Source organism: Bacillus sp. BR3(2024) (genome assembly GCF_039134555.1).
Taxonomy (GTDB): domain Bacteria; phylum Bacillota; class Bacilli; order Bacillales; family Bacillaceae_G; genus Bacillus_A; species Bacillus_A cereus.
In genome coordinates, this window is the sequence record NZ_CP152438.1 from 288,356 (window position 1) to 519,041 (window position 230,686).

Below are 230,686 nucleotides of genomic sequence, written 5' to 3' on the forward strand. Positions count from 1 at the left end.
CCATAATTGCAAAAGCATGACGGAATGTATGCGCCGTTACTGGATTTTCACGATACAGTAGAAACTCTAAGTTTGTCTTTTTTATCATATCTGTTACTTGATTCGATAATGTTTTAGAGTTATAAGTATTTCCTCTTTGATTTATAAATACCGGACTCTCATCCCCTTTATCCAATACTGTTTGGCATCCTCTTCTTAGCCTCATTTCACAAATACATTGATATAAATGTTCCGAAATAAAAAGTTCACGCACTTTATCCCCTTTTCCAGTGACTTTTAACCAGTACTTTCCGTCATAATGTAAATCTTTCACTCTCGCGGTGCACAATTCTTGAATTCTTGCACCAGTACTTGCTAGAGCCAGTAAAATTGTATAGTTTACTAAATGTCCTCTTTCTTTATAAAATCCTAAAATTTTCATAACCTCATCATAGGATAGGTCCCGATTTGGCCGATCCTGCTCATTCACATTTGCGCGCTGTAGTTCTTCATGAAGAGGCTTTTCAATATAAGAAAATACATGTAGATGTTTTAGAAAAGAACGAATGAGCACTGTTTTCTTTGCAAGTGTCGCGACTGCATACGTGTCACCATTCCTACCGTTCTCTACCCGTTTCAACCACGAATTGTATTTACGAATATGCCAAGGTTGCAATGTTTTCAATAAAGAGGCCTTTTGCTTTACCTCTTCCCCATCCAATTCAAATTCTTCTGCATGCTGCACCATGCACTGACAAAATGATAAGATTTCTGAGATATAGCTCTTTTTCGTATCCTCTTTTCTATTCTTCTTCTCATCCATATCTTTTTGTAAATGTACGAAATGATAAATGACTTCTATGTCACTTAAATACGTATATTTACCCTTTCCTTCTTTTTCTGCAACCTCCATCTTATCTTCCACTATATCTACATAACTGTTGTTATATAGATATGGAACGATATCTTTTATATTCTCTACATATGTATCCATATACTCACTTTGATTGTTTATAATTAATAAATTTTCTTTTACATTTTTTTTATTCATATTTCGAATTCACCTCTCCTATAGAAGATTATGAATATAATTCTCTTTATTACCTATAATTATTATTTTATTTTACTTCTATTAATTATACAAATGATAATTCATTTTCTTTCTGTAAGAACGTTATATTCTTCTTCATTTACTTATATTTATATTTTTTTATAATTTATTAATAAATAGATATTATTTAAAAGTTAATTATTTAAAATTCATAGTGATTTTATAATAAAAACAACTATAAAAATCCATTAACATATAAAGCGAATGAAAAAGATCTTAAAACCATAACTATAAATATAATATTTAATAAAATCTATTTCTTATTTTAAATATAAATCAGATTCTGATATGATATATACATACCTAAAATATTAGCAAACGATAGTTATGGAGGTGTCCTTTCATGACACAAGATTTATTGTTCATTACAAAACCTACTGTAACGACAAAAGAGGCAGCCGACTTATTAGGAGTAACGGTACAAACAATTTTAAAAAAAGAAAAAGATGGATTAATAGAATGTGTATATAAAGATAACTGGAAGCAATTCGGTAGTAAGATTTTCTATTTAGAGGATATTGAACGTTTAAAAAATAAAAATGAGGTTAAAGGCCTTAGCACGAAAGAAGTAGCTGAAATTCTTAATGTAGCACCATCTACTATCTTTACATACATCAAATCTGGAAAATTACCCGCAACAATGGTAGAAAAACGAGGAAAACAAGTATATATTATCGATGAGGAAGAGCTAGAGATTTTTATGCTTGATTATGAAAAAACTAAAACGAAAGAGCGAAAAACATTTATTACTAAGATTCAAGATGAAGATATATATTTATATCAATTATTAAAACATCTACACACTGGAAAAACCGCTAGGGTAATAGAGATTAATGGAGGAGACGGCAAGATTCTTACAGAGGACGAAGAAATTTTCCCTCTATCCACTTATAAGGAACATGATTACTCCTTTGAACCTTTCAATAAAAAAGCGGTAATTACTAAACGAGGGTATTTATCTTTTTCATTTAAAAAACCTCAATTATTTAATTCCATTACTTATAATTTAATAAACTTATTTTATAAGGAGCTAGGTGTCACAAATATGCGATTGAGTATTTCATCAGATACTATTAGATTAGAAATTAAGCCTTTCGTATTACAAGTAGATCCATTGCAGTTTCAAGAGGAGATTAAGTACTTACATTCTCATATGAAATCTGGCACGATCCTTCCACATGTAGAAGGTATTTACTTTAAAAGTAATGTAGAGCCATTAACTTTTCATGTAGATCATCAATTCAAGCAAAAAGTAGTTCAGATGGCAGCCGGTGCTGGTATGGGGCAGGAAGAATTCTTATTGCAAGCTGTAAAATCTTATATAACAAATTTAGAAGAAGCGTAGAAATTAAACCTTTCTACGCTTCTTAAATTATTCAATTTAATCATTCTATTCTGTGGGAGCGTCACGACCCGCGACATTCTTGTTTCCTCATTTTGGTTCTTATTATCCAAATTACCCACATATTTTTATTCCCAATGGGTGCACCTGTCTTCTTTTGTTCGTACACCTTTTCTGCCCATTGGTATCTGTTCTTCTATAATTTTATCATTTTAGCCAAGAAGACTCCTTCCTCAAGGAACGCGAAGTGAGTAGGTGGGAGATGAATTGGCTTCGAACAAGGGATGGCAAGAAGCCATCTTAATTGTTCGACATACATAAAGTGTTACTTCACTATCCATCGAATGTACGTTTGGTATATAATAGTCATATACCGAAATGGAGGTGAATCAAATGATAATTAATAAAGCCTATAAGTTTCGTATCTATCCCAATCAAGCACAAGCAATTCTAATTAACAAAACGATAGGTTGTTCTCGCTTTGTATTCAATCATTTCCTATCCCTATGGGATCACGCATATAAAGAAACTGGGAAAGGTTTAACATATGGTACATGTTCTGCCAAACTTCCTGCCATGAAAAAAGAGTTTGTTTGGCTAAAAGAAGTGGATAGTATTGCGATTCAGTCGTCTGTTCGCAACCTTGCGGATGCGTATACACGCTTTTTCAAAAAACAAAACAGCGCACCGCGCTTTAAATCTAAGAAGAACAACGTACAATCTTATACCACAAAACAAACAAATGAAAACATTGCCGTTGTAGGGAACAAAATAAAGTTGCCAAAACTAGGCCTTGTTCGATTTGCCAAAAGTCGCGAAGTAGAGGGGCGTATTGTAAATGCTACAGTTAGACGGAACCCTTCTGGTAGATATTTTGTGTCACTATTAGTTGAAACAGAAGTACAAGAACTTCCGAAAACAGATTCTTACATTGGAATAGATGTAGGACTAAAAGATTTCGCTATTTTGTCAGATGGAACCCACTATGAAAATCCGAAGTTTTTCCGATCATTAGAAGATAAGTTGGCGAAAGCACAGCGTGTGCTTTCTAGAAGAATGAAAGGATCTTCTCGCTGGAATAAACAACGAGTAAAGGTAGCTAGAATTCATGAATACATATCAAATACTAGAAAAGATTACTTGGACAAAATTTCAACTGAAATCATCAAAAACCACGATGTTATCGGTATAGAGGATTTGCAAGTATCGAATATGTTAAAGAATCATAAGTTAGCAAAAGCAATTAGTGAGGTATCTTGGTCGCAATTTCGATCCATGTTGGAATACAAAGCAAAATGGTATGGCAAACAAGTCATTGTCGTATCGAAAACATTTGCTTCCAGCCAATTATGTTCGTGTTGTGGATATCAAAATAAAGACGTTAAAAATCTAAACCTACGTGAATGGGACTGTCCTTCTTGTCGTACACACCATGATAGGGATATTAACGCAAGTATCAATCTAAAGAATGAAGCGATAAGGCTTCTAACCGCAAGGACTGCGGGGTTAGCCTAATCAATTAGAGTTCGATAGAACTCTTTACTTAGGAATCCCTCACTTCTAAACGAAGTGAAAGTGGGGGTAGTTCAAGTTATTATCACTTAAATCATACTTCTCAGCTGCATCCTTATACTTCATACCTTACATTTTAGCTTCTTGAGCTAATTCGTGTTTCAGTTTTTATTCATATCACCGACCACCTTCTATATAAGTAGGAAGAAACTCGTTATAAGTGCCCTTTATAGTAAGTCCCTTTGTAAATCTTTTTATTTAAATTCACATTAATACAGAAAGTTAAAACAATTTAGATTGAAGTGGAAATTTTAAACGTAAAGTATATATAAATTCCGCAAATAGACAATTCATATATAATAAGAACGGATTGATAATTAGCTGGATTTTTCTTTATTTATTTTTACTTGCTAGTCCATTTGGAGATAATTGGGTAATGAAACTCTTTTCCTTGTAATACATATATAATCCCTTTAAAAGGCCCAAAAACTAATAAAATAACTATGATTATATATAATGGTGCTGTCCACAATATCATTGACAAACTACTCTCATTCATATCTAAATGGAACATAGAAAGCATTAAAATCCTTATTATAAAAGTATTCCAGATCAATACAATAATCCAAGTGAATAGCTGATAAACACCTGTTTCAATAGCTATTATACGAAGTTCTTTAGATTTGAATATAAAATAAAAAATGAATGGTACAAAGAAAATTGTAATGCCCAAAAAAGTAAGAATCATAAAAGAAAATAAAGTAATGGTATGCATCATTAATTTTAGTTTTTTTTCTTTAGATAAGTTCAATTAAACGCCTCCTAGATATAGATTCGCTTTTCTTAAAGCTAATGATATTATTTTTTACATAGCAATTGTGGATATAGCTTGTTTATAAATTAATTGTTGTTTTCCATTAACAATCATTAGAACCGTAAAACGGTCTAATCCAACAATTTGTCCTGGTATTCTAACTCCACTTTTTAAAACCAGAGTAATGTTCTTTTTTTCTCTTTTTAGTTGTTCATAGTTTTCTTCTTGGAAATCCCTCATTTTACGCATCCCCTTTTATTATTAATATATATCTTACCACATTAGAATTGAAAAACTGCCTTGGTACATATTTCGCAAAAAGTCAATCGAAAACAAACAATACATTAGCTATTTAGCGGATTAATTCAACATAAGATTTAAATGTATACTAGTTTTTATTCTGTTGTGTTTTTTATTAATTAATACGATACGTGAAATTTAAAATATTAGCTTAATTGGCACGGAGTCACCATATCAAAAAAAGAAAATTGGACATTTATTCACAAGCTACTTCCTAAATATTGTTCCTCATTAGCCAACTTGTTTATGGTTTTTAAATTTGCAACAGAACCAAAAATCCCCTCATATTACTTATTGTCAATTATTAGCTGGAGTCTCTCCTGTATTCTCATCATTACTTGGTGGCAATGGCGTTCCATGGTCATCCCCATTATTTAGTGGTGTTGTATTCCCTCGATCACTACCATTGTTCGGTTAATTTGTATTTCCCTGGTCACCGCCACTTTTGGGCTCACTTTGCTTTTTGTCTTCTGGTTTCTTTTGTTTTTCTTTTTGCTTATTTTCACTCGGCTGTTCAGTTGTATTTGCTATTTTCGTATTTAGAGAAGAATCACGTTTCTCACCTTTAATACGTAATTCGCTACCTTCTTGAACCAAACTGTTTGGCATTTTAAATTGCGACTTATCTGTAGCAAACTTACTCATCATTTCTTTAAAAATCAATTGAGCAATTTTCGTATTTTTACTACTAATATAATCATCTTTACTATCCTTTGTATATCCGGTCCATACAGCCATCGTATATTGTGGTGTATAACCAGCAAACCAACTATCACGAGTTACACTTCCTGGTAAATTATATTGTGCTATTTGTTCTAAAGAATAGTTTGTTGTACCTGTTTTACCCGCTATATCTAAATAACTTATATTAGCTGTTGTACCCAAACCGGATGAAACAAATGTACGAAGCATATCAGTAATTATATATGCTGTAGAATCCTTCATAACTCGTTTAGTTTTTTGTTCCAAGCTTTTTGACTTTCCATCTGGATAAACAACTTTCTTAACAAAATACGGCTTCGTATACTTACCCTCATTACCAAATGCCGCATAAGCACCTGCAATTTCAATTGGGGACGCTTTATTTGTACCAATCGCTGTTGATTCGGTCGGTGCAACATTAAATGTAATACCTAGCTTTTCAGAGAAACTCTTTGATTTATTAATTCCTATTTCTTTTGCAGTTTTTATTGCCGGGATATCTCGGGACGTCTTCAATGCATCACGTATTGTAATTGGTCCTAAATGCTTTCTATCTGCATTTCTAACTTCTTGTCCTGTTGAATACTTAAATGGAGAGTCATCAATTTGATGGTAAGTAGGCCATTTTAAATATTCAATTGCAGGGGCGTAATCAAAAATGGTTCATGTTAACATAATCAGCATGAATGGAATGTAAAAAAAGAATCGACTTCTAATTTTATTCTATAGATGGTATGGATACAGGGAATCAGAAAGCATAGGGAAAATCAATCCCCTCACTTGAGAGTATCTTAGGATTACATTTAATAGACAATTTCAGTAATAAATTTGTTCCACTTTAAAGATGAGAAAGAAATTTGAGTTGGTATAGTAACGGAGCAGAAACGTTAACAGAAGGGCTACAGCAACGAAAAATGGAATTTGATAGAAAATCCAATCTTAGCTTGATAGACATGTAATACTATCAGCATTTTGGGAACATTACCATGCTAAGCAAGAAACCTCACTTTTCATCTTTTTTCAGATAAGAAGTGAGGTTTTTCGTTTTGGTGCATTTATTTTTCTTAACTTGATGGTGTGGGTGTCAAAGTTATTATCTTGAAATCTATTCATAATATAGCTCACTTTCTAAAAGATTTATATTTTATGTAATTTTGATCTTATTATATAATCCTAATATGTTTTTCAAGCGGATTTAAAGTATGTTTATTATGATTTTTTTGTAAATCACCAAATTATTCTATTGTATTTAGAAGGGGGAAGTAATAGAAAGGTCATTTTATTGTTGAAGTAACGTTTTCTTTAATAACAAGTTTCGCAATAAAATATAAACTATAACTAATTCTAATTATGATATAATATTGCTAGTAACTGAAGGCGTGTGGTGGGAGGTTGCAGCCTTTTTTCTCTTAATTTAGAGGGAAAGGAGGTGTAACCGATATGGAATTTTTACAACAATTATTACAGGACGCTACGAAACTATTCGTAACAGTGTTCATAACAACTTTTGCAACAGCTTGTGCTAACAAGCTAGTGGCAAAACGTAATAATAAAAGTAAAAGAACCACCCAGACGTCTGCCAAACGTAAGAAAGGTGGTTCAAAGAAGAAATAATTAAACTTTGCAATCTACCACCTAACGGCAGCAGTTACAAATTAGACGGGATGTTACCAGCATCTCGTCTTTTATTATTATGCACATAGTTAGTGAGTTAAAACCTTTAATAAAAGGTTTATGTCTACAATCTCATTATACATTTTATCTCATTGGAAAACAATATCATCTTGTTTGGTATTTTTTATAATGAATTATAGATTGATACTGCTTAAGGCTTTCTTATTTTGGTGAGGTCTTTTCAATTATTCTTTTCTTTTTATACATGTCTTTTAATACCGCTTCATTTATTTTCAAATCCGATTTATAAACAAATTTCTTATATATAGAATTGTCCTTTTTATCTTTGCATTCCTTTTATGATAATTTGAGATGGATTGAGTTGGTGACTTGCACTACCTTATCAAAATTAATTAATTCAAGCTAATTCGAACACATCAGATGTAAATTTTTAATAATTTCCCTCTACAAATAAGAATTTCATTCGTTTCTGCATTCGCAAAGTAACAAGTGCACTATGTCACCAGTATGGCTTTGAGGATCTCTAGTTCTTCTATCTCTAAGTTTGGCTATCTTGTCGCTCAATAGACAAACGAATTGAATTTCATGGTAAAATAGTAAATGTTTTTAAATAAGGGGATGGAGGGGTTTTAAGTGAAACTTAGAAAGATTTTTATGATTTGTTTTTTATTTATATTCACATTAACTATTGTGACTGGTTGTAGTTCTTCACAAAGTTCTACAACTGTAAAAAATGGAAAGGCATCTTCGTCTTCGAAGAACGTGGAAATTGAAGTTGAAAATGCTGAGTACGTATTACCATTAAGTGGTTCAATGGGAGGAATAAATAAAGATAAAGTATTGAAATTCAAAGTGAGTTTGAAAAATAAAGGGGATGAAATGTTAGAGATATCACCTTATCTCTTTACACTATATCAAGATGATGAAAAAATGAAGAAATATGATAAGGCTGATTCAGATAAATTACGTTTAATAGAATTAGAACCTGGTAAAAAAACATCGGGGATTCTCTACTATGAAGTGAATAAAGCCTCATCATATGAGCTCGTTTATTCCAATGAAGAAACAAAAAAAAGAGACGATGAAACAGAAAAAGTTTCTTTCAAAATTGATACACAAGAAATAGAAAAGAATACAAAAGACTTAAATAAACCAGCTGAAGCTCTAAAAACCTATATAAACGCTGTTTATTATGATAAAGATATAGACAAAATTAATGAATTGTCCGGTGAAGATGGAAAACAATTTATTCTAAATATACATCAAGAATTTAAAAAAGATGCAATGTCCAGTACGCATAATGGAATTAGTGACCAGGAATTTGAAAGCTATTATAAAAAGTTAAAATCTGTACTGCAGGAAAAAGTTACATTTACAGTAAAATCAGTAGGTTCTTCTCCTGAGGAAGATAAAGTTGAAGTGGAATTAAAAGTAAAACCATTATTATTAAGCGAATTGCAGCCAAAATTAAATAAGAAAAATGAAAAATTGTTAAAAGAAAATCCAGGAATCGAACAGCCTAAATTATTTAGCCAATCGTTTAGTTACTTCATATCTATTTTGCCAGAAGCAAAAGTTTCAGATAAAGAAAAAGTAATAAAGGTTGAGATGGAACGATATGGAAAAGAACAATGGCGTTTTTCTAAAGGTAAAGTAACCGATTCAGAGGACGTAATGGAAATAATGGGAGAGTTTTTAAAACAATAAAAAGATATAAACGAAAACGAAGTTTGCAACAACCAAACTTCGTTTTTTCGATTTATAATAACTTACAACAACTGTTACCTCCAAACGATAAAAACACAAACCTTCAATTTAGAGAATATTTTAAAATCTTAGCTTGATGGATATGTGTCGGTACCCCATATCCATCAAGCTAAGAACTTGTTTTACCCCCTATTTTTTTGAGAGTAAGTTGTTTTTTGGAACCAGAAAGGTATATTTTTAACTATAAAAATTATAGGAAAATTTATCTGTTTTTCCTTTTTACCTACTTGCTAAATTCAGCAAGTAAAATATTTTTAAAAGGATCAGAACGACTAGTTTTATGGCCATTCAAATTGATAGCCAATGTATGCTTGCCTCCAAGTGTACCTCCAGCAAAAGTAGAAAACCCTGGGACACCTCCTGAGTGTCCCCATATCGAGACACCGTTTTGAAGTTTTGTTTCAAAGATTCCAAGACCATATCCATCGATTACTTCTGTTCCTGTAGGAACTGTAGTAAGCATTTGTTTTAGTTGCTGTTCCTTCAGTAATTTGCCACTGAGCAAGTAAGAGAAGAATTTATTTAAGTCGTCAGCAGTAGAAATCATATCACCATCCGAGCTACCTGGGTTAGAATAAGTAACGTCTTTTAGCTCACTTTCTCCCTCATATCTTTCATATCCTCGGGCATGATTGGTGCCTGGAATAACCGTTGAATTGCCGGGTAGGAATGTATTCGACAATTCAAGCGGTTCAACAATTCGATTTTCAACCTCTTCCGCATAGCTGTTTCCAGTTACTTTTTCAATAAGGATACCCAATAATACATATCCCGTGTTTGAATAAGACCAACCCTTTCCTGGAGCAAAGTCTGGGGGAAGAGAAATCCCCATCTTTACGAATTCTTCAGCTGTATACGCTTTTTTTGTATCTTTAATATCAAAGTCTTTTGACTTTATGTAGTCAGCGATACCACTTGTATGGTTCAATATCTGTCGGATAGTAATCTGGTTACTATCATATCCGTTTCCTTGAATAACACCAGGCAACCATTTTTCAATGGAGTCGTCTAAATTCAAGCGGTTTTCTCCAGCTAATTGAAGTAGTACTGTTGCAATGAATGTTTTCGTCACACTACCAATGCGAAAGCGAAAATCTGCCTTCATTGGTTTCTTGGTTCTCAGATCCGCTATCCCGGCGGCATAGCTCCAATTTTTACCACCCTTAGAAATTTGAGCGAGTATTCCAGGGTATCCAAGTTGGAGTGCATCCCGCATTGCTTTCTTAACGGAAGTACGATCGCTTTGATTACTTGTTTGTAACGAACTAGATACATTTTGCGTGGGTTCTGCTTTTACAATTGAGGCTGGTGTTATGTATAACAGGGAACTTCCAGCTATTAAAAATGATAGACTTGCACATGTAATTTTACTGCTTGTTTTCATAAAGCACCCCACTCCTTTTTTTAAATTGTATAGTTAGTTGCTTGCTGTTTCGTATTAATCACATAGCTATTTTCTCCACCAATGACAAAAAGTCAGAATTGAATTCGTAATCATATTCATAATTATTATTTTTACGGACGCTATTCTGTCTTAGCAAACGGTAAATCCCTCTTCTTCCACATGTATGTTAACGCCAGAAATTACTTCTTTTCCTTAAAACACTCTTGTTACTTGTTTGTTTTTCATAAATAAGTCATATCTGTTCCGCCTTTCACACCTCCTTATATTTTGATCTTACACATTACAAATCTCTTTTTTCTTACCTATTCCTTACAAATTACTTACGTTCAAAATAGCTTCTATAATAAAAAAGAAACACAGAGATTTTTCACTTCTATGTTTCTTTTTTTCGTTTTGGGGAACAATTAATTTTTAAGTTAATAGCGATGTGTCAGTACCCCATATTCATCAAGCTAGTGAAAAAACAACCCAAAACAGTAAAATTGATATTTCTGGGTAAAAATGTACAAAAATCTTATTTGAGGGCGTTATAAAATCCTTAAGTTGATGGATATGGGATTCTACATTTTATGCTGCACTAAAACAATCTTCAATAATCTAAATTAGATTTGTAACTACAAGTGGGTTTCTACTTGCATTAATATCATGAATGTTGCTTACTGCTATAAGATTACGCTTCTTGTAATCTTTCAAATGTAGACATATTAGTTCCCATCTTTGGTGCAGATACGGAATGTTGTTACCTTCAGTGCTCGCTTCTCTTGGTGGGACATAAATAAATAATCCTGTAATGTTCCTTTAAAGACCTGAACCCCGTTCGAGTATGCGATAACAGTTTTATCAAAATTTAACGATGTAAGTGTAGACATTAAGTTTTTCATCTTATTTATTCACTCCTGTTTTCCATTCAGATTTTGTAATGGTCCCGTCAAAGTTGTATGAAATCTCTAATTGGTCGAATCCACTCTTATAGATATGCTTCGTACTTGTTCCGTTCAGCTCGGTAACATCTGTCCATGGTAGGTTACTATCATCTATCTCAATAAAGTTTACACCCTCCTTAGCTACTTGTAACATATCCTTACTAGCCCATCTCGAAAGCTTCGGCTTAATTAGTTCTTTGTATGTCTCCTGCGCTTCTAAACTTCCTAGAGAATTGAGATTCGCATATGCTTTCTTTTCTCGGGCTGCATATTGCTCCTCTTTGAGTGTTTCCTCTTCAGATTTCTCTGGCTCCTTATCTTGAATCAGCGTCTCTTCCACCTTCTCAACAGGTTTTTCTTCAGTGTCATCAACTTCTGCAGGTTTCTCCTCAGGTAGATTCTCTATCGCATCTAGTTTAGCCTTCAGCTTAATGTAATTAATTTCTAATTCCTCATACTCTTTGGCTAATTTCTCTGACTCTGCTTGATAATGTTCTACTTGTGATGATAATCTATCGTTTTTTTGGTTATAACAAGATGTCAGCCCAAAGAATAGAAGAACTGTTGCCCCATACTTTGCAGCTGTCTTTCCTTTAATAGATTGTACTTTCTCGGTAAATGTAGATTTCTTTGATTCCATAATTTGTAGTCTCTCCCCCAAGTTACTCACTTATCTAATTATAATGATTTAGTTACATATAAAATTTTACACGACTATAAATCAGATGTCCAGTTGACTATACTAGACGATTAGTCATTTTTTCAAGGATTTAATATAGTGATAATATACGCGTATTTTGCCACTGTTTAATGACTACAGCGTATTTCTACTTAATGAGTTCTCACCACACAACAATCAGCTTAAGGTTTTAAATTATCCCCATAACGAAAATTTAAAACCATGTTAGTTAATTTTTTAAAAATTAGGAAAGCCATCCTCATAACTGAGAATGGCTCTTATAAATAAAGGTTTATGAATGCATTTTTGTACGTATACGTTTTAAATAGTGGTGTCTAATAATAAAGAAGTAAACCATTTGAATGCAAATAAAGCTTACTAATACTACAATTGAGCTTTGTAAAACAGACATTTCCCTACTTACTGTTTGTCCTAATTGATGAAACGTTAGAAATGCAAAACTACTGTGAAGCATAGCCACTACTATCGGCAGGAAAAATAGTAACATCATTTGTCTTGTCACGATTTGCTTTAACTCTCTTTTACTTAAACCTAATTTTGAGATCATTTCATATTGCTCTTGATCGCGTTCTAAATCAGTAAATAGCCGGAAATATAAAAAGCTTAACGTAAATACGAAAAATACAATCCCCACCATTACACTTGAAATAGAAAGTAGTCCGTTTTGTTGTTTCATTTCAATCCATCTTAAATACAATGATGAAAACTTATAATAGTCTTCTTGATTCGTACCAATGAACTTCTTAAGACTTGTCGAAATCGCACTTGTTTCAGACCAATCTTTAACGATAAAACCGTAAATCGTGTAATCTCGGAGTACGCCTTCTTCTTGAACATGTAGAACCTTATTATAAACAGCGTCAGAAACAATAACAGGGTTATCAATCATGGCTAACTCTGGGATATACACTGTTTTTTGTACAGAAAGTGGAATCTCGAGTTCACCATGATTTATTTCAAAAAATTTCAGATGCTCTGTACTTTTCTCTTTCTTATTAAGTCGTATAGCAATGCTATCATTTTCATTTGTTAATTTCTCTATTTCATACCCTAATTTTTTAGCGTATTCATTATACGCAGAAAGATTAATCAAAGCCAATCCGTCTAATGTCCTTTTAAACTCTGTTGCTACAAGGTTATATGAAAATCCAGCTTCCTCTAATTGTTTCTTTATCTCTTCAATATGAGCTTTTTCTTCTATATTCCCCTTATCTGAACGATAGGTAAATGCATATGGAGTCTCATGCTTAGCCAATTCAGGATTTGCAATAGCCGTACAAACTCCAATTGCTGTAAAAGATACTGCAGATATAATTGATACGATAAAAAACGTTATCGCATTATCTTTCATGCGATACATTAATTCTGAAATAACAAGGAGATTGGTTCTTTTAAAAAATGTAGTTTCTCTATTTTTTAAAGCAGATAACACATATACACACAATTGAGTAAAGAAAAAATAGTTCCCACATACAATGAATACGACTCCTACTCCTACGAGTAGGAATAATTGATTTAAACGCATGTAATCGACCGCAACGATACTGTGGTGAATGCAGGAGTAACCCGCTCCAAATAAAATAAGTACCAACAATGAGATCCAAACAGACACTATTGGCTCAGGTTTTGGTTTTTCCTCTGATTTTATAAGTTCTACAAGCTCATTCATTTTCACCATTTTTGATGTGAACAATGAAATAAGTAGAAATAAAACAAAAAAGGACATTGCTGTTACTACTATTGCCTTGAATGGAAAGTAAAATGCTAACGGTTGCTCTACTCCTAATAAAGACCCACTAACCAGTAAAAACAATTTAGAAAAAACCATTCCTAGTCCAATTCCTACTACTATAGAAGGGATTCCAATCAACATATTTTCGAAAAAAATTAATCGATGAAACTGTTGATGAGACATTCCGTGTAACATTAATAATCCAAACTCTTTTTTTCTATTTTTTAAAAATGCACTAACAGAATAGAAAATAAATAAGAAAGAAAAAACAAAGATTAAGTAATACGATAAATGAAATCCTATTTTCCCAAATGTACTCATGATGGTACTTACATGAGTTAGTTCACCTTGTAGGTTCGGATGAAAGACAAGTAGCCCATAAGTGAAAAAAATCAATACCGCAAATGTACTACTAAAAAAATGACCTAGATATATTCGTTTATTCCGTAAAACATTATTGAGTGCAAGTTGTCGAAAATTCATGTTTATTTCCCCCTAACATAGAAAGACTATCCATAATTTTTTATAGAATAATGGACGATCGTCATTACAATTAACTTCATTGAATAACTGGCCATCTTTAATAAAAATTATGCGGTCACAGTAACTTGCAGCAACTGGATCGTGCGTTACTAACATCATTGTTGCCTTTTCCTCTTTATTTAATTGTGTTAATAACTCCATTACATCTTGAGAAGCTTTAGAATCTAAGTTTCCTGTTGGCTCATCGACAAGAACCAATTTAGGAGAATGAATGAGTGCACGGGCAATCGCTATTCGCTGTGCTTGTCCATCAGAAATTTCATATGTTCGTTTATTTAAAATTTCACTGTTTCCTAATTTTTTCGAAATAGATTCTACTCGGTTATTTATTCTTTTCACATTTATGGCATCTAATACGAGCGGAAGAACCATATTCTCTTTTACTGTTTATGTATGCAACAGGTTAAAGGATTGAAAGACGAATCCTACTTCCTGTCTGCGAAATAAGGCAAAATCATTGGGTAAAAGTTAATACGGATTTTTATTATGAATGAATACACTGCCTGATGTTGGCGAGTGAATAGTAGAAATCATATTCAATAACGTTGTTTTTCCACTACCCGAAGGGCCCATAATCCCAACAAATTCTCCCTCTGTAATTGTTAAATTTATATTTGAAAGTGCTGTATGTGAAACCTTTCTTGTGTATTCTTTACTAAGATCTTTTACTATTTTTATATGAGAAATCCCCTTCAAATTTACACACTAAGAATGAGAGTTGATTGATGATACCCCTTCGTTTCCGTACCCTTGCATGCACTATAAAAACAAAAGCGAAGTCTGCAAACGGACTCCGCCTTTTCGATGTATCATGAATTATAGCCAGTACTAGTAGCCTCCTCATAATATTTCCTCATACATTCATGTCTCTGTGTATTTCGTGAAAAAATTTGCAACAGAACCAAATTTACGTTATTTCTTTGCGGAAATAGGTTGAGACCAAATATCTATATCATTTAAGTGTACTTCAAAAACATATATAGGTTGAGAAAAACCTTTAGTATCAGTGTAGTAATCTATCTTATATTTTGTAATGAATAATGTATCACCTGCTTTGAAAGATATTATAGGATCGAAGTCTCCTTGTTTCAGTTTTTGAAATGCTTCCTTTGGAGAAAGAATTTCAACATCTCGAACAGGTGATTTTTTTGTAACGTAATTTTTGTAAACAGGCATTTTTTTCCCTTCGTCTTTTAACTCTATTGATGTTTTTATAGTAACATGAGACATATCAGTTTTTGTAATGGGATCAATAGGCATATTCCCAAATTCCTTCATTTGATACGAAATCATTATCCCGAGTGCGACGAAACTTACTGTAATGGGAAGGTATAAATATTTGATTATTTTTGTATCTGTTTCTTTTTTTTTCAAAAATATAAGAACTATGTTTAACACAGAATATCCTAGCATCATGCCTAAAGTATTATGAAGTAAATCGGCTAGTTCCATACTTCCGCGTTGCAGTGTGAATTCAAGAATTTCAATCAATAAACTTGCTATAATTGAGATGATTAACATCCATTTTGTTTTTTGAAAAACCTTACTAAATAAAGGGAATAAAATTCCTAACGGAAAAAGCATACCTATATTCACAATGATATGGAAAAAGGAAGTAAATGAAAATGTATTCCATGCTTTTTTATAAACACTAAGTACATCAAAATCAATTGTTCTTGCAAAGGCCATATCATCTGAACGACCAAATGAAGTAGCTGATAATGCAAAGGAATAGTATCCTGTTATTAAAACAAACAATATAATTTGTTTTACAGTTAGTTTTTTTTCTCTTTTACATATCTTTTTGTATACTACAAAATAAATAAAAACAAATACAAGTAGTAACAAGAATGTGAGTAGTATCGTAGGAATCGCATAACTAGCGATTATATTGAAAATAATGTTCATTTTACACCTCAGTTTTTATGAATATAATTTTGTACATATGCATTTTATATAGTGATTACTAATACAACAATCGAGCTTTGAATCGCAGACATTTCCCTATTTGTTATTTGCCCTAATTGGTGCAAAGTTAGAAATGAAAAATTGCTGTGAATCATAGCCAATACAATCTGTAAGAAAAATAGAATCATCATTTGTCTTGTCACATTTGATGGTCTAGTTTTGAGTTTCCTTATTTAAACTTGGTCAAATGTTTCAAGCACTAAAATAACTTGATATCGCACCACAGATTTTTTCATGAATGTATCTGTTATCCATTGTAGTAGTAAGATTATTTTTCTCATATTTAATTACCTTACATTTTTCTTACACGCTTGTAATATTTCTGAAAATACAGTTTATAATTCTCGCAGCAATAACTCTTTTTTGAAGGATATAGCAAAGTGGGATTTTTTATATGCACAATTCTATACCGAACTAGATTTCGGTATAGTATTTTTTGCAAATCATTGTGTTTTTTTACCAAACACGTATAAAAATCAATAGTATGAAAGTAAACTACTAGATAAAAGTTTACTTTCGGTTTTATAAGAAAAACAAAGAGAACTTGTAGTAATTACTACAAGTTCTCTTTGAGATGATGAAACTACATTTGAATGCCTTCCGTTATAGTGGTTTACTAGAATTTTATCATTATGAATAACTATTAATGCGGAAGCTGTACTATAATTAAGTTCTTTTATTTTATCTACATACGAAATTAAGTGTTTATACTCATCTGTCACCTCTCTTATGCCTCCATATCTCCATATCTCCATATATATTATGTGTTTACAATACAAAATCCCACTTGTATAAGGAGGCACTGCGCTGTAAAAGGAATTACATTTAGCAAATGATGCCAACATGGGTTCCTACTGTCCCATGTCACCTAATACTATAGTTGATTCAACGCAATAAATAACATCCTTCTTTTAATATAGGATTTATCTTTATTTTTGCTTTTCTATAACTACCAAAAGTGTTTTAACTATTCTCTCAGGAATTACACCATCATTTATGACTTCAGATTCTTCAAAGGCTCGCAAAAGATGTACGTTTAGACACAATTTGGACACAAAACAACCGATTCCCTATACGTTAAGGAATCGGTTATTTTTTTACTGTTTAATGATTGTGATTTAGTCTCTTTCTAATCCCAAAATAATACCTATACCGTCAATGGAAAATTTAAGGTCCTTACGTTTGAACTCATTCATCTCGTATTTCATCCCACTTTTAAGCGACTTCTTCCATTGAATAGAAGCGGTAAAAGGATAAAAAGACTAATCAATGTGATTATCATGAAAAAGACTACTGCAACAAGATTTATTATTAGTGGAAGTAAGTAAACTATAATTGATATACACGAACCGTATAGAAAAATTCCTATTCCTAAAATATAACGTCTCGCACTAGCTTTATTCATTGCATAACGTTTGCTTGTCTCTTTTATTAATAATCTATAAATAGTTAACAACACAGCTGGAACAGTGACAAGGAAAAAGGTAATCAAAAATAATCTTGATCCAAATAAATAATATACTATTGAGGATGTGAATATCCCAAATAGAAATAATAATATTCCACCAATCATTCCTTTTGTTGAAATATTTTGCGCTTCTTTAGAATCAATAGATTGGTTCATTTTATCTCGCCCATACAATTGCATTTCTTCCACTAGGTCACTCAAATCTCCTATTGAAATGACTCCCTTTTTAAAGGCATCTTCTTCCGTATAACCCTCTTTAATCATATCTGAAATTCGTTCTTTTAAATTTATAAACAACTCTACTTTCATATCAAATAGTTGTTGTGTTTCTTTTACATTCATAAATTGCTTATCGATGTATTCTTCTATTCTTTTATCTAATTTTTTATTTCTCATTAACACTTGTAATCACTCCTTTAATTAGACGATCTATAATCTCTTTCGCAATATTCCACTCTTTTTTACCATTTTCGTAAAAACTTACACCAGATTCTGTAATGTGGTAATATTTTCGTCTTCCTCCTTGAGTTTCATCTCCCCAATAAGAAAAGATATAGCCTTCTTTCTCTAATCGACGAAAAGCTGTATATAAAGTAGCTTCTTTTAGTTCATATTGCTTGTCACTTAATTCAATAATTTTTTTGTATAATTCATATCCATAACTATCACCTTGACGAAGAACATTTAAGATAATCATATCCGTATGTCCACGGATTAAGTCTGTAGATATAATACTCATTTCATACCACCTCTTGAATTACACAATACAGCAAATTACTTTGTCTGTCAAAGTAATTTGCTGTGAATAGTAGTAAGCTTTAATGAATGATTAACGCCGACATTTCGATAGAATATATATAATTATCTATGTTTCATGTCCATCAAGTTAAGTTTTGACATTATGGTCTTTTATATGTGTCCAGAAAATTGTACCTTTTGAAGTGTTAAAATACTCCTGAAGAAATAAATAATTCTAATCATAAAGGGTAGTTAATATTAATTTGTTTTTGGAAGAGGTTTTGATAATTATAAATTCAACTTTTCTATTTTTGGGACGTTTCATTTACAGAAGATAGATAATAACATAATTTTCTCAATAAGTAATATTCTTATTTCAACAAAAAATTCTTACAATTGATGTTATACCTGTATTAAGGGGAGCGTTTTAGTTAATTAGGGAGAAAAATTGTAAAAATGATATGGGAGGAACAAAAAATGTCATTGAAAAAGAAATTAGGTGTTGGAGTGGTTTCAGCCGCTCTTGGTTTATCTTTAATTGGTGGGGGAACATATGCATATTTTAGCGATCAAGTTGTAACAAATAATACGTTTGCTGCAGGTACAATGGATTTAGCTATGCAGCCAACTACTTCACTTAACTTAGAAAATTTAAAACCTGGGGACAAAATATTAAAGAAATTCAATCTAAAAAATAGTGGTACATTAGATATTAAAGATATCCTGATGAAAATAGACTATACTGTAAACAACTTAAAACAAAATAATACTACAGAAGATTTCGGTAAACATATTAAAGTACAATTTCTTTGGGATTGGGATCCTGCAAAAAGCCCTGCATACGAGACAACCCTTGCAGAACTAAAATCACAAAGTTCAGAGATTGCCTCTCAAAAAGTATTTCATTCTAAATGGACTGAAACAGGAGGATTAAAACCTGGGAAAATGGATTGGTTTTGGATAAAGTTTATATTTGAGGACAACGGAACAGATCAAAACGTATTCCAAGGGGATAGTATTGCGCTAAAAATGGAGTTCCAAGCCAATCAAACAGAGGGAAAAGAAAGATAATCTTATAAAAATATTGTTGTGAAAATGTAAAACTGAGCTTGTAATTCTCTATAATTTGTAAAATTGACCATCAAATATCCATATAAAAAACCAGTGATATCAGTACATGTGTATAATATCGCTGGTTTTTTTGAGTTTAACATTTTGTATGCTTTGTAAAACTATTTTTCTTTCGGAAGCACAATTCTTTTATACAATTGAACTGTAATGACGTAATAAATCGAGTAAATCACTACGAAAATAACAATTGGTAACCAAATACGAAAATATGGATCAATCAAAATGGCTCCGAACATGTTCATACCAACTAATACATGAACAATGCCAACAATTGCTGGGACTAAGAACACGAAGAATAACTCCTTATAAATCGATTGTGTTAATAACTCTCGGCGAACACCGATTTTACGAAGCATTTGATAACGCGTACAATCTTTGGATGCACCAGACAAAACTTTAAACATAAGGCAACTTGCCATCATTGCTAAGTACGCAATTCCGACGAAGAAGCCCATAAACATCAATCCACTGAACATGCCATGATAAGAATCATACATTCGATATTTACTCTTTAGTTCTTCAGGTTTCATACTTGTATATTTAGCTAACTGTAATTCGTCAAGTTGTTTCCATTCCTTTAAGTATGATTTAAAATTATCTGTTTTCCCTATAAACACAGTACTTTCTCGACCCGCTATACTATGGTACATGTTTTTGTCTACAATTTTTATTTCATGATCAGGATACATATAATATGGCTGGATTATTTCGAAAGCTTCACTCCATTGTTGCGGTGACTTCTTCACGTTTGCACCAATTGGCAACTCTTCTGAAACTCTCTTTGTTTTTCCAAACTCTGCTCTCTCATTCCTATTTTTCAATACTAAAGGACGATTTTTCTCTAAATCCTCTTTTAAATAGTAAATAGACTGACCATCTATTTTGTAATGATATTCAAGCTTCTCTGTAAATAAGATAGTATTCAAAATTTTCTTTTCTTCAGTTGTTGGATTATGAACGACTGAATCGTAAATTTCACTAACATTAACCATTTTTATTACGTTGTTTTTAAATGCCATACCACCAGAAATCCCACCAGCTCCAAGGGCCACTAACATTGCTACCGTGGCAAGCACATTTGCTAGGCTATTCATACGAAAATTTAATTGTGCAAAAGTAAAAGCATTGAGGCCTTTCTCACTACGTTTTTTATTACTCTTTAACTTGGTAATCATAACTGGGAGAAGTGACCCAAATAAAAGGTAAGTACCAAAGGTTGATGTGGTCAATCCAAGGGCCATTAATCCAAGAGCAGCCATTCCCGCTTGTGGAATATAGGTCAGTGATGCATAACCAATACCTAACAAAATTAAACCAAGGAATGCAACTACAACTGTCATTTTTCCTTTTACCGCGACACGTTCTGTTTGTGCATCTGCATGTACAAGTTGTAATACGGAAAAACGTACTAATTTAATACTACTCATAATTGCTGATAGTACAAATAGTGCAAAGAAGAAGATGCACGTAACAGTTATAGATGGAATATAAAATGCTTGGTAACCCTCACCAGGAAATTCCAATTGCTTCATTAGTAACTGCCCGATACCTTCTGCAAGTCCTACACCAACTGTAATTCCAATCGCAAGAGACGCTGCGCCTAATACGATTGTTTCAATAAACATAAGTAGTGTAACTTTATGCTTTTTTGCTCCTAACATCATATACATACCAAACTCTTTTTGGCGAAGAGATACTAAGAAAGAGTTTGCATATAAAATGTAGAAAAATGTTATAATCGCTAACAGAAAGGAACCAATATGGAATATAGATACAATATCCCGAATAGAAGAGCTAGATTCAAGAAACGTTTTATTTAATGATAGCGTTTGAAACATATAAAAAGTAGAAATAGATACGATAAGACCAACAAGTAAGACAATATAATCTTGTAACTTACTTTTTAGTCCTGACATGGAAAGTTTAAATAACATACATGAGCCTTCTTTCTTACGCTTTTTGTGTGCCTAAGTCTGCAAGCACGTCTAAAATTTCTTTATAGAACTCTTCACGTGAACTACCACGGTGAATTTCTTTATATAGCTCACCATCTTGAATGAATAAAATACGCTGACAGTAACTTGCACTGTACGGATCATGCGTAACCATCATGATAGATACACCTTGTTCTTTATTTAAGTTTGTCATCGCAGCCAGTAAACTTGTTGCATTTTTAGAATCAAGCGCTCCTGTTGGCTCGTCCCCTAAAATAATTGCTGGCTCATGCACTAACGCACGTGCTGCGGCTGAACGCTGTTTCTGTCCACCAGATACTTCAGATGGATACTTTTGAAGTATTGCTGAAATTCCTAACATATCAGCTACCTTTTCTACTTTCGGCCCAATATTACGTGATGAAACACCTTGAAGTGAAAGTGGAAGTGCTATATTTTCATATATAGATAAATTCTCTAACAAGTTAAAGTCTTGGAAGATGAATCCTAATTTTTGTGAACGGAAATCAGAAAGCTCACCTTGCTTCATTTTTGTAATATCCGTACCCGCAATTTCAACAACACCGCCTGTTGCTTTATCAAGTGTTGAAATTACATTTAATAACGTCGTTTTACCAGAACCAGATGGTCCCATAATCCCAACAAACTCACCCTCTTGAATTGAGAATGATACACCTTTTAACGCGTGTGATTGATTCTCACCTTTTTTACCGTACACTTTTTGGACGTTTTTCACGTCTACAACTGGTTTCGTCATATATATCCTCCTACGTTTGTTTTTTTTCTTTAAAATAAGTTGCTATTCTTATTTGCTACTAACAAAATAGTCATGTTGTATCTACCTTTTTCATGCGGTTGTCACGATGTATCCACTTGAAAGCTGTAAAGAAAATTTTCTCTTTAATTTCTCCTCTCTCCTCATCGCTTTGAATACATACATGATAAACTATGAAAATTAGGAAACACCCTGTAAAATCCTTAAGAATTCTTAAGTTTTACAAAAAAAGCTTATGGAACCTGTAATTCCATAAGCCAATCTATTTGATTGGATGTTCAACAATAAAGGACATCCAGCCATCTTTATATTTTGCATATATATTACCATTATGAAGTTCAACAATTCTTTTTGAGATAGCAAGCCCCAAACCATTTCCCTGGTCATCTTTTCTTGCCTTGTCCCCCCTGAAAAACCTTTCAAACAATTTATTTGGATCGCTAACAGGCGGCTTCTCGACTTTATTTGATACTTTCAAAATCGCTTTGTTATCTATTAATTCAAGACATACGGATAATTCGGAAGGTTTTATGCTGTACTTTATCGCATTCATAAACAGATTTTCATAAACACGTACCATTTTTTCTATATCTATGAAGATAGGTATTATTTCTTCCGTGATTGATTTTTGAACGATTAAACTTTCCTTTTCAAATATAGGAATGTATTCTCCAACTATTTGCTCCAACAAACCTGATAGATCAACTTCATTAAAGTTTAACTTAGCATCTATACCTGATAAACGAGTATATTCAAACAGTTCATCAATTAAATATTTCAGTCTCTGTGATTTTAAATACGTGGTTTCAAGGTATTCCTGTAATTGTGTGTTACTGTTGTATTGCCCTCTTTTTAATAAATCTATATAACCAATAATAGATGTCAGCGGTGTGCGTAAGTCATGAGATATGTTAGTTATGAGTTCATTTTTTGTACGTTCTAATCGTCTTTCCTGTTCAAATGTATTTTCCAATTCCTTGGACATATAGTTGATATTTTGGACAAGTTGGGTCAATTCGTCCTTCCCCTTAATCCCAATGGTCAAACCCAGTTTTCCATTGGCAATTTCATTCACATTATCAGAAATGAGCTTCAAATATGCTATTTTCTTTCGAACCAATATCAAAAAAATTACTATAAAGTTAAAAGTTGCGAACGAGAATAAAAATAACAATGATAAATTGAATTCAAACATACCAAAATCTTCGTGTTTTTTAAATAATGGATCTATGACGAATAGCACCATAAGGATTGTTAAACCAAACGCAACAAAAAAACTAACTGCAACAGCAACAAGAAGTTTTATGATTATTTTATTTCTAAAGCTAACCCTCTTCATATTTTATACCCAATTCCCCAAACCGTTTTAATATAAATGGGATGTTTAGAATCTTCTTCAATTTTGTCTCTTATTTTTGTAATATGCACCATGACTGTATTATCTGATTTATAAAAAACCTCTTTCCAAACTACTTCATATATTTTTGCTACACTTAGGACAGTCCCTTTGTTGCGGGCAAGTAGTTCGAGAATAGCGAACTCTTTTGGAGTTAACCTTGTTTCTTTTCCCCTTATCCATACTTGACAAGCATCTGTATTCACGGTTAAGTCACCAATTTCTAGAATGCTTCTATTATGTTCTATGGACGTATTGTATTTTTTAAACCTTCTTAATTGGGATTTTACCCTAGCGATTAATTCTAGTGGGTTAAACGGTTTTGATAAATAATCGTCTGCACCAGAGGCTAGACCTTGAATTTTGTCTATATCCTCAGATTTTGCAGATAGCATGATGATAGGTATATTGCGGTCTTCCCTAATCTTCATACACGCTTCAATACCATCCATATTCGGCATCATAATATCTAAAATAATCAAATCAAATTCCTTTTCTTCTAACAGTTGTAAAGCTTCTATAGCATCTTCTGCCTTTTGAGCTTTCAGACCTTCATTTTCCAAATAAACAGAGATAAGATTTCTAATGTCTTTATCATCATCAACAATAAGAATTTTTGACTCCATTTTATTCCTCCACATTTTTTTCGTATTGAAAAACTACAAACATAAGCAGTTTAAACATTTCTATCTTCTCTTTTTTATAAACTTGCAAACGGAAGACAAGAAATAACATAATGTATATACGTAATATCGTTCTCCCTAATATATTGTTCAATATTTACTACTGATCCATATACAATTAATAAGTTCCCTTTTTCTTCAAATTTTACTTTTAGTAAAAAATAAAATTCCTTATTATTTTCCACTAATAAAATAATTGTCTTGAGATTTCTTCTTTTAATTAATTTTTCTGTGAAGCACCTGTACTCAGTCCATATTTGACAATGTAATTTACTTTCTTCAAATCAATTCCTTGAATTATTTTGTCTTCAAAAAACCTTGAACTTGGAATGGCTACACCAATTGATTTTTAGTGCATTATATACAGAAATAAGAAAGCGATTTGTTTTCATACCTAATCATCCCACAGGTTTGAACTCATAATCATACTCTAGAGTCCAAACCTTAAAAAAAAGGGGCAAAAGTTCTTAAGAATTCTTAAGCTTTCTACAGCATTTTGTCATACGTATATATGAAGACTCTTAAAATGTTAGCTGTCTCCCCAATAACACTTACTATTCGTCAATCCGAAGAACAAAAAGAACTTGTAAGAATCCCTACAAGTCCTTTTACAAATAATGTATAAAAGATGAATTAAGCTATCTCATTACTCGTAACGGGGGAACCATCTATATTCATTAATACCAAAGAACACTTCGTTAGAGAATACAAACGAAATAGTTAAAACACAAAGCATGTGGTTTATTTTAATGAAAGCTATAACCCTTTCTTTCATTGCTCCTATCTGTGAAGAAATTTTGTTCAGAGGTTTTATTCTTAGTCGCTTTACTTATAAATTCGGGTTAAAAAAAGCAGTTATATTCTCTTCCATTTGTTTCGGTGTTTTACACTTAAGCAATGTATTTGGAACCACAATATTTGGGATCATTTCTTGTTTAATGTATTTGAAAACTAAAAGTTTATTCCCTTCTATAATAGCTCACATGGTTAATAATATAATTGTAGCTTCAAGAGATATCTTTTCTGCTTTACAGACTACAAGTACACCTTCAGCACAACCTGAATTAACTATCATTCTTTTAATGTCTATTGTGCTAATGACAATTACTGTTAACGTGAAGCATGACGGAGATTTTGAAACCCTGCAGATTTGGCAAAACGTCTCGTTACATGCCTCTAACCTTGTTCAATTAGATTGTTTAAATGCTTGATTGTACAATGAATTGTAGTTTGATAAGATCTCAACCCTAACATCAAACGAACTCTCATTTTAATAAAACGATGAAAATCTTCCTTCCTGTTTTTCTCTCTATTTTTTGGTTGCTTACATTAGAAATGCTCAACTGTATAATGACTCCTGTTAAACTTACAAATAGACTTGCCAATAACCTTTCATACTGATTATCCCTTTCTTTATGCTGTAATACTTAATAGACAACCTAAATAAGAAAGTTGTTCCACATTTACAAAAAAAATAATTAAATATAAGATGAAATAGGCTACATAAGGGAGGGTTATATGTTACATACAAAAAGATGGAGATTTTTTGCGGTTCTTTCTATTGTAGGTTTGATTTTACTAATTTTATTAAAAATCAACTTCATTTCAATTACTATCGCAACTTCTTCAGCTGAAAGAGGAAAGATTTTTGATCAAAATGGTGTAATACTAGCTACAAATAAGAAAGTTAAGTCTCTATATTGCACCTCTAATGATGAAAAGCTATCGACACAAGATACATCAAACACATTAGCTTTTTTCAATCAATTTTCAAGCGAGTTTCAACATGATATTTCTACAGAGAACATAAAATCTCAATTACAACAATCTTGTAAAAAGCAGACTATGAATGATATACCGTTATACTCTGATATAACTGAGAATGAACTTGCATTCATAAACAAAAACAAACCCCATAATGTAATAATTAAAGATGAATGGGTTCGATATTATCCTAAACACGAAATTGGTTCACAAGTAATTGGGTATGTAGAAAATGACCTTAATTCAAAGCATATGGCTGTTGGAAAAAGCGGCATTGAGCTGCAATGTGAAAATGATTTAAAAGGAAAACCAGGTAAAACTCTTATTTTTAAATTGAATAATAAAAAGTTCTTATGGAACATTAAAAAAGTACAAAAAGGTAAAGATGTACGGCTAACTTTAGACTCTGAGTTGCAGCAAAAGGCAGAAGAAGCATTAAGATCGCAAATTAAGAAAACACCTGACGCTAAAGCTGGTTATGCTGTAGTAAGCGATGCAAAAACTGGCGCAATTTTAACTATGGCCAACACGGCAGTTTTTGATCCAAATATATTAAATACACGTGTATCTTCTAGAAAAGAAAACATTAACTCTCTTTCGCAAAATAAAGCAATTCAAAAATTAAAGTATGGTGAATCTTATGTAAATATGGCTTCTACTATAAAACCACTCACTATTTTAATTGGATTAAACGAAAAGCTTTTCCAACCCGAAGATACTTATTTAGATAAAGGGACTTTTCAGTATGATAATCAAAATAACATTACGAATGCACCTGGAACGCCAACAGGTGAGATTACACCGAGGCAGGCTATCATTAATTCATCTAACACATTTATGACAGCAAAAGTAGCTCTGCCCCTATTCAACCAAAATAATGGGAATATAGAAAAAGTGGCACATATATGGACAGATTATTTAATGCAATTCGGCCTACGTTCTAAAACCGGGATTGATTTACCCTTTGAAGAAGACGGACAATATGAATTCCATCCATCTAATAAGTTTGAAAATGGAATCTCCGCTTTATTAAACGCCTCTTGGGGAGGAAATGAAGTTCATACCCCTCTTCAACTCGCTCAATATGCAGCAACTTTGGCAAATAAAGGTGATAAATATAAACCTCAAACTGTAAGTGCAATTATTAGTCCGGACGGTAAGGAAACAAAAAAGTTTAAACCAATTTTAGAAAGTTCAAATCGTTACCCGATGAACTTTTGGAGTGTCGTACAAGGTGGAATGAGTCAAAATATAGAGGAAATTAAAAAGTTGCCCTTTGACGTCGCAGGTAAAACAGGTATTACAGGTTTTCCGAATGAGCAAGAAAGAATGATAAATCATTCTCTTTTCATTGCATATGCTCCTGCCAAAGATCCACAAATCGCCATTTCTGTTGTTATTCCTGGTGGTAATTCAGAAAAGAATAGTGCCGCTCTTGTTACAGCAGAAATTTTAGATTCCTGGGATACTCTTCAAAAAGAGAATAAAAATAAAGAGGAAGGTTCATTAAAGTGAACCTTCCTCTTTTACCATATAGATTCTATATTCGTTATTTTCCATATACCTTCATGATTCTTTTCGAACATGAAAGAATATTTAATATCAGTTAAAACATACTTTTTTTGTACATATCCAGTAGTATCACCGTTAATAGTCGATATTTTTATATATCCATTATTTTGCAATTTTTCTGGGATCCAAGCTTTTACCATATCATTAGATACTTCATATAAAACTTGTGATTCTCGGTTTGGTTCAGCTAAAATTTTCGTTTTGTTTCCAGTAACAGTTGCATATATAAAGTGTGCTTGATTTGATTGATTGCTTTCTGTCGATCCACTTGGCACTTTGTAAACTTTCTTCGTATCATTCACAAATTCTCCCCCCATTGTAAGAGCGACTTGCAACTCATGAAAAATATCATCATCAAACTTCAGTTCATCCTTCTTATAACTCTTCCCTTTAAATAGAACTTCATCATTTAACGCTCTATACAGGTCATTTTCATTTTTTGAATTTGTAATTCGAGATAAGTCATACATAAATTGTTTTAGTGAGGGATCTTGATCAGATTCATCTTTTGTTTTCGACTTAATTTGAGTACTACTTTGTACCGGTGATTTATTATCATCAAACCAAGGTTGTTGAACAATAAAAAATAACATTGTACAAACCAAAACAACTACAATAGGCAATACTTTTTTACGAAATGGTCTCTTAAATGTTTCAGAATCTACTTCACTATTTTGGGCTATCGATTGCTTTATTTTATAAATAAATTCTTCTTCATCTTTACGATTCTCCATTGGACCGTTTTTTAATTTGCTATACCAATCAGGATTTTTTTTACTGTTCATCACTTCTATCCTCCCCTATTAGTTTTGAAACCTTACTTCTCGCTCGGCTTAATCTAGATTTGACTGTTCCAATTGATACGTCTAATGTTTCAGCCATTTCTTCATAAGATAATTCATATTTCGCGTCCAATATAATTATTTCACGATGTTTTTTAGGTAATTTTAATACAACATCCCACACTTCATTCATTTCCTCTTGATTAAAAAATTCTCTTTCTGCCGATGGAGATTGCTTATCGTCACTAAAAAATCCCACTAAAGATATCCTTTTAAAATAAGAGGATTTCAAATAGTTTATTGCCGTATTTCTTGTAATTTTTAATATCCACGTTTTAATAGATGACTCCTTTCGAAACGAACGCCAATGTTTAAAAACCTTTATAAAGACATCTTGTGTGATGTCATCTGATAAGTGTGGATCTTTCGTAATAATAAATGAATAATTCCATACATCTTGCCAATAGTCTTTTATAACATAGTCCAGCTCATCATGATTACATTTTTTAATAAACTTCTGTTCCATTTCCACACCTCAAATTTATTTGAATAAACATAAAACTGCCCTCACTTTTAATATGGTTTCAATATATAGACATGATACAAGTCTCATTTGTTCCATAGTTTATTTTTTTATATTACCATTGTAATTAACGCCAATGGACAGTATAAAGTACACACTATGAATAGATATAAAGACTAATTTAATTAAAGACAAGAATATCATTGAAATAAGCTGACGCGTTATGATTTTCATTCGCTCTCTTCCCCACTCACTTTTTCGAGATAAATGATTTATGATTGCATAGAAAGATAAGAAAAAAGACGCTACCATTTCTCATACCATAATTATACGTTGGGTTCATCAGTATGGCCCTGAATTGGACAAACCAATTCGTCCATCAATTGTTGGAACTTGTAGCATAAGATATGATTCCGTTAGGAATATATATACTTTATTCTCTTTTACTTTATTTTTGCATCAGAAGATTTTCCATATATATTCGATAGATTTTACAAAACACAAAATTCTAATAAAGAATGGTCCATTGGAATTGGCTTAGCACTAGCAAAATCAATTATCGAAGCTCATCATGGATTTATTAAAGTAGAAAACCAAAACACTCATTCACAAAATTCACAATAACTTTTATGAAGTATTAATAGTTCATAAAAGTTATTGTAAAATCCTAACCTTTGAGGATAATTTTTAAAAATTAATCATCTGTTGAAAAAAAGAAATTCGATTAATTTATCATAAATAACTGTAGAGAGATAAATTTTTCGTTTTGGGGGTAATTAAAAATCTTAGCTTGATGGCGATGGGGGAATTTTATTTTATTAGCTTGATAGCGATGTGGCAATACGCCACATCCATCAACTTAAGGATTTAGACTATTTTTGAAGTTAAAAGCACGTTACTATTTTCTTATGTTAATGAGAAAGGGTGACGTGCTTTTTATGAATATGAATCAAAAACAGGAATTATCTTTATTTGCTGAAGAGTTATATCGATATATGTCTCCCGCTACACTTAATCAATTAGCCATAGAAGCAGGCGGGATGAAACGAAAACGTAAGTGCCACGGGCACCATTTCTTATCTTTGTGTGTATGGCTAAATCAACAAGTCGCTACTACCTCTCTTACTCAACTATGTAGTCGATTAGAAACTTCAACAGGAGTTTTATTAAGTCCGGAAGGACTTAATCGGCGATTTAACTCGGCTTCTGTAGCCTTCTTTCGAACTGTATTTACTACACTTCTACAAGCTAAAATTGGAGGCGTATCTAAGATTTCTCATTCTCTTTCTTCCTACTTTGAGTGCATTCGCATCCTTGATTCTACAACCTTTCAAGTTCCAGATCGATTCGCATCTACTTATCCTGGTGCCAGAGGATGTAGTCATAAAGCTGGTGTGAAAATTCAACTAGAGTATGACTTGTTAAGTGGAGAATTTTCTGATGTGAAAATTGAACCAGGAAAACGAAGTGATCAGGCGTATGGTGCGACTCGAACAGGCATGATACAAAAGAATGAGCTGTATATTCATGACTTAGGATATTTTCGTCTACAAGACTTTAAGTCTATTCAAGACAAGCAGGGGTATTATTTATCTCGTCTTAAGTTACCAACTAAAATATATAGAAAAGAGTTCGAAACAGTGGTATTTAAAACAAAATCCTCTCAATTAAAACCGGTATATATACAAATTCATTTGGAAGACATTATGAAACAACTACAACCTGGCCAAGTGTATGAATTACACGATGTATATGTAGGGAGTAAAGACAAACTGCCTACTCGTATTGTAGTTTATAGGTGTACCGAGGAGCAAAAACAAAAACGCCTACGTGACCGAGCTATTCGCGAAAAGAAAAAAGGAATTACATATACAGAGCGCACGAAGCTTTTACAAGGTATTACGGTATATATGACAAACATTCCTACGGAATGGGTACCAAAAGAGAAAATCTATGATTTATATTCATTACGTTGGCAAATTGAGCTGTTATTTAAAATATGGAAATCTTGGTTTCAAATTCATCGTTGTAAATCTATTAAACAAGAGCGATTAGAATGTCATCTTTATGGGCAACTCATTAGTATTCTATTATGTTCTTCTACTATGTTTAAAATACGAGAACTCCTATTACGTAAGAAACAGAAAGAGCTAAGTGAATATAAAGCGATGTACATAATTAAGGATTATTTTTTACTTTTTTACCAAGCATTACACAAAAACACCCAAGAATTATCAAAGGTTCTCCTTCGTCTGTTTAACCTCCTACAGCACAACGGACGAAAATCTCATCGATACGAGAAAAAGACAGTCTTTGATATTTTGGGTGTTGTCTATGAGTATACCACTTCCATTCATCAGGTAGCATAATTATAGTGAAAAAATTGTAACCCGTCAGGGTTTATTTGATATGCCTACTTTTAGGATATCTATAAAAAATAATGAAAAACTAAATGGAAATATCTATCTTTTTATAAACATATACCTTAAGTTGATGGATGTGTGGTGCTACCCCTAGATGCACTCAAGGTAGACAAAGAAATGAAGGGAACTGTTATAGAAATTTGTATATTTCTTTGGTAACGTATCGCGCCTTTCTTACAAAAAGCTTAACTTTATCACATCAAAAAGGTTCTTTATGAAAGTATATAGAATTAACAAATATCGCAGTATTTTATACTTGAAGGGGGGATTATGTTGAAGTATTTAACAAAATCAAAAGACTCATCAACAGGTCTGAGAAAGTATTTAGAATCCTATCCGTTAACTTCATTTTTTGTAATGGCATATTTATTTTCATGGGTTGTATTAATTCCATTTATCTTATCCCAATGGGGTATTTTCCCTAAAACAAAAGCGTTTGATATTTTCTTTGTTGCCAATGCGTTTGTAGGCCCTATGTTAGCAGCATATATCATGTTTCGAACTCTTGAAGGCAAAGAGTCATGGAAAAAAGTTAGAAAAAGCATCATATCTACTAAAGTCAGTTTGAAGTGGTACTTTTTTACTCTCATCTTTATCCCGGCAGTAATGTTTCTAGGTATGGTGATATTAAATGGAGGGATACCTACTTTTCATAGCTTTACTTCTAAATTTTTTGTAACCTATCTCATCTCTTTTGTAGTTACTTTCTTTCTCGGTGGACCCTTACCTGAGGAAATCGGATGGCGCGGTTTCGCTCTGCCTCGATTACAATCGAAGTTTGGACCGTTTAAAGCTACATTACTACTTAGCGTTTTGTGGGCTTTTTGGCATCTTCCACATTTCTTAACCGTTGCACAAAGGGGTGGACCAGGTTCTGACCTTTCTCTCCTATATATTCATTTGCCAATTTTTATTTTGATGTGTTTACCGATTTCAATCATTCTCACTTGGGTCTACAACTGCCATCGCGGTAACTTATTTATTGTCATGCTAGTTCATACGAGTGTAAATACGTTTAGCTTGGTACAAGCTCATTCCACCAGCTCTGTTTTAAAAGATTCGGATTTATTTGTAGGGATAGGATTGGGCTTTGTTGCTTTGCTTATTCTTATTTTCACACGAGGCAACCTTGGATATAGACAAATTACTAGTGAAATAGGATTTAGTAACAATGAAAATATAAGTAAATAGAAACGAAAATAATAAAATAGGTTGATGACAATGGAATCTCCCCACATGTCCATCAACCTAAAATTTTATAGTACCCCAGAACGACATTTTATACTAACTTGTAACAAAATGCTCATTTTTTCGTTTTGGGTTAATTCTGAACTCTTAAGTTGATGGGCACGTATGGTGATCCCTGATAGCCTTTTTATCCAGATGTATTCGTTTCATGAGCAAAATTACTTTACAAAAATCCTCTACAGTTAAAGTTTAGTCCCCGATATACATCAACGCTCATAATCATAAAAAGGCTGCAGTTGTTATACTGCAGCCTTTCAAATGTTTGATCAGTTTTTTAATCTATCCTTTAATTAACCTAGATATGCTTTTTGCAATGCCTCTAGACCATCTTTATAAATTCCATAGAACAGATTAATTGCCTCTTCATCACTTACTTCTACAGGAGTGAAATTACCAGACCATTCAACTAATGATGTGTTAGCATCTTTACCTTCTTTAACACGGATTGTAGATAAATAGTTCGTCACAGGGAATGGCGCTTGCATAATTGAATATGTGTAGTAGCGCTCTTTCTCATTAAATGCTTCTAAACGTTCTACAATCGCATCGCCATCAGGGTTTGCTAAATGACGTACACGTCCGCCTTCCGTTACTTTACTGCTAGGAATATACGGTAACCAATCTGGAAGTGCATCAAAACCTCCAATTAATTGCCATACTTGTTCAGGTGAAGCTGGAATTTCAATAGATGTAATAGTATTTGCCATTTTCATTACTCTCCTTTTTATTTAACGTTAATTGGTAGTGGTGCATTAGCTGCAACTAATTTTTGTTCACGCATTTCTTCCCAGAATGCTACCGGAATTACTGTTTTCAATGCAGCTTGGTCTTCTGCAATTCGTTCCGGTTTACTTGCACCAGGAATAACAGCAGCAACTGCTGGATTAGCCAATGCAAATTGTAAAGCAGCAGCTTTAATGCTGATTCCATGACGATCTGCAAGGTTTTTCATTTTATTAACTTTTGCAATGATTTCTGGTGACGCTTTTTGGTATTCAAAGTGAGCTCCTCCAGCAAGAACACCTGAGCTATATGGTCCACCAACAACAATGTCCATATTGTTTTTTACAGCCGCAGGCATTACGCGTTCTAACGCACGCTCGTGGTCTAATAATGAATAGCGACCAGCTAGTAAAGAAACATTTGGTTTTGATTCTTCTAAGTCCAGCATAAGTTCAATTGATTCTACTTTATTTACTCCAAGGCCCCACCCTTTAATTACACCTTCATCACGCAATTGAGTAAGTGCACGGAATGCTCCTGTTCGAGCAATTTCAAATTGTGAAATCCACTCATCTCCATAAAAATCTTGTGCTACATCATGAATATAAACAAAATCTAAACGATCTGTTTTTAAACGTTTTAAACTATCTTCAATAGAACGAAGAGTTGCATCCGCACTGTAGTCGTTGATAATTTTATTTTTACGACCAAATTCGAAAAGTCCGCCTTTTTCACCTAAATCACGTGTAGATGGATCTTCCAATACATCTGAAATAATTCGACCTACTTTTGTACTTAAGAAGTACTCATCACGATTTCTTTTCGATAATGCTTCACCAAGACGAATCTCTGCTAAACCAGATCCATAAAGTGGAGCCGTATCAAAGTAACGAACACCATTATCCCAAGCAGCATCTACTGTTGCCATTGCTTCTTCTTCCGGAATGCTACGATACATATTACCTAGTGGTGCCGTACCAAAACCAAGTGTACCTTTTAATAAATCTTTCATTTAAAATCTCCTCCTAAAATATATTAAAAAATGATTAATGAATATAAATTAATGTGAAAAGGCATGACCGATCAAATGCACTATAAAAGTTTTGAACAGTCACAGAAGCATGCACTTCAAAGTACGATAGTTATAAAAAATAGAATAGATACTTTTTAATACTGTATTTCTCAATTGCTCCTTACACATGCTATTGTGATGTGTATTTAATATAATGAAAAGTACGCACTTTAAAGTATTATAGACATTAAAAAGTACCATAGTTACTTTTTAGTATCGTACTACTCGTTTGCCTCTTACATATGTTATTATGGAACATGTTTAAAACAATAAAAAGTACGTACTTTAAAGTGATATAGATACTAATAAGTAACAATTGTATATTTCAAATAGTTTAGCTCAAAAATAAAATTATGTAAGGAGATTTTATATGAAAAAATACAATATTCCTGTGGAGGCAACTTTAGAAGTTATCGGTGGGAAATGGAAAGTTGTTATACTTTGTCATTTAAAAAAGAAAAAAAAAGAACGAGTGAATTAAAACGTTTAATGCCTGGTATTACACAAAAAATGCTTACGCAACAGGTACGTGAGCTAGAAGAAGATGGTGTAATTCAAAGAAAAGTATATGACCAAGTACCTCCTAAAGTAGAATATTCTTTAACTGAGTATGGCTGTTCTCTAAATACTATACTAGATTCTTTATGTACTTGGGGAGAATGTCATCTTGAAAAGCATGGGAACACGTCTATGCTCAATGCAAAAGGAGAATTGTAAAAAAGAAAAAACGAGCTAAATTCACATAAATAACTGTAGAGAAATAACAATTTTATTTTGAGAGTACTTTAAAATCTTAGCTTGATAGTGATGTGGCGGTACCCCATCGCTATCAAGCTAAGGAATTCATTGTACCCCAAAACGAAAAAAGATGAATTAAATTCTCATAAATAACCGTAGGGATATAAAATTTTCATTTTGGAGATATTTCAAAATCTTAGTGTGATGGATACCATTCGTTATCAAGAGTTTATTTTTGAAATGTATACAAACAAATAATATAAAAAAAGCTAATCGTCTATTTATATTTTTTAGATAGACGATTAGCTTTTTGATTTTTAAAGATACTATATTTAGTCGATTTTTAATTGTTTCAATAAATCCTTAATTTCCTTTAAGTCACCTTCTATACGGTGAAGATGACTTTGCATATCATCAATCTCTTGCTCTGCTTTATAATTAATCGCAAAATCAATGACAGATTCATGCTTGTCACGCGCCGCTTGACGGTTCTGACTCATCATAATAACAGGAGCCTGAAACGCTGCTATAAAAGATAAACATAAGTTCAATAAAATGAATGGCGGAGCATCAAAATGTGCTCCTTTTGTGATAGACAGGCTATTCCAAATAATCCAGGCACCAAGAAACACTGCAAACCAGGTGATGAATCGCCAGCTACCTCCAAATTGAGCAATTTTATCAGCTAGTCGATCTGCCCACTTTGTTTGTTGAATATATGCACTATCAAGTTGACTAAGAATTTCTGACTCGTAACGATCTACAAGTCGGTCAATACGTGTTAAACTTTCTTGGTTTAAGTCAATATCAAAGCCTTGGATTTTCGTAGCTTCTTTTTTTGATCCTTTAATTTGATTCCAAATTTTTTGTACCATTGTACAAACCTCCTCACTTATAGAGAAAGTCATCTTTCCAAAATTCACATGAAGCGGTAACTATTTCAATAGGGTAATCCGCTTCGAATATTCAGTTGTATGACTGCCTCTGATGTTGATTCTATATCCGACTCTCCTATGCTCAGATTACTCATAAAACAGTTTAATTTTTTTCAATTCTTTTTAATCTAACCCACTCATTTTTCATTAATTTAAAATACAGCGTTTCAAATCCCCTAAAATACTTACTGTAAACGCCTAACGTTTCAATATATGTATTTATAACTTCACTTAAATCAAAATGAACACCATCTTTAGCCAAGTCATAGCTATCATCCAGACTATATAAACCAAAATATTCATCTTCTCTATGATACATGTGAAGAATAATACTTATAGAATGCCCTTGTTACTTGTTTTCCAGAAAAAAGCGAAGGAAGTGCTAAAATGGCAAGATTAAAAATATTAATGAGCTTTTGATTTTATCATATAATTTGAAATGACTCACATTTATACTGTTTTTTGTATCTTGATATTTAAACATTAAAACTATATTTTTAGATGTTTAAAAGGAGATAAATTTAGTTGAAAAACATATGGGATATTGATAAAGAAAAGGTGAAGTTAACAGATACTATGGTTAAAAATACTGAAAAAATTAGGCGTAAAGTTGTCAAATGCTTATATTGATTTGTGTAAGATCCAAAATGGAGAATATATAACTTATCAAGATTTTCCGACAACTGCTCCAACAAGTTGGACTAAGGACCACGTAAATGTTGAATACATTAACGGAATTGAAGAAGAAGGTATCCTATCGAATAACTATTACATAGAAGAATGGGAATTACCGAAAGATCTTTTACTTATATGTGGGGACGGACATACGTGGATTGCAATGGATTACAGACATACGAACGAAGAACCACTTATCATTTTTATTGATTTAGAATGGGCAGAAGATATTTTCATCTTGGAATTAGCTCCAAATTTCAAAACATTCCTTGAAGGTCTTTACAATCAAGAAGATTAAAAAGAAATACTTATTTAGATTTGAAGCTACATAAAAGATAAAATTTTAACTGAAGCTTTGAATGTGTTGCTTTTGGTTTATCAGAATTAAATAAGTACATCATAAAGATACAGCAAAATAGGTAAAGATATCTAACTATCTTTACCTATCCAATGGATAAATAGGTTCTCATATGAAATAGAAAACTTCACTAGAAACTTATAAATATATTATTTCAAATTAATCGGTTGTTGTTGCGTAACACAATGTATCATGCCACCATTTTTATAAAGCTCTCTTACATCAATCCCCACCACTTTACGATCAGGATATAGTTTTTGAATCATCTCGTTTGCTATTTTATCATTCGGATCATTATAGTTAGGAACTAAGACTACTCCATTCGCTATATAATAATTAATATAGGAGCCTTTATAATCAAGCTGTTTCCCACTTTCTAAAGTAACATTATTTTTGCTTAGCGGAAGATATACATACTTGTACTTGTTACCTGCAGCATCTTTTGCTTGCAGCAATTTATTAATATCTTTGTCTGGTGTACCCCATTCAGCTAAATCTTTTTTGTTTAATGTAATAATAGTTGATCTATCGTAGAATTTAGCAAATCCATCAATATGAAAATCGGTAATTTCTAAGTTAGGTACACCATCTAACCAAATAAAATTTGTTACCCCAAGTTCGCTAATATATGTCTCAATATCCTTCTCTGACAATTTAGCGTTCCTATTTTTATTCGTCACAGCACTTCTAGTTAATAAGGCAGAGCCATTCCCGTCTAATTCCATTGCGCCGCCTTCCAGCACAAATTTACGCCAATCAATTCTTTCCACACCTAACTGTTTGCTAAGATTCTCACGGAGTAGAGCATCTTTTTTATAAGGTGTCTTCTTACCCCATCCGTTAAATCCTGGTTCTAATATCTTTAAATTTTTGTCTTGATCGTAAACAAAGATTGGTCCCGTATCTCTAGCCCATACATCATCAGTAGGCGAAATAAAGAAGTCAATTTGCCCCATATTTACCCCTTCATATGTTAAAAGCTCTAGAATTCTTTCTTTTTCTTCCTCATCATAAGCAACAATATGAACTTTTTCTCCTGCGCTTAAAGCTTGTGTCATTTCGACCCAAATCGGCTCTACTTCTCGCTGATAACCTTTTCCATATGTAAATTCATGTGGCCACTGTAGCCATGTTCCTTCATGTTTGCCTTTTTCATCTGGCATTGTGTATTTCCCCACTTTTTTTTGAGCCTCTACTTTCTTTACTTCTCCACTCTGTGTTTTTTCAACCTCCTTCGCTTGAACTTTCTCAATTCCCTTACCCTGTGAACAACCACCGATAACGGATGTTGATAGTACCGCACTCAAACATAAATATGCTATTTTTTGCATAGCTTCCCCCCCCTTTTCTGTCTTATTGTAAACCTTCACATAGTGTGAAGCTCAAGCTTTTCTTATTTTTTCTACATATGAAATACAGATTCATCCATGGATTAAAGAACGAATGCCTTTGTTATGTACAAAACATTGTCTACCTTTCCTGAATGGAGAACGTATACTTTATAATTTCTAGTTAGTATTACTGGTAGCAGTTAAACTAACTAGGAGCTACTGTTAACTAAGTAAAAATCTAACTTTAACAGAATTCATATAAAAAAGGTGTTTTCAAGTATGGAAAGCACCCTTTCAGTCTAAAACATTTTCTTAATTAAGCAATTAATAGTAAAAAGCCGATCATCCCTTAGCGTACGAAATTCGCGTTTTGTTGGTGCTACTCCATCGCTATCAAGCTAACAAAACAAAATACCCCTAAAGTGAAAAAGACGTTATTCTTTCTGTGAAATTATAATGTATAAAGACAATAAAGTTATTTAACTTTAATATCTAAAACAAGTATAACCCCGTACTAAATTTAGGACGGGGTTAAAATATTGTTATTTAATTTTCGATATAAGATACTTCACTGTACTCAAAAATATAACAATAAAGTCGTTTGGAAAACTAAGGTTTATTCAACAATAGCGCGCGATCTTGGAAGATTTCAAAATCGTTTATTTTTCTTTTAACATTGAATACTTTCGATAAACTTTATAGAAACTGCTACCTAAAAAAACAAACAGAAGTGCGGGAGACAACTTCACAAGGACAAATGGAGTTTCAAATAAAAATGCCTTCCAAAATAATGAATCTTTCATACTCCAAAGGCCTTCATGATATAATCCCGAATTCTTGTAAAACATATAAGAATAAGCTAAACACAACGTACCAAACCCAAATGAATAACCCATTAATCTTTTATAATAATTATCCTTTGATTGGCGATCCGAGAAGATTTCATTTTGATCATTATCTTCTTTTTGCCAATACCGTATTCCACTAAGCCAGGCCCCCTTTATATAGTTCCAACCGAAATCCTTATATATCCCTTTGTATTCAGCCAACTTTTTCTTAGGTAAATAATCTTGATAATCAAGTCGCATAACATATCTCTTGTCAGTTTTTTCAAAAGTGTATATTCCTAATCCACTAATATTTGTACAACGATAGCCTTTTTGTAATTGCTCGTTCAGCCATTGCTCCTCTTTTTCAATATCAAAAAACATCTTAAATTTCTTCATTAGATTCACTTCCTTCGTATAGGGATAAAATATGTAATAACCTTTTTTGTTCCATTTTTAAAATGGCGCTTCCTTCTGCAGTAATCATATAAACTTTTCTTCGACCCAATTCTCCAACAGGTTCAATCCAACCATGCTTATTTAAGTTTTCAATCGCACCGTATAATGTACCAGCCGCTAAAATAACAGTACCGTTACTTATCTTTTCTATCTTCTGCATTACGGCATAGCCATGGAGTGGCTCACGCATAGCTAATAAAATATAATGCATGGTTTCAGACAACGGTAATAATTTATGTTTCATATCCTCATCCTTTATTCAGTTCGACTATATAGTTCAACTTAATAATAACGTAATACAGTTCAACTGAATAGTCAACAACATTTTTAAAATTTGTCAAAGGAACTTAAAATAACTAGCTTGATAACAAGGAGGAAATCAAGCTAAAAAGTCACTTTCCTTACGTAAGGGAAAGCGACTTTTTGTGTAGTCTTATTCAATTAAACGGCTCAATTGTTGAATAACATGACCAGCATTTTTTAAATAACTTTATTATCTCTGGACACATAGGAAAGGATAACGTCTTTATATCAATATGACGGTATCCTATATGAAAAATTAACATCGCCCCCAAATGTATATATTGTATATATTGTGTACATTGTGTATAATGTGTTCATAAGTATTTAAGAGGCAAGGAGTTGAATCATGAAAATCTTACTATCTAATAAGTCTAAGTCACCTATTTATCAACAAATCATTGATCAAATTATATTACAAATATCAAATGAAACATTGAAAGTAGATGATTCGTTACCTTCTATGCGTTCATTAGCAAGAGACTTGAAAGTAAGTGTTATTACTTCAAAAAGAGCGTATGAAGAACTTGAAAAAGCGGGTTACATCTACTCTATAGTAGGAAAAGGCTCTTTTGTTGCAAAACAAACAAAGAAACAACGAGCGGATGAACCAATTGATCCAATACGTGAAAAGTTCAGTACAATCGTTCGAGAGAGTAAGGCTAATCATTTATTAAGGGATGAGTTAATACAAATTATTAATTGTATTTATGAGGAGGAATAAATATGGAGAACATTGTAGAAGTGAAAAATGTTTCAAAAACATATAAGGGATTTTCTTTAAAAAATGCATCGTTCAACATCAAAAAGGGTTTTGTAACGGGATTTATTGGCGCAAATGGTGCTGGGAAAAGTACGACAATTAAACTTATTATGGATCTTATTAGCAAGGATAGCGGGGATATCACAGTTTTTGGTAAAGATCATCAAAAGGACCAGGTTTCTATTAAAGAGCGTATAGGATTCGTTTACGATGACAATATCTATTATGAAGATATGACAATTTACCAACTGAAAAAATTCATTGCTCCAGCATACAAGAAATGGGATGAGAATCAGTTCCAATCCTACTTACAGCGCTTTGAGTTACCGACTAACATAAAAATGAAAGAGATGTCTACAGGGATGAAAATGAAGACTTCCCTAGCGTTTGCACTTTCACACCATGCTGAATTTATACTTATGGATGAACCGACATCTGGACTCGATCCTGTATTCCGAAGAGAACTTTTAGACATCCTTTATAATTTAATGGTTGATCAAGATAAAACAATTTTTTTCTCCACGCATATTACCACTGATTTAGATCGTATTGCTGATTATATTGTATTTATTCATAATGGTGAGATTGTGTTTGAAAAAGATATACACAGTATTTCTGAAGAATATGCAACTGTAAAAGGGGATAAATCCTTGCTTACGCCTAAAATCAGAGAACAATTAATTGGGATTCGTGAAACAAACGTGGGATTTGAAGCACTCACAAGTAACGCCAGCCGTTCACGTACACAATTAGGGAATGATGTATTAATTGAAGAAGCGACATTAGAAGATATTATGTACTATACAAAAAAGGGGAATGTTCAATATGTATAATTTAATATTAAAGGATTTTCGATTGCAAAAATTAATGATCTTATTCTATCTACTTGGTATATGCTTTTTTATAGGGACGTTTGGAAGTTTTGGGTTCATAGTCGTTTTGGTAGCTGGTTCTTATATGATAAATCTACATTATTACGACGAAAAGAATAATAGTCACAAATTTATTAATAGCCTGCCTTATAGTAGAAATAAAATTATTATGTCAAAATATATCGGTACAGTGTTGTTTACAATTCTAGTAGTTCTATTCTCATTATTGATTCAAGCAGTAATTCAATTTGCATCCCCGAATTATGGAGTTGAAATTGAAACTCCACAAACAATTATGGTTAGTGTTCTTACTGTCATGTTGTTTACGTCTATCTACTTACCATTTTTCTATCGCTTTACCAATAAATATTTGATGGCTGCTGTCAGCATTATTTTTCCTGTATGTGTTGTTTTATGGAGACCAATTGAGGCATATGTAAATATTACTGGCCTTGTATATAGCGTTACTGCACAATTTACTATTAATCAACTAATTACATTTGCTTCAATCATTACCATTCTTATATTTATCGGATCTTATTTCTTAACGGTGAAAATTTATAAACGTACTGATTTTTAAAAATTCTTTTTAACTGAAATATAGAATACCTAACAAATAACTGTTGGACAGTTTTTCTTAAACGCTTTGGTGCTACTCAATCGCTATTAAACTAATCAAACAAAGTTCTCCCCTCAAATGAAAAAAATGCGCTATTCTTTCTGTATAAACATGGGAAAGGGTGGCGTTTTTGTATGTCTATTTCTGTATCTGATGAATTACAACTATTTGCTCAAGAGATTCAAAGGTTTTTATCTCCGAATGACTTACAGGATGTTGCTAGAGATGTTGGCTTTGTACAACGAACCAGTAAGTACCAAGCAAAAGATTTAGTCGCTTTATGTGTATGGGTGAGCCAAAATGTAGCTATGACTTCTTTAACTCAGCTATCTAGCTGTTTAGAAGCATCAACAGAAGTACTTATCAGCCCTGAGGGCTTGAATCAACGATTTAATAAAGCGGCTGTTCAATTTTTACAACACCTATTAGCTGAACTACTAAACAAAAAACTGACCTCATCTATGCCAATTTCTTATCCATATACTTCTGTTTTCAAGCGTATTCGTATTTTAGATTCAACTGCATTTCAACTTCCGGATACATTTTCATCAATTTATCCTGGTGCGGGAGGATGCAGTCATACAGCGGGAGTAAAGATACAGCTTGAGTATGATTTATTAAGTGGACAATTCCTTCATATTCATACAGGTCCAGGTAAACAACATGATCGAACCTACGGTTCTTTGTGTGTCCCAACTGTGGCAGCGAATGATCTATGTATCCGAGATTTAGGGTATTTTCATTTGAAAGATCTTCAACATATACAAGATCAAAAGGCTTACTATATCTCTCGTATCAAATCGAATACACGTATTTATCAAAAAAATCCCAATCCTGATTATTTTCGAGATGGAAGAATCAAAAAAGGTACGGAGTATATACAGATAGATATGGAGGTCTTAATGAACTCTCTTCAGCCAAGACAAACGTATGAAATATCCGACGCTTATGTAGGAATGACTGATAAAGTACCAACTCGTGTGATTGTTCATCGACTAACAAAAGAACAACAACAAAAACGATTAGACGATCAAACGGTAAGAGAAAAAAAGAAAGGAATGAAGTATTCTGCTCGTAGTAAACGACTTAGCGGTATCAATGTATATATGACAAATACCCCTATAGATATTGTCCCGATGGGACAAGTACATGATTGGTATTCTTTACGTTGGCAAATCGAGATTTTATTTAAAACATGGAAATCATTCTTTCATATTCATCATTGTAAAAAGATAAAACGAGAACGATTAGAATGCCATTTGTATGGGCAACTGATTGCCATTCTACTTTGTTCTTCTACCATGTTTCAAATGCGGCAATTACTTCTTATGAAAAAGAAACAAGAACTGAGTGAATATAAGGCCATATATATGATTAAAGATTACTTTTTTCTTCTTTTCCAATCGATACAAAAAGACATCCAAGAGCTATCAAAGGTGTTACTTCGCCTGTTCAACCTCCTACAGCAAAACGGGCGAAAATCTCACAGATATGAGAAGAAAACAGTCTTTGATATATTAGGTGTCGTTTACAATTGTACCATGTCAGATAATCAAGCGGCTTAAATCAAAAAAATGAAACCCGTTAGGGTTTATTTCGTATGCAAATCTTTAAATCGCCTACACGTAGCCTTTAGAAAAAAAGAAACAACCTCTACTATGATTGATGTTGTATGACCTTAGCTTGATAGTGATGTGGCGGTACCCCCAGATATGTTAAAATTCATTGAAACATTGCTCTTGGGAATACAATTACTATCATAATCGTAATTTATTTTCTACAAACTGATTGGGTTCCAACTCAAATTGCGGTGTTACTCCGCAATCCTTAATAAATTGTTAAGGACCTTTTTTATTTATCCTTTAGCTGCGAAAATATAAAATTATCATAATGGGAGTACTTCATAATTTTAGATTGATAAAAATCTGGCGGGAGTCCTTATTTAACATAAATATGACAATAACATAGTTAGTTTTTATAAAAAGAAATAATTAAGATATAAGATGATATAATAAAAATGAAATGAACACCCCTACTTATTTTTAAGGCAAGTAAGTAGATTTTATTTCATTAGTTTAAAGCTATGTACAAAAAAATAACCCCTAGGGGTTATTTTTTGTACATAGCTTTATTTTTCAAATTCTTTAAAAGTATCTTTTAAATCCTTATCTGTTATTTTTATATCTGCTTTCTTGAATAAATCTTTAAAGAATTGTTGTTGCCATTGTTGGTCTTGTAAACGCTTCTGTTCCAATTCCTTACGAATATTATCTTTTTCTTGATCAAAAGGTTTTAACTCTTTTTTCTCTGTTAATTTAATAATATGGTAACCATGAGAAGATTTTATTGGATCACTTACTTGTCCAGCTTCTAATTTATAAGCAGCTTCTTCAAATTTAGAATCCATTTCACCTGGACCAAACTCCGGTAATTCTCCACCTTTTTCTTTTGAACCAGGATCTTCTGAATATTGTTTTGCTAATGCTGCAAAATCTTCTCCATTATTTAATTTTTCTTTTATTTCTTTCGCTGTTTTTTCATCTTTTACTAAAATATGACTTGCCTTTAATTTTGGTTTATAGTAATCTTTCATTTCCTTTTCGGTAACTGAAGCTTTAACAGCTTTTTCAAAGGCTATTTGCGTTTTTATTTTTGTTTTAAGATCATCTTCATCTTTAGCACCAGTTTGTATTAAATAGGATTTAAAATTATCGCTCATTTGTTTTTTTAATTCTTCAACTTTTTTCTTTGCTTCATCATCTGAAACTTTGTATTTATCTAGTAAAATCTTGTCTAACATTACTTGTTGTAAAACAGGTTTTCCTGCTGTTTCTTTTAACTTTTTATTAAATTCTTCTTGTGTCAAATTTCCTGATTTCGATGTAACAAGATTATCAGAATTACCACATGCAGATAACAATAAAATACTGCTCATTGCAGCACCTATAAAAATATGTCGTTTATTCAATGTATTATACCTCATTCTATAAATTGATTTATAGTCTAGTATATTTTATTTCCTTAATAAAACAAAATTTTTATAAGAAAAAGTTTTTGTTTATTTCCATTAAAAATGTAATATAGATTCACTAAAAACAAAGGTATTACCCCTGCTTTTAAGCATAAGCTAATAGCTAGATTAAGGTCTAACAAAGGGATTATGCCTTTTCCGTAGACTTAAAACTCCAAAGTAAACTTTTGACTAAAAATTTACTTTCATTTTATTTAAACATCAAGTTCTTCCTCAAATTAAAGTGGAACAATTTTATTACTTAGATTGTCTATTAAATGTGTTCCTAAAATTAGATGTTCAATTTAGATATAATAAATCCCGTTTGAAATCTAATCTTATGTATTACAAAAATATGAAAGGACTTTTTATTTTGAAAAGGATGCAAAAGAAGGGTGAGTATTTAAGAGGTACAAGCTTAATCCTTTTACAGGTAAAGCATTGCAAGTGAGATTGAAGAAGGAATAACTCAAATACTAGCTTATCAATCATATAAACATCTTACATGCGCTTTAACCTATAAAATTTTAGCTGCAGAAGGATTGTTACCCCATGTTCTCTTTACTTACATCAGTATGAAAAACCTAGGAAAAACCATATATTCTTGAAAGAGGTTGAAAATTTATGTTCGTTTTAAACAAGTTCTTTACCAATTCACATTACAAAAAAATTGTACCTGTCGTATTACTTTCATGCGCGACACTGATAGGGTGTTCTAATAGTAATACGCAATCAGAATCAACTAAACAAACAAATCAAACCAATCAAGTTAAGCAAGAAAATATAGGTAATCATGCTTTTGCTAAACTTGAAAAAGAATATAACGCTAAACTTGGTATTTACGCACTGGACACAAGTACGAATCAGACTGTTGCTTACCATGCAGATGAGCGTTTTGCATTTGCCTCTACATCTAAATCATTAGCAGTGGGAGCTCTTTTACGCCAGAATTCAATAGAAGCTCTTGATGAAAGAATTACGTATACACGTGAAGACCTATCTAATTATAATCCAATTACTGAAAAGCATGTGGATACAGGAATGACGTTAAAAGAACTTGCAGATGCTTCTGTTCGATATAGTGACAGTACGGCACATAATTTAATTCTTAAGAAGTTAGGTGGTCCATCCGCATTTGAAAAAATCTTGAGGGAAATGGGTGATACTGTTACTAACTCCGAGCGATTTGAACCTGAATTAAATGAAGTAAATCCAGGAGAAACACATGATACTAGTACACCAAAAGCAATCGCTAAGACGCTTCAATCTTTTACATTAGGAACTGTACTACCATCTGAGAAACGTGAACTGTTAGTAGATTGGATGAAGAGAAATACGACTGGGGATAAATTAATTCGTGCGGGTGTACCAAAAGGATGGGAAGTAGCTGATAAAACAGGTGCAGGATCTTATGGAACAAGGAATGATATCGCAATTATTTGGCCACCAAATAAAAAGCCGATTGTTCTTTCCATCCTTTCTAATCATGATAAAGAAGATGCAGAATACGATGATACACTTATTGCAGACGCTACGAAAATCGTGTTAGAAACTCTAAAGGTTACGAATAAATAAAAATAGGTTAAAAGTTTTCCATTTTAGTCACGTGTATTCTCTGTTAACAGACACATGCATGCTACTCAAGTCAACTACCCCCACTGAGATGAAGCGTTTCAGTGGGGGCTTGAGTTAGAACTCTAGGTCTTTTTTTCTATCGCTAGACAGTTTGACGCTCTAGAATTCATGCCACCGTATGGTAACACCCCAAGTATGTTTTTGGTTGGTATTAGCAACGAACTATTGCTTTCCCACTTGCACCACCCTTTCAAAAAAGAGCAATTCTTCCTTGTGGAAGAAGCCACCACTCAGATGAATCCGACGTGAGCTACAAGCCTCGACAAGTCGAATACATATGGATGGTTGACGCACCCACTAAGCTATGCGCGAAGTAACAGCCTTATGTTTTTGCACTTCTAATAGAATCGGCGTTTTTACTTTAAGATTTTCATCTGATACAGTAAGATTAATTACTTCCTGTCGTAGACTTTTTACTGTATCTATTTTTATCTTATTTGTTTTTTCTAATATCTTGTACTTCTATTGTTTGATCGTTATGACTGGTACTTGCTCGGTGTCAGAAATTTTACTGTAACCATAATAAAGTAGAAAAAATAATAAAATAATTGTCCAAATAAATATAAACACTTTATAATCATACTTCATATGAAAAACCTCATTTTCCCTATATAAGTGAATGTACATACATCTTATAAATTCAATTACATAAATTATTGAATGTTTTAGTTGTAAAAAATCATTAAAGATTAGAAATCGTTATTCATAAACATATCCAAGAAATCTTCAAAAAAATATCATCTAGGCATTTTAACATTTCATAAAAATGCACAGATGATATTTTTACGTTTAGCTAAGTAATGCTTTTTATGTAATAAATCTTTATCTCTATTTCACCTTAATGTTTATATGTACAAGAGTCTGTGTAGCAACTAGGCTGTACTTTAAATATGTACTAATTTGTGTGTGTGGGAAAGGAAGCACATTTTATTTAAAGTTGTTACTTTAAACCCCTTAATTAGTTGGTAGTCTTCTTCATTCAGACAGAAAAGAAATTTAAAGTGTGCACGTATTTTCAACTCAGGCTCTTTACTACACACACTCCTATCCACATAAAAACATCTATAGCTTTTTGTAACAATACAGAAATTTAATGAAATAAAAATGAAATAATATTAATGTTAAGTAACATCTTTGTAATACAAATGTAACATAAAACATTTAATCGTACAATAATTTTTTAACTAATTATCAACAAAGTTCTATTAAAATCGTTCAATTTTAATAATGTTCCCATAGACTATTACAATTAGAGTTGCTTGTGTTTTAATAATTATCCTTCATTTCAGCTCCATTTCGGCATGTGTCTGTTATACAATAAGCATATACTTGAAAGGCAATGGAGTAACTGTTTATGTATGTCAAACAATTAAGATAGCTTCCTTTCATCTCTTGCCCGAAACCAATTCATCTTCACCTACTCAATTCGCGTTCCTTTTGGAAGGAGTCTTCTTGGCTAAAATGACAAAAAAGTTGAGGATTCCCCCAACTTTTTTATACATTTATTGTCTTATTAATCCTGTAGATGTAACCTGATATGTTCTTTTCTTTCCTATATATTCCTGTTTTCCATTCTCAAGGTTAGTTAAATTCGCTCTTGTTTTTTCCTTAGCTGCATCCCCTTCTATATGAGTAAATTCTATATAATCTCCCACTTTTATAGGTACTGTTTGGGTTTCAGCATTTTGTTGTCTATTTCCCATGATTTCTTTATTGTACATAACGCTACCAGACGAGTTCTGGACTTTAATACTTGCATATGTACTATTGAAGTAAGAATGCGGTACACCAGCTTCTAATTTGATTTTCAGCTCTTCTGCTGTTTGATTATAATCTACTTTTGCAATTTCTCGATCACTATATCCTTTTAATGACCATGCAAATTGTTTTCCATCTAGAATTGTTGTCTCTGGCATTTTTTCTACTTTCTTTAAGCCCTCTTTTGTAACCTGGTATCTTGCTGTCTTTCCAATAGTTTCATTTTTGTTATTTTCAAGATTCATTAATGTTGCGCGTGTTTTTTCCTTTACAGCGTCTCCTTCTATATGAGTTAATTCAATGTAATCTCCCACTTTTACGGGCACTGTTTGGGTTTCAGCATTTTGTTGTCTATTTCCTATGATTTCCTTATTGTACATAACGCTACCAGACGAGTTCTGGACTTTAATACTTGCATATGTGCTATTGAAGTAAGAATGCGGTACACCAGCTTCTAATTTGATTTTCAGCTCTTCTGCCGCTTTATTATAATCCATCTTTGCAATTTCTCGATCACTATATCCTTTTAGGGACCATGTAAATTGATTTCCGTCTAAAATTGTTGCTTCTGGCATTTTTTCTACTTTCTTCAAGCCTTCTTGTGTGACTTCATACATTGCTTTTTTTCCAAAGCTTTCTTGTTTACTGTTGTCTAAATTTGTGAAATTTGCTCTATGTACACCTTCAAGATGTGTTAATTCAATATAATCTCCTACTTTGACTGGAACTTTTTGCGATTCAGCATTTTGTTGTTTATTTCCATAAATGTCATTATTATACATTACTTTTCCTGATGCATTTTGTACTTTAATACTCGCATACGTTTCATTAAAATAATGATGCGGTACGCCTGCTTTTAAGTCAATTTGCATTTCTTCTGTCGACTTATTGAAATTGATTTTTGCAAACTCAAAATCACTAATTCCTTTTAGGGACCATGCAAATCGATTCCCTACTAAAATATCAGAATTTCCATTTGTAATTCCTACTTTTTTCTCTACAGTTCGATCAAATATATCTGTTAATGTAATTTTAGCAAAAGCTGTTTGAGGCAATTGCATAGTTTGACTTACCTCAGTTTGGTAGGACTTAATATTATCAATTACTTTTAAAGGTTGTCCCATTAACTTTTCATTGTCATAGATTTCAATTTTCCCTTTAAACTGTGGAGTACTTTGTTCTTTCAATTTCCATGAAACATTTAATTTTCCAGCTTCAAAGCGAGTATTTTGGATATCAAAATCTAAATTTCCCATTTCTGGTTGACTAGGCTGATTTATATTAAAAGTTTTTCCAGTACCAATAGTTGATTGAGTATTTCCTCCTGCCCTAACCCATAGATATTCTGAAGTTGCTCCTCCATCGTATTGATAGGACGTATCATGTTGCCCAGAGATACGCTGATTATTCCAAGAATTCCATTGTTTATCTGAAACTTTTCTGCTGTATCCATTTTTAAGACGTGCTTCTCTTACATCTTGTCCATTACCAGCCCAGTCCTCTTGAAACATCGATAAACCATAGTTAAATGCAACATTCGCAACTGGATGATCCATAATAGCAACTAACTTCCATTGATTTAATGTATTATCTTTTATCCACTGGCCAAACTTTGTATGGCCATCTTCTTGCCAAGAGCGTAGAGTCATTCTATACCATTCACTATCTTTCCAATTATAAGTTGTTTGTACCTTCAGACCTGTTCCTTCTCCACCAAATCTGCTGGCTTCTGAAGTCGGCGATAAATATTCAGCTTTTATTGCTTGGTTTGATGCTATTGGATCCCAAAGTGCAAAGTGAAGGGTACGTTTACCGAATTGATCAAAACCACTTTGTTGTTGGAATCCCGCATAACCACCACCCTCCCCTCCCTGATTCCAGTTATGCACAGCCCAATACGTATAAGGTGCTGTTTGGACTGGTGACCAGTCTATACTAATAATATCTGAAGCAGCAGTATTTTGTGGTGTTACATAAACTGATGGGGCATGCGATCGGGTTGCTGCCTCTGTACTAGAAATTGGTGCTCCATACATTGACAACATGGTACAAGCCGTTGAAACCATAACAATTCTTTTTATTTTTCCCCTTGTTTTTACTTTAAACATAACTTCCTATCTCCTTTTAAATTATTTTAGTTACATTGAATAATAACCCTATATATCCCTTTAAACAAATTATGTAATAAAGTAACATTAGCTCTATAATCTAAATATATTTAATGTTTTTTACACTGCTATTATTAATCAAATTATAGTATTTTGTATTAAAATCGTATGATTTAGGACTAAATATAAAGTGAAAATTTTATAAAATTTCATAAATATGTAGTTTTAGATATTATGATGAAAGACCCACTAAATAACTTAATTGATTTTATAAAAGATTTCCTTTCGTTATTGATTACACTATTAAACTCAGAATTGTTTACTAGAAAAATGTTATGTAAACTTCGGTTTGCCGATTAGACAAAATAGTTTATCAATTTGCTGATATCTTATCATTATTTAGAAAGAGCCTACTTAAAAACGTAGACTCCTTTAGGTATCTATACATTACATATATAACAAACATAAAAAAATAACATCGCATTCTTCTGTTAGTTTATTTAATATTTAATGACGTAGATAATGTATTCCAAGGTGCATTTGTAGATGTATTTTGATATTTAAATTGCCCATTTTGCTGTCCTGAAGCATCCCATTTATATTCCCAACCATCAACTGTTCTATCGCCATTAATATCAATCATCTTAGAATCTACTTTTTTTAGTCTTTGACCACTCATTTGAGCAATTGGATTTCTACCATATCCCATTTCATTTGTATAAATGTATAAATAGCTTCCTCCATGATCTTTAACCGTACTTAAATTGTTTGGACCAATAAATTCAACTCCGCCTAATTGAGATTCAACTTTTACTACATTTAATGATGTTAATGGTGGTGCAGGTGCTGCGGATACATCAGTCGCTAAGCCAACTGTTGCTCCCACTACTAATGATGAAACTCCTAAAATCATTCTTTTTAGCATACACTCATCCCCTTTGTATTTAATACAAATTGATTCTATCATACTAATTTCATACATTTCGTTTTCTGTGAAAGAGTTAACAAAAAGTACCTATTTATATATGAAATTGTGCATATTCATTGCATTTTTACTATTTACACTTACTACTAATCCTACTACAGCATAATTGCTTCTCTATCTTGATTGACTTAATACATTTTGCCTTATTTCAAGCTGTTTTTTGTAAGAACTAATAAATGGTGTGTAGTTCGGTGTTTTAACAAATAAAGAATAGAGTTGCAAATCCCACTCTATTTAAGTCGGCTTTTCCTCTAGCATTATAAACAAGATCCACCACTTGCATCAATTAATTCACCAGTTATCCAACGACTGTCTGATGAAGAAAGAAAACCTACAATATCAGCTATATCATTAGGTTCTCCCAACCTATTAAATGTCGATAAACCTGCGGCATATTTTTGTCCATCTCTATTCCCCAATGTCTCAGCGTTCATTTCTGTATTAATTATACCCGGGAGAATTGCATTTACTGTAATACCACAGGCACCAAGTTGTTGTGCTAAAGTATGAGTGAGTGTATTAATTGCTCCCTTAGATATACTGTAGGCAAAAACACTTGGGGAGGCTACCCGTGTGACAAAAGACGAAATATTGATAATCCGGCCTCCATCTTTTAAACGTGGCAAAGCCTTTTGAATAATGAAAAATGGAGCTTTCACATTAATATTCATAACCTCATCAAAAGACTCCTCTGTAGATTCCTCTAACGTTAAAATCTGCCCAATTCCAGCGTTGTTTACAAGAATATCAAATGTATTATCGCCTATATATTTTTGAAGAGATTGATCCATCATTGAATACAATTTATTAATACCGTTAAAGGTACTTAAGTCAGCACTAATCGCAAATGCGGAACCGCCATCTTGTTTAATTATATCCACTACACTTTCTGCTTCTTCTTTTCTTTTACTATAGTGAACAACGACTAACGCACCTGCCTGTGCCAAATGTAAGGCAATGCTTCGGCCTATTCCTCTACTAGCCCCGGTTACTAATGCAATTTTCCCCTTCAATTTATTCATCTCATCATCCCCTTGCTTAAAAATTCTACTTAGTTATATCACAAGATACCCTTTGAAATGTTGCTCTCTCATTTGGTTTTCTTAAAGAACCTAGATAGTATTGCTACTAATTTTATTTAATACTAAAAACATCTAATTTCTTTTGATGATATAGTGCCCCATGTCCGTTAAGCTGGGAAAGTGAATACCAAAAACTAAGAAAATTATTAGGTTAAGATTGTAGTACCTGAAAAATGTTTAGTTTCTAAACCCTTGTTAAGTAGCTACGATGAGCAATTATACTAAACTAATAATGAAAAAAGGATCTGATATGAATATCAGACCCTTTTTTGCTATGTATAATTATTTCACAGATTCTTTTAATTCTTTTCTAGCTTTAAATGTCGGTGCTTTAGAAGCGATAATTTAAAATTATTATATACAGTTTCAACGAATTTCATGTTGAACTTATTATATTTCAAGAAGTCCTTTACTTTTAGAATCGACAATTCTTCAATACCCTTAGACTTTCCCTACGCCCCCTGTAGGGATTTTTTCAATAAACTAACATACTTCTTGTACGCTTTCTGAACCCTATCTCTACTATTTTGTAGCCATTTCAATGTTAAAATATTCCAAAGTGATTCTCATTAAACGGCAATTATAAATGTAGGGTTCTACTTATATTTGTGATTTATATAAATAATATGATTTATCAACTTATCTATATCTTGACTTAAACTTAGCACCTGCTGATGTCTAAATCCATATTTATCTACAAGTTTAATTAATTCTACTTTCTTGTCTTCAATTAGTTTTTGTAAGTTTCTCATCTCCATATCTATTAGAACTCCTTTTTTACGATTTAGCAGGTGAACTACCCGCCACTTAACGCCCTAACGGACTGTTTGAAGTGGGGGCTTCTCGGTTAGTCGTTACTTTTGGTAGCTAACGAATTCGTCCTAAGACAGCCGAGCTAACTCCCTTGTTCCAAGGGTTATTTTATTGCTATCTATACTAACGCCAATAGGCGTATTGCTTCATTTTTGATATTGATAGCTGCGTTATAATCTCTATCGAGATTTACACCGCATATACAAGAATAGACTCGCTCAGACAATGACATATTTTTCACATTTCCACAACTGCTACATGTTTTTGTGGAAGGAAACCATTTGTCTATTTTCACTAGCTGTTTGCCTTGTTCATGTAGTTTATAAGCTAAGAAAGAAGTGAACATACCCCAAGCATTATCAGCGACGCTTTTTCCAAAATGAAGTGCTTGCGATATTCCCTTCATATTTAGATCTTCAATAGCTACAACATCAAAATGAGTAGCTAACTCTTTAGACTTATGATGAAGGAAGTTCTTACGTTGGTTTGCTACTTTTTCATGCAGCTTAGCTACACGGATACGTTGTTTATTCCAACGCCCTGAACCTTTTGTACGTCTTGATAATACTCGTTGAGCCTTTGCTAATCGGTCTAACATTTCACGATAGAACTTAGGATAATTGGCTCTCTCATCCTCAGAACTGACGTATAATTGATCCATCGCAAAGTCTAATCCAACAACTGTTTCTACTTCTTTTTGTACGATCTCTTTTTCGTATTCAGTCAAAATGGACACATAGTATTTACCAGTAGGTGTCATAGAAATCGTACATGACTTGATTATATGGCCTTGTGGTATTTCTCTATGCTGTTTGATACGTACCATTTTCAGTTTTGGCAATTTGATATGACCGTTAAGCAACATAATATTTCCGTTCACTACATTCGTTGTATAAGACTTTCTGTCTTTTTTGCTTTTGAATGTTGGGAAGTCATTTTGACCACGAAAGAAATTTTTATAGGCAGTTTGCAAGTTTAGTTGAGCATTTGCCAAAGCTAATGAATCAACTTCTTTTAGCCATTCAAATTCTGCTTTGTATTTTGCGGGAGTGGGAAGCTTTTGTTTCTTTAGTTGATTCTTATCATCTTTATGTTTTTCATACGCTTCTTTCCGTTCAGCTAACATTCTGTTATACACGAAACGTACACAACCGAAGGTTTTACGCATAAGATGTGCTTGGTCTTCTGTTGGGTACAAACGGAATTTATATGCTTTATTCTGCTTTGTCATATCATTTCACCTCACTTTTCACTTTGATTTTCAATATATGTTTTTACTACGTCTATTGGCGAACCACCAGTAGTTAGCAAGCAAAAACTTCTTGACCAAAACATCTCTTTCCAAAGTTTCTTTTTCACTTGTGGAAAGTCTCTTTTAATAAGTCGAGAACTTGCACTTTTATAAGCATTGATGAATTTTGTCATTTCTGTATTAGGGTGTGCCTTGAACAAAATATGAACGTGGTCTACATCATGATTCCATTCAACTAACGTGATGTTATAGTTTTCAGATAGTCGAACAAACATATCTTTTGCATAGTTTGACATATCATCATCAAACACATTTCTTCTGTATTTCACGACCAACACAAGGTGATAATATAACAAGAATACTGAATGGTTATTACTATCTAATTTCATTTATATACCAGCCCTTATAATTTATAAGACTGATTATATCAGAGACAAAATAAAAAGGAAAACCTTTTGGCTATGCCAAACCGAAATTCATCTCCCACCTACCGTTGGGCTACGCCCTTCACACGCTTGAGGAAGGAGAATTCTTTCCGGAAATTCGTTAAATTATAGTATAGATATAAAAATAAAGAAACTGGAACTTTTGGAAATCGAAAGAAATTCAGACGTGTCTAAAATATAATAAAATTATATATATGCATAAATGCATTTAAATTCTTCCATGATAATGTTATAATAGAATTAACCAAGAAGTATCCAACAAATTATGATTAATCACTACACTTTCTTTCAGAATAAGTCAACATATAAAAAGACACTATGCATACTATAGTGTCTTTTTATATGTTCTAATATTAATTGAACGCCTCCCACCTACTCACTGGACTGTGCCCCTTCACACTCCTTGAGAAAGAAGTCTTCTTAGCTAAAATGATAAAAAACACAAACAATCTTATTATTTATTTCCGAAATATTATGTTAACAAAGAAGGTAAAGGGTTTGTTGTTTCCATTCCTAAAAATCCTAATTTTTAAATAAAAAAAGAAAAACACTCCCAAGAGTGCTTTTCTTTTTAATAAATATCATCTATACTGTTTTTACTAGGAGTTGATTTTAGAATATGACCTCCTAGGCTTAGGTAATGCTTTTTATTTAATAAACCGCAAAATTGGCTGATTTTGTGGTTTATTTTTATGGGCGATAAAATTTAACATGGCCACCATCACGATCAAACCAACCTCTAAATGCCCAGTTAATCCATCCGCCATCACCTTTATTCGTGAATTCCCCATCCTCAAATACCCAAATTCCAAAAGTGATTCCATCATATACTGTTGTTCCGAAGAATTTAACACCGTTAAAACGATCCTCATAGTTTTGGTTTAAGTTAAAAACCATAACATTATAACGTTGACCTGCAGAATAAAATGTTGATTCCATTACACCTTTTACAAATCCTGAACGATTAGTTTGACTATTAATAGCATTCCTAATCAAATTAGCGATACCTAATACATCTATACTTACATCTAAATTTGCACTAGCTTTCGCTGCATTTGGTAACTTAGACTCTACAAAATTAGTAGGTAATTCAGTAGATAAGTTAGTAGGAATATTAGTTTTAGCAGGAGAGACCTCAGCTGCACTTGCATCTGTTGGTGCGAACGCTCCCAATCCTCCTAAACCGATAGTTCCAGCTAAAGCAATGTTCACTAACTTTTTCATTTTTTTCATAAAAAAACCTCCTTTAAATTTTTATAAGGTATTCACCCTTACACCTCAAAGTATATATTTCTTATACAGAAGAGGCAAACGATTTTATTGAAAAGTTTTTAAAGTTTTAATAGTCCGAAATTTAATAAATATACAAATAAAACTATTTTAAATGCATATAAGGGATAAAATATAAAAGATATATACATTTATAGGAATAAAAAACCATTAACTGAATTTTTTGTAAATAAATGAAAAAACTTTTGTTTTAGTGTCTTAGATTCTTGTGCAAGAAATTCTTGCATTGTGTACAACGAGGTAGGGCCACATTGCTATTAAGGTAAAATGTTATAGTATCCCCAGAAAAAATCAATTTTCCAGACAGATAAGAGTTATATAATATTGCAAATAAAAACATATTATCAACTCTAATAGAATAGAGCTTTTAATTTATAGTAACTCAACCCTACTATATAGTATCATAGAACTATTTGTTTCTAATATTATTCCAGTTCTTATAGGGGAAAATATAAATCTCTGATAGAATACATAATAATTCCATATAAGGTGCTGCAATAAATTCGATAGAGATGTGACTAGCATTATTATATTATATAAATTACACTCTCTTTATTATTTCATAAATTACTTACTATACACTTTATATGAGGAAATGTATATTTTTCCTATAATACAACTGTTCGTTAAATCGGAATTTAACGAACACATGGATGGTGAGAGTTAACCCCTTCCCCCATCTTGTACAAATGTACAAAGACATGAAACTCTAAACTATTTAGACAAGAAAGTCTAAACTTTCATTTTGGGAACTTGAGTGGGACAAGAAAATCTAAACTAAAATTTTTTAGATTTACAGAACTAAATCCATGTAATCTTGTGTGAACGTATACGCTTAAATACTACGTTACTTTTATTTATAAAGAAAAGACACCCTAAGATGTCTTTCTACTCTGTAACAAATTTAAATACATAGTACATAAAAAATAGACAAGATAGAGATGCTAGTCTGCCAGCAATCGATTCTCTCATAAATTTCATAAGTATGACTTTGACAAGCAATGCTAAGAATAACGGTATAAACAGTACCATAGCAAGTTTGATCGCTAGGTCATTTATTGTTGGATTAAATGGTTCAAAATTAATTATAGTATTCACTTACCTTCCTTAAATTATTTTATCTATATAGTATGATTATATGAATAAACTCACTAAAAAGATACAATAAGGTTCCTTTCTCCAACTGAATCATCTTAATTTTAACCTGTTCTGGTGCAAATATAGGACACATTACAAGAAACAATCAGGAATTCCTACCGAAATTGTTCTTTTTTATCATATGCATGACTTCTACTCCTATATGATATTACCAAATATAACAAAAAAGCACTGCTATGGATGCTTTAGCCTACATATTCTTCTATTTTACTAAAGATACGATTAATAGCAGGTACTACGCATGCAGATGCTACAATTGCAGAAATAAGTTTAACAAAAAACAAGCTTACAGTCATATTAACACCCCCTGCTCTAATAATAAGCAGGATACATTACATAAATTTTAAAATCATATTATATTAATGTTAATTTTTGTTTATCTTTGTTACAAAGATAAACAGGTTCATTAAAGAGCTTGTTTTAATACAGCAACTAATTCATTTATACTTTTCATTTCTTCAATGAAGTCTTCAAGTCTTGAATATAGCCAAGATGTGTTCTTATCTTCTTCTAAAATAACTTCTTTAAGTTCGCATTCTAAGATTTAGTGATTTGCAAAAAAGCATTTGAACATCACTAGTTAAGTAGTCTACAGCTACTAAAGGTTGAGTTTGCAGTAGCTATATATATAAAGAACCCGGCATTTGTGCCAGGTTCTTTTTGGGTTATATTTGAGATTAGAGTTTTTTTAATTTAGTCTTTATTTCTTCTTTTTCTTCTTGTTCATCTTTTGGTGTACGCGTGAAGCATACGGAAATATTTCTTGTACCAATAACCTTATGAGCATCGGGTAAAAGTTTTTCCGTTTTCGCTTTATTTTCTAAACTCCGTTTGTTTCCATTTAAATCATTATTAAGGAAACTGCGAAAATATATTTTGTCCTGTTCATTATCTTTACTGGTAGGGTATGAATATGAACAAGCCAATCTATCTTTAAGCTGAATACTAGCTCTTGTTGGAATAGCGTTATGTAGAGCCTTGAAAAAATCTAGTGGTTTAAAAGGACCGTTTTTTGTATAATCAATTTCCAAGAACTCACAAAGTTTTTTGTATAAAATATCTTTCGGACCTACTAATGGTAAATGAAATGATTTGTAATTCCCTTCATTTTTGTATATTAATGGTAATTCTAAAAATTCTTTAGTGCCTCTTTTAAATAACCCCAATGTGTATACTTTATTTGCTGTATCATCATAACTTTTTTTATCATCTATATCCTTATAATCATATTTAAAAATAGCACTAATTTCCAAATTATTTTGATAGCGTATTCCATTTACAACTTGGTAATCAATATCTTTTAGTAACATATTCTCTGACAAAGAAAACAAATTTCTTAGTTCAAATGTTTCTCCCATGTTAATTCCCCTTTCTGTAAATTAAATAAACTTGTTTTTAGTGTGTATTTCTCCCTTTTATTGTATCGTGTAGTTGGGATGTATTTCAACAATTATGCTGCAGTGTCTTGTAAATGATCTATATCCCTTCCAGCATTGTAAGAACTGAAGTATTAGTATTGATACAGGGACATCATGACATATTTAAGTTATTGATATCATTACATTAAAGCAATTATTATTTAATGAATTAACAAATAAAAATCCCCCCACAATCAGGAGGGATTTGTTTTCTAAATAATTGACTTTTAAATGGTAGACCTAATATTTTATTGTAGCTGTAAACATTAAGTGACTAGTAGGGAATCATATAAACTATAACTTCCGTATTACTCCCTCATTAATTCCAGTCATATAATCTCCATACATATTCCTTGCGAAAAACTCGTTTTGTACTCCTAATTCCCACTTTTCGTTTGTAGTAGCTGCAAGATAAATAAACATATCTTTAACATGTAATTCAGTCTTCTTTTTATCATAATTGTCATAATTACTAAAGGAACTTATATACCTACAATACATCTCAAACAAGTGAGTTTCATCAAAATAAGTATCTCCTATGACACTGTAAATATGATCATTTCCAAAAAGGAACTCTGTCATTTTCGATATTAGGTCAAATTGATGCTTCTCTAGTACAAACCATTCTGCATCAAGGTGCTTAGTTTTTTCTGGTTCTGATTTATCATAACGAACTGCAGATGCAAGTTTAGAAATGTAGCTTCCTGTTATCACCACTAGCATATCTGCTAATTGTAATCCAACAAACTCTTTAGAATCCTTTTCTACCATTATATTTCCAAATCCAATACTCTCAAATGGCTTAGAAGGTATTCCTTGATCAAGAATTAGTGTGGATTGCTCAGGTTGCCATATGCCGTTTAACTTATTCTCGCTTAGCCATAAATCAACATCAGAGCTTACCTTTTCCCAGTCGAATGATACTTTTTCAAATACTACATCATTAGCTAATTTTTTCCCATTCCCAATGTCCTTTATCATTTTTTTGTAATATGCTATTTGGTTCCTCATTCTAGAAATGTTTTTATGTTTTGCCACAAACTCTTTCAAATCTTTTTGAATAGAGTATAGTATTTCATTGATTGTTTTTTCTGGATCAAAAAGATTTCTAATAACCTCTTCAGATGCTTCTAATTCACAATACTTTGTGAGGCTGTATTTAAACAAAATAGCGGAATCGATAAATCTTTTTGCTTCCAGTTGGAGAATCCACTGTGTAAGCCTAGCATCAATAACCATTGACATTTTATTTACTGAAAATAGTAAGTTAGAGACATTCGCATCTAGTAGCATGTTAAATAAATTTAGATAAAAACTACTATTTACTTCTTTCATACTTGCAACACCGAAATTGAAATTTCCTTTTAGAATATCAATTCCTTTTAGTTCTTTCTCAACCTTATTTTTTTGTCCGTTTCTATAGTTTTCAACCAGTTCCAGATATTTTTTGTTAACATTTTCTAGGGAATCTTCTGGAATATAAAGTACATCAGCTACATAAGAACGCATTAAATCATCACCGAGATTTATTCTTCTATCGTCACGGTATGTTTTTGGAATTCTGATTGTTTCTTGCGGTCCTTTTTCATCAATAAAGACTTGTCCCATTGTTAATCATCCTCTCTTCTGCTTCGGCCACTAAATTTTTACTACTGGTTTAATGCATTGTGAATAGATAAATAGTAAACTCTAAAATCACTATTTAACGCTTTTTCTTAATGTTAGTATCTATAAATATATTATATATACAATATATGTGTTTTGTATGGAGTTACTGTAAATTTTTTGGGAAGTTTTAATTGGAGAATTTTCATATAAAAATCATGCACCTGTTATCGTACGTTTATGTGTTGTTTAAATAAATTTATTCTCACTTCACATTTTTCATGTTCTTTTTAAGATCTACTCGCAGTTTAGTAAAAAACCTGAAAATAACGCTCTAAAATAAGAACCTATTTCCAGGTTTATACTGCATATAATAGAATATCGTTATTTTTAATGGCTAATACTTAATCTGCCATCTTCGAAAATTAGAATTGATTGGTATGATTCCATGAATCCCTCGGTTTCTGGGTCCCCAGCGTTAATAAGACGCGTATTATGCTTTTCCATATAATCTTGCATTTTATTAAATTTCTCTTTATCTACGATATACATGTAGGAATATACTTGTTCACCATCTATCTTGAAAGGTTCAGAAAGTTGGAATGTATCTCCATACTTCTCTTTAAAATACTTTCTTGCTTCTTCGTGGCTTTTAAAATTAGGAATTTCTGCTACTTCTTCCCGACTAATCCATAACTTTAATGACATTTTATTCACCTCATTGTAGTTATTTTTAGAAATTTTTTTAATGTATCGTATAGTATCATTATAGGTTATTGTTCTCGTGATCCCTATAATAATTATGAATATTCTGTTTTTATTAATTGTAATTTTTTCTATAAATCGTGTTTTCTCGAACAACACCTGCAGATACAAACTACATAATTATTACTATATTTCTGCTTATGTATATGCTGTACTCTTCAAGCAAAGATAAAAGCCCTCCTAATTAAAGAAGGGCTTTTATCTTTCATATAAGTGAATCCGATTTTATGATTTGAAAATGAATGTCGCCTGTTATACCCCTATAACGTTGACTGATCAGAGCTCGCTATGACTTTATTAAGTTCAATTTCATTCTTCTAATGTCTTACTAGCTGTGGTTAGTATCTTCATTGTGATAATCCCTCCAGTTGTCGTTTCATCTCATCAGCGTTCTCTTCATTACGCTTCTGAAGTTCCTTCCGTTCCTTTTCTTGCTTATGATTGTCGAGACGTTCCTGGCGGTTCTTATACTTTAGAGCATCTTCTTCAGTTTTCTTCTTGTCATCTACTTTCTTCTGTTCTTGCTTCTTTAGGAACTTCTCCCGGCGTTCTTCCCGTTGTTTGTTGAGTTCTTTCAACTCTTCAGAGTTTAAGTCCTTCTCAAGAATTTTTTTAGCCTTCTCATAGCTATCAGCTTGCTTTTCGGTCATTTCCTCTTTCGTGATAGCTCCATGCTGATAATCTACATAAATGCTTCTCTCCTTGTAAGGTACTTTTGAGTAATCCATTTTAGAATTCAGTGATACTTTCGGATCAACTTCCTTTTCTTTCGGGATTCCGCAAGCTCCTACTCCTATTGATAAGGCTAGGGTAAAAGCGATAGTTTTCTTGTTGAGTTTCATTGTGATTTTCTCCTTAGGTAGTCAATTTTTGAAGGTAATAATACCATTATATTATGAATAAGCAATAAAGATAAATACATATCGTTCCTTCTGGAACAACACCTGCAGGTACATAATACATAACTATTACTACAGTTCCGCTCATGTATATGTGTACTCTTCAAGCAAAGACAAAAGCCCTCCTAATTAAAGAAGGGCTTTTATCTTTCATATAAGTGAATCCGATTTTATGATTTTAAAAATGAACGTCGTCTGTTATACCCCTATAACGCTGACATTATTATTATACTAATGTATATAACGGAAATCAATATTATAGTAATTGGTAGATTCGCTCTCCTTCCCTATTTTTAACACTATCAATATCTTAAAAATAATATCTAAATATATATAGTTTTATAGTTTTATTTATTATATACTTATACAAGTAATTTAGCTCTTTATAAGAGTAGAAATTACGTTATATATAAGGAGTGGTTTGAATGAAGAACAAATTTACAAAAATAATCATGTTAATGGTGGTAATGGCTTTATCAGTTACAGCACTTGCAGCATGTGGAGATAATCGTGATCCTGAAGAAGTTGCTACAGCATATTTTGAAGATGCAAAAGACGGAAATGCAAAAGATTTTGGAGAGTTATTTACACCAGAAGCAAAAAAAATAGTTGGTTTTATTGGCGGAAATGCAGAATTAATGAAATCAATTAATGAAGATCTTAAAAGCTATAAGATTAGAAAAGTTGAAGAGAAAAACGAAATCGCTACAGTAACGGTTGATGCTGTGTATAAAAAAGATTCTAAAAACGATTATAAAAAAGTAATCGTAATTGAATTAGAGAAAACTGACGAAGGTTGGAAAATTAGTAAATCATAAAAAAACGGTCTAGAATTCTAGACCGTTTTTTAGTTCCCTTCATCTTCCTCTTCGAAATCACCTAGACTAGCAAGCAATTGCTGTAAAATATATAAAAGACTTATCTATTAAGTGGGTTTGCTTGTTTTCAAAACAAGCAAACCCTTCACAATAAAACTACTTTTATTTTTTATTTTAATTACATTATGAATCTCAGTATAAATGTGATATGTACCATAAGTTTGCTGGAACGGCAAACTTATGCTTCCGATTTTCTCTTTTAGTGACTTTTTCATATTTTTAATCAAACTTCACTTCAAATCTACACTATATTTAATGATACCCTGGGCATATGCTCGGATTAGGCGGCCATCCACAATGTGCAATTAGTGGATATGGAGGAGGAGATGCGGTCCAAAATGTAAGAATAAAGTTATATGCCTGTGGATGTCTCTTGTGACCACCAATATGTTTGTAATCTCCGTCGAGAAGCATAACCTTTTCGGATGCTGGGCAACTTCCTTTTTTATTAAACCCGTTATAAAACAACCCTTGACAATAGATACAAAAATCCCAATAAGGCTGCTCATTAGAATAAAGTCGAGGGGTGTCGTGCTTTAGGACAAAATGATATCCTTCTTTATGACGCTCATGAACACCTCCTGAGGGGCAGATTCCTTTATTGGGATAACCGTTAAAAAACATTCCATGGCATTTTTTGCAGTACTCCCATTCAGGTTGAGTATATTGGTTACTTGGGATACTATGATTTAGCATGTAATCGTAACCCATTCCTGTTTGTGCTTGCTTGTGGCCACCTCTTCCACCAGGACAACTCCCCTTATCAGGGTATAAGTTAAAAAACAACCCGTAACATTTTTCACAAAAAGCCCAATCTCTTTGAATAGCCAAAACGGCTTCCTCCTAACAAGATAATGAGTCATCACTTTTTTACACCAATATATGTTTTTATATATTTTTTATGTCTCGCATTATTCCAAAGCTACAATAGTCCTTGTGTCTGGAAGCCTATAAAAACCTTTAGCAATATCCATTCCCGTTATATCAATGGCTGCTCACGACCAGCTTATGTTTCCAGTTTCGTAAAAAAATTAGATACTCACTTACAAAAAAACAACAGTTTTCTGGCCAACTTAAAGGTAAAGTGACAATAAACCTCTTAATTTAGTCCCTCATATTTCCAAACGTTGACCAAAAAATAAAAATATGATATGGTTACTTTAGATTAGTTATATATTGAATGCATATTCAGTATATATAAAGTATAGTACTTAACTGAATTGCATAAACTAAAAAAGACGAGATGCTGTCAACATCCCGTCTCATAACTGCTACTGTCAAGGTGGCTGTTATTATGCATTATCTTTTTCTTTTAGACCCACGCTTGTACTTTGGTCGGTGAAGCGCGGGTTTTTTGTTGTCTTTTTTTTCGAATTGCTTTTTCAGTGCGTATGCTGAAACCTCACGCACAACTGCTCTTGCAATTTCTTTTAAAAGTTCAAACAAAAATTCCATGTTATATCACCCCCTTTCCTTCCGAATGGAAAGAAGGGATAATAACAAGCCCACCTTCACACGATATACAGTTATACTTCTATTTTACCATACTTCAACATTCTAAAATAGAAAATCTGTCCAATTTTAGTCTGTATATAATCTTTTAGTTAAGGAGTTTTATAAGATTTTAGTTTACTATAATCTAAATATGTACACTATATTTCTTGGTTTTTTTATAATTGACCTTAGTTTCATATGCTATTTTTTGAGAATATAAATTTGAAATAAAACTAATATATTTTTTGATGTATTCCGCGATGTATATCTGCCCAATTTCTCTAGCTTACTCATAGGCCTAATAAGTTCCATATGAAGTCTTTATATTTATAATCCTGGTATCATTACCTCTCATATCTTTCTTTTCACTTTTTTCATTTTAAATAAAACGCCCTTGTAATTATTCATTACCTTTTCCTCTATTTTCTAATTTATATATATTAACCCTTTTTTTGTAATTACAGTGATTTTTTCAGGAATGCACCCGAAAAACGACTCCTTAAAATCGTCTGTAATCGTTTTTGGATCATTAGATAATGCAATTACACTCGAAAGTTAAAAGGTTACTTAAAAATAAAAATAGACCCCTTATAACGTTTTTTGTTTTTTGGGGGTCTATTTTCTCTGAAATTTCTATTCTTCTATGTCTTCTTTTACTTCTGCGGTTAAAATGTCTTCAGCAAACTTCTTGTAGCCATTATACCCTTTCATTTCAGCCTTTTTCTTTATTGCTTCCAATACCTTTTCATCAAGGTATAGACTTAAATGCTGCTTTTTTTCTTTCGACTCCTCTTTTGATCTATTTTCAATTCTTTCTTTGAAAATTTCCAAATCGGATTTTAAGTATAATCGTTCAGTGGATTTCCCTTTAGCAATCTCTTTAAAGGGCAATATCCCATCTTTAGCCGCATTATGAACGTAAGTCTTAGATTTATTTAGAAATTCAGCTGCCTCTTTTAATGTTAAAGAGTCTTTGTATAATTCCTCTAGCTTTTTTACGTCTTCTTGCTCAAAACGATATCCGCCATCTGCTTTCCAGGTATCCAGATTGATAGGTTCGATCTGTTTATACTTAATTAAATAGCCTAATTGATTTTTGGTTAAACCTACCTTATCGCATACCTCTTCTAAAGATAAATAGTCCATTTCTCACCTCATCCGAAACTCTCACTCTAGCTGTTGTTTGAATTTTCTTAGTTGATACTTTGTTAAACCTGTTTCTTTTACTACATCTGTGATTGAGTACTCCTTATACTGAAGATACTTAAATGGATTTTCCATATAACGTTCTCGTACTTTATTAAATGTACTCTTTTTCGACAAAGAATTCAATTGCTCTCCTTTTTCTCGTATGGAATCGAAAATGGGACAACCTTTACAATGTTTGTAGTTTCTCTGTTTTGCCTGTTCTTGCTCATCTGTACAATTCACTGATAGGTTGTTCAGAGAGCAAATTGAACAATGGGTACTTTCTAAATTGTGGATTTCATGTAAAATTTTCAGACGAAGATGAGTCAAAAAAATCTCCTCCTACCGCATTTGGATTGAAATGTACAAAAAAACGAGTTTAACATTTCCATTATATATCATCTAAACAGAAACGTTAAATTTTAAGGTAAAAATATTATTTTAATCATTTAAGTTTATACCACGGTAAATTATAAGATTATTGTGTCAATCACTAAAATTTATTTTTAGTTACGTATTATTCTTTTATAAAAAAGTTTAATTATATCTGTATCATGTTGTTTTTTGAAGCTTTTAATTTTCTTAACTAAATTCAATAATTTGTCTTCTGTTTTTCGAACTAAGTTAGAGCTATAAAACCAATAAGCTGAATATTACTACCTGTCCTTTGGAATATTAATAATATATTTTATTATTTTTCAAATCTATTTGTATATGAAATAAGGAGGTCACAATGGGATTCATAATTAGTGATATAGAAAAAAGATGGCCAGGTAGTAAAATCCCTTTTGAAATTAGCGATGCAGATTTTCCGAAATATGGATTGGACTGGCAAGTAATTCAGGATGCTATTGAACAATGGAATAATAAATCTGATGTACCGCTTGTATTACGTAATAATGAAAGTGATTACGTAATATTCAAGTCCGGTAAAGAATATTTATCTGATATTGGAAGAACAAAAGGTATGCAGATAATTTATTGCAATATCGATGTGACAAAAGATAAATTTGCGATTGGAACTGTAATACATGAAATCGGCCATGCTTGTGGTCTTTTTCATGAACACCAACGTCCAGATCGAGATAATTTTGTAAATGTAATGAGTACTGATCCGAGAGATTATCTAATATCCCCACATGGTACTATGGTGGGCGATTATAACTGCTGCTCAATTATGCACTATCCAGAAATTCCGGGGAAAATCTCCAATGTAACTTGCACAACTATTGGACAAAATACATTGTTAACTAGGGGAGATTTAGAGGCAATTCAGGCAATGTACCCAATTGCTGAAATAACTACGTTAACTGACACAAGTGACTATGGAACCTCACTTGTATTTAGACAAGACAAACTTTTTATTGCATGGACGGGAGAAGATGATCATATTAACATAGCAAACATAAACTTCCAAGGAATTGGCCAAAGCTTTCTTGAGAATAAGGTAACATTAAATTATAAGAGTAACAGCAGTCCTGCACTGGTCACTCATCAAGGTCAGCTGTTGTTGTCACATACAGGAGAGGACGATCATATCTATGTAGCGGTTTTGGACATTGATCCAAATGGAAAAATCACCGTTCAAAAAAATAATCAGTTAGGATTTACGAGTAACAGTAGTCCTGCATTGGTTTCTCATCAAAGTCAGCTGTTATTGTCACATACAGGAGAAGACGATCATATCTATGTAGCCATTATGGACGTTGATCCAAATGGAAAGGTCACTGTAAAAAAAAATAATCAGTTGGGATTTACGAGCAATTATAGTCCTGCATTGGCATCTAATAATGTTAATATTATTTTGGCATTTACGGGAAAAGACGACCATATCTATGTAGTAGGCGTTTTCACAAGCCCAAATGGAACTGTCAATATAAGTCCAAATTACAAACAACTTAACGAAGAAAGTAAAGCAGGACCGACAATAGAATTTCATGTAAATCGACTATTTCTAGCGTGGAGAGGCAACGACGAGTATCTAAACATCATGGTCTCAGATGATTTTGGGCTAACTTTCCATGATAAACGTTTATCTTATGAATCTTCCAATAAAAGTCCATTGCTAGCCGCGAATCAGGACTCTCCCTTTGATTCGCTTTTCATTAGCTGGAAAGGTGCTGACAATGAAAACTTAAACATTGGAGCTATTACGTTACCTCCCGTTGTACCTGAGTTGGTTGGATTCCCTCATAGCGGAAATGCGTTACAAAGCACTATTGGTATAAAAGGAAACTACGAGTTACTAATAATCCAAGACGAATCATTGGAATATCTTTCTCATAACAACGATAATCTAATTTCATCTTGTGATACAGGACCTCAGGATTGGAAAAAAAATCCTCCTCCATTTAAAGAGGACCGGATTGGAATAACAAATGTTACTTTGTTTCAAAGTAATTTTATAGATATGGGTATACATGGGAATCTCGAGGCAATCGCACGAGCAAATAATACCAAGCTTTATTCTTACTCTTTCTTTGAGCAAAAGCAACAATGGGCTGGTCCGAAAGAAGTAATAGTTGACGGGAATTTAATTAATGGGGTTTCGGGGAAGCCTGCTCTGATACAAAGTACCTTTGGTAAAAAGGGGAATTTAGAAATGTTAATTCCACTTGACAATGAGTTAAAGTATTGTTCAATTAATATGGAAAAACCAGGCTCTCCACCTTGGGCAGATTGGGAATTAGTTAAGTGGCAGCCAACTGTTCCTAAGGGTAAAACAGTCAAGGGTGTAGCATTAATTCAAAGTAACTATAAGGATGATGGCTTTCATGGAAGACTCGAGGCAATCGCATGGTTAGAAGACATACTTGGAGAAAAACCAACTGGGTCATTATATTATTATTATTTGAACACTGATACCCTAACCTGGAGTAACCCGGAGGAAATATTAGTATACAAAAAGCCAATAACGGGTATTACAGGTAATCCAGCATTTATTCAAAGTACCTTTCACTCGAATCTTGAATTCAAAAAGTTTTGTAAGATACGTAACCATGAAACACTTTGTTCCAATGGTGACTTCGAAATGCTTGTCCCAATGAATAACAGACTTGCTCATTATTACCGAAAGAATGATTCACCTCTAACTTCTTGGGTAGAAAGAAAATCAGAGCCAAAAATTCCAGATATGTACTCTGTAAAAAATGTTGCGCTGTTTCAGAGTAATTTCCGTAGCAATTGCGTCCAAGGTAACTTAGTTGCTATTGTACATATGGAAAAAAAAGATGACAGACTAGGTACACGTCTATACTCTTACTGCTTTGATAGTAAAAACGAAGTATGGAAAGGGCCGTTTCCAATAACTACACAAGGAAATAATATTACAGGTTGGATTCAATTTTAATATAACTATTAGGAGGGGCAGCAACCAAACGCTATTTTCGTAGGCTAAGCGATTTTTCATATAGAAAAAGCCAATTTCCTGTACGCGAAGGTATCATTGGCTTTTTTATTTGTTAGAAAATATTGTGATTATAAACATGCAGACTTAGGTATTTGCAAAAAGAATTTCAATTAAACCTAGAGAAGAAATCTCTCAGCAACTCATAGCTCAGGGGAAAGCTCGTGGACAATCATCTGCTACAACACTTGCCGGTACGTACCGAACACTAACAACTAATTTTTCAGTAACACCTTTCTATAGCCCTTCATTAAGGTTTTATTGTGAAACAAATGAATGGAGTGGAAGCTTCAGGGGTATTAAGGAAATAAAACATATTAATATGAATAGAGATGCAAATGGTCTTTCTAAAACGTTCAATGGTACATTTCAAGCGAACTTAGAGGATCCTAACAGAATTTTCTATATTGTTAATGGTGATTTTCATAATAATGGCACAATTACTTTTAATGGCAATGTATCCATTACTGTAGGGAAGACAGGAAGTGTAGGTTTTAGTGCATCTTATGCGACAAGTCACTATAAATATATTTACAAAGAAGGATATGTATATTTTTAAAATTGATAAATTTTTAAATGGTCGATTACTTCTTAATTACATGTTAAGTTCGTTATACATGCTAATTTAATGGAGGTGATCTCTCTGCAACCTAAATATATTCTGTTTATTCAAATTCTAATAGGAATACTAATAATCATGGCACCAATTATTATTACTGGTGAATTATATGATGTTTCAAAGACTATGGGTGATTTGCTAGTTGCTGAATTAATTATAAGAACACTTTCTTTCATAATAGGACTTGTAGTTATTAGTAAGGCGTTTGAAAAGTATTCTAAATAGTTATGAATACGTTATTTTCTAGCAATTTATAGAAAAGGGTTATTCATATTGAGTAGCCCTTTTTACTATTGCACTTACGCATAAGTTTTATTTGCAGATATATAGTATGTTGTATACTTTGTAATGAACTTTTAACTTTTGTCTGATAATCTTTCATTATTATTTAATTTCACAAAAATAAGTACACCCACTAATGAATGTACTTACTTCCAAAACTTCCACCATGCTTTCCTTTTTGCTGCCGCTATTTCTTCCTGGGCTGACACAATAGTACATTTTGCTTCTTGAATCTCTAACCATCTTCATAAGATTATCGTCTCTTAGCTCTAACCTCTTTTCTATCCTTTTTTCAAATAACTGTACAGGTATAGAGTAATATTGGTTGTTTTTTTTAAATCCTCGGAAACGTTCTCTTTTTATCGAAAAAAAGACTTGCATAAATGCAAGTCAAATATAAATTATGGACTTTCCTTATATAAAATCACTTAAAAAATTTCATACCACTTATGCGTTTGGAGACGGAAATCTTGCAGCTTCAAAATGCGTACTATTTTCTACATTAGAAATAACTCCAGCTACACTACTTTGTGCAAAAATCTCGACTATATCCCCTGCATTTAACTGAATGATTGATGAAACAGCAACAACATTAGCAAAGTTTATTGGACCAAAAAAATCATTATCTATTGCAATTGCCGGATTTCCATTAACTCGAATTTCTACCCGCGCTCTATAGTTTGTGTTTAGATTATTGGGAATGAACGCAATGGTCCCAATAACAGAATAAACACCTCTTGTCTTTGGAATGAAAATTGATGTAGCTGGATTATACTCATTTGCTAAATCAAATTGTTCATTTTGGAATAAAACCTTAACAAATGTATTTGCTGGTACATTTTGATTAACTGCGCTCACAGCTCTAAAAGCAGATGCTCTTACAAGATTATATTGGTTATCATCAGAACAACAATTTACTTTTACATTAACCCAAGGTTTCTCCTCATGCTTTTTATCACATTTTTCATAACTCTTATTGCTTCTATGACAATCATGATATTTCTTTTTGTAATCCTTACAATGATTACAGTAGTAATAAGACATACTAAATTCCTCCTTTTAATTTATTACTACATACTATGTAAGGTAGATTAGTAAAGTTTGGACAATCTGTTACTAATTTTAATAGAATTAAAATTAGTCCTATCAAAAAGTAAGTCAGTGAAACAATATAACATGTAAAGCAGAAAAACTTCATTTGAACCTATCTATATCAGCACCATTTATACATCTAGATTGTTATCTTTAGAATAAGCAGTTAGCTTTTGCTGACTGCCCTTTTATATGAATTAAAATAGTCACTTGAATTAGAAAAATGAGATTACATCCTATAACTTTTTTCAGACTATTTCATATTCCATTTTTGAAAAAAAGTGCTCTGTTTTACTGGAGTTGTTTGATGGTTGTAAAAAGAACCACCTTTTTATTTATGACAAAATAAAATTTTTTATAAAAGACACACAATTACCAAACATAACTACATATGATATATTGTATCCTCTCTTTTTAGATTGAATAATCTTTACAAAAGGGCACTTTCCTAAGTGCTCTTCTAATTACATACCAAATAGATTTTTTGTTTAAAATAATCCCTACAGAACAATTGGACACATTCTCCAATTTATTTACCTCTAAATCCATGTTAAAATCGCTTGTGAGTATGACATAACTTATCCTAGTCAGGCACTGTAACATTTCATGCAAGGCTTCTTTTTTCATCATGCCGTTAGTTAATTGTACTGACTAGCTTGACGTACGAAGTAACGTTTTTGTTCATTTTCTTGCAATTCATATATTTTTATACTCAATAATTAGTTATACTATTAAAGTTTCTAACAGTTATTATTATGGAATCGACAATTGCAATAACTTTACTTCCAACATAATAATACTTCTCGATTTTCAACCCCTTGAAACGCACCTTGGGGTTGATTCAATTTTAATAAAGATTTTGTTTCAAAATTGCACCACCATTAAAAACATACATACAATATCGTGTATTCTTTTTCAATGTATGTTTAGATGAAAGAGCACTTTTCAGGGCACTCTTTCATTTTTAAAAGGATTTTTTTAAAAATATAAAAATAAAAACATATTTAGTTAAACCACTCATATATTTTTATAGTGTTGTTATTGGCATCATGGAGTGCTCTTCAGGCACTCCTATTTTTTTGGTTACTAAATAACTAATTTGTTAAAATGAACACTTTATATTTTATTATTAAAATTTTTAAATATAAATGCAAACTGTAATTATTTTCTTTAGAGCTATATCAATATAAAAAATTACTGTACAGTATCTTTTCTTTAGGCAGAAGTAAGCAAAAAAACTTTATAAAAGAACGCCAATTTATATAAAGTAAGAACAATCATCATTTTATTTGGGTAGCAACTGCACTTGCATAGCAACGGCATTGACTTCAACCGTATTTCAAAAAAGTATATTCCTTCTATCACTTCAATCAAAAAAGCCAAATTCTAATGCGTGACTATACAATAGAAGAATTTCTGATTGTTTTACTAGAACATATTGAAGAATTTTGGTATTGACTTAGAAGACAAAACAAGTTAGCTCGGCTGTCTTAGGACAAATTCGTTAGCTATAAAAGTAATGATTCACCGAGAATCCCTCACTTTAAACAGTCCGTTAGGATGTTAAGTGGCGGGTAGCTCCTGAAAACATTATCTACTCAAATGTCCATGTTATTTAATAAAAAGAAAGCACCTGTGCTAGTAGGGACTCCCTTAATGTGATAAGTAGTTTTCAATGAGCATTGAAATAAAATAAATTACAAACCTGCAAGCCTGTCCTTCTATTCAATATATGCTTGTCCTTCCCAAAAAGTGAAAACAAAAGAGAGCACTCTCACAATAAGTGCTCTCTTTTGAAAAAAATAGGGGAACAGGTTGGAAACCGTTCAGTATCACTATATGATGATTCTCCCCAACTATAACTAATATATCCATTAAAAGCGTTTAATGTGTAATTTTTATATAACAAAGAAAAAAGCATCTGGTATAGATGCTTTCCTTATCTATACCTGCACAACTCTTTGGACATACAAAACCTAAAAAGAGTCTATTGAGATGCTGTCTGTTATCTTTTCTCTTTTTTGCATTTGCAATTATAATCAGTTATTGTGCATTCTGCCCTATTGTAATTGCAAAAAGCTAAAAAATCCGAAAAGACCGCGAGACTTTTTTGAAAAAACGATCTGCAGTCATATGATCTTTTCTTTTTTATTAGTAAAAGTTGATTGTATCCCCATCCCCTACTGACTCAGAGATACGACATAGATATTCCTCATTCCCTTAACTTTTACATATGTTTCATCAAATCTTCAGGAATTTCTTCTTAATCTAAAATGGATATTGATTAAATCTTTTTCCATAAATCAATGCTTACTTACTTTATTTTTTGCATATAAAAGGTTAAGAAGCTGCATATATTCATCTTCTTGTCCAATATCAAATCGTTTACCCTCAATCATTTTTCCATATACTTTTTTAGTCATAATTAAAGAATGTATCGCATCTGTTAATTGATATTCCCCCCCAACACCAGGTTGAAGCTTTTTTAATAATGGAAAGATATCCGGTGTGAAAACATATCTACCAATTACTGCGAGATTAGATGGAGGGTTTACTTTTGGTTTTTCAACAATATTTGTAACATCTATACAATCCTCTCTTACAATATTCCCTTCAATAATACCATACTTTTCTACACATTCATTTGGTACCCTATGAATGCCTATTACACTATTTTTCTTCTCTTTATAAATTTTAATTAACTGGCTTAAAGCGGTTTCTTTATCAGAAACTACAATATCATCTGGTAAAAGTACAGCAAAAGGTTCATTACCAATAAATGTTTCACCTAATTTTATCGCTTCACCAAGCCCTTTCGCATATGGCTGTCTTATATAATGAATTTGAATCTTAGGGACAATAAGCTCTTTTAACAGATGCGATTTTTTCTCTTTTTCCAAAAAAGCTTCCAATTCTAATGATTGATCAAAGTAATCAACTATTAAATCCTTTCTGCTAGAAAGTACAATTAATATTTGCTCAACACCCGACTTCACAGCCTCTTCCACAATATAGTGAATTGCCGGTTTATTACCTATAGGAAACATTTCTTTTGGAATTACCTTTGTAATTGGAAGGCTCCTAGTGCCATAACCAGCTGCTGGAATAATTGCTTTTTTAATCACTAATCTTCTCTCCTTCAATTGTTTATAACAATGTATTCAGCACCCTCTGTACCTGCGCATAATGAAATTAAAAGAGGCCTTTACCTTCTGCCTACTTTCATTGCTTATATGAATAGGCCCTTTTACTTGTCACCAATTTAACTTGTCCATCAATATACTGTTACAACTAGTACTAAGTTTAGAAAGGTGATTAGCATATGAAGATATGTATTATAGGCTCTGGTTATGTTGGTATTACATCAGCAGCAGTATTAGCAGACTTAGGTCATGATGTGATATGCGTAGATAAAGATCAAGATAAAATTTACTCTCTCCAAAAGGGAGAATGCCCCATTTATGAACCAGATTTAAAAGAACTTATTCATAAAAATCGAAAACGATTACAATTTAGTTGTGATATTGATAGCACTATTCGACAATCGCCCATTATTTTTATTGCTGTAGGGACTCCTTCTATATCAAGTGGAAAGACGGATTTAAAATATATCTATTCTGTTATCGATCTACTAGTTCCAGCTATAACATCATATAAAACTATTATTACCAAAAGTACAGTTCCACCAGGTACAAATCAGCAAATATGTGAAAAGCTTATTAAATCTGGTGTTTCATCATCCCTATTCAATATTGTTTCTAATCCTGAATTTCTTCGTGAAGGTTCTGCTGTTCGTGATATGCTCCACCCAGATAGAACTATTATAGGAACCCAAAAAGGTGACAAAAAGTCGTTAAAAATTATGCAGAATATATATAAAGGAATTAGTGCTCCTTTTGTTTGTACTGGTCTAAATGAAGCAGAGATGATTAAATATACATCCAATGCATTTTTAGCTACAAAAATATCATTTATAAATGAAATCGCTCGGATTTGTGATGCATATAACATTGACATTGTTGAGGTGGCAAAAGGAATTGGCCATGACTTTCGAATTAACCCTCATTTTCTTCAGGCGGGACTGGGATATGGAGGATCATGCTTCCCAAAAGATTTACATTCACTCATCTATACAGCAAGTGATAAACACGTAGCGGTTCCTATTTTACAAGCTGTACAATCCATTAACTCCACACAAATAGATCTCTATGTTGAAAAGATTCAAAAAGCTATAAAAAATCCCTTTTCAAAAAAAATAACGGTGTTAGGAATTGCATTTAAGCCAAATACGGATGATATTCGTAGCTCCCTTGCCGTAATACTTCTTGAAAAATTAATTCCTCATGGCTATGATCTACATGCTTATGACCCCAAAGCTCTTCTTCCTCCACATTTAAAAAGACAAGTTACACAGCATGATAACCTAGAAACTTCAATCACAAATTCCGATTGCATTATTATCGCAACGGAATGGGATGAATTTAAAACACTTAATTGGAAACAAGTCAAACAAGTTATGAAGGGACGCACAATCGTAGATGGACGCAATTGCATTGAAAAAGATGAAATAGAAAAATACGGATTACAATATATTGGAGTGGGGCGGTCATGAAAATACTTGTAACAGGAGCCGCTGGTTTCATTGGCTCACATTTGTGTCAAGCGTTACTTAAAAATAGTGCATATCATGTAGTGGGAATTGATCATTTCATCGGTCCTACTCCAGCCACTTTAAAGACAGATAATATACAATCTCTCGAATTGAATTCACGTTTTCAATTCATACAAGAAGATATTTTAAATATAGATTTATCAAAACTATTACAAGATATAGATGTGGTTTATCATCTAGCTGCTATTCCTGGTGTGAGAACAAGTTGGGGAAAAGATTTTCAGTCTTATGTTTCAAATAATATAATAGTTACACAGCAGTTGCTTGAATCCTGTAAACACATAAAATTAGATAAATTTATTCATATATCAACATCTTCTGTTTACGGTGAAAAATCTGGCGCAGTTTCTGAAGATTTATTACCTACCCCCCTATCTCCATACGGTGTTACCAAATTAAGTGGTGAACACTTATGTCATGTTTATCACAAAAATTTTCATATACCAATTGTTATTTTAAGGTATTTCACAGTTTATGGGCCAAGACAACGTCCTGATATGGCATTTCATAGATTAATTAAACAACTTTTAGAAGATAAACCTCTCACAATATTTGGTGATGGAACACAAACACGAGATTTCACCTATATTGATGACTGTATACGAGGAACGGTGGCAGCTTTAGAGACCAAAAAAAGTATAATAGGTGAAGTTATCAATATCGGTGGAAAGGAACAGGCTTCCATTTTAGACATCATTTCTATTTTAGAAAAAATATCAGGGAAATCAGCAACCAAAAAATTTCTAAAATCAGTTCCTGGGGAACCGAAGCAAACATGGGCAGATATATCTAAGGCCAATACATTACTGCAATATTCTCCAACAGTTTCTCTATCCGATGGGTTGGAAGCAGAATTTCATTATATAAAACAACTATACAAAGGAGATTAGTTTATGAAAATTGCATATATTTGTACAGAAAAATTACCATCTCCAGCAATTAAAGGTGGAGCAATTCAAATGATGATTGATGGGGTGTCCCCCTATATAAGTCAAGATTATGAACTTACTATTTTCTCTATTTCAGATCCAAGTCTTCCAAATCAAAAAACACAAGATAATGTCAATTACGTGTATTTACCTCAAAAAGAATATGAACAGCATGTTATAAGAACACTCCAAACCAATGCCTTTGATATTATACATGTCTTTAATCGCCCTAAAAATATACCTCTATATAAACAAGCTTCCCCACACAGTAAATTTGTATTAGGTCTTCATAACGATATGTTTGCTGAGCATAAACTATCCATTTATGAAGGCAATCTTATTCTTGAAATGGTTACCGCCATTGTGACCGTTAGCAACTATATTAAACAAACTGTGATTGAAAGATTTCCACAAGCTGAAGAAAAGATTTCTATTGTTTACTCTGGTGTAAATTTAAAACAATCCCCCTCCATCTGGACACCAACAGGACAAAAGATAAGAAATGCATATCGTACAAAATACGGTATCCAAGATAAAAAGGTAATTTTATTTGTTGGCCGATTATGCAAAAATAAAGGACCTGACTTACTCATTCATGCTATGAAGAAAATTATTCAAACACATAAGGATACGGTACTTGTAATTGTTGGTGGTAAATGGTTTAGTGATAACCGAGTAAATAAATATGTTAAAAGACTATATAAAATGGCTAGGCCAATTAAAGAACACGTAATTTTCACCAAATTTATTCCTGCAGATCAAATTCATAATATTTTTCTAATGGGGGATATATTTATATGTAGCTCACAATGGAACGAACCATTGGCACGTGTTCATTATGAAGCAATGGCTGCTGGAATCCCAATTATTACAACAAACCGTGGGGGAAATGCTGAAGTTATAACAGATGAATATAACGGCTGCCTAATAGAACAGTATAATAATCCAATGGAGTTTGTGAGACTTGTCTACGCTTTGCTATCCCAACGAGAATTTGCACAATGGATTGCTGAAAACGGAAGAAAGGTTGTAGAAGAAAACTTTACATTTAAACATACAGCCACAAAACTTGATCTGGTATATAAACAAGTCGCTGAATCTACAAATCAACCTTCTAAAAACTTATTACGCCCTCTCAAAATTCAAATCATTTAAACTACCATTATTATCCACTTTGTTTAGGGCCACAAAATTTAAACATAGAGCTAAATAGAATTAAATATTTTTGATACAAATACAATTTTCTTTCCGTACAAAATTTTTTATAGGATAAACTCGATGGAGTAAAAATGCTGCGCTAATCTTTTCCCCATTTCTTTAACCAGATGATTTAATATAACAAGGAAACAATTAAATACAAAATGATTAAAAATAATTGTTCTCGCAAATAAGATTTTTTATCCTTGATTCGGCCAAATGCAAATTTGTATACCTTATCGATTGATATGGATTGCCTCTCATTTCCTTGTGAAATTTCTCTACTATAAAATAAAAATATAGGCTAATGCCTACCTAGGGTCAACCTATTCCTATATTTAAAGGTTCACATTTTCACCTATTATATATGTAGAGAGCAAAAAACGCTTGGGGAAACCAAGCGTTTTTAAGTATCAATTATTTTATGCGTCTTCTTCTTCGCCCTCCTCGTCTTCTTCGTCTTCTTCGTCTTCTTCGTCTTCTTCGTCTTCTTCGTCTTCTTCTTCGCCCTCCTCGTCTTCTTCGTCTTCTTCTTCGTCTTCTTCGTCTTCTTCTTCGTCTTCTTCGTCTTCTTCGTCTTCTTCCTCGTCTTCGTCTTCTTCGTCTTCTTCGTCTTCTTCGTCTTCTTCGTCTTCTTCCTCGTCTTCTTCGTCTTCTTCGTCTTCTTCGTCTTCTTCGTCTTCTTCTTCGTCTTCTTCCTCTTCTTCTTCTTCGCCCTCCTCGTCTTCTTCGTCTTCTTCCTCTTCTTCTTCCTCTTCTTCGTCTTCTTCCTCTTCTTCGTCTTCTTCCTCGTCTTCGTCTTCTTCGTCTTCTTCCTCTTCTTCCTCTTCTTCCTCTTCTTCCTCTTTTTCGTCCTCTTCTTCGTCTGTAAAAGTAATTTCTGTTTCATCAACATATTGAATTTCAACCTCTACACCATTATGCGTGCCTGATTGTATTACTTCAGCTAGAGATTTTAGAACTTCTTGTAAATCATCACCAGGATTAACACTAAAGCCATTCTCAACATCTAGTTTTATTTTTGCTCTTTTCACATCAGCCATTTACCTAACTCCTTTCATATAGATTTATATATACTATGTTGAAAGAGTATAAAAAGATTAATATATTTGCGGAAGTTTCATTAATCGTTCTCCTTAGCATTATTTACCAATTTTGATACCCATGGACCTTTTAATGGATAATCAGGAGTAATAATAGTGACTTTTATTTTTGGCTTTTCTATTTGCGTTAAAACGATCTCATTTAATTCCTCACTTTGTTCTTCCAGCTCTATTACATCTTGAATCTCTTTATCTTGTACGTCATCAATCATTGTAGTTTTTGGTGGTAACTTCTCTTCTAAATCTAGCAATCCGATTTTGGGCAACTCCTCTAATTCCACTTCCTTAATAATCGCTAAATTCTCTAGCACCGAAGATTCATTTAGTACAATATTTTTTTGCTGCTCATACTCTGACAATTCCCATCCCATTGGCCCAGGTGGAGAAAATACAAATTTCTCTAAATCTAAAATAGGGATTACTATCTCTTCTTGTTCTGAACTCATTTTATTTCCCCCCACTATTGCTCTTGATTTCATGATAAATATCAGAAAAATCCCGTAAAAATTCTTCCTTAGAATCTTCAAGTGCAATAATATTTTGCAATGCCCAAATATACTTTTCGTCAGACCACGAACGCTTTTGTCCTAAATAGTATTTATGTGCAATTGAACAGAATAAGTGAGGAAACGATAAATCAGTCCAAAGAACACGAAATTGTTTTTCTGAAAAGGAATTTTCCGAATTATATGCACTCAACATATGAATAGCTAAATTAGTATCCCAAACTGACATTTTTTTCATTACTTTATTTAGAATAATACGTAGGTCCCTCACTGGTAAATCACTTGTAATAGAATGTAGCTCTTTCATAAACATAGCATCATCTATTTCTGTAAACCTCGCTAAGGTAAAATCTTGCTGACAAAAACTATTAGATGCAATAACTTCTTTTGTCCATTGGTCATAATATGGATCATTTAGTTCTTGTAGTGCTTTCTTTCCACGTGCTAACATCTTATCAACATACTCTAAAAACATAGTTGAAAATACATCATCTGGAAAGGAAAGTGCAATTCTTTTGTTTCCTTCTAACTCTTGTAATTTCCATCTATATAATTTATGCCATTTTCCTAATCTACTCCGAATTTTACTTTCTTTCATCGGAATATATCCTTCCGATGCTTGATGGAATTTACCTGCATATAATAGTACCTTCTCTAATTGTTCTTTATTATAATAAATGACTTCTTTCCCTTGATGCTTATCATATAGTACATACGCATACTCATTAGATCCAATACAAAAGCCCCCTCTTTTTGTTTTATGAATTTTTGTAATTGGCAATCCATTTTGAAGGAGATGTAAATGTGCTCCAGCAATAAATAGCATCCTTTTTGGGTGCATTTGTGCTTGTTTTAATATTTTTAATCCTTCTTCTGTTTCAACTTCCCACATTGTTCTCCCACTTCTGCTTGATTGTAATAAAATATTACTTATTTCAAATGGATAAAAGCTAAGGACCTTTTTTAAATGTTCACTCTCTAATCCAGTTGTTTCTTCCACCTTTAATCATCCCCTTCTTAAAATTTATAAGATTTCCCCATACACTTTCATTAAATCCTTAGCAACTCGGTTCCAATTAAATTCTTTTTCAACCTTACTACGTCCATATTTCCCTAACTGTTTTCTTTTATTTTCGTTATTTAAAAGATTAATTATCTTTTCTGCATATGCATCAGGGTTTTCAAAGTCATTGACAATATATCCATTTTTTCCTTCTTCAATTACTTCAGGATTACCACCTCGGTTACTCGTAATTATTGGTAAACCTGCTGCCATTGCTTCATAATGCACCCTAGCAAGGGGCTCTTGCCACTGTGAAGAGCAAACAAAAATATCTGACATAGCATAAAGTGTTGAAATATCCTTTGGCTTAACAAATTTAATAAAGACTACATGTTCTGGAAACATAGCGCCTAAGGTATATAAGTGTTTTACATAATTATTTACATTGTTATCTCCAAACCATTTTGAACCAATAAAGACCATTACAATGTCTGGATTTTCCTCAATTATTTTAGGAAGAGCTTGTAGCAAAATATGAGGACCTTTTACTTTACTCAAGCGTCCGACAAATAAAACTATTTTTTTATTTTGTAAATCCAACTGTTTTTGCACATGACTTTTAACTTTTGTTCCATTCACTGTCCACGAAGGATAGTACTCATTTACATCTACACCAGAATATACTGTTCTCGTCTTTGCTTTTGCAGCTTGAAAGCGCGAGGTAATTGTTCTTCCTATATAATCACTAACTGTTACAATTTTTGAAACAGCTGCAATACATGCTTCTCCCTCTTCATCACTTATCTTTTCATATGCAAACATTTCATTATGCACACTTAACACAAATTTCGTCTGTGGTGCTGCCTCACTTAAAATTGTAATCCAATTTGGACGATTGCATAAATGTACTACATCATATTTTTCCTGTTTCAAATGTTTAATAACATAATGGAGATATTCCTCTTCTGGAAACCGTATATACCTTACGCCTTTGTTTTTTTCTTCTGGTTTCAAATTTGGATCTGTTATAGAAATAACTGTCACATTTTTTCCATTTGAAGCAATAATGGAAGCAACAGAATCTATATAAATTTGAATAGCTCCACCTCGTACAGCTGGTACAGGTAGCTTTTCAGTCGAAATTATAGCTATTTTCATTAAAACGCCTCCCTGTTTCATAAAAATACAACCTTCTTCATATGTTACGAAAAAAACTTTGTGTTTGTGATTTATCGACCATTTTTTCATCCTTTATTATGAAAATTAGTCAATAGTACTTTTTCTTCTTAAAGGCAAATGGCTAGAACAAAAATGGTCATGTACCATACAGTAATAAGAGAGCATAAAAGGATGGTGATATATGTGGAGAATAACAATGAAGAAGCGGTGTATACATTATCGCCCGAAGAGGAACAAAAACTAGTAGAATTGGCAGCGACAATGATCCAGCATTGGGATATTCAAGCAACTACAATCGAATTAATACAAGGTGGACAACTGGCCTTAGTATGGAAAATTCAAACTGCAGATGGACCATTTTGCTTAAAGAGAATTCATCGCCCCGAAAAAAAAGCTCTATTTTCCATTCACGCTCAAGATTATCTAGCCAACAAAGGCATGCGTGTTCCAAGCATAATTCCAAGCAAATTGAATCAGTTGTATACAAAACACGGTCCATTTTTATTTGTTGTTTATGATTGGATTGAGGGAAGACCATTTGAGCTTACAATGCAAGAAGATCTTGAAATGATTATGAAAGGGTTAGCAGATTTCCATGTAGCCTCTATTGGCTATAAGCCCCCACCAGGAATACCTATATTTACCAAACTAGGACGTTGGCCCAATCATTACATTAAAAGATTTCAACAGATGGAGATTTGGAAAACTTTATCTGCAACTATGCCAGATGATCCATTTTCACAGCTATACTTGGCCGAAATTGATACGTTTATTTTAGAAGCAAAACAAACGCACCAAAGACTATTGGAATCTGAATATACTAAATGGACTGATGAATTACAAACATCCCCAAATTTATGTCATCAAGATTATGGAACAGGAAATTCCTTATTAGACCCAAGTAATCAAATTTGGGTAATTGATTTAGATACGGTTTCTTACGATTTACCTATTCGAGACTTGCGTAAAATGATTATTCCTCTATTAGATACAACTGGTGTTTGGAATGAAAACCAATTTAAAATTATGATTAACGCATATGAGTCAGTTTCTCCTTTAACAGCTGAGCAGAAGAAAATTATGTTTATTGATATGTTATTTCCATACGAATTGTATGATGTAATTCGCGAAAGATATGTTAGAAAGTCGCCTTTACTTGCTGATGAACTTGCTGGGGCTATGGAATATGAAAGGATTAAGTCAAAAGCTTTAAATATATTAATAGAGGAACTTTAATACGCAATACTAAGAGTTCTAGTGTAAAAATTACCATTATTATTAATAAAGAAAATAGTTTTATTGCATGCATCATTTTATAGTGACATAGAACTTATAAAGACGGTTCTGGTGCAAAAAGAAAATAAAGCGCATAGATTCCTAACGTTGTTCTTAACTCTTTCGGAAGAACAATCCACCCTAATTCATCTATTCTTCGTGTAACACCTGTTGACTTCATGTTAATACCATCCTTTTATTTTTAGTTACTACTCACATATGAACAAGCGGATTAAATGATGTTTTTCCGGTATCATCTGCATGCAATACTACAATTAAGCCTTTGTGTAACACATGGAACCAAATCACGCTATAAGCATTAGCGGACATTAAAAACGGCGAAAATGACTAAAATTATATAGATTTTTGGGTACACAAATGATTTTTGACCGCACGCTTCTCGTTTTTTGATTTCAGAATGTCCTATAAGTATCATTAGCGGACATCATAACACTCAAAATCGGTCTTTTATATCCACTAATATATGAAATGAATATTCGCTAATACTTAATGTAAGTTTTGGTTCCGTTGCTACACAGACAACTATATCCTATCTAATGACTGGGGTTGCAATGTCTAACACTAAAAGTATAACATCTGCTTATATTGTTTTAGTGATTTTATTTCCTCGTATTTCCAAGACTTTAACTTATTGGAGAACTTATCTATTTACGAAAACATCGCTCTTCCACTTTCCCTTCAAGGTGTCTCATCACGAAATATTGGACCAAAAGTAGAAAAAGTAGCTGATATGTTAGGTATCTCAACAATACTTCAAAAGTATCCATCTGAAGTATCTGGTGGACAGAAGCAACGTTCAGCAGCAGCACGTGCGTTAGTGCATGAGCCAGCAATTATTTTAGGGGATGAGCCAACAGGAGCGCTTGATTCTAAAAACGCAACAAGTTTACTTGATGCTATGACAAGCTTAAATAAAGAGCAAGGTGTATCAATTATGATGGTTACGCATGATCCTTACAGCGCAAGTTACTGTCAGCGTATTTTATTTATTCAAGATGGTGAGTTATATAAAGAAATTCATCGTGGTGGTACCCATGAAGAATTCTATAAAGAAATTTTAGACGTGCTTGCAAACTTAGGCACACAAAAAGCGTAAGGAATGAAGTTCAATCATGTTATTTAAACTTTCCATGTCAGGGCTAAAAAGTAAGTTACAAGATTATACTGTATTACTTTTGGGTCTTATTATATCTATTTCAATTTTTTATATGTTCCAAACCCTAGCGCAAAATAAAGCATTTCTTGAATCTAATACACAGATGCCTGCTATTGTATTTGCATTTCAAATTGGTTCCGTTTTACTAGCAATCATAACGTTCTTCTATATTTTATATGCAATTTCTTTCTTATTATCCCTTCGCCAAAAAGAGTTTGGGATGTATATGATGTTAGGAGCAAAAAAGCATAAAGTTACACTACTAATGTTTATTGAAACAATCGTATTAGGCTTAGCGTCTCTTGTGATTGGAATTACAATTGGTGTGGGACTTGCAGAAGGTATCGGTCAGTTATTGATGAAACAGTTGGAGTTGTCTGGTGAGGATTATCAAGCATTTTATATTCCATCTATGACTGTTACTTACATCTTCTTTTTTGCCTTATTTGTACTATCAGCCATCATGAATAGTATGAAATTGTCACGTATTTCTGTTTTGCAACTTGTACATGCAGATGCACAAACAGAGCGTGTCGCAGTAAAAGGTAAAATGACAGCTGTAGTTGCATTCCTTGGTTTGATTTTACTAGGTATTGGTTATGCATCACTGATCTATATATCACAGCTACAGGGAGATGATAGACTGACCACTCCTAAATTCATGGCTATTGGATTAATCGCAGCAACAGTTGGTACTTATATGTTATGTGGATCTCTTCTCCCCGTTATGATTAAAAAGGTAAATAGTAATAAAAAACATAGGGAAAAAGGGCTGAATGCCTTTACTTTTGCTCAATTAAACTTCCGTATTAACAGCCTAACCAATGTGATGGCAACGGTAGCAATCTTAATAGCTCTTGGAGCTGGTGGAATTGCTTGTGGTATGGCATTTAAAAACGATGTTCTAAAACAGACTGATAAAGGAACGATTTATGATTCGGTAGTTCATAATCCGACAGTGGAAGAAAAGAAATTGTTAGACGGTATTCCATTTAAAGAGAAACTTGAATACCACTACAAGGTGGACGATAGATATGTTTATTATATGAAAGAAGAGCTAGAGAATAATCGTCCTTTATTAAAAGATAGAAAAGATGAAAAGACAATCAAAGTTTCAGAAAAAATTCCCATGAATGCATTTGCATTGTCAAGACAATGGGGTAAAGATGATGGAAAACCAAAACAATGGAGCGATGCTTTCCAAACAATCCAACCAGAGTATATGTATCCGAATCATGAAGTGAAAATTGTCAATCAAAACATATATGATAATATGAAAGGTACAGAAAATACGGTGTTTATTGGAAAAACAGATGATTTTGGATCATACATAAAAGAATGGAAAAAACTTGATGAGTTGCAGGTAGCGAAATATATGAATGTGAAAGCGGAAGAACTGGATAGTAAGTATCAAACATATAATATGAATCATGCTCTTGCCAGCGGACTAATGTTTATGGGCTTCTTCGTTGGAATTGCGTTCTTAGCAATGATGGCAAGTTGTCTGATGTTTAAAGTTCTGTCTGGTGCATCCAAAGACCTCACACGTTATCAAATGCTTCGTAAAATCGGTGTTCGCCGAGAGTTATTAACACAATCGATTTATAAAGAGTTATTCTTTGTATTCTTAGTCCCAGCAATTGTAGGTATTGTTCACGTATTAGTTGGTATGAACATGTTCAGCCCTCTTTTAATTGATCCGTATTTCCGTATATGGTTACCACTTGTTATTTTTGTAGTGATTTACTTGACCTATTACTTCATTACGGTTCAATTATATAAAAAAATTGTACTTCCGAAAGAAGAGTAACGTAACTATGATTTATATGAAATGTCAATATCATCAGACTCCATGTATTGATCACTTTGAAGGAGGACAAAAAAGCTGGAAATAAGAAGTGGACTCGCACTATGGTTAAACAATTGGTTCTCGTGCAAAAAACTAAAATTGTATCATTTCTCTCAGAACAGATTATTTCAATAATCTGTTCTTTTTCGTTCGTAAAGACATGTGTAAGTAGGTTCATGCAAGGTCCTTCGCTAAAGAAAGAATAAGATCAAAAATAATTCTAATTATGCCCCTTTTAATTACTTTCACAAAAAGGTGCAATAAGAAAAAGCAACCTCTTCTTTTAAGAAAGATTGCTTTCTTGTAAATTATATTCGTATTCTTTGACTCTTCTATAAAATGTATTACTCTTCATTCCTACTCTTTGCATGACTTCTACTGCAGTAATTTTATGATTTTTCCATTCTTGATAAGTTTCTTTAAAATTAGCATCAATTACAACCTTTTGGCGGCCAAATTTAACTCCTTTTTGAAGTGCAATTGTAATTCCCTCTTTTTGTCTTTCATGGATTCTTTTTCTTTCATCCTCAGCCATATAACTTAATAATTGCAAAATTAAATCAGCTTTTCTTTTCTGAAACTTTCTTATGAAATTAAACTGATATAAACTTAGCTTGATGGTTGTGGGGTAGGCCTATATCTTCATCAACTTAAAAAATAAACGCCTGCAAAACGATAAAAGTGGACTTCGGTGCTAAAAACACAAAATCTTTATTTAGGGGGTACTTTAAAATCTTATGTAATGTAAATGTTATTACCATATTGTATGTGCATTCATGCCATTTCCAAGGATTAGAATAAATATTGGGAATAAAACTGGACCTACGGTAAGAAGTAGATTGAAAAATATAAGAATTCTATATAACCAGGGATAATGTGGTTCATTTTGATTTGCAAATACTATAATAACTAATGAAATTATATTTGTTACATATAAAATTAGCATTAGAAACCAATAATTTGCCATTATACTAAGACTCCATGCTCCTAATAATTCATGTATTATCCCAAAGGATATTCCTAATACTGCAAAAGAGAAGCAAATAACTGCAATTTTTTTCAAAAATTTAGTAAATGTTTTATCGTGAGAATTTTGAGAATATAAACTCATGATATTAAATAAAGATAAATATCCCATTATAATTCCCACTCCAGACAATAACAGGTCTCCATTTAACTTAAAAAAACAAAACAGCCCTGCTACAGAAAAAGCAAAGGAAATACATATTTTTTTAAAAACCGGATTCATTATACTTTCACACCCTCAAAAAATAAAAAATAAATTTATAATCACTTCGTTGCTGTTAAATTCAAATTACCATTGTGTACCTGCTATTCATTAAAATCATATTTCACATCTTATTATTATGTTTTAAGGATGTAAGAATGATAATTTCCTATAAAATTTAAGGAATACTATTTGGTATATGGTTTATGCATTCTTATCACGTAGGTAAAGAGACTTAAAAATCAAATAGAATTAATTATAATAAAGTTTACATTAACATAAGGTTAAAAGTATGTAAATATAATTAAATATGAATTAATTATATTTTAGGTTTAAAGAGGATTACGTATAGTGGTAGCACCCACATGCCCATCAAGCTAAGATTTTATAGTACCCCCAAGTAGAAGAACTTATACCAAGTATTAAAATCACTATTAGTAAAGGTAAGTTTTTAACCAATTTGAATCCCCCTTTAAATATAATATCTTTATATTATTATGTCACACACTAGTTTATGTAATTAATATAAGATGGTTATCTATGGGAATGTAACATCTTTCCTTAACAACAAATAAGACGCCACCAAGATCCATATAATGATTATTGTTTTAATCATTAACAAGTATATCTGTGGACCCTTTTTCTTTAATTTTAGGGCATCTAATCCTTCTGTTTCATAAGCTACTTTCCATTTTCGGAGTGTTTCGCAAGAAGGAATATTAAAAAAATCAGCTGTTTCTCTGAGAGATGTCCCCTTTTCATTTATATAATGAATTACATCTAGTTTATACACGAGAGAGTAAGTTGTATAGCGTTTTTCAAACGCCTTTTATCCTGAAAATTCAAACCGTGTAATTCATTGATAAAATTCTCTAGGATGAACCCCTATAGAATTAGCAATGGTTTTTCCGCCTTTAATACCTTCTAGATATAGTTTTACTGCTTCTATTTTGTCTTTTGAAGAAAAGTTAGCCATAAAAAATGCACCTCCAATTGTTAATTATGTATCTAACAATTTAGGTGCACTTCATACTGATAGTCTTTTTTAGGTAACTTTAGAGAATTTAATCATATTGTAAAAATATTATGGTTAACCCATTATCATTGTTCTCTTATAATCTTTATCATCAACCATTTAAAGTTTCTTTAAACTATTACATAACATATCTTTTTTTGTACCATGCTTTGTTGATGCATTTAATCTTCTTAGTTGTTGAAGATTTAGAATTCTCCCTTGGTGTAGGCATATCATTAGAACATCCTGCGATATTTAAACAAAATGTAGCCAATAAAAACAACAATATTATTTTATTCAAATAATCACTTCTAATTCTTTTTAGTTAACATTTTGTCATAAGATAAACTTCTCACTAATTTTACATTAGATTAAAAGTTAGAAACTATTCTTATAATCATAAATTGTTACATTTTTGTACAATAAGATAGTAATACCCCATCTAAAGACCTGCTTACTTCCCTAGTTCAATCTTCTTAAATTCTTCAGCATCATGAAATCCTAAATCGAACGAATACAACATTTTTAATGTTTCTGTGGCACCAATATATTTCAAAATACTCTCTATATCTTTGTATGATTGAAAATATAAAATTTTAGTTTTTGGTATTTTTCCATCAGTTTGTAACTTTTTCTTCTTAATGCCTAATTCTTCAAACATAAAATTATTTAAATGCTCCAAGATATCTGTGGATCCATGAATGCGAAAGCGTGGTCTAACATAAATTTTATTTTCAGGTCGTTTAACTTTTATCGTTCCAAGTTCATGCATACCGTTAATTATTTGTATTTTTCCTTGCTGAATCCCTTCTTTTTTTCCTTCATTACGAGCATGAGCAAACTTCGCAGCTTCATCCATCAACGCTTTCTCCCTTGCTTCATACGCTTGTCGGAAAGAAGAATCTTGACTCATACGTTCCCATTTATCCATCGCTTTTTTGTAAAATCGGGTCTTGGTTCATCGCAATATCCTCCAATGTTTGGGTTAATCTTTCATCTTCATTCGCTGGAAGTAATAACAACCAACGAATCTTCCCAGGGATTTACTTGTTCATTCCGCCACTGTTGCATGAGTTTTGGAATCTCCACAATATGAAATTCAATTCATCACTTAACTTCTTTTGTTGCTGTTGATTCCATAGGATTCCTGTTGTATGAAATGCTTCATATTCTGGAAACATCACAAAGTTTAATAAATTAATCGTAATGGTTTTGTGAAGAGAACTATATGGCATTCCCTTTTGTAGTTGGGATGTATATAACCTTCCCCAGTAATACAAACTTCTCTTAATCATGTCATGATTGTTATTCAGGTCGGGTAAGTCGGAGTCCTCGCGGACTCTTTCTCCCCTCAGAACCGGACTTGTCCGTTTCCAAACATCCGGCTCAAGCCTTCTTTTTATCCCAAACAGCTAGTCGTTCTTCATCCATCATACGCCATTCTATTACCTGGATTCTTTCTCGAGGCGTTAGTGAAATATGTTTGTTCACTTTCTTGTAAATATATGCTCTCTCTCGAAAGATAGGATGCTTTTGATGGAGTTGAATGTGACAAGATGTATGTAGAAGTTGAAGATTACCATATTCATTTGTTCCTCCGTACACTTTAGGAACTTTATGATGTATTTCTAGTGCTTCTCCGTTTTGTAGAGCCTCTTCACACATTGGACAGATATATTTCTGTTTCTTTGCAATCTTGATTCGAGTTAGCGTATTATTGTTCTCAAAATCTTTTTTATTTCGTTTGGCAAAATAATCAGAGAGTTCAGGATTATCCGGGCTGTTTTTGTATCTTATCCCAATATGCCTTACAATGGGGGTCCAAACCATTTTATAGATTTGATACTGTGTCTTTGGACAGGTAAGAACCCATTTATCATGTCCTCCATGCTTAGGTTTTCGAAAATATTGTTTTACAATCCATTTCCAACTTTTCTTTGGATGCAAATGTTTTACATGTCGTACAACATTTCCCCATATAAAGTAATCAATCGATGAAAACACCTTTTTCGATACTACATGTCTCCAGTAATACACATACCCCCGGATTATTGAATTTAGGTTTGTTAATAGCGTATAAACAGGTTTCCCTTTCAAGTTTTGGAAAGTTGTTTTAATTTTCTTCTTAGCTTTTTGAATGCTTGTTTTTGACGGTTTTATTAACAATTTATTCTTGTCTTGCACATATTGTTTAATATGAAAACCTAGAAAATCAAAACCCTCAGTAATGTGAGTAACATGGGTTTTATCTGTTGCTAATGTAATTCCGCGTTTCTCGAGATATGGTACTAACTCTCGATACAAGGATTCGGCTTCTTTTTTGGTTTGACAAGCGATGATAAAATCATCTGCGTAGCGAACCATTGCCTTTGTACATTTGACATGAATATTATAGATAGTACCTTGTCTTTTTGTGTTACTCTTACTGTATCTAATACCGAGTTCTTTCTCCATACCATGTAAGGCGATATTAGCCAAGAGAGGTGAAATCACTCCTCCTTGAGGAGAACCTGCTGTTGTAGGGTGAAACACTTGATTATCTACATACCCAGATGCTAACCATCTTCTAACAATTTCTTTTGCTGGGAAGTTTTGAATTTTCTCTAAGATGTGTTCATGATTGAGATTATCGAAACACCCTGCAAAATCCCCTTCAAATACCCAAACTTTTTTGCTTTTGGAGTTTAGTTTATTAAAGATATTCGCTATGGCATCATGCGCACTACGCTTTGGACGGAATCCGTACGAAATGGGTTCAAATTCTGCCTCCCACTCCGGCTCCAGGGCGTTTCTGACGATATTCTGCCAAATTCTATCCTTAACTGTCGGAATGCCCAACGGGCGTAATTTTCCATTTTTCTTCGGAATGTGTATGCGCTTTACTGCTCTCGGGCGATGTAATTTGATATTTTGGGAACTCATTTGATGAAACAATGCTCCCCTAGACCTAGGTGATAATATACGTTCTCCATCAATACCCGCTGTGCGCTTCCCACGGTTTATTTGTGTAACTCTTTTAATTGATAACAATAGATTCGCTTTGCTCCGAAGCATAAGACGTTGTAATTTTCTTACTCTTCTACTTTGGTTTTGTTGTTTGGCACGAAAAATTCGTTGTCGTAACTTCCTTACATACCTTTCGATTTCTTTCCATTGAATTGTAAACCAATCTGTAAGTGAAGGAATAGCCGACGCCTTGTGAGCTGTATCCATAACTAGATTCCTTCCTTTCGGCAGAAGTTTTTTTTCGCTTTTTTTCGTGTTGAAGACCTGTTGGAAGTCTGCACCCTTTCGGGTTGCATCATTAGTTTTTTTTCCCCTGGATGCTATTCGCACAGTTATGAGTTCCTGTTGTCTTTCGACCTTGCGACTTTCGCTTTTTCCAACATCCCATACCCTCTATAACGTCATTTTGCCTTACGACATCCTTACTGTACAACGTACAGATTATATAGGGCTTACCAAGTTCCACTTCTAATAGATACGATGAGGGAAGGTACCTTCTTCTACTCCGACGGATATGTAGGTTGTCTCTCAGTAGCATACAAAGTCCACTTTTCTAATCCGCAGTTCCAATGTATCAACGTCTTTCATTAGATTTGTAGTAACGAAGCTTAAGAAGATTCACTGTCGTTTACCTTTCTCATCTTTCCCTAGCACGGATTGAATGTACGTTCATCGCTTCCTTATGCATTCCCTCATGCAACCAACCCTGCCATTACTGGCAACGCTGTTTTGGGTGGAAATATTCTTGACAACTAGAATAGCGTATCCTTATGGATACGCACTATTATGAAGCGACTTCTTGTCGCGCCTGTATTTCTATATTTACTTTTATTCCTATATCTAATGTAGCGGAAATATCTAAAATCGATAATTTATCCTCTTCATGTTCTCAGTGCAAGTGTGGATCTTCCAGTTGTAACGAAACAATGGGCGATTCTAAAGAATCCTGTAATATAGCATTTAAAAAAGCAATGAGAATATCCTCATTTCCACTTGTACCAAATAATTGTTAAAAAGCAAAATCAATGCGTAAATTCACTAATTGTTGGTTGGACATGGGTTTTCCTCTCCCCATCTCATATAATGTTTTTCTTTCATTGTACATAAAAGAGTGATTCATATACAAATAAGCTCTTATATCTGTGGACATAAGAGCTTATTTGCTACCATACATAATTAACAGATTAGTTGGCTGTCATAGAAATTGAAAGATTGCCTACTGTAAGGAAACTCACATTTAGTATACAAAATACGAACAAAAATGCCAATATACAAATGTATTCAAGACATTATATGACATTTGAAAAGTTACTTCTAGATTTCTTTAAGAGCGTTTTTCATGAAACTTTACTTTTTACTTGTTTACGGGCTATCTTATGATAACGTCCATGCTTTACTACCTGTCTAGCATCAATTAACTCCTCTTCCATCATATCTGAAACCTCTACAACAATGGTATTCGTTAAAACTCTTACCACATATCCAGTTAATTGCAAGGAAGGATTCTTACGATAAGAAAATTGAACGCAATCACCAATTTTTACTTTTGCTGTATGTTTCATATAATAACCTCCTAAATTATAATTAATCATTCAGTAGATTTTTATGTTTTGTTTCTTCATACTGCTTAGCAAGTTTGTAAAACGAAGAACGTTTGATACCATATTTCTTCATGACTCCTACTGCTGTAATGCTACCAGACTTCCATTCTTTATAGGCTTCAATAAATTCGGCTGTAATTTCTACTGGGGGACGTCCTAACCGCTTACCTTGCCTTTTAGCTAGAGCAATGCCCTCCGCTTGTCGCTGTTTAATATCATGCCGTTCTTTTTCTGCAAAAGCAGATAAAATGGTAAGAGTTGCTTTCTGAATAGCACTTTGAATAACATCATTTGTACTCTTACCTGTGTAATTTACATTAATGAAGGGTTCTTTTATAAATTGTAAATTAATCTCATGCTTTTCATAGTATCTGAATTCCTCTAGGACATCATTCATGCTTCTTCCTAGTCTAGTTAAAGAATCAAATACAATGGTATCACCTGTACGAGCAAGACGTTTTAACATTTGATAATTTTCGCATTGCATATTTCTACCAGATTGTTTATCGATAAAAATATCTCGATTTTCTATCCCTAAATCTTTCATATTTCGAATTTGTCGTTCTTCATTTTGATCTTTACTGGAAACTCGTACATATCCAAATGTTTTGTGTTTCATTTCATACACCTCATCAATAATTATAACAATAATATCTGTAAATGTTCATAGAATATACAGACATCCGTAAAATTTAAAACTAACCTTTATAGACACACAAAATACTTCCCACATCTTCGAACATATATTAATAAAACCCCATTGATCTCATGTACACATACTGAGATTAATGGGGTTTATCAGTTTAACATTCTATATGTTTTGTAAAACTCATTTATTAAATAAAAAATCCCTTCACGATTTGTGAAGGGGTCAGTATACATTGAAAGGGTACTTCCATTTTAATATGTAAAAGAAAAAACTCGTATTGATAAAATTAACCTTTTTGTTTTTTGCCGTTTTTAATTCACTATAAAGAAAATGTAAAGATTAAATTCATCCTATATAGAGTTTTTGTGTTTCTCATTAGACATGTATATTTGATAAATCATAATTTTTATGCAATATTGCATAAAAAATACCTGTCGCTCCTGCTATAATTTTGAATGTAAACTGTTGCATCCAACATTTTATAATCTTCTATATTCATTAATATAGAGACCCTAATTGTAGGAAAAAGGAAAGAATATTGGTGGTTCTTCCCTTTTTCCTTATTTTTTATCTCTCTAATGATTCATTCTATAGTCTAAAATATTTTTATGAATGAAACCTGTTAAAATACAAAATTTTAGTTAGCAAACGAGAAATAAACACTTCATTATTATTTCTGCTATATTTAAAGGGCTTTTTTCTAATACAATAAGAAAAACCAAAAGAACTTGTAGAAATCACTACAAGTTCTTTTGGTTTTAAAGCGAATACACGGGACACATAAATTATCTCATTATTCATAACGGGGAAACCATATTGATTACGGCTTGATTTCATTATATAACAAATATTAACATCCAAAGTTTTAATGTTTGAAAATTATGTGAATTTATAATTAAAAATCCACCCTCCCTCTAAAAATTTATCGTTACAAGTTCTCTTAAGGTTTTTTTTCATAAGAAGTAATTAACTTTTAAACTCTTTCTAATATTCAAAACCACTATTTGTAATCCAATCCATATTTTATTGATACCAATCTAGTTACAGGTATGCTACAATCCATTTGAAATATTGCTTTTGGGAATGCAATTGCTATTATAATCGCAATTTATTTTCTGCAAACTGATTGGGTGTCAGCCCAAATTGCGGTTCTATTCCGCAGTCCTTAACAAATTGTTAAGGACTTTTTTTAGCATTTTCAAACAGAAGACTCCTTCCTCAAAAATGTGAAGGTGTGAAACACCAATTTTAGGTAGCGATGAGCGTCGGTTGGCATATAAAAGAATCCATGATAGTGCTTTTTCTAAATGAATATGTTACTCTTTAACGGCTGGTATTTATCATCGTAAGAAATCCAGTAACTTCATCAAAAAAATGCTCCTAGATTGATCTAGGAGCATTTTTTTGAAACATTATTTTTTATTTGCCTTTGATTCACTTTATTATAGTAACCGTGTTTTACTACTTGCCTAACATCATCTACTTCAAATCCCATTATCTCTGTAATATCTACAACAATTGTATTCTGTAGAACACTGACTACATATCCGGTTAATTCTAAATTAGGATTTTTACGATATAAAAATTGAACATAATCCCCAATTGTTACTTCTGTTTTATGCTCCATTTGGTACCCCCTGAATCATCCTTAATTATTCGTTAGGTTTCCCTTTTTTTACTTCTTTATACTGTTTAGCAAGTCTATAAAATGTAGAATATTTAATATCTTATTTCTCCATTGCTTCTACTACATTAATTGTATTGAAAAATTTTAGTTAGCAAATTAGAGATAAATACTTCATTATTATTTCTGCTATATTTAAAAATTTTTACTCTAAATACACTGAGGGGTATCACCAGTATTTTGGAAAATAACCACGCTAAGAGTATGCAAGATATTATACAGTTTTTCTACTAATTCACGAACAAAAGAGGACCCTAAAATCTTGTCAGGATAGTAATGTATAGAAAAATGCATAGACCCATAGCACAAAAAAGGGGGTTCCCTTATGAGAGTAGGGTTCCTCCTTTACTATTGCTACTGATAATGATGCGTTATGTTAACCAACCATGTATAGTGTATACAACCAAAAAGGCACAATACATAGCTCCTTCTAAATGGTATAATATGGTTAAAAACTTAGAGTATTTTGAAGAAGGGATAGGAACAAATGATTACTGAAACATCTTTACGTAAAAAAGAAAAACCATTAGGTGTACATACTCTCCTGCTTTATCTTGTCTTATTTTATATTGCTTGGTCATTAAAAGAACTTTGGTTAGTACAGTATATTCAATTATTTAACGATAACATTGCTGCCTTTTTGACTGCTTTTGTAAAAATATCAGTTTGGATTGTCCCTGTTTGGTTTTATATTAAATACTATCATTATCAGAACCCTATAAGTTACATGAAGCTAGATGTAAATCTTCGTCGGGGTGTTGTGTGGGGAATTCTTCTTTCTTTGTTAGTTGGTATACGTTTTACTATAGAGATTTATTTAATCGATCATCAATCCTTTCATTTCATTTTACCTCTGAATAGTTATTTAAATGTCTTCTTACTGGCAGGATTAACAGAGGAAATTGTATTCCGTGGTTTTATTCTAAATGAGTTACAAAAGCGTTTTTTGTTTTGGAGAGCTAATGGGATTACAGCTGTTCTTTTTCTAGTCGTTCATTATCCAGTTTGGCTTTATCGCGGGGAATTTTGGGATTTATGGTCTCATTGCTATGTATTATTACTTGGATTGATTTTTGGTTACGTGTATAAAAAGACTAACTCTTTATGGTCCGTCATTATCTTGCATTCATTTCATAATTTATTTGTGATTATAAGTTATTGAACAACTTCCGACTTCGAGAATTATGTAAATAAGCTGTCCATATGGACAGCTTATTATATTTTTGCTTAGCGTACATAATTCGCGTTTTGATGGAGCTACCCCATCACCATCAAGCTTAAGATGTTGAAGGTACCCCATTACTATCAAGCTAATATTTTAAAATGTCTCCAAAACGAAAATTTTCTTCGTTATGGGGAACTACCAATTTCTTAAGTTGATAGGCATGTGGCGGTCCCCTATTTAGAAAACGTTATTATCTTTCACCAGCACTTCTTGTTTAACAATTACATGAAAAAAAACTTCCAATGTATTGGCTCAGTTACTAATATGTAAACTATTACAACATCATAAAACCCTGTCAATATAAACAAGACGAGAGATGTTAAGATATATATTCCTGTATATCCTCCATTGTCCTCTGAAACATAATATGCAATCAATCCGAATACAAAAGACATCACTAGCAATGTCATTTGTAAAATATCAAGTACAATCGATATTCTCATTTCGGCGGGAGTAAAATTACTGCCAGCATCGGTAGCAGAATAGTTATAATCCCCATATGAAAATATTAATATCCAAGTAATAAAAAACAACATCATACAAAGTAATGCTATGGTGTTATATTTGTTTGAGTGCATTTCTTTTCCTCCTTGTATTTATGCTTAATATAACTAAAAAGGTGTTCTAAAGGTATAAACCTTCAAAACACCTCTGTATTATTTCAGCATTGAAAGCATTATTTTTTCCAGTTCCGTTTTGTTTACATTCCTATCAAACACTTTTTCTCTCTGATAATCTAAACTAACATTTATGATAACTATCTGATATGCACTATTGTTTCCTTTTGCGGGAACAATCATCTTCATACCTTGTAAATTAGAAATGGGATGATTAGCAGAATAAAACACTTGATTCCCTTCTAACTCATACTTCTTTATATCTTCCTCCCGATTAAAAAGATTATAAAATGGATCTTTACTCCCTTCAAGAATCTCAGATTGATAAATGGTATAACCATATTTCCCCTTTATATATTCTGATTTAATAACTAATTTTGGCGTTCTTTCAGGGAATGAATCCCCGAATTCTTTCTGCAACTTATACCCCTCAACTGTATAATTCGGTTTCTTAATTTGGAAATTAACATATTTTTGCGCTTCTTCTACGGTATATATTAAAGATTCATTCACCTTATCTATAAATGGTTTTAATTGATTATAAAGCGCATTTAACCTTTCACGATCAGCTTGACTCAAACGCTCCTCCCTAAGTTCTTTTGTATCTCCGTCATAATCCTTAAAATTCTCATCTATCTTTCTTTTGACCATTGCTTTTTTCTGAATAGCACGAGTTTCCTTGAACAGTTGTACGTACTGTTCAAACTCCTCTTTTGTTAAACATTTTTCTGCCAAATACAAAAAGTCTGCATCTCTTTTATATGACTTCTCTACCATCCCCCACTCTTTTTCCGCATTTTCTGGTGTACCTAATATTGTTTCTACAGCATTTTGAAAAGCATCTTTAGATTTCTGCTGTTTTTCTACAACTTGTCCCTTCTGCCTTTCATCTCCTTCTACTGCATGTGCATTGAATAAGGAAATAGATGAAACAGCAACTATAGCAATAATTCCAAGAGCGGACCAGCGATAGGATTTCTTCTGGAATTTCTTAATCATAAGAATTCTCCTTTTTAGCGTTCGTTTATTTCTACTTAAATTAGCTAGATTCGGTGCTTGATAATAACTTGAATACTGTTCTAAAAGAGTAATAATTGTATGTCCATATGCAATTTGTTCCTCTGATTCTATAAAAGTGAGCGCAAATGCATCACAGGCTAGTTCTTGATCTTCTCGCATACATGAATAGGCATACCAAAGAATCGGATTAAACCAATTTAAAATGATTAAACTATACAAAACCCAATTTACAGCTATATCTCTTCGTTTCATATGAGATAGCTCATGGTAAAAAATATATTGTAGTTGTTGCTCATTCAATACTTCCATATGTCTGCTTGATAATAATACTCTCGGGCGAAAAAGCCCAAAAACAGTCGGACTTGAGATTTTCCCAGCCAACCGTAATGGAATTTGCTTCTTAATTCCCATAGATTGTTTACAGTTTTCAAAAATCTCAACAATTTTTTCATCCGTAATATTGGGTTGCTTTTTTATGTAAGAATATAATCGTCTATTCGTAATACAAGTTATCGTTGCTAGAATAGCAACTCCAAAAAGCCAAATATATAACGTAACTTTATAAACGGAAAGTGTAGTATCTTCTTTCTTTTTATTACTATCTATTTGGTCACTCTCTTTCATTACATTTACGGAGTTAGATTTGTAACTATCTCCTTTTGTAGTTACTGAATAATTCGTTTTATCTTCTGACACGCTTTTTTGTTGTATAGCTGGAGTAGTATCCTTTTGAAAAATCTCAGACACGCCAGAGCTATATGAAAGAAGAGAATAAATACTGTAGGAACTATCTGGTGACCATGGTAATAGAAGTCTTACAATTAAAATCATCCATAGCATGTACTGCCATCGCGGAGTTATCTTATTTCTAAGCAAGATTTTGACACATAAGATTAAGCCGACTAATATACTTGCCATAATGGATGTTTCTATCACCCAATCAAAAAATCGAGGTAGATAGACGTTTACAAACATAGCTATCATCATTATCTATCCTTCCTCTGATTTTCCTCAGACTTCTCATCCAGAATACGTTTGAGTTCGTTAATGTCTTCTGAAGATAGTTTTTCTTCCTTTAAGAAATTCACAAGTAAAGGTTTAAATGCCGCACCATAGAAACGTTTGAGGAGGGATTTTGTTTCTACTTGTAGATATCTATCTTGCGACACTAAAGGATAATAGGCATACATACGCCCTTTATCTTGCTGGTAAGAAACAGCCTCTTTTTGGACTAATCGATTAATAAGCGTTCGAATCGTTTTCGGTTTCCAGTCCATTGTTGCCTCTAGCGTTTCAATCACTTCATTCGCTGTTTGGGGATATTTTGACCAAAGAACCTTCATGATTTCCAATTCAGCTTCCGATATTTTAGGTAATTCTTTCATTGTATAAAATTCCACTCCTTGTATTACATTTGTAATCTATAATTAAATATTACAAATGTAATCCTTAATCGTCAACCATATTTTGGTTTTTTTAATACAGTTCCATAAAAATTTAGAATTTCACCCAAAAAAATAATGAAAATACGCTATTATTTTTGTAGAAATATATAGAAAGGATGGCGTTTTTTATGAATCTTTCGATTCAAGAAGAGTTTCATTTGTTCGCTCAAGAGCTACAGCGATATCTATCTCCACATATTCTTCAACAACTCGCACAAGAGACAGGTTTTGTAAAACGTAAAAGTAAGTATGGCGCACGAGATTTGGCTGCTTTATGTATCTGGATTAGTCAACATGTAGCAAGTGATTCCCTCACTCGATTATGTAGTCAACTTTATGCAAATACAGCTACACTCATGAGTCCAGAAGGACTTAATCAACGTTTTAACCGATGCGCTGTTTTATTTCTACAGCGTGTATTTTCCCTTTTAATCAAAAGCAAACTTAACGATTCTTCTCAAATCTCAAACCAATATACTTCTTATTTTCAACGTATACGTATTTTAGATGCTACTATTTTTCAAGTCCCTAATCATTTGGCTCCTATTTATCCTGGTTCAGGAGGATGTGCACAAACAGCCGGTATTAAAATTCAGCTAGAGTATGATTTACATAGTGGAAAATTCCTCAATTTTCAGATGGAACCAGGTAAAAATAATGATAAAACCTTTGGTACAGATTGTTTAGATACCTTACGCCCAGGAGATTTATGTATTCGAGATTTAGGATACTTTTCTCTAAAAGATTTAGACCAGATGGATCAACGGGGTGTATTCTATGTTTCACGGTTGAAATTAAATAATAGAGTATATGTAAAAAATGATTACCCAGAATTCTTTCGGGATGGGATAGTAAAAAAGCAATCCCTATATGTTTTACTTAACCTTGAAGATATTATGCATCAGATAAAACCAGGAGATACTTATGAAATTCGGAATGCCTATATTGGACAACAAAAATTACCCTCACGAGTTGTGATATACAGACTGACATCGACTCAAACTCATAAACGTAGGAAACAGCAAACCTATGTTGAAAAGAAAAAAGGAGTTACATACTCTGAAAAAAGTAAACGTTTAACAGAAATCAGTATTTATATTACCAACATCCATGGGAAATTGTTCCGATGGAACAGGTTCACGAGGTTTACTCTCTACGTTGGCAAATAGAGATTGTATTTAAAACATGGAAATCTCTTTTTGGTATCAATCATTGTCACAATATTAAGCGAGAGCGTCTAGAATGTCATCTTTATGGACAGTTAATCGCTATTTTTCTTTGTTCTTCCACTATGTTCAAAATGCGACAGCTGTTACTACAGAAAAAACAAAAAGAATTAAGTGAATATAAAGCAATTTATATGATTCAAGATCATCTGTACTTAGTATATGAAGCTATACAACAAGACACCCAAGAAGTATCAAAAGTTTTCCTTCGTCTGTTTGACCTCTTACAGAAAAACGGACGGAAATCCCATCGATATGAGAAAAAGACAGTCTTTGATATTTTAGGCGTTGTTTATCAGTGCACTGTATCCAATCTAAAGCAGAAAACTACATAATCTTTAAAATTACACCTTATCAAGGTTTATTTGGAATGCCTATTTTTAAAAACAAATAAACAAAATATCAAGCATGTAGACAACAAGAACGGAAGTTCATGGAATACCCAACCTTAGCTTGATGGGCATGTGAAGGTACCCCCAAACGAAAAATTTACTTATCTACATCTGCTCAGTTTATACAACTAGCGGTTTATTCTTTGATAGTTGTTGTACTTCTGTTTGAATATAAATAAAATAAGTCCCACTTATCCAAAAACACCCCTGATTTCCATTATGTATAGGAAATTAAGGGCATTTTTCAGTATATAAAACTTCAACATTAATAATAAGTCTTCTTTTAAAGTATAGATCGTTAAACAGATGAAAAACTTCGATTGTTATATTTCCCCTTATTTCTTAAATAAAGGTGCTATTTTATCAATTTGATTTGTCCAAATTCCACCTGTATAATCGTCAGGAAGGCGTTTTATATCTTCAGATGAGTCAAATCCACTTGAAAATCCAAACCCATTTCCTCCTACAACGATAACTCGAGTATCTGCTTTATCCATTCGATTAAGAAAACGATTTGGCCATCCCCAAAGCCAAGGAGCTACTTTGTCTGGTATATGTAACTCTCCATGCTTCAGGCTTGAAGGTATGTAGCCAGTCCACCCTAATACCATATAAGTAATAAGATCTTTTTTCATGGTCGCTTTTGACATTGTTCGTAAACTAGGGATGCGCTCTTTTATCGCAGCAATTGGTTTATCGCCACCATATATAGTTAGTTGATCAAGGCGTTTCGCTGGTAATTTCTTAAGGTGAGCAGCCAATTGGATTCCTTCATTTTTATCATCACTTTTAATATGAATAAGAAAAGAACGATCTGGAAAATGGTTAAGTACTTCATCAAGTGTTGGCATAAGATTAATCCCTTTACCACGAAACGGGAATGTTTTACCTCCATCAGCTGTATAACCGTAACCAATATCAAGTGCTTGTAATTCTTTTGTTGTAAAATCTCTTGTAACGCCTTTACCATTAGTACGGCAATCAAGCGTCCAGTCATGAAAAATAACAAAATTGTTATCTTTAGTTGGTTGAACATCAAACTCTACTAAATCAGCTCCAGCTTGAAATGCAGCTTCCATAGATGGAATTGTATTTTCTAAATAAGAATGTTCAGGTTTATTTATACGTTCTGCTGTACATGTATCGCTCTCAATCTCTTCCATGCTAAATGTTTGCGAAAGTCCTCGGTGAGCAAGAAGAAGAGGAGTTCCATCGTCCCTCTTAGCAAAAAAAGAACTGTTATTTACATAAACAAATACGAATAGGATAAGGATTATCCAAGTCGTTTTACGTTTCAATAACCTTTTTAGTTTGTTCATTGTATGCTCCTCTTAAATTTTGGTTGAAATGCCTTAAACAATTTTCAGCATTTAAATACTGGTAAATATTAAAGCCTATCTTATTTTTTCGCAATGGATATAATTGTTAATTAAAAGCTGGTACTATGATATAAAACGGGAGCAATAGAAATCAATTCAATAACCACCCAACCTTCAATAAGAGTAGTTTTGAAAGATTTCTATGAGAATTTAATATAAATGGGTATTTGTAATATCCTATTATTTAAGAATCAATTTACTATATGTATATAATTATCTGACAGCACCTTAATTACCTTATTGAAGGATTAGAGGCCGTCTAAATAAAACTGGATAATATATTAACATCATACCTACAAATGAGCAAACCAAATAAAAAATAGCCTCGTATTTTATTACTAGAGAAATATTATTATCAATCTTTTTTTCATCTCTTTTATATAACATTTTGAATAATACTCTATATAATAAATACCCAATAATTGCTCCCAGGGTGTTCATAGATAAATCATCAATATCTGTAATTCTATTATCTAGCAATTGACCTAACTCAATAGCCAATGAAAAACCGAATCCAGCATAGGCAGTACTTTTCATTCTTCTAAACTGCGGCCAAATAGTCGGCAATAAAAAACCTAATGGCATAAACAGTAAAATGTTTAAGACATAAGTAGTCATACCTTCAGAAGCAAATGGAATCAAGTTAATTTGATTTGCACGAATTAATGTTTCGTATCTACCTATGTCCCATATAGTCCCTATCTGCGTCACCTTATACACTAGTGAAAGGTAGAATAGAAAAACATACACCCATAGAAAATGCTGAATAGATATATTTTTTTTCGTTTTAAAATAAAATCCAATTTGAAACATTATACAAAAAATAATAGTAAAGAAATAAGTATATAAATAATTAATCAAAACTCCTGAATGCATTTAAAATCTCCTAACTTTACATTGTAATCTATAACTTTGTCATTTTAGAATATAATTCAAGAACGGGTGGTCATAATCACCCCACCCATATCTTTTACAGGTATTTCACAAAATTCTTACAATAGTATTTCAACGTCAATTGTCTTGCTTTGAAAAAGGGATAATATGACATCGTATATTCCCCCCCTCAATACTTGCTGAAATGCTCTCTTCTTCTTTTAAATAATCCAGGTATTCTTCCAAGGCTAAATTCATTTTTTGCATAATCGTACTTTGAGGCAAACCGGCATAGCGAATATGCCAAGGTTCATATTGAATACCTGTAACATCCGTTTTATCCGAGGGATAGCGTAAGATAAAGCCGTATTTCCAAGCATTTTTTTCTATCCACTTCCCTTCAGGTGCTCGGTCCATTTGCGTTAAGCCTGATCCTATATCAAGTGATAAACCTGAATTATGTTCACTATAACCTGCTGGTAAGGCATAATCAGCCCCCATCTCATGGTAAACTCCACTTTGCTCATCAAAGTCACATTAACCACTATTAATTAACAATTGATTAACGCCTTCCTTTACAACATTATTAATCATCTCTGAAAATTTTTTTACTATTTCTTTTGATAAATAAATATTTGTATTAAGCAACCCGTATCTGTTTATCAATTCATTATGTTTAGATAAATTTACGATATCTGATTTCACACTCTCTTAGCGCATAGGATATTTACTGTTAATTAAGAGCAGATTCCCTTGATAGATGTGTTCTTTTACAATCTCTTTCTTTTGAATAATTGAGGTAGTCCCTGTATTATCTATGTTATCTTTGTGATTTTGATCATATTTTTGAACCTCTACTTTATTCTGAAAAAACAATGCTTTATTCATGAAAGCAAAACCTAAGCAAAATAACAATAAAAAACACCACTTCTTCCTTTTCAGCTTCCTCCTTAAGTAAGTAACTTGATGATAATGAAACGCTGATTAAGCGCTGAAGATTTCGGATATGTAACTCTTAACGATTACTTTCTGCAAAGCGATGCTATATCTAGATGTGTATACTCTGTTCAGTGGTGTGTTGAGGAACATCCAAAACAGCCGATTGCTCATTTGACACAATTCGCTAAAAGGAAAAAAATATTTATGTCACTCTTTCTCTAAACATGTGAGCTATTTTAATCACGCATAAATTATCATATCTTTCTTTGACGAAACAAAAAAGCTCGTTCTTATGGTTTAAGTCTACCGCATAAGAACGAGCCATTTTTTAATATTAAATTGTTAATTTCCTAAGAAAAAGTAGAGATGACCTTAAGATTTTCTTAAGAAACAATGATTATTTTCTAAGAATTCCCTTTATCAACCAAGCCTTGGAAGGCTGGAAGCTCTACCGTGAACGTCGTAGAGTTATCATTACTTTCCGCGTAAATTTGTCCGCCATGCTGAACAATGATTTCTTTTGCAATCGCCAATCCAAGTCCCGCGCCGCCCGTATCAGAAGAACGGGCATCATCCAATCTGTAGAACTTTTCAAATATGGTAGCGAGTTTATCTTTCGGGATGTTTCCGACGTTCTCGAAAACGATGGATACCACATCCTCGGAGAGGCCCGCCGTAATGTCAATAACGCTGTCGTCTTCGCTGTATGCAGCGGCGTTTTTCAAAATATTGTTAAAGACCCTCGCTAGCTTATCAGGGTCACCAAATACGGTCAAATCTTCAGAAGCATGGAGTACCACCTGTTTCCCCTTCGCAGCAAGCTGGGGATAAAATTCATCAGTCATTTGCACTAGCATATAGTATAGGTCTATGTGCTTTTTCGTGAGCGTAATCGTTTGAAGGTTATATCGCGTAATCTCAAAAAACTCGTCGATTAGCTGTTCCAGGCGATACGCTTTGTCTAACGTGATATGCACGTACTTTGCCTTTTGCTCTCTTGGCATGTCTGGTGCCTCGTCAAGCAGGATCAGATAACCGATAACTGATGTAAGAGGCGTTTTAATATCGTGTGCCAAGTACATAACAACTTCATTTTTCCTTTGTTCGGCCACCTTTGCATCATGCTCTCGCTTTTCAAGGGTTCGCTTTAATGTGTTGAGCTTCTGTTCCATGAACTCCATTTCCGCAGAAAGCTCAATTTGTTTATCATCGTTCTGAATAAGTATATCAATACCGTTATTTATCTCTTCAAAGTATTTTACAAATTTTAAAAGCATAACTCGGCATAGAATCAGAATACTAATGGCAACCGCCACATAAATAAAAATTTCTATATTGTTCCGTATAGTATACTGATATATTATCATTGCGTCCCAACGCTCTAAATGATAACTGTTTTCCAAAAAACGTACGATCCACTCCCCCAGTGTCCCTTGGATAAATAGACGCACAAACAGCACAAATACAACTGCTGCCATGACAATCGTAAGGATATATTGGTAGAGTTTTTGTTTTAATTTTGAATAATCGATTTTTTTATTCTTATTTTTATTTTTCAATTTTATAGCCGATCCCCCATACCGTTTTTATATACTTCGGATTATCAACCGTGTCATTCATCTTTTCTCGCAGATGTCGGATATGCACGGTGATAGTGTTATTGCTCTTGCTGAAATATTCGTCACCCCATATCTCATGAAACAGCTGCTCAGAGCTAACCACATTCCCCTTGTTTTCACAGAGGATACGCAGGATTGAAAACTCGGTGGGAGTGAGAGATAACGGCTTCTCGTTCAGAGAACACTCATGCGTGCTTATATTAATGACAAGACCAGAGTGAACGATAACATTCTCGTTCTGTGCCGTTACTCCATTGTATTTTTTATATCGGCGTAACTGCGCCTTGACTCGCGCAATTAACTCTAGTGGGCGAAAGGGTTTTGTAATATAATCGTCCGCACCAATTGTTAGGCCTGTAATTTTATCTACTTCCGTATCTTTCGCCGTCAACATGATAATTGGATAGGTGTGCTTGTCCCTTATTTTTTGACAGATAGTGAGACCACTTACGTCGGGAAGCATGATATCCAATATCGCAAGGTCAAGCACATTCTTATCTATACATTCCAATGCTTCTTTGGCGGTATAGTATTTGAAAACCGTATAATTCTCATTTTTCAAATATAGCTCAAGCAAATCCGCAATTTCGCGTTCATCTTCCACAATAAGTACTTTATCACTCATGGTTACCAATCCTCCTCTATGGATGTGCTTTTTTTCAATTGGAATCTTTTCTGAATAACGAGCCTATCATACCTATTACACCAAGTAAAGTCATATTGCTGTATATAGACACAGTCGGTTACACAAAATAGATTTTCGGATTTACTCATTTATTAGGATTTAATTTTAAGCCAAGAATAAGAGATCCATCAGACTCAAAATTATTTACAATAGATAAAGCAAATGAGTATCCAAAACTAGAAGGAGGTCCCGTCCTATCCATATCAACCTAACAAAACAAGGTCCCTTCCTAAAATGAAAAAATATACTAATCTTTCTGTAGAATTATAGGAAAGGATGGAGTTTTATTATGGATTTTCCGATTCTTGAAGAACTTCAACTAATTGCTGAAGAATTACAACGACATATGTGTTCCTATGTTCTAGAGCACTTAGCTAAAGAAATGGGATTTGTTCATCGAAAGAGTAAATATTAAGCAAAGGAATTAGTTGCTTTATATGTAAGGCTTAGCCTACAGGTTGTAAGTACATCACTCACACAATTATGTAGCTGTCTTGAAGTATCTACAGTTGTTCTTATCAGCCATGAAGGGCTTAACCAACGATTTAATGCTTCCGCAGTACAAGTTTCTTGAACAAGTTCTAGCTAACCTTCTAACTCAAAGAATTCATTCAACACAAGAAATAATTCATCAATACACCACGACCTTTAAGCACATTCGGATTCTAGAGTCTACAACATTTCAGTTTCCAGATAAGTTTTCTTTACATTATCAAGGCGCGGGGGAAGTATCCATACGGCAGGAGTTAAAATTCAATTAGAGTATGACTTATTGAGTGGGAATTTCCTGCACGTTTATGTAGGAGAAGGAAGAGAAAATGATAAAACCTTTGGTTCAACAAGCCTACAAACCATTCGACCAAAAGACTTGTATATTAGAGATTTAGGCTATTTTGAATTACATGATTTACAGAATATCTGAAAGACACTCGTATACGAGTGTCTTTTCTTTATGCAAAAAAATATTTTCAAACAAAAAAACCTTTATAAAAGAACGCAAGTTCGTATATAATAAGAACAAACGTTCTTATTTGATTTAAGGAGGAATAACAGTGTATGACTATTCTATCTTACCGAATAGAATCATCTTATGTGTGGATTTACGAAGCTTTTACGCTTCAGTAAGTTGCATCAAAATGGGGTTAGATCCTATGTATACAAAATTGGCAGTAGTCGGTGATGTAAATAGAAACGGTTCAATTGTTCTAGCTGCCACTTCACCATTAAAAGCATTAGGTGTAAGAAAGATGGCCAGATTATACGAGATTCCTCGCAGAAAAGACATTCTTGTTGTAAATCCGATTATGGGAACATACATTAAATGCTCTAATTACATAACAAAGTTAGCTTTGCAGTACGTTCCTATTGAGGATTTTCACCAATATTCCATCGACGAGTTCTTCATGGACATTACGGATAGTATTCATTTGTTTGCTAATGATCCCTATGAGTTTGCGTTGAAATTTAAACGTGAAATATATGTGAAAACACGGATCGAATGCACAATAGGAATTGGCCCTAACCCTTTAATGAGCAAAGTAGCTTTAGATATTGAAGCAAAGAAGAATCAAAACGGCATTGCTTATTGGAAATATGAAGATGTCCCAACAAAATTATGGAGCATACGACCGCTTAATACATTTTGGGGTATTTCGTACAAAACGGAAGAAAAGTTGAATCGAAAAGGAATACATTCTATAGGAGATTTAGCCAATTACCCTCTTAAATACTTAAAACAGAGCTTCGGTAAGATTGGAGAAGAATTACACTTACATAGCTACGGAATTGACTTTAGTCGCATTTCAGAAAAATATGTTCCTGCCACAACTTCTGTTGGCAAAAGCCAAATACTCATGCGCGATTACACAATAGAGGAATTTCCGATTATTCTACTGGAACATATTGAAGAAGTTTGTTATCGGCTTAGAAGACAAAATAAACTTGCTCAAACCGTTCAATTTTCAGTTGGTTATAGCAAGAGTTATAACGGTGGTATTAGAAAAACACATACTTTAAGTCGTCCAACTAACCTAACAATGGATATTTATAAGATCTGTACATACTTTTTACATCAACAATATACTGGCGAACCCATTCGCAGCATAAACATATCCTTAACAAACCTCCTTCAAGAAGGAGAAGAACAAATTTCTCTTTTTGATAACATAACGCAGCGAGAACAAGAAGTAAAATTAACAAAAGTAATGGATGAAATACGCACAAGGTTTGGGAAAAACAGTATATTGCGGGGAATTTCCTACACGCATAGCGCCACAGCTAGATACAGAAATACACTAATAGGGGGACACAAATCATGAATAACGCTAATATGCCAAAAGGAAGAAAAATGGTCAAGTGGACTCCGTTCGCTGCATTAACATCTCAATTTGATGGGATACGTGAAATGATTAAGGAACAAAACAAAGTAAACCGTCCTATCTTAACAACTGAGGAAAAAGAACGAATTGAAAACATGTTATTATGTTCCTTAGTATCTGAAGAAGAAATAATGATTACATATTATGAGGATGGTTATTTACTCACTAGTTATATGACCGTTGTTGATATTGATCCTTCAAATAGCGCTGTTATATGTACGGATGCTTTTTATAATAAGATAAAACTACAATTTTCTAATATAATAGATGTAAAATAGAATGAATTAATGTAATCACGTTTGGATTATTAAAAAGGAGTGTAAAAATGCAAGGAAATCAGTTAAGAAAGAACGCCGCAGGAGCAATTATTCATAATAATATTAATAGATATCCCATTCTAAATATACCTATGATTATTAATAAGAAAGATGGGATCATTTATGAGGTGTTAAACACTGGTTTTCAAGCTAATGATGCAGTAGCAATGATAACAACGGATGGTTTTGCTACAACCAGGGTAAATGCACCGATTGTAACAGTAAAAAACAATGATGGTAGTCTTCAAATATACCGCTTACCATTAGAACTGGCATATTGGGTGCTTTCTTGTATGCATGCTGCTTCAGAAGGAAAAAATCCATTCCCTTGTAAAGTCGCTTTTGGAATTATAGATACAAAATTTTTTGCAGAATTCAAATGAAAAGGTCTGCTTATTCAGCGGCCCCCGCCAATTATAGTTTTATCCCTTTTTTGCGTTATCCTTCTTACATTTTAGATAGAAAGGATTTTATTATCTTGATAGCAATGTGGCTGTACCTCCTGTAGAAGTATTACAGGAATACCTTGTGTTTATAATAAATGAAGAGATGCTGGTAACATCTCTTCAAGTAACTGCTACCGTCAGGGTGGCGGTTATTATAAGCTATTTTTAAAAAAACCACTTTTGCACTTGCGACAGCGAGGAGTGATTTTTGTATTTATTATTTATACTATTCTATAGTACGAGCGCCTATATGAACTTTTCCCGTTCCCTTACTTTCACTAATAACTCTGATTTTATACTTACCTTTTTCACGGTAAACTGATTCCTTACCTGTTTGGCCCTTCTTTATATACCCTTCACTCACTACTTTGTCCTTCGAATTTTTTAGAAACCATCTCACATCACCAGTAGAGTTATTCTGGATGCTAATTCTCATTTCTGCGCCTTTTTTATGGTCAAGTGTTGGTGTTGTCGCTTCGCCATCTTTTAAGTCAAATTCTTTGCTAACCAACAAACCAGTTTCCTTTTTTTTACTTTTACTTGCTACTTTTACTGCTTTATTTTGTGAAATTTTCTCCGGTGTAATGCTTACATTTTCAGTGCTTGCAAATGATGAACTTGCTCCTACACTTGTTAAAGCTAAAGTGATTGCAGAAATAACTAACGTTTTTTTCATAATAAAAATCCTCCTTAATATTTTTAAATTTACACAAAGACATGATCAAATTTTATAAAATACTACATCAATTTAATAAACGAATATTATGGATTAATAAATAGAATTTTGCTTAGCGTACGAAATTCGTATTTTGTTGTTGATCCCCTTGAACAAATATAATAGTATTACAAAATAGTATATTATTTAGGCACAAAACATTGACTCCCTACCATAGTACATCTTTCAAAAGTAGGGATAGTGTTACCATTTTCGTCCCTCTCATAGACCATAACTGTTTTGTTCTTAGCATCAAAAACAATATCATATGCATTTGGGTATTTATTTCTAACCCAAATCTCCCCCGAATCAGCACTTGCAGGCATTGCAGAAATAAATAATGCTGATGTTAAACCTAGTACCCCAATTGTTTTTTTGAATTTTGATTTAAACATAAGATTAACCCCTTCCCTATTTGGTTTGACTATTTAATTTTCAGAAAAAATAGTACAATAAAAACATATCATTTTTTACAAATATTGTTAACCTATTAAATTTGATAAAATAATATTGTAATATTCTGTAATTTAAAATTAAAATTATGAAACTAGTAGTATTGATTCTTGAGAATCCCTCAGTATATAAGGGATATCGGCAGCATAAAAAAAACACGTTAAGCAAAAAACTAGCCCCTTCAAGAGATGCTAGTTTACGTAAAATTCGATATCTGAAGTTCTTTTAATCATTAGTTAATGAACATTCCATTTGTCGACTTTTAGTTTTAAATCCAAGCTTTTCATAGAATTGTATAGCATTTTCATTAAACTCTAAAACATTTAATTCTACACTTGTTACTTGTATTTCTTTGGCATACTCAAATGCTTTTTGAACCAATGTTTTTCCTATTCCTGTTCCTCGACATATTTTACTTACACCAATATTGCGGATAAAGAGAACTTTTCGCTCAAGTAATATTGGATTATTGGAGGGTTCTTTAATATCTAAGATCATGTATCCAAGAATTTCTTTATTATTATCCTCTACTACAAATACCTTTATGGTTGTATCATTAAGCCATGTTTCGTATGTATTTCGATCCAAAGAAGCTGAAGCATTAGCATATAAATCTGGTCTTCCTTCTATATGTAGCTGGTGAACTTGCTCTTTTAATTTTGATATACCTTTAAAATCTTGATCAGTTGCCATTCTCACTATAAACGGTAAAACTTCATTAGACATATTTAGTCCTCTCCCTTAATACTTTATTTTAAAATATATCCGTACTTCAGTAATTTAACAATGAATACTGTATACATGTAAAGTTAACATAACGTCCCATTATCGGTAGCGAAGAAAAAAGTGTCCTCTTACTCTCAGAAGGGGTACGGAAACGATTCGAGGTATGAGGGGCCACTATGAAAGAAAACCTAATTGATACGATAAAAACCGTAGAAATTAAATATTTCCACGGTTTTTATTTTTACCTAAGATCCTTTTAATTATTTTACAACAATATAGAACTTACCTGGCATTTCATTTTGTGCATCTTGAAATATTTTTAAAATTAAATCCGCATAAGGTCCTAACATTTTTTGAGTACTCTCGAAAAATTCCCATTCTATCGTTATAGGAAGACCTTTGAACTACCCCCACTTTCACTTCGTTTAGAAGTGAGGGATTCCTAAGTAAAGAGTTCTATCGAACTCTAATTGATTAGGCTAACCCCGCAGTCCTTGCGGTTAGAAGCTTTATCGCTTCATTCTTTAGATTGATACTTGCGTTAATATCCCTATCATGGTGTGTACAACAAGAAGGACAGTCCCATTCACGTAGGTTTAGATTTTTAACGTCTTTATTTTGATATCCACAACAAGAACATAATTGGCTGGAAGCAAATGTTTTCGATACGACAATGACTTGTTTGCCATACCATTTTGCTTTGTATTCTAACATGGATCGAAATTGTGACCAAGATACCTCACTAATTACTTTTGCTAACTTATGATTCTTTAACATATTCGATACTTGCAAATCCTCTATACCGATAACATCGTGGTTTTTGATGATTTCAGTTGAAATTTTGTCCAAGTAATCTTTTCTAGTATTTGATATGTATTCATGAATTCTAGCTACCTTTACTCGTTGTTTATTCCAGCGAGAAGATCCTTTCATTCTTCTAGAAAGAACACGCTGTGCTTTCGCCAACTTATCTTCTAATGATCGGAAAAACTTCGGATTTTCATAGTGTGTTCCATCTGACAAAATAGCGAAATCTTTTAGTCCTACATCTATTCCAATATAAGAATGTGTTTTCGGAAGTTCTTGTACTTCTATTTCAACTAATAGTGACACAAAATATCTACCAGAAGGGTTCCGTCTAACTGTAGCATTTACAATACGCCCCTCTACTTCGCGACTTTTGGCAAATCGAACAAGGCCTAGTTTCGGCAACTTTATTTTGTTCCCTACAACGGCAATGTTTTCGTTTGTTTGTTTTGTGGTATAAGATTGTACGTTGTTCTTCTTAGATTTAAAGCGCGGTGCGCTGTTTTGTTTTTTAAAAAAGCGTGTATAAGCATCCGCAAGGTTGCGAATAGACGACTGAATCGCAATACTATCCACTTCTTTGAGCCAAACAAGCTCTTTCTTCATGGCAGGTAGTTTGGCAGAGCATGTACCATAGGTCAAGCCTTTTCCTGTCTCTTTGTATGCTTGATCCCATAAGGATAGGAAATGATTGAATACAAAGCGAGAACACCCAATCGTTTTATTGATTAAAATTGCTTGTGCCTGATTTGGATAGATACGAAACTTATAGGCTTTATTCATCATTATTTGATTCACCTCCATTTCGGTATATGACTATTATATACCAAACATATATTCGGTGGATAGTGAAGTAACACTTTATGTATATCGAACAATTAAGATGGCTTCCTGCCATCCCTTGTTCGAAGCCAATTCATCTCCCACCTACTCACTGGGCTGTGCCCCTTCACGCTCCTTGAGGAAGGAGTCTTCTTGGCTAAAATGATAAATCCAGTTAAACAGTCCCACAAAGCATCTGCATTTTCCTGAAGCTACCCCTATAGGGGTTCAGCCGAGATACGTGTAAAAATGGGTCGCAGATACAATATTTACCAAACGGTGGTTATTGAGGGCTTTTGTAGCATCACCCGAAGTCACTCTGGCTCCAGCATCGAAATAGGTTAGATTGCTAAAGGTACCTCTATTGTTTCTCGTAGACGAAGCATACACTTCTCAAACATGCCCTTGTTGCCAAAGAAGAAAGTGCGGACACGTAACTACGTTTGTGTGTGCGGCTACGAAGAACACTGGGACATTCACGGTGCCCGCAACATTTTGGTAAAAGAACTGTACGGAAAGATGTGTCATATCCCGGAAGAAACGAAGAGAAAGTATTTGTGGATTGCGTAAGCAAAAAGTAGTAGACGGTGTGGTCCCACCCTTCTGCATGTGCAGAAGTTGCTTAGTCAAATGAAGAAAAGGAGTCCCTGCATAGGTGCAGAGAGGAGATGGAAAATCCGCTTCTCATGGGACCTTGTCTTTGTTGATGCTAAGAAATCCCCACTTCAAGCGGAAGCGAGTAAGTGGGGGAGGTTCATAGTGAATTATTTTTGTACTTAAATTACTTAATCTCTAAAATCATTGCTAGATCGATTGCATAATTCGTGCGAGTTCTTTTTCTAAAGCAGCGGGCTCGTTTGCATAATTGTAAATCCCTAAAAACTTCTCTATAGCCTCTGGATGGGAACTGATTAGCTTGTTGACAGCATCCTGTTGTTCAGATATGCGTTCATTCTTCGAAATTTGGCATCCCATGTGAAACCGAACCATAAACTCATCTTCTATTGCCTTTTGATATTCTTCAGACATTTGATTTGATTGATCGGATTGTCCCTTATATTTTGATAGAATATTGGATAATATACGTGCTCCACATATAGCATCATGGATACCCTGCGCCATGCCAGGATCTTTAAAACAAACTGCATCCCCAACCAACGCCCATCCTTTTCCCATTCCTTTATACCAGTAATTATCATATCCGAGAATGCCTTTGACCGGTTCTACTAGTTCTGCATTTTTCAAGCGCGCCCCAATTGTTGTATTCGGAAAGTTATCTGTAAAGAAATTGCGTAGACAGCTTTCCGGATTTAATTTCAACTGTTCTATCAATTCCTTATTTTCTAATGGGAAAATGCCGACAATTACATATAAATCATCATTCGTCGGAAAGAGAATGGCTGTGTTATCTTTTATCTTGTATACTTCAAATTTAGGGACATTATCGTGGCGAAATCCAGAGAAATACCCGAAATAGATGCCGACTGTTGCCGGAATACTTATTTTGAGTTCACTTTTTACCAGCTTGCGAATAATAGAGGATCGGCCGTCTGCCCCGACTACCAGGCGAGCTAAAAATTCTTGTTTCTCGTTGTCGCCGTCTAAACCTCTCACGCCTATCACTGTTTCGTCATCACGGATGACATCCGTCACACGAAATCCTTCTAAAACAGTTACATTCATTTGGGATTTGGCTTGTTCAAGTAGAATATGATCGAGATAAGTTCTTCTAATACAATAACAACTTTCCTCTCCGTAAACCTCAGGGATGAGACCTTCTATCACGGTATCCTCAAATTGAAATTTAATATCCCGTACCGGCGGTGCTTTTGTTTCCAATAACTTGTCCAGGACACCGGTTTCTCGAAGAAGAGCGACAGTATTATTGAAAAAGGTATGGGTTGATAATGTGTCCCTTGGAAAATTCGCTCGGTCCACTAACAACACATGGAAACCTGCCTTAGCAAGATAAATTGCAAGGGTAGAGCCAGCACATCTTGCACCGGTAATGATGACATCATACGTCCTATTCATCGTATCACTCCATTTTCAAGTATAATTATTAACTTGCTTATCCATTAGTAGAGTTCTAAAGTTAATGCCCCTACGAGTTAAAGTAATGGGGAAAATTGATAAGAATGCACTACATACATAAAGTATGGAAGCTAAAACGAAATAAGTACAGAAAATTCTCACCTGCTATACAATTAAAAAGAATTTGTGGTAAAAATCGGAATGATAATTTAAGTATTAAATAAAGGTCCGTTTACTTGTCTCGTGAAGAGTTAATAGATGTATATTCACAAAAATGGTTGTTAAAACATCGACTCCAAACTCCTTGTATAAAGTTATGGAAATCAAGTCCATTTGCTATGTTAAATGCGCTATAATTTTTGGGTAGTCGTCCTTATCATATGTTGAATGAATTATATCCAAATCGTTTTAGAGAGTGGGAATTAAAAAAAACGTCTACAGGATTCTGGACAAAAGAGAAGGGACTCCATTTAGCAGATGAGTTCAACATAAGATTCAATGTAGACTATTGATTATGTATCTTGTTTTTTATTAAATATCACGGTACGTGAAATTTTAAATATCTTTACTAAAAAAGCCCCTTGAAAGGAGCACTTATTTTACAAGATACTTTTCTATTTCTTTTATTAATAGTTCTGCACCTTCTGGGCTTAATGTGATCTTACCATTTGCTAATGCTATGTTACGATTTGACACTTCTCCTGTTAATACACAAACAGCACCAGGCTGATACTTCTGTAAAATGATGTCTTCCCCTTCTACAAAAATCTCTAATGGTGATTTTTCTTTAATCCCAAGCGTATTTCTAAGTTCCTTTGGAATTACTATACGCCCTAATTCATCCACTTTTCTAGTTACTCCGGTTGCTTTCATCCAGCATATTTCCCCTTTTCATTATCAATTTGTAACCAAGTTATTCTTTACTATTGTAACAGGCTTTCACCATACACGAGAAACATAATGAATCAAAAACAGAGCATAATTATAAGAAATTCTTTAAACCCTTGCTGAAAGGAAATACGACCTTCTTCCATTCTACACGCCCCCTTTTCTCTACAACTTTTAATATATTAAAATATAGAGGAAAGAAACCTACCAATTTCTTTCCTCGACGGTCACTCATGACTTTTGCTCTTTGTTTGCTTTTGCAAATGAAGAGCTTTTATTTTGCATACTTATATTTGCTTTCTAACATCGCATAACGCAATAGCTTTATCTTTGTTTCTTTTTTCAATGCTTTCCATTCCAATACAGCAATCTTCATTCTTCATTCCTCCATTACTTTGTTATTTATTTAGACTTATAAGTTCCATTTGTAGATTTTTTTAATTTCTTTATCACTAAACCCTTTATGGATAGCGAAAATTTCTGGAAAATCCGAGAGACACAAATCAATAATTGTATTATCAGTTGTTCTTATATAGGGGTAGCGCCACACGCCCATCAACTTAAGGATTTAGACTATTTTTGAAGTTAAAAGCACGTTACTATTTTCTTATGTTAATGAGAAAGGGTGACGTGCTTTTTATGAATATGAATCAAAAACAGGAATTATCTTTATTTGCTGAAGAGTTATATCGATATATGTCTCCCGCTACACTTAATCAATTAGCCATAGAAGCAGGCGGGATGAAACGAAAACGTAAGTGCCACGGGCACCATTTCTTATCTTTGTGTGTATGGCTAAATCAACAAGTCGCTACTACCTCTCTTACTCAACTATGTAGTCGATTAGAAACTTCAACAGGAGTTTTATTAAGTCCGGAAGGACTTAATCGGCGATTTAACTCGGCTTCTGTAGCCTTCTTTCGAACTGTATTTACTACACTTCTACAAGCTAAAATTGGAGGCGTATCTAAGATTTCTCATTCTCTTTCTTCCTACTTTGAGTGCATTCGCATCCTTGATTCTACAACCTTTCAAGTTCCAGATCGATTCGCATCTACTTATCCTGGTGCCAGAGGATGTAGTCATAAAGCTGGTGTGAAAATTCAACTAGAGTATGACTTGTTAAGTGGAGAATTTTCTGATGTGAAAATTGAACCAGGAAAACGAAGTGATCAGGCGTATGGTGCGACTCGAACAGGCATGATACAAAAGAATGAGCTGTATATTCATGACTTAGGATATTTTCGTCTACAAGACTTTAAGTCTATTCAAGACAAGCAGGGGTATTATTTATCTCGTCTTAAGTTACCAACTAAAATATATAGAAAAGAGTTCGAAACAGTGGTATTTAAAACAAAATCCTCTCAATTAAAACCGGTATATATACAAATTCATTTGGAAGACATTATGAAACAACTACAACCTGGCCAAGTGTATGAATTACACGATGTATATGTAGGGAGTAAAGACAAACTGCCTACTCGTATTGTAGTTTATAGGTGTACCGAGGAGCAAAAACAAAAACGCCTACGTGACCGAGCTATTCGCGAAAAGAAAAAAGGAATTACATATACAGAGCGCACGAAGCTTTTACAAGGTATTACGGTATATATGACAAACATTCCTACGGAATGGGTACCAAAAGAGAAAATCTATGATTTATATTCATTACGTTGGCAAATTGAGCTGTTATTTAAAATATGGAAATCTTGGTTTCAAATTCATCGTTGTAAATCTATTAAACAAGAGCGATTAGAATGTCATCTTTATGGGCAACTCATTAGTATTCTATTATGTTCTTCTACTATGTTTAAAATACGAGAACTCCTATTACGTAAGAAACAGAAAGAGCTAAGTGAATATAAAGCGATGTACATAATTAAGGATTATTTTTTACTTTTTTACCAAGCATTACACAAAAACACCCAAGAATTATCAAAGGTTCTCCTTCGTCTGTTTAACCTCCTACAGCACAACGGACGAAAATCTCATCGATACGAGAAAAAGACAGTCTTTGATATTTTGGGTGTTGTCTATGAGTATACCACTTCCATTCATCAGGTAGCATAATTATAGTGAAAAAATTGTAACCCGTCAGGGTTTATTTGATATGCCTACTTTTAGGATATCTATAAAAAATAATGAAAAACTAAATAGAAGTATCTGTCTTTGTATAAACATATACCTTAAGTTGATGGATGTGGGGTTAGATCCTATGTATACAAAATTGGCAGTAGTCGGTGATGTAAATAGAAACGGATCAATTGTTCTAGCTGCCACTCCACCATTAAAAGCATTGGGTGTAAAAAAGATGGCCAGATTATACGAGATTCCTCGCAGAAAAGACATTCTTGTTGTAAATCCGATTATGGGAACATACATTAAATGTTCTAATTACATAACAAAGTTAGCTTTACAGTACGTTCCTATTGAGGATTTTCACCAATATTCCATCGATGAATTCTTCATGGATATTACGGATAGTATTCATTTATTTGCTAACGATCCCTATGAGTTTGCGTTGAATTTTAAACGTGAAATATATGCGAAAACACGAATCGAATGCACAATAGGAATTGGCCCTAACCCTTTAATGAGCAAAGTAGCTTTAGATATTGAAGCAAAGAAGAATCAAAACGGCATTGCTTATTGGAAATATGAAGATGTCCCAACAAAATTATGGGGCATACGACCGCTTAATACATTTTGAGGCATTTCGTACAAAACGGAAGAAAAGTTGAATCGAAAAGGAATACATTCTATAGGAGATTTAGCCAATTACCCTCTTAAATACTTAAAACAGAGCTTCGGTAAGATTGGAGAAGAATTACACTTACACAGCTACGGAATTGACTTTAGTCGCATTTCAGAAAAATATGTTCCTGCCACAACTTCTGTTGGGAAAAGCCAAATACTCATGCGCGATTACACAATAGAGGAATTTCCGATTACTCTACTGGAACATATTGAAGAAGTTTGCTATCGGCTTAGAAAACAAAATAAACTTGCTCAAACCGTTCATTTTTCAGTCGGTTATAGCAAAAGTTATAACGGTGGTATTAGAAAAACACATACTTTAAGTCGCCCAACTAACCTAACAATGGATGTTTATAAGATCTGTACATACTTTTTACATCAACAATATACTGGCGAACCCATTCGCAGCATAAACATATCCTTAACAAACCTCCTTCAAGAAGGAGAAGAACAAATTTCTCTTTTTGATAACATAACGCAGCGAGAACAAGAAGTAAAATTAACAAAAGTAATGGATGAAATACGCACAAGGTTTGGGAAAAACAGTATATTGCGGGGAATTTCCTACACGCATAGCGCCACAGCTAGATACAGAAATACACTAATAGGGGGACACAAATCATGAATAACGCTAATATGCCAAAAGGAAGAAAAATGGTCAAGTGGACTCCGTTCGTTATCAAGACCTAAATTCAAAAAATATTTAAAATATCAAGCTTCTAACATATTGTATATGACTAATATGTTAGAAGCTTTAAAAACGAAAAAATTGAAATCTCTAAGTGAAAATGGACAATTTTTGTTTTAAGGTGTTATATGATTCTTAAATTGATGGGCCTTTAGTTTTAAACTAAGTTATACTCTCGACACTCTTCACAAAATAAATTCGTATCGTATTTATGTTCTATATAAACTTGATGCCATACCATAAATGCTAGTACTGTCCAAATTTTACGGCTATAGTCAGCTTTATCTGTACAATGTGCCTCCAGTAAGTTTAATACATATTCTTTATCAATTAAATGTTCGGTTTTACTTTCTTTAATAATGTTTAGAGCCCAGTCATGCATTTCATCTTTTAACCAATGACGGATTGGTACTGGAAAACCAAGTTTCTTACGATCTAATACATGATCGGGAACAATACCGCGTACAGCTTCACGTAAAATGGCCTTTGTAGTTCTATTGACAATTTTAAATTCTGTTGGGATTTTAGAAGCAACATCAAAGACTTCTTTATCTAGAAATGGAACACGTAATTCTAATGAGTGAGCGGTAGACATTTTATCCGCTTTTAATAAAATATCTCCACGTAACCATGTGTACATATCAATGTATTGCATTTTACTTACATCATCATAATCCTTAATTTCATTATATAATGGTTTGGTTACATCCTTATAGTTAACACTTTCACTGTAAGACTGCATTAACTTCATTTTCTCTTTTTCACGGAAGATCTTTGCATTACCATAGTAACGTTCTTCAATTGGTGTACATCCACGCTCTAGAAAACTCTTTCCCTTAAAACCTTCTTTAAGCGCTCCACTTAAAGCTTTTAAAACCGTTTTACCTGGGGTTGGGATGTATGAGAACATTTTTAAAGAGTTTGGCTCACGGTAAATATTATATCCTCCAAATAGCTCATCTGAACCTTCACCAGAAAGAACAACTGTTACATGTTTACGCGCTTCTTTTGCAACAAAGTATAATGGAACTGCTGCTGGATCTGCTAATGGGTCATCCATATGCCACATGATTTTTGGAAATTCATCCATAAATTCTTGTGGTTTCACCAACACACTATAGTTTTTTAAACCTAATTTTTCAGCAGTTTCTTTCGCTACATCTATTTCACTAAATCCACGGTGCTCAAAACCAACAGAGAATGTTAAGAGATTTGGATTTATTTCTTTTGCAATAGAAGCAATAATAGACGAATCAATTCCGCCAGATAAGAATGCGCCTACTGGAACATCACTGCGCATATGTACTTTTACAGAATCATATAATACATCACGAATTGCTTGAATGTGTTCCTCTTTTGGGGTATCTACAGCATTGAAATATGGTTTCCAGTAGCAATGAATTTCTATCGCTTTTCCAATTTCTTTTATGAAATAATGACCTGGTTCAATTTTGTTGATATTATTTGTTAATGTTTCTGGTTCTGGTCCATATTGGTATGTAAAATAATGTTGCAGGGAAGTTGGATTTATACCTTTATCCTGCATTACATGTAATATACTTTTCTTTTCAGATGCAAAGAAAGTCGTATCATCCTGTTCTGCAATATAAAGCGGTTTAATACCAAAATGATCACGCGCGCCAAATAATCTTTTCTCTTGACGGTCCCAAATAACAAAAGTATACATTCCACGAAGATGTTTTACACATTCTTCTTTTACATGAGCATATAATGCAACAATAACTTCCGTATCTGACTGAGTTGAAAAATTTGCCCCCTGTTTAATTAACATTTCACGTAATTCTATATAATTATAAATTTCACCATTGAACATAAGTATATAACGCTCATTTTCATATGTTAGCGGTTGATGTCCAGCATCCAAATCAATAATGCTTAAGCGTCTAAACCCAAATTGGACATGTTCGTCACGGAAATATCCTTGATCATCCGGACCGCGATGGTATAACAGATTTGTCATATTTTCAAATTGTATTTTCTCTGTTTCCGAATAACTTTTTGCAGTATTATACAGGCAACCTACATAACCACACATTTTTTTACCTACTTTCGATTTATTCATTTCCTAAAATCTCAATATTATGATCCGCTTCAATAAAGAAAATTACATTCTTTATTGAAGGCGTAGCAAACATTTAGTGCTTATAAATTAATATTTATCTCTAATAGAAATTCTAATAAATTTAGCTGAAAAAAATTAGTATTGATAAGTCTAACTAATTTAAAGCTTATTTAAATTATAAATCTATAATAGTATAGGGCAATGCCGATTTTTCTATCACTACCATAGATATGGTCTATAATTTTTCTACTGGTTATTTCAATTTTTATTATTCTTTAATTAATTTTCTAATCTGTTCTTTACTTTGTTCAGAAATAGGAAATCCTAATTTTATAATTTCATTTGTAAGCAATTCGATAAAATTTCTAGTGCCGAACCCAATAAATTTATCTCTACGCAAGATAAGGTTAACTTCCCTACTAACACTCGGATTTACTATTGGAATAGCTGATAAATCGTTATCTTCCGTAATATCCAATAGAGTTTTAGATACAACTGTTACTCCAAAATCACTTCTAACAAAATCGAATAATGATTCTATACTAGAGGTCTCAATAATTGGATACATATTTATTTTCCGTGCTATGCATGTATAGTCCAATAACTTTCTGCATTCATGATTATCTGGGAACAAAATTAATGGTAATTTATTTAATTCGGAGAACTGTATTTCTTTTTCATTAACTAATGAATGGTTTTTTGATAACACTAAAAATAGCTCATCAGTGTACAATGGTATTTTTATAATTTTTTCTTCTTCGAATACGTAATCAGAAGAATCAATTGTAACAGCAAAATTAACTTGATTCTGATTTATTAATTCTAGTATTTCATCTGAACTTATAATTTTCACTATTACTTCTGGATAATTTTTATGAAAATCTAAAAGTAAAGTGGAGACTAAGTTTGTTAGTTCGCCAGGTAAAGTGGCAATTGCAATTTTACCTCCTTTTATCTCCTTTAATTCACTGATTTCTTCTTTTACATTATCAAGTGCATTGAAAATAGTTTTACATTCCTTTGCTAAAATGTATCCCACATCTGTTATAGCGATTTTCTTTCCTAATCGATCAAATAACGGCATACCTATTTCATCCTCGAGAGCTTTAATTTGATGACTTAATGTAGGTTGTGTAATACCTAATTTATCAGCCGCTCGTGTAAAATGCAGTTCCTTACAAAGTGTTATAAAATACTCTAATTGTCTTAATTCCATATAAGAATAATCTCCTTACTTAGTTAATTGATTTCTCAAAATCCTTTAATTCTCCCTATACTTTATCATTTCGTTCATTCATAAAAAACGTAATTTCTCCTAATAAAATGTATTAGGAAAAATTACGTTCCTTATTTATGTTATGGTATACATACTTTAAGAAAAGATTATATAGTCTAATATAGAAAATAGACCGCTCATTCTATACTAAGTTCACTTTATTTGTAAATCGTAATACTTATTCTTCAACTTCTAAAGGTATATTATGACTATAAGTTTGATTAGAACTTTTAATCTGAAATCCTTCAAAGAAATCGATCGTTATACTGTCGTCAACAAAAGCTAAAGATGCTTTGTTTATATATAATGGTTTCCAGTTTGTTTGCATTTCTTCATAGCCAATACTTGATTTAATAAGTTTAACTCTCAGAACTCCATCTAATGGAAGTCCACATCCTCCCATTTCATATTGAAGGAATCGAAGGTGATTTGGATATTTAGCCTCTAAATTTTCGAATTGTTTCATAGCAGCTTCTGTAACAGTAATTTGAATTTGCATATTATTTCCCACCTTGTTTATTTTGGATTAAAAGATGAATATGTTACGAACTCCCACTGATTTGTGTTACAATTCATTGTTTGAATGGCTTCAACTAATTGAAATTGAATTAATCGCTGGGCTCCGGGAAATTGAGAAATAATACTTTCGTCAATATCCCAAATGATACTTGCTTTCCCAGTTAGTTGTAATGTATCACCAGTAGAAAAATCAAAGAACAATAGCCCTACATTAGGATTTTCAATAATGTTTCCGAGCGTATTGAATAGCATATTACCTGAGTAATCAGGAAAGACTATTTTTTGTTCACTTATAATGTGAATAAACCCTGGCATCCCACCTCGATGGGAAATATCCATTTTCCCATCTGAACTGGAACTCGCAATAATGAAAGTATCAGCTTGACTAATCAGTTCTTGCTGTTTTTCATTTAAAGCATACTGCTTATTAAATCGCTTAGTTCCACCAACAACTGTTTCGTTATAAGTGAAATTTCTCGCCTGAATGTATTTAGGGCAATTCCCAAATACTTGTTCAGTTTTAACTTCAAAACTTCCATCCGAAAATTTGTTTACAACCGAACCATTTATACGAATTCTTATCCTGGAAGCAAAGTCAATTACGATGATTCCAACTTCTTTATTGTGAAGAATATTTGTGAATAATGGATCACCTTCATTTATACCAACATTTATTTTAATTACATCGCAATCTACTGCTTGAATAATTCCTTCTTTTCCTGCTAAAAATGAACTCCACACTCTCCCTTTTTCATCCATAGAAGATATCATGAATGAGTTTTGTCCATTTAGAAACGCCATAAATTTTTTTGTCATTATTGGCTGAATCATTGTACTAGCAGTATTCGCTATTTTCTTTACACCAAGCCTATTGTGTACAGCACGTTCCCCAGAATGGAAAACATCCATATACATCTCTCCAATTTACTTATCAATAGGACGCATACTAATGGCTACTCTACAAAACACTATTATTTCGCCTCCTATGGAAACTTTTTCTAGCAAGGTTACTTGCTATTGTTTTTTTGTTATCTTGTAAAGCACCTTCATTCTAACTCTGACATTTCCTTTTATCAATTCTATCGTTTCTATAATTATCATAGATGTTATCTATCATTAAATTAGAACTTAAAAATCTGCACGTAAATTCATGTTATTGAATAATACTTCTTATTGCATAGATATAACTATCATTTATGCTGTATTCTTCTATATATAAAAAAGATATAGAGCTAATTATTACTGAGACTGTTAATAGTGAAACACACTTTAAGTAGACCATTGTCATTATTTATATCTTTTCATGGCCAGTACTACAATAACAACTTCGTTATCGATATTTTTTTGAACAATTCCCTTTATGTACCTATAAATATATAATTTCAAACATTTATCTAAAACTACAAAAGGAACAATTAATCATAGATAACATCTATTGATTATATAGAAATCATTGCATTGATAAATAATGGAGGCTTTATATAATTAATTTAAGCTCATGAGCTAGCAATAAGATTTAAAAATATCATTTATTTATAGGAGGACATTTTCATGCAAAAAACAGTTGCAGGTATAGTAATTCCGGATAGTAAGATAGCAGTAGAGGCGCAAGAAATACTTCGTGAATATGGTAATGACTTACTATGGAATCATTCGAATCGTGTTTACTTATTTGGTGCTCTTCAAGGTAAAAAAGCTGGGCTTAAGTATGACGAAGAGTTATTATATGTTAGCGCCCTCTTCCATGATCTTGGCCTTACAAAGAAATTCAGTAGTCCAGATAAACGTTTTGAGGTAGATGGTGCAAATGCTGCTCGTAGTTTTCTTCAACAACATGGTATGGATAATGAGTCAATTAGACTGGTTTGGGATGCGATTGCACTTCACACAACCATTGGGATTGCTGAATATAAAGAACCTCAAGTTTCATTAATTTATTCTGGAGTAGGCTACGATGTTATGGGAGATGGATATGACGAAATTTCAGAGGAGATTCGTGAACAAGTTGTATCTGCATTCCCCCGAGACAATTTCAAGCAAAAGATTCTTCCTGCTTTCCTTGAAGGTTTCGCTCATAAACCTGAAACTACTTTTGGAAATATTAAAGCAGATGTTTGCTCATTGCTTCTTCCAGGCTTTAAACGCAAAAACTTCTGCGATTGCGTTTTACATTCGCCTTGGAAAGAATAGCCATTAAGCTTATGAATAGTAGAAAAGGAAACTTCTATAAAATAGCTTGATTACGACCTCGTTTTCTTTTTATATGAAAATTAGAATGGACTGATTAATTTCTAATTTAAATGTAGATAAATATTATCCATAGAAATAAAAAAGCTTGCCATTAATGAAAATGGCAAGCTTTTTTAAGCAAATAATATCTAATAATTCACAAGAAATTAGAGAGACCAACTAACTAATTTTTGTTTAATAATCAGTAACTTTAATTAATAAAAAAACATAAAGAATGGCTACCTCAAAATGACATAATTAAAAATTATATAAGTGTTTTGATCATTATAAAATCCATTTGTTCTTCATCACCCATATAAAAAGAATGAACTCCAGTTTGGACAAAACCCATTTTCTTATAAAAGGCAATAGCATTTTCATTATTTTCCCATACACCTAACCAAATTTTCTTTTTATTATGTTCCATTGCAATTTCTATAGATTTATTTAGAAGATATTTACCAAGCCCATGTTTTTGAAACTCACCTTTTATATAAATTCTTTCGATTTCAAGTGATTCATCGCCCATTTCTTCAGACTGTGCATCATTAGTATTTACCTTTAAATATCCAGCAACTTCATTATTAAAATAAACAAAAAAGAATTGCGAAGCAACATTCGATAATTCTTTTTCCAATTGTTTTAAGTTAAATGCTTTTTCCAAATAAGCACTCATATTTTGAGATGAATTCTGATCCTTAAATGTCTCATTAAATGTTTCATAGCTAATTTCTTGAAGTGTATATAAATCCTCAAGGGTACCCTTTTTTATGTTTATAGTCATTTAAATATGTCACTCCTTTATACAATCAATAATTTCTCTTGTTTCCCTTTTTTACAAATTCCCAATCTTTTTCTATATTTTTTCTTATTTTTTGAAGAGAATTGAAAATGGTATCCACTTCTTTTTCAGAAAACCCTTCTAATGCAACGGTATTGGAATAATCATTTTCTCTCTTTATAAAAGGATAAATATTTTTTCCTTTCTCCGTTGGAAAAAGTTTTTTTATTTTTTTGTTATATTCATCATCTTTTTTTTCAATAAATCCATTTATTTCGAGTTTTTTGATAGCACGAGCTGCTGTTGTTCTATCCACTTTTATCATCTCAGATAACTTTTCTTGAATAATTCCTGGGTTTTCACATATTCGTACAAGGTACAAATACTGCCCTTTTGTAAGTTCATATTCTTTAAATTCTATATTACTTATAGAATCTAATGCCCTTGCTATCATTCCAATTTCACGGAGAATTTCCTTCATAGCTAACTCCTCATCGTATGTTTTTATTGCAAATGCAACATTTTAAGGTTACATTAAATATACATCTTTTTTATTGTAATTGCAACAAAAATAACGGTAAAGAGGTTGATTAAAATGAAATATGTGTTCTATGTATTAGGAATTTTAATATTAACCCTTGGTATTTCTTTCACTATACAATCAGACCTTGGAACTTCACCCTTTGATGCACTCTTGGTAGGATTGTCTTTAAATGTGGGGCTTACTGTGGGGAGTTGGGAAATAATAATAGCTTTATTATTGATATGCTGCAATTCATTTTTAAAAAGACAACGACCAGAAGTTATGGGGTTGTTAACAGCATTCATAACAGGTATTGGTATTGATATGTGGCTATTTTTATTACGCGATTTAATTACACCTAAAATATGGTACAGTAAAATGATTTGTTTTGGAATCGGCTTAGTTATTACAGGATTAGGAACTGCAACATATTTACACACAAATTTTGCACCGATTCCTATTGATCGCTTAACTTTAATCGTACAAGAATTAACTAGAACGAATATGTTTTTATCAAGAACGCTCATTTATCTAGTATTCTTGATAATGGCAATATTTTTACATGGACCAATTGGTGTTGGTACTGTAATCACTGTTTGTTTAGGTGGACTAATCCTTAATTACTTTATGCCATTTACTAAAAAATTATTAGACCCCTTAATAATAAAACCTAGTCCTTCATCAAATGATAATAGGAATAAAAAGCATTCAATATAGAATGCTTTTTATTCCTATTATTTTAAGTATATTCCTTCACAACATTTCCAATTTTACTTAACCTAAATTCAAACTTCCCTTTTTATACTATTTTACGCCATCCATGCTTTTTTTAACAGCTCCACACCGATTTGAATTTCTTCGAATGAAAGATTTCCAAAACCAAGTTTAATGATTGGGCTGTCAGTTGTATTTTTAACAAAATAACAAGAAGTAGGGTACACTTGAACACCATAATATGAAGCTTGTTTTATTAGCCATTTTTCTGAACGGTTCAGATATACCTTTACTAATACAAACAAACCAGATTTTTCACCAATGATGAAAATATTTTGATTGAATTGCTCCTTTAATACGGACACTAGGTGTTGCATTTTTCGTTTATAAACTAGACGCATACGTTTAATATGACGATTCCATTCTCCTTCTTCCATAAATTTAGCCATTGTGAGCTGACTAAAAATTGAAGTGGTACTCTCAAAATGAAGAAATTGATCCTTATAATCATTTATAAGTGTCTGGGGCAGTACCATATAACTCAAACGAATTCCTGGAAGAAACGACTTTGAGAAGTTTCCTAAATAAATGACTCTTGATGAATCAATTGAAGTTAGGGCTGGAAATGGCTGTTGCGTATAGCGAAATTCACTATCATAATCGTCTTCAATAATATACCCTTTCATCTTGTTAGCCCAATGAATTAGCATTTGACGTTGTTGGATAGACATACTTACTCCATATGGGCTGTGATGAGAAGGTGTTACATAAATTACTCTTGAGTTCGTTTGATCTAATTGTGAAAAATCAGCACCTGTTTCATAAACTGGTAAAGTTTCAATCCTAAAATGATGAAATTGAAAAGCTTTCCTAGCGCCATCATAACCCGGATCCTCTACTATAACACTTGAAAAATCATTCTTCAGAATATGTCCTAGGTTAACAAGCATTTGTTGGGTACTACTGCCTATAATAATCGCATCTTCATCTGCTTTCACCCCACGGGATTGAAGTAGATATGTGGAAATTTGTTTACGTAAACATACTTCACCAAAAGGTGACCCATATTTAAAACTATCTTCTAATGTTAATACTTGATTGGCAATCCTCCTCCAAATTTTCAAAGGAAAATGTGTTTGATCTACGGCACCCGCTCGGAAATCAATAGGGAGAGGTGTTACTGATTCTCTTTGTTTTTTAGTAAAAGGTTTTAACTTTTCTTGGAATAAGGGTGGCTCTAACTCATTTACAAAATAGCCTTTCCTTCCTTCCCCACAAATATATCCTTCAGCTACAAGTTGTTCATAAGCTGTTAATGTCGTATTACGACTTACTCGAAGGGAATCTGCGAGTTGACGAATGGAGGGTAACTGTTCATTAGGAAGTATATCTCTTCGTTCAATCAAATGTTTAAACTCTTCATAGATTTGTTTGTATTTAGGAGAGTCATTATTTAGAGAAAAAATGATATTTTTCATTCGCAACCCCTGACATGTTTATTTGTTTAAAATTGTACCTTTTGACATGTCTATTTATATAATACTATGTATTACAAATCAAGTTAATTGAGGAGGAGCCTAATTATGTATATTCCTAAATACTTTAAAGTCAAAGATATCGATGAAATTCGAGAATTTATTCAAATGAATCCATTTGGAACGATTGTAACAACAAAACAAGGTAAACCAATTGCTACTCATTTACCATTACAGTTAAATAAAGAAGATGATAATTACTATATAACGGGACACATGGCTTATGGGAACACTCAATGGAGAACATTCGAAACTAGTGAAGATGTATTAGTTATATACCAAGGACCACATGCTTATATCTCTTCTTCCTGGTATGAACAAGAAAATGTACCAACATGGAACTATCAAGCTGCACATGTATATGGTAAAGCCACTATTTTGAAGGAAGAAGAGTTAAAAAAAGATCTTACAATGTTACTACAGAAATACGAAAAACACCGTAAGAATCCAGTTTTATGGGACAATCTTTCGCCTCAGTTATTAGAGCAAGAATTAAAAGGCATTGTTGGATTTAAAATTAAAGTGCAAGAAATTCAAGCTGCATATAAATTAAGTCAGAATCGCAATGAAAAAGATTATCTTAACATCATTAATAAATTACAAGAAGAAAAGGATTTTGATTCTCAACGAATGGCAAAAGTAATGAAAAAGAAGGTTTAAAGTCTCAAAAGAGTACTATACTCGACTTCTGCTCACTTATACAGCATTCATTTATATGATGCAATTGTAGAGCAGTTTATAAAGATAGTTCTCTAAAATCGAAATATAATTGGGAAGGAATTAGAAAAATGAAAAACCCTTTTATCTCTTTTAGTGTAGCAATGGTCACACCATTTTCTACTAATGGTAATCTGTATTTAGAAGGTATACCATCATTAGTTGATTACTATAAAAAGCACAAAGTTCCTGCATTATTGATTAGTGGTACTACTGGTGAACAACACTCTATGACCGTTGAAGAACGTATGACTTTATTTCACAAAGTAAAAAAAGAAGCAAAAAATGATTTGATTATATATGGAGGAGTTGCAGCTGTTCAAACCAACGATGCAATAGCATTAGCAATTACCGCAGAAAAAGTAGGACTAGATGGCATTATGTTAGGATTTCCACCATATTTACGAATTAATCAACAAGAAGCATTTAACTATGTCTCAAAGATTTGTTCAGTAACCCATTTACCAATCATGATTTATAATAACCCTCCACGAACTGGGTTTGATTTACATGTTGAAACATTAATAAAACTAGTTGAAACATTCCCTCAAGTTGTAGCATTTAAAGAAGCTGGTGATGTGAGTAGTGTACCAATTGTGAAAAAGAAATTAGGACCGGAATTCATTATATTGTCAGGATCTGATACAAATATATTTGAGGATGCTGAACTTGGATATAACGGTATTACTAGTATTTTGGGAAATGTTTTTCCTGAAGAGATACATGATATTATTAAAAACTTACAAGCTGGTGATGAGGAAAAAGGGCAACACCAATTTTCAAAACTCTTGCCCTATATGCATTCGATTATAGAAATGGGAACACTTCGCACAATTAAATACCTATTAGAAAAGCGTAATATACAGGTTGGAATTTGCCGAGAACCCCTTTCAACATTAAGTATAGAGGAAAAGAAAATTATCGATAGTTTTTTTTCAGTCATTTTGAAGTAGCTTATTCTTATGAAATGAAGATAAGAAATAATTAATGTAAAATTCCTTTAAGAAATTAGAAGTATCAATTAACTAATCTTTGTTCAAAAATAAGCAAATTTAGGGCCTAATTACTAAAAAACGTTTTAAAAAACTCCTCTAACATATCAGAGGAGTTTTTAAATAAATTAATCACGAAACATTCACTTTTATTGACACTATAGCCTTTACTTTTATGATCATTAGCATTCATACTTACAAGTAACTTAGATACCTTCTTCTTAAACAATCTTGGCTCAAAATTCAAAGGATTACAGTTATTTAATTTCTCTTGAAATTGGTTTCTCATTTAAATTACTATGTTTTATTGAATAAACAAAATATACTATTACTCCAATGGTTATCCAAATGCAGAAGTACAACCATGTTCTTAATGGTAAATTAAACATCAAAAATACACAACTTGCAATTGAAATGATTGGCAATATAGGTACAAATGGTACCATAAAGCCGCGCTTTAAATTGGGATGAGTTTTACGAAGGATAATAACTGATACTCCCACCATTGAATACGTTACCAAACCACTAATATTAACTAAGTTCGCTAATTCTTTTAAATCAATAAACCCAGCTATAAAAGAACTTCCTATTCCCACCAAGCCTATTGTAAAAGTCGGTGCTCCAGTCCTCTTATTAATTTTCGCGAGTGATTTGGGTAACAGTCCATCACGACTCATTGCAAAGAATACTCGTGTTGCTGCATACATAGAAGAGAAAATAACAGCCATAAGACCAATGACAGCTCCTACAGCAATTACACCAGCGACTTTACCTTGTCCTACTACTTCCATTACATAAGCCATTGCTTCAGGTACATTTAATTCTTTATAGGAAACCATACCTGTCATAACAAGGCACACTATAACGTATATAAGTGTACATATGATTAACGATACAATAATACCAATGGGAAGATCGCGTTGTGGATCTTTTACTTCTTCTGCCGAAGTTGCTAATATATCAAACCCCATAAAAGTGAAGAATGCTGCTGCCCCACCAGCTAAAACTCCACTTACACCATATGGTGTAAACGGTACCCAGTTCTCTGGCTTTATATAGAATACACCAACTACAATAAATAATATAACCATTCCAATTTTAATTAGCACCATTATATTATTGATACGTTTACTTTCCTTTGTACCACGCGATAACATCCATGTAATGATTAATGTAATAACCATCGCTGGTAGATTCATCATACCACCTTGAGATGGAATCATTAACAGTGATTTTGGCATATCTAAACCCAATCCACTTATTAAGTTGTGAAAGTAACCTGTCCATCCACTAGCCACCGCTGCTGTCGCAAAAATATAGATCGAAAGTAGCATCCAACCTACTAAATGTGCAACTAATTCACCAATTGTTGCATAGGCATATGTATATACACTTCCTGAAACCGGAAGTATAGAAGCAATCTCTGCGTAACATAAAGCTATAAATCCACATACAATTGCTGCCAATACGAATGAAAAAACAACTGCTGGTCCAGCGTCTCTTGCTGCTACTAATCCTGCTAACACAAGAACTCCCGTTCCAATTATTGAACCTAATCCTAACATAACTAAATCAAATGAACCCAATGTTTTCATTAAGGTTTTACTCTTACTAGGCTCCAATAATTGTGTAACAGATTTCTTTTTAAATAACTTACTCATATCTTTTGTATCCCCTTTGAAAAATAAGGTGTGTTCTTCGAATGCTTATGGCATGCAAACATGTATATAGATATTGGCTAATTCAAAATTATTAAATTCACAATATATATTGTGAAAGTATGCAAAAAATCAAAGATATTTTTCTGTAGAAAATTATAGAAATCGATTCCATATCGGTATCTAAATTTATTATTTTATCCGTCTATTTGGAGGGAATATTTCACTATTGCTCTGTAAAACGATTGATATATCTTCTACTTCTTTTTTTAATCTTCTTCTGGGAATATTAAAGCTGAGCTTTTATCCCTTGTACTTTTTATTTCTTCATCTATTTCTCTAGTTTATCTGGAAATACTATAGAATCATGAGTGATTAAACTACTTTTAAATTCAAGACCAAGCAAGATTGCCTTTCAATCTGATAAAATCACATGCTCCTCAAGTAAAAAAATAAATACACCAAAATGAAAAAATTGTTTTTCCAAGTTAAAATGCATATTTTTTTAGGGATTTACAAGATTATTAAGACACGGAATATCAGTTCAATTCAAGTATGCTACGATATTAATTCAACATATATTTCAATCCTTCTCTTCTATCCCGCGGTTTTATAGTTATCTTTCGTACAATGGCTTGGCATTTAAACGTGATAATTGATTGAATACAGTATTTAGTTTTAAAACAAAAAACGCAAAACTATAATGGAAATAATACCTCCCAGTACGGTGCCCAATAAACTACGTGTTTTTATTGCAATAAAGAAAGTTGGTATGGCTGCAAAAAATTCAATATTACTTGTAAGTGATGTAATCTTTCCATCATGTATAAATATCTCTTGACCAATCAAAGCAGCTATAACAGAAATAGGGACATAATTTAACCATCGCATTGCCCATACCGGTAATTCGAAACGACTTAGTACCATAAGAGGAACGACCCTTGGAATAAATGTTACTATTGCTGACCCAAGAATAATTAAAAAAACTCCCCATCTTACTTCCATTTTTCCACCACCATTCCTATTGTTGAAGCAATTATTGTAGCAACAATAACCCCCATACTACTGGACAATATGAAAGAACTTCCTACAGCAATTGCAACTGCTATAATTGCGACAATGATATCTAGTTTGATTGTACTTCTTCCTAACATTGTTAAAATAAGAATCCCTATAAACATCGCTGGCAAGGCAAATCCTAAGCCGAATTCTTCAGGTTTGGAAATACACTGTGCCAAAAATGCTCCTGCTAAATTAGCTACAAGCCAGTTTATATAAGCTGTTATGTTAAGGCCATGCATCCATCTTTCACTGATTTGTTTTTTCTTTGCCGTCTCGCTAATGGCAACACCAAATGTCTCATCGGTAAGTAGAGAACCTACTAACATATTCCTAAATGGAGAAAGATGCCGAAAATAAGGTGCTAGTGCTGCACTAAGTAATATATGACGAAGATTAACAAAGAAAATCGTAATAATAATAGCAGTAAGAGAACTACTTGTTGCCATCATCCCTGCAGCGATAAATTGAGCAGAGCCAGCATAAAGGATTAAAGACATCAGAGCTATCTCAGCTATGCTAAGTCCCGCAGTCTTTTGAATAACACCTGCCGCTATTCCGATACTTAAATAACCCAGTAATGTAGGAATACAATCTTTTACTCCTTTGATAAAGCTATCTTCATCTCTCTGAGATGAATTCACTTGGACGTTCGACAGACTCATTTCATTCCCTCCTTATCCCTAAAAATTAGAAGCTAACACACTAACTACTATGAAAAAATGAAAGAAAATACGGTTCAATTTATTTGAACCGTTTTCCAGTGACAACATGAAATAGATTAGAATTGTTTTTCCAAAGAGCTTCCGTTTTCTCTGGACCAACTTCTTTAACTAATTCCGAGAACATAATGTCGTGTCGAATGTACTCCATTGCGATTAATACCAGGGCTGGATCTTCTGTTTTTATTGCCCATGCAGGTGTATTTGGAGAAAAATTTGCAATTAATACTTCTTCATTGTCCCGTGCGACAATCGTTAATCGACCATTCATACGTTCCTCAGCTACTTCGGGAGCCATATAATTATGATGAGTGGTTACACCCAGCTGCATATCAGATGCTCCAAAAAGAATAGAAAAAACATGGATTTCTTCATTTATACGTCTATCTATAGCACCTTTTATAGACGAGGCTTGTGGTTCCCAAATCGACAACCATATTTCTTCTTGTGCTTTATCTATTATGTCAATCATTTCAGCAACAACATGCTCATCACTGCTGATACGATGAATGACATCTACTTCTTGTTCACTTTCTAAAGCAGATAAATTCTTTTCAAGATAATCCATAGAATTTTCGAAATTGTTACGTAATCGACGGATTAACTCTTTAGCTGGCAATGGGGCATAGGTTATAGGATCAGAAGGTACTGTATAAACCGCACCTTTATCTATTAATTTTGCCACCACTTCGTAAATCGTTGAACGAGGTACACCTGACCTTTTACTTATTTCATATCCTGTTATCGGGTAATTTTTTAAAAGTCCTATATAGGCTTTACACTCATATTGCGAAAAGCCCCATTTTTGAAGTTCTTTATAAAGTTCTTCCATGATAACTCCTTTAGTAGTTAGTGTGTTACTTACTATAAAATATAAAAATTTATATGTCAATGCTATTTTTCAGTATAAATCTTAATTATACTGAAATCGCTCCTTAACAATTTACCTATTTTACGAAATAAATTTATTTTCATTCAACAAATATTTCTTTATTCCTAATAATAAATTAGTCCTCCAAGAAAATAATTAAATCCTTTTCTCATCCATTAATCTATTTACTCCTTTATATAAAATCATTAATATTATTAACCATTTTCATAAAACACATATAACACCCTAGATTTTTATAGTTTTAATAAACTACTGATATATGGATTTATTTCCCATCTCAAAAGGCACACCTTTAGATATAGTATATTCTATGCAGCTTAAACTACTTCAAAAGGTATCAAAATGTACTTAAGACCCACTTCATAAGTACACACACTTTTTGAGATGTGTTTGTTGAATGATTTTATGCTTATTGGATGTCCCTATCAGTTGGATACACCACAGAGAATCCCCTTGTTGTGCTGTTTATTGTTTTTAATATGTATTATGGTACATGAAATTTTACAATTAAGTTGTTCCTTTGTTTTTCTTTTAAAATTCTTATAGCATCCTATATAAATCTTATGGTATTATAGAGATAGAAAATTTGTTTCCATTGTTTATACTCTATTGTACGTAGCGTGAAGGACAAACCTTACGCCCTGTTAACTCGGGCGAGGTTTGTCCTTTTTTTTATTTTAAGGAGGAATTTACTATGAAAAAAGTCTACAAAATTGGAGCAGTTATCACAACTTTATGCGTTGCATGTATCGCGATCTTTACTTTAACTAAGAATGAATCAGTCAAAACAGAAACTATAACACCAGAAAAAACAATTGTATCTGCTGCAGATGTAAAAGGATTACCTGAAAATATAAAAGATATTTCAAAAGAAGAATTAAAGGAAAAAACACAATCCCATGAAGAGTTCATTGCGTATTACTATCAACCTACCTGTCATTTTTGTAAAAAAGCTGCACCAGATATCAATCGTATGTCAAAAAAGCATGATAGAACCATTTATCGTATTGATATCTCTACACCAGAAAATCAAAGTGCCTTTCAAGAGTTCGACATTCCAGGTACTCCAGTTGTTGTAGCTTATAACAGAGGTGAAGAAGTTGAACGTTTAGAAGGAGCTGTTTCAACTGCTACCTATGATGGATTCTTTGCAAGACGTAATTCGAGCGCTAGCTAGTATAGTGCTCGTTTTTCTTTGTAAGAAAGGAGAATTAACATGCAACAAAACGTCCGGATTCATTCGTTAGACATAATAAGAGGTATCGCCATACTATGTATCCTATTTGCGAATCTACCCACTATGACGGGACTAGATCCCTTTAATCAGGCAGGTTACACCGGTACAGATAAAACGATTCGTTTTTTAGTAGATTTGTTTATACAAGCAAAGTTCTACACTATTTTCGCATTCTTATTTGGAGTAGGATTTTATATCTTTATGAAAAATACAGAAGCAAAAGGATATCATATGTATAAGCTATTTACCCGGAGACTATGTATTTTACTAGTCTTCGGTTTACTCCATTTCACCTTTCTATGGTATGGAGATATTCTACATGCGTATGCTATAGCTGGATTTATTCTATTGTTCTTTTATAAGCGATCTACTAAGCTTATTTTTATAGCTGGTTGTAGTTTCCTAACGGTTAGTTATGTATTACATATTATTGTATTTTTACGAGCAAGTTCTTCTATTACTGAAGTACCAAATTACTATCAATATATGTTTACAGGTAACACTACCAATCAAACTGTAAATCTATTTATACATTATTCTCATCAAGTAAAAGCACGTCTTTTCTTTCTAATGACTCAGGAATTCCAGCAACTACTAATAGGAATTCCTGAATATATAGGCTTATTTTTAATAGGGTTATGGGCTGGTAAGAAAAATATTTTTAAAAGGGTACCGGAATTAATAAAGAAAATTAGATTTTTACAGTGGAGTTCGTTATGTATCTCATGCCTTCTCTCTTGTCCTATTCTCTACTACTTTATAAAAACAGATGTCTATTACTCTCAGGATGTACAACTATGGATTCTATTTGGAGGGAAAATGCTAGCTATATTCTATATTTGTACTCTACTGAGAGTTTGTGAGAATAAAAAATATATAGAATGCCTGCACCCCTTTATGAACGTTGGCCAGTATGCTTTAACGAATTACATCACTCAAAGCATAATTACGCTTGTCATTCTTTCGTGGTGCTTTAAAGATGTCTCACACGTATATTACTGGCAACTATGTATCTTTGGGCTTGTAATTATTTTTGTACAAATCATATTCAGCAAGATTTGGAGTAAATATTTCCGTTATGGTCCTATTGAGTGGGTATGGAGAAAAGGAGTTTACAAGAAATAGACTATTTTTTACCAGTTACATGCAATTAACTGAAAAAAATGTTAAAATATTATATGAAAGATTAAAGATATATTTGTGGTTGTAAAATGGTGTTATTAAAATTAAAGTGGTTCAAGTCAGAGAAAGGCACCTTGTGGTGTCTTTTCTTTATGCATAAAAAAGCCTTATCTTCCTATAAAAAAGATAAGACCTTTATATACTACCTATTATCCGATTCATCAATTTTATTATAAACACATTTAGCTTCTCCAAAAAGACCGCCAGTGTCCCATTCGCCACCATAATGAGCACATCCTAAAGGATCACGATCGTCTCGTATACTTGGATGTGTATTTGGTTTATTGTCATTATTTATAATACTACCAACAATAAATACCCCTCCGATTATAAATACCACAGCAACGATTAAGAGTGCTTTCCCATTAGGACCGGTAATAATGTCATTTACAACTTCTTTTGCTTCTTGCTGAGTTTCACCTTTTGAAAATAATGAAAGAATAATAGAGATTATAAATATGAAAAATAACACTATTATAAATACCATTACTTATGTACCTCCCTAATGCGTGCTATTAATTTCCTTATACGTTTTAAGCTAAGATATCTGAAATCATAATGATAATAAATATATCCCCCCGATTAAAAGTGCCGCAGCAACGATTCATATTATTATTCCATCAGGACTATTAAGAATTTCTTTTATATGTTTTTTTGCTATTTGCTTAGTTTCTCCACTTGAAAAGAGATAAACAATGGAATGGATAATTAGTAAGAAAAATGCCGTAACTAACTCTATCATGGTTTATGTACCTCCTAATATATATGAACTATTAATTAACCAATAATTGCCTTATACATTATATCAGCTAGGGTACACGGAAGTATAACAAATTATTTTTATAATTTAATGTATTAATCGATACGGCATTAATACAGGATAGTTCAAGTCGGAGGAAGGCACCCTAGGGTGTTTTTTTTATTTCATTTCGACATAATATGACAAAATAGTTGTGATTATATTTGTTATGATAGTTCAGGTAAATCTTACATTTTAAACGCTGGGGGATACATACTATGGACAAAAAACTATTAACAACACTTACTTGTTTCGCTTTATTTATGGGATTAGCAGCATGTTCATCTAACGAGACAGCAAGTACTTCCAAAGAATCTAAAGCTGAGCAAGAAGCACAAAAGGAAGCTGAGAAAGCGAAGAAAGCTGAAGAAAAAGGGACTTTGAAAAAGGAGAAAGCAGAAAAAGAGACGGCTGAAAAGCAACGCAAACAGCAAGAAGAGGCTACAAAAAAGGAACAACCAACAACTACTTCTGGTAACACTATTAAAGGCTTAAAAGACGAACTATCCATTGGTATGCCATTTAAAGATTATCTTGCTAAAAAGAAATCATTAAATGTAGAGAATCCCTTCAGTATTTCACTCGGAAAAGGTAATGTAGGTAGTGTTCTTCAAGCTCAAGATGGAGTATTAGTTGTATGTATTGATGGAGAAAAGATATTCGATTTAAAAACATTTAAAAATGTTGATGAAGCTAAAGAATACGAAAAGAGCTTAAAAGTAAAACAATAGATTCGATTCATATTTCTCAATCACCAATACCACTTAATATTGTAAAATATTATTTGGATGAAAGTCCAAATTCATATTATTAAAAGTAAAGTGGTTCGAGTCGGAGGAAGGCACCTTAGGGTGTTTTTTCTTCTGTACATTATATCCATTACGTGCTCATTGATTTTTTATGTACGTTTGATATAATTAGTGTAATAGTATTACATTAATACCTTGTGTATATAATAAAAGAAGAGATGCGCTAACATCTCTTCAAGTAACTGCTACCGCAAGGTGGTCGGTTGCTTAAACTTATTTTTTGCGTTTAGAACCGCCCTTTCGCTTGCCGGCATTTGGGGCGGTTCTTTTATTTCGTTTACTGCTAATCTTTTTCGCTAGCTCATTCGCATAAGCTGTTGCAAATACTGTAAGGAATACCTTAGCAGCGTCATACAATAAATTAAATAAAGAATCCATTCGGTCACCTCCTTTCTCTCTAGAATCAGAGAAAGGATAGCAACCTCCCGCCCTCACAATATACAGTTACATACAGTCTATCACACAATTTTATTAGAGGAAATATCATCGGGATAATCTCAAATTATATCGAGCTAAAAATAGAATATAGATTTGAACCATATTTATCAATGTGCGAAACAACTTAACATGGCAAAATTAATATTTGGATGGGAGTCCAATACATAGTATTAAAATTAAAGTGGTTCAAGTTGGAGGAAGGCACCTTAGGGTGTCTTTTCTTTATGCATAAAAAAGCCTCATCTTCCTATGGAAAAGATAAGGTCTATATATTATTTATTATCCGATTCATCAGTTAACATATTTGGCTTCTCCAAAAAGACCACCTGTGTCCCATTCTCCACCATAATACGCATACTTCCTAGATGAACCATTGTCTCGTGTACTTGGATATGATTTTAGTTTATAGTCATAAACCGAAACCATAAAAAGATAAATATATCCCCCCGATTAAAAGTGCCGCAGCAACGATTAATATTATTACTCCATCAGGACTATTAAAAATTTCTTTTATATTTTTTTTTGCTATTTGCTTAGTTTCTCCACTTGAAAAGAGATAAACAATGGAATAGAGAATTAATAAGAAAAATGCCGAAACTACCTCTAACATGGCTTATGTACCTCCTAATATATATGTACCTTTAATTATCCAGTAATTTTCTTGCACCTTGTATCAGCCTGAGTAACTGGAATGCTTAATTTAATAGAAGCCAAATGACAAAAATTACTCCTGTAACTGCTGCAGATCCAAAAAAACCTACCAACATTTTCCCCTCAGGACCATTAATAAGCTCTTTTAAAACTTCTTTTGCTATTCGCTGACCTTTACCACTTAAAACTATCGAAAGAATAAAGAATATTACCACTAATACAAATGAAGAAATTATTAGCTCCATGAATTATGTACCTCCCTAATATATGTGTGCTATTAATTAACCAATAATTGCCTTATATATTATATCAACTAGGGTACACGGAAGTATAACAAATTATTTTTATAATTCAATATATTAATCGATATGTTAAAAAAAGACACCGAATAATCCCTTAGCGTACGAAATTCGCGTTTTGTTTGCAAGACCCCTTATAGAACTAATTGGGTTAAAGATGAAAGAAATGAAAGTAAACTTTAATTTTGCTAGTTACAGTATTTTTATTATGGGATTTATTCTATATAAGTGCACTTATACAGAATAAATCCCTCTATTTACGCTTTTTCTATTCTAAAACCAAATACTCCATCTTTTACTTTTACTAAATGTTTTCCAGACCAAAAAGTATGTACTTTAAAATAGTACCAATCTCCATTTTTTCTTAAATATTCTTTAATCTCATAACCTTCTTGTATAAGGTATTCTTTAATTTCATTTTCTTTATTCCCAATCACACTAATTTCCCCCTTTCAAATAATTAAATTAAACCTATTAAACAATAAATAAAAAAGTGCAAAATCCATCAACAGATTTCGCACCAAAAACAGATAAAAAATACAATCACTAGAAACATAGGAGAGTGTTTCACCACCATTATAAACCATATCCTCACATTTTTGATTGGTATTTTAAAAATTTGTAAATATTTATCATTTTATTTTGAACTTTCTTTTCATTTAAGTTATATGCAGAATGACAATAAAGTTGTTTAATTCACAACATAGTCATTAAAAAAATAATAAAGTTATTTGAAAATCTTTCTATCAAGTGGTCAAAAGGTATTTTCAACTTAGTACAGAACTATATCCTAATAGGTAGACATAAAATAGGTTGGATAAAATTGATATGAATAGGGAGAAAAATTCTAATGAATTGCTTAGTTGCAAAGGGTAGTATTTATTATGAAATCATAGGTAATGGCTTTCCGATATTAATAATGCATTCAATGGGTACAGACCATAAATCTATGAAAACTTGGATAGAGCCAATATTTGATAAGATTCAGGGTTTTCAGAGGATATATATAGATTTACCTGCTCACGGTCGAAGTTTAATTGACGAAAATTTCAACTCTTCAGATGATATGCTTTTAAATATTTTGAACTTTATTGATATGACAATTCCTAACCAAGCATTTTCCCTTATCGGTTTTTCATATGGAGGATATTTGGCACAAGGTGTTTTGCACCATAGGCATAAAAATATAAAGAGCATTTGTTTGCTGGCTACTTCACTTCATTTGAAAGATAGGAATCTTCCTAAAAAAATAGTTATTACAAAAGATGAAGATTTATTAACAGAATTGGATTCTGATATAAGAATGGCTTTTGAAACATTAATGAATTATCAAAATAAAGAGAACCTTAATTACTTTTTAAACGAAATCCAACCTGGACGATTATTAGCTAATAAAAATTTTTTAATGTCAAATTGGAGAGAAAAAGGGTATTTTCTTTCTGAAGAACCGCTTAATGATGTAGGTACACTTACACAACCTGTACTCATCATTCTAGGGAAACAAGATTCAATCTGTGGTTATAAAGATCACTTTTTTCTTCTAGAAAAATTTCCGAATGCTACGTTTTCCATTTTAGATGGTGCTGGTCATATGCTTCAAATAGAAAAACGTAAAATAGTACAAGAACTAATCAAAGACTGGCTAATTAGGAGCAATTCGGTTTGCAAATCAAGCAAGTAAATACAATCGATATCTTTTTCAACCCAATTTCCATATCTGTTTCCTGTCAGTTCATTTTGTTATTCTTCAACTAACAGGTGCTTTAGTTCAATAAGGATTAAATAACTTTATTATGAATTTTTGAGTGCAAATACAACTAAATGGATAGAAAGTGAACTACCCGCCACTTAACGCCCTAACGGACTGTTTGAAGTGGGGGCTTCTCGGTTAGTCGTTACTTTTGGTAGCTAACGAATTCGTCCTAAGACAGCCGAGCTAACTCCCTTGTTCCAAGGGTTATTTTATTGCTATCTATACTAACGCCAATAGGCGTATTGCTTCATTTTTGATATTGATAGCTGCGTTATAATCTCTATCGAGATTTACACCGCATATACAAGAATAGACTCGCTCAGACAATGACATATTTTTCACATTTCCACAACTGCTACATGTTTTTGTGGAAGGAAACCATTTGTCTATTTTCACTAGCTGTTTGCCTTGTTCATGTAGTTTATAAGCTAAGAAAGAAGTGAACATACCCCAAGCATTATCAGCGACGCTTTTTCCAAAATGAAGTGCTTGCGATATTCCCTTCATATTTAGATCTTCAATAGCTACAACATCAAAATGAGTAGCTAACTCTTTAGACTTATGATGAAGGAAGTTCTTACGTTGGTTTGCTACTTTTTCATGCAGCTTAGCTACACGGATACGTTGTTTATTCCAACGCCCTGAACCTTTTGTACGTCTTGATAATACTCGTTGAGCCTTTGCTAATCGGTCTAACATTTCACGATAGAACTTAGGATAATTGGCTCTCTCATCCTCAGAACTGACGTATAATTGATCCATCGCAAAGTCTAATCCAACAACTGTTTCTACTTCTTTTTGTACGATCTCTTTTTCGTATTCAGTCAAAATGGACACATAGTATTTACCAGTAGGTGTCATAGAAATCGTACATGACTTGATTATATGGCCTTGTGGTATTTCTCTATGCTGTTTGATACGTACCATTTTCAGTTTTGGCAATTTGATATGACCGTTAAGCAACATAATATTTCCGTTCACTACATTCGTTGTATAAGACTTTCTGTCTTTTTTGCTTTTGAATGTTGGGAAGTCATTTTGACCACGAAAGAAATTTTTATAGGCAGTTTGCAAGTTTAGTTGAGCATTTGCCAAAGCTAATGAATCAACTTCTTTTAGCCATTCAAATTCTGCTTTGTATTTTGCGGGAGTGGGAAGCTTTTGTTTCTTTAGTTGATTCTTATCATCTTTATGTTTTTCATACGCTTCTTTCCGTTCAGCTAACATTCTGTTATACACGAAACGTACACAACCGAAGGTTTTACGCATAAGATGTGCTTGGTCTTCTGTTGGGTACAAACGGAATTTATATGCTTTATTCTGCTTTGTCATATCATTTCACCTCACTTTTCACTTTGATTTTCAATATATGTTTTTACTACGTCTATTGGCGAACCACCAGTAGTTAGCAAGCAAAAACTTCTTGACCAAAACATCTCTTTCCAAAGTTTCTTTTTCACTTGTGGAAAGTCTCTTTTAATAAGTCGAGAACTTGCACTTTTATAAGCATTGATGAATTTTGTCATTTCTGTATTAGGGTGTGCCTTGAACAAAATATGAACGTGGTCTACATCATGATTCCATTCAACTAACGTGATGTTATAGTTTTCAGATAGTCGAACAAACATATCTTTTGCATAGTTTGACATATCATCATCAAACACATTTCTTCTGTATTTCACGACCAACACAAGGTGATAATATAACAAGAATACTGAATGGTTATTACTATCTAATTTCATTTATATACCAGCCCTTATAATTTATAAGACTGATTATATCAGAGGCAAAATAAAAAGGAAAACCTTTTGGCTATGCCAAACCGAAATTCATCTCCCACCTACCGTTGGGCTACGCCCTTCACACGCTTGAGGAAGGAGAATTCTTTCCGGAAATTCGTTAAACAACTTTAAAGAGCCTTAGTACAATAAAATGTGCAAATCTTATATATTTCATAACAAAATTCAATAACTTTATTATCTCTTTACATTATACTAAACTACAAAGAAACAACTCTCCTTTAGGCTGTCAATAATTATGCTAACAAAACACACACCAAAAAAACCAATTCCCGTGTAATAGAATTGGTTTTTTTGTGTAATTCAGTCAATACAGCAACTTGAACCCACATTTTCAAATGAAGTCTTATTAAGACTACCATAATTTTAAAATTCATAAACAAAAAAAACAAATCACTAGTAAGTTGGCGAATCCACTGCATTTTCATCAAGAAATCTGGAGTATAACAACAATTAAGTTCATACTAGTATGAACAACAAATGATACTAGTAACTTATTAGTACGCACATATACTACAGCAAGTACAAGCCCAATTAGAAAATATCCAAATATAAATGGAAAGTCAAAATGTATAATAGAAAAGAAAAATGAGCTTATTAGTATACCCCAGGTTTGTTTAAACCTTCGAGTTAAGATATTTATGGCCGCATAACGAAAAACAAACTCTTCTACTAAAGGTGCAAGAAGAATAATTGAAATAAGTGCCACAGGGGATATTGCTGCAGCAGAAACTGTACTAGACGTATTTGCTGATTGTGTAGTTAACTGAAATAAACTCTTATCTAGCAAACTACCAACCATCTGTGTAACAAATACTAATATAATCCCAACTAAAATCCATACGAATGAATTTCTTGATAATTTAGTCGATAACTTTGGATCATTTATTAATTATACATTATATATAAGAAATATGATTATCAATTTAAGTGAAAATCCAATTAGTTCCCAATGCACTAGAAGTTGTTGGATTGCTTGCTGTTGGTGTCCCTGAATATCATACCAGCCTGTCTTCGCTAGCAATTGTACCCACAAATTGTGCCATTATAAAATCAATCAAAATGATGAAACCCGATTTATATCTGGTATCACTACTCATATTCTGATTTCCATCCTTCACTTTCTTTATGCTATTTTTATACGCTACCCAAACAACATTTTTAATATTTATTTCTCAATATCTAGCATCTAGAATTAAGTCACCTTCATTGATACTATATTAGTAGACATTGTTTTCCTCTTATGCATTTTTGTAAAAGGGCCTGTTCTCTATTTTAGGTCCTCTTATTTTTTACTAGTAGACCATATTTCAAACACAAGGTATTTCAGTTTTATATTTAGTTATAAGAAATTTTAAGAACTATTATAAATTCTTTATTAATAGAGCAATCTATAATTAAAACTGAATTTGGACACAAATTAACCAGTTCCCAATACGTTAAGGAACTGGTTTTTTAATTTAATTTGTCTTATCAAATGGTTTATATTGAGTGGTTTTTGTCTATTCCCTTGAAAAGGGGGATAAGGAGTTGATCAAATGCCGAGCGAAACCCTCAGCGGATGGGCAAGGAGATCCTAAAAGAGAACCTACATTGTCTATTTCTTTTATCAAAAATTACTCATTGAAATAATTAGGAATGCATTATTTTTATTTAATAATTCTTAACTAATTTTCTTGAAGTACGAGTTCATTCTTATACCACTTAGCTTGAGTATTAAATAGTTCTGCATATTCACCTTTTAAATTTAATAATTCATTATGTGTTCCTTTTTCAATAAGTTTTCCATCTTTTAGTACTAAGACTAAATCAGCATTTACACAACTTCCTAAGCGATGCGTGACAAAAATTGCAGTTTTCCCTTCAGATATTTCATAAAATTTATCAATAACTTTTGCTTCACTAAGAGGATCTAAAGCTGCAGTAGGTTCATCCATAATAATAATCTCGCTCTCTTTATACATAGCCCTACTTAATGCTATTTTTTGCCACTCTCCTCCCGAAAGTTCTTTTCCATATAAAGTTGATCCAATTAAAGAATCGTATTCTATTTTATGTTTTTGTAATATAGAGTTAGCATTTGATAAATGAGTAACTTCTTGCAATTTATTTAGTTTTGTATTTTGTATATTAGTAAAAGAAATGTTTTCTAAGAAAGACATTTCATATTTATGGAAATCTTGAAATATTGCACTAACTGTTTTTAATCTTGCTTCATTGGTAACTGGCATATCATTATATAAAACTTCCCCCTCTGAAACATCGTATAGTCCAGTTAAACATTTAATTAATGTACTTTTTCCAGCACCATTTCTTCCAACTACAGCCACTTTACTCCCTGGTTTAATTTCAAAAGAAATATCATTAATTACATAAAAGTCTTGATGAGGATACTTGAAAGAAATATTGTTTACACTAATTTTAATATCTTTATATACATTAGAATTTTGATCTATATTATATTTTTTACTTTGCATTTCAAAATTCTTTTCTTTGAACTTAAAATACTCTGATATAAAAAGGGACTCACTATAGACACCGCTAACACCTGTTACTAATTGATTTGTAACACCTACTGATGTATTAAACATTTGTGTTAAAGCAACAAATTGCCCGATGTTAATTTTTTTATATATAACGTAAAAAATAAGCATACCAATAAATAAAGTATTACAAGTAAGTTGAAATACTGTCGATCCATACAGCCTATAATTTGATTTTTTTTCAAGTTTATACTGCTCGTTTGCACATTCCCAATAAAGCTTTTTCCATTCTTTTATAAGGTATGTACCATGATTGAAAATTTTGATTTCCTTTTGCACTTCTTTTGTTTTAAATAATCGTTCTAGGTACTCTAATTTCCGTATTTTTTGGATTTGCTGAAGAAATTGGTTATAACCTTTTTTGGCTACGTTTGTATTTACTGCAATTAATAATATTATAATTCCTAACATACATAAAACGAGAATCCAATGGAAATAAAGTAGTGATATCAAAAAACCTATAATTGTTACGCTAGACTGTACAACTTGTAATAAATTTCTAATCAGTTCACAACTCCGTTTTCCCATATGTAAAGTGGATTTCATCAATGTATTATAATTCTCAGAATCATCAAAGAAAATTAAGGATAGCTTAATTATCTTTTCAAAGTTGATATTATTAAAGTAATATTCAACTTGCTGTAACATGCGATAATTATATATCTTTTCAAAATGAAATATAGTTTTTTCAAGAAAAAAATACATGAGTTGTATACCTAAATATACAAATGGTTCTATAGGGAATCTTTCACCTTGAATACTATTAACTATGGAGTTAATTAAATTTTGCGAAATATAAATGTAAATTACTGGGGAAATCCCTGCGAAGATTGTAAAAGATACTATAGTGAATAAATATAGAGGGGCAATTTTATAAATTATTTTCACTATCTCTTTACAAATGAAAACTATTCTTGAAAATTTTTTGTAGGTTTTTAGAAACATTTTAATTCCCCCGTATTTCAAATCTTTATGTTCTAGCTATATCATTTATTTGGTGTATAATGGTTAATATTATTTATCGTTTTCCGACAGAAAACTCCTTCCTCAAAAATGTGAAGGTGTGAAACACCAATTTTAGGTGGGAGATGAATGTCGGTTGGCATAAGCCAACATATTTGCTATCATTTACTTGTACAGATTGCTCTTCGAAAACTGAAGATATGAGGTTGGTTGCAGAAAAACGTTGCAACCGTAAAATCTTCAACGTTCTATCGCCCCACGCTTCTCAAAATTGCGAAAACCAAGCTAAAGTAGGTAGTGTGGTGAGTTAGCGTACAAGATACTTATGTTCTCACCGTAGGGACTGCGGGTAGAGCCTGCTAAGATAACTGATGGATACATCGGTGTTCGCAGGAATCTCCCACTTCAAACAGTCCGTTAGGACGTTAATTGGTGAGTAGTTCAAATAAAACTACTTCCCTATCAATAAAAATTGATAGGGAAGTAAATAATTAGCAACATCCTACATAAACATCTTTATTTCCATCATCACACACATACTTTTTCCACTTTAACTGTCTTCCATTACCACAATCACCAGCACAAAACTCGAAAAGATATTGACATGGTGCCATCTTTTTCACCTCCTTTCAAAATTTAGTTTTTCATTTTCTGCAAACTACTGAATTATAAAATTACTAAATGTATTTTTCCTTATAATGACTGTTTACATTACACTTACCAGTAAAATCTATGGAAGTAAACTATTAACAACATCCTACATAAACATCTTTATTTCCATTATCACACGCATACTTTTTCCACTTTAACTGTTTTCCATTACCACAATCACCAGCACAAAACTCGAAAAGGTATTGACATGGCGCCATCTTTTTCACCTCCTTTCATAATTAAGTTTGTTATTTTCTGTAAAATAACAAACTATAAAAATACTAAGTATATTTCCCCTTATAATTAATGTTTAATTTGCACTTCCCGTTACAATCTATGGAAATAACCATTAACAACATCCTACTTGAACATCTTTATTTCCATCATCACACACATACTTTTTCCATTTTAACTGTCTTCCATTACCACAATCACCAGCACAAAACTCGAAAAGGTATTGACATGGCGCCATCTTTTTCACCTCCTTTCATAATTAAGTTTGTTATTTTCTGCAAACTACTGAATTATAAAACTACTAAATGTATTTTTCCTTGTAATCAATTTTTACATTACACATATTATTACAATCTATTTTTTATACAATTCCATGTCCTTCTCTTCTATTTGAATAACATCAATAAAAAGTGGATATGTAAAAATCTTTTGATTATTGCTATAGACCACATATTCGTATTTGCCACTCTCCATAACTGGAAATCTTATTTCTATTACGCCATCAATACCAGGAGTCATTCTGCTATCTCGAAGATTTTTTAATTTTGGTAGTTGACCACTGTAAACAATTTCCTCGTTAGAATTATATACAAGGATTTTGTTATTAATTTCCTCCAATTTATCTTCTTCAGAAAATTGAAATTTGAATAAAACTGATGTAATAACAGAAGCCGGAAGTATAGGAACAATAATTTTATTTAGGATATTATAAGCAGTATGCTTTTTTTCCTTTGGATCAAACGTTATATTTTCTGCTATTAAAATTTGACATGAAATATTATTCTTCATACTTTTCTCTCCTTATTCATACAAATTAACGAAAAGTAAGCGCTATCATTTTTGGATAATTTTTTACTATCTTTCTGATAATATACATATTCAGACTTTTTAAAATAACCTATACTGCTTTTCACATCTGTACTATCGATTACCATATGATTTCTCCAGTGCTTAACTTTTCTTTTGTATAGCCAAATCGGTGCTGTTAATATAACAACATATTTTTCATCAATTGTTTCTAGAAGTTTATCGATATTCTTAAAGTAATAATTATCATAGCTCAAAAAAAGAATATGATATTCCTTCATCTCGGGTATGTACAAACTATCAATTAAATTATCTATTTCAGATTTTTCTTGCACATGTAGCCGTTTGTTATAATAATGTGCATAAACAATAAGTATACATGCTATTAAACCACTAATTACTAACATCAGATTTATAGCCATAGTTTAATCTTTCCCTATCATTATTTTTTAAAGATATGAGATTGTACAATAGCACAGTATATACAATAAGTAGCCCTAAGAATAAACTTATTTCTAATGTTCGAAAAGAGAAAGGTAACAATACCTTTATTATTAATAATATTACGATGATTGAATTCCTTACAATTGGAGACCTATTCATAAACTGCATCTTACCAAAACAGCTACAACTTGTTTTCTCTAACTTATATAAATATTTTTTTCTGAGAATTAACAATATAAAACCGATCATTAAAGCAATAGTACCTAATTCCTTATATGGATAATATATATTTAATACAAACATGATAAAAATACAAAATTCTAAAATTAGTACCATATAACTAAAAAATAGTATGGATTTTAATGGTAAAATATTATATAAAATTAAATCACATTTTAAACCATGGATAGAATAACTTTTCATGTAGAAAGATGCAAAAAATATAAATGCTATACTCAAGTCGATACACGACGATAGAATATTAATTTGACTCACCTTCTAGGATAGAAAGAAATTCAACTGCATTTTCTATATCATCAATTACTCTCATAGCAGTTATCCTGTTATTTTCATCTATTAGACAAAAACTTGGCGTTTCCTGAAAGCCACCTTCATCAATCAATTCATCACCATAGGAGATTATATTAAATGCAAACCCAAAGTAATCTTTTATCTCTTCAATATCTTCAATAGATCCATCAGTTACTAATACAAACTCTCCTTTGTATGAATTTGCTATCTCTGATATTTTCGGAAGTAAATCAATACATTTCATACAACTTAAAGAAATTGCCCCTAGTAGCCAAGGACTCTTATTTGAAATATTCATTAAATTCTCAGGTAATATTTTACCCACTGTTAAATAATTCGTATTAGATTGAGGTGGCACTCTATGTTTTTGAAACATTTCTTTAAATCCCTTTATCATTCTGGAGTCCTCCTTAATATCATATAATACATTTAAATTTAGTTATAATATCTTCAAACATATTATCTTGATAGCCTATTTCTGCATATAACACTTGTCCTAGTTCATTGACAAAATACGTTCTAGGGACACCACTGACTTTAAATTCTTTCTTCATCTTATCTTTATTACATAAAGATACTAAAGCCCTACCTTCAAATATAGATTTGATATATTCAAAGTTTTCTAGGCTTGTATCGATTAAAATAAGAACATTTAATGATGAATCTTTAGTTAAGAATTTATTAAGCGCTTCCATTGAAGGTAAGCATCCTTCACATGACGTACTATAAAATAGAATTAAGAGATGTTTTTTCAGAATATCATGTAATTTGCACGTATTCATTGTATCTATATAAACATTTTCTATATATTCTCCTACATCTAAACTTTTAGGAAACCTAAAAAATTTCCTATGCCCTTCTAGAATTGAATCCATAATATCCTCCTTGTTTTTTATTTTCCATACAATTATTAAGCCCTTAAATTTCTGCTCTTTTCTACAATAATCCTTAAAATTTTTATCATATCTAACTAAGAAAAACTTTAACATATATTGCTTTTAATTGGAATATTTGTAAATTTTATAAAGTTTTTATGGAATATTCAGGGAATTGATCTATTTTTAAAGCTATACATTTTTAATAGCTGATACTGAGTACCTTATGGTTAATTCTGGGTTTTACTAAGAAAAACCATTTAAATAATGATTTCCAAATAATAACAACAAAAAAAGAATGCCTTTCTATTTAAAGAAAATGGCATTCTTTTTTAATTTTTGTTAAGAATATAAATCTATCATCTATTATTTTCTCAAGATATATCTCATTACAAAAATACTATATAGTAGATCAAAATCATACTTGCCTAATATGAATCATCAATACAATAAAATTCATCATAGCATGTACTATATAAGAAACTAATAATTGTTTTGATTGTTTATATACAAAGGCCAATACACAACCAATAAAAAAATAACCAAATATAAATGGGAAGTCAAAATGCATTATTGCAAAAAACAATGCACTAATTACAATACTCCCTACTTCTTTAAATTTCTTCATTAAGATATTCATAGTAGCATATCGGAATACCAGTTCCTCTACCAATGGAGCAAGAATTACAATTGATATAATTGCAATAGGTGAAATTGATGCAGCTACAACTGTACTAGATGTGTTTTCTGATTGCGTAGAAATTTGAAATAAACTTTTATCTAAAAAACTACCAATTATCTGTGCAAAGAAAACTAAAACAATTCCAACTAGAATCCATCCACATGAGGTTTTTGATAATTTAATTGATAACATAGATTTATAAACCCATTCCTTCTTATATATGGTAAAAATGATAATCAATATAAGTAGAAACCCAATTAGCTCCCAATGTACTAAAATCTGTTGAATCGCCTGCTCTTGATTCCCCTGAATATCATACCAACCAGTCTTAGCCAATAACTGCACACCTATTATTCCTATAAATTGATTCATAATAAAATAAATAAGAATAACATAAGCTGATTTATATATATTAGTAGCATTCAAATTATTATATTCATCCTTCTTCTTTTAGACATTTACCATCACCTAGAAATTCTTTTTCAAATTTGTACAATTATAAAGACATATATACAATATCATGTGGAACTTTTTAAATTATGAAAGCATCATATTTTTTATTACACTTCGAAAAGGTTTCTTTACGCTAAAGTAATTCTTTCCTTCACAGGAATTATCTCACAATCTACTTTTACTAATTTTCTACTAACAAATATCCATTACCCAAACAAAAACAAAACTTCTTTAAATTTTATAAAGGGTTGTGCTTTACATCCACAACCCTCGCTTTTCTCTTAATCCACAGGCACTTCTTCTTGACCATGTGGAATTTGTGCAATTGGTGTTACAATTTGTGCATATTTGTTTACCTGCACTTTAAATTGTCGTGGTTCTAAGAAGTTTACCTGTTGAATTAAAACTTCAATATGAAACGTATCTACTTTTTTCCCACGATCAATTTTGGTAATACGTGCATTGTAAAACTGATCCCCATTTAGGAAGTATCGTTGTACAGCTTCTGTAGCCAGCATACGCTCATTACTTGTCATTTTCATTGGTTCAATACCAAATCCATCCTTTGTAAACAAATACGGGACATCATAACTACTATTAGATATTTTTCGTAGTAAGTCCTCTACTGTTTTTGTTTTCGCGATATATTCCTCTTCTTTTGTATCAAATCCCTTTGGCTTATCTCCAAATATCTCTATTTCATCTTGGTTTACTTGCTCTTCCTCCTGTACTTGTAATTTCATTATATAACGATGAATAGTATTATAGGTAGCAACACCTACTACTATTACGATAATTCCTAATATGACCAAGTACTTACGAGGCATATTGGATAAAATCCTGATTATTTTCTTCATCTACTCTCATCCCTTATCAGTCTATAACATTACGTATTTGCGTCATATGTTGTCCTCTAGCAGTATAGTTTAGACCTGTAATTTGTACACCTTTATTATCACCAATATGAATCATTTTCTGATTTCCTAAATAAATTGATACATGGTTCGGATTTTCATAGAAAATTAAATCTCCTGGTTGTGCACGACCGATATCTGGCACCTGTTTTCCTTGTCCAATTTGAGCACCTGTCCAATCTCCTAGCTGGACACCTATACTGGTTTTAAATACATATTGTGTGAATCCAGAACAATCTGCACTACCTGCAGCTGGATTTCTAGCACCGGATACATAGCTCACTTTCCCTTGCCCAAGCCATTTTTTTGCTTCTTCTAATACTTTTTGTCGTTTAGCATTTGTCATTGTAGGAGCACCACCTGATGATAACCCTGGATCATCATTTTTCTTAAAGAATTTCATTGGATCCGTTGGCTGGTCATTAATACGAATTTGGAAATCTAAATGGACAGCGTATCCAAACATATTAAGAATACCACCGACATAGTTAGATCCCCCCATTTCCCCAATAATCTGTCCTTTTGTTACCATCGTTCCTGGTGCAACTAAGATTTTACTCAAATGTAAGTAACGAGATACAATGCCATTTCCATGGTCAACATAGACTCCTAAACCACCGTTGTTTACATTTCCTGTTTTATCCGTAACCATACCAGCTTCCATCGACCATACGGGGTCTCCTGGTTTTCCGGCGGTCATGGCCCCAATATCTACAGCATTATGCGGTTTGCTAGCATGAATTTCATCAAATGTACCTGTAATACGCCCGCTTTTCGTTGGCCATTTCCAACCTTTATCAGATATCCATTCGCCAGATACATCTGCTACACAACCTAAATCTTTGTAATATTTCAAAACTTTAGAAACGTAAGTATAATCCCCATAGCACGCTCCGACTTTAGTTCTAAAATTGTTTGGATCTTTGCACCCAGCTCTATTTTCATCAGCATGCTCCCTAGAAAACGCAATAGCTGTTTCTTCTGAATATCCACCTCTTGCTAATGCATAACTAATAAATCCAGGACCGTAATTATAACTCTGTAAGGCAAGTGCTATATCTCCATTTGCCTTTCCTAACACATCTTTAAATTCTTGTACGCCTGCTTCAATGGAAATATTCGGGTCTTTAATACACCCTATACGGGCACTTCCTTTTAGACCTACACAATATGAACTTAAGTTTCCATGACTCCCTTCTGCCGCTTGCATCGGGTCATTTCCCTCTCCTTGTGACTCCTGCATCATTTGAGCAGCCAAAATACCAACATATTGAGCAACACCATGTTTTTCTGCCATTTCTTTAATCTTAGGAAGATATCCTGTAACTTTTGCATTAAGGTTAACAGGCTCTCCGCCAGGACTCACATTACCTACACACATACCACCAATAAATCCACCAGTAGTAGGAGCAAGATGTCCATACATACCTTCTAACATCCCGGCTTCTAATATCTCACGCGCACGCTCTTTTTGACTTTTACTAAACTTTGCGAGTTCCATCGCTTTCTCTAGCCCATGAGAAGATGTTGTCACTTTTTTACTTCCACTCGCATTAATCTCATCTATTTTTTTCTTAAAATCTGTATCTCCTAATATCTTTTTTACATCTGGTCCGGAGTAATTTTCAGATTTTGTTTTTTGCATCTCCTTTTTCTTTTTTTCGCAAGGACCATTCGGTCCTGCCTCGCATACCTCTTTTTCCGTATATTCTTCATATTGGATATCCAAGAAATATGATATAGCATCGTGCGGATCTTTACCAGTCAAATCATTATCGTATCGCGCCATATCAAATGCGACAACCTCTTTCCAATCCACATTCAATGCCATTGAAACTTCCATATATTTTTTTACTTGTTCCTCTGTCTTACCTTCATCATCGGTAAAAGGTACAAAAGAGACTAAAATCACACACACAGCAATAATTACTCCCATAATTAAAGCGGCAGGTACTCCAACCGCTGCCACAACAGCACCCACAATTTTTAATATACCTGCTTTTAGCATTTTGGCAGCAGCTTTCGCTGCCGCCCTTCCTGCTTTTCCTGCCAATTTTGCCATCTTCCCGCGCGCTTGCATCCCTTTTTTCTTAATAAAGTGGGAAGCTACATCTTTTAAAGGATTACTTTTTTTCTGTTCATTTGGATCGTTAGGATTTTGACTCATAGACTTATCACACCATATTTTCCATTTTGAGAATTTCTTCCTCTTCGCTGTGCTAAGCGAGGGTTTGGCGCAAATGGAATCAGATTTTGTGGGTCATGTTCTGATAAATTTAAATGCGTCTCTGTACGAACAACTTCGTCCTGTGTATGTGTTACTAGGATTTCTTCTCTTGGCTTAATACTACTGTCCTTCACTTCACAGACTCTTTCAATCCTTTGGTTTGCTTGTAAGCGCGTATCTCCTTTTCCGAACGGCGAAATACGTGACACTGTACCGTCTGTTGTTGTCGCAACCATGTAACTACGATCTCTTTCTACAACCATTTGTACATTCTTATAGCCACCTTGGTCTAAATCAGACATATAGAAGTGACCATTGTCTACTTTGTGATTGACCGTAAGTGGTGGTTCATTAAATACCGGTTTCTGTTGTAACGGTCTTTGATTTTGGTTTCCTACTAATTGATTTGGATTTACATTGATTGAGCGATTGATATTGATTTTTCCACCACTTGAATCTTGTATATAAGCCGGAGATGCTTTCGCACCATTACGATACTGCGTTAATTGTCCATCTGAAATATTTAAGTCCTGATATACGACTTGTCCAGATCGTATACTGCTATCTCCACTACCATAACGAGATACAACTTGCGTCATACCACTAGCGTCTTTTGCTTCAATCCAAGATTTATTATTTGTCGTCACAAGACGTACGGCACCTTTTACAATCGATTGCGCGCCTGTATGATCTGTTGTTGTCGGTACCATCTGTTGAATTTCCTGAATCTCTTTTGCTTCTGTACGGACTGCACTGTTATACGGATTATGTTTACTTACCATACGTGCAGTTGCTTGATAAGCGCCCGCACCACCAATCACACCTGCAGCGTAACTTAAGCCTTTTGTCACATTATAGTGACGCTCTGCTGCATTCCCACCTAATGATGTATTAACAGCAGCAGTAGTCCCACTTATCACTCTTTGTACTGCATTCCCTCCGGATTGTTGTACAGCACTCGCGGCACTTAAGTATGCATTTGATACTGTATCAATGCGATCCGCAAGCATAAGGTGTTTCGCACCTTCCATTACACTCATGCCGAGTTTTGTACTTTGCTGTGTCATACGTCCCACTGCGGAAGTTGGGATAGACATTTTACCAGCACTTTGTGCAATGTTCGCTACACTTGTTGATGCATCTGCATAAGAGCGTTCAATTTCCGCAACGGAAAAACCTCCTGCACGTGCTATACTCGCTTGCGTTTGTGTCGCTGCATATACAGCTTTATTGATTGCGCCACCTGTCTCAACACCATGTGAACGAACACCTTGAATCGCACTAGTAATTCCAGAACCTACTTGTTGGCTTACCTTTCCAAGACTTGCATGGCTTTGTAAACCTTTTGTTAATTGCGAAGTAAAGGCATCTTTATTAATATAGGATTGATTATGTAGACTCTTACCACTCGTATCTTTTGCCTGTACGGGCATCGCTCCCGCTTGTATTGCCGCTTGTTGTGCAACTGCTTTAAATTCATTTCCTTTTTCATTTAGGTGCGACTGCCAAGCTTGCTCTTTTTGTGGTTGAGACATAGTTGGAGACAACTTTTTCATAAAGCTTGCCTGTTGTTCTGCTGCATAGCCCTGTTTAAAGGATTCTGTAGAGGCTTGTACTAGGTTCCCAACATTACTTACTTGTTTTGCTTGCTGACTTCCATTTCCACTTGTCAAACCGTGTGTTTTCACACCATTAACTGCCTTCTGAATACCTGCCGAACTGGATATACCCATAGCATTTAAACCAGGATCTTTTTGTAACTGTTGTGATAAATGAGAAGCGAAAGCTTCTTTATTCGCATAGTTTGTACCGTCTTTTTGCTGTACAATACCAGCTGATTCCGCCGCTTGTTGTGCATAATTTTTGAAGCCTTGTACTTTTTGATCTAAATGCTTATTCCATGCTGCTTCTTTTTCTTGTTGCGGCATATCTGCAGGGAATTGTTTCATAAATCCAGCCTTATGGTCTGCACTATACGCTTTCTTAAATGCAGCAGTAGAAGCACCGACAAGAGCACCGACTTGTCCCATATTTTGATGGCCACTTTCCAACGTTTCTCCTTTTACATCCTCGACTGCTTTTCCGACTTTTCCTAATGCAAGTCGGGAAGCAAACGCATCTTTATTCACATAGGACTTATCAAACAGATTATTTCCTTGTTTGTCCTTCGCATCAACTGGCATGGCTCCTGCTTTTGTTGCAGCTTGTTCTGCGTGGTTTCTAAATCCTTGTACTTTTGTGTTCAGATGGTCGTTCCAATGGTTCTCTTTCTCTTCTGCTGACATATTTTCTGGTAACTGACTCATAAACGTATCTTTATGGTCTGCCTCATAACCCTTTTGGAATGCATTCGTTGCAGCCTTTACTAAATCTCTAGCATTTCCATATGGTGTAGCGGCTTTCTTCATATTTTGTAAATCCTGTTTCCGCTGATTTGAGAAACGAGACATTTGATCACTATTTGTTTTCGCTACTTTTTTAGCAATCTCCGCATCGGACGCACCAGGGAATGCTTGTTTCAAGCGACTTGCCACTGCAGAATCCGGATTATCTGCTTTCCAATTTTCAAAGTCTTTTGTAGCTAAATCCTGTGCGATATCTTCATCGGTTAGTTCCGGATAAGATTCGCCATTTAGATTTGAATACGTGTCCGCACCCTTCTTTACACTGGAACCAATATGTTTTCCTAAGGCTACAGCCCCTTCGCCAACTGCAGCAGCAGATCTTCCAGTAACTGCACCAGTAAATCCGCCCGCTTTACTGCCAGCGAATGTCCCTATTGCCATTCCTTCTGGTCCAAGACCAGCTCCTGCTGTCATACCTGCAAGTCCACCAGCCGCTTTACCAATTGAACTTCCAATTTGACCAGCTTTTAACATACGAGCTGCACGAGATGTTGTACCAACATCTGTCCCTAAATTCGCTCCTAATGCATCTTTCGGGTTATCAGCATCTTCTTTTGTCTTTTCTTTATCCCCTTTATCATCAGGTTTTGCTTTTGAATTACGATAGTCATCACGAACACCTTTAACCAGTCCAGCCACACTTGCTAAAGCACCCATACCCATCATCGTACCTGCTCTATGAATACCACCTGATGCATTGGTACTAAGGCCAATAAAACTTTTCACAATCTCACCTATTGGGATAAACATAGCAAGTAAAATTAATTTGATTAACGGACTATTTGCTGCTCCAATTAAAGAAATAATGAGCCATAAGGTAATCGCATGAATTGCTTGTATGAACACCGCTCCTATAAATTCACGTATCCAATATAATGTCTGTTGTTTCTTTTGTGGAAATAGCCACATACCTACCATTAACGGACCAATTAACATTAAAACGTATAGTGACACCGCTCGCATTAAGTAGTAAAAGTTTGCCCAGACGATGAGACCAGCTTCTATAAATAAACCAAATATAATAAACATATAGTCATTTTCATGACCTTTCAAACCCAGCTCAGTAATGGTAAGTCCAGCCCCACCAAATCCAGGTTGTAGAAATTTAGTACCCTTATCTGGATCAAAATTCCCCCCACTTGCTACATTAACAGCGTCTCTAAACTCTATTATTATCCAAGAATTGATTTCAAATATGAGTGTATAGAAGTAATCGAGGTGCCAAAGAAAAATTGAAATGATCATCAAATCCTTCGCATACTCTATTAATGCTGTTCTATTATTAGGATTAATAGCTGTTGCCGAATATTTTGCCGCCGTAATAACTACACTGACAAGGACACAAAAAGCAACAAGCTTGAACATGGCAGGCATGCCTGTGTCTAATACTTTGGTTAAAGAATTACCTGAAAATAAGAAATCTAAGTTTGTCCCCTTTCCTTCTGTTCCCTCTCCTCCAAACACTAAAACTGGCAGCGGATCCAAAGTTGCATACACCGGACTAAGAAAAGCCTTTACTATAGCAATAATTAAGCCTCCGACCCACTCTACTATTTTCTCAAGCATAATTTCACCTTCCTTTTTAAGAGTACGCTATTATCCTGCGTACCCTTGTACTTTCTTCATATTGTTTAAAAGCTCTTGTAGTACCGCTTCATTCGATTCAATGAACATCATTTCTTTGTCAGATGGATCAGTTTGAATCCAAACCGAACTATCTCCTACTCGGAAAATCCCTTCTCCTTTTCCAGGGTTGTTGAGAATAATATCAAGCTCCCCAGCAGTTAAGTTAAAGTTCTCCTGGATCTTTTTCTTATCTATCTTATTTTGTTCTAAGAAGAAATAGGAGAAAGTAGATTGCAAGATACCACGAGCTTTTACATTTTCTAAAATACGAACGAAGTCCTGACTCGCCCAACACATACCAGCATTTCTTTTACGTGAACGACGTGCTACTTTTTCCAAGAAGTTAACCGTTTGTTCATAGTCGATAAACTGCCACATCTCATCCACATATAATACTTTTCGCTTGATAGCGTGTTCTGGACTCTTAATCCAATGCTCCCAAATATAGTTCAAGATAACGTGGAAAGCGATTGGTTTTAAGAATCCTTCTTCTAAATGACTAATATTAAAATTAACAACACGAGATTCATTTAACTGTGTTTCTACACCACGGCCAAAATGACTTTGTCCATCAAATAATGGTTTTGAACCATCGCGTAAGAATGGACGAATCGCAGCAATTAACTCTTCTGCTTTCACATCGTCTCGATGATGTTCTACTATGACATCGTAGATTTCTTTTAACTCTGGTTCTGGCTTTCTCACTTGAGACTGAATTAATTGTCCATCCACCTTCTTCACTTCATCCATATATAAAGATGAAGGGTGTGAGGTAATACCATGTTTATCAAACACTTCACGAATTGCATCTTCTAGCATTGTACGCTGGAATACATTTAATCCTGGTTGATCAAAGTCTTGTCCGCGAATAATAATGTCAAAGAATCCAAGTATTTCATTGATTTTCTCTAAAATCGGTACAAACCTTACATACTTCACGCCATCACGCTCTACAAGTTCTTTCTTATCATATTGTTCAAGTGCTTCTAGCTCTTCATCTTTATCCGTAATCTGAAGTTCTGTTACAGCAATTGCACAAGGGTTGATAATGATATTACTTTCAGGTGAAATATTTAAATTAATGCCACCTAGACGTTTTGTAATTTTTACGAATTCTCCTTCTGGATCGATAATCATTGCATGCGTATCTGCAAGTGACGTTTCACGGGCTAACTTCATTTTTAAAAGTAAACTTTTTCCGGAACCTGAGATCCCTGTTACACCAATGTTATAGTTTGGAGGACGATAATCTGCATTCCCGAATGAATTTAAAAATTCTACTTGCCCAGTAATTTTGTTCTTTCCTATTGGTATCCCACCATTAAACCTTCCAGAACCTGACACAAAAGGTGCAAATGTACATAACGCACGTCTATCGATATTTCGATAGGTATCTTGTAACGTATTTAGTGCTCCTAGCGGCATAACAGCTTTCAAACCACTCTTCACACGATTCCAAGTACTTGCTATCTTAAAGTGAGATGCTTGCATTTCATCTTCAATATACTCACATAAAACGTCCAATTCTTTCTTTGATTCTGCGTAAGCAACACCCATTGTACTCACCATATAGGAGTCGTTTTCATTGAACTGGATTTCATCCATTAAATTGTTTGTATCTTGAATTTTTGCATCTAAGTCTTTTTCTTGGTCAATGTTTCCTCGTGTACGTTGGAAAGAAAGATTGGAACGTAACATCGTCAGCTGCATATCTAATGATCGCATTGCTTTAGCTTTTGGTTCTTTATGAATATCGATCATGACATCCACTTCCCCAGCCGAAGTTAACATGTTGAGCCAATTGGTTTGCATCATACGCGGGTACCCATCACGTGGAATATAAAACGGACGAAAGAACGTATTACTTCCTAAAGATTGTTTAATGACCCCATAATCTTCTGCATCAATTTTCATTCCTTCTGGAGCAATAACATCAAACACTGTTGTTTGATTGTCTAATTGCGTCGGTATTTCCTCTTCTTCCAACTCTTCCTCCTCTAGCTCCAATTCGTCCCTCTCTTCTGCTTCTATTTTTTTCTTTTCCTTTTTCTTTTTTCCGAACAACTTCATGTTTACGCCACCCCGTTATTTGATTTTTCTGCCTTTTCTTCCGCTAGCACTTTCTTCATTAACTCTAGTTTTCTTTCATTCGTTTCCCCTGTTGAATAGAGGGAGAAATTCTCGTTTTCAATTAAATCCTGGAAACGAGCTTTTATAGCTTTACGACGGTTAAATGCTACATATAAAAGTTCTATTAATTTATCTTTCGTTAACATTTCTACATTAATTTTTGCTTTCGATAGTAGATTTCGAGATGCATTATAACGACGATATAGTTCGTTAAATGCCTTATCTACAATCTTTTCTTCTAACTCGTCCTCTGTATCAGCCGTAATCGTACTAATATCAACCTTGTATGGATAAATTAAATAACGTTTTTGTTCATATCGAGGTTGCGAACGTTGCCAGTACTCTAAATTATCAATAACTTCTTGACCATATAGAACCGTCTCTGGTGTAAGGTCCTTCGCACCTTTCATCGTTTCTGTCATTTTTCGTACAGGATCTGTTAAATCTACAAACTTACTTTGAATATATACTTTCGTATTAAACTCTAATGTGGTTAACCATGATTCAATTTTGATATCAATCGCTTCTTGTTCCATATTGGAAAGTAAATAATAGTTAACTGGATGTGCTTCCGCAATCAGGACAAATGTGTCATCATGATACCGAATCATATGATTATCAATTTCCTTAATGTCTTCTACAAAAATACGAAAGAAGTCAACATTATCCTCATCAATTTCCGATTCAGCAGACATATTTTTTTTATTTTTCTTTCCAGCTTTTTCAGTAGTGTGTTTCTCTACTCCACCTTGCTTTTTCCCTTTTTTCTTAGAACCAAACAGCGGTTTTCCATTCATTTTCCGATAAAAGAAAAATCCTACAATGGCTATCGCCGCAAAATATATCATTTCTAACATTTACAGATTCTCCTTTGCCCATGTAGTTGGCTCGTACCCTTTTCTCCACTTACCTTTTTCGGAGCGGCTACGCATTTTAATAATTAAATACTTATCTAGATACATGTGTTGTTTTTCTTTATATATAAACGCAAACGCTATTACACTTACTACCGTTGGTAATGCTAAAATTAAGCAAATAAAAAATGCTACTACTGCATCAATAGGTGCAAATAGTCGCCATAAAAATGGTACATATAAATAAAGGGATGCTCCGCCACCCAATAGATAAATCAATTGGCGCTTGCTCAGCACACCTAGTAGTGTTTTTTGTTCCGAAGTCATATCAACAGGAACGGTTACTTTTCTCATTCTTTTTCCTCCCTTGTATAAGAGAAGCTCTCCCCAAATCGAGGAGAGCTTGTACAAACTCTTATGTTAGATTGTCGTAACCCAAGCAGCGATATCGTACGCTTTGATCATTACAAAGCCTCCAATTGCTGCGCAAGCTAAACCAATCATAGCTTGTGTACGGTTTTCAGGATTCTTCCCTTGTGCACCAGATAGTTTAATAGCTGCAAATACAACGCAAGCTGCCACCCAAATTCCCCCAAAACCAATTAAGGTTTTCACCAAAGTGTTCATGCTTTTTTGAACGGTTTCAGCATTGGCACCACTACCACTACCACCAAGACCCTTCGTAAAGCTACTTTTTGCCAATAGGAAATCTCCTACTGATGTTGTCATAAGTTTTGCAGACAACCAATTCAACATAATTCCTGCACCTCCAGGTGTGTTTTTGCTCGCAAAACGCAAAAAGACCTCAATACACGCACACGTCCCCTAAGGACATGGCGCATATTGAGGTCTTCTCTTATATGCGAACTGATTAATTTTATATTTTTATTGTAAAATCTTATTACCTTTATATTATAGCAATACGATTTTAAAAAAACAAGTCCTTGTTTACACCTTTATTTCTACCCTCTTTGTTAGGATCGTACCATACTATAAGAATTTTAAAAATATTACCGTCCTTAAGACCTAGAGCATTCATTTCTTCTTTCAGTGAGCAACATAATTCTATTTTATCCATTTTGGAATTTTATCTCTAAGGGTATGCGCTTCTTTTTTCTTATTCATTTTAATCTCTCCAACAACTTATTATGCTCCTTAATAAGAGTATACTACCTATTAAGGAGTGTCTAAGCCTTGTGTTTATCAAACTATTCATTAGAAACAAAAAACAGGTAATTGTGCGTTTTTCACAAGTACCTGTTTTTCACTACTTCTATCTACTCTTTGTTTCTTAAAATTTCATTAACCTTTTCGACACTTAATTCAGTGGCTTCCGCTATCTTCTCTATAGGTACACCTACTTTAATTAAATTATGAATCATTTCTATTCTAGCTTCTTTTGCAGCTTTTTCTTCTGCCGTCTCTATTTCTGATATTCTATCTTTTATTGCCTTCTCTCTCGCCTCATATAAGCGTAAAAAGTCCTTATCACTACTTAAACGCTCCCAATCCTCTATTGCCTTTTTCAAAACTGGATCTTTTTCCATCGCGATTCCCTCCAGGATTGTAGTTAAATTCTCATCTTCATATGCAGGAAATAATAATAGCCAACGTGCTAATATATCCTCCCATGGATCCATTCGATCTTCTTGCCATTCTCGAATAACCTTTGGAATCTCAAGAAAGTGCAATTGCATATTCTCTGAAATTATGTGCACCGATTTTTTGTTCATGACTACACCGACATTATGAAAGTCCTCTTCTCCTGGAAACAGAATGAAATCCACTATATTAATACAAATAGTTGGTCTTAATTCTATATACTTCATCCCCTGAGTCATTTGAGAATAATACATGCCAGCCCAGTAGAACAAAGATCGCTCGATCATGTCTTTTTTGTCGCGAACCTGTATCTCTATATTTAATTTTATACCACTATTAAGGGTAGCTCGCAAATCTAAAATAGACAATTTATCATCCTTTTGTTCCCTTGGAAGATGTGGATCATCTAAATGCAAAGAAATAATTTCCTCATCTAAAGAGGATTGTAATACCGCATTAAGAAAACCAATGAGTATATCCTCGTTTCCTTCTACTCCAAACAAGCGCTTGAAAGCAAAATCAACTCGTAAATTTACTAGACTTTTTTTCATAGATGTATTCATATTCTCTTCTACCTTTCTTTTAGTGAATTTTTATCCTTTGTGGTAATTGGATATAAGAAAAAGATAGAATTAAAAATTCTATCTTTTTCAATCTACCTATTTATGAAAATACCAACCTACTTTTTAAATTTCACAACATCTGAAATACAGGTTTAAATCCCGCTTGCATTGCATCATCCAGCCCCTTACCTTGTGCTGGGTTCCATGCAGCTACGATTACGTTATAGCCCTCTGTCTTTAACTTTGTCGCAAAGTCTATAAGAGCTTTTCTTACTTTTTGATTCTCTACTAAATCGGCATCAAACGCTAAATAGACATTTTCTACACCCATATCCTTTAATACAGGCATAGTAATTCGCCAAGCATTTACACCAGGAATCGCAAGAACGGTTGTTCCTATTTCAGAAAGCTCCTCTTTATTAAATCTCTTTGAAAGCAAATCAGCAACCAGATCTGCTTTCATAGCTCCCTCTGTAATCATTACTGATTTAGTTTGATGAAGTGTACCAGAATTCCAATGTTTTAAATGAGAACTTGGTACCGCCACATGCACAGGAAGTGGATTTTCACTACCGCCTGCCCCAGTTCCATGATTTTTGTTTGCTGATGAGAGCCAGAGATATTTTTGCCCTTTATGTATCTTTACAACAATTTGTCCCTCTTGAAATGGAATCTCTACCTTTTTGCTCACTTCTAGTTCGCCTTCAAAGATACAATTACCATTTTTAGTTATCTTCACAACATTAGGCTGTTCGATTAATTCTGTTTGAACTCCAGTAGGTGCAGATTTCACATGAACGGAGTTTTTCACTTCATCCACACGAACTTGCCATCCAACAATTTGATTGTACTGATTCCGAAAAGGAATCAACATACCAGGAGAGCCTGACATCAAACGAAGAGAAAGTTGACCTTTCTTCATCTCATAGAAACCCGGGATCCCCTGCCAGCAATTTTTATTCCCCATCTGTTTAAATAGCTGCTCCCAAACAGTCGTATACGTATTATCCTCCTCTAACACAATTTGTTGTTTTAAGAAAGAACGATAATGACGTACTTGTATTTGTTCCTCGCTCATTTTTCTATCTCTTAATAAATGTGCATGATGATGCTCTTTTAATGATATGAACTCCATTAATTTACGATTAAACACATTTAATTCCTCATTACTTTTCTTATCATGAATCTGAATTTCATCCACCTCAGGCAATTGATATTTATCTTTTCCTTTTATGTAGTGAATGTAGCTTGGATTACCCGTGTTTTTTCCATAAATCCATTTACTTTCTACACGTGTACATGCTACCTTATCTTGCGAAACGTGCAGCATACAATTACCTGTATCATAACAAACTGGACAAGGTATACGATAAAACTCCCACCAGCTACCTCTCGGATAAGCACTTGTTAAACGAAACTGTCCTTTTTGAATGTTATAATTCATTTTTCCCCACTCCTTATATACTGTTTATTATATATGGGACTATTACTTCCGTTAAACTTTTTATAATTACATTAGGATATTACGTATAATCACCTAATGGATATACAAAAGGATACGCATTACAAACTAAATAATCATTTCTATGTTCTTGATCTTGCAAATCCGATTCCACGTATGCTTCAAATGCTCTAGCAAACATCTTGTGATTTGTAGACTAATACTTTTTGCTTCTCTTCTTATCTAACTAAATTGTTGTATCACAAAGTACACAGACACTTTCGCTCGATAAGACATTCCATCAAATTTTCCACCTATTTTTCATAAAAATAAGCCAACATTTGTGTAAATCTCTTGAATTCTTTGTCAATCTTACGTTCCATACGTGTCTTTATTGCTCCTGATAAAATAAAAGATAGAAATTCATAGTAATTCTTCACTACGGATTTCTGTCATTCCCTCTGACTACATATTTCCATATGGTTCTGTAAATTATTCATTACGATACGCTGACACCTGTTAAAGAGAATACACCCTCTTTTATCGGATTAAGTGCTTGTAATGCACGTAAACTTTGAATAGGACCATCTGGATGTGCAGAATAAAATAATGATACTTCATAACAGATAATCATAATTAAGTCCCCTAAATAAAAATTTTTTCCCAATGTGATAATGGGTTCTCCAATCAAACAGATTTGGAAACAACACAAAAAGGACTTCTTAAAGTCGATTAAAAATGTATATAGCAAAATAAGCTATATATACACTAATCGGCTCAAAGAAGCCCTTTCAGAATTAAAACAAGACTCAGCTTGCTTCTACAGCTCAACCACAACTCATAAAGTGTGAGAATAAACAGAATCAAATAAACAATAAATACAATTACATATTAATGAATTCACATAAAAATTTCAACAACTTTATATTTCCTTAAGATTTTTCGCTCCATTCTACTTTCCAGTGAATATTTTTGTAGAACCATAAGTTTCTCCCGTGTTAAATTGCAATTCTAAATCTTGCTCTCTTATACTAGCTCGTACATATCACACTAATTTCATCAGTCATCCCCTAATATTATTTAAAATTTATCATTGTTTTATATACTCTATTTCAGACTAACTCTTAGATAAATATAAGGTATGATTTCAATAATTTTTCACAGCATTTTCCCACATCATCTAAAAGCATCAACTTTTAGACAGTTGAAATTTATTTTCGTTCTTTGTGTTCGTTTGTTTTGTAAAATGTTAAATAAAATCGAAACTGCATCCTTCTAGTTAATAATTAGTAATTAAAAAAATAATAAAAAAGAGTGCTATTAAAATATGCACTCTTTCAAAAGACTTTACCAATCTCGATGGTCACCATGATCATGCTCACGATCGCGGTCATGATTACGTCTACGACGACACTCATCACAATCGCAGTCACGTCTACAATGACAGTCGTTAAAATCGTTTCTTCTTCGTCTACGGCCGCAACCGCAAAATACTAAATCATCCCAAAATCTATTACAATCTCGAGAATGTCCAAAATTATTATCCCATCCCATAGATATGATTCCCTCCTCTAAAATAGAATTCATCATATTCTATGACTAAAAGGTAGAAATAGTTTGTTTATTAGCCCATGTTTTAAACTAATAATATTTCAATTTGCAAGTCTATCTCACGCCTTATCTTTCCTTAACAGCAAACAAGACGCCACCCAGATCACGGCAGCGCCTACGATAATTGCTATACACTTAATCAAAATCATTATATCCTCACATTATTTATTTCTTTGTTTCCATACCCCATTCTCTTTACGATAAGTATTCTTCCCATTCATGAATCCAGCTGTATTACCAGGGATGCTATATTTCTTATTCTTAGTCTTTTTCTTCATCCTCTTTTCTTCTTGAACAGCCTGCAAATCTACCTTCCATTGTTTCAACAAATCCTTTTTACGTCGCATCGAATTTGTACCCCTCAGATTAAAATGAAAATCCATTAATCATATTATATATATTTATGTTTTATTTTCAATATAAAGAGAGCACCCTCGCTATTGGCGCTCTCAATGTGAATTGGGGTTTATTCTGAGCATTGAATAGGACACGAAGAACTCGTCCTATTACATTATATGCTTGTCCTTATCAGAATGTGCAAAAAAAGCACCCTCGCCCAGGCGCCAAAAGATACATATACTTTGAGGTAACTAACACGTTAGAAAAGACCCTTCCATATCATTGTATGATTATCGATTATCTTTATACCTAGATGACTCATTAAATACGTTTAATGTGTAATTTCTATATAACTATGAAAAAAGCAACCGTTATGGACGTTTTCCTCATCTTACCTACTCAACTACATAAAATAGCTATTTTGTTCACATTTTTGATACATTTATGAAACATTCATGTGTTATCTTCAGTAAGTTCTTTTCTTTTCATAAACCGTGTGGGTTATACCAACACAAGAAGCTCTAGATCCCTAAATCTAGAGCTTCTTCGTTTTAATAACTATTTTGTTCAACTGTGTATAGATAACTATATATTTAGGTTTTAAAATATTATTGTGATTCCCACGTGGTTTCACATACGACTTTTTTCTTCGATTATGGGGTTCTTACGTAATTTAAGGACCATTTTTTATTCAAATAAGGACTTTTTTAAAATTTATATGTACATATTTTTCAGCATATAATTAAATTATCAATATATTAGAGGCAATAATGATTTTGTAATATATTTGTTTCGGAATGAGTGCTGTTTTTAGCATACTAAAGAAATTTCGAAAGCCTCAGATAAACCGGTTCTTGGTTTTAGTTGATTCTTTAATTTTGCTTGGAGCTTTATTCCTAGTAGGTAGCATCTGCATCCCTCGTTTAACCCTTGAGTAAAAAGTAACGTTCTTACTGCCTTTCTTTCTCACTAATTCCAAATGCACTGCGTACACTTTTCCCTTCTTTGCTGTTTCATATGAATTCATACCATTTTTGACCTGTTTGAAGAAGGCCGACTGGCTTATTCCATTCCGTTCAGCTGGTGTTATCATCCTAGAATTAATGTCAGCTTTTATCTTTACATATTAAATAATATTCGGATAGGAGTCCTAATAAATATTATTAATATTAAGCGGGTTCACGTCAGAGGAAGGTACCTTAGGTTGTCTTTTTTTTATTTTCATTCGACATAATATGACAATATACGAATTAATAATTTGCTATTATTATCTAGAAATCTTACATTTATCTACAAATTATTATTGTATTTTTAATTTTTTAAATGTAAAATATTTCAATGTAAATACATACCATTTAGGGAGATGGAGAAAATTATGAAAAAATTATTAGCTTCAGCAACAGCGGTAACACTATTAACAGTGGGGTACAGTTCTTCTGCATTTGCAGCTAAGAGTCCTAATGATACAAAAAACTGTGGACATTTTAAAAGTCAACAAGATGCTCAAGCATTCTGGGATCAAAATGGATATGGTGTTGGGAATGATCCACATCGTTTAGATAATGATAAAGACGGCATTCCATGTGAAGATTATAAATATCCAAAGAGCACAAATACTACAACAGAAAATAAAGAAACTACTAATCCTCAAGAACAACCTAAACAAGAAAACAATAAACAAGAGAATTCAAAACAAAATAACCAAACAACAAATAATAAACAAGAACAAACTAAGCCTCAAACAACTGTAAAAGAAACAAAGAAAAATACTAATACAACTGTGAAAAAAGAAACGAAAAAACAAGGTGAGAAATTACCTAATACAGCATCAAACGGTGTTACAATGATGTTAGCAAGCTTAGGATTAGCATTAGCTGGATCTGTATTAATGTTCCGTCGTAAAAAGACAAACGCATAAAATAGTTCCTTAAAACGGCAGGAGAAATCCTGTCGTTTTCAAATGGAGTGATAAGAGTGAATAAAAAACAATGGATAGGCTTATGTTTAACTATTATTGGACTTACTATCTTTTCCTATTATTTTCTAGAATGGTATAGTGCTAGACAATCAGCAGAATCGTTAACAACTAACGAGGCTAAACAATATGAGACCTCCACACCTTCTAAAGAAAATGAAGCGCAAAATAGCAATCAAACAGAGACAGAGACGGAAACTTCATTACAACCTGAAGAATCTGTACAAATTCCCGCTTCAAAGGTAAACCATCAGTTAGGAGATAAAGTAGCGTATTTAATTATCCCTAAAATACAAAAGAAATACTCTGTATATTGGGGAGCTGATGATAAAGTACTAAAAAAGGGTGTAGGTATGTTTGTTAGTGACTTAACTACTACACCATCTAGAAATGGCCATACAGTTTTAAGTGGACATAGAGATACTGTTTTTACCGAGCTTGGTCAACTAAAGGAAAATGACCAACTTATTGTGGAATATGAAAATAAAACATATACATATACAATTAACAAGCATTGGATAACAGATTCAGAAGATCGAACAGTTATTGTAGAAAAAAGTGAGCCAACATTAACATTAACAACGTGTTATCCTTTTGACTATATAGGAGACGCTCCAGATCGGTACATAATTGAATCATCTCTACTTTCCATTCGGTGAGGATGAGAGTCCAAAAATTAAAGTGGTTTAAGTAGGAAGAAGGCACCTTTGGGTGTCTTTTTTTATGAGTAAGAAGTACTGCCAAGATGCGAGGAAAAATAGGTCATAAGACGGAATTTCAGCCTGAAAATTCTAAACTATCTTTTTTATTTCCTTTCGACATAATATGACAATATCTTTATATATAGTTTGTTATTATTAGCTTGGCAATCTTATATTTTACATAATTGGAGGAACAAACGTGGGAAAAATATTTAAATTTGGATGCCTAGGCATTATAGCTTTATTTGTAATCGGAATAATTGCTATGGTCGCTGGTGGTGGAGACTCAACAGAAAAAACTTCAACAGACACTAAAGCAGTATCAAAAGAAGGTGTATCTTCTGATGTAAAAATCGCTGTAGGATCTATGGAAACAGTAGATTCTGTGGGTAATGAATATACAAAAGAACAAGCACAAGGTGTCTTTAAAATTTTAGAAGTTACACTTACTAATAATCAAAAAGACGCTATTACTGTTGATGCTAATAGTTTTAAATTAGTAGATAACAAAGGTCGTGAATTCACATATTCAACACAAGGTCAAACATCTTTTGACTTAACTAATGGTGGGAAAACTGACTTCTTCTTAAAACAATTGAATCCCGGTCTAACACAGACAGGTAAAATTGTATTTGATATACCAAAAGATGCTGAAGGTCTTTTCTTAAAAGCTAGTGGCGGTATGACAGGTAAAGAAATTAAGTTAAAAGTAGAATAGGAAAAAGGCACTCGAAGGAGTGCCTTTTTTCTTAACAACTGGCATTACTTAATGCCGTAAAATAACACTTAAATAGGGGCCCAATACATATTATTAAAATTAAAGTGGATCAAGTCGGAGGAAAGCACCTTTTGGTGTCTTTTTTTCTACATTAAAAAGCCCACCTATTTCTTCCGTAGGCGAGCTAAATGTAATTTTGCACAATTAATTTATAGCAAAATCATTTGTAGCGAAAGTAATTAAATTTAACTTTGTAACCCTAATACCTTAATAATCTCAATTGTTTTATTATCTTTTATTTTAAAATAAAGCCTTTTCCCTATACGTTCACTAATTACAATATTTCCAAAGGCTAATTTACGCAAATGTTGTACAATCAAATCCTCTGTAATTCTTGTTTGCTTACTTAAATCAGAAACTGACAACGATCCATATGTAATCAATTTACAAACAATTGATAAACGAGTAGAATTCCCTAATAATCCTAAAACTTTTATATTTTCTGTATAGAAACTAAAATCCATATGAAAAGCATGTAACAGATCTTCCAACCTCCTAAAATAAGATGAATAACAACCAAAATATCTTAACATAAAAACAGTAAAAAACAACCTAAAATATCCCAATTATTCATTGAGAAAAATGATACTTGAATGGGAGACCAATACATATTCTTAGAATTAAAGTAATTCAAGTTGGAGGAAGGCACATTTAGTTGTCTTTTCTTTTGTACATTATCTCTATTACGTGCTCATTGATTTTCTATGTACGTTTGATACAATTACTGTAGTAGTATTACAGTAATTGCTTGCGTATATAATAAAAGAAGAGATGCGCTAACATTTCTTCTAATAACTGCTACCATCAGGGTGGTGGTTATATCATTTATTTTTTACGAAACCCACCCTTTTGCTTTGGACGGCGACGAGGAGTGGTTTTTTTGTTATCTTTTTCTAAAATTTTTTTCCTAAAAACATACGCAGAAACTTCACGTACAATGGCTTTCACAAATTCTTTTAGAAGCTTAAACAAAAACCCCATAGGTATATCACCCCCTTTCCTTCCAAATGGAAAGAAGGGATAACCAATCACCCTCACAATATACAGTTAATCCTCTTCTATCATACTAGTACAATCTCACCAATATAAAAAAGACCACCATTAGGCAGTCCTTTTTGGGTAGTTTTAGAGATGAAATTATAACATATTAATATATAAATTATAAATATTTTCCCAAAAGATACTATAAGTTTTTTATAATTATTGATTTCTCAATCTTCATTGTATGATAAATTTTCCTATAAGGATTAACAAATAACAGTAAAATTATCAATCCATTAGATTATTAGAAAAAACTGGTTATCCGTATAACTATTTGGTAAAATATAGATATTACTTAAGAAGATAAAGTTAATATAGATTAACTAAGTAATCCAAAAGAAATGTTTTATTACATAAAAAAAGGCTCCATTGCTGGAGCGCTCCAAAATAAACAAACGAATTAAAACAAGAAACAGACAATTTAATTATATAGATAAAATATAAATAAATCTATATATATGTAATATTGCATATAAAACTTTATTTATTGATGCTATAATAGACTTACTCGATGATTGTTATATTTTTTTATGGTTTTTAAGCAATACAATACCTTCTTAACACTAAGTGTACAAGTAAAAGAAGACATTTTAATCGATATCTTCTTTTTTTATAATAACAACACAATAAATTTCTTTATGAATTAGAGGAAACTCTAAAACAAGAAAAAGTATTGTTGTAATCAAAAACTGGGCATCAAACAAAAAGAATAAAAAACAGGTAATTGTTCGTAATCACAATTACCTGTTTTTTATCATTTATATTTACTCTTTATTTTTTAAAAATTTCATTAACCTCTCCTACACTTAATTCAGTGGCTTCCGCTATCTTCTCTATAGGTACACCTACTTTAATTAAATTGTGAATCATCTCTATTTTAGTTGCTATTCTAGCTTCTTTTGCAGCTTTTTCTTCTGTCGTCTCTATTTCTGATATTCTATCTTTTATTGCCTTCTCTCTCGCCTCATATAAGCGTAAACAGTCTTTATCACTACTTAAACGCTCCCAATCCTCCATTGCCTTTTTCAAAACTGGATCTTTTTCCATCGCGATTCCCTCCAGGATTGTAGTTAATTTCTCATCTTCATATGCAGGAAATAATAATAGCCAACGCGCTAATATATCCTTCCATGGATCCATTCGATTTTCTTGCCATTCTCGAATAACCTTTGGAATCCCAAGAAAATGCAATTGCCTATTCTCTGAAATTATGTGCTCCGATTTTTTGTTCATGACTACACCGACATTATGAAAGTCCTCTTCTCCTGGAAACAGAATGAAATCCACTATATTAATACAAATAGTTGGTCTTAATTCTGTATACTTCATCCCCTGAGTCATTTGAGAATAATACATGCCAGCCCAGTAGAACAAAGATCGCTCGATCATGTCTTTTTTGTCACGAACCTGTATCTCTATATTTAATTTTATACCACTATTAAGGATAGCTCGTAAATCTAAAATAGACAATTTATCATCCTTTTGTTCCCTTGGAAGATGTGGATCATCTAAATGCAAAGAAATAATTTCCTCATCTAAAGAGGATTGTAATACCGCATTAAGAAAACCAATGAGTATATCCTCGTTTCCTTCTACTCCAAACAAGCGCTTGAAAGCAAAATCAACTCATAAATTTACTAGATTTTTTTCATAGATGTATTCATATTCTCTTCTACCTTTCTTTTAGTGAATTTAAATCCTCTGTAGTAATTGAATATAAGAAAAAGATAGGATTACAAACTCTATCTTTTTAAATTTACCTTCAGAAAGTTTACTTTTTTCTGCACGCTTAACCACTTCTAGCACTCCATCATGATGCACAATCATTGCAAGATCATCTTTCTTAAAAAGACAATCCACATCTGCAGTTTTTACATGATAGCTGTGTAGAATCGGCTTCCATTTCTAGCAAATCACTGATTGCAGTAAAGCAATAACTTTTCCCTCTAAAGCATCTCTCCATTGAACTACCCCCACTTTCACTTCGTTTAGAAGTGAGGGATTCCTAAGTAAAGAGTTCTATCGAACTCTAATTGATTAGGCTAACCCCGCATTCCTTGCGGTTAGAAGCCTTATTGCTTCATTCTTTAGATTGATACTTGCGTTAATATCCCTATCATGGTTTGCACGACAAGAAGGACAGTCCCATTCACGTAGGTTTAGATTTTTAACGTCTTTATTTTGATATCCACAACAAGAACATAATTGGCTGGAAGCAAATGTTTTCGATACGACAATAACTTGTTTGCCATACCATTTTGCTTTGTATTCTAACATGGATCAAAATTGCGACCAAGATACCTCACTAATTGCTTTTGCTAACTTATGATTCTTTAACATATTCGATACTTGCAAATCCTCTATACCGATAACATCGTGGTTTTTGATGATTTCAGTTGAATTTTTTACTACCAACCATTAAAATATTTTATAATCGTTATATATAAACTTATTTTTAGGAGTAGATAGAATGCCAGTTACACTCGAACTTATTCTTTTCATTCTTATAGCAATTAGTGCTGTTGGCTATTTGATAAAAGAATCTCAAAAAACTAAGAAAAGAACCCTTGGAATTTCACTAGAACTTTTAGTTCTTTTCTGGTCAATCTGGAGAATATCGACTATCATAATCCAAATTTCAGAATATAATCTCTCGTGAATAAAATTCAATATTCCGTCAATAATGTATATGACATCAGATTTTCTCCTTGTTCCCGCTTGGAGAACCGAGCAGTTAGCTAATTTGGCTAGCTGCTTTGTTGTGTAAAACAAAGCATTTATAAAAAGCTTTCTCAACATCCAATCAATGGAAGTCAATTACCTTTTATGGTAATGTGTTGGTAATCCCATAAAGATCTATCGTTCCATTAACAGGACCCGTCCCCCTAATCGGGTCCTGTTAAATGTTCTCTATTAAAACAGTGTTTTTGTTCAACTATCATCTTCGCTTCTTCACATTCTACAATTCCATATGCAATATTACATATCCTATATGTTCAATTTATAAACATGTAATAATTGGTTTATAAAATATTTAAAACTAATATTGAAAGGAGAATACTAAATGTCTTTCTTTTCGTGGTCTCCTCTTATTTTCTTAGCAGTTGTTGCAATTATGATTTCTATTAAAAAGAATAAGAAACAATAGTTTTAAATAGTTACAATAATTTATTTCTAGGAGGTGTATTTATGTCATTTACAGTATGGAGTGCAATTTTTATGACTTTAATCGGCGCAATGTCCGGAGCAATCTTTGGTACAATTTCTTCTAAGAAGAGTAAAAATACCAACTAAAAACCTACTAATAAAAATGAATTTTTATTTTAGTGACAGCTGATACGATTTTAATATTTCAGCTGTCATTTTCCATTCAAATAACTATTTTGTTCACTTTTTTGATACATTTACGAAATATTTATATGTTATCTTCAGTAAGTTCTTTTCTTTTCATAACATTGTGTGAGTTATACCAACACAAGAGGCCCTAGATCCCTAAATCTAGGGATCCTTCGTTTAAATAACTATGTTGTTCGATTTGATGTATAGACAACTGTATATTTAGATGTTAAAATATTATTGTGATTCCCACTAGGTTTCACATACAACTTTTTTTCTGCGATTATGGGGTTCTTACGTAATAGTAAGGACCCTTTTTTTATTTAGTGCCCATAGCCAGTAAATCCGAGGCCCATATTTCTCCTTTCTGATTCCAATAATCCCAACGTTTCTACTAACGCTATGACGCCTACTGGTGCCTCGTTTAATCAAATGAGTTTCTGCCCTTTAAATGCGTCATAACGCTATTACGCTTCAAGAATTTGTCCACGGTACTTGTTGCGGTATAATCAAAACTTCCGACTACATCCTCCAATGTTAGTTGCTTCATGCCCCTAACCCCATTGGACGTGATTTGATTTTGTTCTTATCTGCCTGATCCATAATTAATGCAGCGATCTCTAGTTGATGCCTTCCTAACTCTTTTGCTATTTCAAGAATATCTTTATCCTCATCCCACATTTCTCTCAATTGAATCACTTCGCTTTCATCAAACACTAAATCCAACTCTTCTAAAGCAATATATAAGTTACGACGCGACTTCTTCATGTACTTTCCCTGCTGCAACGCCATTGTGTAATTCTCCTTTTCCAAATCCGTTCCAAGTCTTGGAATCCCATTTCCCCTCCAGTTGTAATTGATGAATTTCTCTTAACTCCGCCATAACGGCATGACGTCTTCTATCCACTTCTTCAGGACTGCGATTCCCTGCTTTGCAAATACTCGGAGGAAACGAATTATGCAAAACTCATTTTATATAAAGTAGTGGTTTTGGTTTATCATTGCCGTTGTCGTAATTGTTGTTGGCGGAAAAAACACTAAAGAAGAAGCTACAACAACTCCAACCGAACCAAAAAAAGAAATAAAACAAAAACAACCCAAACAAGATGTTCAAGTTCAACCAGAAAAGAAGGAACAGCCTAAACAAGATATTCAAACTCAACCAGAAAAGAAAGAACAACCTAAACAAGATATTCAAACTCAACCAGAAAAGAAAGAACAACCTAAACAAAATGTTCAACAATCTGCATCGGGATTCACAAATCCTATAAAAAATATTGATAAAACAGCTGCTATGAATGCCGTCAAAGAAAAAGCAAAGAAAGACTTCCCAGATGATTACATGACACAGAATTATTTAGCAGATGAACAATCTAAGGCGTTTGATTATCTAAATGGTATTGAACTCAAATCTCAGGAAGAAGTAAACGTTATGAAGAAAGTAATCAACGACTTCCCTAATAACTTCATGCCTACTAAGTATGTTTATGAAGAACAGATAAAAGCTATGAACAAGCAGTAATAAGATATTATGCTTTTCATTTTTTCGTAAACAAAATATGGATAAATACGTTAAAACAATATTCGGATGGAAGTCCAATACATATTATTAAAATTAAAGTGGTTCAAGTCGGAGGAAGGGACCTTGGGATGTCTTTTTTTGTTTATTGTTTTATTTATAAAGTGCTTGAATTCAAAAAAGACATAGAATAGAACTTAATATAATAATCCCAATAAACCGATAATATCAATAACCTTCTTATTTTCTACTCTACAATAAAGCTTTGTACCCTTGCGCTCGATAATTACCATATTACCCTTAGTTAGTTTTCGTAAATGTTGTAAAATCATAGGTTCCGAAATATGCGTCGCAGCGTTCAACTGGGAAACTGTCAAGGTCCCACTTACAATCAATTCACGTACAATTAATAAACGACTTAAACTGCCTAATAATTCTAAGATTTCAGCACCATTTTCATAATTACTAGAATTTATATTAAAATCGCCCAACATACTATTCATCTCCCTAATATTGATACAAATACTAGCTCAAATAGCTTAACATAAAAATCGGATGTATTATCCTAATAATTTCTATAAAAATGTAAAAATTTCAAGTTTTGATGGTTCAAGTCGAAGGTGGGCACCTTAGGGGGGATTTTTTTATGAAATTAGGGAAATTAGCATTAGTCGGAGCTTTAGCTTTAGGTGGTTTCACAGGTTTAGCAACATTGGACGCAAAGCCAGCGGCAGCAGCGGAAAATGTACAAGTAGCATCAACAACTTGGGGCGACCCAGCAACATTATTTGATTTAGCACAAATTGCTTGGAATTTCCCAGCTTATTTATCGGATGATGTTAAGCCTTCTTATAAAACTGGTGACTACTTCACAGTTAAAATGGGTTGGTACAACGGAGTAGATGGCAATCCAATGAAGATTTATCGTGTTCTCGATAATAACTCATTAGTTCGCTACAAAACTATGTATCCAATTCCAGTAAATAACGGCACTCTTAACGAAGCTGTATGGAGTACTGATATTAATTCAGTATACGAGCCAGGTCGTTACATTGCTGTTGTGAATATTGATGGCAATTTCTATCAAAGTAATATCTTTACAATCAACAAGTAATACGTTTCTGTCCTGAGTAAGACAGAATAAACTACTCTCTTTCATCTAAGACCTCACATAATTGAACTCATAAACTATTATATTCCTGAGGAGGAAACGGATTATGAAAAAATTATCGAAGGTAGTATTAGCAGGAGCTTTAGCTTTAGGTGGATTTACAGGTTTAGCGGCACTGGATGCAAAGCCAGCGGCAGCAGCGAAAAATGTACAGAAAGCACCGACGGTTGACAACTGGCCTTTCAAAACCCTCTATGAATTAGCAAAAGGTACGACTGCATTACCAGATTTTTGGATTAATCAGTTCAAACCTGCTTATTACACAGGTGATACATTAACATTTAGTACGAATTGGGTAGACCAAGCATCTGGGAACGCATTGAAAATTTATCGTGTATTAGATGATAAGGAATTGACGTTAGCTCGCTATCAAACACTTTATCCTAACAAAGATTGGAATGGAACTGAGTGGAGAGCTGCATATAGAACACCTATCACTTCTGTTTACGAGAATGGTAGCTATATTGCAGTTTTAGATGTTGATGGCACTTACTATCGTAGCCAGGTCTTCACAATCAATCAATAGTAATACCTTCCTAAGCAAGACGGTATAAACTGCTTACCTTCATCTTAGATACTACAGTGATGATTTCATACATAAAATACAATTATCAAGTCGGCGGAAGGCACCTTATGGCGTCTTTTTTTGGTACATTAAAAAGCCTCGCCATCCTATGGAGATGGTGAGGTGCTTATGTATATTATTCACTATCTTGTTTTCTCTAATACTTTCTTCTTGATTGAACATCTATTGCGTTGCAAACATTGCAAAAAGAATCATTACTACAATTACAAGTACGGAAAAAACATAGACCATACTACTAGTACCTTCCTTATTTTGCTTGTTCTCTTCTTTCATCCGTTGTACAGCATAAAAGAAATCACATATAGCAGAAAAAATTTCTAACAATATCTGCATAACTTATTTGCCTCCCCTTATAATATATGTGCAGTATTAATTAACTAATAATTTCCTTATATATTATATCAGCTAGGGTCCATGGAAGAATAACTAATTATTTTTATAAATTAATGTATTAATCAATATGGCATTAATACAGGATAGTCCAAGTTAGAGGAAGGCACCTTAGGGTGTTTTTTTTATAAAAAAGAACTCCTAAAACGCCTTAAATTAGTCAACTTCAATATTACTCTTTTTTATTAGTTTGTTTTAACTTAATATATTAATTTTAAGTTAAAAATTTGTTATAATTAGTAAATGATTATATTAATTAGATGGAGAGGATACAATATTATGGGTTATAAGTTTCGTAGAATTATCCAAGTTTCCCCGGGTGTGAAAATTAACTTTACATATACAGGTATGGGAGGGAACTCCATTCCACCTGAATCAAGAACAACAACTTATATACCTGGAACTGGAATCTCGTATATGCCACGAATATCTGAGTCAAACAACTATTATATACAACGAGGGTATCAAGGACCAAACACTTCCTATCCCACTATGGATGAACAAGATTACAATACGGTAAATGCATTTGAGCCAGTAAAAGAAACCCAAACTTACCTTGTTACTGCTTTTCGTAAAAAGGATAATCAAGTAAACTCTGTAGGTAGAAAACTAATGAAACCACTTTCCATAATTGCAGGCGTTTTTGCGGGCCTATTCTTACTTATGATGCTTGTTATACCTGCTCTATTCCTGGCAGCCATGTCTTTCCTATGTTATAAAAATATAAAAACACCATTTGCGGTTGTATGCCCAGAATGTGATGCTGAGAATTTATTCATTTTTGAGGAAGAGAAGATTGCTTGTCGTAAATGTGAGAGCACTCTTATAATCCAAAAATAAAAGGTTCTTGAATACACTCCCCAAAAATGAATTGTGGTATTGAATTTCAAGATGGCCCTTGAAGGCTCCAGCTCTCTTTTTTATTTCCTTTCGACAATATAAAGATAAATAGTTTGTTATTATATTTAAGGATTTATTTATATTAGGAGGAATGAACAACTATGTTTAAAAGATTAGCAGTATTACTTATTGGAGCTCTATTATTATTTGGTTTATCAGCTTGTGACAGCGTTAAATCAATGACAAGTAATGTCACGGTTGGTAAGGTAATTGAAGAATTTAAAGCTGCAGGATTAGAAGCTGACAATCCTAGTGACCTACCAGAAAAAGAATTTGGAAATACTAGAAAAGAAGCAAAGCGCATTCTTGTTCCAGCATTAGGTGAAGATAGTGGTGGTAGAATATTTGAGTTTAAAAACAAAGAAGATCTTGAAAAAGCTAAGAAATACTATGACGATTTAGGTAATGGTAATCAAATGCTATTCTCTCATACTTACGCAAAAGGTAACTTCCTTATACAAATGAATGGTGATATGGAAGATGCACAATTTAACAAATATAAAGAAGTTATGGACAAAGTAATTAAGTAAGTTAAATAATCCGCTTTCATTTATATGAAAGCATGTTAGAATTATCTTTGGATTAGCGTCCAATACATATTATTAAAATTAAGATGGTTCAAGTCGCAGGAAGGCACCTTTGGGTGTCTTTTTTTTATTTATCTTCGACAGTGAAAATCATACATTACACATTTATGATGAGATTTCTAACATCACAAGCGGAACAAATGCAATTAATAGAATCGGTAAATATCCAATAATTAAAATGTACGAATTATAAAATTTAAAAGACTATAAAAATGCAAAAGTACTTATTTATTTACCTGAGTCACATAAAGATTTTGGTTTAGTATCTTACGGTTATCATGCAGAAATAGATGCTTTCGATTTCGGACTTGATATTAGTGATGTAACAAAATATCAAGCATTTATAGAACTCGCTAAAAATCATGTATAGTTCACGAAACTGTTAGAAGAAATAGCAAGAAAAAAAGACAAAAGTATTATAACTTTTGTCTTTTTATTTTAAGGTTATCCATTCGTAACTTTCCCATTCTTTAGGCTTCTTATCATACTTTAAACGGCCAGTCGTACAGAATGAAGCAATTATCCATTGAATAAAGTTCATCTTGGCATATGGATCTATACAATCTTCTAACTTCTTTAGCTGATAGCCTGTACTATTTTTCTGCCAAATTGTATATAAACGAAAATGAGTTGTCGTTACAAGTCTAGCTTTTGTTGTAACTTGCCATTTAGAAATTTTCGTTAAATCCTCTTTGACTTTTCTCTCATACTCTTGTTTTATCACTTTATAAGTCTTATCTTTATTAATTAATCCATTAGAGATTGTAAAAGGCATTTGATGCACCTCATAAACTGTTCCTTCTTCATCTCCTAAAATATTTGATTCTACTAGAAACATATTTTTTAGTTTTAATTGTTCTGTTAATTCTTTCCCGCTCCGATAAAATGGCTTCTTAATCTTCTGCAACAAGATAACCTGCACAATTAATCCTATCAGTAAAGGATATGTTAATACAAACAATATATTAATAAACATGTTTAAAATAAGAACGCCTATTAGCGCAAAAATTGTAAAGTAAATATAGGTTTCCCTTTGATGAATGATTCTACTGTTCAAGCCAAGATACCTCCATTTTGATAGATAGTGAACACAATATAAATCGTCGCCCCTAGTAAAATAGAACAAGCCCCAGGAAAGCTCTGTATTAGCTTTATTTCTTTCTTAGGCAGTTTCACACCAAATATAGACGCAGCATGCTCCAATTGGTCTTTAATCGCTCCTACAAACCCTAAAATTTTAATTAATCGATAAACACTAGCAATCCAAAAGAATAGTAAATGGAAAGCTGTTAATGTAATCGCGGTAAGTATAGCCGATTCTTCTACTACATTGCTAACATATAGAGCTGCCACCACAAGCATTTTCGTATCACCGGGTGAAGAAAATTTAAATGTCTCTAACAATAAGCCACATACTAAGGCCATAGTTAGTACAATTACAATCTCTTTTCCCGTTCGTATTCCAGTAAAATACGTGATACCTAAACCTACTATTAAAAAAATGAAATGCCATATATTTTTTGTTTTTCTATACTTTAAGTCGGTAAATACATTAAGTACCATATAACTTAGAAATAATCCCATGATATACAGGCTCATTTTCTTTACTCCCCTCTTAATTTCATATAAAAATACTGTGTAAAAAAGGAACCACTTTTAGAGTAGCCCCCTCGTTTATTTTTATATTTATTTTTTGTTCCAAGAATCAACATCTGCATTGCTTGATGCTTTTGTGAATCGAGCTAGAATTGTATCATAACCACCTTGGATTGCTTTCCATACGAACGGGCCAATTACTAATACAATAATCACCGCTAACGCGATTAACATACCGTTTTCTGATGATAATTGTGATTCTTCGTTTTTTAACCAATTCTTCATTTTTGCTAACATTACATTTTATCTCCCTTATATACAAATTTTAAAAATCTATTAAAATAAGAATTTACCTATCAAAATCTTCTCTTACTTATTCCAAGAACTTACGTCTGCATTGCTTGATGCTTTTGTGAATCGTGCCAGGATTGTATCATAACCACCTTGGATTGCCTTCCATACAAATGGGCCAATTACTAATACGATAATTACTGCCAGAGCGATTAACATACCGTTTTCTGATGATAACTGTGAATCCTCATTTTTTAACCAGTTCTTCATTTTGGATAACATATTTAAATTCCCCTTATCTATTTATTTGAGCTATACGTTACAAACATCATTAATCTAAAACCTTTATTACTTATTCCAAGAATTTACATCAGCATTATTTGATGCTTTTGTGAATCGAGCTAGAATCGTATCATAACCACCTTGGATTGCTTTCCATACAAACGGGCCAATCACTAATACGATAATGACCGCCAAGGCGATTAACATACCGTTTTCTGATGATAATTGTGATTCTTCGTTTTTTAACCAATTCTTCATTTTTGTTAACATGTGTATTACTCCTTTTCCTATTCCATTTTTAATAATGTCTTCTATAAACTTGCAAATCCTTGCATTAAAGATTGAATAACAATCACCATCGGATAAATCACAATACAACCAATAACAGCCACGTTAAATTTATTCATTTCCATTGGCTTATTTTGAATGAGACGGTTATAGTTCTCATGTTTTAACTCGCGCATCATTTTAATTTGTGCGTCCATAATGCGAAGACTCTGTACCTTGTCCGTTTTTTGCGCTTGTTGCAATGCAATCGTAAAGGTATTTACTTCTGGACTATTTAAGGCTGCTGCAAAGTTTCGAAATGGTTGATCCGATCCTGCATACATTTCTAATTCCGCTGTAAGTGTAGATACATACGGACGAAGATGTCTTCCAGCATATATCTCTGCCTTTTTTACTGCTTCTAATGTTGTATGTGTTTTTAACAACTGCAGCATAGGAATTAGATACTCTGGTAATTCGAACTTCCTAGCTTCTATCGCCTGCTTAATTCTTCGCTTTAATAGATAATCAGGATAGAAATAAAGCAGCGGTGAAATCAAAACACCCAATTTAAATAAGTAGTAATCATGGAACACCGTGCATATCAAGAAAACAGAGGTGAAAATGATGGGATATGCTACCTTCATTTTTAAATATTCTTCTGGTTTCGTATCCAGGCCAGCTTCTTCTAATTTTTTCTGAATCTGCTCTTTCTTTTCTTCTGTCAGATACTTATGTGATAACGACTGGAAGGGAGCGAGCATCATTTGATTTAAATTCTTCTTTTCAATTCGTTTTGCATTTTCTACATAGTTCGTAAGTAAGCTACCGCTGTCTTTTTTACTTTGTAGAAAGGTAGAGAATACCCAATACATGACAACGAATACCACTACAGCTAAAATCGTAGCCACCTTATTCCCCTCTTTCTGTTGGGTTATAATTTGCAATCTTTTCTACACGGGTTGCTAAGAAAAAGACAATGAACATATTTACCGCTAACGCGATTTTCCCCATCATAGAACCTGCTAAAAATCCATATGCTTCTTTTGACATCAACATAATAACAATTGGCATGGCGATAACGATTAAGCAGTTCTGTACAAAAGCACGTTGTGCTTGCGACAAACTAGAACGCAATCTTGCCAGGTATAGTTTTTGTTTTTCAAAATCTTCCGCAATATCTAGTAGGACTTGTACTGAATTTGTTCCACCTTCTCGACTGCACACTTCCAACATTTCATGGAAGAAAACCAATTCTCTAAAGTTAAACGTTTCATTGAATCCTCTAAATGCACGATGCATTGTGGTTCCACCTTCTAATAAAAGAGAAACTTTTTCTATTTCTTCTTGAATGCTTTCATGCATCATTGGTTTCACCTGAACTAACACCCGTTTTGCATTGTTACTAATTTGAAGTGCATTTGCTACAGCTTTCATATAGATAGAAAGACGATCAATGACAACCAAATAGTAACGTTTTTTTCTTCGATAGAGAAGAAACCTTGGAACTAAAAACCCAGATAAAACGGTAATCAGCGTAAAAAGATCTCTACCAAAAGAAAAATAGAATACTGCTGCAATACTCATCCCAGAAAGAATCGTATATATCCAGTACATACTCTTTGTCAATTTCCATTCGTACTTTTGAGCTTCTTGGATAACGGATTGTGGTAGATACATTCGTATCCCTTTAATATTTCTTAATTCCAAGCGCCTTTCTTCTTTCTCGTTTTCTTGTACAAATTGAGAGAGAGCAGAACCCTTAGATTTTGTAAAAAGTAAAACGAGCAATCCAACACTAATAAAGATTAAAAATATACATCCATAAGCCAATAAACTATGCATACTGCACCTCCTGTTGTGAAAGGAATGGCGCATAAAGAGCTGGATTTACAGTAGAAGAACGGAATTTCTTCTCCATTTCAGCTGACATTTTTGCTGTAATGATATGATCTCCATGAATCTTTCCTACTCTCTCATTCATTTCATCGTATTCCTCACCCGACGGAATAAATTGAGAAAGCTGATTGAACTGTATATCATCTTGATAATCCAACAATTCAATCATCTCTGTAATATAACGATTTCCATCATCTTTCTTTTCCAAAAAGACAATTACATCAAATGTCTGTGAAATCAATTCATATAAATACTGGGCATCAATATTCGCACCACTTTGCAGACACATAAGCATTAAACGCCTAACTGCTTCTTTTGCACTTCTTGCATGGACAGAGGTGAAACCAGGATGTCCTGTTTGGAAAAAGTTAATCATTTTTAACGCTTCTTTCCCCCTCGATTCCCCTACAATTAATCGCTTTGGCCCTTGACGTAAAGCATTTGTTAACAATCTATCAAAGTCGATTGCATTTTCTTCTACTTCCGATGCCCTACACTGCATCGGAACAAAATGATGTTCTGGAAAAATGCGATGCAAATATAATTCAGGGTTATCTTCTACTACAAGAGTACGTTCTTTTTTCTTTCCTTTCGGAATGTGAGAAGCAAGATATTTCATAAACTCTGATTTCCCTGTACCCGTGGCTCCAGCAACTAAAATATTCATTTTGGCTTTCACAGATGCAGCCAAAAAGTTCAACATTTCTTTCGATGCTTGATTGGTAGATAACATACGCTCTTCAGAAGCACGAAGGTGATCCGCATTCTTACGAATCGTTATCGTTGTTCCGAGTCCCCCAAGTTCATCTAACGCAATATTGATACGTATATACGGAAATACGCAGTCCACATATGGCTTTGCTGTATTCAATGACTCTGATGTACTGTTTACCATCTTATAAGCTAGAGCTTTCACTTCTTCTTCCGTCTCAAATCGGTAAGGAAATGTACATTCTCCCTCTCCAATTTTTTCGTAAATAATTTCTTTTGTACCATTGATATAAATATCGGTTACATCCTTATCTTCTTTTAAAGGTTCTATAATCCCAAATCCAACAATTTCGTCACACACCATATTTAGTAACTGTTCAGAAGGTACATCTGAAACAACGACTTGATTGCTTAGTAAAAAGCTTTTAATAATTTGCTCCACAGCTGTTCTCTTCTCTTTATTCATAAAGGATTCACTTAAGATATCACGATGTTCCTTTACTAAAAATGCACGAATTTCATCTGTAATATCTTTAATTTGTTGAGCTGTAGTTGTTCCTAACTTTCGAGCTGATTTGGAACGAATCATATAACCAAAGTGATATAAATCCACTCGATTTCGCTTTAAGGCAACTTGTTTTTCCTGTAAATAGCCCCACATATTACATGCCTCCTTTTTAATTTCGTAAACCAAAGAGACCCTTTTTCATAGAGGATTGCTGGGATGGAACATTAAGACCAGCTGCTTCCATAATGTGATGGACCTTAGCATTAATTTGCGGGGAACCAAATTGCATCCCCCATTCATAACTCGTACGATCTCTGTCATACGGAATTGTCACCGCAATCTTTTGGGAAGAAAGCTTTTCAATATCTTCTACATAGTCCTCATCTCCCATATTTAAAACATGAATCATACAAGGCAATGTTAGCTTTGCTTCTTCTATTAGTTGTAATTCTCTTTTAATTGCTAGCGCACCACGAGGGTTGCCATTTAGCACATGAACAACAAGGTCTGATTTGTATAGGATTGGATAACTCAGTATCTCGGATAATTCAGTTGGTACCGATAGAATGATATAGTCATATTCTGTTTCTACAAGTGATTCGAAAAATGTCGTTACAAACAATTCTTTGTTTTGAATTTCAGGGAATTGAGCTAAGCTATAGCCTGATGGAAATACTAGAAAATCCATTTTATCGTGCAATTTTTGCATCAACCTTGGATTCACTTTTTTCTCTAGTAAATCTTGCTTTGTGCAAATATACTGCAAGAGATCGTATTCATTTTCTTTTCTTACAAGCCCTAGCATATTTTTACTCTCATGGCTAAGACCTGTTCCAACCGCGAAGTTTGGCCTTACTTGGTCCGCTTCTACATAAAGCACCTTTTTCCCTAAATGAGCTAACTCATTTGCCATCGCAATACTTAACGTACTTTTTCCTACGTTTTCGTTTGTCGCATAAAAGGCAACCATTCTTACTTGCCGGTCCATCTTAAAAGCCCCTTCCTTATTTGGATTCGTTCAGATACTGTGCAACATATTCTTTTACATTTTTAGATATGGGATTGGTTGAATGCTTCTCTACATAGTCTAAGATATTTTTCTGGTCAGATATTTGCGAGAATCCTTCTGCTGGTTCTAATTCTTTCCCTGTGTGTTCTATCTTTTGCCCAACTGCAACAGGGATTACATCTCCAATTGTTTTTGCACGATTTAAGTATTGAAGTTGTTCAGGTGAAACAGCCAGTGTATATAATCGCGTTATCTTTGGCTTTTGTTTTCCTTCTTGTTCCTCTTTTGATTCTTTCTTTTCTAGCACGAAGGCATCTTCTGTATTGCTATCTTTTGCAGCAGTCACACGTACACGTTGGAAAAGACCTCCGAATACAACCTTCTCATTGTCTCCTTCTTTTACAACCTGTTTGAAATACAAGTCCACATACGTTTTCGGAATAATACTATTGCCTGAACTTGTTTCCAAATCAACGAGTAACGGAAAGGCAACTTCTCCATCTTTCAAATTTAAAATGGCAGAGTCCGGTAACTCTTCTTTCTTTACTACTTTGTTTTTAAAGAGATAGCTATTCTCTGTAATGGGCTGCCCATCATTTGTCCACTTACCTACAACTTCTTTTTTATTTGCACGTAATGCATTGGGGGGAATCGCATCACCAGGTAATGTTCGTTCCACTAGCATGTCTTCTTTAATCTCAGTATGCGCAGGTATATCCTTTGCGGCTACAACAATCTTTGTTGGTTTCACTGCATTTTCGACTGCGAAATGATTGTATCCATAGATACCCGCTACTGTTGCAGCAGCTAAACCTACAGCAGCAATCTGCTTCTTTTGAAACTTAGATGGCTTCAATGTTTGTATTCCTCCTTATGTAGCCTTTAAACGCAAAAAAAGGACACACCTATGGCATAATGCGCCTTAGGTGTGTCCTTTTAGCTAATCTAAAGTCTATATGAAAATGTTGGATTTATTTTCTTTAATATTACAATTTCAATATTATGATATATATAGTTTCATGTCAATCATTTCTAAAAAATATCTGTTTTTTCTATTTCAATACACGTAATCGATAAATTAAAAAGCCTCCAAAAGCTCTGTTATAATAAGGTTTCTAACCTATTAAGCATCCCGAAAATATGTTGTAATTAATCTAACGCAACCGACTATTCCTATGTGGTCGGTTGCTATTCTTTCTTTTTCATTTTATGGAAAAAAAGTGCTCGCATGGAAATACTTTTCACGACAGTTGATGAAAGAGACAAAATTATTATTAAAAGGAAATCAATTTTGTTCCTGTTTCAAAATACTTTGCAGGAGCATAACTTTTCCCATTCCGATCCTGAAATTCGTTTCCAATGTATAGCGATACAATAATTGCGACAGTCCCCATAATAATTACACGTCTAACACGTTGTTTTTTCTTTTTATCCACTCTAATTTCCCCTTTCTATGAAAAAAAGGCACATCCCATTAAGGGATGTGCCTTTGGTTTATCCATTCAGCTACTAGTTTAAGATGGATATATTATTGTGTCGATTCAACCTATTATACAATACTACTTAACTATTTTCTATTCTTCATATAGTACCAGTTTGATAAATCAGTAATAATATGTTCCTTTCCAACCCAGTTCCATCCTGGTGTTTGTACAGGAAATGGAAGATCTGCAAGCACCCTTCTCTTTTTAAAGTCATCGTATGCGACCCCTTTAATTTCTACCTCACTTGTCAAGCACAAGCTCATTTCATTTATACCTGCTGGTTTTGTTTCAACATTGAACGCATATTTCCCATCTTTCGTTTTTAATGGTGCATACCATTTGCGTTGGCCATCAATAATTTTTTCTTGACCATCCCAATATAGAGACTTAGTTGGTCTTTTGATATCAAAAACATGTCCTGTTATTTCAGACATATACATATTTTTAGGTTGGAATTTTGATGCTAATCCAGTATTAGAAACAGCCTCTAAATCTTGTGTTGTTTTTAGCCCTTCATCTGCAAATGGATATTGTGCCGTTGCTGCTGTAAATACACCAGGATAATTTTCATTCCACTGATTTTTATATGTTCCATTTACTTGATACGAAAAGCCATAGCCACTATGAAGCTTAGAAGGTGATAGATCATCAATACTTCCATTTAATGTTTCATAGAACATTTCTCCCACTGTGTCCTCTTTTGATACACGTTCACTTACTGTTTCTACCACACCTTTTACACTATTCGTTACACCGCACATCCCTTTTTCATGAGATGGTGCATAGATAGCTGTTTTAATAGGATTGTTTTTGTATGTAGTTTCTTCTATGTCTAGGCGATTACTAGCAGGATTGATTTCTGCTTGAATTGTTCCTTTCCCCCTATGCTGCCAGTCAAGATTTAAGGTTGTCTTTTCTCCCTCTGTTAATCTTACCTTTTGTGATGCAACTTGTTGTCCGTTATGTTTTAACACAACTACTGTTTCAGGATTTGTATATTTTTCCTCTAATACGTCTAACTTTTTAATTTTATTCTTCTCTTTTTCTAGTTTCTGCCTTGCATTATCTAGCCTACTTGCCGCACTATCTAGTTTATTTTCTTCCCAAGAGCAGTCTCTATCGTAATAGTGATGGTTCCCTTCTGCATCTATCTCATGAATTGGATTACGACGGCAATAACTAAGACTAGACTGCGCACTATCTCTATCAGATTCAGAACTATTTACTTCTTGCTGAGACATATTAATATTGTTGTTTACCTTAGCTCTATATTGATCACGTTCTGGTTTAAAATTATCACGTGATACATCTACTCTTGTTTTGATATTCTTTCCTTCTCTTGCGGTTTCGCCTTCGATTCTGTCACTAGAGAAATCAATTTTATATTTAAAGTTATCTTCATCGCCTGGATCTGGGTTAGGTGTTACTTCTGTACCACAGTTATCATCTATAGTGAAATCAACAGTTTTCTCGTTTGATTCCCTCTGAACAGCATCAAGTACTTTAATTCTCGCAGTATATCGGCCACACATTTGTGGCTGCCACTTTAATTCTTCTGACTTAAATTGCCCTGCATCACCTTCATTTGGTTTTTGATTATCTTTTTGCGGAGTTGAACGCAGGTAATTTTCTTGATGATACACGGTTTCGCCATCTTTTGTAATATCTAACATCCATTTAACTCGGTTACGTTCTCCAGCAGCTTTTTGATAAGGGTTTACTGTCGTTCCATTAGGATCTCGGTCATTGTAACCTTTATTTTTACTTACATACTCAAAACCTTTAAACGTAAATTTAACAGGCACATCATTTTTTCCCCTCGTAGCCTTTAAATCTTTTATTTCAGGTTTACTTGTACGTACATACCATAAGCTATACCTATTCACACCTTCTACACCACCAGCCCCTGCATATCCACCAGAAAGATATGCTATATCCCTAATCCAAAAGAAACTTCCAAAATCATTCCTATTCGCAACTGAATTAATAATATGCTTCTTTATATTGGTTAAAACAAAATCAGGATTACCCCAATATTTATCTTGAATTACAGATGAATTTACACGCTCAAATTCTGTTACCATGCGATCCCCAACCTGAATCGATGACTTAAAATAACCTTCATTAGATATCCGAATATACGGTTCTGAAGTATCTTCCCCTTGTACTAAATTTTCTTTTGGATTCCCCCAATTAAAAGAACCATTATAAATCGCTGGATAATGTACATCTCCTTTATATAATGTTTTTGCTGGTTCATAACCACTACCAGGACGGAAATATTTACCTGGCATTTGTAATTCTAACGACTTTAAATAGGTCTCATTATTCCCATCAAAAAAAGGTACATCATCATTTTTAGCACTTACTACTGTTGGTATTGCTAATAAAACAGAAGTACAGGCAAATAAAATTTTTCTTTTCACATTCATATTTTTTCCTCCTAAATATAAAAAAGGACGCACCTGTACCGTTGGGATGGTACGTAAGGTGTGTCCTTTACGTTAAATTTATTAATTTGTTTATTTAGTTATTTAATACTACTTACTATTAAATCACTTTACTGGCTCTAATTCAATATACATTGTATGAATTGCTGTAGAATTTCCAATTCGAACTTTATAATTACCTTTGTAATAAATCTTAGTAGTTTGAGCTTCTACAGTTTCTTGAATTTCTGTATCCAAGTTCAATCCACTTAAGAATGTAACCCACTGTTTAGTCATTTCCACTGTAGCATCATTGTTGTCTAAGAACAGTAATTTAGTCCCTGTAGAATATGGTGAAACTACAAATTGTGCTCCAATTGAACCTGGAGGAAGAAACATATTTTCATCAACAAAAGCTACATCTCCACCAATTTCATTGTATTTTAAATTAGTATTGTACTTGCTATTAATACCTTTTAAAATCGTTTGAGCTTCTGGCGAAACTTGTTTAGCAATCATTGGATCTTTTAACCAATCTGGATAAACCTCTAATTTATCAGATACTAGACTTTCGTCTAATCCCTCTGGAATATTAGTCTCTGGTTTTGTCTCTGGTTTTGTCTCTGGCTTTGTCTCTGGTTTTGTCTCTGGTTTTGTCTCTGGTTTTGTCTCTGGTTTTGTCTCTGGTTTTGTTTCTGGTTTTGTTTCTGGTTTTGTCTCTGGTTTTGTCTCTGGTTTTGTTTCTGGTTTTGTCTCTGGTTTTGTCTCTGGTTTTGTCTCTGGTTTTATCTCTGGTTTTGTCTCTGGTTTTGTCTCTGGTTTTGTCTCTGGTTTCGTCTCTGGTTTTGTCTCTGGTTTCGTCTCTGGTTTTGTCTCTGGTTTTGTTTCTGGTTTTGTTTCTTTTTCAACTGCATTAATAGAGTTATATAAGAACTGACTATACGCTTCACGTGTTACAAACATTTTTGGAGAATACATATTACCTCCAGTACCAATTGTAACCCCATTTTCCTCTAATGCACTAATTGCACCGTAAGACCAAGAATTTTTATCAACATCTGCAAATTTTGTTGTTTTCGTTGCCTTAAATTTAAAAGCATTGGTAAGTACTTGTGCCATTTGTTCACGAGTTAAAATATCATCTGGACCATACTTCCCATCACCAAATCCATTCACAAGTCCTGCTTTAGCAAGTGCTAAGATTTCTTTTTCAAACAAATGTCCTTTAATATCAGTAAACGGATTTTTGAAGCTAACATCTGCATCTGCTGGTTTTACGTACATATAAATCATACGAGCAACTTGCCCACGAGTTACATTGTCACCAAAACCAAAGATATTATTTCCGTATCCTTGCACTACTTTACGATTTGTTAAATCATAAATTGCTTTTGTAGACCAGTGATTTGCTGGAACATCATTGAATTTTAGTGAATCTGTGTTATCAGCAGCTTTCGCTGTAAATGCTCCTACTCCTAATAGTGAAGTACCCATAATTGTTAGTGCTGTTGCTGTTTTTAAAAATTTGTTTGCCATTGTTTGTTCCTCCAAATATATTAGTTTTTTCATAGATTCCTTTATTGTACTGAATTTAAATATAAAATCCACATAATTTAACATATAAATTTATGAATTAATGTTTTTTTTATAACCGCTGTTCTATAAAGAAAATATTACCATATAGAAATGAGCTTGTAGAGCATTCGTATATTTTTATTTTTAAATGTATTTTTCTAGCAAAAAAACTACACTGAAAAGTATAGTTTTTTACCTCTTTTTATACATATTGATATTTTCAACGGTAATAAATTTGTCCCATTCCATCTTTGTTAGCCCATATCGGTGCTTTCACACTATCTATCCCTATCATTTTAAAAATAAAGAAGTGATGTTCAGCTTTTATCTTAAAATTCAATGGCTGATTATGATCTACGCGCCCTTTTGTATATTCATATTTCCATCCATCCATATTCTGCTCTTTCATTTTCTTTTCTATATCAGGGATTAGATTTACTTTTTTTCCTTCATACGTGTAATGAAAACCACCTGTTTTTTCTGCTAACTCTACTGTACTAGAAGCAAAATCATGTGCCTTTATTAACTGCATTCCATACAGTACACCTTCTGGTATAAGAGTTATCAATAGTAAAGAAAGCGTTAGAAAAAGCGCTGTTGTTACTGTATTTTGCATTTCTTACACACCTACTTTTTCTTATTTATTTCACGTTTCCTCCAGCTTTCTTGTTGTCAGAATCTGCTTCATAAATAAATATGTGTTTTGCGTTACTCTTAATGCTGCCTTTCTTTTCATCAAATTGTTTAGTATAACTAGCAGCTTCGGTTTCTCCTTCAACCGCAATCATTGCAGGTTGCTCTTGTACACCATGTACAGAAAACTCTCGTTTTGATGCCGGATCCTTAAATGTTGCATTTTGGTTATAAGACTTTTCAAATTCTTTCTTTGCGATTTCTGGTTCAATAGCAATTTCTTCTTGCGCTCGTAAAACACCTACTTTTACGGATTTATCCATTGCTGTACTTCCAGCACGTTCTAGTGCAGACTTATTATCTGTGTGTGTCGTATCTCCAATAATCATATCTGTCATTAAGAATAAACAGCCGACAAATAATAATAATGAGGCGGCACCTATAATAAATTTTTGCATTCCTCTTCACACTCCATTAACTTTCAGACTTTCGAATTCGAAATCCACTTAAAATGGAACTTTTCTTTTGGTTCAACAATTGGTTTGGTAGCAGCAACTCTGCTATTTCCTTCATTATTCCTTCTAACTCTTTATAATAGTTCCGACTAGATAGTAACGTACTACTATTTAATTGAGATTCAAATACATCTTCTATCTCATATGGTGGTAAAGCAGTTAATACCTTATCTCCAAAACATTCTTCTACTACTTCATGCTTTAAAAGTGCAGGAGAAAACTTATTCCCAATGATTCTCGTTTTCTCTAAATCTAAGTAAGAAACGAGCTTTCTCTCTTTTGGTGTAAGAGGATGCGCTATCTTTAGCAATTGATGCAGATCTGGTTCCGCTACAAAGAATATGTAATCTGCCATTTCACAGATCTCATGGTATAAATCCTTATCCCAATCGCTCCCTGCATCAATAATAGATATAGATGCTTCTTGGTTGGCCAATAAAACCTTAATAAAATGGTCGAAGTCCTGCTCTGTTTCGTTTTTCAGCTCTTGGTCAACTATAGGATTCTTTACAATATAATTTATTCTTCCTTGCTTCCATTTTGGAATTAATAATATATCAGATTCCTTCTGTAGCATCTCTTTATATCGCTGCAACATAAATTCACTTCGATAATTTTCTGGTGCTTCTGTATATCCCTTTAATAAAGGATACGTATATCCATCATCATATAGATTCTCTATATAATTCACATCAATCTGTAGTTCATTTAAGTAAGCTGCTAAAAGATGTGAAACAAAAGTTGCACCACTTCTCCTGTTCATGCTGGCCACAACAATTGTTCTTCTCGGAATAGCAATACCGATTTGTTTTTCATATACCGGCTCAAAAGCAAATTTATACTGTTTTTTTATAATAGGTGCTTTTGGCATCTCATCTGGAACAGACTTACGCTTTTGTTTGTTTTTAAATAGTTTGTTGGAATTAGAGGCAGGTTCACTGTTGCCGCCTTCCCCTAATTCACTTGATGCTTCCTCTTCTTCCTCATCAACAGGAACCTCAGGCAACTTTGTTTGTTGTGGTGCCTGACTTGCCCCTACAATTTCCGCTACATTTTTAATATCCGACTCCTGTAGCAGCTGCGGGATGACTTTATTATCAATATCAATTTTACGAGAGTTAAAAATGTCATAGATACCTAGATAAATCAGTTTCGCTAAAAACTCATCATCATTTTCACGCTCTGTAAATACTACAATTCGAATATCCTTCTGAAAGCGAATGTCTCTTAACTTCTGTAAGATAATTAATTCCCGCTTATCTTCGTGTCCCGCATCAATATTTAATCGTTTGTCATTAATACATAGAATGTTGGGTTTTTCCGTATCCAGAATTTCATCTAAATACTTGATGTGCATGACATCACTATCAGCTACTTCAAATCCCGCACCAATAAAATCCTCACGTAAATATGCCGTATACACAGAATCACTAATAGCTAATACAATCTTTTTCACTATAAAAAACTCCTCTTTGATAGAAAATCGTTTTAAAGTAATAGCATGTTTTCAAAAGGCACTTTTGTTGCGTTTTGTATTTTTGTTAATAGTTCGGTGAGAAGTGATTCTATTTCAAATCCCTCCAAATTACATGGCATATTATCAATAAGGTTATATTTGACTCTAACCTCTAAACGATCCTCGATTTCTTCTAACGGTACCGAACTAAATAAACTTTGTTCATATATAAATCCATCCCGAAGATTTTTTTGTATTTCTGTCTTGTCTTTGTAAACAATGGTTACTTGTGCTAATTCAATAAAAGGGTTATCTAAAGTTACTTTCGTATTCCAGTTTAGACTCCAGATTTCACAGCGGCCGTCTGCATGCACAACATTAGCAGCTACAGATGGAGTAATTGTAAATAAACGATCTACTGGAACATTTGTAAAAGTAGTTGTTTTTCCTTCTACTACTTTCAGTCCTCTTTCCTCACGTTCATGCTCAAGTGCAATTTCCGCACCAAACAATGCAATTTCACAAAATACTTGCTCCATTATGGGTTTAATGCCTTCATACGTTCGAACAGCAAATACACTAAACTCTTGTGTTTCATCCGTTCGAACTAATTCATAAATGCTAAATTCCGCTGCATTTACAATTGCAAAAGGAATATCTTGTACAAAATTAGGATTTGTAAATAGAGAATCCGGAATCACTGTCTCTGGATGTTTGAAAAACTCTAAACCAAGCTGATATCCTTTTAAAAATGCATTCTTAGCAGCAGCTGGGAATAATGTTTCAAATCTTTTGAGACTGCTTTTAAATTGCTTCTCTTCGACCTCGTTATTAAATTCTCTATCTTGTAAAATGTTTACACGATCAGCAAGCAGTAAAAAATAGTAGTTAATAAGAGAATTAATTCTCTCCTCAAAAACTTGATTATCTTTACAATATTTATCAAATCTTCTTTTGCTTTCACTAATAATTTCATTCATTCTTTAATACTCTCCTTATCATTTTCTAGTTATTAAATAAAAAAAAAGACACACCAATGGCAGGTATATGCCCTCGGTGTGTCCGTTTAGCAAGAATTGAATATCTCTCGATTCATATATTAATTTTAAACAATGAAACTTATGTATAAGATTATCTCTATAAAATCTAAATGTCAATACTACTTCGCAATTATTAATTAAACTCACAAAAATAATGCTTCTAATTGATTAACCTTTTTCTTTTTTTGCATATGTCATTTAACCACCTAATTCAGGTAACACTATTAGTATATCTAAGTACAGGATTTTCATACCAAAATTTCGATTTATATTTACAACTAAATTTCAAAAGTAAAAAACATTCATTTGATATATTCCTTGCCTTAGAGAACTTTAGATATAAAACAATCTTTATAGTACTCATAACATAACTAACAGCAAACGACTAATACATATTAATGTTATGTAAACAATCAAGCGGTATAAACACGTTCATTGATATTAACACATCAACTGACATTGACATGAAATCCTATATCGAGAGATAAATATAAGTTAAACTAACCCAGCCAGTTCATACCTAAGCCAACTTACTAATTACATATTTCGCAAACAAAGATTAAAAAATAGCTTTTGGATTCCTATTTTAGTTATTAGACAAAAAGGACGCTAATGATGAATATACATCCATAACATGTTTTTCTTGTACGAATTAAAATAACTTTTAGTTTGCGCATGCTTAAAATTGAATGACGCACAAAATCATTTCTATTATAGCTAAATTTCAAAACCATTTCTTTCACTCAAATACTATAAAAACTGCAATCTATAATTATAGATTGCAAAGATATTACCTGTACTTTTTTATCATAAAAAAACTCATGCTTATAGTATGCCCAACTAAATAAGTCATATACCTGAACATTACAACTGCTATTTATAACTAAATTTCAAATATGCTACACCATTCTTTTTATAAACCTCCTTGATCAAGAAGGTTTCAAAGAAAATCTATCTCTATTTAATTTATTAACACAAGAAGTACATAACCCATATATGTTAATGTCATATAAACAATCATACGACACTAATACTCCTAATTGAAATTGACATATCAATTAACATTGATATAAAACGGAATAAAAACGTGTAGATGTTAATTTCATATCGATATTTTACATATTATAGCAATTCGATGGCACTCAGATGTGAATTAACGTAAAACCATTTGGTAGATCTACATTTATTATTATTAGTTAATAGGATGTAACAACTAGCAAACCAGCGCACGCTATATTTTATTACCAATTACTTTTATTAACTTTTTAAGGAGGTTTAAGTCATAAACACCCATTAGAATAACTAGCATCTCTAAGTCAAAATGGTAGTTTCTATCTCTGATCAACATGACATTAACAATTAGGATGATTCGTCCTTAGTTTGAATAGTTTTTGTTAATGTTATATTAATCTCGTAGCGATTTCTTATTTCATGTCAATGTTATCTTTATGGATATTCGGAGTATAGTTATCTAATTTTGGTTAACATATCAACCTCATCGTTTTATTTATGATCTTATTATTATATACAAGCATGTACTAGAGATCGGATATCTACAAAAAACACCATCAGGATTATTCTAGAATTCTAAGTCAAACTTTAGTATCTTAAAAACTCCCTTAAAATTACCCCTAAAAATCCTTCGTTTGCGATTCGCATTTCATGTTAAAAGGTAATCTTTTTAGATCAACATGTAAACATAGGGTTAATATACCTATTATAGTTAACAAAACATTAACAATAGGCGCTTATGTGTTGTTAGAAGAGTGTTTTAGTATTGGTTTCATGTTAATGTCACCTTTTATATCAATGTCAATTCGCAAGCTCAGTTTGTTCTTAAATACCGATAAAGTTCATTTTGTTGATACTGACTATACAAATTTCTATCATGACATGCAATATACAACTTAAATTGTACATTCTATACTAAATTAATATACATAAGTAGATCCGTAGCAAGTAAATGGGGAGTAGGAACGAATCTTTTCAAAGTATTATGAATGTGCTCCTATATCCTTAAATACCGTTTTGTTTATTGAACAATACTAAATCTATATTAATATTATTTACTTTTTACTAGTTTTTATACGTGATAATTACATTTTGGACGTTAGTATGTGTATTTTCCGTTATATACCTGGATTATATCCTTATAACTTATTTACAAAATAGCTTTATTTCCTTATCATTAATATTAAGTAGCCTAATTTGTTAATCTCATAGCAACTATCAGTAGTGCTACTAACATAATATATATATTCCCATTAACAAAACATTACCAATTGTATATTTCGAATTGGTAATAAAGTTACTAATTCAACCGAATTTTATACTAAACGTTAATGTTTTGTTAACAAGTATATGTTTACATGTTAATTTCATATTTCATGTAATTCACTGGATTGGTAGGGATTTTTACAAATATTATCGAAATACTAGCTAACATGTTAATTTCAGCTAACATGTTAATTATAATTAGTTGTTTATGAGTTGATTTTTGAGGAGGTAGTTACAATGATTGAGCAAAAAAATGAAAAACAAGACCATCAAATTAACGATGATGATATATTAGATGATAATGTTTTCGAAAAAGCATGGCGGATAACAGAATTCTCAAAACTAGTAGGACGTCATCATAATACAGTTTATAATTGGTTCAATATCCTAGAAGAAAAGGGACTTCATGAAACTTTAAGAACTCAAAATACAAATGAAAAACTCTATAATGCTTTAGACCTTGAAATTGCTCTATTTATAAAGCAGAAAAGGGATGAGAAATGGTCTTTAGATGCAATTATTGACCTTTTACCACACCAGTTTGATTTAAGACCAGTGTCACCAGAACATCAAACAAATGAGGTATCCACTGAATTAAACCTTCAAGCTACTGCAGAAATTATTGAAAAAATGGTAACTAAACAGTTAGAAGAAAAAATAAAACATATTGAATCTCATTATGAAGAGAAGGTAGAGAGTATATTAAAGCAGTTACCACAACCAGAAGATGTAGAAACGCTAAAATTACGCCAACGCCAAGATAGGCTTGATAATTTTATTATTGAGCATAGAGCACGCCAGGAATTAAGAAAACAAGCAGAGAGCTTATGGAATAATAAACCTGAGGAAGAGCGTACTAGAAAAGCAGGCTGGTTTAAAAAAGAGGAAGATTTGAGTAAAAAACAACTCTTCATAGAGCAGTACATACAAGATAATATTATTGAGCATATAAAATCTCTTATGAATTCAGTAGAATAATAAAAAAGTCTGGAACTTAGTCCAGACTTTTTTATTATTTTGTAGTACCAAACATTTTATCTGGATCTAAAAAATCTGCTAGATCTTCATCTTCATTTGCTCCAGCATTATTGTTTTCTTCGTCACTACCCATATCGATAAAATCTCCAAATGCAAAACCTAAATCCTCATCCTCATCTATACTTTCAATCGTACTAATTTGAGACTTTTTATACTGAATTTGGCTTTGTCTTTCTTTAAACTCATTAAATTCTTCAACTAAACCTTTAGATAATCTCGATGGTAATGCATCAGTTTTATAGAACGTATATACACTTCCTAAGAAATCATTCTTACTCACCAAATATCCATTAAAGACTGTGCCATTTATAGGTAAATTATTTGAAACTTCTACCTTAGCGTCATCCATAAAGGAATCATTAATATTCTTTTGCTCATCTAGGATAGCAAGCATACCAAAATGATGTACTTTTGATGCTTCAACTGAACCATCATCGTTCTTCTTCATCAAATCAATTGGGGGATGGAAAGAGCTTCCTCTTAATGATTCTTGAAACATTTCTATAATTGCATGGCTATTTTCTATTTGATTCATATTACGTGAAACCTTATTAATTACTAAACAGCCCGTTTTCTCAAGTAAAATACGTTTAAAGTCTTGAGAATCCAGTATTACAGATGTACCAGATCCATTAGCAGCGGTATTTAACTCATGAATAATTTCACTAATACGTTGATTTGCATAATCTCGTGAATTAGCGACACCTTTTTTCTCATTTTCATTTAATTCCTTAAATTCATCGTAAAAATGCTGGTTATCAGCAAATACTACAAATGCTACACCTTTTGATTTATCATTTGCTAATTTCCAAATTTCCTGTGAAAATTTATTTACTTGTCGTAATACATCAGGCCCATCCGCTCGGACGGGAAGAGTTACAACAATCCCCATTTTAATAAAGTCTTTGCGCTCAATAGCATTTTCAAAGGCTATTCTTGCAAACTTTGCCTGATTCGCCTTAATTTCAGCCATTGGATATAGCTGCGCAACCTTTTGTAATTCTTGTCTGATTACTGGCTTGTTATGAAAAGCCGAAAATTCTTCAATGGCCTTAATGATTGTAGAAGTTCCAGTTCCTCCACCTAAACCTGCAAAAAATAAAACAAGTTCATCCGTAGGTCTTACACGTTCAGTAATAAATTCTTTTAGCTTTTCTTTTGCTTCCTCATTTGAATCAAGGACTTTTACTGCACGCTCAGGGTTCTTACCTAAACCACCTAATTTCAGTGAAACTTGATTACTTTTTGGTACATTTTTTAATTCAGCTAGATCGCCATCATTACTATTTAGTGCTAAGCAATTATATACTGCTGTGCCATCTGTATGTGTATATTCCGCAAATTTATCTACCATTCTAGTACCAGCTTGACCAAAACCGACCATCGTCATTTTAACTGCCACTTCATTCTTTAAGAAGTTTTTTGCCATTATTTTATCTCTCCTTATTTATCTTTTTTCTTTTCCCTAATTCAATCAGTACTTGTTGCCCTCTATAAGTTGAGATCAAAAATTTATATGGGTGCATGGTTTTTTCATAGATTAAAGACATTGATGATAGCGTACTCACACTTATTTCCGCTGAACGTCTAGATATATTTGTACGTTCAACCTCTAATGAATAGGATTTTCCCTTTTTTTTCTTTACTCTCCTATCAATAACTACATTTTCCACTATTTCATTAATAGATATGCCCCTCATGTACTTCGTCTCTTGAAATTGTTTATTTACTATGTTTCCTATGTATAGAAATACACTATAGAGTATCTCATCTTGTTCAAGTATATCAGCAAACATGTTTACTACTTCATCCGCAAACTTGATTGTTTGATATTTTTCACTTAAAACTTCGTTCAAGTTGTCCCCCCCTTAAAACACTGGTTAATTATTCCTAGAAACATAGTACATCATTACACGTCGTATATCAAGTCATTATAAATAAAACTTATATACAGCACTTATATATAAGACTTATAAACACAAAATTAGAATTAATCCATATTTTATAAGGGTTTAAATGTACGACGTATATATAATGCGTATACATGTTATATCAATCTTAAATTTCATGTGATTTACATTTCAACAAAGACTATTAAAAAATCCAGATTAAAACTTTAAACAATCGATTAAAAACCGCCTATTTTTTCAACATAAAAATTCAAGAAAAACTTATACATCGTGTATATAAGTTTTATATATACGATGTATAAAAAAATACTTTTATATCAATATTAAAACAAAAATCTTCTTATCAAATTTACATAAAAGTTGTATATAAGACTCTTATATACAACTTTTATGTAAATCGTATTTGTACAGCTTACATAATCCAGCTTAAATTTTTTCAATTTTCTAATATTTCATATTGGTCGTGTGTATTTATATTACTAGGGAGATTTCAAGACGTTCTTATAGCAATTCACACTAGGGTTTTCTTTATTACCTAGCTGTTTTAACAGGTTTTATCACTTATAATACCGCTCATTGTTAATGTTATGTTAATGCACTGTTCTTCACTTAGTACTTGTTAGTTCACATTATTATATATGTTATAAGAAAAATTATCCTCTGTTCCTCATTTGAATTCAATTCCTTGTCAATTTCATTCATTCCTTGAAAGCCAGTAGAAGAGGTTGTTAATTTCATATGAACAGCATCAATCCCCTCAATATTCAACATATAAAAAAGAGAATACTAAGATAAATCAAATTTGACATTCTAAAAGTAGTAGGCTAACAACCACATCACTACTATAAAAAAGAAACATGTGTTCAAACTAGATTATTAAAAGTGAGATCTCATCTTATTAACATCAAAGTGATACTTACATTACAATATAAACTTTTGTAACGTAGTAGGAATGATGATAGCAATTATAACCTTACATAAAATTAACAATTGGTTAATTTTATCATTTCAGTTAGGATTACTCCTTCTTAACGAAGCAAAAGGGGAAGTAGTTCAAGTGACTAAAACCTATATGTTAAGTACCTGTAGACATATTTCTAACTTATTTTTGATTTGGTAGAAACAATTAATAATATTTGTCTAAGTGAATTTATAATTCTATGCAATAAAAAACAACTAAAAGAAACAGTTGTAATTTTAAATCGAGACAATACCATGATTTAGAAATAACGCTTCATCACATATAAAATGTTGAATTTCGAGTTAAAGATAGAGAAAATTACTCTTTATTATCAATAAGCCTTTTTATAATTCTTGAATAATTTTAATCAATTAAAATGGTATTTTTACTATCTAATAAATGTTAGGACGTCATAACATTATTTTACAAATGGAATTTCATTATAACTATTGTTAGGTGTTTAGTAGTAGCTCGTCCTAACAAAACAAAGGATTTAATAGAGCCTTATAAATCAATAATTTATAAGAGATTTATAAGAGTAGTTATCATCTCAACTTCGATGTACAAAATGAGGTATCTCTAAAGATTAGAATCTCTTATTCATTTTTTCTTGTTTTACAACTAAAACATCAATGTAATAGTATATGAAAAATAACAAGTATTTAATTTAAGTTTAATTCAATATAAGAGGTGTATGCATTGTCCGGAAAAGTGTATAAATATAGAAGATCAGGTACCAAAAAACATTTTCACTTAAAAGAGGCTGACATATTTGTCTTTACAGTTTTATATTACAAAAGAGCACTTACAACAAGACAAATCACTCAGTTATATAGTGCATTTGAGGGAAGAGAATATTCAGAAGCTAGCATATTTACAAAGCTTGACCGTTACTCACAATATGGAGCCATGCTAACTAAAAAAATAGATAAAAAGGCTGACAGTATTACGAAACGTGCTTTATTTTCCTTAAAAGAAAAAACAATTGAATTCTTAATGGAAATAGGAAGAATTTCTAAAAAAAGTTCAAAACGACGTTACTCAAGAGCAACTTCTTTTCACACAATGTGTTCACGCGAGGTCATGATCCGTACTCTTTTAGCGACTACAAAGAAGACACAAACGAATGAAATATTATATAAATTAGATATTCGTTCTTTTTACCAGAAAAAAAATGTGAAAATTGAGGACAACCAATTGGCCTTGATTCCTGATGAACATATTTCATATCAAAATAAAAATATCCATATTGAGATGGATATGTGTAAAGAAACCAATTCTACCTTAGTTGAAAAAGTAGAGAAGTACATAGAATATACAAAGAAAACAAATGAAGATGTAACGGTTGTCTTTGTTATGTACGACAAATCAATGTTCCTTGCAGAAGATGCAGAACCGCCATACGTACGTATGAAAAATCTATTATTTTCTATGCGGAAGTATCATGAACTATTAATGAATATACCAAATCTAAATGTACACATTTGCTCATTGAAAGATGCTGGAGATGTTATTTCAGATATCATTCTAGGAACAGATGATAATCAAAACTTGGAACAAGATATTCTTTTTCCTTTATCCCAACGTACAGTAGGAGATGTCAATTGGCGTTACACATTTGTCGAAAAAATTCAAACGTTTAAAGAATCAATAGATGGTGGCCTTCGACGAACATACAGGAGAGATAAAGATTCTATTCAAGATTTCTTTTTTATTTTTGGAAATGAAAATGATTACCGAATGATTGCAAGATTAGATGATATCGTGTTTTCAAGAAGGGAAGGAGATGAAGGCGTTCCGCTTGTAGTTATCTATCCTAAACGTGAAAATCCTAGAGATATTCTACTGATGGACACTTATGCTAATGTACTACTTCTATCCATACAAAATACAAATATAGCAACCGATGAACAGATCATGGTACATGCTGCAAATAACGTTAATCCAAAAAGACGTAAACTTGTAGAATTATATTAATCTTTTATTTTTTATATACTTTTATACAATTTTATTGATTTTTATTATTTAAGGTGATAGAATAACATTTGAACTAAACACTCAAAACTACAATCAAATCAGAACATATGAAATTAAGGCAAGCGACACACGCTGTTTTTACAGTGGGTGTCGCTTGCCTTTTTTGTATGGAGAAAGGTGGAAGTGGAAAATGACAATGAACTTACAATTTGCAACAACTACTGGGGGAGTGCTCTCAGCAAGAGAAGCACTTAAAACTCCAGAACTAGTCCTTAAACATATTACAGAAGGGGGAGCTAAATTTTGCGTTTCCCTACAAGATATCAAAATCCCAGGAAAGCCTAATTATTATTGGTACGATGTAATAATTGAAACTGCAACGAATAACAAACTAGAGATAAATATTGCGGTACTTTCTCAAGAAGAATATAACCAATTGTGTGAAGGAGATAGTATTGACTTATATTTAAAACAAACTGAAGATGCAGCGAAGTTCTTTCTAAAAAAATCAAAGGAACAATTCAAGCCAGAACTTCACAATCGTTTTACATTACACCATAAAGCTCAACTATGTCTTTAAAAAGTAGGTGAACCTTTATGGAGACATCTAAGCAAAGATTACCATTATACACTACAATTGCCTTAATTAGCGGATTTATCCTTTCATTTGGATTTGGTGTAGCAAACTACATACAGTTACTCTACTATGCATTTGAACCACCGTCTTATCCTATAGAAATTACATATGTACCACTATTTTTAATGTTCTTCTCTTTGCTACTAGGAGAATTTAGTTTTAGGTTCTACAGCCGTATACCAGCTTTACAATTTCAAAATGGCAAGTTATTAATTTTAATTGCTTCTCATATTGCAGTAGATATTCAGTTTTTATGGTTTGCAACTACTCCTATCCATGCGAAAGTTATTCCTTATCTTATGAATAAAGCAAAACATGTTAATTTTGGTGAATATCAAGCAATAGGGGATGTATTAACAGGAAATTTCCATACACTCACCATGATATTTGTATTCTTACCGACCGTATTTATGATTTTGTTTACTCTTTGGTACAGTGGCCATATTATCCGTTACAGAGAAGAAATCTTAAAGTGGGTACAAAAATACGAATATAAAAATCATAAGTTGCAAAAGTGGTTTAATAGCCAAGAGGAACAAATATATCCTGATGTTGATATAGGTCCTCATATTAAGCACAAAGAAATGATTCGAATCAAGGGGAAAGATAGAACCCTAAATGGAATTATTATTGGTCCTATTGGTTCTGGTAAGACATCTAGTTTAATTATTCCAATGATTAATCAAGATTTACACTGGATGGTACGTTTTATAAATAAGTTTGAAAATACGTATAAAAAGAATAATTATGATACAGAAGAAGTAAAAGGAACATTTTTAAATGGGATAACTGTTATTGAACCGAGTAATGATTTATGTCAAAAGGTATTTAAGTTAGTACAAGCACACAAGATTCCTGAAAGTTCAATTTATTATATTGATCCCACAAACCCTGATACCAAAAACATTAATATTTTACGTGGACCAGTTGATAAAGTAGCCGAGGTTTTTGCAATGGTTATCCAGGGTCTATCGGAATCTAATAATGCATTCTTTGAACAAGCACAACGGAACCACCTTAAGCAACATATTTATTTATTAAAACTACATAACCCACAAAAAGATGTGACCTTTGATGACTTAATAGATATGTACGACGATGTAGAACGTGTACACCGTATGCACAAACTATTAAAAGTACAGGTAGAAAAATTATATGATTTTGTTCAAAGTGGTGTTGCTTCACGTGATCAAAAAAACGAATATAAGATTATAAAAGGTATCGATGAATGGTTCGGTGCGACACGTTTCTCTATAAATAGTTAATAACTATGAAATGAGAAGACTATCTAGATTAACACAGATAGTAATAACTGATTTAACGAGTGAGTGGAATGAAAGCCTTCATGTTGAGCTGAAACACTCCCAATAATACTCCTACATGCAGAGAAAGTTGATAGACTGCACTGTATGAAGCTAGGTAAAGACGCATGAAGAAAGTCTAAGTACATGACAACATGTATATGGCAATTGATAATGCGGTTGGCTATAAACTAATCATGGTGAGAATGACCAACTGGTCTGACGAAGATACGAATGTACGGGTCTAAAATTCGAATACAGTGAAAACTGTATCCCTTGTATGGGGTAAGTCAACGAAAAGTAAGAATCGAACCTATGAAATTCGTACTATGTAACAATGAACATAGAGAACTTACAGGCCTATAGTATCCACCTAAAATTAGATGTACAGCTAGTTAAATCGGAACGTGGGAAGCGAGAGACAACTATTTAAACCACTATCTTGGGGTTGGTTCATATAAGGTATAAAGCCGAAATTGATTTACTCTCGTGAAAGCAGGGGTACAGTACCGATGAAATTATGGAAACATAGTGGAGGGATAACCCCGAGTCATTAAAGAAATTAAGCAATAGTAACCAAATGAAGTTCATAAGGTCGAGTATGATGATGGGACTTTCCAAAAGGAAGGAGCAATATATCCATCGATGAACGCTACACTGAGAAACAGCGAGTACTACGGTATGCAATCCACCTTTGACACGCTATATGAGCGCAGTAAATATAACTGCACAAAAGGAATAGGATTATATGAAATTATAACATCAAAAGAAAATATACTACTCGCATACCGCAATATCAAAGCCAATACAGGCTCAAAGACAAAAGGTACAGATGGAATAACCATAGATAATTACAAAATGAAAAATGTAGAAAACTTCATAAAGGACATTAGAACAGCTTTAAATGATTATAAACCTCAAAAAGTAAGAAGGGTAGCGATACCTAAAGAAAACGGTAAAACAAGGCCTTTAGGTATTCCTACAATGAGAGACAGACTACTCCAACAAATGTTTAAACAAGTTCTCGAACCAATATGTGAAGCAAAATTCTACAATCATTCCTATGGATTTAGACCTAATCGAGCGACAAAACATGCAATAGCTAGATGTCAATCTCTTATAAATAAAGGGAATAAACATCATATAGTAGATGTAGATATAAAAGGATTCTTTGACAATGTAAATCACACCAAGCTAATAAAACAGCTATACAACATTGGAATAAAAGATAACAGGGTGCTAAGCATTATTTCAAAGATGCTTAAATCACCGATAGAAGGCGTAGGTATACCTTCAAAAGGAACACCGCAAGGTGGTATTTTATCACCACTACTATCAAACGTTGTACTGAATGATCTAGACTGGTGGATCTCGAACCAATGGGAAAACATGAATACGAAACACAAGTACACAAGCCTTCACAAATATAGAGCACTGAAGTCTACCAAGCTAAAAGAAATGTTTATCGTACGATATGCAGATGACTTTAAAATCTTTACAGATTCTCACGAATCTGCAAAGAAGATATTCCATGCAGTCAAAGAATACCTTGAAAATCACCTACAGCTTAATATATCAAGAGAAAAGTCAAAGATAACAAATATTACAAAGGGTAAATCAGAATTTCTAGGATTCAACTTAAAAGCAGTTAAAAAGAAGAATAAATTTGTTGCTAATACTCATGTTTCAAGTAAACAAATAAAAACTATTTTAGCTAAAACCAAAAAGTTAATCAAAGAAATTCAACATAAACCAACTGTAATATCTGTCAACAAATATAATCAATATATATTAGGAATTAAAAACTACTACCGAACAGCTACGCATGTAAATTATAATTTTCGCCTAATAGCCTATCGTCTATCACGAACCTTATATAATCGACTTAAAAACCATGTATTTGAAAAACCAATAAACCCTTCGGTTTTATATAAACGACTTCATAAAAACAACTATAAAACATACAAAATAATGGGAGTCTATTTATACCCAATAGCAGATATTCGAACTGAAAATGCAATGAATTTCAGTCAAAACATCTGTAATTACACCACGGAGGGAAGAAAAAATCACAAGAGAATTAAACAAAGTGTAGAACACGAAATCAATAAAATGATGTTCACACAAAGAAATGACAACTTGGAGTACGAGGATAATCGAATCTCTAGGTACTCTATGCAGTTAGGGAAATGCTCAATTTTAGGAACATTCCTAGAAGCTGAAGAGGTACATTGTCATCATGTAACCCCCAGAAAATTAGGAGGAAAAGATGATTTTAAAAACCTTGTGATTGTTCATAAATTAGTTCATACACTTATACATGCTACAAAGAAAGAGACGATTGTTAAATATAAAAACTTACTTCAATTGGATGGAAAACAATTGAGAAAACTCAATATGTTTCGTCAGAAATGTAATTTGGATATTATTGATTAGTTAATTTAATGATGGAACGCCGTATGCGGTGAAAATCGCACGTACGGTGTGGAGCAGGGGAAAAGGTGGAGATTGCCTCAAAACCTTACCTATTGCTATATAATACCATTCGTGAAAAAACGGGTTTCCAAGGGGAACCGGCCGTTTATAAATCTGGAAAATATCGTGGAAAACCAATGCATTATGACCGGGAAGAAGAATATGTAAAAGGTTTGCGTAACATCTTAAAAGATTTAGCCTCAAATGTTTTAATACGACGTGTTTTATTTGGAAAATCAGATTTTGATTTTGATGTTCACCTAGAGCAAGGTGGTATTTTACTAGTAAATACAGCCAAAGGAGAACTTGCAGATCTTTCTAATGTACTAGGAAAATTCGTATTACTAAGTATGCAAAATGCTGTATTCCGAAGAGAACCAAATATTTCACCATACCATCATATTATTGTGGATGAATTCCCTGATTATGTTGTACGCCCGTTCAAAGAGTTCCCTGCACAATCTCGTAAATATAAAGTCATTCTGACAATTGCAAGTCAAACACTATCTCAATTAGCTTTGGATTTCACAGAGCAGTATATGTTTACTTTACTAGGTTCGTTCCGTAACAAGATGATATTTGGTGATGTAACACCATATGATGCGAAAATTTTCTCTGACATGTTTGGTGAAACAGAGGAATTTAAAGAATCCGAATCCGAACAAGGGATTTCTCCTATGCAAGAGAATCCCGTTAGTCGCTTAGGTTCGACATTTCAAAAATTAAAAGAAGTCGTTATGTCACCAGGAGATATCATGGCACAAGGTGCCTTCATTTGTGCTGCGCGTATTGTACAAGACAATCATGTGCAACCTGTACAACAAATTACTAGTAACTTTGTACCCAAAGAGGAGTTTGCTCAAGCAATCATTCAAGTAGAGATCAAGTCTGGACAATATTGGGAAACTGAACGTCTTCGACTCATTGAAGAATCTATCGCAAAATCAAATCCTATGAAACATGTAGATGCAAATAATATAAAACAGATAGAATCATTTCCACCTATGCATGGTGATAAAATAGAACAAAATAATTCCATAGAAACAAACACAGTAGAAAATGTAACTTTTCCTGATTATTTTAAGGATGTCAGTCAACAGGGAAATGTTATTGAAGAAACTGAAAATAAGTTGTATGAAGAAATTAAGGCATTCGTTATTGAATCACAACAAATCTCACCCTCTCTTTTGCAAAGAAAATTCAGAATCAGCCATATAAAGGCTGTAAAATTTATTGAGAAGTTAGAACACAATCACATTGTGAGCACTTACACCGGGAATAACCCTCGTAAAGTTTTAATTTCTAACAATAATAATACGTTGATATTATCAAAGGATTCTCAAATCAATACTACTCCTTCATCTAATACAGATTTAGATAATACGACTTCACGAGAAAATAGCATTCCAAACGAAAAATCAGAAGCAAAGCAAGAGGAAACAGGCTTCTTTAAAGACATCCTATATGATGATGTAGTAGCCTTTGTTAAGGAATCAGGGAATTCTTCTATACATGCACTACAGAACGCATTTAAAATTGATTATACACGTGCTTCAAGATTACAAGATGCCCTACAACGGAATGGCGAGCTGCCGAATATAACAAAAGAGACACATAGGGAAATAGTAGGTCCTAAAAAAAATATGGAGCTAGCAGAACGGAAGAAAGAGGTATCTAATATTATGTTGGAACCAAAAAGGGATATAAATTACCCAATTCATTTAGGAATTCCTGTAGAAACTGATCCATTGCAAAAAAAGCTTCTAACAGAGGGACTTATAACCACAGTATTAGAGGAAACAAAAACAGATATGAAAACTAATTTGAAACCAGCTACAAAAACAGTTAATCCCACTAAAGAAAATAAACTTGATGAAGAGGTTGCAAAAGTTTACGAATCTATTAGCATTACTGTTCATCAAAACTTAGAAAAGAATATGGTAGAGAACACTAGAAATAATGAAGAGCAGCATGAAGATAAACATATGGACTATAAAGAACGCAAAAAAGACTTAAAAGCCAAACAAAAGAATACGTATAACAATACAAATTCACTACTTAATAAAAACCAGCAACAAAAGAAAAATACATCTAATGTAATGAGTAAGGAATTAGATGATTTTTTTGATTAATACCTATAGAAACCTAGAATAACTTTTTATTCAAGATTATATTTTTAGGGAAAATCTAGCTTAAATTAGGAGGAAAGGTTAGATATAGTATTTTAACTTTTCCCTTTTCAAAAAATAATACTTGCACAAATTACATAAAAACGTTATATTTTAATTAATAATTATACAAATAAAACATGACTTACGTGAAGGACACACCTTACGTACCATTCCAACGGTACAGGTGTGTCCTTTTTTACGTTCTAGGAGGAAAATATAATGGTTGAAGATAAGGTAAATACTCATATTACAAAAGAACTAGGGATGGCATTTGAACCGGATAACACGCTAGAGGACATCTTTATAGAATCAACTTTCAATCAATTTGAAAGAATACGTGAACATGAATTAGAAGAATTAGCTCGTATGAAACGTGAACGTACTGTAGGGAAAGGCTTAATTACCATAGTATCTGAAAAATTATTCCCAACTAAAAACGGGACATCTGAGCGGATACAAGTGCTCACAATGCAAATTGGTACTCATACGACAGCATATTGTCCACTTACAGAGGCAGGTATAAATATTCCTAAAAATCCTCAATGGCTGATAGGTAAAACAAAACCCGTTATTATTGAGCATTTCCAAAGAACTGAGGAAGGGAACTTTGCTGTTGTATCTATCACTGCAGGAGAACTTGCACTGCAAAGAAAATTATATGAAGAAATAGTAGAGCAAGAGGGGAATAAAGTATACACAGGAACAGTTTCTGGACATATTCCATCTGCACAAACTATTCTGGTTGAAGTTCATGGTGTAACAGTAGGAGTAAGATACTCGCAATGGTCTCATTCATTCGTTCGTTCGGCGGATATTATTATTGGTGATGTTGTAGAGCTTATCATCGATAAAGTAGTGGAAAAGGATGGGCGCTATGAGTTTAGAGGAAATAAAAAGAAACTAGAAACGGATCCAATGGAAAAACTATTAGAATTAAACAAACGACGTGACCGCTTTGTAGGTAAAATTGTAGGTGTAGATGCTATTGCTGGGATTTTCGTAGAAGTTGCACCAGGTATTCAGTTTAAAGGACTAAAGGGTCGTAATCTGGCAAATCCAACTGTGGATGACGCAGTAAACCAAACAATTGTTACATGTGAGCTGCTTAATATTGATGCTAAAAATAGAAGAGGAACTGTACGTATCCTAAATTATCCGCAAGGCCAAAGTAAAAAATCTAATTCGTCAATTTACCAATTTTAATGGATGATTATGCGTACAATAGAGAAACAAATGTCTACTTATATTCCTTCTATTCCTCATTTATCAAGTGAGGATATACAAGGACTTCAAATATATCGGATACATGATTTGGATAAAACCTATGTATTCCACTCTTATGACGAATTAGTTAAGTTTAAGCAGCTTTTAACAGAGGAACAATATGCTATACTCAATTTTATTGGTGTTCATACATCCGTTCGGTTTAATCATTTATTATATCTATTCAAGAATAAATTTTCGCGTAAGAAAATTAACAATGCACTTCAAGGATTACTTTACTATCAATTTATCGAAAAATGGCAAGTAGAAATTTTTGATATGGAAATCTTTGAAGAAACATATACCTTATCCAATAATGGATTTAAACTACTAAAATACTGGCAAGGAAATATGTTCTTCTTTGCCCCAGAGCGTCTTGACAATCATGGTAAATATGTTCACCTGCGTTATTGGCATGACATAGACCTACTTTGTCATTTACGCTACGCTCCTTCATTTTTAGGTCATATTATGCATCCATCTATTAGTAAAGGGGTTTTTACCCCTTCTTTAAGTTTTATAGTAAATGGAGGAAAAGAACGTAAATTTAACTTTGTTGTATACTCCACCTTATTATCTGATCAAAAGGATCGATTAAAACGAATAATTGCTAGATGGCAGACTTTTGTAGAGTCAGGAAAAGATGTTATTATGCAGGACTTAGGGAATAACCCTACAATCTTAGTTATTTATGTTTCTACTAAAAAACAAGCAAAGCAAATTAATAATGAACTATTACTTGATTTAATTCCTGGTAAAGTATTGTTATGCATAGGGGAATCTTTACATTTTCAAGGATTACAACACGCTTTTTATCAACCTCTTGCAGAAGGGGAGATCAAACAATTAGATACAAAGCTATTTATAGAAAACTAAGCCACCTTACAAGCTTTCGCTTCAAGGGTGGCTTGTTTATTTTATACTTAGCTTGGAATATTCAAAAAAACTTAACAAAATTAATAATCCTGTATCTACCTCTATACAAAGCAAGGATTTTGCGAAATAATATTCTTTGACACCTGTTAATAAAATAACATTATATACAAATATAGTTATTTCATTGGAGGAATATACAAGAAAGGAGTACTATATTGCTACGTATACAAAGAGGGTACATGTACGATCCTGATAATAATGAGGTAATAGTAAATGAAATTTTCTATGATGGTACATCAGAAAAAAAGTTAGGCAGTAAAATGGGGATTTTTGAGCCAGTTAAAGTACCTATTGCTATTTTTGAAAAGGTCCAGGAAAACGAAAGTATGACCTATATGGAAAATGTTGAAGTAGAAGAAAAAAATATTAAGGAAATACTTTGTTATTTAGTTCAAAATCAAAAGCCTGAAAAACTATATTTTGAAATACAGTACATGAAGTAATACCAGGGCCTGAATATAAGAGGGGATTTATAGCAGGGGAATCAGGGGCATTATTATACAATACATGTGGGATCTGCATATAAACTTCCTTCTTATCCCTGTTCTATTGAAAACAATTGAATATAATATAAAAATGGTTTAATATAAATTTATATTTATTGTTTAATTGATTCCGTCTATTCCCACGCCCTATGTGTTGTGGTTGAGTTTTAGAAACAAGTTATATTTTTGTTTCAATTATGAAAGGGCTTCTTTGAGCCGATTAGTGTATATATAGCTTATTTTGCTATGCGCATTTTAATCGACTTGAAGAAGTCCTTTTTGTGTTGTCTTCAAGTTAGGAATCATTTATACATAAACCTTTAGGACTAAAAATATGCTAAATGAGAAAGCACAAATTTTGTGCTTTTTGTTTAATTTAGGGGAGAGATTATATGAATTTTTACAGAGTATAGCATAAAAAAATATGGATAAAACACACATATTTCGTGATTTTTATTTAGAAAAGAGGATATTTATGATGAAATATGAACATGCAATTACTTTAGATAAGCCAACATTATCAATAGGGGAAATCATTTAAAACTTTCAAAAGAAAAAATTAATTAACACGTTAAATGTTATGAACTTACTATCTATAAAATCAAACCTTTATATTATTGCAAATCACAAAATTTTACTATTAGGTAAGATAATAAGAATCAATTCATAATGGCATTCGAAAGAGAAGAACAAGGGAATCTAAATATGTAAAGTACTTGTTGCAATGCTAAAAGCACAAGGAATTAGAATATGAAACTTGAGAGGAGTTATATAATATGATTACAGTTAATCGAGGATACATGTATGATCCAGATGATAATGAAGTCTTAATTACCGAAATTTACTATGAAGCTGCTACAGATACTAAACTAGGAAGTAAAATGAATAACTTATCTTACTCAGCCATTCCTAATGAGATTAAAGAAAAAATAGAAGCAACTGCTTCATTATCCTATGTGGAAAGCATTGAGATGTCTCAGCCATTAGCTGTCGTATATCAAAATGAAATTAACATGTATGGAAAACCAGAAAAATTATACTTTGAGTATACAAACATTTAAAAAGAAAAAAGACATTGAACAGTTGGTTTCAATGTCTTTTTTCCTTTTAAACTATAGAGAAACAAAGGTTAAGGCTTTGTTTGGCATCCTATAGTGTTTTAGGTGTGTTATACTTATATTTATAAATTATAATATTCAGTAGAATGTTAGGTTTGTTTGCTACTATTCGATATATATAACTGGAGGAAGAATTATGGTTTTTTTTAAAAAGGCAGTATGTGGTATTTGTGATACAAAGGTTGGTTTAAATCGTTATAAAATACTAAAATCTGATGCATGGCTATGCCCAGATTGCTTTCATAAAGCAGGTGGCTTGGGTGTTGTAAGTGTAAGTACGGACACTATCGAAGAATTGAAAGCTACAATCGATGCAAGGGTAGCAAAACTTGCTGAGGATCCATTGTCATGCGCTGAAGGAATGTATCAATTCTGTATAGATAATAAATTCGGTTCTGGCTTTAATGAAAAGTGGGGTGTAAAACACTTCAAGGTATTAGAAGATAACTTGATGAATGGCGAAAAAATTCATATGACTTATATCGGAATGCACGATTATCAATCTACAACAAAGCATGATGGTTATTATGCCTACGCCATAACTAATAAACGCATTATGTTCGGACAAAAAACAATGACTGGTGAAAAATTCAAAGCAGTAGATCATGAAAAGATAAATGATATATCTTTTGAAATAGGGATGTGGTTAGGCTTTCTAACAATTGATACTCCGCAAGAAAAGATCAAAGTTGCGTTAGATAAAGATTCAGCAAAATCCATTAATAATCATATCCATCAAGTTCTAGATGCTTTAAAAAGCAAACCTACTGAAGCTCAACCACAAGAAGTATCTGCTCCAATATCAACAGCAGACGAATTAAAGAAATTCAAAGAGCTGTGCGATATGGGTGTTATTACAGAAGATGAGTTTAACGCCAAAAAGAAGCAGTTACTTGGTATATAAATACAAGATAAACAAGGCAAGTATATTAAAGGGAAAAAGACATTGAACATATTTGTTCAATGTCTTTTTTATTACACTGCAGAGAAGCATGTATAATATACTTAAACGTCAATATAATTCTATTTTCCGAGGGGTGATTTGGATTAACGAGGAAGTACAAAGAGAGCTAAACCTATTAGTACAAAAAATTTGTGAAACCGTATCTTCTGTCCAAAAAATTATCCTTTTTGGCTCTCATGCTTATGGCACACCAAATAAAGATAGTGATTTTGATCTTTGTATTATTGTGGATGGTGTAGGATCAAGAAAAAGAGAAGTGATTAATCTTATCAATTGGGGTATTTACGATGTGATGGAAACACCAGTTGATATTTTAGTATATGGACCTGAAGAGTTTCAAGAACGTGCTAACCGTAATGTAACCATGGAATACAAAATTGCACTAGGGGGGCAAGTTTTATATGAAAAATACTGAGGATCTAGAAGAGTGGCTATTCATTGCAAAATCTAATTTAGATTCTGCTAGGTACTTAGCTCACATGAAACCTTTCCCTGCCTCAGTTATTTGTTACCATAGTCAACAATGTGTTGGGAAACCTCTAAAAGAATTTCTTACACTAAACGGTAGAACAGCCCCTAAAATTCATAACCTTTTAATTCTGCACAAATCTTGTCGTAAATTAGTTGAGGAGTTCTCATTGATTTTAGAACAATACGTGAAACTGAATGGTTATGTTACAGACATTCGTTATCCGTATTTTGAAGCACTTACTGTCCAAGATGGATTAATGGCTCAATATGCTCAAAAAGTAATGAGTTTCTATAATGAAAAATTAAACAAGCTAAATATACATGAAATTGTAATTGATTAAAAATAGAGGATATACATAAGAGAGGGTTCCTATAGCAAGGGACTCTCTTTTTCTATGTAGAAAAGAAGAGGCATGTTTTATAATGATGAATACTTATAGAGAAATTAAAGAGGAAATGAAAAAAGTCTATTTATCTCGAGATTGTTGTTTTGTAGGTTACAGTGGGGAAAAGATAGTCCGTTGACACTATTATGTAATACAATTGCTGAGATTCTGCTAGAGAACCGTACAAAACCTATTGATATCTTGGCTTCCTAGGTTGGAGTAGAAATACTTCTATGATTGCTGATATCTCACTGACATTACAAAATATCTAGGCTAATACAGATATATAAGCAGCTAATCGCTTGTTTATACACTTCTAAACCTCTCGTGATAATAGTAATTAAGAGCCTTACCTAATAAGACAAATAATGAATGTATTTCGCATTTGCTGCGCCAAGATACGTCTATTCAACCCTTCACGTTTTAATTCAAGTCGTATCATCTTTTGTATTGCAACCTCAGACAAAGCCTTTGGCGCATCTTTTTCGTAAACTCAACGATATGTTCCCTGATTAAAATTAAATGCTATAAACAAAGGATTATCTGTATACCGTCTAAGCCTTACATGTTCAGGAATAGTTGTATAGTATTTGTAAAGATGCTTTGTATCTTCCTTGGTTAAGGAAACAGACCTAGTTACTCCATTTTCTCCTGGAACAATTAAAGAGCAAGCTGTATATGGCTCATATTAAGCGATACAAGCCCTTGTAAGGACAACCCATAGTTTACTACTAAATTTATTATAGAAGCGTTTCTATCCATAATAAGAGGGCGATATTCAACGTGTCTTTCTGTTAATCCTTTTGTTGAAAGGGTAGTTTGTTTTAATAGTTTTTCTTCTGCTTCGGTAATAAAATCCTTATCACTTAGTGAATGATCAGGAATTAATGAGAAGTGAAAATCATCTACTGAAGTATCTATCGCTAAAGACATGTTCAATTTATTTAAGAACGGCCATATTCTGTGCCTTGTTTTCTAGCGCATAGAAATACTCCTAATAATTTTCTTTAGGTAGTTCACTTCATGATTTGATATCTAGGAGCTTCTCATTTGCTCTTAGTCACTTATAAAAACCAGTAATATCGTAATTATAACGTTCAATCCTAGATTGTTTACGTCCATTTTCTGCTAAATAAGCAGAAAACGCTTCTAATACTACTTCTATACTAATACCCTTGTTCATTATAATCACCTAAATTCTTATCATATATTATAACAAAAAATAAGTGAAAGACCTGCTACCGCCCTTTGCTACGCTCGGTTGCTGGCATATCAAAAAGGAAAACGGACAAACAACCCTTTTCCTTTTTGATATGTTGTTTTTTATTTTCAATGAAAAAAAGACAAATCTCGTCCTAATAAGGATTCGTAGATTTGTCTTTTTACATGGGAGTAATGATATGTTTAATTACCATTATTATAACGGATTTTACAAATTTTTTCAATTAGGTCTGACATCTTATTAACAATCATATTAGTAATAATAAAATCTAGTATAAATATATATCTTATATATTAAAAAGAAATAAAGACAAAACTTTTATAGGCTATCAAAAATGGGGAAGAGATCTACTCTCACAGGGAAAAATTTAATATTAGAACGTAAAAAATCATAAATAGTAGAAAATGTATCCCTAGATTTAATAATTATTAGACTTTCAATTCTACAAAAAAGCAGAAAGAAAATTATATGTTTCTACATGAAATCGGAAAAAAATTGATACAAATCATATTATATTTATTCAACCTTTAAAACAGAGTATTTTTTCTTTATTTTGGTAAATAGGGAAGCGTCTGGGTTTTGGTTATCCACATTTTGTTCAGAGAGTGTAGCTATTCGTTAACATAAATCACTATTTACACATAACTCACATTATTATTGATGATTTTTATTAGATATATACAACAACACTAGTAGTTACAATGATGTCAGAAAAATACTATTCACATTCGAGTATATTTGTCCTCATATCCACTGTTTTTATTAATATCCTTCTGATTTATTGTAGATATAAAATTGGATATTTTACTACACATAAAGAATACTTAATGTGTAGTGTGGAGATTCTACTATAGGTAGAAGAGGGTTTATATAGAAATGCATAAAAAAAGACTCCATTTTACATGAAGTCCTTCTAGTTTTGTATTTATAAATAGATTAGTAAAAAAAGGGCGGAATAAACCAAACACGAATAGCCCTCCACTTTCGATTTTTTCAAAAATAGAGAGCTTGTTGCTATTATTTTATTTCCATTGCGGTTAGCACCTGATCTGGAGCTGTTATTGTTACACCGGCACGTACTAAACGTTCGAAGGTACGCATAAATTCTAGTAAATTAAACTGCTTTGGTAGCTCAATCACACGAAGTTTTTCTTGTGGCAGCTTATCAATTGCCTCGATAAACCATTCACGTACATCACTTGGAATCGTGCGTTCTTTATGGCCACGAACTTTTAGTTTTTCACGCATTTCAATTTCTAAAGCGATATATGCATGGAGATTAACGCCCTGATCATATGCATATTTTCTAAATAACGTTTCTTCCTGGTATTTTAAATAATTAAGGTGATAAGATTCTTCCGTTATTGGTACCGCAAACTTCTGCTTCAGTAGTGCATGTACATTTCTAAACATCTTCTTAATGTTATGAAGAGAGTACATAGAATAATGTAGACCAAAATTAAAGACAGCTTGCTCACGGTCACTATTTCTCTCTTTTGGTATGTGCTGCGCAATAAGAGGATAGATACCTTCTTTCGCTGCTGTATCAAGAATTTGATATTGAGATGTCTGATGCAATAGTTTTTTCAATGTATATACAATTTTCGTTGGATATCCTTCTTTTCGATCAACCATATCACGAAGCCCACGAATGACACTGCGAATTTGACGATGACAAGTATGCTTTAAGACATGAATGAACTTATTCATGTCTGCAGACAGTTCACCGATATTCATTTCTTGTAGAAGTGATTCAATAAATTTCGCTTTACGAGCATAGGTAGCTCTTGGTGTAAACGGATCCCTGTATTGTTCCTCTCCAGATTCTTTCGTACATAAAAAGTCTGAATGGATAGACAGATATAATGTCGTATATCGTTTTGTATGCTTTACACCTTTTTGCATTTTGCAAATTTTGAATAGGGGACTACCCGTACATGGTAATGTAATTGTTAATTCATCGATAACCGCACGGATTTGATGCGGATATTTTTTATGTAAGAAACGATACATCCCGCCGAAGTGGGTTTTATTGCCTCTTTCGTCATGCTTATCTAATGAACGCTTTAACGTTGTTTCTGTATGTTGTTGCATTGCGATATCTAAGAATAGCTTCTTAGCCGCTACAGATAGCTTAAAGAAAGCTTTTGTAAATACAACAGGACTAATATATACGTACGAATTTGCTTTTTCTGTTTCCTCATTCAGAAAATGAGTGAGTTTAATTGTGTAACGACCATCAATTCCATTTTCAATGGAGATAATGTTATGTAAGCTTAACTTTTTCAAAGCAATATAGAATTGAGAGTGTTGGATATAAGCAAATTCTTCTTTATATTGCTTATAATCTTCCCAAATCATATGTATGGTTACATTTGGAATGACACCATTAGTAAAGCATTTCTTATGTAGATATAAAAATACTTCGAGATCAGCATTCGTAATGCCGTATAATTTGTGCTTTCTTCCAGTTTTTTCTGCAAGTGCAGACATTGCTCGACGTGAAAAAGATGGTTTGGCTTTTTCGACAAATCCGTCCACATCAGCAATACGATCTTCGTATGTCATGTGCTGTAGAATATCTTCTAAATAAGTATCTTTATAACTGTAGTACTTCTCCTCAAATGCTTCTACAAGCTTTTGCCAAGATTTGAGTGTTACTAAAACTGCGTTTGTTGATGCACCATTTAAGCTACGTTGATTACGTACCACAAATGATTTCCCCATCTTTTTCACCTCCGTTCTACAAATTCAGAAATATATGTAAAAATACTATAAAATATACCAATTTTGATTATAGCAAATCGAATTTTGTAAAAATGTGCCCTTTAAGAGAGAATTTCAAAAAAGGCAACACCTCATGGGCCTTAGAGCGACAAGGGATAGAAAAAATTTTTAAAATTTTTTTTGGTACGCGACTTGGGAAGGAATGTTGCTCTTTTCTTGTATGATGCTATTTAATGAGAAAAGGAGAAATCCTTTAATATCAATACTTTATTGATATTTCAATTGATTTTTGGTACGCAACTTGGGAAAGGTGTTGCTTCTTTTTCAGGAAAATGGGTACGCGACTTGGGAAAGAATTTTTGTGTAATATATAAATTACTTGTGATTTAACATCTTAAATCACCTGATATAACAGCATTTATGGCTGATTTCACTAATAAGATAGGTACGCGACTTGGGAAAAATGTTGCTTCTTTAGAAAAATAAGTACGCAAGATGGGAAGAATGTTGCTTCTTTTTTACATGAAATTAAATAATTTAAATGTTTGGTGTTGCTTCTTTAGAGAAATAAGTACGCAACACGGGAAAAATGTTGCTTATTCTAGTGAAATAGTACGTAATTTGAGAATGATGTTGCTTGTTTTGAACTAAGGGTACGCAAGATGGGAAAGATGTTGCATGTTTTACTTCCATTTAGTGAAAAGGGTTTACAAACTAATAAAAACTAAGTGTATTGTTGCTATTACAAATACGAAAGTTAATTCTTGAATATTAGTTTCCATTAGGACTAATTATTTTTAAATCCTTTCATGTTAAATTACATAGTTTGAATATTCAATTAAATATTTATAAATAAATTAAAATGTTAGAAAATACAGATATTATGGTATTATTATTTATGTAATATTCATTCCAAAAAGGGGGATTTTTCATGTTTAAGAAAGTAATAATTGGAACATTAGCAACTGGAATTATGTTATCTGGTGCTGGAGGAGTATTTGCGGAAACACCTACTGATACAGGTGTAAAATTAAAAACAATTGATAATAAAAAAAGTTTTGTTAAGAAAAAAGAAACCCAAGACTTTCCTGGTTACAAATCAAAAGGGGAAATACCCACTGTAAAAGAGTGGAATGGAGTGACTTGGTATTTAAAAGGAGCAACTGAAGTAAGTAAAAATTCATGGACAGGACATTATGAAGGGTGGCGAACAAGTAATAATTAAGAAACTTTAATTTATTACTCAAAAATAGGCAAAAAGACAGCAATAAATCAGCTGTCTTTTTGCCTATTTTTGATACCCATAACATTCTATTTTTTAAGCATCCATGTATGTCCGCAATTCATACAACCATTGACAATAATTTTTCTACCAATAAATCCACTGAATAAAGTTATTGTTGCCCCTAGGAGCATAATAAATCCAGCAATAAATATGGCTATACCACGAAGTAGAGAACTTATAGGAATTAGAAATAGAAGCTAATCCAGCTATAAGTGGAGCTAACATAAGAAACAGAATTAAAAACACGTTTATTACCAACTAATTGATCCGATTTACATTTCCTACAAACAATCCGTCGTCTTGTTATCTTTTCTTTTTGTACTGTCATGTTCAATCATCCTTATAAACTTTAAATTCAAATAAACTAATTATAGGATGTATTAATTACAATAAGATACAAATATTATTAAAACAAGCAAAATAACCCTAAACATAGGTCCTTTTGCTTATTTTTCAATGTAAACTTTTTATTATTAGTTTATATTCAAATCCCCATATTTCCTTTGAAAGAGAAACCGAGGCTATAAAAGCACTAAATAAAACCGTCACATACAAAATAATTAATGGTTGTATTTCTATGTATGCTATCTTTTTACGACATTAAAATATATTAGAATTAACATAGTATGAATGATTAGTAGCAATTGATATAATTGTATTAGAAGCAATTAGGAGGATTATTAGTGGAGAAGTTAAAAATACTATTTCAAAACACCTTATATATAGCTTACCCTCTTTTAACTGGAGTTGAGGGAAGTGAAAAGGTTTTAAATAAATGGCAACAATTCTATCAAGATGTAGAAAGAGATCTACAGGAAATTTACAACTCAACTTATTCATCACAGACTTTCGAAAGGCTAGTAAAATGGGTTTCTAAAAAGGAATCTTTAGGATTATCAGCGATAGACATTCTTCCAAAACTAGAAAATCATAGGGAAGAAATTTTTGAATGTCTAAGAGATGACTTATATATGGAGTTTGGAATTAAACTGCCTATTATCGCAAAAGAATTACCTTTATATTCAGAGGCTAAGAGTGATTATATAGAACGAAGTAATGCAGGGTTTATGTACCATTTATCAGACACTATTGCTAAGAATAAGTTTACAGATGACCAAGATAAGAATGTACGGATTGCTCAATTACAGGATAAACAAAATAGTCTAGTGGTAGTATCGTCACACGATGATGGTGATATGAAATTACAAAGGGAAGAATTAAAAAGATGGAATACACTGATTGATTCTACTTTTTTAACAAGGGTAATGGATGATTTGACGGCGGACTGCCTCGACATTGTAACTGAACTTTGGGTAAAGAGTGCGGAAAATGATAAGACTATTGTACCTGTACATTACGAACAAGTATTAGATATGTGTAATATGAAACAAATCAAAAATGGTAAGGCTTATTATCGAAAAGAAGACAGATTAAAGATTATGGAGCGATTAGCTGCTCTTGCTAGTATTTTTATTTATGTCAATGAAGATAATGAGATCGTGATATTAAATGAAGAAGATCCAAATGAAAGCCTAGCTTATAAAAAGCAAAGAATTCGAAGGTTATTTGTAATGGATGAAATTATCATTGCAAAAGATATTGATACGGATAAAACATTAGGAATAGAGAGTATGAACGTTACACCAGGAAGCTTTTTATCAAAATATCTCTATGGCTCTGAAAAACTAACAGGTTTATTATCAAAAAAAGCCCTAGAGTATAACAGCAAGCAACAGAGATATCACAAAAGATTAACCAGATATCTAAGTTGGCGTTGGCGCATTCAACAATCCTATCAACATTTAACACATTCTTATAGTATTGGTGGTCCTAAAGGGTTATTACAAGTAATGGAGATAAGTACGAATAGAAAACCAAGTCTAATAAGACAAGTTTTTGAAAAGACATTAGATGATCTTATGAGGGACCAAGTAATTCAAGAGTGGAAATACTCTCCCGAAATTGATGAAGAAAAATGTAAGGGGAAAAACTGGTTTGAAAACTACTGGTTAAAATTGAAAGTAATAATTTCTCCTACAAATGAACTTGTTAAATTACAACAAGAGTTGATTACTAAGAAAAGTAAGCAGCACGCACCATTGATCATTGAGATGGAAGAAAAGCCACCGGTAATTGAAGAGCAGCCAATAAGTATAGTAAATCAAGAAACCCCTAATAGTATTGAGTTTTATATTGAAAAGATGAACACGTATAAAGAGAAGAATAATAAAAGTATTCGTGAGTTAGCGAAAGAAATAGATATTTCGTATTCAACACTTTCAAGGATGTTATCCGGTAAAAGAAAACGATTAAATGATGATACGAAAAATAAGCTAGATAAGTGGATAGAAAGACAGGTAGTAGTTAATCTGCTGTAAACAATGATTTAAAAATAAATATATATAAACAAAAGGACTTAATCAAAGTAATGATTGATATTATCCTCTTTAGGTAGTGTAAAAAAGACAATCAGGTAAAATGAACATGCGAACAGAAAAAGGGGTTAAGAAAGGATACGGACTATGTGGAAGACTTTTATCAGTAATGTTTCAACAAATTTTCAATTTAAAGTTCCTGCAACTAAAGATGAAATATCCCAAATCAAAGAAAGACTTAATGTTGAATTACCTAATGACTTATCCAGTCTATTAAATGAAACAAATGGAGTGTTGGATGAATACGATTGTCTTTTCATTTGGTCAATTGAACAAATTCTTAAAGAGAACCTGAATTTACGAAGTTTTAACGATTTTAAAGATTTGTATATGCCTTTTAATTGTCTGTTGTTTTTTGCAGATGGAGGAAATGGTGACTTATTTGGGTATGCAATATTAAATGGAGTCATACAAAAAGATGATGTATATGTTTGGAATCATGAAAACGATAGCAGAACGTGGGTTGCCCCATCATTAAAAACATTTATTGAATGGTGGAATAATGGTACTATTACTGTTTAATTGCACTGTTTAATTGCACTTTCTAATTAAGTTAACGGGGGTTTTTATTTAATAGCAGATAAAAGAGAACACATATTGTATATGACTAATATGTGTTCTCTTTTATTTTTAAAGCTTTTTATAATTTAGGTCTTGATAACGTTTTGGAAAACTTATGGTTCTTTTTGTTTGCGGCAAAGTTATGCTCCTGGATTTGAAGAATATTTTTAATGTCGTTTTTTAAATAAAATGACATTGCTTATAAAAGAGGCGTAATGTTTTGAATAAAGTCTCGACGTTTTGTCCCTTAGGATCTGTTTATCTAAAGGGATATTTTTATAGTTCCAAAAAAATCTGAACGGAAAGGCCAATTAAGGAATTGTGAAGTAGCAATAAAGTTATTTCATTTTTAGTATGAGTTCTTTCTTAGAAAGACCTTCGTCACTATATTATTTAGATTAATTTGGTTGTATTCTCCAGTTCGAACAAATTTAAAAAAATAGTTGTAATTCATCTTGAATTGAAAGATAGATAAAAAACATCTTATTTTCTAGTTAAATTTTAGAAATGATAACTTTTTACACTTTTGGAGTAAAAACTCTTAAGTTTATAGGGATGTACGGTGACTGCCTTGTATGTTATTCAAGGATAGTACTTTATATAAGTATGCAATTGTACATATTCATATAAAGTACATAATACATAAAATCCCATAAAGTTATACCAAAAACATTTTTCATATGGACTTTATTAAGATTCAGTAATACCAACAAATTTTATCTTTGATTATAGCAGTGAAATGGTATCAATTCCTGAAGTGATACTATTATGAAAACTTTTTTAATATAATTAGGAAAAAACAAAAGATTTAATGTCAGAATAATCAAACATAATATATACGATTTTCTAGTTTACTTATGAAAAATATAGTGATTAAAATGGGGGGAAGTAAGGACCTTATATTCTATTAAAAATAAAGAAAAAAACGAGATCCACTTACTCTTTTGAAAAATTTTTTATCCTCAAGTGTGTGTGAAGAAATCCTAACGTTAGGTTGTACAACATTTACGATCAAAACTTGTAAAAAACAATAGTGAAGAGGTGTAAGGAATGAAGAATAAAATTATGACAGGATTTTTAATAACATCAATTGCTACCGGGGCGACTATTCCTATCAATACTCTCGCAACGCCAATCGTTCAAGCAGAAACAAAACAAGATAATATAGATATTTCCTCAGCGTTACGAAAAATAGGTGCACACTCCAAATTAACACAAACCTTTATCGATGGAGCCTTAGCAAGTCCGAATGTACAACTTGTAGAAGTTCCATCTTTAAATACAACTCAATTTCTAATTAAACAAGATATGAAAGAGTGGTCATCTGAACTTTATCCCAAATTAATTCTATTAAATTCAAAAAGTAAAGGATTTGTAACTAAATTTAATAGTTATTATCCAACATTAAAAGGATTTGTAGATAATAAGGAAGATAAAGAAGGGTTTACAGATAGACTGGAAGTCCTTCAAGACATGACCATAACAAACCAAGAAAGTGTGCAACGTCAAATTAATGAGTTAACAGATCTAAAACTACAGTTAGATAAAAAGGTGAAAAATCTTGATACTGATGTGGCAAAAGCACAGAGTGTCCTTAATTCAGAGGGAACAGGAAAAATAGATAAGTTAAAAAATGAAATGCTAGATACAAAAAAATCAATTCAAAATGATTTACAGCAAATAGCATTATTACCAGGAGCCTTAAATGAACAAGGGCTAAAGGTATTCCAAGAAATTTATAGTCTATCGAAAGATATCATTGAACCGGCTGCTCAAACAGCAGTAGTAGCGTATAACAAAGGAAAAGAAATAAACAATGCTATTGTAGACGCAGAGAAGAAAGCAGAGCAAGAAGCAAAAGAAAAGGGAAAATCAGCTATAGAAATTGAGGCTGCAAAAAAAGAAGCACGTGAAGCAATAGAGAAAAGTAAAAAAGGTGAAATCGCTGCAGCTGCAGTTACAAAAACGAAAGAGTATGATCTTATGAAAGTGATTGATCCTGAAAAAATAAAAAAAACATATAATACTTTTGCTGAAATTAATAAACTAACAGCAGAGCAACGTGCATATTTAAATGATTTAGAGAAACAAAATCAAAAATTATATGACTTAACAACTAAATTAACTGTAGCGGATTTACAAAAATCAATGATTCTTTTCATGCAAAATGATTTGCATACATTTGCTAACCAAGTAGATGGAGAAATTGAGCTAATGAAACGTTACAAAGAGGATTTGGATCTAATAAATAATAGTATTACAAAATTATCGACTGAAGTTGATGCCAATAACACTCAGTCTCAAAAAGATACATTAAGACGATTAAAAATTGTAACAACTCAACTCGAAGAACAAGTTTATAAATTCTAATATTAAGAACATAGGTTTATCAAAAAGATTATATTGCAACTGAAAATAAGGAGGAGATCAAATGATGAAATTTCCATTTAAGGTTATAACTTTAGCCACTTTAGCAACGGTTATAACTGCTACGAATGGTAGTACTATTCATGCACTTGCACAAGAACAGACAGCTCAGGAACAGAAAATAGAAAATTATGCGTTAGGACCTGAAGGATTAAAGAAAGCATTGGCTGAAACAGGCTCTCATATTCTTGTAATGGATTTATACGCCAAAACTATGATTAAGCAACCGAATGTAAATTTATCCAACATTGATTTAGGTTCCGCGGGAGGAGAATTAATCAAAAATATTCACCTAAATCAGGAACTGTCACGAATCAATGCAAATTACTGGTTAGATACAGCGAAGCCAAACATTCAAAAAACAGCGCGTAATATTGTAAATTATGATGAGCAATTTCAAAACTATTACGACACACTAGTAGACACTGTAAAAAAGAAAGATAAGGTGAGCCTCAAAGAAGGAATAGGGGATTTAATCAATACAATTCATATAAATTCAAATGATGTTACGGAAGTCATTAAGATGTTAGAGGCTTTTAAAACAAAGTTGTATACAAATACTGTAGATTTTAAAAATAATGTTGGTGGTCCAGATGGACAGGGCGGATTAACGGCTATATTAGCGGGAAAACAAGCACTAGTCCCACAGCTTCAGGCCGAAATTGAGAATTTACGTTCTACACAGAAATCACATTTTGATAATGTATTAGCCTGGTCAATTGGTGGTGGATTAGGAGCTGCTATTTTAGTTATTGGAACGATTGCAGGAGCGGTAGTAATTGTTGTGACGGGTGGTACAGCTACACCAGCTGTTGTTGGTGGTCTTACAGCTCTAGGAGCCGCTGGTATCGGTTTAGGAACAGCAGCTGGTGTCGAGGCATCTAATCATATGAATTCTTATAATGAAATTTCGAATAAAATCGGAGAATTAAGTATGAAAGCTGATCTGGCTAATCAAGCGGTTATTTCACTTACTAATACCAAGGACACTCTAACATATTTGTATCAGACAGTGGACCAAGCAATCATGTCTCTAACAAGTATTCAGCAACAATGGAATAAAATGGGGGCTAATTATAAAGATTTATATGATAATATCGATCAAATGCAAGAACATAAACTTTCGTTAATACCTGACGATTTAAAAGCTGCTAAACAAAGTTGGAATGATATTCATAAGGACGCAGAATTCATTTCCAAAGACATTGCTTTTAAACAAGAAAAGACAAACTAAAAATTAATATATATTCATAGGAGGAATTAAAGTGAATAATAATTTTCCTTATAAACTACTTGCTGTATCGACGTTTTTAACCCTGACAACAACTACTGTAGTTTCACCAGTAGCTGCTTTTGCAAGTGAAAGTAAAATAGAACAAACCAGTACGGAAGATATATCTCTTTCTGTAAACAGTGAAAAGATGAAAAAAGCTTTGCAAGATGCTGGGGTATTTGCAAAATCCATGAATGATTACTCTTATTTGTTAATTAATAATCCAGATGTTAACTTTGAAGGAATTGATATTAAAGGATATACAAATCTACCTAGTCAAATTGCACAAGATCAAAAGAATGCAAGAGAGCATGCTACAAAATGGGATGCGCACATAAAAAAACAACTTTTAGATACCCTTACAGGAATTGTAGAGTATGATACCACATTTGACAATTATTACGATACATTAGTAGAAGCAATTAATGAAGGAGATGCAGATACATTAAAAGAAGGCATTACAGATTTACAAGGTGAGATTAAACAAAACCAAGCATATACACAGAATTTAATACAAGAACTAGCTAAGTTAAGAGATAGTATTGGAGAAGATGTCCGAGCATTTGGAGGTCATAAAGATATCTTGCAATCGATTTTAAAAAATCAAGCATCTGGAATAGATGAAGATGAAAAACGCCTAAATGATGTTTTAGAGCAAATAAGACATTTTAAACAAGTAGAATCGGATGGAATAATAACTGTATCATATCCCTCAATCCCTACATGGATTGCTGGAGGTGTAATGATAGGGGTAGCAAGAAATAATTTAGGTACGTTAGAGCCGTTATTAGCGCAATTACGGCAAACGGTAGACTATAAAATAACATTAAATCGTGTAGTTGGGGTTGCGTATAATAATATTGCTGAAATGCAAA

General features: G+C 32.8%; 192 protein-coding genes and 32 pseudogenes (2 of these 224 cut by a window edge). 75 read left to right on the forward strand and 149 right to left on the reverse strand.

Going from position 1 to position 230,686, the window contains the following annotated elements; all coding sequences use genetic code 11:
- Window positions 1-1,030, reverse strand: partial view of a tyrosine-type recombinase/integrase gene (locus V7S45_RS28785; RefSeq protein WP_025689510.1) — the 5' portion only. The gene continues 143 nt to the left of window position 1, outside the view; only the first 1,030 of its 1,173 coding nucleotides appear in the window; its start codon is at window positions 1,028-1,030; its stop codon lies beyond the left edge, outside the window.
- A gap of 403 nt (window positions 1,031-1,433) precedes the next feature.
- On the opposite strand from V7S45_RS28785, the gene V7S45_RS28790 reads away from it, so the two are divergent.
- Both V7S45_RS28790 and tnpB (V7S45_RS28795) read left to right on the forward strand, forming a co-directional pair.
- On the forward strand, window positions 1,434-2,435 hold the full coding sequence (locus V7S45_RS28790; RefSeq protein ID WP_025690249.1) for a helix-turn-helix domain-containing protein: 1,002 nt from the start codon (window positions 1,434-1,436) through the stop codon (window positions 2,433-2,435).
- A gap of 390 nt (window positions 2,436-2,825) precedes the next feature.
- Window positions 2,826-3,947, forward strand: coding sequence for an IS200/IS605 family element RNA-guided endonuclease TnpB (gene tnpB / locus V7S45_RS28795; RefSeq protein ID WP_342762138.1), 1,122 nt, complete (start codon window positions 2,826-2,828; stop codon window positions 3,945-3,947).
- 400 nt (window positions 3,948-4,347) lie between these two features.
- Here tnpB (V7S45_RS28795) and V7S45_RS28800 read toward each other — a convergent pair whose 3' ends face one another.
- From V7S45_RS28800 to V7S45_RS28810, 3 genes and pseudogenes are all read right to left on the reverse strand, one after another.
- Window positions 4,348-4,755 (reverse strand): hypothetical protein, encoded by a 408-nt coding sequence (locus V7S45_RS28800; protein ID WP_001054057.1) that lies wholly within the window; start codon window positions 4,753-4,755, stop codon window positions 4,348-4,350.
- 54 nt (window positions 4,756-4,809) lie between these two features.
- Window positions 4,810-4,998 carry an RNA chaperone Hfq gene (hfq, locus tag V7S45_RS28805; protein ID WP_001204524.1) on the reverse strand — a complete coding sequence of 63 codons (189 nt, stop codon included), beginning with the start codon at window positions 4,996-4,998 and terminating at the stop codon, window positions 4,810-4,812.
- Between the two features lie 357 nt (window positions 4,999-5,355).
- A pseudogene (locus V7S45_RS28810) lies at window positions 5,356-6,420 on the reverse strand (penicillin-binding transpeptidase domain-containing protein); the annotation flags it as partial.
- 780 nt (window positions 6,421-7,200) lie between these two features.
- Here V7S45_RS28810 and V7S45_RS28815 point away from each other — a divergent pair.
- Together V7S45_RS28815 and V7S45_RS28820 are read left to right on the forward strand one after the other, a co-directional pair.
- A complete protein-coding gene (locus V7S45_RS28815; protein WP_000395068.1) occupies window positions 7,201-7,374 on the forward strand; it encodes a hypothetical protein in 174 nt (57 codons plus the stop codon).
- A gap of 654 nt (window positions 7,375-8,028) precedes the next feature.
- Window positions 8,029-9,102, forward strand: a complete 1,074-nt coding sequence (locus tag V7S45_RS28820) for a DUF5105 domain-containing protein (protein WP_342762139.1) — start codon at window positions 8,029-8,031, stop codon at window positions 9,100-9,102.
- A gap of 283 nt (window positions 9,103-9,385) precedes the next feature.
- On the opposite strand, the gene V7S45_RS28825 is transcribed toward V7S45_RS28820, so the two are convergent.
- The 7 genes and pseudogenes from V7S45_RS28825 to V7S45_RS28855 all read right to left on the reverse strand — a co-directional run bounded on the left by V7S45_RS28825 (window position 9,386) and on the right by V7S45_RS28855 (window position 18,640).
- Window positions 9,386-10,546, reverse strand: a complete 1,161-nt coding sequence (locus V7S45_RS28825) for a serine hydrolase domain-containing protein (protein WP_342762158.1) — start codon at window positions 10,544-10,546, stop codon at window positions 9,386-9,388.
- Between the two features lie 903 nt (window positions 10,547-11,449).
- The gene (locus tag V7S45_RS28830; protein ID WP_326303427.1) at window positions 11,450-12,130 is read right to left on the reverse strand and encodes a hypothetical protein; all 681 of its coding nucleotides are present in this window, start codon (window positions 12,128-12,130) and stop codon (window positions 11,450-11,452) included.
- Window positions 12,131-12,461: 331 nt separating this feature from the next.
- Complete coding sequence (locus V7S45_RS28835) at window positions 12,462-14,405, reverse strand: ABC transporter permease (RefSeq protein WP_342762140.1); 1,944 nt, start codon at window positions 14,403-14,405, stop codon at window positions 12,462-12,464.
- Window positions 14,377-15,143 (reverse strand): annotated as a pseudogene (locus V7S45_RS28840) (ABC transporter ATP-binding protein). The gene V7S45_RS28835 and the pseudogene V7S45_RS28840 overlap by 29 nt, the downstream one beginning before the upstream one ends.
- Before the next feature lie 234 nt (window positions 15,144-15,377).
- Entirely contained in the window at window positions 15,378-16,373 is a 996-nt protein-coding gene (locus V7S45_RS28845) for a VanZ family protein (protein WP_342762141.1), read from the reverse strand.
- 1,264 nt (window positions 16,374-17,637) lie between these two features.
- Window positions 17,638-18,297, reverse strand: a complete 660-nt coding sequence (locus V7S45_RS28850; protein WP_342762159.1) for a permease prefix domain 1-containing protein — start codon at window positions 18,295-18,297, stop codon at window positions 17,638-17,640.
- The gene (locus V7S45_RS28855) at window positions 18,287-18,640 is read right to left on the reverse strand and encodes a PadR family transcriptional regulator (RefSeq protein WP_087965930.1); all 354 of its coding nucleotides are present in this window, start codon (window positions 18,638-18,640) and stop codon (window positions 18,287-18,289) included. The genes V7S45_RS28850 and V7S45_RS28855 overlap by 11 nt, the downstream gene beginning before the upstream one ends.
- A 476-nt stretch (window positions 18,641-19,116) precedes the next feature.
- Between V7S45_RS28855 and V7S45_RS28860 the strand changes: the two genes are divergently transcribed.
- Window positions 19,117-19,710, forward strand: a complete 594-nt coding sequence (locus V7S45_RS28860) for a TasA family protein (RefSeq protein WP_342762142.1) — start codon at window positions 19,117-19,119, stop codon at window positions 19,708-19,710.
- Window positions 19,711-19,871: 161 nt separating this feature from the next.
- On the opposite strand, the gene V7S45_RS28865 is transcribed toward V7S45_RS28860, so the two are convergent.
- From V7S45_RS28865 to V7S45_RS28880, 4 genes are all read right to left on the reverse strand, one after another.
- Window positions 19,872-21,704, reverse strand: coding sequence for an ABC transporter permease (locus V7S45_RS28865; protein ID WP_342762143.1), 1,833 nt, complete (start codon window positions 21,702-21,704; stop codon window positions 19,872-19,874).
- A gap of 16 nt (window positions 21,705-21,720) precedes the next feature.
- Window positions 21,721-22,482 (reverse strand): ABC transporter ATP-binding protein, encoded by a 762-nt coding sequence (locus tag V7S45_RS28870; protein ID WP_342762144.1) that lies wholly within the window; start codon window positions 22,480-22,482, stop codon window positions 21,721-21,723.
- Between the two features lie 280 nt (window positions 22,483-22,762).
- Window positions 22,763-23,839 (reverse strand): HAMP domain-containing sensor histidine kinase, encoded by a 1,077-nt coding sequence (locus V7S45_RS28875; RefSeq protein ID WP_342762145.1) that lies wholly within the window; start codon window positions 23,837-23,839, stop codon window positions 22,763-22,765.
- Entirely contained in the window at window positions 23,836-24,522 is a 687-nt protein-coding gene (locus V7S45_RS28880; RefSeq protein WP_342762146.1) for a response regulator transcription factor, read from the reverse strand. Before V7S45_RS28880 ends, V7S45_RS28875 begins: the two co-directional genes overlap by 4 nt.
- A gap of 806 nt (window positions 24,523-25,328) precedes the next feature.
- Between V7S45_RS28880 and V7S45_RS28885 the strand changes: the two are divergent.
- Window positions 25,329-25,520: pseudogene (locus tag V7S45_RS28885) on the forward strand (CPBP family intramembrane glutamic endopeptidase); the annotation flags it as partial.
- A gap of 175 nt (window positions 25,521-25,695) precedes the next feature.
- On the opposite strand, the pseudogene V7S45_RS28890 reads toward V7S45_RS28885, so the two are convergent.
- A pseudogene (locus V7S45_RS28890) lies at window positions 25,696-25,806 on the reverse strand (IS6 family transposase); the annotation flags it as partial.
- A gap of 291 nt (window positions 25,807-26,097) precedes the next feature.
- On the opposite strand from V7S45_RS28890, the gene V7S45_RS28895 reads away from it, so the two are divergent.
- The gene (locus V7S45_RS28895) at window positions 26,098-27,858 is read left to right on the forward strand and encodes a penicillin-binding protein 2 (protein ID WP_342762147.1); all 1,761 of its coding nucleotides are present in this window, start codon (window positions 26,098-26,100) and stop codon (window positions 27,856-27,858) included.
- An 11-nt stretch (window positions 27,859-27,869) separates the two neighbouring features.
- On the opposite strand, the gene V7S45_RS28900 is transcribed toward V7S45_RS28895, so the two are convergent.
- Together V7S45_RS28900 and V7S45_RS28905 are read right to left on the reverse strand one after the other, a co-directional pair.
- Window positions 27,870-28,700 carry an SH3 domain-containing protein gene (locus V7S45_RS28900; RefSeq protein ID WP_342762148.1) on the reverse strand — a complete coding sequence of 277 codons (831 nt, stop codon included), beginning with the start codon at window positions 28,698-28,700 and terminating at the stop codon, window positions 27,870-27,872.
- Entirely contained in the window at window positions 28,690-29,223 is a 534-nt protein-coding gene (locus V7S45_RS28905) for a sigma-70 family RNA polymerase sigma factor (RefSeq protein ID WP_139849782.1), read from the reverse strand. Before V7S45_RS28905 ends, V7S45_RS28900 begins: the two co-directional genes overlap by 11 nt.
- A 453-nt stretch (window positions 29,224-29,676) precedes the next feature.
- Here V7S45_RS28905 and V7S45_RS28910 point away from each other — a divergent pair.
- From V7S45_RS28910 to V7S45_RS28920, 3 genes and pseudogenes are all read left to right on the forward strand, one after another.
- Window positions 29,677-29,861: pseudogene (locus V7S45_RS28910) on the forward strand (ATP-binding protein); the annotation flags it as partial.
- Between the two features lie 297 nt (window positions 29,862-30,158).
- Window positions 30,159-31,589 (forward strand): IS4 family transposase, encoded by a 1,431-nt coding sequence (locus tag V7S45_RS28915; RefSeq protein WP_342762018.1) that lies wholly within the window; start codon window positions 30,159-30,161, stop codon window positions 31,587-31,589.
- Between the two features lie 324 nt (window positions 31,590-31,913).
- Window positions 31,914-32,834, forward strand: coding sequence for a type II CAAX endopeptidase family protein (locus V7S45_RS28920; protein WP_342762149.1), 921 nt, complete (start codon window positions 31,914-31,916; stop codon window positions 32,832-32,834).
- A gap of 347 nt (window positions 32,835-33,181) precedes the next feature.
- Here V7S45_RS28920 and V7S45_RS28925 read toward each other — a convergent pair whose 3' ends face one another.
- Window positions 33,182-33,598: an SRPBCC family protein gene (locus V7S45_RS28925; protein ID WP_342762150.1), complete on the reverse strand. Its 417-nt coding sequence runs from the start codon at window positions 33,596-33,598 to the stop codon at window positions 33,182-33,184.
- Between the two features lie 17 nt (window positions 33,599-33,615).
- Window positions 33,616-34,626 carry an aldo/keto reductase gene (locus V7S45_RS28930; RefSeq protein WP_342762151.1) on the reverse strand — a complete coding sequence of 337 codons (1,011 nt, stop codon included), beginning with the start codon at window positions 34,624-34,626 and terminating at the stop codon, window positions 33,616-33,618.
- A gap of 430 nt (window positions 34,627-35,056) precedes the next feature.
- Between V7S45_RS28930 and V7S45_RS28935 the strand changes: the two are divergent.
- Window positions 35,057-35,403, forward strand: a pseudogene (locus V7S45_RS28935) (helix-turn-helix domain-containing protein).
- 353 nt (window positions 35,404-35,756) lie between these two features.
- Here V7S45_RS28935 and V7S45_RS28940 read toward each other — a convergent pair.
- Both V7S45_RS28940 and V7S45_RS28945 read right to left on the reverse strand, forming a co-directional pair.
- On the reverse strand, window positions 35,757-36,299 hold the full coding sequence (locus tag V7S45_RS28940; protein ID WP_342762152.1) for a DUF1003 domain-containing protein: 543 nt from the start codon (window positions 36,297-36,299) through the stop codon (window positions 35,757-35,759).
- A gap of 163 nt (window positions 36,300-36,462) precedes the next feature.
- Window positions 36,463-36,672: pseudogene (locus V7S45_RS28945) on the reverse strand (hypothetical protein); the annotation flags it as partial.
- A 297-nt stretch (window positions 36,673-36,969) separates the two neighbouring features.
- Between V7S45_RS28945 and V7S45_RS28950 the strand changes: the two are divergent.
- On the forward strand, window positions 36,970-37,332 hold the full coding sequence (locus tag V7S45_RS28950) for an SMI1/KNR4 family protein (RefSeq protein ID WP_242229822.1): 363 nt from the start codon (window positions 36,970-36,972) through the stop codon (window positions 37,330-37,332).
- Window positions 37,333-37,541: 209 nt separating this feature from the next.
- Here the strand turns inward: V7S45_RS28950 and V7S45_RS28955 are convergent, their stop codons facing one another.
- The 3 genes from V7S45_RS28955 to V7S45_RS28965 form a co-directional block, all read right to left on the reverse strand.
- Window positions 37,542-38,723, reverse strand: a complete 1,182-nt coding sequence (locus V7S45_RS28955) for an agmatine deiminase family protein (RefSeq protein WP_139303970.1) — start codon at window positions 38,721-38,723, stop codon at window positions 37,542-37,544.
- A 659-nt stretch (window positions 38,724-39,382) separates the two neighbouring features.
- Complete coding sequence (locus V7S45_RS28960) at window positions 39,383-39,949, reverse strand: DUF2812 domain-containing protein (RefSeq protein ID WP_342762153.1); 567 nt, start codon at window positions 39,947-39,949, stop codon at window positions 39,383-39,385.
- Entirely contained in the window at window positions 39,936-40,253 is a 318-nt protein-coding gene (locus V7S45_RS28965) for a helix-turn-helix transcriptional regulator (RefSeq protein ID WP_000681018.1), read from the reverse strand. Before V7S45_RS28965 ends, V7S45_RS28960 begins: the two co-directional genes overlap by 14 nt.
- Window positions 40,254-40,658: 405 nt before the next feature.
- Between V7S45_RS28965 and V7S45_RS28970 the strand changes: the two genes are divergently transcribed.
- The 4 genes from V7S45_RS28970 (at window position 40,659) to V7S45_RS28985 (ending at window position 44,128) form a co-directional block, all read left to right on the forward strand.
- Window positions 40,659-41,033 carry a GntR family transcriptional regulator gene (locus V7S45_RS28970; protein WP_342762154.1) on the forward strand — a complete coding sequence of 125 codons (375 nt, stop codon included), beginning with the start codon at window positions 40,659-40,661 and terminating at the stop codon, window positions 41,031-41,033.
- 2 nt (window positions 41,034-41,035) lie between these two features.
- Window positions 41,036-41,905: an ABC transporter ATP-binding protein gene (locus V7S45_RS28975; protein WP_342762155.1), complete on the forward strand. Its 870-nt coding sequence runs from the start codon at window positions 41,036-41,038 to the stop codon at window positions 41,903-41,905.
- Complete coding sequence (locus tag V7S45_RS28980; RefSeq protein WP_000282505.1) at window positions 41,898-42,524, forward strand: ABC-2 transporter permease; 627 nt, start codon at window positions 41,898-41,900, stop codon at window positions 42,522-42,524. Before V7S45_RS28975 ends, V7S45_RS28980 begins: the two co-directional genes overlap by 8 nt.
- Before the next feature lie 173 nt (window positions 42,525-42,697).
- A complete protein-coding gene (locus V7S45_RS28985) occupies window positions 42,698-44,128 on the forward strand; it encodes an IS4 family transposase (RefSeq protein ID WP_342762156.1) in 1,431 nt (476 codons plus the stop codon).
- A 563-nt stretch (window positions 44,129-44,691) separates the two neighbouring features.
- Here the strand turns inward: V7S45_RS28985 and V7S45_RS28990 are convergent.
- The gene (locus V7S45_RS28990) at window positions 44,692-45,531 is read right to left on the reverse strand and encodes a peptidylprolyl isomerase (protein WP_342761997.1); all 840 of its coding nucleotides are present in this window, start codon (window positions 45,529-45,531) and stop codon (window positions 44,692-44,694) included.
- Window positions 45,532-46,197: 666 nt separating this feature from the next.
- On the opposite strand from V7S45_RS28990, the gene blaIII reads away from it, so the two are divergent.
- Complete coding sequence (gene blaIII, locus V7S45_RS28995; protein ID WP_025688757.1) at window positions 46,198-47,148, forward strand: class A beta-lactamase BlaIII; 951 nt, start codon at window positions 46,198-46,200, stop codon at window positions 47,146-47,148.
- A 357-nt stretch (window positions 47,149-47,505) separates the two neighbouring features.
- Here blaIII and V7S45_RS29000 read toward each other — a convergent pair.
- From V7S45_RS29000 to V7S45_RS29060, 13 genes and pseudogenes are all read right to left on the reverse strand, one after another.
- Window positions 47,506-47,583: pseudogene (locus V7S45_RS29000) on the reverse strand (RNA-guided endonuclease TnpB family protein); the annotation flags it as partial.
- 1,127 nt (window positions 47,584-48,710) lie between these two features.
- Window positions 48,711-51,074, reverse strand: coding sequence for a putative mucin/carbohydrate-binding domain-containing protein (locus V7S45_RS29005; RefSeq protein ID WP_342761998.1), 2,364 nt, complete (start codon window positions 51,072-51,074; stop codon window positions 48,711-48,713).
- Window positions 51,075-51,570: 496 nt separating this feature from the next.
- Window positions 51,571-52,056 carry a DUF4879 domain-containing protein gene (locus tag V7S45_RS29010; RefSeq protein ID WP_025688754.1) on the reverse strand — a complete coding sequence of 162 codons (486 nt, stop codon included), beginning with the start codon at window positions 52,054-52,056 and terminating at the stop codon, window positions 51,571-51,573.
- A 260-nt stretch (window positions 52,057-52,316) separates the two neighbouring features.
- Window positions 52,317-53,081, reverse strand: coding sequence for an SDR family oxidoreductase (locus tag V7S45_RS29015; RefSeq protein ID WP_342761999.1), 765 nt, complete (start codon window positions 53,079-53,081; stop codon window positions 52,317-52,319).
- Between the two features lie 656 nt (window positions 53,082-53,737).
- Window positions 53,738-53,899 (reverse strand): aspartyl-phosphate phosphatase Spo0E family protein, encoded by a 162-nt coding sequence (locus tag V7S45_RS29020; RefSeq protein WP_197241750.1) that lies wholly within the window; start codon window positions 53,897-53,899, stop codon window positions 53,738-53,740.
- 173 nt (window positions 53,900-54,072) lie between these two features.
- Window positions 54,073-55,185, reverse strand: coding sequence for an RNA-guided endonuclease TnpB family protein (locus V7S45_RS29025; RefSeq protein WP_342762000.1), 1,113 nt, complete (start codon window positions 55,183-55,185; stop codon window positions 54,073-54,075).
- 11 nt (window positions 55,186-55,196) lie between these two features.
- Window positions 55,197-55,595, reverse strand: a complete 399-nt coding sequence (gene tnpA / locus V7S45_RS29030) for an IS200/IS605 family transposase (RefSeq protein WP_061531668.1) — start codon at window positions 55,593-55,595, stop codon at window positions 55,197-55,199.
- A 747-nt stretch (window positions 55,596-56,342) separates the two neighbouring features.
- A pseudogene (locus V7S45_RS29035) lies at window positions 56,343-56,684 on the reverse strand (stress protein); the annotation flags it as partial.
- Window positions 56,685-57,830: 1,146 nt separating this feature from the next.
- A complete protein-coding gene (locus V7S45_RS29040; RefSeq protein WP_025686983.1) occupies window positions 57,831-58,040 on the reverse strand; it encodes a hypothetical protein in 210 nt (69 codons plus the stop codon).
- A 737-nt stretch (window positions 58,041-58,777) separates the two neighbouring features.
- Window positions 58,778-59,458 carry a DUF6037 family protein gene (locus V7S45_RS29045; protein WP_342762001.1) on the reverse strand — a complete coding sequence of 227 codons (681 nt, stop codon included), beginning with the start codon at window positions 59,456-59,458 and terminating at the stop codon, window positions 58,778-58,780.
- A 354-nt stretch (window positions 59,459-59,812) separates the two neighbouring features.
- On the reverse strand, window positions 59,813-61,126 hold the full coding sequence (locus tag V7S45_RS29050; protein WP_000531855.1) for a hypothetical protein: 1,314 nt from the start codon (window positions 61,124-61,126) through the stop codon (window positions 59,813-59,815).
- A gap of 387 nt (window positions 61,127-61,513) precedes the next feature.
- A complete protein-coding gene (locus tag V7S45_RS29055; RefSeq protein WP_000053835.1) occupies window positions 61,514-61,831 on the reverse strand; it encodes a hypothetical protein in 318 nt (105 codons plus the stop codon).
- Between the two features lie 404 nt (window positions 61,832-62,235).
- On the reverse strand, window positions 62,236-62,730 hold the full coding sequence (locus V7S45_RS29060; protein ID WP_025689785.1) for a hypothetical protein: 495 nt from the start codon (window positions 62,728-62,730) through the stop codon (window positions 62,236-62,238).
- A 482-nt stretch (window positions 62,731-63,212) separates the two neighbouring features.
- Between V7S45_RS29060 and V7S45_RS29065 the strand changes: the two genes are divergently transcribed.
- Complete coding sequence (locus V7S45_RS29065; RefSeq protein ID WP_000790829.1) at window positions 63,213-63,605, forward strand: DUF4878 domain-containing protein; 393 nt, start codon at window positions 63,213-63,215, stop codon at window positions 63,603-63,605.
- 312 nt (window positions 63,606-63,917) lie between these two features.
- Here the strand turns inward: V7S45_RS29065 and V7S45_RS29070 are convergent, their stop codons facing one another.
- The 4 genes from V7S45_RS29070 to V7S45_RS29085 all read right to left on the reverse strand — a co-directional run bounded on the left by V7S45_RS29070 (window position 63,918) and on the right by V7S45_RS29085 (window position 66,677).
- Window positions 63,918-64,496 carry a hypothetical protein gene (locus tag V7S45_RS29070; protein WP_342762002.1) on the reverse strand — a complete coding sequence of 193 codons (579 nt, stop codon included), beginning with the start codon at window positions 64,494-64,496 and terminating at the stop codon, window positions 63,918-63,920.
- Window positions 64,497-64,964: 468 nt separating this feature from the next.
- Window positions 64,965-65,120, reverse strand: a complete 156-nt coding sequence (locus tag V7S45_RS29075; protein WP_000394773.1) for a hypothetical protein — start codon at window positions 65,118-65,120, stop codon at window positions 64,965-64,967.
- A gap of 672 nt (window positions 65,121-65,792) precedes the next feature.
- Window positions 65,793-66,305 (reverse strand): helix-turn-helix domain-containing protein, encoded by a 513-nt coding sequence (locus V7S45_RS29080; RefSeq protein ID WP_088346662.1) that lies wholly within the window; start codon window positions 66,303-66,305, stop codon window positions 65,793-65,795.
- A 21-nt stretch (window positions 66,306-66,326) separates the two neighbouring features.
- Complete coding sequence (locus V7S45_RS29085) at window positions 66,327-66,677, reverse strand: transposase (RefSeq protein WP_342762003.1); 351 nt, start codon at window positions 66,675-66,677, stop codon at window positions 66,327-66,329.
- A gap of 403 nt (window positions 66,678-67,080) precedes the next feature.
- Between V7S45_RS29085 and V7S45_RS29090 the strand changes: the two genes are divergently transcribed.
- From V7S45_RS29090 to V7S45_RS29100, 3 genes are all read left to right on the forward strand, one after another.
- Window positions 67,081-69,696 carry a M12 family metallopeptidase gene (locus tag V7S45_RS29090; protein WP_342762004.1) on the forward strand — a complete coding sequence of 872 codons (2,616 nt, stop codon included), beginning with the start codon at window positions 67,081-67,083 and terminating at the stop codon, window positions 69,694-69,696.
- Window positions 69,697-70,075: 379 nt separating this feature from the next.
- Complete coding sequence (locus tag V7S45_RS29095) at window positions 70,076-70,312, forward strand: hypothetical protein (protein ID WP_342762005.1); 237 nt, start codon at window positions 70,076-70,078, stop codon at window positions 70,310-70,312.
- Between the two features lie 69 nt (window positions 70,313-70,381).
- A complete protein-coding gene (locus V7S45_RS29100; protein WP_033667167.1) occupies window positions 70,382-70,597 on the forward strand; it encodes a hypothetical protein in 216 nt (71 codons plus the stop codon).
- A gap of 203 nt (window positions 70,598-70,800) precedes the next feature.
- Here V7S45_RS29100 and V7S45_RS29105 read toward each other — a convergent pair.
- Window positions 70,801-70,948, reverse strand: a pseudogene (locus V7S45_RS29105) (DUF3967 domain-containing protein); the annotation flags it as partial.
- A 153-nt stretch (window positions 70,949-71,101) separates the two neighbouring features.
- A complete protein-coding gene (locus V7S45_RS29110; protein WP_166695720.1) occupies window positions 71,102-71,698 on the reverse strand; it encodes an ABC transporter permease in 597 nt (198 codons plus the stop codon).
- A 1,345-nt stretch (window positions 71,699-73,043) separates the two neighbouring features.
- On the opposite strand from V7S45_RS29110, the pseudogene V7S45_RS29115 reads away from it, so the two are divergent.
- Window positions 73,044-73,201, forward strand: a pseudogene (locus tag V7S45_RS29115) (DNA repair protein); the annotation flags it as partial.
- 848 nt (window positions 73,202-74,049) lie between these two features.
- Here the strand turns inward: V7S45_RS29115 and galU are convergent.
- On the reverse strand, window positions 74,050-74,871 hold the full coding sequence (galU, locus tag V7S45_RS29120) for a UTP--glucose-1-phosphate uridylyltransferase GalU (protein ID WP_088344994.1): 822 nt from the start codon (window positions 74,869-74,871) through the stop codon (window positions 74,050-74,052).
- A 197-nt stretch (window positions 74,872-75,068) separates the two neighbouring features.
- Here galU and V7S45_RS29125 point away from each other — a divergent pair, with 197 nt between their 5' ends.
- The 3 genes from V7S45_RS29125 to V7S45_RS29135 are packed head-to-tail and all read left to right on the forward strand — an operon-like array spanning window position 75,069 to window position 78,502.
- The gene (locus V7S45_RS29125) at window positions 75,069-76,358 is read left to right on the forward strand and encodes a UDP-glucose/GDP-mannose dehydrogenase family protein (protein WP_088344992.1); all 1,290 of its coding nucleotides are present in this window, start codon (window positions 75,069-75,071) and stop codon (window positions 76,356-76,358) included.
- Window positions 76,355-77,308, forward strand: a complete 954-nt coding sequence (locus V7S45_RS29130) for an NAD-dependent epimerase/dehydratase family protein (RefSeq protein WP_087965556.1) — start codon at window positions 76,355-76,357, stop codon at window positions 77,306-77,308. The genes V7S45_RS29125 and V7S45_RS29130 overlap by 4 nt, the downstream gene beginning before the upstream one ends.
- A gap of 3 nt (window positions 77,309-77,311) precedes the next feature.
- Window positions 77,312-78,502 carry a glycosyltransferase family 4 protein gene (locus tag V7S45_RS29135; RefSeq protein ID WP_342762006.1) on the forward strand — a complete coding sequence of 397 codons (1,191 nt, stop codon included), beginning with the start codon at window positions 77,312-77,314 and terminating at the stop codon, window positions 78,500-78,502.
- A gap of 464 nt (window positions 78,503-78,966) precedes the next feature.
- Here the strand turns inward: V7S45_RS29135 and V7S45_RS29140 are convergent, their stop codons facing one another.
- From V7S45_RS29140 to V7S45_RS29155, 4 genes are all read right to left on the reverse strand, one after another.
- The gene (locus V7S45_RS29140; protein WP_342762007.1) at window positions 78,967-79,587 is read right to left on the reverse strand and encodes an AAA family ATPase; all 621 of its coding nucleotides are present in this window, start codon (window positions 79,585-79,587) and stop codon (window positions 78,967-78,969) included.
- A gap of 80 nt (window positions 79,588-79,667) precedes the next feature.
- Window positions 79,668-80,093 carry a hypothetical protein gene (locus V7S45_RS29145; RefSeq protein ID WP_086423100.1) on the reverse strand — a complete coding sequence of 142 codons (426 nt, stop codon included), beginning with the start codon at window positions 80,091-80,093 and terminating at the stop codon, window positions 79,668-79,670.
- Between the two features lies 1 nt (window position 80,094).
- Window positions 80,095-81,153, reverse strand: a complete 1,059-nt coding sequence (gene cotS / locus V7S45_RS29150) for a spore coat putative kinase CotS (protein ID WP_197241632.1) — start codon at window positions 81,151-81,153, stop codon at window positions 80,095-80,097.
- Between the two features lie 24 nt (window positions 81,154-81,177).
- Window positions 81,178-82,314, reverse strand: coding sequence for a glycosyltransferase family 4 protein (locus V7S45_RS29155; protein ID WP_086423102.1), 1,137 nt, complete (start codon window positions 82,312-82,314; stop codon window positions 81,178-81,180).
- Between the two features lie 153 nt (window positions 82,315-82,467).
- On the opposite strand from V7S45_RS29155, the gene V7S45_RS29160 reads away from it, so the two are divergent.
- On the forward strand, window positions 82,468-83,571 hold the full coding sequence (locus V7S45_RS29160; RefSeq protein WP_044585215.1) for a CotS family spore coat protein: 1,104 nt from the start codon (window positions 82,468-82,470) through the stop codon (window positions 83,569-83,571).
- 136 nt (window positions 83,572-83,707) lie between these two features.
- Here the strand turns inward: V7S45_RS29160 and V7S45_RS29165 are convergent.
- Window positions 83,708-83,791, reverse strand: a pseudogene (locus tag V7S45_RS29165) (sporulation protein); the annotation flags it as partial.
- 453 nt (window positions 83,792-84,244) lie between these two features.
- Between V7S45_RS29165 and V7S45_RS29170 the strand changes: the two are divergent.
- Window positions 84,245-84,727, forward strand: a pseudogene (locus V7S45_RS29170) (ABC transporter ATP-binding protein); the annotation flags it as partial.
- A 16-nt stretch (window positions 84,728-84,743) separates the two neighbouring features.
- Window positions 84,744-86,597 (forward strand): ABC transporter permease, encoded by a 1,854-nt coding sequence (locus V7S45_RS29175; protein ID WP_342762008.1) that lies wholly within the window; start codon window positions 84,744-84,746, stop codon window positions 86,595-86,597.
- A 322-nt stretch (window positions 86,598-86,919) separates the two neighbouring features.
- Here the strand turns inward: V7S45_RS29175 and V7S45_RS29180 are convergent.
- From V7S45_RS29180 to V7S45_RS29220, 9 genes and pseudogenes are all read right to left on the reverse strand, one after another.
- Window positions 86,920-87,201: pseudogene (locus V7S45_RS29180) on the reverse strand (recombinase family protein); the annotation flags it as partial.
- Window positions 87,202-87,390: 189 nt separating this feature from the next.
- Window positions 87,391-87,885, reverse strand: a complete 495-nt coding sequence (locus V7S45_RS29185) for a DUF3902 family protein (RefSeq protein WP_342762009.1) — start codon at window positions 87,883-87,885, stop codon at window positions 87,391-87,393.
- A gap of 613 nt (window positions 87,886-88,498) precedes the next feature.
- Window positions 88,499-88,840 (reverse strand): annotated as a pseudogene (locus V7S45_RS29190) (helix-turn-helix domain-containing protein); the annotation flags it as partial.
- Window positions 88,841-89,642: 802 nt separating this feature from the next.
- Window positions 89,643-90,192 (reverse strand): annotated as a pseudogene (locus V7S45_RS29195) (Rpn family recombination-promoting nuclease/putative transposase); the annotation flags it as partial.
- Window positions 90,193-90,265: 73 nt separating this feature from the next.
- On the reverse strand, window positions 90,266-92,092 hold the full coding sequence (ltrA, locus tag V7S45_RS29200) for a group II intron reverse transcriptase/maturase (protein WP_257115727.1): 1,827 nt from the start codon (window positions 92,090-92,092) through the stop codon (window positions 90,266-90,268).
- Between the two features lie 601 nt (window positions 92,093-92,693).
- A pseudogene (locus V7S45_RS29205) lies at window positions 92,694-92,942 on the reverse strand (Rpn family recombination-promoting nuclease/putative transposase); the annotation flags it as partial.
- 280 nt (window positions 92,943-93,222) lie between these two features.
- Window positions 93,223-93,447, reverse strand: coding sequence for a DUF2187 family protein (locus V7S45_RS29210; RefSeq protein WP_000683046.1), 225 nt, complete (start codon window positions 93,445-93,447; stop codon window positions 93,223-93,225).
- 22 nt (window positions 93,448-93,469) lie between these two features.
- Window positions 93,470-94,105 carry a recombinase family protein gene (locus V7S45_RS29215; RefSeq protein WP_088344979.1) on the reverse strand — a complete coding sequence of 212 codons (636 nt, stop codon included), beginning with the start codon at window positions 94,103-94,105 and terminating at the stop codon, window positions 93,470-93,472.
- Window positions 94,106-95,525: 1,420 nt separating this feature from the next.
- Entirely contained in the window at window positions 95,526-95,762 is a 237-nt protein-coding gene (locus V7S45_RS29220; RefSeq protein WP_000400417.1) for a DUF2187 family protein, read from the reverse strand.
- A 544-nt stretch (window positions 95,763-96,306) separates the two neighbouring features.
- Here V7S45_RS29220 and V7S45_RS29225 point away from each other — a divergent pair.
- Window positions 96,307-96,981, forward strand: coding sequence for a type II CAAX endopeptidase family protein (locus V7S45_RS29225; RefSeq protein ID WP_342762010.1), 675 nt, complete (start codon window positions 96,307-96,309; stop codon window positions 96,979-96,981).
- 284 nt (window positions 96,982-97,265) lie between these two features.
- Here the strand turns inward: V7S45_RS29225 and V7S45_RS29230 are convergent, their stop codons facing one another.
- The 3 genes from V7S45_RS29230 to V7S45_RS29240 all read right to left on the reverse strand — a co-directional run bounded on the left by V7S45_RS29230 (window position 97,266) and on the right by V7S45_RS29240 (window position 100,066).
- On the reverse strand, window positions 97,266-97,622 hold the full coding sequence (locus V7S45_RS29230) for a hypothetical protein (protein WP_342762011.1): 357 nt from the start codon (window positions 97,620-97,622) through the stop codon (window positions 97,266-97,268).
- 78 nt (window positions 97,623-97,700) lie between these two features.
- On the reverse strand, window positions 97,701-99,665 hold the full coding sequence (locus V7S45_RS29235) for a M56 family metallopeptidase (RefSeq protein WP_137049932.1): 1,965 nt from the start codon (window positions 99,663-99,665) through the stop codon (window positions 97,701-97,703).
- A gap of 2 nt (window positions 99,666-99,667) precedes the next feature.
- Window positions 99,668-100,066, reverse strand: coding sequence for a BlaI/MecI/CopY family transcriptional regulator (locus V7S45_RS29240; protein WP_089608047.1), 399 nt, complete (start codon window positions 100,064-100,066; stop codon window positions 99,668-99,670).
- A gap of 188 nt (window positions 100,067-100,254) precedes the next feature.
- Between V7S45_RS29240 and V7S45_RS29245 the strand changes: the two are divergent.
- A pseudogene (locus V7S45_RS29245) lies at window positions 100,255-101,687 on the forward strand (IS4 family transposase).
- Window positions 101,688-102,079: 392 nt separating this feature from the next.
- Here the strand turns inward: V7S45_RS29245 and V7S45_RS29250 are convergent.
- From V7S45_RS29250 to vanR-A, 5 genes and pseudogenes are all read right to left on the reverse strand, one after another.
- On the reverse strand, window positions 102,080-103,063 hold the full coding sequence (locus tag V7S45_RS29250; protein ID WP_016078503.1) for a glycerophosphodiester phosphodiesterase family protein: 984 nt from the start codon (window positions 103,061-103,063) through the stop codon (window positions 102,080-102,082).
- A gap of 297 nt (window positions 103,064-103,360) precedes the next feature.
- The gene (locus V7S45_RS29255; RefSeq protein ID WP_000555586.1) at window positions 103,361-103,999 is read right to left on the reverse strand and encodes a VanZ family protein; all 639 of its coding nucleotides are present in this window, start codon (window positions 103,997-103,999) and stop codon (window positions 103,361-103,363) included.
- A gap of 116 nt (window positions 104,000-104,115) precedes the next feature.
- Window positions 104,116-104,938 (reverse strand): annotated as a pseudogene (vanY, locus tag V7S45_RS29260) (VanY-A/VanY-F/VanY-M family D-Ala-D-Ala carboxypeptidase).
- A 401-nt stretch (window positions 104,939-105,339) separates the two neighbouring features.
- Complete coding sequence (gene vanS / locus V7S45_RS29265; protein WP_342762012.1) at window positions 105,340-106,494, reverse strand: vancomycin resistance histidine kinase VanS; 1,155 nt, start codon at window positions 106,492-106,494, stop codon at window positions 105,340-105,342.
- Window positions 106,484-107,179: a vancomycin resistance response regulator transcription factor VanR-A gene (gene vanR-A, locus V7S45_RS29270; RefSeq protein ID WP_342762013.1), complete on the reverse strand. Its 696-nt coding sequence runs from the start codon at window positions 107,177-107,179 to the stop codon at window positions 106,484-106,486. Before vanR-A ends, vanS begins: the two co-directional genes overlap by 11 nt.
- Window positions 107,180-107,280: 101 nt before the next feature.
- On the opposite strand from vanR-A, the pseudogene V7S45_RS29275 reads away from it, so the two are divergent.
- The 5 genes and pseudogenes from V7S45_RS29275 to V7S45_RS29295 all read left to right on the forward strand — a co-directional run.
- Window positions 107,281-107,385 (forward strand): annotated as a pseudogene (locus tag V7S45_RS29275) (Tn3 family transposase); the annotation flags it as partial.
- Window positions 107,386-107,528: 143 nt separating this feature from the next.
- Window positions 107,529-108,158 (forward strand): annotated as a pseudogene (locus V7S45_RS29280) (IS4 family transposase); the annotation flags it as partial.
- Between the two features lie 133 nt (window positions 108,159-108,291).
- Entirely contained in the window at window positions 108,292-109,557 is a 1,266-nt protein-coding gene (locus V7S45_RS29285) for a Y-family DNA polymerase (protein WP_342762014.1), read from the forward strand.
- Entirely contained in the window at window positions 109,554-109,895 is a 342-nt protein-coding gene (locus V7S45_RS29290; RefSeq protein WP_342762015.1) for a YolD-like family protein, read from the forward strand. Before V7S45_RS29285 ends, V7S45_RS29290 begins: the two co-directional genes overlap by 4 nt.
- Window positions 109,896-109,942: 47 nt before the next feature.
- Window positions 109,943-110,317, forward strand: coding sequence for a hypothetical protein (locus V7S45_RS29295; protein WP_342762016.1), 375 nt, complete (start codon window positions 109,943-109,945; stop codon window positions 110,315-110,317).
- Between the two features lie 289 nt (window positions 110,318-110,606).
- On the opposite strand, the gene V7S45_RS29300 is transcribed toward V7S45_RS29295, so the two are convergent.
- From V7S45_RS29300 to tnpB (V7S45_RS29320), 5 genes and pseudogenes are all read right to left on the reverse strand, one after another.
- Window positions 110,607-111,056, reverse strand: coding sequence for a hypothetical protein (locus V7S45_RS29300; protein ID WP_167319560.1), 450 nt, complete (start codon window positions 111,054-111,056; stop codon window positions 110,607-110,609).
- 182 nt (window positions 111,057-111,238) lie between these two features.
- Window positions 111,239-111,490 carry a hypothetical protein gene (locus V7S45_RS29305; protein WP_063549519.1) on the reverse strand — a complete coding sequence of 84 codons (252 nt, stop codon included), beginning with the start codon at window positions 111,488-111,490 and terminating at the stop codon, window positions 111,239-111,241.
- Between the two features lie 283 nt (window positions 111,491-111,773).
- Complete coding sequence (locus V7S45_RS29310) at window positions 111,774-112,274, reverse strand: GNAT family N-acetyltransferase (RefSeq protein ID WP_088344939.1); 501 nt, start codon at window positions 112,272-112,274, stop codon at window positions 111,774-111,776.
- Window positions 112,275-112,534: 260 nt separating this feature from the next.
- Window positions 112,535-112,669, reverse strand: a pseudogene (locus V7S45_RS29315) (barnase inhibitor); the annotation flags it as partial.
- Window positions 112,670-112,748: 79 nt separating this feature from the next.
- Window positions 112,749-113,867, reverse strand: coding sequence for an IS200/IS605 family element RNA-guided endonuclease TnpB (gene tnpB, locus V7S45_RS29320; protein WP_016078507.1), 1,119 nt, complete (start codon window positions 113,865-113,867; stop codon window positions 112,749-112,751).
- A 400-nt stretch (window positions 113,868-114,267) separates the two neighbouring features.
- Here tnpB (V7S45_RS29320) and V7S45_RS29325 point away from each other — a divergent pair, with 400 nt between their 5' ends.
- Window positions 114,268-114,405 carry a zinc ribbon domain-containing protein gene (locus tag V7S45_RS29325; protein ID WP_198284614.1) on the forward strand — a complete coding sequence of 46 codons (138 nt, stop codon included), beginning with the start codon at window positions 114,268-114,270 and terminating at the stop codon, window positions 114,403-114,405.
- Between the two features lie 302 nt (window positions 114,406-114,707).
- On the opposite strand, the gene V7S45_RS29330 is transcribed toward V7S45_RS29325, so the two are convergent.
- Both V7S45_RS29330 and V7S45_RS29335 read right to left on the reverse strand, forming a co-directional pair.
- The gene (locus V7S45_RS29330) at window positions 114,708-115,937 is read right to left on the reverse strand and encodes an NAD(P)/FAD-dependent oxidoreductase (RefSeq protein WP_342762017.1); all 1,230 of its coding nucleotides are present in this window, start codon (window positions 115,935-115,937) and stop codon (window positions 114,708-114,710) included.
- Between the two features lie 594 nt (window positions 115,938-116,531).
- On the reverse strand, window positions 116,532-116,810 hold the full coding sequence (locus tag V7S45_RS29335; protein WP_000648341.1) for an AbrB/MazE/SpoVT family DNA-binding domain-containing protein: 279 nt from the start codon (window positions 116,808-116,810) through the stop codon (window positions 116,532-116,534).
- A gap of 654 nt (window positions 116,811-117,464) precedes the next feature.
- On the opposite strand from V7S45_RS29335, the gene V7S45_RS29340 reads away from it, so the two are divergent.
- Both V7S45_RS29340 and V7S45_RS29345 read left to right on the forward strand, forming a co-directional pair.
- Window positions 117,465-118,895, forward strand: coding sequence for an IS4 family transposase (locus V7S45_RS29340; RefSeq protein ID WP_342762018.1), 1,431 nt, complete (start codon window positions 117,465-117,467; stop codon window positions 118,893-118,895).
- A gap of 124 nt (window positions 118,896-119,019) precedes the next feature.
- A pseudogene (locus tag V7S45_RS29345) lies at window positions 119,020-120,207 on the forward strand (Y-family DNA polymerase).
- 220 nt (window positions 120,208-120,427) lie between these two features.
- On the opposite strand, the gene asnB reads toward V7S45_RS29345, so the two are convergent.
- The 4 genes from asnB to V7S45_RS29365 all read right to left on the reverse strand — a co-directional run bounded on the left by asnB (window position 120,428) and on the right by V7S45_RS29365 (window position 125,057).
- The gene (gene asnB / locus V7S45_RS29350; protein ID WP_342762160.1) at window positions 120,428-122,326 is read right to left on the reverse strand and encodes an asparagine synthase (glutamine-hydrolyzing); all 1,899 of its coding nucleotides are present in this window, start codon (window positions 122,324-122,326) and stop codon (window positions 120,428-120,430) included.
- A gap of 295 nt (window positions 122,327-122,621) precedes the next feature.
- Window positions 122,622-123,569, reverse strand: a complete 948-nt coding sequence (locus V7S45_RS29355; protein WP_000423356.1) for a LysR family transcriptional regulator — start codon at window positions 123,567-123,569, stop codon at window positions 122,622-122,624.
- 238 nt (window positions 123,570-123,807) lie between these two features.
- Entirely contained in the window at window positions 123,808-124,128 is a 321-nt protein-coding gene (locus V7S45_RS29360) for an iron-sulfur cluster biosynthesis family protein (protein WP_001166854.1), read from the reverse strand.
- Window positions 124,129-124,145: 17 nt separating this feature from the next.
- Window positions 124,146-125,057: a pyridoxamine 5'-phosphate oxidase family protein gene (locus tag V7S45_RS29365; RefSeq protein ID WP_342762019.1), complete on the reverse strand. Its 912-nt coding sequence runs from the start codon at window positions 125,055-125,057 to the stop codon at window positions 124,146-124,148.
- Window positions 125,058-125,699: 642 nt separating this feature from the next.
- Between V7S45_RS29365 and V7S45_RS29370 the strand changes: the two genes are divergently transcribed.
- Window positions 125,700-126,338, forward strand: coding sequence for an HD domain-containing protein (locus V7S45_RS29370; protein ID WP_001174223.1), 639 nt, complete (start codon window positions 125,700-125,702; stop codon window positions 126,336-126,338).
- Between the two features lie 304 nt (window positions 126,339-126,642).
- Here V7S45_RS29370 and V7S45_RS29375 read toward each other — a convergent pair whose 3' ends face one another.
- Window positions 126,643-127,161: a GNAT family N-acetyltransferase gene (locus V7S45_RS29375; RefSeq protein ID WP_342762020.1), complete on the reverse strand. Its 519-nt coding sequence runs from the start codon at window positions 127,159-127,161 to the stop codon at window positions 126,643-126,645.
- Between the two features lie 25 nt (window positions 127,162-127,186).
- A complete protein-coding gene (locus V7S45_RS29380) occupies window positions 127,187-127,639 on the reverse strand; it encodes a MarR family transcriptional regulator (RefSeq protein ID WP_000658980.1) in 453 nt (150 codons plus the stop codon).
- A gap of 114 nt (window positions 127,640-127,753) precedes the next feature.
- Between V7S45_RS29380 and V7S45_RS29385 the strand changes: the two genes are divergently transcribed.
- Window positions 127,754-128,398, forward strand: coding sequence for a YitT family protein (locus tag V7S45_RS29385; protein ID WP_342762021.1), 645 nt, complete (start codon window positions 127,754-127,756; stop codon window positions 128,396-128,398).
- Between the two features lie 92 nt (window positions 128,399-128,490).
- Here the strand turns inward: V7S45_RS29385 and V7S45_RS29390 are convergent, their stop codons facing one another.
- Window positions 128,491-129,873: a PLP-dependent aminotransferase family protein gene (locus V7S45_RS29390; protein ID WP_342762022.1), complete on the reverse strand. Its 1,383-nt coding sequence runs from the start codon at window positions 129,871-129,873 to the stop codon at window positions 128,491-128,493.
- A gap of 105 nt (window positions 129,874-129,978) precedes the next feature.
- Here V7S45_RS29390 and V7S45_RS29395 point away from each other — a divergent pair, with 105 nt between their 5' ends.
- Together V7S45_RS29395 and V7S45_RS29400 are read left to right on the forward strand one after the other, a co-directional pair.
- Window positions 129,979-130,590, forward strand: coding sequence for an FMN-binding negative transcriptional regulator (locus tag V7S45_RS29395; protein WP_088344921.1), 612 nt, complete (start codon window positions 129,979-129,981; stop codon window positions 130,588-130,590).
- A gap of 128 nt (window positions 130,591-130,718) precedes the next feature.
- Window positions 130,719-131,600 carry a dihydrodipicolinate synthase family protein gene (locus tag V7S45_RS29400; protein WP_088344919.1) on the forward strand — a complete coding sequence of 294 codons (882 nt, stop codon included), beginning with the start codon at window positions 130,719-130,721 and terminating at the stop codon, window positions 131,598-131,600.
- Window positions 131,601-131,896: 296 nt separating this feature from the next.
- Here V7S45_RS29400 and V7S45_RS29405 read toward each other — a convergent pair whose 3' ends face one another.
- The 4 genes from V7S45_RS29405 to V7S45_RS29420 form a co-directional block, all read right to left on the reverse strand.
- On the reverse strand, window positions 131,897-133,300 hold the full coding sequence (locus V7S45_RS29405) for an amino acid permease (RefSeq protein ID WP_342762023.1): 1,404 nt from the start codon (window positions 133,298-133,300) through the stop codon (window positions 131,897-131,899).
- 675 nt (window positions 133,301-133,975) lie between these two features.
- Window positions 133,976-134,302: an AzlD domain-containing protein gene (locus tag V7S45_RS29410; protein WP_088344913.1), complete on the reverse strand. Its 327-nt coding sequence runs from the start codon at window positions 134,300-134,302 to the stop codon at window positions 133,976-133,978.
- On the reverse strand, window positions 134,293-135,021 hold the full coding sequence (locus tag V7S45_RS29415; RefSeq protein WP_342762024.1) for an AzlC family ABC transporter permease: 729 nt from the start codon (window positions 135,019-135,021) through the stop codon (window positions 134,293-134,295). The genes V7S45_RS29410 and V7S45_RS29415 overlap by 10 nt, the downstream gene beginning before the upstream one ends.
- A gap of 79 nt (window positions 135,022-135,100) precedes the next feature.
- A complete protein-coding gene (locus tag V7S45_RS29420) occupies window positions 135,101-135,910 on the reverse strand; it encodes a helix-turn-helix domain-containing protein (protein ID WP_342762025.1) in 810 nt (269 codons plus the stop codon).
- A 754-nt stretch (window positions 135,911-136,664) separates the two neighbouring features.
- Between V7S45_RS29420 and V7S45_RS29425 the strand changes: the two genes are divergently transcribed.
- Both V7S45_RS29425 and V7S45_RS29430 read left to right on the forward strand, forming a co-directional pair.
- On the forward strand, window positions 136,665-137,147 hold the full coding sequence (locus V7S45_RS29425) for a thioredoxin family protein (RefSeq protein WP_342762026.1): 483 nt from the start codon (window positions 136,665-136,667) through the stop codon (window positions 137,145-137,147).
- A gap of 39 nt (window positions 137,148-137,186) precedes the next feature.
- Window positions 137,187-138,332: a DUF418 domain-containing protein gene (locus V7S45_RS29430; RefSeq protein WP_342762027.1), complete on the forward strand. Its 1,146-nt coding sequence runs from the start codon at window positions 137,187-137,189 to the stop codon at window positions 138,330-138,332.
- Between the two features lie 199 nt (window positions 138,333-138,531).
- On the opposite strand, the gene V7S45_RS29435 is transcribed toward V7S45_RS29430, so the two are convergent.
- Entirely contained in the window at window positions 138,532-138,876 is a 345-nt protein-coding gene (locus V7S45_RS29435; protein WP_342762028.1) for a hypothetical protein, read from the reverse strand.
- Between the two features lie 117 nt (window positions 138,877-138,993).
- Window positions 138,994-139,131: a hypothetical protein gene (locus V7S45_RS29440; protein ID WP_342762167.1), complete on the reverse strand. Its 138-nt coding sequence runs from the start codon at window positions 139,129-139,131 to the stop codon at window positions 138,994-138,996.
- 275 nt (window positions 139,132-139,406) lie between these two features.
- Here V7S45_RS29440 and V7S45_RS29445 point away from each other — a divergent pair, with 275 nt between their 5' ends.
- The gene (locus tag V7S45_RS29445) at window positions 139,407-139,919 is read left to right on the forward strand and encodes a hypothetical protein (protein WP_342762029.1); all 513 of its coding nucleotides are present in this window, start codon (window positions 139,407-139,409) and stop codon (window positions 139,917-139,919) included.
- Between the two features lie 291 nt (window positions 139,920-140,210).
- Here the strand turns inward: V7S45_RS29445 and V7S45_RS29450 are convergent, their stop codons facing one another.
- The 4 genes from V7S45_RS29450 to V7S45_RS29465 all read right to left on the reverse strand — a co-directional run bounded on the left by V7S45_RS29450 (window position 140,211) and on the right by V7S45_RS29465 (window position 141,822).
- Window positions 140,211-140,375 carry a hypothetical protein gene (locus tag V7S45_RS29450; RefSeq protein WP_000377658.1) on the reverse strand — a complete coding sequence of 55 codons (165 nt, stop codon included), beginning with the start codon at window positions 140,373-140,375 and terminating at the stop codon, window positions 140,211-140,213.
- A gap of 469 nt (window positions 140,376-140,844) precedes the next feature.
- The gene (locus tag V7S45_RS29455) at window positions 140,845-141,045 is read right to left on the reverse strand and encodes a hypothetical protein (protein WP_002006305.1); all 201 of its coding nucleotides are present in this window, start codon (window positions 141,043-141,045) and stop codon (window positions 140,845-140,847) included.
- A gap of 85 nt (window positions 141,046-141,130) precedes the next feature.
- Window positions 141,131-141,331, reverse strand: a complete 201-nt coding sequence (locus tag V7S45_RS29460; protein ID WP_000420168.1) for a hypothetical protein — start codon at window positions 141,329-141,331, stop codon at window positions 141,131-141,133.
- Window positions 141,332-141,642: 311 nt separating this feature from the next.
- The gene (locus tag V7S45_RS29465) at window positions 141,643-141,822 is read right to left on the reverse strand and encodes a hypothetical protein (protein WP_000579979.1); all 180 of its coding nucleotides are present in this window, start codon (window positions 141,820-141,822) and stop codon (window positions 141,643-141,645) included.
- A 413-nt stretch (window positions 141,823-142,235) separates the two neighbouring features.
- On the opposite strand from V7S45_RS29465, the gene V7S45_RS29470 reads away from it, so the two are divergent.
- Complete coding sequence (locus V7S45_RS29470; protein ID WP_153598906.1) at window positions 142,236-143,066, forward strand: alpha/beta hydrolase; 831 nt, start codon at window positions 142,236-142,238, stop codon at window positions 143,064-143,066.
- Window positions 143,067-143,357: 291 nt separating this feature from the next.
- Here the strand turns inward: V7S45_RS29470 and V7S45_RS29475 are convergent, their stop codons facing one another.
- The 27 genes and pseudogenes from V7S45_RS29475 to V7S45_RS29605 all read right to left on the reverse strand — a co-directional run bounded on the left by V7S45_RS29475 (window position 143,358) and on the right by V7S45_RS29605 (window position 168,840).
- Window positions 143,358-144,470 (reverse strand): RNA-guided endonuclease TnpB family protein, encoded by a 1,113-nt coding sequence (locus V7S45_RS29475; RefSeq protein WP_342762000.1) that lies wholly within the window; start codon window positions 144,468-144,470, stop codon window positions 143,358-143,360.
- 11 nt (window positions 144,471-144,481) lie between these two features.
- Window positions 144,482-144,880 (reverse strand): IS200/IS605 family transposase, encoded by a 399-nt coding sequence (gene tnpA / locus V7S45_RS29480; RefSeq protein WP_061531668.1) that lies wholly within the window; start codon window positions 144,878-144,880, stop codon window positions 144,482-144,484.
- A gap of 484 nt (window positions 144,881-145,364) precedes the next feature.
- Window positions 145,365-146,037, reverse strand: a pseudogene (locus V7S45_RS29485) (CPBP family intramembrane glutamic endopeptidase).
- Window positions 146,038-146,604: 567 nt separating this feature from the next.
- On the reverse strand, window positions 146,605-148,425 hold the full coding sequence (locus V7S45_RS29490; RefSeq protein ID WP_088344584.1) for an ABC transporter ATP-binding protein: 1,821 nt from the start codon (window positions 148,423-148,425) through the stop codon (window positions 146,605-146,607).
- Window positions 148,426-148,934: 509 nt separating this feature from the next.
- On the reverse strand, window positions 148,935-149,057 hold the full coding sequence (locus tag V7S45_RS29495; RefSeq protein WP_000035098.1) for a hypothetical protein: 123 nt from the start codon (window positions 149,055-149,057) through the stop codon (window positions 148,935-148,937).
- A 132-nt stretch (window positions 149,058-149,189) separates the two neighbouring features.
- Complete coding sequence (locus tag V7S45_RS29500; protein ID WP_000035096.1) at window positions 149,190-149,312, reverse strand: hypothetical protein; 123 nt, start codon at window positions 149,310-149,312, stop codon at window positions 149,190-149,192.
- A 131-nt stretch (window positions 149,313-149,443) separates the two neighbouring features.
- Window positions 149,444-149,566: a hypothetical protein gene (locus V7S45_RS29505; RefSeq protein WP_000035097.1), complete on the reverse strand. Its 123-nt coding sequence runs from the start codon at window positions 149,564-149,566 to the stop codon at window positions 149,444-149,446.
- A gap of 116 nt (window positions 149,567-149,682) precedes the next feature.
- Window positions 149,683-150,117: a hypothetical protein gene (locus tag V7S45_RS29510; RefSeq protein WP_000794395.1), complete on the reverse strand. Its 435-nt coding sequence runs from the start codon at window positions 150,115-150,117 to the stop codon at window positions 149,683-149,685.
- Window positions 150,114-150,557: a hypothetical protein gene (locus V7S45_RS29515; protein WP_000996771.1), complete on the reverse strand. Its 444-nt coding sequence runs from the start codon at window positions 150,555-150,557 to the stop codon at window positions 150,114-150,116. Before V7S45_RS29515 ends, V7S45_RS29510 begins: the two co-directional genes overlap by 4 nt.
- Entirely contained in the window at window positions 150,529-151,002 is a 474-nt protein-coding gene (locus V7S45_RS29520; RefSeq protein WP_002006432.1) for a MauE/DoxX family redox-associated membrane protein, read from the reverse strand. Before V7S45_RS29520 ends, V7S45_RS29515 begins: the two co-directional genes overlap by 29 nt.
- Before the next feature lie 58 nt (window positions 151,003-151,060).
- Window positions 151,061-151,507, reverse strand: coding sequence for a hypothetical protein (locus V7S45_RS29525; protein ID WP_025690462.1), 447 nt, complete (start codon window positions 151,505-151,507; stop codon window positions 151,061-151,063).
- Between the two features lie 19 nt (window positions 151,508-151,526).
- Window positions 151,527-151,985, reverse strand: a complete 459-nt coding sequence (locus V7S45_RS29530) for a redoxin domain-containing protein (protein WP_000377270.1) — start codon at window positions 151,983-151,985, stop codon at window positions 151,527-151,529.
- Between the two features lie 418 nt (window positions 151,986-152,403).
- Window positions 152,404-153,093 carry a CPBP family intramembrane glutamic endopeptidase gene (locus V7S45_RS29535; RefSeq protein ID WP_342762030.1) on the reverse strand — a complete coding sequence of 230 codons (690 nt, stop codon included), beginning with the start codon at window positions 153,091-153,093 and terminating at the stop codon, window positions 152,404-152,406.
- 308 nt (window positions 153,094-153,401) lie between these two features.
- A complete protein-coding gene (locus tag V7S45_RS29540) occupies window positions 153,402-153,977 on the reverse strand; it encodes a hypothetical protein (protein WP_342762031.1) in 576 nt (191 codons plus the stop codon).
- A 16-nt stretch (window positions 153,978-153,993) separates the two neighbouring features.
- Window positions 153,994-156,201: a lysozyme family protein gene (locus V7S45_RS29545; protein ID WP_000081387.1), complete on the reverse strand. Its 2,208-nt coding sequence runs from the start codon at window positions 156,199-156,201 to the stop codon at window positions 153,994-153,996.
- Window positions 156,198-160,232, reverse strand: coding sequence for a hypothetical protein (locus V7S45_RS29550; RefSeq protein ID WP_342762032.1), 4,035 nt, complete (start codon window positions 160,230-160,232; stop codon window positions 156,198-156,200). The genes V7S45_RS29545 and V7S45_RS29550 overlap by 4 nt, the downstream gene beginning before the upstream one ends.
- A gap of 30 nt (window positions 160,233-160,262) precedes the next feature.
- The gene (locus V7S45_RS29555; RefSeq protein WP_025690456.1) at window positions 160,263-162,362 is read right to left on the reverse strand and encodes a DUF87 domain-containing protein; all 2,100 of its coding nucleotides are present in this window, start codon (window positions 162,360-162,362) and stop codon (window positions 160,263-160,265) included.
- Window positions 162,363-162,364: 2 nt separating this feature from the next.
- Window positions 162,365-163,279: a hypothetical protein gene (locus V7S45_RS29560; RefSeq protein WP_000892006.1), complete on the reverse strand. Its 915-nt coding sequence runs from the start codon at window positions 163,277-163,279 to the stop codon at window positions 162,365-162,367.
- The gene (locus V7S45_RS29565) at window positions 163,280-163,630 is read right to left on the reverse strand and encodes a PrgI family protein (RefSeq protein WP_001233534.1); all 351 of its coding nucleotides are present in this window, start codon (window positions 163,628-163,630) and stop codon (window positions 163,280-163,282) included.
- A gap of 66 nt (window positions 163,631-163,696) precedes the next feature.
- Window positions 163,697-164,118, reverse strand: a pseudogene (locus tag V7S45_RS29570) (hypothetical protein).
- A gap of 86 nt (window positions 164,119-164,204) precedes the next feature.
- A pseudogene (locus V7S45_RS29575) lies at window positions 164,205-164,401 on the reverse strand (hypothetical protein).
- A 152-nt stretch (window positions 164,402-164,553) separates the two neighbouring features.
- A complete protein-coding gene (locus tag V7S45_RS29580; RefSeq protein WP_342762033.1) occupies window positions 164,554-165,441 on the reverse strand; it encodes an Rpn family recombination-promoting nuclease/putative transposase in 888 nt (295 codons plus the stop codon).
- Window positions 165,442-165,571: 130 nt separating this feature from the next.
- Window positions 165,572-166,885: a DUF3854 domain-containing protein gene (locus V7S45_RS29585; protein ID WP_342762034.1), complete on the reverse strand. Its 1,314-nt coding sequence runs from the start codon at window positions 166,883-166,885 to the stop codon at window positions 165,572-165,574.
- Between the two features lie 13 nt (window positions 166,886-166,898).
- Window positions 166,899-167,289: pseudogene (locus V7S45_RS29590) on the reverse strand (LPD1 domain-containing protein); the annotation flags it as partial.
- A 92-nt stretch (window positions 167,290-167,381) separates the two neighbouring features.
- On the reverse strand, window positions 167,382-167,516 hold the full coding sequence (locus V7S45_RS29595) for a hypothetical protein (RefSeq protein ID WP_000582546.1): 135 nt from the start codon (window positions 167,514-167,516) through the stop codon (window positions 167,382-167,384).
- 713 nt (window positions 167,517-168,229) lie between these two features.
- Window positions 168,230-168,436, reverse strand: coding sequence for a hypothetical protein (locus V7S45_RS29600; RefSeq protein ID WP_002164663.1), 207 nt, complete (start codon window positions 168,434-168,436; stop codon window positions 168,230-168,232).
- 218 nt (window positions 168,437-168,654) lie between these two features.
- The gene (locus tag V7S45_RS29605) at window positions 168,655-168,840 is read right to left on the reverse strand and encodes a hypothetical protein (protein WP_001253140.1); all 186 of its coding nucleotides are present in this window, start codon (window positions 168,838-168,840) and stop codon (window positions 168,655-168,657) included.
- 1,367 nt (window positions 168,841-170,207) lie between these two features.
- Here V7S45_RS29605 and V7S45_RS29610 point away from each other — a divergent pair.
- The 3 genes from V7S45_RS29610 (at window position 170,208) to V7S45_RS29620 (ending at window position 172,226) form a co-directional block, all read left to right on the forward strand.
- A complete protein-coding gene (locus tag V7S45_RS29610; protein ID WP_000734542.1) occupies window positions 170,208-170,750 on the forward strand; it encodes an excalibur calcium-binding domain-containing protein in 543 nt (180 codons plus the stop codon).
- Between the two features lie 56 nt (window positions 170,751-170,806).
- Window positions 170,807-171,466, forward strand: coding sequence for a class D sortase (locus V7S45_RS29615; RefSeq protein ID WP_001036091.1), 660 nt, complete (start codon window positions 170,807-170,809; stop codon window positions 171,464-171,466).
- A gap of 241 nt (window positions 171,467-171,707) precedes the next feature.
- Window positions 171,708-172,226, forward strand: coding sequence for a DUF4352 domain-containing protein (locus V7S45_RS29620; RefSeq protein WP_000516002.1), 519 nt, complete (start codon window positions 171,708-171,710; stop codon window positions 172,224-172,226).
- Window positions 172,227-172,471: 245 nt separating this feature from the next.
- Here V7S45_RS29620 and V7S45_RS29625 read toward each other — a convergent pair whose 3' ends face one another.
- From V7S45_RS29625 to V7S45_RS29640, 4 genes and pseudogenes are all read right to left on the reverse strand, one after another.
- Entirely contained in the window at window positions 172,472-172,750 is a 279-nt protein-coding gene (locus tag V7S45_RS29625) for an ArsR family transcriptional regulator (RefSeq protein ID WP_000347619.1), read from the reverse strand.
- A 361-nt stretch (window positions 172,751-173,111) separates the two neighbouring features.
- The gene (locus V7S45_RS29630) at window positions 173,112-173,267 is read right to left on the reverse strand and encodes a hypothetical protein (RefSeq protein ID WP_000506118.1); all 156 of its coding nucleotides are present in this window, start codon (window positions 173,265-173,267) and stop codon (window positions 173,112-173,114) included.
- A gap of 831 nt (window positions 173,268-174,098) precedes the next feature.
- Window positions 174,099-174,932: an Rpn family recombination-promoting nuclease/putative transposase gene (locus V7S45_RS29635; RefSeq protein ID WP_342762035.1), complete on the reverse strand. Its 834-nt coding sequence runs from the start codon at window positions 174,930-174,932 to the stop codon at window positions 174,099-174,101.
- 432 nt (window positions 174,933-175,364) lie between these two features.
- A pseudogene (locus V7S45_RS29640) lies at window positions 175,365-175,781 on the reverse strand (RNA-guided endonuclease TnpB family protein); the annotation flags it as partial.
- 16 nt (window positions 175,782-175,797) lie between these two features.
- On the opposite strand from V7S45_RS29640, the gene V7S45_RS29645 reads away from it, so the two are divergent.
- Complete coding sequence (locus V7S45_RS29645; protein WP_001145518.1) at window positions 175,798-175,986, forward strand: hypothetical protein; 189 nt, start codon at window positions 175,798-175,800, stop codon at window positions 175,984-175,986.
- A gap of 1,101 nt (window positions 175,987-177,087) precedes the next feature.
- On the opposite strand, the gene V7S45_RS29650 is transcribed toward V7S45_RS29645, so the two are convergent.
- From V7S45_RS29650 to V7S45_RS29660, 3 genes are read right to left on the reverse strand one after another with little or no spacing between them, the layout of a single operon-like run.
- The gene (locus V7S45_RS29650; protein ID WP_254912702.1) at window positions 177,088-177,213 is read right to left on the reverse strand and encodes a hypothetical protein; all 126 of its coding nucleotides are present in this window, start codon (window positions 177,211-177,213) and stop codon (window positions 177,088-177,090) included.
- Window positions 177,210-177,455 (reverse strand): hypothetical protein, encoded by a 246-nt coding sequence (locus tag V7S45_RS29655; RefSeq protein ID WP_002099119.1) that lies wholly within the window; start codon window positions 177,453-177,455, stop codon window positions 177,210-177,212. The genes V7S45_RS29650 and V7S45_RS29655 overlap by 4 nt, the downstream gene beginning before the upstream one ends.
- The gene (locus tag V7S45_RS29660; protein ID WP_080016504.1) at window positions 177,412-177,627 is read right to left on the reverse strand and encodes a hypothetical protein; all 216 of its coding nucleotides are present in this window, start codon (window positions 177,625-177,627) and stop codon (window positions 177,412-177,414) included. Before V7S45_RS29660 ends, V7S45_RS29655 begins: the two co-directional genes overlap by 44 nt.
- Before the next feature lie 33 nt (window positions 177,628-177,660).
- Between V7S45_RS29660 and V7S45_RS29665 the strand changes: the two genes are divergently transcribed.
- On the forward strand, window positions 177,661-178,185 hold the full coding sequence (locus V7S45_RS29665) for a hypothetical protein (protein ID WP_342762161.1): 525 nt from the start codon (window positions 177,661-177,663) through the stop codon (window positions 178,183-178,185).
- A 194-nt stretch (window positions 178,186-178,379) separates the two neighbouring features.
- Here the strand turns inward: V7S45_RS29665 and V7S45_RS29670 are convergent, their stop codons facing one another.
- Window positions 178,380-178,676 (reverse strand): ArsR family transcriptional regulator, encoded by a 297-nt coding sequence (locus V7S45_RS29670; protein ID WP_000900153.1) that lies wholly within the window; start codon window positions 178,674-178,676, stop codon window positions 178,380-178,382.
- Window positions 178,677-178,828: 152 nt separating this feature from the next.
- Here V7S45_RS29670 and V7S45_RS29675 point away from each other — a divergent pair, with 152 nt between their 5' ends.
- Complete coding sequence (locus V7S45_RS29675; RefSeq protein WP_025689478.1) at window positions 178,829-179,296, forward strand: DUF5065 family protein; 468 nt, start codon at window positions 178,829-178,831, stop codon at window positions 179,294-179,296.
- A 103-nt stretch (window positions 179,297-179,399) separates the two neighbouring features.
- Complete coding sequence (locus V7S45_RS29680) at window positions 179,400-179,879, forward strand: DUF5065 family protein (RefSeq protein ID WP_342762036.1); 480 nt, start codon at window positions 179,400-179,402, stop codon at window positions 179,877-179,879.
- Window positions 179,880-180,101: 222 nt separating this feature from the next.
- Here V7S45_RS29680 and V7S45_RS29685 read toward each other — a convergent pair whose 3' ends face one another.
- Complete coding sequence (locus tag V7S45_RS29685) at window positions 180,102-180,272, reverse strand: hypothetical protein (protein WP_016078559.1); 171 nt, start codon at window positions 180,270-180,272, stop codon at window positions 180,102-180,104.
- Window positions 180,273-180,608: 336 nt separating this feature from the next.
- Between V7S45_RS29685 and V7S45_RS29690 the strand changes: the two genes are divergently transcribed.
- The gene (locus tag V7S45_RS29690; protein ID WP_089607999.1) at window positions 180,609-181,169 is read left to right on the forward strand and encodes a DUF4236 domain-containing protein; all 561 of its coding nucleotides are present in this window, start codon (window positions 180,609-180,611) and stop codon (window positions 181,167-181,169) included.
- 161 nt (window positions 181,170-181,330) lie between these two features.
- On the forward strand, window positions 181,331-181,759 hold the full coding sequence (locus V7S45_RS29695) for a hypothetical protein (RefSeq protein WP_000476458.1): 429 nt from the start codon (window positions 181,331-181,333) through the stop codon (window positions 181,757-181,759).
- Window positions 181,760-182,249: 490 nt separating this feature from the next.
- On the opposite strand, the gene V7S45_RS29700 is transcribed toward V7S45_RS29695, so the two are convergent.
- The 17 genes from V7S45_RS29700 to V7S45_RS29780 all read right to left on the reverse strand — a co-directional run bounded on the left by V7S45_RS29700 (window position 182,250) and on the right by V7S45_RS29780 (window position 197,451).
- Window positions 182,250-182,873: a hypothetical protein gene (locus V7S45_RS29700; protein ID WP_025690585.1), complete on the reverse strand. Its 624-nt coding sequence runs from the start codon at window positions 182,871-182,873 to the stop codon at window positions 182,250-182,252.
- Window positions 182,870-183,415: a hypothetical protein gene (locus V7S45_RS29705; RefSeq protein WP_000061105.1), complete on the reverse strand. Its 546-nt coding sequence runs from the start codon at window positions 183,413-183,415 to the stop codon at window positions 182,870-182,872. The genes V7S45_RS29700 and V7S45_RS29705 overlap by 4 nt, the downstream gene beginning before the upstream one ends.
- Before the next feature lie 87 nt (window positions 183,416-183,502).
- Window positions 183,503-183,709, reverse strand: a complete 207-nt coding sequence (locus V7S45_RS29710) for a hypothetical protein (protein WP_000879958.1) — start codon at window positions 183,707-183,709, stop codon at window positions 183,503-183,505.
- A 72-nt stretch (window positions 183,710-183,781) separates the two neighbouring features.
- The gene (locus V7S45_RS29715) at window positions 183,782-183,985 is read right to left on the reverse strand and encodes a hypothetical protein (RefSeq protein ID WP_000949460.1); all 204 of its coding nucleotides are present in this window, start codon (window positions 183,983-183,985) and stop codon (window positions 183,782-183,784) included.
- Window positions 183,986-184,051: 66 nt separating this feature from the next.
- Window positions 184,052-184,255 (reverse strand): hypothetical protein, encoded by a 204-nt coding sequence (locus V7S45_RS29720; RefSeq protein WP_000956361.1) that lies wholly within the window; start codon window positions 184,253-184,255, stop codon window positions 184,052-184,054.
- Window positions 184,256-184,296: 41 nt separating this feature from the next.
- On the reverse strand, window positions 184,297-185,163 hold the full coding sequence (locus tag V7S45_RS29725; protein WP_060852558.1) for a hypothetical protein: 867 nt from the start codon (window positions 185,161-185,163) through the stop codon (window positions 184,297-184,299).
- Window position 185,164: 1 nt separating this feature from the next.
- Window positions 185,165-186,097 carry a hypothetical protein gene (locus tag V7S45_RS29730; RefSeq protein WP_342762037.1) on the reverse strand — a complete coding sequence of 311 codons (933 nt, stop codon included), beginning with the start codon at window positions 186,095-186,097 and terminating at the stop codon, window positions 185,165-185,167.
- Window positions 186,090-187,523 carry a CpaF/VirB11 family protein gene (locus tag V7S45_RS29735; protein ID WP_078438669.1) on the reverse strand — a complete coding sequence of 478 codons (1,434 nt, stop codon included), beginning with the start codon at window positions 187,521-187,523 and terminating at the stop codon, window positions 186,090-186,092. Before V7S45_RS29735 ends, V7S45_RS29730 begins: the two co-directional genes overlap by 8 nt.
- Window positions 187,524-187,539: 16 nt before the next feature.
- The gene (locus V7S45_RS29740) at window positions 187,540-188,358 is read right to left on the reverse strand and encodes an AAA family ATPase (protein WP_342762038.1); all 819 of its coding nucleotides are present in this window, start codon (window positions 188,356-188,358) and stop codon (window positions 187,540-187,542) included.
- A 16-nt stretch (window positions 188,359-188,374) separates the two neighbouring features.
- Window positions 188,375-189,235, reverse strand: coding sequence for a Flp pilus assembly protein CpaB (cpaB, locus tag V7S45_RS29745; protein ID WP_342762039.1), 861 nt, complete (start codon window positions 189,233-189,235; stop codon window positions 188,375-188,377).
- 418 nt (window positions 189,236-189,653) lie between these two features.
- Window positions 189,654-189,815: a hypothetical protein gene (locus V7S45_RS29750; RefSeq protein WP_164876760.1), complete on the reverse strand. Its 162-nt coding sequence runs from the start codon at window positions 189,813-189,815 to the stop codon at window positions 189,654-189,656.
- A gap of 131 nt (window positions 189,816-189,946) precedes the next feature.
- Complete coding sequence (locus V7S45_RS29755) at window positions 189,947-192,295, reverse strand: hypothetical protein (protein ID WP_342762040.1); 2,349 nt, start codon at window positions 192,293-192,295, stop codon at window positions 189,947-189,949.
- 123 nt (window positions 192,296-192,418) lie between these two features.
- Window positions 192,419-193,828, reverse strand: coding sequence for an S-layer homology domain-containing protein (locus tag V7S45_RS29760; RefSeq protein ID WP_342762041.1), 1,410 nt, complete (start codon window positions 193,826-193,828; stop codon window positions 192,419-192,421).
- 259 nt (window positions 193,829-194,087) lie between these two features.
- Window positions 194,088-194,483 (reverse strand): DUF4320 family protein, encoded by a 396-nt coding sequence (locus V7S45_RS29765; protein ID WP_342762042.1) that lies wholly within the window; start codon window positions 194,481-194,483, stop codon window positions 194,088-194,090.
- A 25-nt stretch (window positions 194,484-194,508) separates the two neighbouring features.
- Window positions 194,509-194,958 (reverse strand): hypothetical protein, encoded by a 450-nt coding sequence (locus V7S45_RS29770; RefSeq protein ID WP_128267353.1) that lies wholly within the window; start codon window positions 194,956-194,958, stop codon window positions 194,509-194,511.
- Window positions 194,959-194,974: 16 nt separating this feature from the next.
- Window positions 194,975-196,474, reverse strand: coding sequence for a hypothetical protein (locus tag V7S45_RS29775; protein ID WP_128267352.1), 1,500 nt, complete (start codon window positions 196,472-196,474; stop codon window positions 194,975-194,977).
- Window positions 196,475-196,503: 29 nt separating this feature from the next.
- Entirely contained in the window at window positions 196,504-197,451 is a 948-nt protein-coding gene (locus V7S45_RS29780) for a hypothetical protein (protein ID WP_342762043.1), read from the reverse strand.
- 2,574 nt (window positions 197,452-200,025) lie between these two features.
- Between V7S45_RS29780 and V7S45_RS29785 the strand changes: the two genes are divergently transcribed.
- Window positions 200,026-200,766, forward strand: a complete 741-nt coding sequence (locus V7S45_RS29785; protein ID WP_000572534.1) for a MerR family transcriptional regulator — start codon at window positions 200,026-200,028, stop codon at window positions 200,764-200,766.
- Window positions 200,767-200,800: 34 nt separating this feature from the next.
- On the opposite strand, the gene V7S45_RS29790 is transcribed toward V7S45_RS29785, so the two are convergent.
- A complete protein-coding gene (locus tag V7S45_RS29790) occupies window positions 200,801-202,255 on the reverse strand; it encodes a cell division protein FtsZ (RefSeq protein ID WP_001097036.1) in 1,455 nt (484 codons plus the stop codon).
- 4 nt (window positions 202,256-202,259) lie between these two features.
- Window positions 202,260-202,682 carry a hypothetical protein gene (locus tag V7S45_RS29795; protein WP_001006726.1) on the reverse strand — a complete coding sequence of 141 codons (423 nt, stop codon included), beginning with the start codon at window positions 202,680-202,682 and terminating at the stop codon, window positions 202,260-202,262.
- 1,714 nt (window positions 202,683-204,396) lie between these two features.
- Here V7S45_RS29795 and V7S45_RS29800 point away from each other — a divergent pair.
- The 13 genes and pseudogenes from V7S45_RS29800 to V7S45_RS29860 all read left to right on the forward strand — a co-directional run.
- The gene (locus V7S45_RS29800; RefSeq protein WP_000015597.1) at window positions 204,397-205,674 is read left to right on the forward strand and encodes a replication-relaxation family protein; all 1,278 of its coding nucleotides are present in this window, start codon (window positions 204,397-204,399) and stop codon (window positions 205,672-205,674) included.
- 190 nt (window positions 205,675-205,864) lie between these two features.
- Window positions 205,865-206,254 carry a hypothetical protein gene (locus V7S45_RS29805; RefSeq protein WP_002164668.1) on the forward strand — a complete coding sequence of 130 codons (390 nt, stop codon included), beginning with the start codon at window positions 205,865-205,867 and terminating at the stop codon, window positions 206,252-206,254.
- Window positions 206,255-206,271: 17 nt separating this feature from the next.
- A pseudogene (locus tag V7S45_RS29810) lies at window positions 206,272-207,546 on the forward strand (conjugal transfer protein TraG); the annotation flags it as partial.
- A 711-nt stretch (window positions 207,547-208,257) separates the two neighbouring features.
- The gene (ltrA, locus tag V7S45_RS29815) at window positions 208,258-210,048 is read left to right on the forward strand and encodes a group II intron reverse transcriptase/maturase (RefSeq protein WP_342762044.1); all 1,791 of its coding nucleotides are present in this window, start codon (window positions 208,258-208,260) and stop codon (window positions 210,046-210,048) included.
- A 101-nt stretch (window positions 210,049-210,149) separates the two neighbouring features.
- Window positions 210,150-212,219: pseudogene (locus V7S45_RS29820) on the forward strand (DNA translocase FtsK); the annotation flags it as partial.
- Window positions 212,220-212,477: 258 nt separating this feature from the next.
- Window positions 212,478-213,461: a hypothetical protein gene (locus V7S45_RS29825; RefSeq protein WP_000228953.1), complete on the forward strand. Its 984-nt coding sequence runs from the start codon at window positions 212,478-212,480 to the stop codon at window positions 213,459-213,461.
- Between the two features lie 9 nt (window positions 213,462-213,470).
- On the forward strand, window positions 213,471-214,397 hold the full coding sequence (locus tag V7S45_RS29830) for a hypothetical protein (protein WP_001259117.1): 927 nt from the start codon (window positions 213,471-213,473) through the stop codon (window positions 214,395-214,397).
- 215 nt (window positions 214,398-214,612) lie between these two features.
- Window positions 214,613-214,900, forward strand: coding sequence for a hypothetical protein (locus tag V7S45_RS29835; RefSeq protein ID WP_002164669.1), 288 nt, complete (start codon window positions 214,613-214,615; stop codon window positions 214,898-214,900).
- Window positions 214,901-215,718: 818 nt separating this feature from the next.
- Entirely contained in the window at window positions 215,719-216,003 is a 285-nt protein-coding gene (locus V7S45_RS29840) for a hypothetical protein (RefSeq protein ID WP_000633813.1), read from the forward strand.
- A 193-nt stretch (window positions 216,004-216,196) separates the two neighbouring features.
- Window positions 216,197-216,964: a PH domain-containing protein gene (locus tag V7S45_RS29845; RefSeq protein ID WP_000231142.1), complete on the forward strand. Its 768-nt coding sequence runs from the start codon at window positions 216,197-216,199 to the stop codon at window positions 216,962-216,964.
- Window positions 216,965-217,052: 88 nt separating this feature from the next.
- Window positions 217,053-217,439, forward strand: coding sequence for a nucleotidyltransferase domain-containing protein (locus tag V7S45_RS29850; RefSeq protein WP_000282363.1), 387 nt, complete (start codon window positions 217,053-217,055; stop codon window positions 217,437-217,439).
- A complete protein-coding gene (locus tag V7S45_RS29855) occupies window positions 217,426-217,836 on the forward strand; it encodes a HEPN domain-containing protein (RefSeq protein ID WP_342762045.1) in 411 nt (136 codons plus the stop codon). Before V7S45_RS29850 ends, V7S45_RS29855 begins: the two co-directional genes overlap by 14 nt.
- 82 nt (window positions 217,837-217,918) lie before the next feature.
- Window positions 217,919-218,091, forward strand: a pseudogene (locus tag V7S45_RS29860) (phosphoadenosine phosphosulfate reductase); the annotation flags it as partial.
- 142 nt (window positions 218,092-218,233) lie between these two features.
- Here the strand turns inward: V7S45_RS29860 and V7S45_RS29865 are convergent.
- Both V7S45_RS29865 and V7S45_RS29870 read right to left on the reverse strand, forming a co-directional pair.
- Window positions 218,234-219,064 (reverse strand): annotated as a pseudogene (locus tag V7S45_RS29865) (integrase); the annotation flags it as partial.
- Between the two features lie 1,056 nt (window positions 219,065-220,120).
- Window positions 220,121-221,830 carry a hypothetical protein gene (locus tag V7S45_RS29870; RefSeq protein WP_000520292.1) on the reverse strand — a complete coding sequence of 570 codons (1,710 nt, stop codon included), beginning with the start codon at window positions 221,828-221,830 and terminating at the stop codon, window positions 220,121-220,123.
- Window positions 221,831-222,761: 931 nt separating this feature from the next.
- Between V7S45_RS29870 and V7S45_RS29875 the strand changes: the two genes are divergently transcribed.
- The 6 genes from V7S45_RS29875 to V7S45_RS29900 form a co-directional block, all read left to right on the forward strand.
- Window positions 222,762-223,055, forward strand: a complete 294-nt coding sequence (locus tag V7S45_RS29875; RefSeq protein WP_000475233.1) for an LCI fold-containing protein — start codon at window positions 222,762-222,764, stop codon at window positions 223,053-223,055.
- A 743-nt stretch (window positions 223,056-223,798) separates the two neighbouring features.
- Complete coding sequence (locus tag V7S45_RS29880) at window positions 223,799-225,493, forward strand: helix-turn-helix transcriptional regulator (protein ID WP_060852676.1); 1,695 nt, start codon at window positions 223,799-223,801, stop codon at window positions 225,491-225,493.
- 144 nt (window positions 225,494-225,637) lie between these two features.
- Window positions 225,638-226,072 (forward strand): SMI1/KNR4 family protein, encoded by a 435-nt coding sequence (locus V7S45_RS29885; RefSeq protein WP_342762046.1) that lies wholly within the window; start codon window positions 225,638-225,640, stop codon window positions 226,070-226,072.
- 1,089 nt (window positions 226,073-227,161) lie between these two features.
- A complete protein-coding gene (locus V7S45_RS29890) occupies window positions 227,162-228,481 on the forward strand; it encodes an HBL/NHE enterotoxin family protein (protein ID WP_000790991.1) in 1,320 nt (439 codons plus the stop codon).
- A 61-nt stretch (window positions 228,482-228,542) separates the two neighbouring features.
- Window positions 228,543-229,772 (forward strand): HBL/NHE enterotoxin family protein, encoded by a 1,230-nt coding sequence (locus tag V7S45_RS29895; protein WP_081003133.1) that lies wholly within the window; start codon window positions 228,543-228,545, stop codon window positions 229,770-229,772.
- A gap of 31 nt (window positions 229,773-229,803) precedes the next feature.
- Window positions 229,804-230,686, forward strand: the 5' portion of a protein-coding gene (locus V7S45_RS29900) for an HBL/NHE enterotoxin family protein (protein WP_001063467.1). 251 nt of this gene lie beyond the right edge of the window; the window shows 883 of its 1,134 coding nt (coding positions 1-883); the start codon lies at window positions 229,804-229,806; its stop codon lies off the right edge, out of view.

Excerpts from the sequence above, each read along its gene's own strand:
- V7S45_RS29490 (WP_088344584.1), bottom strand. The coding sequence starts at position 148,425 with ATGTTTCTAAAAACCTACAAAAAATTTTCAAGAATAGTTTTCATTTGT.
- V7S45_RS28860 (WP_342762142.1), top strand. The coding sequence starts at position 19,117 with ATGTCATTGAAAAAGAAATTAGGTGTTGGAGTGGTTTCAGCCGCTCTT.
- ltrA (WP_342762044.1), top strand. The coding sequence starts at position 208,258 with ATGAACGCTACACTGAGAAACAGCGAGTACTACGGTATGCAATCCACC.
- V7S45_RS29730 (WP_342762037.1), bottom strand. The coding sequence starts at position 186,097 with ATGCATAGTTTATTGGCTTATGGATGTATATTTTTAATCTTTATTAGT.
- tnpB (WP_342762138.1), top strand. The coding sequence starts at position 2,826 with ATGATAATTAATAAAGCCTATAAGTTTCGTATCTATCCCAATCAAGCA.
- tnpA (WP_061531668.1), bottom strand. The coding sequence starts at position 55,595 with ATGAAATTAGATAGTAATAACCATTCAGTATTCTTGTTATATTATCAC.
- V7S45_RS29735 (WP_078438669.1), bottom strand. The coding sequence starts at position 187,523 with ATGTGGGGCTATTTACAGGAAAAACAAGTTGCCTTAAAGCGAAATCGA.
- V7S45_RS28965 (WP_000681018.1), bottom strand. The coding sequence starts at position 40,253 with ATGAAACATAAATTATTACCGTTGTCTGAAACCATGCATTATATTTTA.
- V7S45_RS29840 (WP_000633813.1), top strand. The coding sequence starts at position 215,719 with ATGATTACAGTTAATCGAGGATACATGTATGATCCAGATGATAATGAA.
- V7S45_RS29335 (WP_000648341.1), bottom strand. The coding sequence starts at position 116,810 with ATGAAAGCAACCGGAGTAACTAGAAAAGTGGATGAATTAGGGCGTATA.
- V7S45_RS28900 (WP_342762148.1), bottom strand. The coding sequence starts at position 28,700 with ATGAACAGTAAAAAAAATCCTGATTGGTATAGCAAATTAAAAAACGGT.
- V7S45_RS29715 (WP_000949460.1), bottom strand. The coding sequence starts at position 183,985 with ATGTTATCCAAAATGAAGAACTGGTTAAAAAATGAGGATTCACAGTTA.
- V7S45_RS29610 (WP_000734542.1), top strand. The coding sequence starts at position 170,208 with ATGAAAAAATTATTAGCTTCAGCAACAGCGGTAACACTATTAACAGTG.
- V7S45_RS29540 (WP_342762031.1), bottom strand. The coding sequence starts at position 153,977 with ATGAAGAAAATAATCAGGATTTTATCCAATATGCCTCGTAAGTACTTG.
- V7S45_RS28985 (WP_342762156.1), top strand. The coding sequence starts at position 42,698 with ATGTCTATTTCTGTATCTGATGAATTACAACTATTTGCTCAAGAGATT.
- V7S45_RS29895 (WP_081003133.1), top strand. The coding sequence starts at position 228,543 with ATGATGAAATTTCCATTTAAGGTTATAACTTTAGCCACTTTAGCAACG.
- V7S45_RS29400 (WP_088344919.1), top strand. The coding sequence starts at position 130,719 with ATGAAAAACCCTTTTATCTCTTTTAGTGTAGCAATGGTCACACCATTT.
- V7S45_RS29050 (WP_000531855.1), bottom strand. The coding sequence starts at position 61,126 with ATGGGACAAGTCTTTATTGATGAAAAAGGACCGCAAGAAACAATCAGA.
- V7S45_RS29855 (WP_342762045.1), top strand. The coding sequence starts at position 217,426 with ATGAAAAATACTGAGGATCTAGAAGAGTGGCTATTCATTGCAAAATCT.
- V7S45_RS29890 (WP_000790991.1), top strand. The coding sequence starts at position 227,162 with ATGAAGAATAAAATTATGACAGGATTTTTAATAACATCAATTGCTACC.
- V7S45_RS29790 (WP_001097036.1), bottom strand. The coding sequence starts at position 202,255 with ATGGCAAAAAACTTCTTAAAGAATGAAGTGGCAGTTAAAATGACGATG.
- V7S45_RS28880 (WP_342762146.1), bottom strand. The coding sequence starts at position 24,522 with ATGGAGTCAAAAATTCTTATTGTTGATGATGATAAAGACATTAGAAAT.
- V7S45_RS29020 (WP_197241750.1), bottom strand. The coding sequence starts at position 53,899 with ATGGAGATGAGAAACTTACAAAAACTAATTGAAGACAAGAAAGTAGAA.
- V7S45_RS29585 (WP_342762034.1), bottom strand. The coding sequence starts at position 166,885 with ATGAATTATAACATTCAAAAAGGACAGTTTCGTTTAACAAGTGCTTAT.
- V7S45_RS29545 (WP_000081387.1), bottom strand. The coding sequence starts at position 156,201 with ATGAGTCAAAATCCTAACGATCCAAATGAACAGAAAAAAAGTAATCCT.
- V7S45_RS29330 (WP_342762017.1), bottom strand. The coding sequence starts at position 115,937 with ATGAATAGGACGTATGATGTCATCATTACCGGTGCAAGATGTGCTGGC.
- V7S45_RS28830 (WP_326303427.1), bottom strand. The coding sequence starts at position 12,130 with ATGGAATCAAAGAAATCTACATTTACCGAGAAAGTACAATCTATTAAA.
- V7S45_RS29225 (WP_342762010.1), top strand. The coding sequence starts at position 96,307 with ATGATTACTGAAACATCTTTACGTAAAAAAGAAAAACCATTAGGTGTA.
- V7S45_RS29770 (WP_128267353.1), bottom strand. The coding sequence starts at position 194,958 with ATGCAAAAATTTATTATAGGTGCCGCCTCATTATTATTATTTGTCGGC.
- V7S45_RS29845 (WP_000231142.1), top strand. The coding sequence starts at position 216,197 with ATGGTTTTTTTTAAAAAGGCAGTATGTGGTATTTGTGATACAAAGGTT.
- V7S45_RS28925 (WP_342762150.1), bottom strand. The coding sequence starts at position 33,598 with ATGGCAAATACTATTACATCTATTGAAATTCCAGCTTCACCTGAACAA.
- V7S45_RS29825 (WP_000228953.1), top strand. The coding sequence starts at position 212,478 with ATGGTTGAAGATAAGGTAAATACTCATATTACAAAAGAACTAGGGATG.
- V7S45_RS29455 (WP_002006305.1), bottom strand. The coding sequence starts at position 141,045 with ATGTTAGAGGTAGTTTCGGCATTTTTCTTATTAATTCTCTATTCCATT.
- V7S45_RS29235 (WP_137049932.1), bottom strand. The coding sequence starts at position 99,665 with ATGATAGCTATGTTTGTAAACGTCTATCTACCTCGATTTTTTGATTGG.
- V7S45_RS29060 (WP_025689785.1), bottom strand. The coding sequence starts at position 62,730 with ATGAAACTCAACAAGAAAACTATCGCTTTTACCCTAGCCTTATCAATA.
- V7S45_RS29015 (WP_342761999.1), bottom strand. The coding sequence starts at position 53,081 with ATGAATAAATTGAAGGGGAAAATTGCATTAGTAACCGGGGCTAGTAGA.
- V7S45_RS29510 (WP_000794395.1), bottom strand. The coding sequence starts at position 150,117 with ATGAAGAATAATATTTCATGTCAAATTTTAATAGCAGAAAATATAACG.
- V7S45_RS29155 (WP_086423102.1), bottom strand. The coding sequence starts at position 82,314 with ATGAAAATAGCTATAATTTCGACTGAAAAGCTACCTGTACCAGCTGTA.
- V7S45_RS29430 (WP_342762027.1), top strand. The coding sequence starts at position 137,187 with ATGCAACAAAACGTCCGGATTCATTCGTTAGACATAATAAGAGGTATC.
- V7S45_RS29710 (WP_000879958.1), bottom strand. The coding sequence starts at position 183,709 with ATGTTAGCAAAAATGAAGAATTGGTTAAAAAACGAAGAATCACAATTA.
- blaIII (WP_025688757.1), top strand. The coding sequence starts at position 46,198 with ATGTTCGTTTTAAACAAGTTCTTTACCAATTCACATTACAAAAAAATT.
- V7S45_RS29705 (WP_000061105.1), bottom strand. The coding sequence starts at position 183,415 with ATGAGCCTGTATATCATGGGATTATTTCTAAGTTATATGGTACTTAAT.
- V7S45_RS29420 (WP_342762025.1), bottom strand. The coding sequence starts at position 135,910 with ATGGAAGAACTTTATAAAGAACTTCAAAAATGGGGCTTTTCGCAATAT.
- V7S45_RS29500 (WP_000035096.1), bottom strand. The coding sequence starts at position 149,312 with ATGGCGCCATGTCAATACCTTTTCGAGTTTTGTGCTGGTGATTGTGGT.
- V7S45_RS29505 (WP_000035097.1), bottom strand. The coding sequence starts at position 149,566 with ATGGCGCCATGTCAATACCTTTTCGAGTTTTGTGCTGGTGATTGTGGT.
- V7S45_RS29850 (WP_000282363.1), top strand. The coding sequence starts at position 217,053 with ATGTATAATATACTTAAACGTCAATATAATTCTATTTTCCGAGGGGTG.
- V7S45_RS29410 (WP_088344913.1), bottom strand. The coding sequence starts at position 134,302 with ATGGAAGTAAGATGGGGAGTTTTTTTAATTATTCTTGGGTCAGCAATA.
- V7S45_RS29515 (WP_000996771.1), bottom strand. The coding sequence starts at position 150,557 with ATGGCTATAAATCTGATGTTAGTAATTAGTGGTTTAATAGCATGTATA.
- V7S45_RS29100 (WP_033667167.1), top strand. The coding sequence starts at position 70,382 with ATGGAGGTGATCTCTCTGCAACCTAAATATATTCTGTTTATTCAAATT.
- V7S45_RS28815 (WP_000395068.1), top strand. The coding sequence starts at position 7,201 with ATGGAATTTTTACAACAATTATTACAGGACGCTACGAAACTATTCGTA.
- V7S45_RS29080 (WP_088346662.1), bottom strand. The coding sequence starts at position 66,305 with ATGGACTATTTATCTTTAGAAGAGGTATGCGATAAGGTAGGTTTAACC.
- ltrA (WP_257115727.1), bottom strand. The coding sequence starts at position 92,092 with ATGGATACAGCTCACAAGGCGTCGGCTATTCCTTCACTTACAGATTGG.
- V7S45_RS29445 (WP_342762029.1), top strand. The coding sequence starts at position 139,407 with ATGGACAAAAAACTATTAACAACACTTACTTGTTTCGCTTTATTTATG.
- V7S45_RS29565 (WP_001233534.1), bottom strand. The coding sequence starts at position 163,630 with ATGAGAAAAGTAACCGTTCCTGTTGATATGACTTCGGAACAAAAAACA.
- V7S45_RS28960 (WP_342762153.1), bottom strand. The coding sequence starts at position 39,949 with ATGAAGAAATTTAAGATGTTTTTTGATATTGAAAAAGAGGAGCAATGG.
- V7S45_RS29885 (WP_342762046.1), top strand. The coding sequence starts at position 225,638 with ATGTGGAAGACTTTTATCAGTAATGTTTCAACAAATTTTCAATTTAAA.
- V7S45_RS28980 (WP_000282505.1), top strand. The coding sequence starts at position 41,898 with ATGTATAATTTAATATTAAAGGATTTTCGATTGCAAAAATTAATGATC.
- V7S45_RS29255 (WP_000555586.1), bottom strand. The coding sequence starts at position 103,999 with ATGCATTCAGGAGTTTTGATTAATTATTTATATACTTATTTCTTTACT.
- V7S45_RS29065 (WP_000790829.1), top strand. The coding sequence starts at position 63,213 with ATGAAGAACAAATTTACAAAAATAATCATGTTAATGGTGGTAATGGCT.
- V7S45_RS28845 (WP_342762141.1), bottom strand. The coding sequence starts at position 16,373 with ATGAACATTATTTTCAATATAATCGCTAGTTATGCGATTCCTACGATA.
- V7S45_RS29470 (WP_153598906.1), top strand. The coding sequence starts at position 142,236 with ATGAATTGCTTAGTTGCAAAGGGTAGTATTTATTATGAAATCATAGGT.
- V7S45_RS29075 (WP_000394773.1), bottom strand. The coding sequence starts at position 65,120 with ATGGAATTTTTGTTTGAACTTTTAAAAGAAATTGCAAGAGCAGTTGTG.
- V7S45_RS28835 (WP_342762140.1), bottom strand. The coding sequence starts at position 14,405 with ATGAATTTTCGACAACTTGCACTCAATAATGTTTTACGGAATAAACGA.
- asnB (WP_342762160.1), bottom strand. The coding sequence starts at position 122,326 with ATGTGTGGTTATGTAGGTTGCCTGTATAATACTGCAAAAAGTTATTCG.
- V7S45_RS29765 (WP_342762042.1), bottom strand. The coding sequence starts at position 194,483 with ATGCAAAATACAGTAACAACAGCGCTTTTTCTAACGCTTTCTTTACTA.
- V7S45_RS29230 (WP_342762011.1), bottom strand. The coding sequence starts at position 97,622 with ATGCACTCAAACAAATATAACACCATAGCATTACTTTGTATGATGTTG.
- V7S45_RS29720 (WP_000956361.1), bottom strand. The coding sequence starts at position 184,255 with ATGTTAACAAAAATGAAGAATTGGTTAAAAAACGAAGAATCACAATTA.
- V7S45_RS29655 (WP_002099119.1), bottom strand. The coding sequence starts at position 177,455 with ATGGCGTTGCAGCAGGGAAAGTACATGAAGAAGTCGCGTCGTAACTTA.
- tnpA (WP_061531668.1), bottom strand. The coding sequence starts at position 144,880 with ATGAAATTAGATAGTAATAACCATTCAGTATTCTTGTTATATTATCAC.
- V7S45_RS29395 (WP_088344921.1), top strand. The coding sequence starts at position 129,979 with ATGTATATTCCTAAATACTTTAAAGTCAAAGATATCGATGAAATTCGA.
- V7S45_RS29370 (WP_001174223.1), top strand. The coding sequence starts at position 125,700 with ATGCAAAAAACAGTTGCAGGTATAGTAATTCCGGATAGTAAGATAGCA.
- V7S45_RS28975 (WP_342762155.1), top strand. The coding sequence starts at position 41,036 with ATGGAGAACATTGTAGAAGTGAAAAATGTTTCAAAAACATATAAGGGA.
- V7S45_RS29460 (WP_000420168.1), bottom strand. The coding sequence starts at position 141,331 with ATGGAGCTAATAATTTCTTCATTTGTATTAGTGGTAATATTCTTTATT.
- V7S45_RS29525 (WP_025690462.1), bottom strand. The coding sequence starts at position 151,507 with ATGATAAAGGGATTTAAAGAAATGTTTCAAAAACATAGAGTGCCACCT.
- V7S45_RS28915 (WP_342762018.1), top strand. The coding sequence starts at position 30,159 with ATGAATATGAATCAAAAACAGGAATTATCTTTATTTGCTGAAGAGTTA.
- V7S45_RS29055 (WP_000053835.1), bottom strand. The coding sequence starts at position 61,831 with ATGTCATTAAAGTTATGGATTAGTCGGGAAGAAGTAGCAGAAATTCCT.
- V7S45_RS29450 (WP_000377658.1), bottom strand. The coding sequence starts at position 140,375 with ATGGATTCTTTATTTAATTTATTGTATGACGCTGCTAAGGTATTCCTT.
- V7S45_RS29185 (WP_342762009.1), bottom strand. The coding sequence starts at position 87,885 with ATGAATCCGGTTTTTAAAAAAATATGTATTTCCTTTGCTTTTTCTGTA.
- V7S45_RS28825 (WP_342762158.1), bottom strand. The coding sequence starts at position 10,546 with ATGAAAACAAGCAGTAAAATTACATGTGCAAGTCTATCATTTTTAATA.
- V7S45_RS29875 (WP_000475233.1), top strand. The coding sequence starts at position 222,762 with ATGTTTAAGAAAGTAATAATTGGAACATTAGCAACTGGAATTATGTTA.
- V7S45_RS29780 (WP_342762043.1), bottom strand. The coding sequence starts at position 197,451 with ATGAATGAAATTATTAGTGAAAGCAAAAGAAGATTTGATAAATATTGT.
- V7S45_RS28790 (WP_025690249.1), top strand. The coding sequence starts at position 1,434 with ATGACACAAGATTTATTGTTCATTACAAAACCTACTGTAACGACAAAA.
- V7S45_RS29760 (WP_342762041.1), bottom strand. The coding sequence starts at position 193,828 with ATGGCAAACAAATTTTTAAAAACAGCAACAGCACTAACAATTATGGGT.
- V7S45_RS29695 (WP_000476458.1), top strand. The coding sequence starts at position 181,331 with ATGTTTAAAAGATTAGCAGTATTACTTATTGGAGCTCTATTATTATTT.
- V7S45_RS29805 (WP_002164668.1), top strand. The coding sequence starts at position 205,865 with ATGACAATGAACTTACAATTTGCAACAACTACTGGGGGAGTGCTCTCA.
- V7S45_RS29680 (WP_342762036.1), top strand. The coding sequence starts at position 179,400 with ATGAAAAAATTATCGAAGGTAGTATTAGCAGGAGCTTTAGCTTTAGGT.
- V7S45_RS28855 (WP_087965930.1), bottom strand. The coding sequence starts at position 18,640 with ATGAGTATTATATCTACAGACTTAATCCGTGGACATACGGATATGATT.
- V7S45_RS29645 (WP_001145518.1), top strand. The coding sequence starts at position 175,798 with ATGCCAGTTACACTCGAACTTATTCTTTTCATTCTTATAGCAATTAGT.
- V7S45_RS29310 (WP_088344939.1), bottom strand. The coding sequence starts at position 112,274 with ATGTCTAATGAAGTTTTACCGTTTATAGTGAGAATGGCAACTGATCAA.
- V7S45_RS29095 (WP_342762005.1), top strand. The coding sequence starts at position 70,076 with ATGAATAGAGATGCAAATGGTCTTTCTAAAACGTTCAATGGTACATTT.
- V7S45_RS29380 (WP_000658980.1), bottom strand. The coding sequence starts at position 127,639 with ATGAAGGAAATTCTCCGTGAAATTGGAATGATAGCAAGGGCATTAGAT.
- V7S45_RS29755 (WP_342762040.1), bottom strand. The coding sequence starts at position 192,295 with ATGAATGTGAAAAGAAAAATTTTATTTGCCTGTACTTCTGTTTTATTA.
- V7S45_RS28905 (WP_139849782.1), bottom strand. The coding sequence starts at position 29,223 with ATGGAACAGAAGTTTATTAAAAAATGTAATCATGATGAGCTGGACTAT.
- V7S45_RS29595 (WP_000582546.1), bottom strand. The coding sequence starts at position 167,516 with ATGATTATCTGTTATGAAGTATCATTATTTTATTCTGCACATCCAGAT.
- hfq (WP_001204524.1), bottom strand. The coding sequence starts at position 4,998 with ATGAGGGATTTCCAAGAAGAAAACTATGAACAACTAAAAAGAGAAAAA.
- V7S45_RS29250 (WP_016078503.1), bottom strand. The coding sequence starts at position 103,063 with ATGAACAAACTAAAAAGGTTATTGAAACGTAAAACGACTTGGATAATC.
- V7S45_RS29740 (WP_342762038.1), bottom strand. The coding sequence starts at position 188,358 with ATGGACCGGCAAGTAAGAATGGTTGCCTTTTATGCGACAAACGAAAAC.
- tnpB (WP_016078507.1), bottom strand. The coding sequence starts at position 113,867 with ATGATGAATAAAGCCTATAAGTTTCGTATCTATCCAAATCAGGCACAA.
- V7S45_RS29125 (WP_088344992.1), top strand. The coding sequence starts at position 75,069 with ATGAAGATATGTATTATAGGCTCTGGTTATGTTGGTATTACATCAGCA.
- V7S45_RS28930 (WP_342762151.1), bottom strand. The coding sequence starts at position 34,626 with ATGAAAGATTTATTAAAAGGTACACTTGGTTTTGGTACGGCACCACTA.
- V7S45_RS29130 (WP_087965556.1), top strand. The coding sequence starts at position 76,355 with ATGAAAATACTTGTAACAGGAGCCGCTGGTTTCATTGGCTCACATTTG.
- V7S45_RS29025 (WP_342762000.1), bottom strand. The coding sequence starts at position 55,185 with ATGACAAAGCAGAATAAAGCATATAAATTCCGTTTGTACCCAACAGAA.
- V7S45_RS29580 (WP_342762033.1), bottom strand. The coding sequence starts at position 165,441 with ATGAATACATCTATGAAAAAAAGTCTAGTAAATTTACGAGTTGATTTT.
- V7S45_RS29495 (WP_000035098.1), bottom strand. The coding sequence starts at position 149,057 with ATGGCACCATGTCAATATCTTTTCGAGTTTTGTGCTGGTGATTGTGGT.
- V7S45_RS29685 (WP_016078559.1), bottom strand. The coding sequence starts at position 180,272 with ATGCAGATATTGTTAGAAATTTTTTCTGCTATATGTGATTTCTTTTAT.
- V7S45_RS29140 (WP_342762007.1), bottom strand. The coding sequence starts at position 79,587 with ATGGCTGATGTGAAAAGAGCAAAAATAAAACTAGATGTTGAGAATGGC.
- V7S45_RS28865 (WP_342762143.1), bottom strand. The coding sequence starts at position 21,704 with ATGTTATTTAAACTTTCCATGTCAGGACTAAAAAGTAAGTTACAAGAT.
- V7S45_RS29220 (WP_000400417.1), bottom strand. The coding sequence starts at position 95,762 with ATGGAGCATAAAACAGAAGTAACAATTGGGGATTATGTTCAATTTTTA.
- V7S45_RS29435 (WP_342762028.1), bottom strand. The coding sequence starts at position 138,876 with ATGGTATTTATAATAGTGTTATTTTTCATATTTATAATCTCTATTATT.
- V7S45_RS29210 (WP_000683046.1), bottom strand. The coding sequence starts at position 93,447 with ATGAAACATACAGCAAAAGTAAAAATTGGTGATTGCGTTCAATTTTCT.
- V7S45_RS29475 (WP_342762000.1), bottom strand. The coding sequence starts at position 144,470 with ATGACAAAGCAGAATAAAGCATATAAATTCCGTTTGTACCCAACAGAA.
- V7S45_RS29295 (WP_342762016.1), top strand. The coding sequence starts at position 109,943 with ATGCAAGGAAATCAGTTAAGAAAGAACGCCGCAGGAGCAATTATTCAT.
- V7S45_RS29670 (WP_000900153.1), bottom strand. The coding sequence starts at position 178,676 with ATGTTGGGCGATTTTAATATAAATTCTAGTAATTATGAAAATGGTGCT.
- V7S45_RS28850 (WP_342762159.1), bottom strand. The coding sequence starts at position 18,297 with ATGAGAAATAAAAAATTAGATAAAAGAATAGAAGAATACATCGATAAG.
- V7S45_RS29355 (WP_000423356.1), bottom strand. The coding sequence starts at position 123,569 with ATGGAATTAAGACAATTAGAGTATTTTATAACACTTTGTAAGGAACTG.
- V7S45_RS29290 (WP_342762015.1), top strand. The coding sequence starts at position 109,554 with ATGAATAACGCTAATATGCCAAAAGGAAGAAAAATGGTCAAGTGGACT.
- V7S45_RS29135 (WP_342762006.1), top strand. The coding sequence starts at position 77,312 with ATGAAAATTGCATATATTTGTACAGAAAAATTACCATCTCCAGCAATT.
- V7S45_RS29240 (WP_089608047.1), bottom strand. The coding sequence starts at position 100,066 with ATGAAAGAATTACCTAAAATATCGGAAGCTGAATTGGAAATCATGAAG.
- V7S45_RS29010 (WP_025688754.1), bottom strand. The coding sequence starts at position 52,056 with ATGTATGAAATTAGTATGATAGAATCAATTTGTATTAAATACAAAGGG.
- V7S45_RS29305 (WP_063549519.1), bottom strand. The coding sequence starts at position 111,490 with ATGTTTAAATCAAAATTCAAAAAAACAATTGGGGTACTAGGTTTAACA.
- V7S45_RS29360 (WP_001166854.1), bottom strand. The coding sequence starts at position 124,128 with ATGCAAATTCAAATTACTGTTACAGAAGCTGCTATGAAACAATTCGAA.
- V7S45_RS29625 (WP_000347619.1), bottom strand. The coding sequence starts at position 172,750 with ATGGATTTTAGTTTCTATACAGAAAATATAAAAGTTTTAGGATTATTA.
- V7S45_RS29405 (WP_342762023.1), bottom strand. The coding sequence starts at position 133,300 with ATGAGTAAGTTATTTAAAAAGAAATCTGTTACACAATTATTGGAGCCT.
- V7S45_RS29830 (WP_001259117.1), top strand. The coding sequence starts at position 213,471 with ATGCGTACAATAGAGAAACAAATGTCTACTTATATTCCTTCTATTCCT.
- V7S45_RS29440 (WP_342762167.1), bottom strand. The coding sequence starts at position 139,131 with ATGATAGAGTTAGTTACGGCATTTTTCTTACTAATTATCCATTCCATT.
- V7S45_RS28940 (WP_342762152.1), bottom strand. The coding sequence starts at position 36,299 with ATGGTACAAAAAATTTGGAATCAAATTAAAGGATCAAAAAAAGAAGCT.
- V7S45_RS29650 (WP_254912702.1), bottom strand. The coding sequence starts at position 177,213 with ATGAAGCAACTAACATTGGAGGATGTAGTCGGAAGTTTTGATTATACC.
- V7S45_RS29785 (WP_000572534.1), top strand. The coding sequence starts at position 200,026 with ATGATTGAGCAAAAAAATGAAAAACAAGACCATCAAATTAACGATGAT.
- V7S45_RS29110 (WP_166695720.1), bottom strand. The coding sequence starts at position 71,698 with ATGTCTTATTACTACTGTAATCATTGTAAGGATTACAAAAAGAAATAT.
- V7S45_RS29090 (WP_342762004.1), top strand. The coding sequence starts at position 67,081 with ATGGGATTCATAATTAGTGATATAGAAAAAAGATGGCCAGGTAGTAAA.
- V7S45_RS28955 (WP_139303970.1), bottom strand. The coding sequence starts at position 38,723 with ATGCAAAAAATAGCATATTTATGTTTGAGTGCGGTACTATCAACATCC.
- V7S45_RS29630 (WP_000506118.1), bottom strand. The coding sequence starts at position 173,267 with ATGGGGTTTTTGTTTAAGCTTCTAAAAGAATTTGTGAAAGCCATTGTA.
- V7S45_RS29300 (WP_167319560.1), bottom strand. The coding sequence starts at position 111,056 with ATGAAAAAAACGTTAGTTATTTCTGCAATCACTTTAGCTTTAACAAGT.
- V7S45_RS29425 (WP_342762026.1), top strand. The coding sequence starts at position 136,665 with ATGAAAAAAGTCTACAAAATTGGAGCAGTTATCACAACTTTATGCGTT.
- V7S45_RS29145 (WP_086423100.1), bottom strand. The coding sequence starts at position 80,093 with ATGAGTTCAGAACAAGAAGAGATAGTAATCCCTATTTTAGATTTAGAG.
- V7S45_RS29340 (WP_342762018.1), top strand. The coding sequence starts at position 117,465 with ATGAATATGAATCAAAAACAGGAATTATCTTTATTTGCTGAAGAGTTA.
- V7S45_RS28920 (WP_342762149.1), top strand. The coding sequence starts at position 31,914 with ATGTTGAAGTATTTAACAAAATCAAAAGACTCATCAACAGGTCTGAGA.
- V7S45_RS29175 (WP_342762008.1), top strand. The coding sequence starts at position 84,744 with ATGTTATTTAAACTTTCCATGTCAGGGCTAAAAAGTAAGTTACAAGAT.
- V7S45_RS29555 (WP_025690456.1), bottom strand. The coding sequence starts at position 162,362 with ATGAAGTTGTTCGGAAAAAAGAAAAAGGAAAAGAAAAAAATAGAAGCA.
- V7S45_RS29160 (WP_044585215.1), top strand. The coding sequence starts at position 82,468 with ATGGTCATGTACCATACAGTAATAAGAGAGCATAAAAGGATGGTGATA.
- V7S45_RS29415 (WP_342762024.1), bottom strand. The coding sequence starts at position 135,021 with ATGAGTCTGTCGAACGTCCAAGTGAATTCATCTCAGAGAGATGAAGAT.
- V7S45_RS29675 (WP_025689478.1), top strand. The coding sequence starts at position 178,829 with ATGAAATTAGGGAAATTAGCATTAGTCGGAGCTTTAGCTTTAGGTGGT.
- V7S45_RS29390 (WP_342762022.1), bottom strand. The coding sequence starts at position 129,873 with ATGAAAAATATCATTTTTTCTCTAAATAATGACTCTCCTAAATACAAA.
- V7S45_RS28970 (WP_342762154.1), top strand. The coding sequence starts at position 40,659 with ATGAAAATCTTACTATCTAATAAGTCTAAGTCACCTATTTATCAACAA.
- V7S45_RS29560 (WP_000892006.1), bottom strand. The coding sequence starts at position 163,279 with ATGTTAGAAATGATATATTTTGCGGCGATAGCCATTGTAGGATTTTTC.
- V7S45_RS29870 (WP_000520292.1), bottom strand. The coding sequence starts at position 221,830 with ATGGGGAAATCATTTGTGGTACGTAATCAACGTAGCTTAAATGGTGCA.
- V7S45_RS28895 (WP_342762147.1), top strand. The coding sequence starts at position 26,098 with ATGTTACATACAAAAAGATGGAGATTTTTTGCGGTTCTTTCTATTGTA.
- V7S45_RS29605 (WP_001253140.1), bottom strand. The coding sequence starts at position 168,840 with ATGCGACGTAAAAAGGATTTGTTGAAACAATGGAAGGTAGATTTGCAG.
- V7S45_RS29520 (WP_002006432.1), bottom strand. The coding sequence starts at position 151,002 with ATGAAAAGTTATTCTATCCATGGTTTAAAATGTGATTTAATTTTATAT.
- vanR-A (WP_342762013.1), bottom strand. The coding sequence starts at position 107,179 with ATGAGTGATAAAGTACTTATTGTGGAAGATGAACGCGAAATTGCGGAT.
- V7S45_RS29375 (WP_342762020.1), bottom strand. The coding sequence starts at position 127,161 with ATGACTATAAACATAAAAAAGGGTACCCTTGAGGATTTATATACACTT.
- V7S45_RS29690 (WP_089607999.1), top strand. The coding sequence starts at position 180,609 with ATGGGTTATAAGTTTCGTAGAATTATCCAAGTTTCCCCGGGTGTGAAA.
- V7S45_RS28875 (WP_342762145.1), bottom strand. The coding sequence starts at position 23,839 with ATGAAGAGGGTTAGCTTTAGAAATAAAATAATCATAAAACTTCTTGTT.
- V7S45_RS29005 (WP_342761998.1), bottom strand. The coding sequence starts at position 51,074 with ATGTTTAAAGTAAAAACAAGGGGAAAAATAAAAAGAATTGTTATGGTT.
- V7S45_RS29215 (WP_088344979.1), bottom strand. The coding sequence starts at position 94,105 with ATGAAACACAAAACATTTGGATATGTACGAGTTTCCAGTAAAGATCAA.
- V7S45_RS29550 (WP_342762032.1), bottom strand. The coding sequence starts at position 160,232 with ATGCTTGAGAAAATAGTAGAGTGGGTCGGAGGCTTAATTATTGCTATA.
- V7S45_RS29530 (WP_000377270.1), bottom strand. The coding sequence starts at position 151,985 with ATGGATTCAATTCTAGAAGGGCATAGGAAATTTTTTAGGTTTCCTAAA.
- V7S45_RS29385 (WP_342762021.1), top strand. The coding sequence starts at position 127,754 with ATGAAATATGTGTTCTATGTATTAGGAATTTTAATATTAACCCTTGGT.
- V7S45_RS29600 (WP_002164663.1), bottom strand. The coding sequence starts at position 168,436 with ATGGGATGGGATAATAATTTTGGACATTCTCGAGATTGTAATAGATTT.
- V7S45_RS28870 (WP_342762144.1), bottom strand. The coding sequence starts at position 22,482 with ATGACGAAACCAGTTGTAGACGTGAAAAACGTCCAAAAAGTGTACGGT.
- V7S45_RS29365 (WP_342762019.1), bottom strand. The coding sequence starts at position 125,057 with ATGGATGTTTTCCATTCTGGGGAACGTGCTGTACACAATAGGCTTGGT.
- V7S45_RS29045 (WP_342762001.1), bottom strand. The coding sequence starts at position 59,458 with ATGGGAGAAACATTTGAACTAAGAAATTTGTTTTCTTTGTCAGAGAAT.